The 230,686-nt window shown below is 35.8% G+C and carries 232 protein-coding genes, 1 tRNA gene, 1 pseudogene, 3 riboswitches and 2 other annotated features (1 of these 239 running past the window's edge); of the genes and pseudogenes, 163 read left to right on the forward strand and 71 right to left on the reverse strand.

Annotated features, from left to right (window positions below):
* Positions 1-109 precede the first annotated feature (109 nt).
* Both U9M49_RS00345 and U9M49_RS00350 read left to right on the forward strand, forming a co-directional pair.
* A complete protein-coding gene (locus U9M49_RS00345) occupies positions 110-1,339 on the forward strand; it encodes a dicarboxylate/amino acid:cation symporter (RefSeq protein WP_095369941.1) in 1,230 nt (409 codons plus the stop codon).
* A gap of 534 nt (positions 1,340-1,873) precedes the next feature.
* Positions 1,874-2,341 (forward strand): helix-turn-helix transcriptional regulator, encoded by a 468-nt coding sequence (locus U9M49_RS00350; protein WP_191815030.1) that lies wholly within the window; start codon positions 1,874-1,876, stop codon positions 2,339-2,341.
* A gap of 52 nt (positions 2,342-2,393) precedes the next feature.
* Here the strand turns inward: U9M49_RS00350 and U9M49_RS00355 are convergent, their stop codons facing one another.
* Positions 2,394-2,900, reverse strand: coding sequence for a universal stress protein (locus U9M49_RS00355; RefSeq protein ID WP_157733753.1), 507 nt, complete (start codon positions 2,898-2,900; stop codon positions 2,394-2,396).
* A 102-nt stretch (positions 2,901-3,002) separates the two neighbouring features.
* On the opposite strand from U9M49_RS00355, the gene U9M49_RS00360 reads away from it, so the two are divergent.
* Positions 3,003-5,003: a PBP1A family penicillin-binding protein gene (locus U9M49_RS00360; RefSeq protein WP_322909125.1), complete on the forward strand. Its 2,001-nt coding sequence runs from the start codon at positions 3,003-3,005 to the stop codon at positions 5,001-5,003.
* A gap of 102 nt (positions 5,004-5,105) precedes the next feature.
* On the opposite strand, the gene U9M49_RS00365 is transcribed toward U9M49_RS00360, so the two are convergent.
* Positions 5,106-5,426, reverse strand: coding sequence for a hypothetical protein (locus U9M49_RS00365; RefSeq protein WP_095369938.1), 321 nt, complete (start codon positions 5,424-5,426; stop codon positions 5,106-5,108).
* A 240-nt stretch (positions 5,427-5,666) separates the two neighbouring features.
* Between U9M49_RS00365 and fumC the strand changes: the two genes are divergently transcribed.
* The gene (gene fumC, locus U9M49_RS00370) at positions 5,667-7,040 is read left to right on the forward strand and encodes a class II fumarate hydratase (RefSeq protein ID WP_322909126.1); all 1,374 of its coding nucleotides are present in this window, start codon (positions 5,667-5,669) and stop codon (positions 7,038-7,040) included.
* 56 nt (positions 7,041-7,096) lie between these two features.
* Here fumC and U9M49_RS00375 read toward each other — a convergent pair whose 3' ends face one another.
* Positions 7,097-7,297 carry an alpha/beta-type small acid-soluble spore protein gene (locus U9M49_RS00375; protein WP_157733752.1) on the reverse strand — a complete coding sequence of 67 codons (201 nt, stop codon included), beginning with the start codon at positions 7,295-7,297 and terminating at the stop codon, positions 7,097-7,099.
* Positions 7,298-7,659: 362 nt separating this feature from the next.
* On the opposite strand from U9M49_RS00375, the gene U9M49_RS00380 reads away from it, so the two are divergent.
* Positions 7,660-7,920 carry a metal-sensitive transcriptional regulator gene (locus U9M49_RS00380; RefSeq protein ID WP_095369936.1) on the forward strand — a complete coding sequence of 87 codons (261 nt, stop codon included), beginning with the start codon at positions 7,660-7,662 and terminating at the stop codon, positions 7,918-7,920.
* A 52-nt stretch (positions 7,921-7,972) separates the two neighbouring features.
* Here the strand turns inward: U9M49_RS00380 and U9M49_RS00385 are convergent, their stop codons facing one another.
* From U9M49_RS00385 to U9M49_RS00410, 6 genes are all read right to left on the reverse strand, one after another.
* The gene (locus tag U9M49_RS00385; protein WP_095369935.1) at positions 7,973-8,167 is read right to left on the reverse strand and encodes a hypothetical protein; all 195 of its coding nucleotides are present in this window, start codon (positions 8,165-8,167) and stop codon (positions 7,973-7,975) included.
* A gap of 51 nt (positions 8,168-8,218) precedes the next feature.
* Positions 8,219-8,431 carry a YheE family protein gene (locus tag U9M49_RS00390; RefSeq protein ID WP_251161279.1) on the reverse strand — a complete coding sequence of 71 codons (213 nt, stop codon included), beginning with the start codon at positions 8,429-8,431 and terminating at the stop codon, positions 8,219-8,221.
* Between the two features lie 66 nt (positions 8,432-8,497).
* Positions 8,498-9,685 carry a YheC/YheD family protein gene (locus U9M49_RS00395; protein ID WP_322909127.1) on the reverse strand — a complete coding sequence of 396 codons (1,188 nt, stop codon included), beginning with the start codon at positions 9,683-9,685 and terminating at the stop codon, positions 8,498-8,500.
* Positions 9,682-11,052, reverse strand: a complete 1,371-nt coding sequence (locus U9M49_RS00400) for a YheC/YheD family protein (protein WP_416337089.1) — start codon at positions 11,050-11,052, stop codon at positions 9,682-9,684. The genes U9M49_RS00395 and U9M49_RS00400 overlap by 4 nt, the downstream gene beginning before the upstream one ends.
* A gap of 7 nt (positions 11,053-11,059) precedes the next feature.
* Entirely contained in the window at positions 11,060-12,136 is a 1,077-nt protein-coding gene (locus U9M49_RS00405; protein ID WP_095369932.1) for a YheC/YheD family protein, read from the reverse strand.
* 21 nt (positions 12,137-12,157) lie between these two features.
* The gene (locus tag U9M49_RS00410; protein WP_322909129.1) at positions 12,158-13,516 is read right to left on the reverse strand and encodes a YheC/YheD family protein; all 1,359 of its coding nucleotides are present in this window, start codon (positions 13,514-13,516) and stop codon (positions 12,158-12,160) included.
* A gap of 142 nt (positions 13,517-13,658) precedes the next feature.
* Between U9M49_RS00410 and U9M49_RS00415 the strand changes: the two genes are divergently transcribed.
* From U9M49_RS00415 to U9M49_RS00440, 6 genes are all read left to right on the forward strand, one after another.
* Positions 13,659-14,801 carry a DUF445 domain-containing protein gene (locus U9M49_RS00415; protein ID WP_322909130.1) on the forward strand — a complete coding sequence of 381 codons (1,143 nt, stop codon included), beginning with the start codon at positions 13,659-13,661 and terminating at the stop codon, positions 14,799-14,801.
* An 85-nt stretch (positions 14,802-14,886) separates the two neighbouring features.
* Entirely contained in the window at positions 14,887-15,237 is a 351-nt protein-coding gene (locus U9M49_RS00420; protein WP_322909131.1) for a YlbF family regulator, read from the forward strand.
* Positions 15,238-15,540: 303 nt separating this feature from the next.
* Positions 15,541-16,410, forward strand: coding sequence for a Cof-type HAD-IIB family hydrolase (locus tag U9M49_RS00425; protein ID WP_307318329.1), 870 nt, complete (start codon positions 15,541-15,543; stop codon positions 16,408-16,410).
* Between the two features lie 221 nt (positions 16,411-16,631).
* On the forward strand, positions 16,632-18,143 hold the full coding sequence (locus U9M49_RS00430) for a coproporphyrinogen III oxidase (protein WP_322909132.1): 1,512 nt from the start codon (positions 16,632-16,634) through the stop codon (positions 18,141-18,143).
* Between the two features lie 179 nt (positions 18,144-18,322).
* Positions 18,323-19,942, forward strand: coding sequence for a long-chain fatty acid--CoA ligase (locus U9M49_RS00435; RefSeq protein ID WP_307318331.1), 1,620 nt, complete (start codon positions 18,323-18,325; stop codon positions 19,940-19,942).
* Between the two features lie 113 nt (positions 19,943-20,055).
* A complete protein-coding gene (locus U9M49_RS00440) occupies positions 20,056-20,847 on the forward strand; it encodes an enoyl-CoA hydratase (protein ID WP_095369925.1) in 792 nt (263 codons plus the stop codon).
* Between the two features lie 79 nt (positions 20,848-20,926).
* On the opposite strand, the gene U9M49_RS00445 is transcribed toward U9M49_RS00440, so the two are convergent.
* A complete protein-coding gene (locus U9M49_RS00445) occupies positions 20,927-21,112 on the reverse strand; it encodes a YhzD family protein (protein WP_095369924.1) in 186 nt (61 codons plus the stop codon).
* A 151-nt stretch (positions 21,113-21,263) separates the two neighbouring features.
* Here U9M49_RS00445 and U9M49_RS00450 point away from each other — a divergent pair, with 151 nt between their 5' ends.
* From U9M49_RS00450 to U9M49_RS00500, 11 genes are all read left to right on the forward strand, one after another.
* Positions 21,264-22,163 (forward strand): ABC transporter ATP-binding protein, encoded by a 900-nt coding sequence (locus U9M49_RS00450; RefSeq protein WP_307318332.1) that lies wholly within the window; start codon positions 21,264-21,266, stop codon positions 22,161-22,163.
* The gene (locus tag U9M49_RS00455) at positions 22,156-23,409 is read left to right on the forward strand and encodes an ABC transporter permease (protein WP_095369923.1); all 1,254 of its coding nucleotides are present in this window, start codon (positions 22,156-22,158) and stop codon (positions 23,407-23,409) included. Before U9M49_RS00450 ends, U9M49_RS00455 begins: the two co-directional genes overlap by 8 nt.
* 242 nt (positions 23,410-23,651) lie before the next feature.
* The gene (locus tag U9M49_RS00460; RefSeq protein WP_322909133.1) at positions 23,652-24,593 is read left to right on the forward strand and encodes an ABC transporter ATP-binding protein; all 942 of its coding nucleotides are present in this window, start codon (positions 23,652-23,654) and stop codon (positions 24,591-24,593) included.
* Positions 24,590-25,321 (forward strand): ABC transporter permease, encoded by a 732-nt coding sequence (locus U9M49_RS00465; RefSeq protein WP_233435274.1) that lies wholly within the window; start codon positions 24,590-24,592, stop codon positions 25,319-25,321. The genes U9M49_RS00460 and U9M49_RS00465 overlap by 4 nt, the downstream gene beginning before the upstream one ends.
* Positions 25,322-26,008, forward strand: coding sequence for an ABC transporter permease (locus U9M49_RS00470; RefSeq protein WP_095369921.1), 687 nt, complete (start codon positions 25,322-25,324; stop codon positions 26,006-26,008). It begins immediately after the preceding gene.
* Between the two features lie 21 nt (positions 26,009-26,029).
* The gene (locus tag U9M49_RS00475; RefSeq protein ID WP_307318339.1) at positions 26,030-27,115 is read left to right on the forward strand and encodes a sensor histidine kinase; all 1,086 of its coding nucleotides are present in this window, start codon (positions 26,030-26,032) and stop codon (positions 27,113-27,115) included.
* A 2-nt stretch (positions 27,116-27,117) separates the two neighbouring features.
* Entirely contained in the window at positions 27,118-27,729 is a 612-nt protein-coding gene (locus tag U9M49_RS00480; RefSeq protein ID WP_095369919.1) for a response regulator transcription factor, read from the forward strand.
* A gap of 287 nt (positions 27,730-28,016) precedes the next feature.
* Complete coding sequence (locus tag U9M49_RS00485; protein ID WP_322909134.1) at positions 28,017-29,240, forward strand: DNA repair exonuclease; 1,224 nt, start codon at positions 28,017-28,019, stop codon at positions 29,238-29,240.
* Positions 29,237-32,233 (forward strand): ATP-binding protein, encoded by a 2,997-nt coding sequence (locus U9M49_RS00490; RefSeq protein ID WP_322909135.1) that lies wholly within the window; start codon positions 29,237-29,239, stop codon positions 32,231-32,233. Before U9M49_RS00485 ends, U9M49_RS00490 begins: the two co-directional genes overlap by 4 nt.
* Before the next feature lie 71 nt (positions 32,234-32,304).
* The gene (gene yhaM, locus U9M49_RS00495; RefSeq protein WP_322909136.1) at positions 32,305-33,249 is read left to right on the forward strand and encodes a 3'-5' exoribonuclease YhaM; all 945 of its coding nucleotides are present in this window, start codon (positions 32,305-32,307) and stop codon (positions 33,247-33,249) included.
* Between the two features lie 192 nt (positions 33,250-33,441).
* Positions 33,442-33,630 carry a sporulation YhaL family protein gene (locus U9M49_RS00500; protein WP_095369915.1) on the forward strand — a complete coding sequence of 63 codons (189 nt, stop codon included), beginning with the start codon at positions 33,442-33,444 and terminating at the stop codon, positions 33,628-33,630.
* A gap of 105 nt (positions 33,631-33,735) precedes the next feature.
* Here the strand turns inward: U9M49_RS00500 and U9M49_RS00505 are convergent, their stop codons facing one another.
* Positions 33,736-34,623, reverse strand: a complete 888-nt coding sequence (locus U9M49_RS00505) for a peptidylprolyl isomerase (RefSeq protein ID WP_095369914.1) — start codon at positions 34,621-34,623, stop codon at positions 33,736-33,738.
* Between the two features lie 281 nt (positions 34,624-34,904).
* On the opposite strand from U9M49_RS00505, the gene U9M49_RS00510 reads away from it, so the two are divergent.
* Positions 34,905-34,994, forward strand: a complete 90-nt coding sequence (locus tag U9M49_RS00510) for a YjcZ family sporulation protein (RefSeq protein WP_095369913.1) — start codon at positions 34,905-34,907, stop codon at positions 34,992-34,994.
* Between the two features lie 62 nt (positions 34,995-35,056).
* Complete coding sequence (locus U9M49_RS00515; protein ID WP_095369912.1) at positions 35,057-35,158, forward strand: YjcZ family sporulation protein; 102 nt, start codon at positions 35,057-35,059, stop codon at positions 35,156-35,158.
* Positions 35,159-35,231: 73 nt separating this feature from the next.
* Here the strand turns inward: U9M49_RS00515 and U9M49_RS00520 are convergent, their stop codons facing one another.
* The 7 genes from U9M49_RS00520 to U9M49_RS00550 form a co-directional block, all read right to left on the reverse strand.
* Positions 35,232-35,411 carry a hypothetical protein gene (locus tag U9M49_RS00520; RefSeq protein WP_095369911.1) on the reverse strand — a complete coding sequence of 60 codons (180 nt, stop codon included), beginning with the start codon at positions 35,409-35,411 and terminating at the stop codon, positions 35,232-35,234.
* Positions 35,412-35,505: 94 nt separating this feature from the next.
* Positions 35,506-36,057: a DUF3267 domain-containing protein gene (locus U9M49_RS00525; protein ID WP_180316987.1), complete on the reverse strand. Its 552-nt coding sequence runs from the start codon at positions 36,055-36,057 to the stop codon at positions 35,506-35,508.
* Positions 36,058-36,300: 243 nt separating this feature from the next.
* Positions 36,301-36,876, reverse strand: a complete 576-nt coding sequence (locus tag U9M49_RS00530; protein ID WP_224937656.1) for an HTH-type transcriptional regulator Hpr — start codon at positions 36,874-36,876, stop codon at positions 36,301-36,303.
* Between the two features lie 255 nt (positions 36,877-37,131).
* Positions 37,132-37,506 (reverse strand): YtxH domain-containing protein, encoded by a 375-nt coding sequence (locus U9M49_RS00535; protein WP_157733750.1) that lies wholly within the window; start codon positions 37,504-37,506, stop codon positions 37,132-37,134.
* A gap of 144 nt (positions 37,507-37,650) precedes the next feature.
* Positions 37,651-38,178, reverse strand: a complete 528-nt coding sequence (locus tag U9M49_RS00540) for a tryptophan transporter (RefSeq protein ID WP_095369907.1) — start codon at positions 38,176-38,178, stop codon at positions 37,651-37,653.
* Between the two features lie 129 nt (positions 38,179-38,307).
* Positions 38,308-39,384, reverse strand: coding sequence for a 3-phosphoserine/phosphohydroxythreonine transaminase (gene serC / locus U9M49_RS00545; RefSeq protein ID WP_095369906.1), 1,077 nt, complete (start codon positions 39,382-39,384; stop codon positions 38,308-38,310).
* 302 nt (positions 39,385-39,686) lie between these two features.
* The gene (locus tag U9M49_RS00550; protein ID WP_095373489.1) at positions 39,687-40,109 is read right to left on the reverse strand and encodes an HIT family protein; all 423 of its coding nucleotides are present in this window, start codon (positions 40,107-40,109) and stop codon (positions 39,687-39,689) included.
* Positions 40,110-40,677: 568 nt separating this feature from the next.
* On the opposite strand from U9M49_RS00550, the gene U9M49_RS00555 reads away from it, so the two are divergent.
* From U9M49_RS00555 to U9M49_RS00570, 4 genes are all read left to right on the forward strand, one after another.
* A complete protein-coding gene (locus U9M49_RS00555; RefSeq protein ID WP_095369905.1) occupies positions 40,678-41,418 on the forward strand; it encodes an ABC transporter ATP-binding protein in 741 nt (246 codons plus the stop codon).
* Positions 41,411-42,628 (forward strand): ABC transporter permease, encoded by a 1,218-nt coding sequence (locus tag U9M49_RS00560; protein ID WP_095369904.1) that lies wholly within the window; start codon positions 41,411-41,413, stop codon positions 42,626-42,628. The genes U9M49_RS00555 and U9M49_RS00560 overlap by 8 nt, the downstream gene beginning before the upstream one ends.
* A gap of 40 nt (positions 42,629-42,668) precedes the next feature.
* A complete protein-coding gene (locus tag U9M49_RS00565) occupies positions 42,669-43,385 on the forward strand; it encodes an EcsC family protein (protein ID WP_095369903.1) in 717 nt (238 codons plus the stop codon).
* Between the two features lie 184 nt (positions 43,386-43,569).
* The gene (locus tag U9M49_RS00570) at positions 43,570-44,970 is read left to right on the forward strand and encodes a hypothetical protein (protein ID WP_095373488.1); all 1,401 of its coding nucleotides are present in this window, start codon (positions 43,570-43,572) and stop codon (positions 44,968-44,970) included.
* Positions 44,971-45,092: 122 nt separating this feature from the next.
* On the opposite strand, the gene U9M49_RS00575 is transcribed toward U9M49_RS00570, so the two are convergent.
* The gene (locus U9M49_RS00575; RefSeq protein WP_095369902.1) at positions 45,093-45,593 is read right to left on the reverse strand and encodes an antibiotic biosynthesis monooxygenase family protein; all 501 of its coding nucleotides are present in this window, start codon (positions 45,591-45,593) and stop codon (positions 45,093-45,095) included.
* A gap of 175 nt (positions 45,594-45,768) precedes the next feature.
* Here U9M49_RS00575 and hemE point away from each other — a divergent pair, with 175 nt between their 5' ends.
* The 3 genes from hemE to U9M49_RS00590 all read left to right on the forward strand — a co-directional run bounded on the left by hemE (position 45,769) and on the right by U9M49_RS00590 (position 48,465).
* The gene (gene hemE / locus U9M49_RS00580) at positions 45,769-46,809 is read left to right on the forward strand and encodes a uroporphyrinogen decarboxylase (protein WP_322909137.1); all 1,041 of its coding nucleotides are present in this window, start codon (positions 45,769-45,771) and stop codon (positions 46,807-46,809) included.
* A 37-nt stretch (positions 46,810-46,846) separates the two neighbouring features.
* On the forward strand, positions 46,847-47,782 hold the full coding sequence (gene hemH, locus U9M49_RS00585) for a ferrochelatase (RefSeq protein ID WP_095369900.1): 936 nt from the start codon (positions 46,847-46,849) through the stop codon (positions 47,780-47,782).
* Between the two features lie 104 nt (positions 47,783-47,886).
* Positions 47,887-48,465, forward strand: a complete 579-nt coding sequence (locus U9M49_RS00590; RefSeq protein ID WP_095369899.1) for a TetR/AcrR family transcriptional regulator — start codon at positions 47,887-47,889, stop codon at positions 48,463-48,465.
* A gap of 501 nt (positions 48,466-48,966) precedes the next feature.
* Here U9M49_RS00590 and yhfH read toward each other — a convergent pair.
* Positions 48,967-49,101 (reverse strand): protein YhfH, encoded by a 135-nt coding sequence (gene yhfH / locus U9M49_RS00595; RefSeq protein WP_095369898.1) that lies wholly within the window; start codon positions 49,099-49,101, stop codon positions 48,967-48,969.
* A 158-nt stretch (positions 49,102-49,259) separates the two neighbouring features.
* On the opposite strand from yhfH, the gene U9M49_RS00600 reads away from it, so the two are divergent.
* The 23 genes from U9M49_RS00600 to isdG all read left to right on the forward strand — a co-directional run bounded on the left by U9M49_RS00600 (position 49,260) and on the right by isdG (position 70,672).
* Positions 49,260-49,994, forward strand: coding sequence for an MBL fold metallo-hydrolase (locus tag U9M49_RS00600; RefSeq protein WP_307318727.1), 735 nt, complete (start codon positions 49,260-49,262; stop codon positions 49,992-49,994).
* Positions 49,995-50,006: 12 nt separating this feature from the next.
* The gene (locus tag U9M49_RS00605) at positions 50,007-50,993 is read left to right on the forward strand and encodes a lipoate--protein ligase (RefSeq protein ID WP_095369897.1); all 987 of its coding nucleotides are present in this window, start codon (positions 50,007-50,009) and stop codon (positions 50,991-50,993) included.
* A 208-nt stretch (positions 50,994-51,201) separates the two neighbouring features.
* Positions 51,202-52,761 carry a fatty acid--CoA ligase family protein gene (locus U9M49_RS00610; protein WP_095369896.1) on the forward strand — a complete coding sequence of 520 codons (1,560 nt, stop codon included), beginning with the start codon at positions 51,202-51,204 and terminating at the stop codon, positions 52,759-52,761.
* 61 nt (positions 52,762-52,822) lie between these two features.
* Positions 52,823-52,934, forward strand: a riboswitch (SAM riboswitch).
* 158 nt (positions 52,935-53,092) lie between these two features.
* Complete coding sequence (locus U9M49_RS00615; RefSeq protein WP_095369895.1) at positions 53,093-54,490, forward strand: LLM class flavin-dependent oxidoreductase; 1,398 nt, start codon at positions 53,093-53,095, stop codon at positions 54,488-54,490.
* Between the two features lie 17 nt (positions 54,491-54,507).
* A complete protein-coding gene (locus U9M49_RS00620) occupies positions 54,508-55,323 on the forward strand; it encodes a MetQ/NlpA family ABC transporter substrate-binding protein (RefSeq protein WP_095369894.1) in 816 nt (271 codons plus the stop codon).
* Between the two features lie 83 nt (positions 55,324-55,406).
* Positions 55,407-55,509, forward strand: a riboswitch (SAM riboswitch).
* A gap of 257 nt (positions 55,510-55,766) precedes the next feature.
* Positions 55,767-56,555 (forward strand): alpha/beta hydrolase, encoded by a 789-nt coding sequence (locus U9M49_RS00625; RefSeq protein ID WP_322909138.1) that lies wholly within the window; start codon positions 55,767-55,769, stop codon positions 56,553-56,555.
* Entirely contained in the window at positions 56,548-56,697 is a 150-nt protein-coding gene (locus U9M49_RS00630; RefSeq protein ID WP_157733748.1) for a hypothetical protein, read from the forward strand. Before U9M49_RS00625 ends, U9M49_RS00630 begins: the two co-directional genes overlap by 8 nt.
* Before the next feature lie 20 nt (positions 56,698-56,717).
* Positions 56,718-56,885 (forward strand): YezD family protein, encoded by a 168-nt coding sequence (locus tag U9M49_RS00635; RefSeq protein ID WP_095369892.1) that lies wholly within the window; start codon positions 56,718-56,720, stop codon positions 56,883-56,885.
* Between the two features lie 32 nt (positions 56,886-56,917).
* On the forward strand, positions 56,918-57,238 hold the full coding sequence (locus tag U9M49_RS00640) for a hypothetical protein (RefSeq protein WP_095369891.1): 321 nt from the start codon (positions 56,918-56,920) through the stop codon (positions 57,236-57,238).
* A 13-nt stretch (positions 57,239-57,251) separates the two neighbouring features.
* A complete protein-coding gene (locus U9M49_RS00645; RefSeq protein WP_307318715.1) occupies positions 57,252-58,628 on the forward strand; it encodes an LLM class flavin-dependent oxidoreductase in 1,377 nt (458 codons plus the stop codon).
* Positions 58,629-58,641: 13 nt separating this feature from the next.
* Positions 58,642-59,190 carry an NADPH-dependent FMN reductase gene (ssuE, locus tag U9M49_RS00650; RefSeq protein WP_322909139.1) on the forward strand — a complete coding sequence of 183 codons (549 nt, stop codon included), beginning with the start codon at positions 58,642-58,644 and terminating at the stop codon, positions 59,188-59,190.
* 206 nt (positions 59,191-59,396) lie between these two features.
* Entirely contained in the window at positions 59,397-60,200 is an 804-nt protein-coding gene (locus tag U9M49_RS00655; protein ID WP_322909140.1) for an alpha/beta hydrolase, read from the forward strand.
* A gap of 152 nt (positions 60,201-60,352) precedes the next feature.
* Positions 60,353-61,129, forward strand: a complete 777-nt coding sequence (locus U9M49_RS00660; protein WP_307318708.1) for an enoyl-CoA hydratase-related protein — start codon at positions 60,353-60,355, stop codon at positions 61,127-61,129.
* A gap of 677 nt (positions 61,130-61,806) precedes the next feature.
* Positions 61,807-62,433, forward strand: coding sequence for an NEAT domain-containing protein (locus U9M49_RS00665; protein ID WP_157733747.1), 627 nt, complete (start codon positions 61,807-61,809; stop codon positions 62,431-62,433).
* A gap of 2 nt (positions 62,434-62,435) precedes the next feature.
* On the forward strand, positions 62,436-64,169 hold the full coding sequence (locus U9M49_RS00670) for an NEAT domain-containing protein (RefSeq protein WP_322909141.1): 1,734 nt from the start codon (positions 62,436-62,438) through the stop codon (positions 64,167-64,169).
* A gap of 60 nt (positions 64,170-64,229) precedes the next feature.
* Complete coding sequence (isdE, locus tag U9M49_RS00675) at positions 64,230-65,123, forward strand: heme ABC transporter substrate-binding protein IsdE (protein ID WP_307318700.1); 894 nt, start codon at positions 64,230-64,232, stop codon at positions 65,121-65,123.
* A 13-nt stretch (positions 65,124-65,136) separates the two neighbouring features.
* Positions 65,137-66,120 carry a FecCD family ABC transporter permease gene (locus U9M49_RS00680; RefSeq protein ID WP_095369883.1) on the forward strand — a complete coding sequence of 328 codons (984 nt, stop codon included), beginning with the start codon at positions 65,137-65,139 and terminating at the stop codon, positions 66,118-66,120.
* Positions 66,110-66,880 (forward strand): ABC transporter ATP-binding protein, encoded by a 771-nt coding sequence (locus tag U9M49_RS00685; RefSeq protein WP_307318695.1) that lies wholly within the window; start codon positions 66,110-66,112, stop codon positions 66,878-66,880. Before U9M49_RS00680 ends, U9M49_RS00685 begins: the two co-directional genes overlap by 11 nt.
* Before the next feature lie 2 nt (positions 66,881-66,882).
* On the forward strand, positions 66,883-67,623 hold the full coding sequence (gene srtB / locus U9M49_RS00690; RefSeq protein ID WP_322909142.1) for a class B sortase: 741 nt from the start codon (positions 66,883-66,885) through the stop codon (positions 67,621-67,623).
* Between the two features lie 6 nt (positions 67,624-67,629).
* Positions 67,630-68,559, forward strand: coding sequence for an ABC transporter substrate-binding protein (locus tag U9M49_RS00695; protein ID WP_322909143.1), 930 nt, complete (start codon positions 67,630-67,632; stop codon positions 68,557-68,559).
* 37 nt (positions 68,560-68,596) lie between these two features.
* The gene (locus tag U9M49_RS00700) at positions 68,597-69,562 is read left to right on the forward strand and encodes an iron ABC transporter permease (RefSeq protein WP_322909144.1); all 966 of its coding nucleotides are present in this window, start codon (positions 68,597-68,599) and stop codon (positions 69,560-69,562) included.
* The gene (locus tag U9M49_RS00705; protein ID WP_322909145.1) at positions 69,559-70,323 is read left to right on the forward strand and encodes an ABC transporter ATP-binding protein; all 765 of its coding nucleotides are present in this window, start codon (positions 69,559-69,561) and stop codon (positions 70,321-70,323) included. Before U9M49_RS00700 ends, U9M49_RS00705 begins: the two co-directional genes overlap by 4 nt.
* Before the next feature lie 13 nt (positions 70,324-70,336).
* Complete coding sequence (gene isdG / locus U9M49_RS00710) at positions 70,337-70,672, forward strand: heme oxygenase (RefSeq protein ID WP_095369877.1); 336 nt, start codon at positions 70,337-70,339, stop codon at positions 70,670-70,672.
* A gap of 238 nt (positions 70,673-70,910) precedes the next feature.
* Here the strand turns inward: isdG and U9M49_RS00715 are convergent, their stop codons facing one another.
* On the reverse strand, positions 70,911-71,210 hold the full coding sequence (locus U9M49_RS00715; protein WP_307318682.1) for a hypothetical protein: 300 nt from the start codon (positions 71,208-71,210) through the stop codon (positions 70,911-70,913).
* Positions 71,211-72,809: 1,599 nt separating this feature from the next.
* Here U9M49_RS00715 and U9M49_RS00720 point away from each other — a divergent pair.
* From U9M49_RS00720 to U9M49_RS00730, 3 genes are read left to right on the forward strand one after another with little or no spacing between them, the layout of a single operon-like run.
* The gene (locus U9M49_RS00720; protein ID WP_095369874.1) at positions 72,810-73,817 is read left to right on the forward strand and encodes an ABC transporter substrate-binding protein; all 1,008 of its coding nucleotides are present in this window, start codon (positions 72,810-72,812) and stop codon (positions 73,815-73,817) included.
* A 46-nt stretch (positions 73,818-73,863) separates the two neighbouring features.
* Positions 73,864-74,817, forward strand: coding sequence for an ABC transporter permease (locus U9M49_RS00725; protein ID WP_095369873.1), 954 nt, complete (start codon positions 73,864-73,866; stop codon positions 74,815-74,817).
* Positions 74,818-74,838: 21 nt separating this feature from the next.
* Complete coding sequence (locus tag U9M49_RS00730; RefSeq protein ID WP_095369872.1) at positions 74,839-75,633, forward strand: ABC transporter ATP-binding protein; 795 nt, start codon at positions 74,839-74,841, stop codon at positions 75,631-75,633.
* 116 nt (positions 75,634-75,749) lie between these two features.
* Here U9M49_RS00730 and U9M49_RS00735 read toward each other — a convergent pair whose 3' ends face one another.
* Positions 75,750-76,184: an RrF2 family transcriptional regulator gene (locus U9M49_RS00735; protein WP_307317969.1), complete on the reverse strand. Its 435-nt coding sequence runs from the start codon at positions 76,182-76,184 to the stop codon at positions 75,750-75,752.
* Positions 76,185-76,370: 186 nt separating this feature from the next.
* On the opposite strand from U9M49_RS00735, the gene U9M49_RS00740 reads away from it, so the two are divergent.
* Both U9M49_RS00740 and U9M49_RS00745 read left to right on the forward strand, forming a co-directional pair.
* Entirely contained in the window at positions 76,371-76,826 is a 456-nt protein-coding gene (locus tag U9M49_RS00740; protein ID WP_157733746.1) for a cysteine dioxygenase, read from the forward strand.
* Positions 76,827-76,828: 2 nt separating this feature from the next.
* Complete coding sequence (locus U9M49_RS00745; RefSeq protein WP_322909146.1) at positions 76,829-78,241, forward strand: 4-hydroxyphenylacetate 3-hydroxylase family protein; 1,413 nt, start codon at positions 76,829-76,831, stop codon at positions 78,239-78,241.
* Positions 78,242-78,308: 67 nt separating this feature from the next.
* Here U9M49_RS00745 and tyrS read toward each other — a convergent pair whose 3' ends face one another.
* The 3 genes from tyrS to U9M49_RS00760 form a co-directional block, all read right to left on the reverse strand.
* Positions 78,309-79,556 carry a tyrosine--tRNA ligase gene (gene tyrS, locus U9M49_RS00750; RefSeq protein WP_322909669.1) on the reverse strand — a complete coding sequence of 416 codons (1,248 nt, stop codon included), beginning with the start codon at positions 79,554-79,556 and terminating at the stop codon, positions 78,309-78,311.
* A 39-nt stretch (positions 79,557-79,595) separates the two neighbouring features.
* Positions 79,596-79,808 (reverse strand) — a binding site (T-box leader).
* Between the two features lie 4 nt (positions 79,809-79,812).
* Complete coding sequence (locus U9M49_RS00755) at positions 79,813-80,292, reverse strand: MarR family winged helix-turn-helix transcriptional regulator (protein ID WP_095369867.1); 480 nt, start codon at positions 80,290-80,292, stop codon at positions 79,813-79,815.
* 109 nt (positions 80,293-80,401) lie between these two features.
* Entirely contained in the window at positions 80,402-80,953 is a 552-nt protein-coding gene (locus tag U9M49_RS00760) for a helix-turn-helix domain-containing protein (RefSeq protein WP_095369866.1), read from the reverse strand.
* Between the two features lie 121 nt (positions 80,954-81,074).
* Between U9M49_RS00760 and U9M49_RS00765 the strand changes: the two genes are divergently transcribed.
* From U9M49_RS00765 to U9M49_RS00775, 3 genes are all read left to right on the forward strand, one after another.
* Positions 81,075-81,800, forward strand: a complete 726-nt coding sequence (locus U9M49_RS00765) for an AzlC family ABC transporter permease (protein ID WP_095369865.1) — start codon at positions 81,075-81,077, stop codon at positions 81,798-81,800.
* A complete protein-coding gene (locus U9M49_RS00770; protein ID WP_095369864.1) occupies positions 81,790-82,098 on the forward strand; it encodes an AzlD domain-containing protein in 309 nt (102 codons plus the stop codon). Before U9M49_RS00765 ends, U9M49_RS00770 begins: the two co-directional genes overlap by 11 nt.
* Before the next feature lie 101 nt (positions 82,099-82,199).
* On the forward strand, positions 82,200-83,474 hold the full coding sequence (locus tag U9M49_RS00775) for a M48 family metallopeptidase (RefSeq protein WP_095369863.1): 1,275 nt from the start codon (positions 82,200-82,202) through the stop codon (positions 83,472-83,474).
* Between the two features lie 153 nt (positions 83,475-83,627).
* Here U9M49_RS00775 and U9M49_RS00780 read toward each other — a convergent pair whose 3' ends face one another.
* Entirely contained in the window at positions 83,628-83,864 is a 237-nt protein-coding gene (locus U9M49_RS00780; protein WP_095369862.1) for an IDEAL domain-containing protein, read from the reverse strand.
* Between the two features lie 218 nt (positions 83,865-84,082).
* On the opposite strand from U9M49_RS00780, the gene U9M49_RS00785 reads away from it, so the two are divergent.
* Complete coding sequence (locus U9M49_RS00785) at positions 84,083-84,643, forward strand: competence protein ComK (RefSeq protein ID WP_095369861.1); 561 nt, start codon at positions 84,083-84,085, stop codon at positions 84,641-84,643.
* Positions 84,644-84,649: 6 nt separating this feature from the next.
* Here U9M49_RS00785 and U9M49_RS00790 read toward each other — a convergent pair whose 3' ends face one another.
* Positions 84,650-85,027: a hypothetical protein gene (locus U9M49_RS00790; protein WP_095369860.1), complete on the reverse strand. Its 378-nt coding sequence runs from the start codon at positions 85,025-85,027 to the stop codon at positions 84,650-84,652.
* A gap of 213 nt (positions 85,028-85,240) precedes the next feature.
* Between U9M49_RS00790 and U9M49_RS00795 the strand changes: the two genes are divergently transcribed.
* The 5 genes from U9M49_RS00795 to addA all read left to right on the forward strand — a co-directional run bounded on the left by U9M49_RS00795 (position 85,241) and on the right by addA (position 96,558).
* Positions 85,241-87,214, forward strand: a complete 1,974-nt coding sequence (locus U9M49_RS00795) for a S9 family peptidase (protein ID WP_322909147.1) — start codon at positions 85,241-85,243, stop codon at positions 87,212-87,214.
* Positions 87,215-87,502: 288 nt separating this feature from the next.
* Complete coding sequence (locus U9M49_RS00800; RefSeq protein WP_095369858.1) at positions 87,503-88,450, forward strand: LCP family protein; 948 nt, start codon at positions 87,503-87,505, stop codon at positions 88,448-88,450.
* A 45-nt stretch (positions 88,451-88,495) separates the two neighbouring features.
* A complete protein-coding gene (locus U9M49_RS00805; RefSeq protein WP_095369857.1) occupies positions 88,496-89,107 on the forward strand; it encodes a TVP38/TMEM64 family protein in 612 nt (203 codons plus the stop codon).
* Positions 89,108-89,333: 226 nt separating this feature from the next.
* Positions 89,334-92,828, forward strand: coding sequence for a helicase-exonuclease AddAB subunit AddB (gene addB / locus U9M49_RS00810; protein WP_095369856.1), 3,495 nt, complete (start codon positions 89,334-89,336; stop codon positions 92,826-92,828).
* Positions 92,821-96,558: a helicase-exonuclease AddAB subunit AddA gene (gene addA, locus U9M49_RS00815; protein ID WP_322909148.1), complete on the forward strand. Its 3,738-nt coding sequence runs from the start codon at positions 92,821-92,823 to the stop codon at positions 96,556-96,558. The genes addB and addA overlap by 8 nt, the downstream gene beginning before the upstream one ends.
* Before the next feature lie 33 nt (positions 96,559-96,591).
* On the opposite strand, the gene U9M49_RS00820 is transcribed toward addA, so the two are convergent.
* From U9M49_RS00820 to U9M49_RS00845, 6 genes are read right to left on the reverse strand one after another with little or no spacing between them, the layout of a single operon-like run.
* A complete protein-coding gene (locus tag U9M49_RS00820) occupies positions 96,592-96,810 on the reverse strand; it encodes a spore germination protein (protein ID WP_095369854.1) in 219 nt (72 codons plus the stop codon).
* Between the two features lie 12 nt (positions 96,811-96,822).
* Complete coding sequence (locus tag U9M49_RS00825; protein WP_095369853.1) at positions 96,823-97,197, reverse strand: spore germination protein GerPE; 375 nt, start codon at positions 97,195-97,197, stop codon at positions 96,823-96,825.
* Between the two features lie 4 nt (positions 97,198-97,201).
* On the reverse strand, positions 97,202-97,378 hold the full coding sequence (locus U9M49_RS00830) for a spore gernimation protein GerPD (RefSeq protein WP_095369852.1): 177 nt from the start codon (positions 97,376-97,378) through the stop codon (positions 97,202-97,204).
* The gene (gene gerPC / locus U9M49_RS00835; RefSeq protein WP_322909149.1) at positions 97,375-97,980 is read right to left on the reverse strand and encodes a spore germination protein GerPC; all 606 of its coding nucleotides are present in this window, start codon (positions 97,978-97,980) and stop codon (positions 97,375-97,377) included. Before gerPC ends, U9M49_RS00830 begins: the two co-directional genes overlap by 4 nt.
* A 27-nt stretch (positions 97,981-98,007) precedes the next feature.
* Positions 98,008-98,241, reverse strand: a complete 234-nt coding sequence (locus U9M49_RS00840) for a spore germination protein GerPB (RefSeq protein WP_095369850.1) — start codon at positions 98,239-98,241, stop codon at positions 98,008-98,010.
* Between the two features lie 17 nt (positions 98,242-98,258).
* The gene (locus U9M49_RS00845) at positions 98,259-98,480 is read right to left on the reverse strand and encodes a spore germination protein (RefSeq protein ID WP_095369849.1); all 222 of its coding nucleotides are present in this window, start codon (positions 98,478-98,480) and stop codon (positions 98,259-98,261) included.
* Between the two features lie 199 nt (positions 98,481-98,679).
* Between U9M49_RS00845 and U9M49_RS00850 the strand changes: the two genes are divergently transcribed.
* The 5 genes from U9M49_RS00850 (at position 98,680) to U9M49_RS00870 (ending at position 105,509) form a co-directional block, all read left to right on the forward strand.
* Entirely contained in the window at positions 98,680-100,272 is a 1,593-nt protein-coding gene (locus tag U9M49_RS00850) for a long-chain-fatty-acid--CoA ligase (RefSeq protein ID WP_322909150.1), read from the forward strand.
* A gap of 388 nt (positions 100,273-100,660) precedes the next feature.
* Positions 100,661-101,833, forward strand: coding sequence for a DUF418 domain-containing protein (locus U9M49_RS00855; RefSeq protein ID WP_095369847.1), 1,173 nt, complete (start codon positions 100,661-100,663; stop codon positions 101,831-101,833).
* Between the two features lie 78 nt (positions 101,834-101,911).
* Complete coding sequence (locus U9M49_RS00860; RefSeq protein ID WP_322909151.1) at positions 101,912-102,808, forward strand: fumarylacetoacetate hydrolase family protein; 897 nt, start codon at positions 101,912-101,914, stop codon at positions 102,806-102,808.
* A 114-nt stretch (positions 102,809-102,922) separates the two neighbouring features.
* On the forward strand, positions 102,923-103,273 hold the full coding sequence (locus tag U9M49_RS00865; protein WP_322909152.1) for a YisL family protein: 351 nt from the start codon (positions 102,923-102,925) through the stop codon (positions 103,271-103,273).
* A gap of 502 nt (positions 103,274-103,775) precedes the next feature.
* Positions 103,776-105,509, forward strand: coding sequence for a putative bifunctional diguanylate cyclase/phosphodiesterase (locus U9M49_RS00870; RefSeq protein ID WP_322909153.1), 1,734 nt, complete (start codon positions 103,776-103,778; stop codon positions 105,507-105,509).
* A 79-nt stretch (positions 105,510-105,588) separates the two neighbouring features.
* Here U9M49_RS00870 and U9M49_RS00875 read toward each other — a convergent pair whose 3' ends face one another.
* Complete coding sequence (locus U9M49_RS00875) at positions 105,589-106,158, reverse strand: DUF2777 domain-containing protein (RefSeq protein WP_095369844.1); 570 nt, start codon at positions 106,156-106,158, stop codon at positions 105,589-105,591.
* A gap of 211 nt (positions 106,159-106,369) precedes the next feature.
* On the opposite strand from U9M49_RS00875, the gene asnB reads away from it, so the two are divergent.
* Together asnB and U9M49_RS00885 are read left to right on the forward strand one after the other, a co-directional pair.
* A complete protein-coding gene (asnB, locus tag U9M49_RS00880; protein ID WP_322909154.1) occupies positions 106,370-108,217 on the forward strand; it encodes an asparagine synthase (glutamine-hydrolyzing) in 1,848 nt (615 codons plus the stop codon).
* A gap of 218 nt (positions 108,218-108,435) precedes the next feature.
* Positions 108,436-109,962: an alpha-amylase family glycosyl hydrolase gene (locus U9M49_RS00885; RefSeq protein WP_322909155.1), complete on the forward strand. Its 1,527-nt coding sequence runs from the start codon at positions 108,436-108,438 to the stop codon at positions 109,960-109,962.
* A gap of 161 nt (positions 109,963-110,123) precedes the next feature.
* On the opposite strand, the gene U9M49_RS00890 is transcribed toward U9M49_RS00885, so the two are convergent.
* Positions 110,124-110,990, reverse strand: a complete 867-nt coding sequence (locus tag U9M49_RS00890; RefSeq protein ID WP_281202608.1) for an SDR family oxidoreductase — start codon at positions 110,988-110,990, stop codon at positions 110,124-110,126.
* A 121-nt stretch (positions 110,991-111,111) separates the two neighbouring features.
* On the reverse strand, positions 111,112-111,603 hold the full coding sequence (locus U9M49_RS00895; protein WP_322909156.1) for a YajQ family cyclic di-GMP-binding protein: 492 nt from the start codon (positions 111,601-111,603) through the stop codon (positions 111,112-111,114).
* 90 nt (positions 111,604-111,693) lie between these two features.
* On the opposite strand from U9M49_RS00895, the gene U9M49_RS00900 reads away from it, so the two are divergent.
* Positions 111,694-112,566: a S1 RNA-binding domain-containing protein gene (locus U9M49_RS00900; RefSeq protein ID WP_322909157.1), complete on the forward strand. Its 873-nt coding sequence runs from the start codon at positions 111,694-111,696 to the stop codon at positions 112,564-112,566.
* A gap of 139 nt (positions 112,567-112,705) precedes the next feature.
* On the opposite strand, the gene U9M49_RS00905 is transcribed toward U9M49_RS00900, so the two are convergent.
* From U9M49_RS00905 to U9M49_RS00915, 3 genes are all read right to left on the reverse strand, one after another.
* Positions 112,706-113,413, reverse strand: coding sequence for a hypothetical protein (locus U9M49_RS00905; RefSeq protein WP_322909158.1), 708 nt, complete (start codon positions 113,411-113,413; stop codon positions 112,706-112,708).
* 228 nt (positions 113,414-113,641) lie between these two features.
* The gene (locus tag U9M49_RS00910) at positions 113,642-113,773 is read right to left on the reverse strand and encodes a DUF3941 domain-containing protein (protein WP_095369838.1); all 132 of its coding nucleotides are present in this window, start codon (positions 113,771-113,773) and stop codon (positions 113,642-113,644) included.
* Positions 113,774-113,849: 76 nt separating this feature from the next.
* Positions 113,850-114,710, reverse strand: coding sequence for a DegV family protein (locus tag U9M49_RS00915; protein ID WP_307317926.1), 861 nt, complete (start codon positions 114,708-114,710; stop codon positions 113,850-113,852).
* Positions 114,711-114,837: 127 nt separating this feature from the next.
* Here U9M49_RS00915 and U9M49_RS00920 point away from each other — a divergent pair, with 127 nt between their 5' ends.
* On the forward strand, positions 114,838-115,668 hold the full coding sequence (locus U9M49_RS00920) for a YitT family protein (RefSeq protein WP_095369836.1): 831 nt from the start codon (positions 114,838-114,840) through the stop codon (positions 115,666-115,668).
* A gap of 15 nt (positions 115,669-115,683) precedes the next feature.
* On the forward strand, positions 115,684-116,409 hold the full coding sequence (locus U9M49_RS00925) for a BsuPI-related putative proteinase inhibitor (RefSeq protein WP_322909159.1): 726 nt from the start codon (positions 115,684-115,686) through the stop codon (positions 116,407-116,409).
* 51 nt (positions 116,410-116,460) lie between these two features.
* On the opposite strand, the gene U9M49_RS00930 is transcribed toward U9M49_RS00925, so the two are convergent.
* Positions 116,461-116,613, reverse strand: a complete 153-nt coding sequence (locus U9M49_RS00930) for a hypothetical protein (protein ID WP_191814850.1) — start codon at positions 116,611-116,613, stop codon at positions 116,461-116,463.
* Positions 116,614-116,711: 98 nt separating this feature from the next.
* On the reverse strand, positions 116,712-117,530 hold the full coding sequence (locus U9M49_RS00935) for a Cof-type HAD-IIB family hydrolase (RefSeq protein ID WP_095369834.1): 819 nt from the start codon (positions 117,528-117,530) through the stop codon (positions 116,712-116,714).
* A gap of 228 nt (positions 117,531-117,758) precedes the next feature.
* On the opposite strand from U9M49_RS00935, the gene U9M49_RS00940 reads away from it, so the two are divergent.
* The 14 genes from U9M49_RS00940 to clpB all read left to right on the forward strand — a co-directional run bounded on the left by U9M49_RS00940 (position 117,759) and on the right by clpB (position 134,910).
* Positions 117,759-118,526, forward strand: coding sequence for a prolyl oligopeptidase family serine peptidase (locus tag U9M49_RS00940; RefSeq protein ID WP_322909160.1), 768 nt, complete (start codon positions 117,759-117,761; stop codon positions 118,524-118,526).
* Positions 118,527-118,617: 91 nt separating this feature from the next.
* Positions 118,618-118,929, forward strand: a complete 312-nt coding sequence (locus U9M49_RS00945) for a metal-sulfur cluster assembly factor (protein WP_095369832.1) — start codon at positions 118,618-118,620, stop codon at positions 118,927-118,929.
* Between the two features lie 246 nt (positions 118,930-119,175).
* On the forward strand, positions 119,176-120,192 hold the full coding sequence (gene moaA, locus U9M49_RS00950) for a GTP 3',8-cyclase MoaA (protein ID WP_322909161.1): 1,017 nt from the start codon (positions 119,176-119,178) through the stop codon (positions 120,190-120,192).
* 24 nt (positions 120,193-120,216) lie between these two features.
* The gene (glp, locus tag U9M49_RS00955; RefSeq protein ID WP_322909162.1) at positions 120,217-121,482 is read left to right on the forward strand and encodes a gephyrin-like molybdotransferase Glp; all 1,266 of its coding nucleotides are present in this window, start codon (positions 120,217-120,219) and stop codon (positions 121,480-121,482) included.
* Positions 121,476-121,937, forward strand: a complete 462-nt coding sequence (gene mobB / locus U9M49_RS00960) for a molybdopterin-guanine dinucleotide biosynthesis protein B (RefSeq protein ID WP_095369829.1) — start codon at positions 121,476-121,478, stop codon at positions 121,935-121,937. The genes glp and mobB overlap by 7 nt, the downstream gene beginning before the upstream one ends.
* Before the next feature lie 382 nt (positions 121,938-122,319).
* On the forward strand, positions 122,320-123,351 hold the full coding sequence (gene argC / locus U9M49_RS00965; protein WP_322909163.1) for an N-acetyl-gamma-glutamyl-phosphate reductase: 1,032 nt from the start codon (positions 122,320-122,322) through the stop codon (positions 123,349-123,351).
* Between the two features lie 16 nt (positions 123,352-123,367).
* Positions 123,368-124,597 (forward strand): bifunctional ornithine acetyltransferase/N-acetylglutamate synthase, encoded by a 1,230-nt coding sequence (argJ, locus tag U9M49_RS00970; RefSeq protein WP_322909164.1) that lies wholly within the window; start codon positions 123,368-123,370, stop codon positions 124,595-124,597.
* Between the two features lie 13 nt (positions 124,598-124,610).
* A complete protein-coding gene (argB, locus tag U9M49_RS00975; RefSeq protein WP_095369826.1) occupies positions 124,611-125,387 on the forward strand; it encodes an acetylglutamate kinase in 777 nt (258 codons plus the stop codon).
* Complete coding sequence (locus U9M49_RS00980) at positions 125,387-126,538, forward strand: acetylornithine transaminase (RefSeq protein WP_322909165.1); 1,152 nt, start codon at positions 125,387-125,389, stop codon at positions 126,536-126,538. Before argB ends, U9M49_RS00980 begins: the two co-directional genes overlap by 1 nt.
* Before the next feature lie 83 nt (positions 126,539-126,621).
* The gene (locus U9M49_RS00985) at positions 126,622-127,701 is read left to right on the forward strand and encodes a carbamoyl phosphate synthase small subunit (protein ID WP_322909166.1); all 1,080 of its coding nucleotides are present in this window, start codon (positions 126,622-126,624) and stop codon (positions 127,699-127,701) included.
* Positions 127,694-130,786: a carbamoyl phosphate synthase large subunit gene (locus U9M49_RS00990; RefSeq protein WP_322909167.1), complete on the forward strand. Its 3,093-nt coding sequence runs from the start codon at positions 127,694-127,696 to the stop codon at positions 130,784-130,786. The genes U9M49_RS00985 and U9M49_RS00990 overlap by 8 nt, the downstream gene beginning before the upstream one ends.
* Entirely contained in the window at positions 130,783-131,736 is a 954-nt protein-coding gene (argF, locus tag U9M49_RS00995; protein WP_095369822.1) for an ornithine carbamoyltransferase, read from the forward strand. The genes U9M49_RS00990 and argF overlap by 4 nt, the downstream gene beginning before the upstream one ends.
* A 290-nt stretch (positions 131,737-132,026) precedes the next feature.
* Positions 132,027-132,206 (forward strand): YjzC family protein, encoded by a 180-nt coding sequence (locus tag U9M49_RS01000; RefSeq protein ID WP_095369821.1) that lies wholly within the window; start codon positions 132,027-132,029, stop codon positions 132,204-132,206.
* A gap of 109 nt (positions 132,207-132,315) precedes the next feature.
* Positions 132,316-134,910, forward strand: a complete 2,595-nt coding sequence (clpB, locus tag U9M49_RS01005) for an ATP-dependent chaperone ClpB (protein ID WP_322909168.1) — start codon at positions 132,316-132,318, stop codon at positions 134,908-134,910.
* Positions 134,911-134,996: 86 nt separating this feature from the next.
* Here the strand turns inward: clpB and U9M49_RS01010 are convergent, their stop codons facing one another.
* Complete coding sequence (locus U9M49_RS01010; protein ID WP_191814879.1) at positions 134,997-135,188, reverse strand: YjzD family protein; 192 nt, start codon at positions 135,186-135,188, stop codon at positions 134,997-134,999.
* A gap of 222 nt (positions 135,189-135,410) precedes the next feature.
* Here U9M49_RS01010 and U9M49_RS01015 point away from each other — a divergent pair, with 222 nt between their 5' ends.
* From U9M49_RS01015 to U9M49_RS01030, 4 genes are all read left to right on the forward strand, one after another.
* Complete coding sequence (locus U9M49_RS01015; RefSeq protein WP_307317891.1) at positions 135,411-136,145, forward strand: hydrolase; 735 nt, start codon at positions 135,411-135,413, stop codon at positions 136,143-136,145.
* 146 nt (positions 136,146-136,291) lie between these two features.
* Entirely contained in the window at positions 136,292-137,053 is a 762-nt protein-coding gene (locus U9M49_RS01020; protein WP_095369817.1) for a hypothetical protein, read from the forward strand.
* A 120-nt stretch (positions 137,054-137,173) separates the two neighbouring features.
* Complete coding sequence (locus U9M49_RS01025) at positions 137,174-138,139, forward strand: BMP family ABC transporter substrate-binding protein (RefSeq protein ID WP_095369816.1); 966 nt, start codon at positions 137,174-137,176, stop codon at positions 138,137-138,139.
* A 12-nt stretch (positions 138,140-138,151) separates the two neighbouring features.
* Positions 138,152-138,343 carry a ComZ family protein gene (locus U9M49_RS01030; RefSeq protein ID WP_191814887.1) on the forward strand — a complete coding sequence of 64 codons (192 nt, stop codon included), beginning with the start codon at positions 138,152-138,154 and terminating at the stop codon, positions 138,341-138,343.
* A 28-nt stretch (positions 138,344-138,371) separates the two neighbouring features.
* On the opposite strand, the gene U9M49_RS01035 is transcribed toward U9M49_RS01030, so the two are convergent.
* Positions 138,372-138,626 carry a hypothetical protein gene (locus U9M49_RS01035; protein ID WP_095369814.1) on the reverse strand — a complete coding sequence of 85 codons (255 nt, stop codon included), beginning with the start codon at positions 138,624-138,626 and terminating at the stop codon, positions 138,372-138,374.
* Between the two features lie 238 nt (positions 138,627-138,864).
* Between U9M49_RS01035 and U9M49_RS01040 the strand changes: the two genes are divergently transcribed.
* The 9 genes from U9M49_RS01040 (at position 138,865) to U9M49_RS01080 (ending at position 149,045) form a co-directional block, all read left to right on the forward strand.
* Positions 138,865-139,797: a beta-ketoacyl-ACP synthase III gene (locus tag U9M49_RS01040; RefSeq protein ID WP_095369813.1), complete on the forward strand. Its 933-nt coding sequence runs from the start codon at positions 138,865-138,867 to the stop codon at positions 139,795-139,797.
* Positions 139,798-139,843: 46 nt separating this feature from the next.
* Positions 139,844-141,082 carry a beta-ketoacyl-ACP synthase II gene (gene fabF / locus U9M49_RS01045; RefSeq protein ID WP_095369812.1) on the forward strand — a complete coding sequence of 413 codons (1,239 nt, stop codon included), beginning with the start codon at positions 139,844-139,846 and terminating at the stop codon, positions 141,080-141,082.
* A 139-nt stretch (positions 141,083-141,221) separates the two neighbouring features.
* Positions 141,222-142,004, forward strand: a complete 783-nt coding sequence (locus U9M49_RS01050) for a DUF2268 domain-containing protein (protein ID WP_191814889.1) — start codon at positions 141,222-141,224, stop codon at positions 142,002-142,004.
* Between the two features lie 258 nt (positions 142,005-142,262).
* A complete protein-coding gene (locus U9M49_RS01055) occupies positions 142,263-143,297 on the forward strand; it encodes an ABC transporter ATP-binding protein (RefSeq protein ID WP_191814890.1) in 1,035 nt (344 codons plus the stop codon).
* The gene (locus tag U9M49_RS01060) at positions 143,287-144,276 is read left to right on the forward strand and encodes an ABC transporter ATP-binding protein (RefSeq protein ID WP_095369809.1); all 990 of its coding nucleotides are present in this window, start codon (positions 143,287-143,289) and stop codon (positions 144,274-144,276) included. Before U9M49_RS01055 ends, U9M49_RS01060 begins: the two co-directional genes overlap by 11 nt.
* 22 nt (positions 144,277-144,298) lie before the next feature.
* Positions 144,299-146,020, forward strand: a complete 1,722-nt coding sequence (opp4A, locus tag U9M49_RS01065; protein ID WP_322909169.1) for an oligopeptide ABC transporter substrate-binding protein — start codon at positions 144,299-144,301, stop codon at positions 146,018-146,020.
* A gap of 40 nt (positions 146,021-146,060) precedes the next feature.
* A complete protein-coding gene (opp4B, locus tag U9M49_RS01070) occupies positions 146,061-147,026 on the forward strand; it encodes an oligopeptide ABC transporter permease (protein WP_095369807.1) in 966 nt (321 codons plus the stop codon).
* Positions 147,027-147,035: 9 nt separating this feature from the next.
* Positions 147,036-147,947, forward strand: coding sequence for an oligopeptide ABC transporter permease (opp4C, locus tag U9M49_RS01075; RefSeq protein WP_095369806.1), 912 nt, complete (start codon positions 147,036-147,038; stop codon positions 147,945-147,947).
* Between the two features lie 351 nt (positions 147,948-148,298).
* Positions 148,299-149,045: a YjbA family protein gene (locus tag U9M49_RS01080; RefSeq protein ID WP_322909170.1), complete on the forward strand. Its 747-nt coding sequence runs from the start codon at positions 148,299-148,301 to the stop codon at positions 149,043-149,045.
* Positions 149,046-149,087: 42 nt separating this feature from the next.
* Here the strand turns inward: U9M49_RS01080 and trpS are convergent, their stop codons facing one another.
* On the reverse strand, positions 149,088-150,080 hold the full coding sequence (trpS, locus tag U9M49_RS01085) for a tryptophan--tRNA ligase (RefSeq protein WP_095369804.1): 993 nt from the start codon (positions 150,078-150,080) through the stop codon (positions 149,088-149,090).
* Positions 150,081-150,141: 61 nt separating this feature from the next.
* Positions 150,142-150,340: a binding site (T-box leader), on the reverse strand.
* Between the two features lie 514 nt (positions 150,341-150,854).
* Here trpS and U9M49_RS01090 point away from each other — a divergent pair.
* The 6 genes from U9M49_RS01090 (at position 150,855) to U9M49_RS01115 (ending at position 158,022) form a co-directional block, all read left to right on the forward strand.
* A complete protein-coding gene (locus U9M49_RS01090) occupies positions 150,855-152,489 on the forward strand; it encodes a peptide ABC transporter substrate-binding protein (RefSeq protein ID WP_095369803.1) in 1,635 nt (544 codons plus the stop codon).
* Between the two features lie 165 nt (positions 152,490-152,654).
* Positions 152,655-153,587: an ABC transporter permease gene (locus tag U9M49_RS01095; protein ID WP_095369802.1), complete on the forward strand. Its 933-nt coding sequence runs from the start codon at positions 152,655-152,657 to the stop codon at positions 153,585-153,587.
* Between the two features lie 6 nt (positions 153,588-153,593).
* The gene (locus U9M49_RS01100) at positions 153,594-154,508 is read left to right on the forward strand and encodes an ABC transporter permease (RefSeq protein WP_095369801.1); all 915 of its coding nucleotides are present in this window, start codon (positions 153,594-153,596) and stop codon (positions 154,506-154,508) included.
* A gap of 11 nt (positions 154,509-154,519) precedes the next feature.
* On the forward strand, positions 154,520-155,587 hold the full coding sequence (locus U9M49_RS01105; protein WP_095369800.1) for an ABC transporter ATP-binding protein: 1,068 nt from the start codon (positions 154,520-154,522) through the stop codon (positions 155,585-155,587).
* Positions 155,588-155,590: 3 nt separating this feature from the next.
* The gene (locus U9M49_RS01110) at positions 155,591-156,526 is read left to right on the forward strand and encodes an ABC transporter ATP-binding protein (protein WP_095369799.1); all 936 of its coding nucleotides are present in this window, start codon (positions 155,591-155,593) and stop codon (positions 156,524-156,526) included.
* A 281-nt stretch (positions 156,527-156,807) separates the two neighbouring features.
* Complete coding sequence (locus U9M49_RS01115) at positions 156,808-158,022, forward strand: putative glycoside hydrolase (protein ID WP_095369798.1); 1,215 nt, start codon at positions 156,808-156,810, stop codon at positions 158,020-158,022.
* Between the two features lie 86 nt (positions 158,023-158,108).
* Here the strand turns inward: U9M49_RS01115 and U9M49_RS01120 are convergent, their stop codons facing one another.
* Positions 158,109-158,294 (reverse strand): hypothetical protein, encoded by a 186-nt coding sequence (locus U9M49_RS01120; protein WP_095369797.1) that lies wholly within the window; start codon positions 158,292-158,294, stop codon positions 158,109-158,111.
* 241 nt (positions 158,295-158,535) lie between these two features.
* On the opposite strand from U9M49_RS01120, the gene U9M49_RS01125 reads away from it, so the two are divergent.
* From U9M49_RS01125 to pepF, 5 genes are all read left to right on the forward strand, one after another.
* The gene (locus tag U9M49_RS01125) at positions 158,536-159,111 is read left to right on the forward strand and encodes a GNAT family N-acetyltransferase (RefSeq protein ID WP_322909171.1); all 576 of its coding nucleotides are present in this window, start codon (positions 158,536-158,538) and stop codon (positions 159,109-159,111) included.
* Positions 159,112-159,668: 557 nt separating this feature from the next.
* The gene (gene spxA / locus U9M49_RS01130) at positions 159,669-160,064 is read left to right on the forward strand and encodes a transcriptional regulator SpxA (RefSeq protein WP_095369795.1); all 396 of its coding nucleotides are present in this window, start codon (positions 159,669-159,671) and stop codon (positions 160,062-160,064) included.
* Between the two features lie 666 nt (positions 160,065-160,730).
* Entirely contained in the window at positions 160,731-161,381 is a 651-nt protein-coding gene (gene mecA, locus U9M49_RS01135) for an adaptor protein MecA (protein WP_095369794.1), read from the forward strand.
* A gap of 102 nt (positions 161,382-161,483) precedes the next feature.
* Positions 161,484-162,629 carry a competence protein CoiA gene (locus U9M49_RS01140; protein ID WP_322909172.1) on the forward strand — a complete coding sequence of 382 codons (1,146 nt, stop codon included), beginning with the start codon at positions 161,484-161,486 and terminating at the stop codon, positions 162,627-162,629.
* Between the two features lie 115 nt (positions 162,630-162,744).
* On the forward strand, positions 162,745-164,568 hold the full coding sequence (pepF, locus tag U9M49_RS01145) for an oligoendopeptidase F (RefSeq protein ID WP_095369792.1): 1,824 nt from the start codon (positions 162,745-162,747) through the stop codon (positions 164,566-164,568).
* A 653-nt stretch (positions 164,569-165,221) separates the two neighbouring features.
* Here the strand turns inward: pepF and U9M49_RS01150 are convergent.
* The 4 genes from U9M49_RS01150 to U9M49_RS01165 all read right to left on the reverse strand — a co-directional run bounded on the left by U9M49_RS01150 (position 165,222) and on the right by U9M49_RS01165 (position 168,037).
* A complete protein-coding gene (locus U9M49_RS01150; protein ID WP_095369791.1) occupies positions 165,222-166,094 on the reverse strand; it encodes a ClpXP adapter SpxH family protein in 873 nt (290 codons plus the stop codon).
* Positions 166,091-166,498: a globin gene (locus tag U9M49_RS01155; protein WP_095369790.1), complete on the reverse strand. Its 408-nt coding sequence runs from the start codon at positions 166,496-166,498 to the stop codon at positions 166,091-166,093. Before U9M49_RS01155 ends, U9M49_RS01150 begins: the two co-directional genes overlap by 4 nt.
* 276 nt (positions 166,499-166,774) lie before the next feature.
* A complete protein-coding gene (locus U9M49_RS01160; protein ID WP_095369789.1) occupies positions 166,775-167,422 on the reverse strand; it encodes a lytic transglycosylase domain-containing protein in 648 nt (215 codons plus the stop codon).
* A 24-nt stretch (positions 167,423-167,446) separates the two neighbouring features.
* A complete protein-coding gene (locus tag U9M49_RS01165) occupies positions 167,447-168,037 on the reverse strand; it encodes a CYTH domain-containing protein (protein WP_322909173.1) in 591 nt (196 codons plus the stop codon).
* A 162-nt stretch (positions 168,038-168,199) separates the two neighbouring features.
* On the opposite strand from U9M49_RS01165, the gene U9M49_RS01170 reads away from it, so the two are divergent.
* The 4 genes from U9M49_RS01170 (at position 168,200) to U9M49_RS01185 (ending at position 171,425) form a co-directional block, all read left to right on the forward strand.
* Positions 168,200-168,574, forward strand: coding sequence for a hypothetical protein (locus tag U9M49_RS01170; RefSeq protein ID WP_095369787.1), 375 nt, complete (start codon positions 168,200-168,202; stop codon positions 168,572-168,574).
* Positions 168,575-168,688: 114 nt separating this feature from the next.
* Positions 168,689-169,327, forward strand: a complete 639-nt coding sequence (locus tag U9M49_RS01175; RefSeq protein WP_095369786.1) for a GTP pyrophosphokinase — start codon at positions 168,689-168,691, stop codon at positions 169,325-169,327.
* Positions 169,328-169,355: 28 nt separating this feature from the next.
* Entirely contained in the window at positions 169,356-170,150 is a 795-nt protein-coding gene (locus U9M49_RS01180) for an NAD kinase (protein ID WP_095369785.1), read from the forward strand.
* A gap of 387 nt (positions 170,151-170,537) precedes the next feature.
* Complete coding sequence (locus tag U9M49_RS01185) at positions 170,538-171,425, forward strand: RluA family pseudouridine synthase (protein WP_322909174.1); 888 nt, start codon at positions 170,538-170,540, stop codon at positions 171,423-171,425.
* On the opposite strand, the gene prpE is transcribed toward U9M49_RS01185, so the two are convergent.
* Positions 171,422-172,156: a bis(5'-nucleosyl)-tetraphosphatase PrpE gene (gene prpE, locus U9M49_RS01190; protein ID WP_095369783.1), complete on the reverse strand. Its 735-nt coding sequence runs from the start codon at positions 172,154-172,156 to the stop codon at positions 171,422-171,424. The genes U9M49_RS01185 and prpE overlap by 4 nt on opposite strands.
* A gap of 134 nt (positions 172,157-172,290) precedes the next feature.
* Between prpE and U9M49_RS01195 the strand changes: the two genes are divergently transcribed.
* From U9M49_RS01195 to U9M49_RS01215, 5 genes are all read left to right on the forward strand, one after another.
* On the forward strand, positions 172,291-174,138 hold the full coding sequence (locus U9M49_RS01195; RefSeq protein ID WP_322909175.1) for a monovalent cation:proton antiporter family protein: 1,848 nt from the start codon (positions 172,291-172,293) through the stop codon (positions 174,136-174,138).
* A gap of 154 nt (positions 174,139-174,292) precedes the next feature.
* The gene (gene fabI / locus U9M49_RS01200; protein ID WP_095369781.1) at positions 174,293-175,066 is read left to right on the forward strand and encodes an enoyl-ACP reductase FabI; all 774 of its coding nucleotides are present in this window, start codon (positions 174,293-174,295) and stop codon (positions 175,064-175,066) included.
* A gap of 366 nt (positions 175,067-175,432) precedes the next feature.
* Positions 175,433-176,170, forward strand: coding sequence for a hypothetical protein (locus tag U9M49_RS01205; protein WP_322909176.1), 738 nt, complete (start codon positions 175,433-175,435; stop codon positions 176,168-176,170).
* 27 nt (positions 176,171-176,197) lie between these two features.
* On the forward strand, positions 176,198-176,449 hold the full coding sequence (locus tag U9M49_RS01210) for a hypothetical protein (protein WP_322909177.1): 252 nt from the start codon (positions 176,198-176,200) through the stop codon (positions 176,447-176,449).
* Positions 176,450-176,829: 380 nt separating this feature from the next.
* The gene (locus tag U9M49_RS01215; protein ID WP_095369779.1) at positions 176,830-177,303 is read left to right on the forward strand and encodes a CotO family spore coat protein; all 474 of its coding nucleotides are present in this window, start codon (positions 176,830-176,832) and stop codon (positions 177,301-177,303) included.
* Between the two features lie 50 nt (positions 177,304-177,353).
* On the opposite strand, the gene U9M49_RS01220 is transcribed toward U9M49_RS01215, so the two are convergent.
* On the reverse strand, positions 177,354-177,890 hold the full coding sequence (locus U9M49_RS01220; protein ID WP_095369778.1) for a CotY/CotZ family spore coat protein: 537 nt from the start codon (positions 177,888-177,890) through the stop codon (positions 177,354-177,356).
* Between the two features lie 131 nt (positions 177,891-178,021).
* Here U9M49_RS01220 and U9M49_RS01225 point away from each other — a divergent pair, with 131 nt between their 5' ends.
* The 7 genes from U9M49_RS01225 to U9M49_RS01255 all read left to right on the forward strand — a co-directional run bounded on the left by U9M49_RS01225 (position 178,022) and on the right by U9M49_RS01255 (position 181,687).
* Positions 178,022-178,378, forward strand: coding sequence for a DUF1360 domain-containing protein (locus tag U9M49_RS01225; RefSeq protein WP_095369777.1), 357 nt, complete (start codon positions 178,022-178,024; stop codon positions 178,376-178,378).
* A 314-nt stretch (positions 178,379-178,692) separates the two neighbouring features.
* Positions 178,693-179,160, forward strand: a complete 468-nt coding sequence (locus tag U9M49_RS01230; RefSeq protein WP_322909178.1) for a YhcN/YlaJ family sporulation lipoprotein — start codon at positions 178,693-178,695, stop codon at positions 179,158-179,160.
* Positions 179,161-179,174: 14 nt separating this feature from the next.
* Entirely contained in the window at positions 179,175-179,648 is a 474-nt protein-coding gene (gene spoVAC / locus U9M49_RS01235; protein ID WP_095369776.1) for a stage V sporulation protein AC, read from the forward strand.
* Positions 179,648-180,658, forward strand: coding sequence for a stage V sporulation protein AD (spoVAD, locus tag U9M49_RS01240; RefSeq protein WP_095369775.1), 1,011 nt, complete (start codon positions 179,648-179,650; stop codon positions 180,656-180,658). Before spoVAC ends, spoVAD begins: the two co-directional genes overlap by 1 nt.
* A gap of 18 nt (positions 180,659-180,676) precedes the next feature.
* Complete coding sequence (spoVAE, locus tag U9M49_RS01245) at positions 180,677-181,033, forward strand: stage V sporulation protein AE (protein ID WP_095369774.1); 357 nt, start codon at positions 180,677-180,679, stop codon at positions 181,031-181,033.
* Between the two features lie 103 nt (positions 181,034-181,136).
* Positions 181,137-181,289 (forward strand): YjcZ family sporulation protein, encoded by a 153-nt coding sequence (locus U9M49_RS01250; protein WP_095369773.1) that lies wholly within the window; start codon positions 181,137-181,139, stop codon positions 181,287-181,289.
* 143 nt (positions 181,290-181,432) lie between these two features.
* On the forward strand, positions 181,433-181,687 hold the full coding sequence (locus U9M49_RS01255; protein WP_095369772.1) for a stage VI sporulation protein F: 255 nt from the start codon (positions 181,433-181,435) through the stop codon (positions 181,685-181,687).
* A 62-nt stretch (positions 181,688-181,749) separates the two neighbouring features.
* Here U9M49_RS01255 and U9M49_RS01260 read toward each other — a convergent pair whose 3' ends face one another.
* On the reverse strand, positions 181,750-184,041 hold the full coding sequence (locus U9M49_RS01260; RefSeq protein WP_322909179.1) for an ATP-dependent helicase: 2,292 nt from the start codon (positions 184,039-184,041) through the stop codon (positions 181,750-181,752).
* Positions 184,042-184,171: 130 nt separating this feature from the next.
* Between U9M49_RS01260 and U9M49_RS01265 the strand changes: the two genes are divergently transcribed.
* The gene (locus U9M49_RS01265) at positions 184,172-184,414 is read left to right on the forward strand and encodes a hypothetical protein (protein WP_322909180.1); all 243 of its coding nucleotides are present in this window, start codon (positions 184,172-184,174) and stop codon (positions 184,412-184,414) included.
* Positions 184,415-184,418: 4 nt separating this feature from the next.
* Here U9M49_RS01265 and U9M49_RS01270 read toward each other — a convergent pair whose 3' ends face one another.
* The 4 genes from U9M49_RS01270 to U9M49_RS01285 all read right to left on the reverse strand — a co-directional run bounded on the left by U9M49_RS01270 (position 184,419) and on the right by U9M49_RS01285 (position 187,062).
* Positions 184,419-185,096, reverse strand: a complete 678-nt coding sequence (locus U9M49_RS01270; protein ID WP_095369769.1) for a DUF421 domain-containing protein — start codon at positions 185,094-185,096, stop codon at positions 184,419-184,421.
* 160 nt (positions 185,097-185,256) lie between these two features.
* Positions 185,257-185,679 carry a GNAT family N-acetyltransferase gene (locus tag U9M49_RS01275; protein ID WP_322909181.1) on the reverse strand — a complete coding sequence of 141 codons (423 nt, stop codon included), beginning with the start codon at positions 185,677-185,679 and terminating at the stop codon, positions 185,257-185,259.
* A gap of 8 nt (positions 185,680-185,687) precedes the next feature.
* Positions 185,688-186,197, reverse strand: coding sequence for a YjcG family protein (locus U9M49_RS01280; RefSeq protein WP_095369768.1), 510 nt, complete (start codon positions 186,195-186,197; stop codon positions 185,688-185,690).
* 142 nt (positions 186,198-186,339) lie between these two features.
* Positions 186,340-187,062, reverse strand: coding sequence for an alpha/beta hydrolase (locus U9M49_RS01285; RefSeq protein ID WP_095369767.1), 723 nt, complete (start codon positions 187,060-187,062; stop codon positions 186,340-186,342).
* A gap of 265 nt (positions 187,063-187,327) precedes the next feature.
* Here U9M49_RS01285 and U9M49_RS01290 point away from each other — a divergent pair.
* Together U9M49_RS01290 and U9M49_RS01295 are read left to right on the forward strand one after the other, a co-directional pair.
* Positions 187,328-187,400 (forward strand) — tRNA-Val (locus tag U9M49_RS01290).
* Between the two features lie 705 nt (positions 187,401-188,105).
* Positions 188,106-188,675, forward strand: a complete 570-nt coding sequence (locus tag U9M49_RS01295) for an Ltp family lipoprotein (protein ID WP_322909182.1) — start codon at positions 188,106-188,108, stop codon at positions 188,673-188,675.
* Between the two features lie 562 nt (positions 188,676-189,237).
* Here the strand turns inward: U9M49_RS01295 and U9M49_RS01300 are convergent.
* Positions 189,238-189,750, reverse strand: a complete 513-nt coding sequence (locus U9M49_RS01300; protein ID WP_095373485.1) for a DUF3231 family protein — start codon at positions 189,748-189,750, stop codon at positions 189,238-189,240.
* 871 nt (positions 189,751-190,621) lie between these two features.
* Complete coding sequence (locus U9M49_RS01305; protein ID WP_095369765.1) at positions 190,622-190,945, reverse strand: DUF378 domain-containing protein; 324 nt, start codon at positions 190,943-190,945, stop codon at positions 190,622-190,624.
* A gap of 184 nt (positions 190,946-191,129) precedes the next feature.
* Between U9M49_RS01305 and U9M49_RS01310 the strand changes: the two genes are divergently transcribed.
* Positions 191,130-191,321 (forward strand): hypothetical protein, encoded by a 192-nt coding sequence (locus U9M49_RS01310; protein WP_095369764.1) that lies wholly within the window; start codon positions 191,130-191,132, stop codon positions 191,319-191,321.
* Positions 191,322-191,643: 322 nt separating this feature from the next.
* On the opposite strand, the gene U9M49_RS01315 is transcribed toward U9M49_RS01310, so the two are convergent.
* Positions 191,644-191,796 (reverse strand): hypothetical protein, encoded by a 153-nt coding sequence (locus U9M49_RS01315; protein WP_157733742.1) that lies wholly within the window; start codon positions 191,794-191,796, stop codon positions 191,644-191,646.
* A gap of 145 nt (positions 191,797-191,941) precedes the next feature.
* Between U9M49_RS01315 and U9M49_RS01320 the strand changes: the two genes are divergently transcribed.
* Positions 191,942-192,514 (forward strand): hypothetical protein, encoded by a 573-nt coding sequence (locus tag U9M49_RS01320; RefSeq protein ID WP_095369763.1) that lies wholly within the window; start codon positions 191,942-191,944, stop codon positions 192,512-192,514.
* A 384-nt stretch (positions 192,515-192,898) separates the two neighbouring features.
* On the opposite strand, the gene U9M49_RS01325 is transcribed toward U9M49_RS01320, so the two are convergent.
* A complete protein-coding gene (locus U9M49_RS01325; protein ID WP_095369762.1) occupies positions 192,899-193,087 on the reverse strand; it encodes an alpha/beta-type small acid-soluble spore protein in 189 nt (62 codons plus the stop codon).
* A gap of 251 nt (positions 193,088-193,338) precedes the next feature.
* Between U9M49_RS01325 and U9M49_RS01330 the strand changes: the two genes are divergently transcribed.
* The 7 genes from U9M49_RS01330 (at position 193,339) to U9M49_RS01360 (ending at position 199,876) form a co-directional block, all read left to right on the forward strand.
* Positions 193,339-194,616, forward strand: coding sequence for an ammonium transporter (locus tag U9M49_RS01330; protein WP_322909183.1), 1,278 nt, complete (start codon positions 193,339-193,341; stop codon positions 194,614-194,616).
* Between the two features lie 53 nt (positions 194,617-194,669).
* A complete protein-coding gene (locus tag U9M49_RS01335; protein ID WP_322909184.1) occupies positions 194,670-195,650 on the forward strand; it encodes a DUF294 nucleotidyltransferase-like domain-containing protein in 981 nt (326 codons plus the stop codon).
* The gene (locus tag U9M49_RS01340) at positions 195,650-196,369 is read left to right on the forward strand and encodes an exonuclease domain-containing protein (protein ID WP_095369759.1); all 720 of its coding nucleotides are present in this window, start codon (positions 195,650-195,652) and stop codon (positions 196,367-196,369) included. The genes U9M49_RS01335 and U9M49_RS01340 overlap by 1 nt, the downstream gene beginning before the upstream one ends.
* A gap of 147 nt (positions 196,370-196,516) precedes the next feature.
* Complete coding sequence (locus U9M49_RS01345; RefSeq protein ID WP_095369758.1) at positions 196,517-197,416, forward strand: ABC transporter ATP-binding protein; 900 nt, start codon at positions 196,517-196,519, stop codon at positions 197,414-197,416.
* On the forward strand, positions 197,413-198,147 hold the full coding sequence (locus U9M49_RS01350) for an ABC transporter permease (protein WP_095369757.1): 735 nt from the start codon (positions 197,413-197,415) through the stop codon (positions 198,145-198,147). Before U9M49_RS01345 ends, U9M49_RS01350 begins: the two co-directional genes overlap by 4 nt.
* A gap of 113 nt (positions 198,148-198,260) precedes the next feature.
* The gene (locus U9M49_RS01355; RefSeq protein ID WP_322909185.1) at positions 198,261-199,268 is read left to right on the forward strand and encodes a sensor histidine kinase; all 1,008 of its coding nucleotides are present in this window, start codon (positions 198,261-198,263) and stop codon (positions 199,266-199,268) included.
* Between the two features lie 5 nt (positions 199,269-199,273).
* Positions 199,274-199,876 (forward strand): response regulator transcription factor, encoded by a 603-nt coding sequence (locus tag U9M49_RS01360; RefSeq protein WP_095369755.1) that lies wholly within the window; start codon positions 199,274-199,276, stop codon positions 199,874-199,876.
* A 4-nt stretch (positions 199,877-199,880) separates the two neighbouring features.
* Here the strand turns inward: U9M49_RS01360 and U9M49_RS01365 are convergent, their stop codons facing one another.
* Complete coding sequence (locus U9M49_RS01365) at positions 199,881-200,129, reverse strand: helix-turn-helix domain-containing protein (RefSeq protein ID WP_306469957.1); 249 nt, start codon at positions 200,127-200,129, stop codon at positions 199,881-199,883.
* Positions 200,130-200,357: 228 nt separating this feature from the next.
* Positions 200,358-201,788, reverse strand: coding sequence for a carbon starvation protein A (locus tag U9M49_RS01370; protein WP_307314746.1), 1,431 nt, complete (start codon positions 201,786-201,788; stop codon positions 200,358-200,360).
* 229 nt (positions 201,789-202,017) lie between these two features.
* On the opposite strand from U9M49_RS01370, the gene U9M49_RS01375 reads away from it, so the two are divergent.
* Both U9M49_RS01375 and U9M49_RS01380 read left to right on the forward strand, forming a co-directional pair.
* On the forward strand, positions 202,018-202,785 hold the full coding sequence (locus tag U9M49_RS01375) for a protein-glutamine gamma-glutamyltransferase (RefSeq protein WP_095369753.1): 768 nt from the start codon (positions 202,018-202,020) through the stop codon (positions 202,783-202,785).
* Positions 202,786-202,880: 95 nt separating this feature from the next.
* Entirely contained in the window at positions 202,881-204,323 is a 1,443-nt protein-coding gene (locus U9M49_RS01380) for a UDP-N-acetylmuramoyl-L-alanyl-D-glutamate--2,6-diaminopimelate ligase (protein ID WP_307314743.1), read from the forward strand.
* A gap of 3 nt (positions 204,324-204,326) precedes the next feature.
* On the opposite strand, the gene U9M49_RS01385 is transcribed toward U9M49_RS01380, so the two are convergent.
* Together U9M49_RS01385 and U9M49_RS01390 are read right to left on the reverse strand one after the other, a co-directional pair.
* Positions 204,327-205,121, reverse strand: a complete 795-nt coding sequence (locus U9M49_RS01385) for a glycerophosphodiester phosphodiesterase (RefSeq protein ID WP_095369750.1) — start codon at positions 205,119-205,121, stop codon at positions 204,327-204,329.
* A 56-nt stretch (positions 205,122-205,177) separates the two neighbouring features.
* A complete protein-coding gene (locus U9M49_RS01390; protein WP_095369749.1) occupies positions 205,178-205,477 on the reverse strand; it encodes a hypothetical protein in 300 nt (99 codons plus the stop codon).
* A gap of 179 nt (positions 205,478-205,656) precedes the next feature.
* Here U9M49_RS01390 and U9M49_RS01395 point away from each other — a divergent pair, with 179 nt between their 5' ends.
* Together U9M49_RS01395 and U9M49_RS01400 are read left to right on the forward strand one after the other, a co-directional pair.
* Positions 205,657-206,181, forward strand: coding sequence for a hypothetical protein (locus U9M49_RS01395; protein ID WP_322909186.1), 525 nt, complete (start codon positions 205,657-205,659; stop codon positions 206,179-206,181).
* 14 nt (positions 206,182-206,195) lie between these two features.
* Positions 206,196-207,716 carry a flotillin family protein gene (locus U9M49_RS01400; protein WP_095369747.1) on the forward strand — a complete coding sequence of 507 codons (1,521 nt, stop codon included), beginning with the start codon at positions 206,196-206,198 and terminating at the stop codon, positions 207,714-207,716.
* Positions 207,717-207,769: 53 nt separating this feature from the next.
* Here the strand turns inward: U9M49_RS01400 and U9M49_RS01405 are convergent, their stop codons facing one another.
* The 3 genes from U9M49_RS01405 to U9M49_RS01415 are packed head-to-tail and all read right to left on the reverse strand — an operon-like array spanning position 207,770 to position 210,765.
* On the reverse strand, positions 207,770-208,657 hold the full coding sequence (locus U9M49_RS01405) for a glycine betaine ABC transporter substrate-binding protein (protein WP_095369746.1): 888 nt from the start codon (positions 208,655-208,657) through the stop codon (positions 207,770-207,772).
* Between the two features lie 12 nt (positions 208,658-208,669).
* A complete protein-coding gene (locus U9M49_RS01410; RefSeq protein WP_095369745.1) occupies positions 208,670-209,509 on the reverse strand; it encodes an ABC transporter permease in 840 nt (279 codons plus the stop codon).
* 2 nt (positions 209,510-209,511) lie between these two features.
* On the reverse strand, positions 209,512-210,765 hold the full coding sequence (locus U9M49_RS01415) for a quaternary amine ABC transporter ATP-binding protein (RefSeq protein ID WP_095369744.1): 1,254 nt from the start codon (positions 210,763-210,765) through the stop codon (positions 209,512-209,514).
* 504 nt (positions 210,766-211,269) lie between these two features.
* On the opposite strand from U9M49_RS01415, the gene U9M49_RS01420 reads away from it, so the two are divergent.
* The 5 genes and pseudogenes from U9M49_RS01420 to U9M49_RS01440 all read left to right on the forward strand — a co-directional run.
* Entirely contained in the window at positions 211,270-211,806 is a 537-nt protein-coding gene (locus U9M49_RS01420; protein ID WP_095369743.1) for a GbsR/MarR family transcriptional regulator, read from the forward strand.
* Positions 211,807-212,560: 754 nt separating this feature from the next.
* Positions 212,561-212,914 (forward strand): hypothetical protein, encoded by a 354-nt coding sequence (locus U9M49_RS01425; protein ID WP_322909187.1) that lies wholly within the window; start codon positions 212,561-212,563, stop codon positions 212,912-212,914.
* A 156-nt stretch (positions 212,915-213,070) separates the two neighbouring features.
* Entirely contained in the window at positions 213,071-213,199 is a 129-nt protein-coding gene (locus U9M49_RS01430) for a hypothetical protein (protein ID WP_322909188.1), read from the forward strand.
* A gap of 155 nt (positions 213,200-213,354) precedes the next feature.
* A complete protein-coding gene (locus U9M49_RS01435) occupies positions 213,355-213,459 on the forward strand; it encodes a YjcZ family sporulation protein (protein ID WP_095369741.1) in 105 nt (34 codons plus the stop codon).
* A 116-nt stretch (positions 213,460-213,575) separates the two neighbouring features.
* Positions 213,576-213,656, forward strand: a pseudogene (locus U9M49_RS01440) (YjcZ family sporulation protein); the annotation flags it as partial.
* A 67-nt stretch (positions 213,657-213,723) separates the two neighbouring features.
* On the opposite strand, the gene U9M49_RS01445 reads toward U9M49_RS01440, so the two are convergent.
* On the reverse strand, positions 213,724-218,046 hold the full coding sequence (locus U9M49_RS01445) for a S8 family peptidase (protein ID WP_095369739.1): 4,323 nt from the start codon (positions 218,044-218,046) through the stop codon (positions 213,724-213,726).
* A gap of 702 nt (positions 218,047-218,748) precedes the next feature.
* Here U9M49_RS01445 and U9M49_RS01450 point away from each other — a divergent pair.
* The 7 genes from U9M49_RS01450 to U9M49_RS01480 all read left to right on the forward strand — a co-directional run bounded on the left by U9M49_RS01450 (position 218,749) and on the right by U9M49_RS01480 (position 226,868).
* Positions 218,749-219,273, forward strand: coding sequence for a sigma-70 family RNA polymerase sigma factor (locus U9M49_RS01450; protein ID WP_322909189.1), 525 nt, complete (start codon positions 218,749-218,751; stop codon positions 219,271-219,273).
* A gap of 199 nt (positions 219,274-219,472) precedes the next feature.
* Positions 219,473-219,585, reverse strand: a riboswitch (TPP riboswitch).
* Positions 219,586-219,766: 181 nt separating this feature from the next.
* A complete protein-coding gene (locus U9M49_RS01455) occupies positions 219,767-220,408 on the forward strand; it encodes a cell wall hydrolase (protein WP_180316982.1) in 642 nt (213 codons plus the stop codon).
* 202 nt (positions 220,409-220,610) lie between these two features.
* Entirely contained in the window at positions 220,611-220,805 is a 195-nt protein-coding gene (locus tag U9M49_RS01460; protein ID WP_095369736.1) for a twin-arginine translocase TatA/TatE family subunit, read from the forward strand.
* Positions 220,806-221,037: 232 nt separating this feature from the next.
* On the forward strand, positions 221,038-222,618 hold the full coding sequence (locus U9M49_RS01465) for a peptide chain release factor 3 (protein ID WP_233435266.1): 1,581 nt from the start codon (positions 221,038-221,040) through the stop codon (positions 222,616-222,618).
* Positions 222,619-223,157: 539 nt separating this feature from the next.
* Positions 223,158-224,537 carry a Na+/H+ antiporter NhaC gene (gene nhaC, locus U9M49_RS01470; RefSeq protein WP_180316981.1) on the forward strand — a complete coding sequence of 460 codons (1,380 nt, stop codon included), beginning with the start codon at positions 223,158-223,160 and terminating at the stop codon, positions 224,535-224,537.
* Between the two features lie 412 nt (positions 224,538-224,949).
* On the forward strand, positions 224,950-225,705 hold the full coding sequence (sigI, locus tag U9M49_RS01475; protein WP_095369734.1) for an RNA polymerase sigma-I factor: 756 nt from the start codon (positions 224,950-224,952) through the stop codon (positions 225,703-225,705).
* A complete protein-coding gene (locus U9M49_RS01480) occupies positions 225,702-226,868 on the forward strand; it encodes an anti-sigma factor domain-containing protein (RefSeq protein ID WP_095369733.1) in 1,167 nt (388 codons plus the stop codon). The genes sigI and U9M49_RS01480 overlap by 4 nt, the downstream gene beginning before the upstream one ends.
* 57 nt (positions 226,869-226,925) lie before the next feature.
* On the opposite strand, the gene U9M49_RS01485 is transcribed toward U9M49_RS01480, so the two are convergent.
* Positions 226,926-227,123 (reverse strand): alpha/beta-type small acid-soluble spore protein, encoded by a 198-nt coding sequence (locus U9M49_RS01485; RefSeq protein ID WP_095369732.1) that lies wholly within the window; start codon positions 227,121-227,123, stop codon positions 226,926-226,928.
* 197 nt (positions 227,124-227,320) lie between these two features.
* On the opposite strand from U9M49_RS01485, the gene U9M49_RS01490 reads away from it, so the two are divergent.
* Positions 227,321-228,685 (forward strand): TrkH family potassium uptake protein, encoded by a 1,365-nt coding sequence (locus U9M49_RS01490; RefSeq protein WP_307314723.1) that lies wholly within the window; start codon positions 227,321-227,323, stop codon positions 228,683-228,685.
* 43 nt (positions 228,686-228,728) lie between these two features.
* Here the strand turns inward: U9M49_RS01490 and U9M49_RS01495 are convergent, their stop codons facing one another.
* Complete coding sequence (locus U9M49_RS01495) at positions 228,729-229,067, reverse strand: DUF3905 domain-containing protein (RefSeq protein ID WP_322909190.1); 339 nt, start codon at positions 229,065-229,067, stop codon at positions 228,729-228,731.
* Positions 229,068-229,210: 143 nt separating this feature from the next.
* Here U9M49_RS01495 and U9M49_RS01500 point away from each other — a divergent pair, with 143 nt between their 5' ends.
* Together U9M49_RS01500 and U9M49_RS01505 are read left to right on the forward strand one after the other, a co-directional pair.
* Entirely contained in the window at positions 229,211-229,369 is a 159-nt protein-coding gene (locus U9M49_RS01500; protein WP_180316980.1) for a hypothetical protein, read from the forward strand.
* Positions 229,370-229,507 (forward strand): hypothetical protein, encoded by a 138-nt coding sequence (locus U9M49_RS01505; protein WP_322909191.1) that lies wholly within the window; start codon positions 229,370-229,372, stop codon positions 229,505-229,507.
* Positions 229,508-229,557: 50 nt separating this feature from the next.
* On the opposite strand, the gene U9M49_RS01510 is transcribed toward U9M49_RS01505, so the two are convergent.
* On the reverse strand, positions 229,558-230,686 hold the 3' portion of the coding sequence (locus U9M49_RS01510) for a B12-binding domain-containing radical SAM protein (RefSeq protein ID WP_322909192.1). Its footprint extends 602 nt past the window's final position; 1,129 of the gene's 1,731 nt are visible here — the last part of the coding sequence; its start codon lies beyond the right edge, outside the window — the gene reads right to left on this strand; its stop codon occupies positions 229,558-229,560.

The following is a 230,686-nucleotide window of genomic DNA, read 5'->3' on the forward strand; positions in this document are numbered from 1 at the left end:
TGGGTATAAAGTTCTATTTTTTATCACGAATGGACAAAATGTTTTGCAGAAACACACTTTTATATATTACGATTGTAATTCGAGTATATTATTTTATGGGAGGACTTCTATGAAAATTACCACAAAAATTATTATTGCGTTACTTGTCGGTGCAGTTGTTGGAATTATCTTAAATGTAACCGCTCCAAACGTATTTGAAGTACTAGATACGTGGTTATTTTATCCACTTGGACAAATTTTTCTTAATTTAATTAAGATGTTAGTTGTACCAATAGTTTTATTCTCAATAATTCTCGGATTTACTGGACTAGGGGATCCGAAAAAATTAGGGAGAATCGGTGTTAGAACCATTTCATATTTCCTTGTAACAACTGCAATAGCTATTGTCATTGCAATTTCTTTGGCTTTAATATTTAAGCCTGGCGAAGTTGGCACATTTGACACAGCTAATGCTGAATTCAATGCAGAAGAAGCACCACCAGTAAGTGATACCTTACTTAATATGATTCCTGCTAATCCATTTGCAGCGATGACTTCTGGTGATATGTTACAAATCATTGTTTTTGCAGCATTTATTGGTTTTGCTCTAACGATGTTAAGAGAAAAAACACAAGGTGTTATAAAGCTAATTGAACAAGGCAATGAGATTATGATGTATCTTGTTGGTGTTGTAATGAAATTTGCACCATACGGAACTTTTGGTTTAATTGCTTCAGCAATCGGAAGTCAAGGTTTCTCAGCAATTAAAGCAATGGGCTTATACTTCATCCTAGTTGTTGCTGCACTAATCATACATTTAATTATTGTATATGGAGGTACAGTATACTTCTTAGGTGGTAGAAAAAATCCTTTGAAGTTCTTTAAAGGGTTTACACCGGCAATGGGAGTGGCATTTAGTACATCTAGCAGTAATGCTGTTTTACCAATCTCAATGGAAGTAGCCCAAGAGAACTTAAAAGTACCTAAGCATATTAGTAGTTTCGTTCAACCTTTAGGAGCAACGATTAATATGGATGGAACAGCGATTATGCAAGGTGTAGCGACTATTTTTATTGCTCAAGTATATGGTATTGATTTAAGTATTGGTCAATTAGTGACAGTAGTTCTAACAGCGGTCCTTGCTAGTATTGGGACAGCAGGCGTACCGGGTGTAGGTTTAATTATGCTTGCCATGGTATTACAATCAGTTGGTTTACCTGTAGAGGGAATTGCGTTAATTCTCGGAATTGACAGATTATTAGATATGGCGCGTACAGCTGTGAATATTACAGGGGATGCAGCTTGTGCAGTTTATAATACAGCTGCAGAAGAAAGACGCGAAAAAAAATTAGCTAAATAATAATTAATAATGCATAAATAATTCATGCGTCATGCATTACTTCCGAACAACATGTGAATTCTTCTTAAAGGAGATTCACATGTGTTCGGTTTTTTTATGGGTTTTAAAGGATAAGTTTATAATTGAAATAATATTATTAAGCGGTTATGAATAGGAGAAGGATGCCATCATACATATGAGGAACGTACTTTTTGACAAAAAATAATAATATTTGATCAGTGGTAGGTGGTGGTGAAAATTGCCTGCTTCTCTTTAAAAATAATCCATTTTATATAGTCCGTATTTCTTAATTATTTGCAATTAGGTTATGTTCATTTGAGTAATCTTTCTTGCAATGTTAATATGATTATCAATCGATGTGGATTGGACTTTTAAATATTTTTATAACACAAAATGACATTTGTTGAAAAATGTATGATGTATATGTTGTTTATTCATTTCGATTTTTATTTGAAAGGTTCGAAAAATTTAATTATAATCGATATGAAAAGGTGTAAAAATACACGAAAAATAAATCAAGGGAATGAAATGATTTTGACTAGAGATGAAATCATATTAAAAGTTTCGGAAAAGATGCGCTTAATTCGTACTGAAGCTGGTTATACACAGGACAAAATGGCAGAAATCGTTGGTGTTTCAAAAAAAACACTTGTACAAATTGAAAAAGGCCGGGCCAATGCTGGTTGGTCGACTGTCGTTGCTGTATGTGCATTGTTTAGAGAAACAGAGACAGTAAGGTTTTTGTTCGGAAACGAGCCTTTAGAGGTAATTGAAACAGTAGTGAGAGAGGGAATTGATTTTCGTAAAGAGAAAACTCTAGGTGGAAAGATTTGGTGGAAAGAAATACAGAATAAAAGCGGCTATGTTTTGCAACAAAATATCATTAGTCAACATTACCGAATTATTGACGAAGAGCATTTCCGTATTTATAGTAGCTTTGATGAAACTTCTGCCAAGGAGAGATTCGCTGAAGTCATTGAAGAACTTCAACATCAATATTAATTCATTTAATACATAGCTGCAAAAAACCCAACAAAGTTGGGTTTTTTGCTTATTATTTGACGACCATTACGCTACATGGCGCTTCTTTTGTTATTTTTTCACTATTGCTTCCTAAGAAAATTCTTTTTAATCCTTCTTTTGAGGAACTTCCTACGAATATAATGTCTGCTTTTAATTCTTCAGCTAATTCGCATATAGCATCTGCCGGTTTGCCTCCCAATATTTTTATTTCTAATTTTTTTCCAGCTTCATCAGCAATTTGTTTAGCATGTGTAATCGCTTGGTCGACGCTGTTAATTATTGTTGAATGTGTCGTCTTTTCTTCTGCGTGATTACTAATATGGAGCGGTTGTATTTGCATGCCTTCAACAATCATATTATTCGATCTTAACTGAGGGTTTTTTTCAGTTGCTGAATAAGAATTTTCAATCACTTCTTCATCAGCATGAGCTAGAATGATTTTTGTGTCAGTCGTAGAGAAAGAAAGTGCTTTTTCCAATGCGTGACGGCTGTTTTCAGAATCATCATACCCGACAATAATTGTTTGAAAGTTTAACAATCTTATCACCCTTTCGTCTTATGTTATACTTTACCCTTATTGATGAAGTATAATCCTATAATAATAGAAATTTTCTTGCTAGGAACATAAGGTGGAGATGTTATGAAAAGGGAAAAAACACCATTTGTTTGGTTGAAAAACATGATAAAGAAATTGCATATATGGCAGGTAATATTATTACTCATATCACTGGGAGTCCTTTTTGGTTTAATCTATATCATTCCATTTGCAACAAATAATGATATTGAAGGTCTAAATAGTCAATTAAGCAAGCCAACGATTATTTATGATAAAAATGGTGAAGTAGCTAGTAAGGTTTCTGCTAACAAAAATGAAGGAGTAGCCTTTGAAGAGATACCGGAATCACTCATACACGCTGTTATTGCTATTGAGGATCATCGTTTTTTTCAACATGAAGGCGTCGATTATCAAGGGATTGGCCGCGCTTTTTTAACCAATATACGAGCTGGTAGAATTGTTGAAGGCGGAAGCACAATCACTCAACAACTTGTAAAAAATGAACTTCTCACTGCAGAAAAATCATATGACAGAAAGCTTCAAGAGTTTTTTATAGCTAGAGAAGTAGAACACCAATATAGTAAAGAAGAAATACTACAAATGTATTTGAATAGAATTTATTTTGGTGAGGGTGCGTATGGGGTGAAAAAAGCAGCTAATAAATACTTTGCTAAAGATTTAGGCGAATTATCGTTAAGTGAATCTGCAATGTTGGCTGGTTTAATTAAAGCACCTTCTACGATTAATCCATACAATGACAAACAAAAGGCAATAGCAAGAAAAAATCTTGTTTTAAAGCAAATGAAGCAACATGGATATATTAATGAAGAGGAAATGAATCAAGCAATAAATGTAGAAATGAGTTTTAAAGAAGGGGAAGCTGATCCAATGAAAGGAAAGTACCCTTATTATGTTGATGCTGTTCTCGAAGAAGCAATGAATCGATATGATCTCTCATTAGATGAGTTGTTAACGCAAGGTTATCAAATATATACCGAATTAGATCCTAGTATGCAAGCTGATATAGAGTCTACTTATCAAAATGATGCGATTTTTCCTTCAACAACAGGGGAGCGACCGGTTCAAAGTGGGATGATATTAATGGATCCTGAAACTGGTGGCATTCGTGCTTTAGTTGGTGGGAGAGGTGAGCATACGCTCCTTGGACATAATAGAGCCATTCACCCTGTGGGAGAACCAGGTTCAACGATGAAACCGATTATTCCTTATGCTGCTGCAATTGAAGCTGGATGGGAAAATACAGATATGTTGAAAGATGAGAAATTATCATTTGGTGAGTATGCTCCAAATAATTATAATAACCAATATCTAGGTGAAGTACCAATGTATGAGGCTGTGATGCATTCTATCAATTTACCGGCTGTATGGTTATATAATGAAATAGGTGTAGATAGAGGAAAGAAGATGGCCGAGCAATTCGGCATTCCGAAGAATGTATTGGATGGAGGCCTAGCTCTTGCTTTGGGTGGGACAAGCCGTCCTGTGTCTCCTAAAGTGATGGCTGAAGCTTATAGTGTTTTTGCTAATGGTGGTAAGAAAGAAGAAGCTCATACAATTATTGAAATAAAAACCCAATCTGATGAGCCTTTCGTTCAATGGGAAAGTAAGAAGGAAACAGTAATCTCTGAACAAACAGCAAATCAAGTGACAGCAATGCTATTAGGTGTCGTCGATTATGGTACAGGGAAAGCTGCTAAAATTGATGGAGTTGAAATCGCAGGGAAAACTGGTTCAACACAGTTAGGGATTGAAGGTTTAAGTGGGACAAAGGACCAATGGTTTGTTGGTTATACTCCTCATCTAGTAGGTGCCATCTGGGTTGGCTATGATCAAAGTGATCGTAATCATTATTTGACGACGAGTAGTAGTGAAGGCACAGCGCCAATTTTCAAGGAAGTAATGGAAAAAGTGCTTCAAGGAAAACCGATTGAAAGCTTTAATGTCGATAAAATCGATGATAAATATAAAAAGCAGCAACGTAACAAGGAGAAACAGGAACAGAGGGATGAAATAAGAAACTGGTTAGAAGATAAAAGGAATCAGTTTTTTGACTGGTTTAATTAAATATGATATTTAAAGGGAAATAATGAAAAATCTACTGAGAGAATCTTTATTCTCATGGAGAATCTTTCTTATTTCCCTATACCTTTACTAAAATAAGATATCTTATACATGTACACTTCTGTTCAATAATAAACTTTTAGGCTCTGCTGTAAAGTGAACATCATTCGTACACAACGTTTTAATTTGAATAAGTATTTCTTCTGGCTCAGTACCTTCCACAATCACTTTCAATTCGTCTTTCGGTCGGACCATCATCAGAAAGGTTACTAGTTTTGACAAGTGAGAAGGGATCACTACATTATGTTGATAAAGAAAATAAATTGTGCCGTCGTATTTATATGCAGTTTGGTATATAGCAATCATTTTCTTTATATTTAATGATTTTTCAAATTTTAAACTGGAAGAGATAATTTTTCTATTCATGATATGTAACTCCTTTTAAAAGAATTTAATAAAAAATTACCCCTTTATTTTTAAGTTAAACATTTTATAATTAGAATGTTTTACGTTTAATCTTTGTCGGATTTATTAATAGAAAAGTCGAATAACTTGATTCTGTTGATTAGGAATGTAAAACTAAGGATGGAGCTTTTATAAACCTATTTTAAAATGCTTTAAATTAGGAAAATAATAGATAGACAAGAATTTTTGGGAGGTAGTAAGATGACTGAATATCGTGTAGAGAAAGATACGATTGGTGAAATTAATGTGCCTGCTGAAAAATATTGGGGTGCACAAACAGAAAGAAGTCGCAATAATTTCAAAATAGGTATTGAAAAAATGCCATTAGAGTTAATTTATGCTTTTACTACGATTAAGCGCTCAGCAGCGATAGTCAATCATGAATTAAATAAGTTATCAGAAGAAAAGAAAAATGCAATTGTTGCAGCGTGTGATGAGGTGTTAGCTGGGAAATTTGATGAACATTTCCCTTTAGCTGTATGGCAAACAGGCAGTGGAACGCAAACAAATATGAATGTCAATGAAGTAGTGGCAAGACGGGCAAATGAATTATTGGATAATGAAGATATTTCTATTCACCCAAATGATGATATAAACATGTCGCAAAGTTCTAATGACACTTTTCCAACAGCGATGCATATTGCAGCACTGAACAGTGTGGATAAACATTTAATTCCTGCGCTTATTCGTTTAAAGGATGTCATTCTACAGAAGGAAAACGATTTTGCAGATATCGTAAAAATAGGAAGAACTCATCTTCAAGATGCAACTCCTCTTACATTAGGACAAGAAATAAGCGGTTGGCGTTATATGTTAGAGAAGGATGAGCGCCTTATCAATGAAGCGAAACTAGCACTAGGAGAACTGGCTATCGGTGGAACTGCTGTCGGAACAGGTATTAATGCTGACCCGTCGTTTGGTGATAAGATGGCTAGTGAGATTTCTAAATTAACGAAGCTCTCGTTCACTTCTTCTCCTAATAAATTTCAAGCACTAACAAGTCATAGTGAGATTGTTCATCTTCATGGAACTTTAAAAGGTTTAGCTGCAGATTTAATGAAGATTGCTAATGATGTTAGATGGCTTGCGAGTGGACCAAGAAGTGGGATTGGAGAATTAACGATACCTGCTAATGAACCAGGAAGTTCAATTATGCCAGGAAAAGTAAACCCAACACAAAGCGAAGCGTTGACAATGATTTCAAGTCAAGTATTTGGAAATGATGCAACGATAGGCTTTGCTGCCAGTCAAGGTAATTTTGAATTAAACGTCTTTAAGCCAGTAATCATTTTTAATTTGCTTCAAAGTATTACATTACTTAGTGATGGTATGAATTCTTTTAATAAAAATTGCATTGTTGGTTTAGAAGCTAATACTGAAAAAATCTCTCTGTTTGTCAATCAATCCCTGATGTTAGTGACAGCTTTAAACCCCCATATCGGGTATGAAAAAGCAGCTGAAATTGCTAAGTTAGCTTTTAAAGAGGAGCTAACATTGAAGGAAGCGGCATTAAAAACAGGATATATTACTGAAGATCAATATGATAAATGGGTTGTACCAGAAAAAATGATCTAAACAAATAAAGCCCCCTAGGTGATAGGGGGCTAATCCATATTATTAAGTTTTGCAGCTTAGAACTTTCCGCCACCAAGTTGTTGTTCAGCCATTTGAACAAGACGCTTAGTAATTTCTCCACCTACAGAACCGTTCGCACGAGATGTTGTTTCAGCGCCAAGGTTAACTCCGAATTCACTTGCGATTTCGTACTTCATTTGATCTAAAGCTTGAGCTACTCCTGGTACTACTAATTGATTTGAAGATTGGTTTGCCATAATGTGTTTCCACTCCTCTAAATTTTTTTTTGGCTGGGTTAGTTGGCAATGAACCAACGCAATTTTCTTTGCACCATATTTGGTTTAACCCATCGATAGTAGAAGTTTTAAGCGTGTTTGCCGCTTGTAATAGTTATTATGGTTGATATTTAAAAGATTATGCCTGAATATTTTTAGGGAATTATTTCCTTATAAATGTTTTGTTGTCTTTTTATTGTGCATAGGGAGGAACAGTAGAAACATGATATAATATAAATCATCAATTTAATCGTCATTAAAATTATGGGTATGCTTTTACATTCGCTAACACAGATGATTAATGATGACCCTAATCATTGAAAATGAGGTTAGAAGGTGAATAAATGGATTATACAGAGGATATGAAAAACAGGCTTAAAAGATTAGAAGGTCAAATGAGAGGCGTATTACGGATGATGGAAGAAGAGCAACATTGTAAAGATGTCGTTACTCAGCTTTCAGCTATTCGCTCGGGCATTGACCGAACGATTGGTTATGTTGTCGCAAAGAATTTGGAAGCTTGTATAAGAGAAGCAAATTCAGAAGGTAGAAATGCAGAAGAAGAGATACAACAAGCTGTTAATATGATTGTGAAAAGTAGGTAAGATGTTTTGGTAAAAGGAAAGGAACGATTGTTCACAATCGTTCCTTTTTAGTCTATTCTTCATCACAGCAATGCGGAGGTTGTTCTTTTTCTAGTTCTCTCGCTTCTTCGATATTCGTATGTCCTCCACTAACATGCACAGTACCTCCGGACATTCCTTCGTTAATATAACGATCAACATCGAGAAAGGCTTCATCGCGTCCTTCATATGGTAAATCTTTTTCTAAATCGTCTTTTTTGTTTGCCATAAATGAACCTCCTTAATTTCAGAAGAATGGTTCATATTCTTCCACAATTCTTTACCGGTCATACACATGGTAAAGCATGAGTTCGTGAATATGGCTTTTTAACTTGTCTTCATGATTTTGGTCCGGAACAGTGGATAACCATTCAATTTTTCCATCACGATGATATATACCTAAATACTTTTTGCCATGATGAAAAAAAGAAAATTTCCATCCTGGTAATTCTTTGTTTTCATATAATGATTGAAATTGAAAATGTGAAATCATGATTATTCCCCCTTGTTCTCATTTTAACTTGAATCGAGGAGTTCTGAAAATGAAAATAAACATAATTTAATGAGGAAAAGTGGGAAAACCGCTTAATTGCATACATAAGTGACAAATTGCTTTGATTCGTTTGTTTTCAATATGCTCTTCATCAAAACTCATAGGCTTGGAATTTACTTCATACAAGTAGAATTTACCGTTCGCACCTACACCTATATCTAAAGAGAATTCCCCGAATAAACCAAGTTGTTTATTTAATAAATGACCCACCTCTTGTATGATTGAATTGAAAAATATATAGTCCTCTTCTTTAGCAAATAGTTCATAAGGCAATATCTTCCCACCATTGGGTACATGTGTTGTGACTTGTTGGTGACTGCTAGATTGCCTTATACCAATCCCAGAAATGACAAAATTGTTCTTCTCTTTATGTGATAATATTCTGAAATCATATCTTGATTCATCATATAATGCTGGTTCAATTGCTTCTTGTATGATATATCGGTCCTTAGCTAAATGAACTTTTAATTCATTCCATAATTCGTTTAAGGTAGCGAACTCTTTTGTTAGATGAACACCTTCCATTAAATAGTGATTTTCCTGTAGGGAGATTCGAAAGATTCCTTTTCCCTTTGCACTACTAACGGGTTTGATATATATTTTTTGTTTGTCTTTCAGCCAATCATCCAACCTTTCTTCAGAAGTTAATAACGAAGTTTCTGGTAATAAAGGTTTTAATGAGGAAGATTCCATTAATAAATGATGCATTTCCAATTTATTTATAAAACAGGGATTGAAAAAAGGAATATTATGTTTTTGTAAGAACGATGTAAGTGCAGTAAAATCAGTTTCTTTTTCTAGGTTGCGGAAAGGAATACGGTTATATATGACATCAGGTAGAGGGGATGAGACCTGTATCCATTTTCCTAGAGATGGATGAAATGTATAACCAGTTACAAATGAAACTCCAAAATCATCTGGCGTAAAGACAATAGGTAATGCGCCTATTTTTGAAAATTGTTGGACAAGAGATAAAAATAGCGGACCATTGCCCGCTAATTTTTTATTTTTTCCTTTGCTTGTTAAGATCCCTATAATTGGTCCGATTCGATGAGAATCTTCATTTAATGAGAATGGCAACCATTTTTTTGAATAATGAAAGAGTTTTTCTGTTTTTATTTTATTGTTTCCAAACATTTTTTCCTGTGCGTGATACCACTTTTGAGATAAAGGGTCATAGTAGGAAGTAGTCATCTAAACAATGCCTCAGGGCTTTTCATTGCTTGTTCTGTTAGGTAGATACTATATGCTAAAGAAAGTTTACGTGTTAAGAAATCAAATTTTTTCATACTTGGATGTGTAAAGATTGAACGTCCTGGTTTTGAATTCGCTTCGAAAAACCAAACTTTTCCTGACTGGTCTATGCCTAAGTCAAAGCCTATTTCTGCGACAAGACCTTCCATATTATTTTCTATTTCTTCGCTTAACTTTAAGGAAGCTGTTTGCAATTTATTAGCAATTTCTTCTCTTTCAATTGGATCCTCGAAAATTTCATCTAATGATTGAATCGTACCTCCACTTTTTACATGGGTTGTAACACTTCCATTTCCAGCTACTTTTGCTGCACAAGCAGTAACAATCCACTGTCCTGTTGAATCTTTATTCGTGTGTAACCGAAAATCAATGGAGCATTTCTCTTTCTTCAACAGATATATACCCTGTTGGATAATCATTCTTTCGAGGTTTTTACCTGCAAAAATATGCTTCATTAACCCTTCTAGACTAGAGAATTTCTTTAGTTTATTCATACCAGCTTTTAAATCTCTGTACCGACAATAATAAGCACTGTCTTCTCTGTTATAAATAATCTGATGAATACCTAATCCCAGACTGCCATTCATTGGTTTAATGTATATATGGCCATATTTGGCGAGCATGTTTTCGATAGCGGAATAAGAACTAAACGGCTGTGTTTCAGGTAAATACTCCGAAATTTCCTCGACTTGAAATAAACGATCATAAATATCCATTTTATTAAAAAAGCCTGGATTATACCAAGGAATTAAATATTCTTGTTCAAGTCGTGACTTTACTTCTTTTTGTTGTTTTTGCCGTTCACTTTTTCTATTTGGAAGGCGATCATAGATTACGTTTGGGAAAGGCACTTCAATTGTCTTCCACCCATTTTGTAAATAAAATAAACCTTGTATAGTACCAGAATCCCAATTGATATGCTTCTCTCCAAATACGAAAGGAAGTGCACCGACACTAGTACTTACAGATAAGAGTTTAGAAAAAATAATTGAGCGATCACCGATAGGCCGCATGGGAAATGATGTGAACCCTGACGTGAAAATGCCAACAAGGGGTCCGATTGTTAATGTTTCATCATGTATAAAAATATGAAGAGGGTGCTTGACATAAGGGAAGAAAATATCTTTAGCGAGATCTTCACTGATGGTGATTGCTTGTTTGGAGCTCGGTTGTTGCTTAAATTTAGCATCAATGGTAACTGTACCGAAATTTAATTTGTAAAGGGCAGTATTTAGATTTATATGGTTTGGCAAGAATACACAGCCTTTATAGTCTGAGGTGATATCTATCATAAATGTTTGATTCATCATTCTTTCACTTCCTTTCAGCTAATGCCCGTTGGGATAATAGGTAATCTCCATACTTAAATGGAGAAGTGTAAAGGACATCTGCTAATTGTGGATTTGTTTGTAAGACCAATTTCCTGCCAGGTTTAGAGTTAATATCAAGAATCCAGATGCCACCTTCTTGATCAATTCCGATGTCGATACCTAATTCAAATAGTGTTGAAAAGCATGATTCCATAATTGAGGGAAGAATAATTAATATTTCCTTTAATTCTTCCTGTAAAAACGACTTTTGGCTTTTTGGAATACTATCTAGCCAATGCTCATAGGAAGAGGTTGTTCCACCGGCACTTAAATTAGAAATTATGCCGTTTTCATGACCAGTTCGCATGGCTCTTGCTTGTTCTTGCCATTCACCGTTAGCATCCTTTTGCAGAAAAACGCGTAAATCAAAGGGGCGATTCTGTTCATCAACGAGTAATAAGAATGGTTGGATTAGATATTGATATCTTTTTGTCAGCCTCTCTAACCAAACCGTTGCTTTATGAATGGGAAGCGTTTGTTCAATCTGCTTAGAGCCTTTGTCTGTTTTGATAATCATTGAGTCACCTTTGATTGAGATAACATAAATACCTATACCTTGTGACCCATTTACTGGTTTTAATACGAGTGGTGACTGCTTTTTTAACTGTTTAATGAAAGATTTCGCTGAAGTGAAAGGATCTGATTGCAGTAAATAAGGAGCGAGTCTAGAATGTTTTAGGGCATCATATATTTCGAGCTTATTTGGAAGTCCTTGACCTAAGAATTGGGTCTTACCACTCTTTTTTAACCAATTTGTTATGACTTTGCATTTTTTTGAATGATCATCTTCTTGATAAAAACAACGGTCATATAACAGTTCAGGTAATGGAAAAACCGTAGACTCCCATTGTTCGGTTACTTCATTAAATAGCTCTCCATTTACTTCATTATTGTGTGGTAGGATGTTTTTCGGAATAAAACGAAAGCATTGATAGCCGTGATGTTTAGCTTGTGAAGCAATAGCTGTTATATAGGTCCTTTCACTTGTTTCGTAAAGTGTCATAATACCAAGTGTTTTCATGCTGATTTTTCCTCCTTATTGTTATGTTGAAAAAGCTAAAAAAGTACAATACTCTACAAGTGCTCTTGCAGAAGGTCTGATCTGATTGAATTCACCATCAATTTGCTTAGATGGTTTAGAGTTTGCTTCAATCATCCACAAATGCCCCTCATAATCAACGCCCATATCAATGCCAAGTTCACCATATAGGCCAAATGTTTTTTGATCAATCATCGTGCATAGCTCTATTGAAATTTCTTTCATTAATGCTAATATTTGTATTGCGGTGGTTTTATCAAATAGTGTAGTTAGCAGTGCTAGTGGTTTTCTCATTTCCCCTCCTTGGGCAAGATTAGATACAAATTGTTCTGCATTAGAGATTCGGGCTACAGCAGAGGTAACTTTCCAAATGTTTTGCCTATTTTTATGACAAAGAATGCGAAAGTCCATCGGTCTATTGTTGAGTTGAATGAGCGGTATGCCTTCTTGGATAATATAGTTACTTGTTCTATGCTCTTTCTCGAATTGCGATATGAAGCTATCAAGATGATGGAATGGGTGGCTTGTTTTTGCCTTTTTCCCTGATGAGTAACCAACGGCGTACATATCTTTATTTTTACGTATGTGAATAATTTGTTTCCCTTGACTTCCATTTACGGGCTTTATGAAGATAGATGGATACTTTTCTATAAAATAAAGTAACTTTTCTTTCGAATAATCTTCTGTTTCTGGTAAATAGGTACGTAAATGAGTTTCGTCGAATAAGAAATCATATACATCTTTCTTTGATAAAAATTGTTCATTAAAAAAAGGGATGGCATTTTTATATAGCAAATTTTTAAGGTTTGCAAAGCTAGGTGAGCTTTCAATCTTTCTAGAGTGAACGCGGTTATAAATAACATCAGGAAGTGGCAGTAGTTGTTTCTTCCATTCACCCTCGATATTTATATAACCATGGACTTCAGTTTCTTTAATATCTTTGGGATGACAAACATAAGCAATTCCTCCTAAAAGCTCAACAGTTTGATTGATTTCATGGCAAAATTGATGGATGGTGCGAAAATGTGGAGGAGATTGATCTCCCATTTCAAAAAAGTCAGTCATGATAGCAATAATTGGCCCGAGTGACAATACCTTGCTTTGAACAATATAATTAACAAGCATGAGGTGCCCTTCAAATGGTATATTGAAATAATCGAATACAGATTGACTAATGAACAGTTCCTTTTCATCTACTTGACGATAAATGAGGCGAATGGTTAATTGTTTTTGCCCTAATGATAAACGGATATGTTCCTCATTAGAAATTAGTAAATGTTCTGCTAATGCTGGGTTGAGCTCTAGAACCATCTTATTTTCATACGGAAGTACTCTCATTTTAATGTTTGTATATCGTGTCATCATTAATCCCCATTTGCCCGCAAGAAGCGAGTAATTATATAATAAAATCTAGGCGAATGCTGATACGCTATCTTATGAATGGCAAGATAAATTGGTGCGATTGCACAAAGAATTTGGTGAAAGAAGAAAGGTAGAGAGCGGAATGAAAGAAATTTTTACGACCCTACTAATGATGGTTGCTACTGGTGCCATCATTGGAGGAGTTACAAATTATTTAGCTATTAAAATGATATTTAAGCCTTATAGAGCGATTTATATTGGGAAATGGCGTCTTCCTTTTACACCAGGGTTGATTCCTAAACGTAGAGGTGAGATGGCCGAACAAATGGGTAAACTTGTCATAAATCATTTGTTAACACCAGAAGGGATACAAAAGAAACTACAAAATGAGCGTTTTCAAACAATGCTGACACAATTTGCCGTGGTAGAAGTAGAAAAGAAATTGAAAACAGAAAAAACGTTAGAGCATCTGTTGGAACAAATAGATATAAATGAACCTGCAAAAATGGCTGAGGATAAGATTGGTGCGTTTTTAGAGGTGAAATATGAGAATTGGATGCGTACAAATCAAGATGTAGCAATGAAAGAAATCTTGCCACAAAAACTTGTAGGTAAAGTGGAGGAACAGTTGCCTCAACTAAGCAATTGGATTGTGCAATCAGCAAAGAATTATTTCGCAAGTGAAGAAGGAAAAGAAAGTATTCAAAGGATGGCCGATGATTTTGTCCAAAAACGAAGTGGCATGATTAAAAGTATGCTACAAATGTTTTTAGGCAATGTGAAATTAGGGGAAAAACTACAACCTGAAATCGTAAAATTCTTAAATCATCCTGGAACAGATGAGCTTTTAACATCACTTCTTAGAAAAGAATGGCGAAAATTATTAGATAAAAATATTGCTGAGTTTGAAGATAAAATAGGAAGAGATAACCTCCTTCCATTCATAAAGCAGACTGTGTTTCGATTTGTTCAAGTTCATGAAATATTTCAAATGCCAATTAGTCAACTAACAGCAACAATAAGACCTTATATTATTACTGAACTTATCCCGAAAGTAACAGTAGGAATAAGTAAGTTATTAGCTGATAGAATATCTGTTTTAATGGAAAAAATGAAGCTCAATGAAATTGTAAAAGAACAGGTAGACTCATTTTCTGTTGAAAGGTTAGAGCAAATGGTGTTCTCGATTATTAATAAGGAATTAAGAATGATTACATTTCTTGGAGCCTTACTGGGTGGTCTAGTAGGTGTGTTTCAAGGTATTACTGCCATATGGATATTATAAATCCTTATATTTTATAGGTTTTTCCTCGATTTTACTTCCATTGTCTGTTATAGTGGTGGAAGTCTATGAAAAGGAAGTGTTCAATTTGGCAAATAATTTACAAGACGCAGCAATCGAATTAGAAAAAGCAATCCGTGAAAGCAATGAATATCAAAGCTTAAAGGATTCTTATGATAAGGTGAATGCAGATCCATCAGCTAAATCGATGTTTGATAACTTTAGAAATATTCAAATTCAGTTACAACAGAAGCAAATGTCTGGTCAAGAAATTACACAAGAAGAAGTGGATCAAGCGCAAAAAACAGTTGCCCTTGTACAACAACACGAACTGATTTCTAAACTTATGGCCGATGAACAAAAAATGAGTGAAGTTATCACAGACTTAAATAAAACAATCATGAAGCCTCTCGAAGATTTATACGGTTCAGCCGAGTAATTCATGAGTAATAGACTTGGTTCTATTTCATAAAAGCACAACCTTGCTTTCAATAGCAAAGTTGTGCTTTTTTTCGTGCAGGTGCAAAACCTCATGCCTTCTTAAGGATGTGACGGCTTATATACAAATACAAATGTCGCGGAATTTTGATAAAAAAAGATTAAGGAATGGCAGGAAACGTAACTATGTTTAAAACGCAAAGAGAACAGACTTCTTTATCTCTATTCTTCCTGTTCTATTTTCTGTTGCGGGTACATAAAAGTGTCATAAGGACAATTTTCATCCAGAATAGGGGGCAAAAAGATGATTTATCGTCTCTTAGCTATAAATATTGATGGTACCCTTCTTCAAAGTAATGGAAGGCTGCATAAATCAACAAAGGAAGCAATCGAATACGTCCAGCAAAAGGGAATTTATGTGACGTTAGTAACAGCAAGAAGTTTTCCATCGGCTAAGAAAGTGGCTAAAGCATTAAAATTAAATTCCATCCTTGTAACATCAGCTGGAGCTTATACAGCGGATAAATTGGAACAACCAATTGAAGTAAAACGCATCAAAAAAGAAGTAACCTTCGATATTGTACGCTTATTAGAAGGATTCCCTTGTCAAATAAGACTTGTGCATGAAAAGTTTTCACTAGCGAATAAGACAAAAACAAATAATAATATCCTCGCTAAAACGGTGTTCTCAACAGGTGATCCTGTTTTTTATTCCCACCAGTTTGTTGAGTCTCTGAGTGAAAATTTGCTAGAAGATCCAGTTAAACCACCAAAAATTGAAATTTACTTTGAAAATACCAATGATCTTATACATGCCAAAAAAGCATTAGATGTCATGTATGATGAGGAAATTGCTATTACCCAACTAAATGACTCTCGTTTAGATATTGTCCCTTATGGTGTATCCAAATGGAATGGTTTACTGAGATTAAGTAAGGAACTTGATATTGCACCGCAAGAAATTGTAGCCATTGGAGATGGCTATGATGATTTGCAGATGATTGAAGGTGCGGGTTTAGGTGTAGCGATGGGGAATGCCCCTCATGTCTTAAAAAAGCAAGCTGATTGGGTAACAAGAACAAATGATGAACATGGTGTAACATATATGGTAAAAGAGCATTTCCGCAAACAACATCCTATCCAATTTTTAAGGAAAATGAATCTCTTGAAGTAAGGTAGAAGCTCTGAAGGTGGTAGAACGGTTGCTACCTTCAAAGCTTCTTATTCGTATTCCTTAATTTAAGGGGGGTGGTCTTTTAGCAGCATATGCCAAATATAGCTAACAAACTGATTTACTAAAATACAAACGACCTGTGAATGGAGATTGACCCGTAAGGTCTTTTTTTTGTAAACTTAAAGAAGTTTGATCAAGAGAAAGTATAAAGGTGATTAACAATGAATATATCTATTTTAGGTTTGAATGATAACCGTTATATAAGACCATTGCAGTTAATTGGTAATTTATTTTTTGAAGAATGCTCTGTAAAACTTGATAAACATGAGGGTGCAGATGTAGTTATATCTTTCCACTATGAAGTAAGTGAAGAGATTAACATGAGTGTTCAGCTTACTACAAGCGAGGAAGAAGTCTATACCGCTAACTATAGAAAGAATCTTAAGGCGTTTGAGACAGAAAAGGAATTCTTTAATCAATTAAAGTATGCAGCTTCCCATGTGTATTTAACTGTTTTACAAGATTGGACAGGTATTGTGCAGAAATGGGGCATATTAACAGGGATAAGGCCAACAAAGCTTTATCATCGTCATATGATGTCTGGAAGTAGTAAGGAAGATGCTCATCAAGCTTTGAAAAAAGATTATTTGATTTCAGATGAAAAAATTAATTTAATGGAAAAAATCGTTGCACGACAATTAACGGCGATTCCTGACCTTTATGATTTAAAAAAAGAAGTCAGTATCTATATCGGCATTCCCTTTTGCCCAACAAAATGTGCTTATTGTACATTTCCTGCTTATGCAATTGGTGGTAAACAAGGTAGAGTCGATTCCTTCTTAGCTGGGCTGCATTATGAAATCAGACATATGGGAGAATGGTTAAAGGAAAATGACATCAAAGTAACAACCGTATATTATGGTGGAGGTACGCCAACAAGTATTACAGCAGAGGAAATGGACCTTCTATATGAAGAAATGTATGAGTCGTTTCCAGATATGAGTCACATTCGAGAAATTACGGTCGAGGCAGGTAGACCGGATACGATTACTGCAGATAAGTTAAATGTATTAAAAAAATGGAATATTGATCGTATCAGTATCAATCCACAATCATATACGCAAGAAACGTTAAAAGCGATTGGGAGGCATCATACGGTTGAGGAAACAATCGATAAGTTCCACCTGGCGAGAAGTATGGGTATGAACAATATTAATATGGATTTAATCATTGGCTTACCAAATGAAGGCACAACAGAGTTTGCACACTCATTAAATGAAACAAAGCAATTACTACCCGAGTCACTGACTGTTCATACATTATCTTTTAAAAGAGCTTCTGAAATGACAAAGAACCGGCAGAAATATAAGGTTGCAGATCGTGAAGAAGCAGAAAGAATGATGAATATGGCAGAAGAGTGGACGGCTGAACATCATTATGAGCCCTACTATTTATATCGTCAAAAAAATATTTTAGGAAATTTAGAAAACGTTGGCTATGCGTTACCGAAACAAGAAAGTCTTTACAATATTATGATTATGGAAGAAATGCAAACGATTATCGGAATTGGCTGCGGGGCAGCAAGTAAGTTTATCCATCCTGAAACAGGTAAAATTACTCATTTTGCAAATCCGAAAGACCCTAAATCCTACAATGAAAGTTTTGTTGAATACACGGATAAAAAAATAGCTATGTTAAATGAGCTCTTTAATATTGAGGCAAAGTCTATATAAGCTTAATGTGAGCTGTACCTTGGTTAAAGGTGCAGCTTTTTTGTTTGTGAAAATAGACTAGATTTAATTATGGCAACTTTAATAGAGGATTTTATTAAAAAAACAAGAATGTAATAGGTACAAAAGCGCATAAACATCTATGATAATGTAAACGGTTACTAAAAGGGAGGCGATTGGTGATGAATCATTCTTCTTTGACGATGGCACAGATGATAAAAAGAGCAGAAACGTTTTTCGCAAAAAAAGAGGTTGTATCTAGAACAGCAGGTGGTATTCAAACATTTACGTATAAGGAAATGGCAGAACGAACACGAAGACTTGCTTCAAGTTTACAAAGGCTTGGTATTAAAAGAGGGGAGAAGGTAGGGACATTTGCCTGGAACCATCACCGCCATCTGGAAGCATATTTTGCGATTCCTTGTAGTGGAGCGGTGTTGCATACAATTAATATTAGACTCTCATCTCAGCATATCACCTATATTATTAATCACGCAGAAGATAAAATTCTCCTCATAGATGAAGAGTTAGTTCCATTAATTGAACAATGTAGAGACGAACTTTCCAATGTAAAAGCATTTATCATTATGAGTGACCATAAGGAACCTCCAACTACAACTTTATCTCCAGCATATAATTATGAAAGTCTACTAGAAGAGGCAGATCCCAATTATCAATATCCTGATGATCTAGATGAAAATGACCCGGCAGGGATGTGTTATACATCGGCGACCACCGGAAATCCTAAAGGCGTCATTTACTCTCACCGGGCAATTGTGCTCCATAGCTTAGCATTAGGTTTAGCGGATAGTGTTGGTGTAAGTGAAAAAGATATTGCCCTACCTATCGTCCCGATGTTTCATGTCAATGCATGGGGCTTACCTTTTGCAGGGGTGTGGTTTGGCACAAAATTGATCATGCCTGGGCCTGCATTTACGCCTAAATTAATTGCCGAACTAATAGAAGAATATAAGATTACTATTACTGCAGGTGTACCAACTATTTGGCTTGGATTATTGAAGGAATTGCAAGCGAAAAAATATGATTTAAGTTCTTTAAGAAGCATTCTGTGTGGCGGATCTGCTGCACCAAAAGGCATGATTAGAGTGTTCGAAGAAAAGTATAAGATACCGTTTCTTCATGCTTATGGAATGACAGAAACAAGTCCACTCGCAACTGTCTCCAATCTAAAAAGCTATCAAGAAAATATAGATTTTGAAGAGAAACTGGAGTTAAGAAGCAAGCAAGGATTATTGGTTCCGGGATTAGAAATGAAAGTGATTGACGAAAAAGGGATTGAAGTGGAGTGGGACGGAAAGCAGATGGGCGAGCTCTGCTTAAGAGGTCCGTGGATTGTAACCGAATATTATAATGATGAGCGGACTGCCTCGAGTTTTAAAGATGGCTGGCTTCATACGGGTGATGTTGTCACCATTGATGAAGAAGGACTTTTGAAAATTGTTGATCGCACGAAGGATTTAATAAAAAGTGGTGGAGAGTGGATTTCTTCTGTTGACATAGAAAATGCGCTCATGGCTAATGAAGCCATTTTTGAAGCTGCTGTCATTGGTATTCCGAGTGAAAAGTGGCAAGAGCGTCCATTAGCCTATGTTGTATTACATGAACAATACAAAGGGAAAGTGACTGCTGAAGAAGTGCTTCAGTCATTAAGCGCTCAATTTGCAAAATGGTGGATTCCTGATGATGTCATTTTTATTGATGAAATTCCCAAAACATCTGTAGGGAAATTTTTAAAACGTGATTTACGAGAGAAATATCAAATGGATAAAATTAATCAGTAATTATTTTCAATATGAACAGTCATTCATTTTCTAGTAAAAAAATTCAATTATATTTGGAAAATAAAAAATATTTTATTTATAATAGAGGTATCCAAACTTAAGGAGGAAAATGAATGGCGCTTGATTTTGATACAAAGACCGTTAATTATTCGATTGAGGGAAGAGTAGCGCATGTAGAAATGAACCGGCCAGAGTCATTAAATGCACTAAATGTGGAAATGATTCATGAGCTTGCTGCTGTAATGAAAGAGCTAAGTAATTTAGAAGAAATAGATATCGTTGTTCTGAAAGGGGCGGGTAGAGCATTTTCTTCAGGCGGAGACATTAAAACGATGCTGATGGATGCGAATGAAAACGATTTCCCCGTTGTGATGGATGCGATTAATGAGTTAGTTGTTACATTGTATAGTATGCCTAAAATCACCATTAGCGCAATAAAAGGTGCAGCTGCAGGGCTCGGATTAAGTTTAGCTTTAGCTACCGATTTCATTTATGCTCATAAGGATAGTAAATTAGCGATGAACTTTATTGGTATAGGGTTAATCCCGGACGGTGGTTCCCACTTTTTCCTTGAAAGTAAGTTAGGGCCCGACCAAGCAAAGCACCTCATATGGGAAGGGAAACCGATGACAGCTGAAGAAGCATGGGAGAGAGGACTTGTTCATGAAGTCGTAGGTGATGATCTTGACGAAGCAGTAAATAAAAAAGTGTACCATCTGAGTCATCTTCCAATCCTTGCGATGATTAAAACAAAAAAAATACTGACAGATAAGAATCGCCCATTATTGTTAAAATTATTAGAGCTCGAAAAAAGTGGTCAAGCACAAATGAGGAAAACATCTGATCATAAAGAAGGCATAAACGCTTTTATTGAAAAAAGGCAGCCTCGATTCACAGGGAAATAACAGGAATGAAAGACACGCATGTTTTATCAGAAACATGCGTGTCTTTATTTGATACGTGGTGTATAGTATAACCTGAGGTCTATCGGTGAAATAATATAAGCTTTCCTGCTGGAGATGAGCAACGATGTGTTTTCTCTTCTAATCCTTTTTCTTTCAGGAGGTTTTCTCCGGTCACCTTGGCTTCTTGATCATTTGCTGATTCGAATGATTCATCAAGAATTTTTTCACCAGTTGGTTCGAATGCCGTTAATTTATAAGTTTTCATCATAAAGACTCCTTGTAATGTAGTTGAATATTCCGATATTTAATTATATTTTGGCATAATTCCATCAATCTTGCAAAAAGAAACATACTTATTTAATGAATCTTTTTTAGTTTTATATCGTAAATAAATGAAAGGGAGGGACAGAATTTATATGTCTTTAAAATTAGAAAATGTTACGAAGAAGTTCGGTCAATTTACCGCAGTAGATGATATATCTATAGAAATACCTGAAAAGGAAATGTTTGGTTTTTTAGGAGCGAATGGTGCTGGAAAGACGACTACTTTTCGAATGATTTTAGGGTTAATTGATGCAACCAAAGGAAACATCACTTGGCAAGGTAAACCCATTAATTATTCAGTGAGTGGTCAGATTGGTTATTTACCTGAAGAGCGTGGGTTATATCCAAAATTACAAGTGAGAGAACAACTTGTTTACTTAGCACGGCTAAGAGGGATGGATAAACAATCTGCCTTGAAGGAGTTAGACAACTGGCTTGATCGCTTTAAAGTACCTGATTACAAAACAAAAAAAGTAGAGGAGTTATCAAAAGGGAATCAACAAAAGATACAATTTATATCTAGTATTTTACATAAACCTAAGCTATTGATTCTTGATGAGCCATTTAGCGGGCTAGATCCAGTAAATGTAGAGCTGCTAAAAGACGCAGTTGTAGACTTGAAAAATAGTGGTACATCAATCGTGTTTTCTTCCCACCGTATGGAACATGTTGAGGAGTTATGTGAGCATCTTTGTATCATGCAAAAAGGTAGGCCAGTCGTACATGGTGAATTGAAGGAAATTAAGCGTTCTTATGGAAAAAAAACATTAATCATTCATGGTGATTTTTCAATGGCTTTTTTACAAGACCATCCTGCGGTGAAGAAATTTAAAATGACGACAGAAGGGGTGCATCTGCAAATTGAAAATGAATTGGCAGCGGACGATATACTAAAGGATATTGTTGGCAAAGGATTTATTCGCAAATTTATGCTTGAAGAACCATCTTTAAATGACATCTTTATCGAAAAGGCAGGTGCTTCTTATGAGTAATTTTTGGACAATTCTATGGCATACGTATTGGACAAAAATAAAAACAAAGTCTTTTCTTATTACGACAATTATTACGGCACTTTTATTTGTGCTGTTAGCCAATATTACAACTATTATCGATGCTTTTTCAAATGAAGAAACACCGAAAGTGGCAGTGATAGATGAAACAAACAGTTCCATCCAAGCAATAGAACGCATAGAGGCATATACATCAGAGGAAGTCATCTTAGAAAGTGTACAACAGTCAGAAGCTGAAGTGGACGAGAAGGTAATATCTGGGGAATTTACAGGTGCACTTTACTTAACTTCTAACGGTGAAAATCTCATTAGCGGTGAATATAAATCCTTGAGTATAGCTGATACTACTATCTCTAGCTTATTGCAAACAGCTTTGCAGCAAATAAAGACAGAATTAACTGCAGAGAGTATAAATTTATCACCAGAGCAATTGCAAACATTGTATGCACCTGTATCGTTTGAGACGACTGCACTTGAGGAAAATGCCAAGTCTCAAGAAGAATTAAGTCAGGCAAGAGGTCTTGTTTATGTGGTCTTATTTTTAATTTATTTTGCTGTCATCATGTATGCGAGTATGATTGCTAATGAAGTGGCAACTGAAAAGTCATCTAGAATCATGGAAATTCTTATATCAAGTACCCCACCTGTTCAGCAAATGTTTGCTAAGATACTCGGAATCGCTCTCTTGAGTGTGACACAAATGCTGATATTAGGTTCCATTGGTTTTATTGCATTGAGAGAAAGCATGTCTAAGCTTGAAGGTGGCTGGTTCGAAGCGTTTGGGTTTAGCAACTTATCTCTTGGTATATTGGTTTATGCAGCCATCTTTTTCTTATTAGGCTATTTTTTATATGCGACCCTAGCCGCTTTTCTTGGGTCTTTAGTTAGTCGGATTGAGGATGTTCAACAAATGATTATGCCAATGACGATGTTAGTAGTTGTGGGCTTTTTACTCTCAATGTATGGTCTATCTAACCCAGATACAACTTTTATTACTATTGCCTCTTATATTCCTTTTTTCACGCCAATGCTGATGTTCTTAAGAGTAGGAATGCTTTCATTGCCGGTATGGGAACCAATATTAGGCATGGCCGTTCTTATTGTGACAACAATTATTTTGGCGATATTCGGTGCACGAGTGTATCGCGGCGGTGTCTTAATGTATGGTCGCTCATCTTCGTATAAAGATATTAAAAAAGCGATTCAATTAACGAAGAAAGAAAAATAAGTATTTACATTCAAGCTTCTCATACTTTGTATGGAGAAGCTTTTTTAGCAAAAAAGAATTGATAAATGTAGTAGTGACCATTAATCTGCCGGCTCTGCTAATGTTTATTTATCGGTTCGTAACAACTTCACCCTTTATTGAAGAAGAGGCAGTGAAGTAAAATAAATTAATGACAAATGTAACTATTTGCTTTTTGCCTTTCTTGACATACTTACACTAACAAGGCGAAAGGGTGTGAGCGGATGATTGCCTCACTAAATGGGATTGTGAAACGTTATGATTCGAAACTAGTGTTGGACTACATTGATTTGGATATAAATGAGGGTCAAATTATTGGTTTACTTGGTCCTAATGGAGCGGGAAAATCAACATTAATTAGATGCCTAACAGGAATGGAGACAGTTAATCAAGGGAATGTTACGTTATTTGGGGATGGAAAAAAACCATTTCAGAATAAAAACAAAGAAAAAATTGGTTTAGTCACGCAGGAAATATCGATTTTTCCAGAATTAACAGCACAGGAGAATGCGAACTTTTTTGCCGGAATTTACGGGTTAAAAGGGGAAATGAGAAAAAGAAGGGTGGCAGAGGCCTTAGCGTTTGTTGGATTAGCAGAACATACAAAGGGAAGGGCACAAAATTTTTCTGGAGGAATGCAAAGGCGGCTGAATATTGCATGTTCCTTAGTTCATGATCCTAAGTTTTTAATTATGGATGAGCCGACGGTGGGGATAGATCCTCAATCGCGAAACCATATTTTGCAAGCTGTAAAGAAATTACAAAGAAACGGAACGACTATTCTATATACAACGCATTATATGGAAGAGGTTGAGGCGATTGCATCAGAGGTTGTGATATTAGATAAAGGGCAAATCATTACAAGAGGAACAGTTCAAGATTTGATTCGAAACATTCAGCATGAAGAGAGAATCAAGGTAGAAGTAAGTCATCCTGAAGAAGTCTCTTTGGAGAGTATTCAGGCACTGCCAGATGTAAAACAAGTCATTAAAGATGGGAATCAAATTTTGGTTGTATCTTCTGCTAATTCAGGACACCTTGATCGTATTTTAACGATTATAAAAGAGGACTCTGGTGTTGTCGGCATTAATGTAGAAAAAGCAAATTTAGAGGATGTTTTCTTAACTTTGACTGGAAGAACCTTAAGGGATGGAGGTAGTGCATGATGCGTGTCCTAAGAACCATTCCTTATACAGTGATTCGAATGAGTAGAGACTATATTACGCTATTGTTGCTCTTAGTTGTTCCAATTATCCTTATTACCATTTTTTATTTCGTATTAGGAGACTTAAAAAATCAATACGGTGATCCTGCGTTCTATGATACAGCACAGTTAATGACACTCGTGTTTCAATTGTTTGGCGGTTCAATCGTGATTGCCCATATTCAAGATGATTTATTTTCTCCAAGACGGCAACGTTTAATGGTGGCGCCGATTAGCCGACCTTTTTATGCTCTCTCAATCTCATTATGTGGCATGTTATATTCCATTTTTCTGGGTTTTTTGTTATTTCTATTTACAGGAATAGGCTTAAAGGTGGAGTGGGGAAATGGATTTTGGGTAATGTACATCATTGGCTTATTGGCTGTACTATCAAGCCTTGTAAGTTTAATTCTTATTTTTGCAGTAAAGAACTTTAAATTAGCAGAACGGTTAAGTGAAGTATATGGAATTGGATGTATTGTGTTGGCAGGGTTGTTTTTTCCAATTCCTGATTATACGGTTATCACATTCATTAATGAATACCTTAATCCTCTATTGTTAGCTGCTAATGCAATTGGCTATGCACAAAGCAATTTATTTCCTGATGCTTATATTTATATGTTTCGGTTAGGAGTAGGAATTGTAATTACTTTTATTATTGTGTTTGTGCTCGGTAGGAGGAAGATTTAAATGACTGTTTTCCACTTTGTACTGAAGAGAAGTATTGCAAATAAAACAAGTTTGTTGATTCTATTTCTCTTCCCAGTTGTTGCGATCTTTCTGCCATCAGGAGAGTATTGGCCACATCTTCCATACGGATATCAATATTTTGGTATTTTTATTTTGTTTATTAGTTTGAAGCTCTCTGGATTAATTTTAGAAGATAGAATGAGAGGAATTGCTAAAAAGGTATCAATTGCCCCCATCAGTCATTTTAGTTATCTAGCACAAAATTTGCTAGCATATTTTTTCATTTTAATATTACAATGTCTGATTTTAGTTTATGGAGGCGTATTAATTGGGAAAGAACTTTACCAGCCCTTTTGGTTACTCATTTTATTTATTACATTTAGTATGGCATCGATTGCCTTTGCACTAATGTGGATTTCATTTTTTCGTAATAAAGAAATATCCATGTTAATTTTTATGTCGATTATCAGTATAATTGCTTTAATCGGTGGCGTCTTGATTCCAATCGAGTTGTTACCTGAATTATTACAAAAAATAGCGATTATTTTGCCGACTTTTTGGCTAGCTTGGGGTATAGACTGGATTGTTTTTGGTGGCGAACTGAAGGAGTTTCTGCTTGTGAATGGAATGCTTATTTTGTATATGTTTTTATTTTTAATTACAGGAAGTGCGAAAAAATTGCATTGATAGCTGAGGAGAGGTGTGCATATGAGAGTGTACGAGCGATATTTCAGATTTGTGATATTTTGGCGAATAGTACAATTACTTATCCTAGCACATCTTTGGCTCACAAGTACTGCTGGCTTTGAGGCAATTGTTTTTATCCTGCTTTTGCTCATTGTTATGAGCATACGTATAAGATTTTCTATACCAAAATGGAGTTTTATTATTGAAATAGTCCTCTGTATCGTTTTCATTCCATATTTTCCGTTTGCCCTATACGGTTTAGCCATCGCTATTTTCGAAGCAGCAATAGTTGGGAAGTGGTGGTTGGTTTTCCCAATGACGATTTTCATGATTGCTTACTCTGCCTTTGATATGACTTTGATCTGGTATAGTTTACTCACAGTATTAGTCGGAAGCTTCACTTATCAGTCAATGAAAGAACGTAAGCAACTAGAAAAGGCTTTAGACAAGGAAAGAAAAGAAAAGCATGAGCTTGAACAGATCAAGATGGAGCTTTTAGAAGCTTATTTTGAGGTGGAAAAGGCAGCAGAACTGAAGGAAAGAAATCGGATTTCAAGAGAACTGCATGACCACCTGGGGCATGATTTAACAGGTGCCCTTCTAGCTATTCAAGCATATGAACAAGTAGAAAATAAAAATCAAGCACACACCCTTTTGGAACAGGTGAAAATCAGGCTTTCAAGGAGTACAACGAGATTAAGAAATACAGTTCATAATCTCACACCAGTTACTTATATAGGTGTTGATAGGTTGCAAAGAATCGTAGTAGATTCAGAGCCATTACTCATAGATTTTCAATATAATGGAAATGTTGAAAATGTATCTTCTCAATCTTGGGTGATGTTGGAAGCGTGTCTTAAGGAAGCTATTACAAATGTAAGTAAATATAGTAATGCGACGAAAACGAAAGTTGAACTTGATATTACTGAAACACTTGTAAGGTTGAAAATCCATGATAACGGTACCAATACCCAAAAATCAGTGAACGGAAGTGGACTAAGAAGTTTACAATTAAGGGCAAGAATGTTAAAAGGAAGCTTTACAATTGATCGTCAAAATGGGTACTTGCTCGTATGTGTTTTACCTTTACAGAGAAGGGGGAAGTAGCTATGGATATATTAATTGTGGATGATGATCGTTTAATTTGTCAGAGCTTACAATTACTTCTCGATAAAGAAGAAGATATAAAAATTGTTGGTGTGGTCGAAAATGGAAGTGAAGCGATTTCTTTTTGTGAGAAAGTGCAGTTAGATGTTATTCTAATGGATATCCAAATGCCGGTGTTGAATGGAATTGAAAGTACCAAGGTTATAAAAAGAAACTGGCCACATATTAAAATAATGATGTTGACAACCTTTAAAGACGAAATGAATATTCGGCTTGCTTTAAAAGCAGGTGCTGAGGGCTACATCATAAAATCTAGTAAGATTAAAGATATGGCCAAACAGATTCGTGCAATCGGATCAAATGCGAGGGTTCTTACTCCGGAAGTACTTGATAAACTTGTGCTACAAAATAAGTCAGATGGGTTCTGGGCATTAACCGAAAGGGAGAAAGACGTAATGGAACTTGTGGTGGAAGGTTTATCGAATAAAGAAATATCGAAGCAGCTTTATTTAAGTGAAGGAACCGTACGTAATGTTCTTTCTATTGTTCTTGATAAACTGGAGCTACGCGATCGTACACAACTAGCCATTTACTATTGGCAACGGCAAAAATAGGGTGTCAACTCGAATCTTACACCGCATGTAGAGAAAAGCAGTTGATTATTATCTAAACAAAACCGGGAGATGAGTCCGGTTTTTCTTATGCGATAAAAAACGAATATTTCTTAATAGAATTTAGCAAGTTGATATAAAGGTCGAAACTACCATTATGGTGACGGAGCTGAGTCGTCTAATCCCTTCATTAAAATTGAACATTTTTAATTCTACAATCGACCAAGTAAGAACGTGCATTCGCTTTTGGTTTGCGTTAAAATAAAAGAAAAATGTAAGAGGGATAAAAAATGGAGCCTATCAAATTTATTCATGCTGCAGATTTACATTTAGACAGCCCTATGGTGGGATTAAAAGACTTACCCGACTTCATATTTGAGCGGTTAAAGGAAAGTACATTCCGTTCATTTATTAAGCTCATTGATGTTGCAATAAGTGAAAAAGTTGATTTTGTTATCTTAGCGGGAGATTTATATGATGCAAGTGATCGGAGTATAAAAGCACAAAACATCTTGCGAGAACAGATGTTACGTTTACATAAGGCTAGAATTCGTGCATTTATTGTTCATGGTAACCATGATCATCTAGGTGGAGAGTGGATTAAATTAACGATGCCAGAGAATGTATTTATTTTTGGTGAAATACCAGAAGTAACTAGATTTAAAAAAAAAGATACAATTATTCATCTTTATGGCTTTAGTTACAAAGAACGACATGTCGATGAAAGAATGGTTCAGCTTTATCAGAAAGAAGAAGCGGCTGGTTATCATATCGGCATTTTACATGGCAATTTGGAAGGATTAACAGAACACGGGAACTATGCACCGTTTACGATTTCTGACTTGATAGAAAAGCAGTTTGATTATTGGGCCCTTGGTCATATACATAAAAGAGCTGAAATCAATACAGTGCCGCCAATTATTTATCCAGGGAATATACAAGGACGACATAAAAAGGAAACAGGTATAAAGGGTTGTTATTTAATAGAATTACAAGAGCATATTTGCGAGAAGCGATTTATTGAGACAAATGATGTGGTTTGGGATGAAGTGGTCCTTGATTGTAGTTCATTCAATTCTTTTGAGGTTTTATTATCAAATTGTATCAAATTGTTAGAATCAAAAAGAAGAGAAGGAAAAGCCATTATACTTAAATTAGAATTACAACACTTGAGTATGAGTGAAATAGAAGAAAAGGCCTTTAGGTCAGGTGAATTAATAGAATTTCTCCAAGAAACTGAACGAATACAACAATCCTTCGTTTGGGTAAATGAGTTAAAAGTTAAAAAGCAGTTAGTGTGGGATGAGGAAAGTTTACGAAGTCAGTCACCTTTTTATAAAGAAATGTTAGATATAGCAAATGAAGAAATAGTACTGAAGGCATTATCCCCATTATATAGGCATAAACAAGCAAGTCGATGGATAGATGAAATATCACAAACAGATCAAAAAGAAATTGTTGCAGATGCAAAGCAATTGTTACTTGAACTATTAGTGGAGGGGGTGAACGAATGAAGCTTAAAGGTATGGAGATCTATGGTTACGGAAAATGGGAAAATATCAAAATTAAACAGTTAAACGATTTTCATTGTTTTTACGGGCAAAATGAAGCGGGTAAATCAACACTGATGTCTTTTATTCATAGTATGTTATTTGGTTTTCCATCTAAAAAAGGAAATGAAAGAAATTATAAACCTAAGAATAGTAGTCAATATGGTGGAAAATTGATTTTCACTTTACCAGATGGTCATGAAGCAATGATTGAGAGAGTAAAGGAAAGAACACCGGATGAAGTGAACGTTGTGCTCAGTTCCGGAAGAAGCGGTGGTTCTACGTTATTAGAGGAATTGCTCCAAGGGATGGACCAACCATTATACCGAGCGATCTTCTCTTTTGACCTGTTTGATATTCAAAATGTGCAATCATTTAGTAAAGAAGATTTAGGGCATTTTTTATTTTCTTCCGCGGTTGTTGGAACAGATGGCATTTTAAAGGCAGAACAATATTTGCAGAAGCAACTCGATTTGCGTTTTAAGCCATCTGGAACAAAGCCAGTTTTAAACAGCGGTTTAAAAGAGCTAAAAAAAGCATATGAAAATCTAAAAAAAGCGGAAAAAACGAATAACCTTTATAAAGAACGAACTGAGAAAAAAGAAGAATTAATTTATAATAACGAACTACTTGAACAAGAAGTGGAACAGTTAGAAGCGATGCTAAGCTCTTTAAGGAAGTGGTTTACGGTTGAGGAAGTATATCTTCATTATTTAAGTTTACTAGATGAAGAAAGTCAATTAGACGTAGATGAATTTCCAATAGATGGGTTAAAGCAATTAGAGGCTATACAACAGAGTAAGGAAGTATTAGAAGACCAAAGAAATGAACTCATCATGAAAAGAAGTACCCTTGACGAAAAATTAATGAATGCAGGATTACAGAAGCAAATACTTGAAAATAGAGCAGAAATCGAAGCTGTTTGCGAACTGAATACTGTCAGAGAGAATCAAGTGCAGACGAAGAATGAATGGCAACTCGAAATAAAAGCTTTGGAGGAAGAATTGCAGCATATGTCAGATAAGCTGCATATGCAAATATCTGACGAAGAGATTTTATCTTTTGATACGAGTATGTTTCAAAAAGAACTTATCTCTAATGTAATGAAGAAAAAGTCGCGGTTGTCCGATAGAAAAGTACAATTGGATGAAGAGTCGGAGACTATAAGAACTGAATTAAATGAATTAGAAAATAAAATAAATGAAAGTAGAAAGAAGTTACTATCAAGAGAAGAGAGAGCAAACATTCTTAAACAAATCACTACTTTTGAGCAAAAGGAAAGTCACCATCAGAGATTAACTGAAATCAATGTCAATATACAATTGCTTACAGAGAAACATAAACAAGCAATTACTAAGGATAAGAGATCCCAAAAAATTGAATATATGAAGATAAGTTCACTTTTATTATTATTTATTTTCATTGGCATATGGGGATTCTTTGAAGCTTCATTCCTCATCCAAGCATTAGCGATTGGTGGAATCTGTATTACTTTTATTAGTTCATTTTTTAAACAGAAGGCAGTCTACTCTAATGGAATAAAGGATGAATTAGATTATTTAAGACAACAAAAAGTGGTATTAGAAAAACAAGAGCCCATCGCTGCTAAGGAGCAGGTATATGAATGGAAGCAGCAAATTGAAAGAGATAAAGAGCAAGAAGCCGAAGTCGCCGAATACGCTCGGCGATTAGATTATGTCAATAGTCAGTATGAAAAAATCATTGCCGCATATGAAGTGTGGGAAGGTGAGATGAGAGAAGTTGATAGTAAGATAGATCTCATTGCCGAGCCATATAAATTAAATAAATCAACTATGAAAAATCAATTACTTGATGCCTTCTTATTGATTGAAGAGATGAAGGGCACGATTAGAAAAAGGAAGATAAAGAAAGCGAAATTGGATGACTTAAGCCAATCTATTACTAATATAGAGGAGAAACTATCTCATTATTTCTCGTTAGTGGTTATCGAACCACGCTCTTATGCTGATGGCGTGATTCAGTTAAAAGATATCATCGATAAAGAAAGAAACAAACTTGCAAACTTTGAAAAAAATAAGGAAATAAGAGAATCAATCCAATCAGATATTACGATTATAGACGAGAAAATAGCAAATAGAGAAAAGCATATTCAATCGTTACTAGAAGAAGCAGGTGTGTCTTCAATCATAGCTTTTAAAGAAAAAGGGATGGCTGCTAAAAGGAAGCAAGCCATTAAAGAAGAGCTACGAACCGAAAAATTAAAGTTAAATATGACAAACTTATCACAAGAGACATTAAATAAATATGTTGAATTAAGACCGACAGAAGAACAAATAAAAGAATACCAAATAAGCATTGATACGAAGAAAGAAAGAATAACCAAGCAACAAGAAATACTACATCATCTTTCTTATGAAATTAAACAATTAGAAGAAGGTGGAATTTATGCTGAACTATTACACAAATACAAACAATTAAAAGCAGAATGGAATGAGTTGGCAAAGGAATGGGCCGTGTATGCAACAGCAAAGAGCTTACTATCTGAAACGGTAAACACCTTTAAAGAAGAAGAATTCCCAAAAATATTAAAGAAAGCTGAGAGGTATTTTTCTGATTTAACATTAGGTCAATATAAGCGGATTTTTTATGATAGCGACAAAGACCATTTATTATTAGAGCATAAGGAAGGGATGTTTTTTGAGCCAAGATCGTTAAGTCAATCAACAGCTGAGCAACTTTATATTAGTTTGCGGTTGAGCTTGGCAGAAATTGTGTTCCATCGGTATCAGCTCCCTTTTATAATTGATGATGGATTTGTGAACTTTGATCATAAAAGACTGGAAGAAGTAATGCGAGTACTAAGGGGTAAAGAGGAGCAGATAATTTTCTTTACTTGTCATAAAGGGATGTTGCAAAGTTTTAACGGGGATGAAGTGATTGATTTAAGTGAACTACAAACAGCAACAAGCTTTTAAAAATGAAGGCTTTAAGATAGATATGATATACTTTTACTTAAAGGTAAGACTTAGAGGAGGCAGGTGTAACGATGACTAAAGGAATTGTTTATTACGATACAGGAGAGCAGGTTGAATTGTTCTTACTAATAAAAAATGCTACAAAAGGTGTGGCAAGTAACGGTAAACCTTTTTTAACTTTGATTTTTCAAGATAAAAGTGGGGATATCGAAGCAAAACTTTGGGATGTTTCCGAACAGGATGAAAATAATTACGTGCCAGAAACAATTGTCAAAGTGGCGGGAGATATCTTAAATTATCGTGGACGACAACAGCTACGGATAAGACAGATTCGTACGTCAAATGAAAACGATACGGTAAAGTTAGCAGACTTTTTAGAAACTGCCCCTATTGACGCTGAAGAAATGATGGGGAAAGTCACACAATACATTTTTGAAATGAAAAACCCTAATATTCAAAGAATCACTAGACATTTATTAAAGAAATATCAAGCTGAGTTTCTAGAATATCCTGCAGCGACTAAAAATCATCATGAATTTGTCTCAGGTTTAGCTTATCATGTTGTTTCAATGTTAGATCTCGCTAAAGCGATTGCAAATCTTTACCCTACGTTGGATAAGGATTTATTATATGCAGGTATCATTCTGCATGATTTAGGTAAAGTTACAGAGCTATCTGGTCCTATATCCACAACTTATACAGTAAAAGGAAACTTACTCGGCCATATTTCCATCATGGTAAGTGAGATTGAGACGGCGGCTGAGGAGCTATCAATTCAAGGAGAAGAGGTCGTTATTTTACAGCATATTGTTCTGTCTCACCATGGTAAGGCAGAATGGGGTAGCCCGAAACCGCCTTTAATTAAAGAAGCGGAAATCATTCATTATATTGATAATTTAGATGCGAAAATGAATATGATTGATCGATCATTATCTAGAGTCAAACCAGGTGAATACACAGAAAGAGTTTTTGCGTTAGATAATCGGGCATTTTATAAGCCGACCTTTCATGAATAACTTAGAAAAGCAAGTATGTGAAATGTAAGAATGTCACATAACTTGCTTTTTTTTGCGGTTTACCAGTCGGGTGTATGTGTTCGTGATGCCTATGGAAATGAGAGTAAGGTGAGCAAAATGGTTATGAAAAATTTTTTGCATATTATGGGACGAGCAGACATATTTTCTAATAAGAGAGTAAGGAGGAGTCCAATGATACCTATATGGCTTTACTTTGTGATTGCAGGTATTTTCATTAGCGCATTTATGGCGATTAAGACAGGTAGGGATGAAAGAAAGGCGGAAACTGCTCAAATTGAGCAGGAAGGTGAAGTTTATATGCAAAGGTTAGAATCCGCTAGGGATGACAAACGAGAACAATATGAAAGGCAAGAAGGATAATAAAGGTCGAACCATAGATACGAAAGGAAATATACCCATAAATAGTCTAATGGGTTCGAGACCAAAGAAAAGACCTGGTTATGTCATATAACCAGGTCTTTTATGTTATTGTTCTTCTTTTGCTTCAGCATCATCGGCTTCTGCTTCAGGAGCTTTGAATAACTCTTTAAAATCATTATCTTTTACTTCCACACCTGAATTTTCTAATTCCCTCTGCATTGCTTCTTGAATAATTGTACTGTCGACTTTCGCTACTTTCACTTGATATTCAATTTCTTCTTTCATATCTTCATATGATTCTTTTTCTTTTTTGTCAGTTACTTGAATGATATGGAAACCATGTTGTGACTCAACAGGATCACTAATTTCATCTACTTCTAATGCATAGGCAGCTTCTTCAAATTCTGCAACCATCTGGCCAGCTCCAAACCAACCTAAATCGCCACCATTGGCAGCAGATGCTGTATCAGTTGAATATTCTTCAGCCACTTTTGCAAAGTCTTCGCCATCATCTAATTTCTTTTTCACTTCTTCAGCTGTTTCTTTATCGGCTACAAGAATATGACGCGCTTGGATTTCTGGCTTATAATTCTCATAGTATTCCTTCATTTCTTCTTCGGTAGCTTCAACATCTTTAATTGCCGCTTTTTCTTGCATTAGACCTGTTCTTAACATTTCTTTTAGGTCTTCTTCACTTTCCATACCGTATTGTGCAAGTGCTAATTGGAAGTTAGAACCTAATTGTTCTTTCATTGTATCTACTTGTTCATTAAGTTCATCCTCGGAAACCTCATAATTTTCTGAGAGGACTTTCTCATAAACGAGTTCTTGAAGAACTTGTTCACCATATTGTTCTTTCAAGGCTTGATAAAAGTCTTCTTGTGTAATATTTCCGTTTCCTGTTTCGACTACTACTTCAGAATCTCCTGAACTACAAGCGCTTAAAACTAATACACCTGTTGCAACAGAAAGGGATAAAATCCATTTTTTCATGTTGAACACTCCCACGTTTATTGTTGTATATACACAGTAAATACTATAACACAAATCATTTCCTTAACAAAAATATTTACTACAAAATTAGGTTTATTTAAGAAAATTTTGGGTATTAGACTAACCATTCTGGAGAGTCCAACATAGGATATAAAGAAATTGAAAATGATATTTCGTCCAAAGAAGTTTAGAGAAAATATAAAAAGACGAGATACGCGCCTATTCGCACGACAGAGTGTTTGAATAGTATGTGGTAACAACCTAATAAGGGAGGTGTTATCATGGGTGGAGGATTTGGATACGGCGGAGGCTTCGCTTTAATTGTTGTTCTTTTCATTCTATTAGTCATCGTAGGTGCTGCTTGGTTATAAAAAATAGCGTTATAAGACATAAAGAAAGAACTTATAACGGACGATAGAAGGGAGGAAAATCCATGTCACACGGCGGTGGAGGATTTGGATACGGTGGAGGTTTCGCTTTACTCGTTGTCCTTTTCATTTTATTAGTAATTATTGGAGCTTCTTGGGTTTGCTAATTAATTCATACCTCAAGCTTTTCCATAGAGAGAAAAAAGCGGCGAAAATCTCGCCGCTTTTTTTACATTTATTTTAAGTAAATGCAATTTCAACAAAGGAAGAAATAAGCAGTATCGTAATTAAAACATTAATTGTTCGATATACTTTAGGTTGTTTCTCCTCTGGGATTTCCTTTTGTAAACATAAGGAAAAAGTAAGTCTGTTAATATTGTATAGAATAAATACAGCAAAAATAATAAAAATGGAGATCATCGATGATTCCCTCCCCTAGTCAATCGTAGTCTATTGTTTTACAATATCAAAAATAATCATAAAAAGATAGTATAAAAGGTTGGAAGAGTGGATTTTATCTAGTTTCCTTGATTTGTATTAATATATTGAGTCCAACCTCATTCTCTTCAATATATGAAAATTTAGGTGTGTTCATTACGATTTTTATATAGATTAAATCACGGCATGATAATCCAATATGCAAAGATAAAAGAATGATGAAAAACGCTCCATATTGTTGAAATGATAACATTAACAACAAAAGTGTTCCATTAATAAATAGTATTGGTGCGATTAAAGCACTTAGATACATCAATTTAGGTACTGGTTCATTGACTTTTAATTGTATCATGGGTACACATTTTGATCGTAATTCCAACGATTTCTTTATATTTTTATTTACCGGCATTAATGGAATATAATGAATCAATTTATGGATAGGATACAATCCAATCAGAAAGAGGGTAAAGATACTTAAACTTTCTGTATTAATCACTGTATCAGGAAACAAATAATTCATTGGTAAATATGTGATAATAAAGACTGTAAATGCCAGTATAGCAGACATGAAGTCCAACCATAATTGTCCATACTGCTTGTTAACATTTATCTCCTTTACACAGCTCATAAACAAAATAATCCCTCGCAGTTCAGCGCTCATGTTTTAAATTCAAACACTACTTTACTCTCCTCTTTAAGAAAAATCAATACCATTTTTTCGATAAAAAAATGATTGTTATATTTCAACATAAAAGTGAAAGGATGTAAGGGTTTTCATTATTTTATTTTATAATCAATGAATATATTGTCTTTTATACCAAAATAAAAAAGCGGAGAAGTTTGTTTATAATTCCGCTTTTATCGTACAAAATTATACTAATTCTTTTGTATATTCTTTCTTCTTTAATAGTTTACCATCTTTTTCCTCAAATTCGTTATCAATATTTGAAAATGATTTTTCGAATATTTCCATAAAATCATCTCCGTAAATGTTGCGGATAATGGCCATCACTTCAATGATTTCTGGGAATTTTCCATATAATTCTTTTAAAGGCATCGCACCTGAAAAAACAGAATTTTTATCTGGATGATATGTTTCCATTAATTCTAGAAAAACGCTTTCACCTTTATCCGTTAATTTAATGTAAGTATTCCTTTTATCACTTTCTCTTTTTGAAAATTCAAGATATCCTCTTTCTTCAAGCTTTTTAGAAAAATTAAATGCGGTAGATACATGCATAACGCCAAACTTCGCTACATCAGAAATGGATGCGCCATTTAAATGATAAGCAATCCATAAAATATGGTGTTCATTGATATTTAAGTCATATGGTTTAATCCATTGTTGCCAATCTTTTTCAATAGATTTCCATAAAGCTTTACTCAATTGAGCAACCCTTTGACTGAAAAGCATGGCTTCCTTGATTGAGAAATTCGTTTCTGACATTTCGCTTCACCTACTTTTTTATTATTGTATATTTATTATGCCAATAAAGCAAAAATTAATAAAGATATTAATTTGCATAATTTTTAGATTTTGTTTCTTGTTTTTAGGAGTAATACTTCTGTTAGCATTTGGCATAATCTTAAAGCAAACCATTTTTATAACATAATATATTAGATTTCTTTTTTAAAATAAGAAATCCTTCTTTTTTTCTAAAATAATTAGAGAAAAAAGAAGGATTGTAAAATAGAAGGGTATTTATTCTTTGTCCATTGGATTGGCATGTTTTAATGTTTGTTCTAATTCAGCTATTGATTTTTCAATATTTGCGATTTCTTGTTGTAAGTTTTGCTGATGGGGCAGTATTTCACTTTTCCATTGTTTAATGGAAGATGATACGTCTTCGGTTAAAGTGGAAAGAGCTTCTTTCCCTTCTTCACCTACATGGACGATCTGATTCTTGATATCAGTTAGTTGTTTACCTAATTCTTTTATTTGAATAGAAGCCGATTTTGATTGTACAGTAATATATTTTCGGGTATCTTTACCAGAAGCAGGTGCAGTAAAGAGTGTAGCTGCAGCAGCTGCTACCCCGCCAACGACAAAGCCTAAAAAAAGTGATTTCGCTTTCAATCTAAACTCTCCTCTCAATTTTAATGTCTACGTATATCATACATGAATCCAGTAAAAAGAACATCTATTACCCCTTATATTCCACGCTTAGTAGCTATATTAAACATAAAAAAAACACCTGTAGTCTACTACAGGTGAGGACGTTTATAAATGAATCGCATGTTCATTTAATTTAGTCCTTTTATTAATAGATTTTGTAATTGGGAACAATACTGCCATTAAAACGGCATTTAATAATACGGTTGGTAAGACGCTTGCTGCAAATAACCCGATAAAGGCACCTGGTAGACCTACAATGATGTAAGCAGATGTTAAAAATATAAATCCAGATATCAGTGTGCCAATCGCTGTTAAGACAATAGCGACAATTGATTTAGCGCTGATATTCTTTAACAGTGACAAAAGACCATAAAAGATAAAGGCAGTTATCAGCTTATCAATAATATTAGGAATTTGTCCTCCTGGAAATCCTGTAGTCAAGGCTGAAAGAATACCACTTACAAGTCCAATAAGAACAACGCTTTTGACGTCGGTAAATAATAAAATGCCTAAAAACATCATGACTAACATCATGTCAGGCTTTACACCCATAAAAATCGGTGGAGTTATGGCATGTAGGACAACACCCATTCCTGCCAAAAGGGCAAGGGCCACAATATTTTTACTTTTCATTTTCTCATCTCTCCTCAAGCTAATCTCATTTTGAACTGTATTCTCCTACAATGCACTCATTGCTTGCAGCGAGAACTTTTTTATTAATTATAACATCACAAATATCATATGAACATATCTATTTTATGGTTAATATTTTTCTTTGAAGTTCTTCATAAATGATACTAAAGCTTCTACATGTTCTAATGGAACAGCGTTATAAATAGATGCTCTACATCCTCCAACAGAGCGATGTCCATTTAACCCAACAAATCCTATTTGTTTCGCCTCTTCAAGGAATTTGGTAGAAAGTTCTTCGCTTTTTAAGTTAAAAGTGACATTCATATGAGATCGGCTCTTCTCATCAGCATGCCCAATGTAAAAGCCATTGCTATTATCAATCATATTGTATAAGAGGGAAGACTTCTCTTCATTTCTCTTGCTTATTGCCTCTATCCCACCATTTTCTTCTACCCATTCTAAAACTAGAGAGAGAAGGTAAATCGCTAGTGTTGGAGGTGTGTTATATAAAGAGTTATTTTTTGCAAACGTTTCATAGTTTAACATAGTAGGTAGTGCTGGTTGACTTTGGATGAGTTCTTTACGAATAATAACTACTGTTACCCCAGAAGGTCCTAAATTCTTCTGCGCACCTGCATAAATAAGGTCGAATTGCTCTATTTGAAATGGGCGGGACAAGATATCGCTTGACATATCTGCAATAAGCGGGACTTGTGTATTTGGATATTGGTGCCATTGTGTCCCAAAGATCGTATTATTACTCGTTAGATGGAGATAAGCTGCATCTTCTGACAAATTAATTTCCTCTAGCTCAGGAATGCGATGATAGCCCGTTTCCTTCGTCGAAGCAGCAACATGGGTGGAACCAACCTTTTTGGCTTCTTTTAATGCTTTATCTGACCATGAGCCAGTAAGGATATAGTTTGCCGTCTGATCTGGCTTTAACAAATTCATTGGGATCATAGAAAATTGTAAACTCGCTCCACCTTGTAGAAAAAGAACTTCATAATCATCTGGGATGGATAGGATGTTTCTTAATGAGGCAATAGCTTTGTTATGTACTATTTCATAATCTTTACTTCTATGGCTTAACTCCATTAAAGCCATACCTGTTCCATTAAAATCTAGCCAAGCTTCTTTTGCTTTTTCTAGGACCGCAAATGGCAAAGTTGCTGGACCTGCATTAAAGTTAAATGCTCGTTTCATGCTTTTCCCTCCATCATTCACAATGTTGTACTATATCGCTGTAGCGAAATAAAGATATCATTATGTTATCAAAAAAAACACATTTGTACAGAATTAATTAAAAAGATTTTGAATTTTTTTAGAAATATTTTAAGTAAGGTTTCTTTTAGGACGATGGTTAAAGGAAAGTGAGATGGAGAGGAGAAAATATATATTTATTGGCTTTTGATTCTTGAGTGTAGATACAACTACATGGAAGGTTGATAGAAATACTTGTGAATAGGTTTTATCAGACACAGATCTTGCTGTGCCTGATAAAAGCTTTATGATAAATGACTATGTATTTGTTGTGACATCATTTGGAGATCTTCAGGCGTATATTCTGAAGTATGTGTTTTCCATACGACACCTAAACCATCACCTTGGCCATATCTAGGAATAAGGTGCATATGATAATGAAAAACCGTTTGGCCAGCAATTTCCCCATTATTATTAATCGTGTTTAATCCATCAGGCTGGAACTCTGCTTTAAGCGCACGACTAATGGCTGGAACAGCTTCAAATACGTGACGGGCTGTTTCTTCATCTAATTCAAAGATATTTTCTTTATGAACCTTTGGAATAATCAACGTATGACCTTTGGTTACTTGACTGATATCTAGAAATGCAACGACATGCTCATTTTCATACACTTTTGCTGATGGGATTTCCCCAGCTACTATTTTACAAAAGATGCAATCACTCATATTCTTTTCATCTCCCTTATGCTTGAATTGACCATATTTTATCATAAAATTAGACAAATCATAAATAAAAGAAGCAGGATTCAATAAGAATCCTGCCGAAATTGAAGGGGAATGCTTCTTGGCTTCTACTCTTGGAAATACTCTTTAACAAACACCTCATTTGACAGTTTTGTTAAATGCATTGAATAACTACCATCACAAACTACTTGTAATTGGTATCTTTAATAAACACCTCATTTAGAAATGATGATTTAAACCACTTTCGGTAAAGCGATTTAAATGTTTAAAAAAAGCTCAATGCGTTTTCATTACATTTGTGCAATAAAAACATCTCCTTTAATAGTTGCATTTGAAGCTACAATCGGTTTGAAAGATTATTGTCTGCCGTAGACACCTCATTCAAGTTCATTCATTAAGATAATGAATGTTGATTTGTATTCCCCTTCATAAAATAGAATGCCCGTAATAAGAAGAGATATGCGTCACCCAAAAAAATAGTTGTTTTCTTTACAATATGGTTTTAATTTACTTACAATAAGAATAACTTTTTACAAGGAAGGTCGATCAAATGACTTTATTAAATATTAAAGAGGTAACAGGTGGTTATACGAGAAATCCCGTATTAAAGGGTATTTCCTTTGATGTCAAACCGAATGAAATTGTAGGATTAATTGGACTGAATGGTGCAGGTAAAAGTACAACAATCAAGCATGTTATTGGTCTTATGGAGCCAAATAAAGGTGAGATAACAATTAATGGGAAAACATTCTTAAGTGACAAAGATGCGTATCGTAGACAATATACCTTTATACCAGAAACGCCTATTTTGTATGATGAATTAACCTTAGATGAACATTTAGAAATGACAGCTATGGCTTATGGACTCGAACGCGAAACCTTAAAAGAAAGAAAAGCGCAGTTACTTAAGGAATTTAGGATGGAAAAGCGCTTAAAATGGTTTCCTGCCCATTTCTCAAAAGGAATGAAACAAAAAGTAATGATTATGTGTGCTTTCCTTGTTCAACCTTCCTTATATATTGTTGATGAACCTTTTGTAGGGCTTGATCCGCTCGGAATTCAATCACTATTGAATTTAATGGAGAAAATGAAGAATACCGGCGCAGGTATCCTGATGTCCACTCACATTTTAGCAACTGCAGAAAGATATTGTGATCGCTTTGTGATCATACATGAAGGTGAAATTAGAGCGAAAGGCACATTAGAAGAGCTAAGGGTACAATTTAATATGGCCGGTGCTACATTAGATGATTTATATATCCAGTTAACAAAGGAAGAAAATTATGAATGATATACAAAGTATCTGGAAGAATCGCTTTGCGAATAGAACAAAGGAACTAAGTCGCTACTTAAAATATATTTTCAATGGCCACATCGTTATTGTAATGGTATTTCTTATTGGTACAGTGGCCTATTATTATCAAGAGTGGCTAAAAACGCTCACTTCAGATTTTCCAGTGGCAGAAATTATGGCCATTCTACTTGGTCTTATCGTTACATATAGCCCGATTTATACATTTTTAGAAGAAGCAGATCGTGTGTTTTTACTGCCATTAGAGAATAAACTAGGTATGTATTTCAAGAAAGCAATTTTAACTAGCTTTTTATTATCCTCATACTTAATTCTAATTGGCTTGGCCGTGTTAATGCCAATGTATGCAAGTGTAAATCAAGGAGATTTCAGTTCGTTTTTTCCGTTTTTAATTATTTTGTTGTTAGTAAAGGGTGTGAATATGCTTATTCGTTGGCGAGTCCAATATGAGATGGATTATACTACCCATTTAATTGACTCATTTGTTAGATTCGTCATTAATGTTGCGTTGTTATTTTTCATATTTAGCTCAGCACATATTGGGTTCACAATCGCCACTATAGGTATTCTTTTATTACTTTATTTGTATTTTTATCAGAAAACAAAAGGAAAAGGATTAAAATGGGAATTCTTAATTCAATCTGAAGAGAGAAAAATGGCCAAGTTTTATCGAGTGGCAAATATGTTTACAGATGTACCACATTTACGTGATCAAATTAAGCGGAGAAAATGGTTGGACTGGGTGTTACAATCGGTTTCCTATCAGCAGGAAAACACCTTTCATTATTTATACTTAAGAACTTTTCTCCGAACGGGAGATTATCTAGGCATCTTTTTCCGTTTAACAGCCATCGGCGGTGTGTTAATCTATTTTATTAATAATGGAATCGCACAAATAGTTATTGCCATGCTTTTTATCTATCTAACTGGGTTTCAACTCGTACCATTGTGGAGACAACATCAAAATAAATTATGGATAGATTTATATCCAGTCGATGTTAAAATTCGAGAAAATTCATTTAAATGGTTAATTGCTCGTGTACTAATCATTCAAGCCATCATTTATGCGTTACTCATTATGATAAAAGGAAGTTTCTTTGTAGGTTTTGGTGTGCTCGTTTTAAGTGGGTTAGTAGCCGTTGGTTATGCATATCTTTATATGATGAAAACATTGCGTTCTCAATCGTAAGCTGATAGAAGTAATAATTGATAATGGAGTGTGTGATATTATGGGGAGTTATGAGGATGCTGTCTCAAGAGAAGTAAAAGATTGGCTTTATCAAATGCGGAAAAAGTCAAGGTTATGGAAAAGAACATCCAAGCATGCCCAAGATAAATTCAATGGATTAATCCCAGAAAAAGCTCATCACTTGATAACAGATGCTATCAAACATATGGTAAAAGCTACATTATGGGGGAGTGAATATACAACTAAGAGACCTTCTCATATAGTGGTTACGTTACAGGAACAAGATGAAAAGTTAACAGAGACGTTGATTAAATACAGAAACACGGCTTCCGTTGAAGGAGCAGGAACAGGTGCTGTAGGATTTATAGGTGGGTTAGCAGATTTTCCACTGCTTCTTAGCATAAAAATGAAGTTCCTATTTGAAGCAGCAATGATATATGGTTATGATACTTCAGAATATGAAGAAAGATTATTTTTACTTCATATTTTCCAATTAGCATTTTCAAGTGATGATAAACGGAGAGAAACAATGGATATCATTGAAGATTGGGAAAATAGGAAAGCAGAGCTTGTAGATATGGACTGGCAGGTATTTCAACAAGAATACAGGGACCATATTGACTTAATTAAAATGTTACAAATGATTCCTGGGATTGGTGCTGTAGTTGGTGCCTATGCTAATTTTCATTTATTGGAACAATTAGGGGCGGTCGCTAAAAATGCTTATCGGTTAAGAAGAATCCAACAAAATAACTGAACTAATTGCCACAGATGTTACTTCTGTGGTTTTTTTGTTATAAAAACATATTTCCTGGGGAATTCCGACAAAAAAATTGGCCATGTCGAATGGTGATACACACAACTTTTTCTCCCAAACATATTTTAAAGTAATCCATTAGGGCAGATGCCTAATAAATGGATGAGGGGGGAGAATGACGAACATGGGCGTCGAATTAACAGCAATACATTGGATTTATGTAGTGTTTATCTTATTAATTATTGGATTTATGGTCGCTAGAAGAGATACAACCTTTATTTGTATAGTCGGGATATTCTTAATCGCGATCACAGCAACGAATTCGATTAATTCTTCGATCAGTGGAATTTTTAACAGTTTTATTTTTGCTATTACGGAATTACTACCTACAATATTAGTCATCTCAATTATTGTAGGTATGAGTAAAACATTAACATCAACAGGCATTAATGATGTCATGATTTCACCATTTACAAAACTGATTAAAACACCAACGTTAGCTTATTGGGTAATAGGGATTTTAATGATGGGAATTTCATGGTTCTTTTGGCCGTCCCCGGCAGTTGCTTTAATTGGTGCAGTGTTATTACCAGTTGCTTTAAGAGCAGGTCTACCTGCACTAGCAGTAGCGATGTCAATGAACTTATTTGGTCATGGTATAGCATTATCAGGAGACTTTGTTATTCAAGCTGCTCCTAAACTGACTGCAGACGCAGCAGGGTTACCAGTTGGCGATGTCATCTCAGCAAGTATTCCACTCGTTATTGTTATGGGTGTTGTGACCACCTTAACAGCGTTTTTCTTTATTAAGAGGGATATGAATTCAGGCAAACTTAATATGTCAACTGCTATGACGGAAAGTGCAGATTTACCAACTGATTTACCGCAAGCAAACCTACTTACACCAATACAAAAAAAGATTTTTGCTATTCTTATTCCCGTTTTATTTGTGATTGATGTGGTTGTAATGTTTTTATTCGACCTTCAAGGAGGGGATGCAACCGCTTTAATTGGGGGTACAGCTATTCTCATTTTACTCACGATTACATTATTTTCTCATAGACAAAAAGGCCTCGAAAAAATAACCACTTATTTAGTCGAAGGATTTCAATTCGGGTTTAAAGTATTTGGACCAGTGATTCCAATTGCTGCATTCTTTTATTTGGGAGATGCTGGGTTTCAAGCAATCATCGGAGAGCGGCTTCCTCAACATTCACATGGAATCGTCAACGATTTAGGCGTTGCACTTGCATCTGTTGTACCATTAACTGCACAAGTTGGTGCGATTACATTAACGGTAGTAGGAGCAATAACTGGCTTGGATGGTTCAGGTTTTTCAGGAATATCATTGGCTGGATCTATTGGTAGTTTGTTTGGTACAGCGATTGGTGATGGTGCAGCAACATTAACTGCTTTAGGTCAAATTGCAGGAATTTGGGTAGGTGGCGGAGCGTTAATTCCATGGGCAATGATTCCCGTTGCCGCTATATGTAAAGTGGATGTATTTGAGTTAGCGAGGCGTAATTTTCTTCCTGTCGTCATTGGTTTGATTGTGACAACAATTGTAGCGATGTTTTTAATATAGTGATATAAAATTGATAGGGCTGAGGCGAAGTGAAGTAGCCTCAGCCTTTTTATAAACATTCTCGTCGCTGGCGTTTTTTTCTATTACTGTAATTGGCTGATGTTTTTTCAAGTGGGAAGCTTTTATTTATCTGTCGTTTGTATATAATAAAAACTGGTATATGCAGGATCTGATAGTAATTCTTTCTTATTACTTTGTTCTTCCTGTATTTTTTTTGCTATAGGATTTGTACTTTCCCAGTTCTTATATGAAGATTCGGAGTCCCAGGCTGTAATAATTACATAAGTATGACCTTTCATCGGAGTTAAAACCCTAGCTGCTCTAAAACCAATTGTATTTGTAAAGTTTGAAGAGAATTGCTGAAATTTGAATTCGAAAATGGGTTTTCCTTCATCAGTTAAGGGGATATATTGAATAGCAATAAATTTACTTCTATGAAGGTCTCCAGTTGAATCATGGATGTGATAAGATTTTGGTTGTTGAAACTTACTTTTTTTGCTTTCTGTTTCATGTACTAACAGGGTATTCTGACTATTTTGCATGAGAACGATATTCTCATTACTGAATTTTTCCATCAGGGGAAGTAGGAAATTTTTAGTGCCGCTTGTCATATAAAGATTCATTACTTTCACCTCGATTTTAGTGATAAAAACGTCAAATTTTCGACATTTGAAGCGGGTACTGTACAATAAACACCGAAAAAAGTTATAGTTAATGTGAACATTTACTAAATAAGAATAATTCTAAGCTTATTTGTATGGAAAATACATAAGGCAAATGAAAGGTGGACTTAATTTAATGACTATAAATGATACATTCCTAAAGGCGGCTCGAGGAGAGAAGACTGATTATGTGCCTGTGTGGTATATGAGACAAGCAGGCAGATCACAGCCGGAATATCGCGCAATTAAGGAAAAATACTCTTTGTTCGAGATTACACATCAACCTGAATTATGCGCATATGTAACAAGACTTCCTGTAGAACAGTATAACAATGATGCGGCTATTTTGTACAAGGATATCATGTCACCGCTTCCAAGTCTCGGTGTGAAAGTTGACATAAAACCTGGTGTGGGTCCAGTCATTGATGAACCAATTCGTTCGATGCAAGACGTTGAGAAGCTCGGCGAGATACATCCTGAAGAAGATGTTCCATATATTCTAGATACGATTAAGTTATTAACAAAAGAGCAATTAACTGTACCGTTAATTGGTTTTACCGGTGCACCATTCACATTAGCGAGTTATATGATTGAAGGTGGACCTTCTAAAAATTATTATAAGACAAAAGCGTTTATGTATTCAGAACCAAAAGCATGGTTTGCACTTATGGATAAATTAGGTGAAATGGCAATCACATATGTAAAAGCGCAAATTAAAGCAGGTGCTAGTGCCATTCAAGTTTTTGATTCTTGGGTTGGTGCATTAAATGTAGAAGATTATCGTATTTATATTAAACCCGTCATGGAAAAAATCTTCTCTAGTTTGAAAGATGAAGGGGTACCACTTATTATGTTCGGTGTTGGCGCGAGTCATTTAGCGAATGAATGGAATGACCTTCCAATTGATGTTGTAGGCCTTGACTGGAGGTTGCCAATTAGTGAAGCAAGGTCAAGGGGTATTTCAAAGACAGTGATGGGGAATTTAGAGCCAGCCTTGTTACTTGCTCCGTGGGAAGTAATTGAGAAAAAGGTCCGTGCTATTCTTGATGAAGGCATGGGTCAACCCGGATATATTTTTAACTTAGGACATGGTGTCTTCCCAGAAGTAAATCCTGAGACATTAAAAAAACTCACATCGTTTATCCACAGTTATTCTAAGGAACAATTTGGGAAATAATAAAAGAAAAAGTAATCATTTTTAAAGAGGTGTAAGAATGAATAAAGAAAAAATTGGTTTGTTAGTAATGGCTTATGGAACACCTTATAAAGAAGAAGATATTGAACGTTACTACACACATATTAGACATGGTAGAACTCCATCGGAAGAGATGTTAGAAGATTTAAAGAGTCGCTATAAAGCGATTGGAGGAATATCGCCATTAGCAAAAATAACTGAGAATCAAGCGCTATCACTTCAAGAACATTTAAATCAGATTCAAGATCAATATGAGTTTAAAGCTTATATCGGTTTAAAGCATATAGAACCATTCGTTGAAGATGCAGTTCAACAAATGCATAATGATGGGATTACTAAAGCTGTCAGTCTTGTTCTTGCACCACATTATTCTACTTTTAGCATCAAATCTTATAATGGACGAGCAGAAGATAAAGCTCAGACGCTTGGTGGTCCAACTATTTACTCAGTTGATAGTTGGTATAAGGAACCGAAATTTATTCAATTTTGGGCAGATGGTGTGAAGAAGCAAATCGCTAAAATGTCAAGTGAAGAAAGAGATCAATATATATTAATTGTCTCTGCACATAGCTTACCAGAAAAAATTAAAGAATATGGTGATCCATATCCTGATCAACTACAAGAAACAGCTGAGTTAATTGCTAAAGAAGCTGGCGTTCGTGAATTTGCTGTCGGTTGGCAAAGCGAAGGAAATACACCTGACCCATGGTTAGGGCCTGATGTGCAGGATTTAACAAGAGATTTACATGCAAAAAAAGGCTATAAAGCATTTATTTATGCACCAGTCGGTTTTGTCGCTGATCATTTAGAAGTCTTATATGATAATGACTATGAATGTAAGGTGGTTACAGATGAAATAGGAGCTGCCTACTATCGTCCAGAAATGCCAAATAGTCATCCAGCGTTTATTGATTCTTTAGCAACAGTTGTCTTAGACAGAATGAAAAATAAGTAATGAGTTGATTGCAACCGCTTTTTTTATTTTCATAAAGGAGCGGTTTCTTTTTTAAGGATTTTTTGACAATATGAACAGTTTGGTCATAGAGAGGGGAGAAGTAAATGGCCGTTGACCGTAAACAATTAATTATTCAAGCTGCCACAAAATCATTTTCTCTTTTTGGCTATAAAGCTACAACAATGGAGCAAGTAGCCAAAATTGCTAATGTAGGAAAAGGGACTATATACACTTTTTTTAAAAATAAAGAAGAATTATTTGATGAAATTATTACGGCACTTATTAGAGAAATGAAAATAGAGGCAGAGCAGGTTTTGTCACCAGATTTATCTTTACAAGAAAATTTACATTTAGCTCTATATCGCATTTTGGAATATAGACTAGAGCATCAATTAACAATTAAGCTGTTCCAAGAGGGAAAAGAAATGGGGACCACTGCAGTTATAGAGATGACGAACAAAATGGAAAGAGAAATCATTTCTTATATAGGAGAAAAGGTAAAAACATTAGGTATTGATAAAGGAGAAATCGAGCCGTGCGACCCTGAATTGACTGCCTTTATTATGTTAAAGTTATACATATCACTCATTTTTGATTGGGAAAGACAGCATGCCCCACTTTCGAAAAGTGAAATCGCTGAGCTTATGGAAAGGTATGTGTTTAAAGGGCTTATAAAATCATGAATGTAGGATGGAATCATCATCAAATCAGCTCGCACATCAAGTGTGGGCTGGTTTTTTTGTTTCTAATAAAGTGATTTTAGATAACAGTTATTTCACTGTGCTTATTTAAAAGGTAAATCTAAGCAGCGCTAAAATATTGTATGAATTAGCTCACTCCAGCAAAACCAATCTTCACTCAGCGGGGTAAGAGAGTCCGGACTTAAATAAGTCATTCTGTTTGAATAACAGAAATGAAGCCGAGCAAATAGAGTTTCCAAGTCAGTCAAAATCGGAAATTGGAAATGAGAGCTGAGCAAAGGTGATTTGCGTCTCAATCAGATCAAAAAATAGAAAGAAATGCCAAGCTGAGGTTTTTTGTAACAGTATTTATTCTTTTTACACCTGGATTCAAAAGTCATTCATACTAGAAGGCTTGTTGGAGTAAAACAAAAAGAAGACTTGCTAAGGGGAGCAGGCCTTCTTCTTCCAATGGTTATATATTAAGGGATGGAAACTAGCATTCTATAAATCTGAGACACCTAAACAATGGTCACACTTATTACCGTAACATTCATGTTGCTCTTCGATGGACTTCCCGCATTCAGTACATTGCTTTTGTGGGAGATTCCTAAAGAAATCTAAAATGTTTTGAACCATGGTTGAAGCCTCCTAATCGTTAATTGAATTGTTTTGATATTTATATTGTATTATAACAGATTTATATAGTCAACAGCTGTTTCAATACAAATTAGCAAAAATGAAAAAATGGGCATTATTTAGTATAGTTAGAGATGAATCAAAAGGAGGGAAATGCAATGAAGTTAACGGTTATAGGTGCATGTGGAGGTTATCCAAAAGTGGGAGAAGCAACTGCGGGGTACTTATTAGAGCATGATGATTTTACATTATTAATTGACTGTGGAAGTGCTGTTATATCCAAAATGCAAGAGATTAAACAACCAGAGGAGTTAGACGCAGTCATACTTTCCCACTACCACCCAGATCATCATGCTGATATAGGTGTACTTCAACATGCTCGTTTAATTCAAGGGTACTTAGGAAAAAAAACAAGTATTTTACCGATTTATGGGCATGATGAAAATGAATATGAATTCCAAAAATTAAATTATAAAAATATCTCAGAAGGTGTACCTATTAAAGAGAGCCTACCATTAACAGTTGGTCCCTTTACAATTACTTTTCAACGGACTAACCACCCTGTATTATGCTTTGCGATGCGCATAAAAGTAGATAATAAAGTAATTGTATATACAGGTGATACCTCATATAAAGAAGAGTTAGAAGGGTTTGCTCATGAAGCAGATATACTTCTATGTGAGTGTAATTTTTATGGACATCAAGAAGGTAAAAATGCGGGACATATGAATAGCTATGATGCTGGTCGGTTAGCACAAATAGCTAAAGTGAAGCATCTTCTATTAACCCATTTGCCCCATTATGGTAATATAGAATCGTTAAAGGATGAAGCTTTAACAGAGTACAAAGGACCGATTAGTCTAGCCGCATTTGGCATGACTTTTGAAATTTAAAGGAGTGGTACCATGAAATTTATAGATAATCAAGGAATTACAGATCCTCGCATTAATTTAGCTATTGAAGAATATGCGTTGAAGAATTTAGATATTAATGAATCATATCTATTGTTCTACATAAATAAACCATCTATCATAATTGGTAAAAACCAAAATACGATTGAAGAAATCAATACAGAATACGTTGAAAAAAATGGACTGCATGTGGTGCGCCGTTTATCTGGTGGCGGTGCTGTATACCATGATCTTGGTAATTTAAACTTTAGTTTCATCACAAAGGATGATGGCGAAAGCTTTCATAATTTCTTAAAATTCACTGAACCAGTAATTACTGCTCTAAAAAAGTTAGGTGTAAATGCAGAATTAAGCGGTAGAAATGATTTGACAGTAGATGGGAGAAAGATTTCTGGAAATGCACAGTTCTCTACAAAAGGGAGAATGTTTAGCCATGGAACATTAATGCTCGATTCAGAAATTGAAAATGTTGTCTCTGCACTTAAAGTGAGAAAAGATAAGATTGAATCAAAAGGAATCAAATCTATTCGTAGCCGGGTAGCAAACATCTCTGAATTTTTAACTGAAAAAATTTCTATCGAAGAATTTAGACAGCTAATTTTACATCATATTTTTGAAGGTAGTGAAGTAAGTGAATATCGCCTAACAGAAAAAGACTGGGAAGAAATTCACAAAATCTCAGAACAAAGATATCAAAATTGGGAGTGGAACTATGGCAAGTCACCAAAATTTGATTATGAGCATTCTAAAAGATTCCCAGTGGGTTCTATTGACATTAGACTGAATGTAACAAAAGGACAAATTACTGAATGTAAAATTTACGGTGATTTCTTTGGTGTCGGAGATGTAACCGATATTGAAGAAAAGTTAGAAGGCATCCGCTACGAAAAAAGCGAAATTGAAAAGGCGCTAGCTGGTGTAAATATAAAACATTATTTCGGTAATATCACTATAGAAGACTTTGTAAATTTAGTTTATTAGAGCTGTATCAGTCTGTTTTTACTAAGGCATGAAAGTATTTTCACCGTTTAGGATGAAGAACTTTTATGCTTTTTATTTTATTATAAAGAAAAAAATAGAGTAGATCTCCGTAGACTACTTGAATCCTGAAATTTCTTTTAATATAATAAATTTAGAAAATTTATATTATAAAAATGAATGACTATTCATTCAGAAAAGAGGGAGAAACTTGAATTTAACAAGTCAGCTTCACAAGATTGCCTTAGAAAATGGGGAAAAAAATGCGTATTATTTTATGGATCAAGCATGTACATACGCAAAGCTCGATGAACAAGTAACAAGGTTTGCATCAGGACTTTCGTCATTAGGTATTAAAGAAGGTGATCATATTGCCTTGCTACTTGGTAATTCGCCGCATTTTGTTATTAGTTTATATGGTGCGTTAAAGCTAGGAGCAAAGGTCATACCGATAAACCCTATCTATACGCCTGAAGAAATTGGCTATATTTTAAGAGATGGTGATGTAAAAGCGGTGATTATGCTTGAGCAATTATTACCATTAGCAGAAAAAATGCATCATTTATTAACAGATATTAAGCATTATATTGTCTGCGAAACCGGTCAAACAAGTGGACTTCCAGCTCTGGGAGATAAGTCGGTATTTCCTAAATTGAAATCGTTTTCAGAGCTTGTTTCCAATGGAGATGTAACATTTGTTGATGCAGATGTTACACCCGATGATGTCGCGATTATACTCTATACATCAGGAACAACAGGCAAACCTAAAGGAGCCATGTTAACTCATCGTAACCTGTATAGTAATGCGAGTGATGTCGCGGACTATTTGCAGATTAATGAACGTGATACGGTGATTACAACCTTACCTATGTTTCACGTGTTTTGCTTAACTGTTGCTCTGAATGCACCTCTGATAAGTGGAGCAACAATCTTAATAGACCCTAAATTTAGTCCGAAAGAAATTTTCCGTTTAGCGGAAAAATACAAGCCAACTGTTTTTGCCGGCGTGCCTACAATGTATAATTTTCTTTATCAATATCCTGAAGGCAACCCTGGTGTCTTCCAATCTATGAGATTATGTATTTCTGGAGGTGCTTCACTTCCTGTTGCATTGTTAGAAAATTTTGAGAAGAAATTCAATGTGGTTATTTCTGAAGGCTATGGCTTATCAGAAGCTTCTCCGGTCACATGCTTTAACCCACTAGATCGTCCACGGAAACCGGGGTCGATTGGCACATCTATTATTCATGTTGAAAATAGAGTAGTTAATGAATTAGGAGAAGAGGTCGCTGTAGGTGAAGTAGGGGAGCTTGTTGTGAAAGGCCCTAACGTTATGAAAGGATATTACAAAATGCCTGAAGAAACATCTGCCTGTTTAAAGGAAAATTGGTTATATACAGGTGACTTAGCTAAGAGGGACGAAGAAGGATACTTCTACATTGTTGACCGTAAGAAAGATATGATAATTGTTGGTGGCTATAATGTGTATCCAAGGGAAGTAGAAGAGGTTTTTTATGACCATCCTGACATTGTAGAAGCGGCTGTTTTAGGTGTACCTGATCAGAATACAGGAGAAAAAGTTTTAGCCTATATTGTACCTAAAACTGAAAATTTAACAGAGGCACATTTATTGACTTATTGTAAAGAAAAGTTAGCCAAATACAAAATTCCTTCCTCTATAGAATTTTTAGAAGAATTGCCGAAGAATACAACAGGAAAGATACTGCGACGTGCTCTTAAGAAAAAGGTACTAGAAAATCAGGAAGCATAAGTTAAAAAACATGTTGACAAAAGATTCTAAATATTTTAGAGTAACTATATCAATTAAATAACCACTATCTAGAGAGGTGGAGGGACTGGCCCTACGAAGCCTCGGCAACAGACTTAGCATTGCAAGTACTGTGCCAATTCCAGCAAGCTAGCATTTAGCTTGAAAGATAGGAAGAGAATGAAATATTTATGAGCGTACGTTACCTCTTCCTTTTTGGAAGAGGTTTTTTTATGGCTGATTGGACCACCAAAAGCGATAAACATTCTTAGCACAATTGATAAATACATTATTATGCTTCTTTTGTAGAAGTATTAGAGGAGGTAATGGCAGTATGAGTTATAAAAAACAAATGATATTGAATGCATTTGAAATGACAAGTGCAATGCACAATTCTCATGGGCTATGGAAGCATAAAGATTCCAAACGACATCGTGCCTATAAAGATATTAATTATTGGATGGAATTAGCCAAAACACTCGAGAAGGGAAAATTCGATGCTGTCTTTTTTGCGGATGTATTAGGTGTTTATGATACGTATAAAGAAAGTAAAGAACCTTCAATTAACGATGGATTACAGTTTCCTGTTAATGATGGGGCGTTTGTCATCCCTGCTATGGCAGCAGTGACAGAGCATCTGTCATTTGCATTAACGGTGAGTACAACATATGAGCCACCTTTTGGGCAGGCAAGACGGTTTTCCACATTAGATCATTTGACAAAAGGAAGAGTGGCATGGAATATCGTTACTTCTTATCTTCCTAATGCAGCAAGAAATTTTGGTTTCAAAGATATGATCAAACACGATAAGCGTTATGAAATTGCCGATGAATATATGGATGTCGTTTATAAACTGTGGGAATCAAGCTGGGAAGATGGAGCAGTGATAGAAGATACAGAACAAGGGGTATTAATCGACCGTAAGAAAATCCATGAAATTCACCATAAAGGAGAATATTTTGATGTCGAAGGACCGCATTTAACAGAACCGTCACAACAAAGAACACCTGTTTTATATCAAGCAGGGACTTCTCCTAAAGGACGTGCTTTTGCAGCAAAACATGCAGAATGTGTATTTGTAGGTGGGCCAACACCTGAAAGAGTAAGACATTATACAGAGGATATTCGAAAACAAGCGGAAGAATATGGCAGGAATCCGGAAGATATTAAAATATTCACTTTCCTAACAGTCATCGTAGGTAAGACAACTGAAGAAGCGGAAGAGAAATTTGCTGAATACAACCAATTATGGAGTGCAGATGCAGCGAAAGCACAGTTTGGGGGCGCAAGCGGTTATAATGTTGCGGAATTTACAAAGGATGAGTTAGATAACCCATTTGAATTTAAAGCTACAGAGCATGGGCATTATAAAGCTGCTTCATTAACGAAAGATGCGAAGAAAAAACTATCGATTAAAGAAGCGATTTCAAAACTAGAAGGATTAGATAGAGACAATATAATTGTCGGCAATCCATCAGAAGTAGCAGACCAAATTCAATATCAGTTTGAAGCCTCTGGTGTCGATGGTTTTAATTTAAATCATTTAGTAACGCCAGCAGATTTGGAAGATTTTATTGAGCTTGTTATTCCGATTCTACAAGAACGTGGTTTATATAAAAAGGAATACAAAAAGGGTACGTTAAGAGAAAAGCTTTTTACTCATGGCTCGCCCCTTTTACCGAGTGGTCATCCAGGAAGTAAATATCGTAAAGGTGAAAAGATAAATAATTAAAATAAGAGGTGAAGGGTATGAGAAAAGTTTGGTTATTATTTTTTGTACTGACTTGTTGCACTGTTTTAAGTGCATGTGGGACATCAGGTTCATCCGGCGAAGAAAAGAAAGAGATGGTCTTAGGGGCGACAGTTCCTTATAGTGATATGCTTGAGCAAGGTGTAGCACCACTACTTGAGGAAAAAGGGTACAAAGTAGAAGTAAAGGAATTTAATGATTATGTTCAACCGAATATTGCTTTAGATAGTGGAGATTTGGATGGTAATTTATTTCAACATAAAGTGTACTTAGAGAATTTTAACACTGAAAAAGGGATGGATCTAGTAGATATTATTTCTGTTCCTACAGCTCCAATTGGTATTTATTCAGAAAAATTCAACTCCCTTGAAGAAGTGAAAGATGGAAGCACGATGGCCATTGCTAATGATCCTACAAACTTAGCGAGAGGATTAACAGTTGCGCGTGATGCTGGTTTAATAGAATTGAAAGATGATATAAACCCAGTCAATGCAACAGTAAATGATGTATTATCTAACCCGAAAAATTTGAAATTCCATGAAGTAGATGCAGCCCAACTGCCAAGGTCTCTTGAATCAGTTGATCTTGCTGCTGTTAATGGTAACTTTGCGGTTGCTGCAGGATTAGATTTAACAACAGCAATTTATCGGGATCAAATTCCTGAGGAAATCCAAAATAGGATTGTTGTTCGTAAAGAAGATAAAGACGCCCAAATGGCAAAGGATATCATTGAAGCCATAGAGTCGGAGGAATTTGCAAAAGTAATTGAAGAAAACTTTAAAGGTTTTCATAAGCCAGAATGGATGGGCGAATGAGTAAATCATCTTAATTTTTAAAAAATAATTGACAAATATTGATAAATATTATAGAGTAAATGATATAAAATTTAATATGATTTTTCTTATCCAGAGAGGTGGAGGGACTGGCCCTTTGAAGCCTCGGCAACAGGCAATTTATTGCACTGTGCCAATTCCAGCAAGCTGTTGCTTGAAAGATAAGGAGAGATAAAGAACGGAACTTTAACCTCTTCTTGTCAGAAGAGGTTTTTTATTTTGCATGATTTAATCACCAAGGGATGATCTCCTCTATACAAATGCTGTTTTTAAACTGATTAAACCTATTTGTTAAGTTGGAATTAAAGTTGCTGATTGGACCTCCAAAGGCAGTAGTGCAGCTAGATTTACATCAACGGGAAAAATCGGCAATGGTAGTCAACCATTGTCCACCAAAATGTTGCAATATAAAGGAGGACGAAAAAATGAAAAGAGTAGAATCAACAGTTATACCAGGTGCAGATTCTTTTTATTATGAAGGTGGGGACATTGGTATTCTCCTCATTCATGGCTTTGTTGGAACACCGCAGAGCATTGAGGACTTGGGTGCGGAACTTGCAAATAGGGGTTTTACTGTTCATGCCCCAAGGCTCACGGGACATGGAACAAAAAGCAGAGATTTAGAGTTATATGGTTATGATGATTGGTTCAATGATGTTGTTACAGCTTATAAGCAATTAAAGGAGAAGTGCAAACAAGTCTATTGTTTAGGTCAATCTATGGGCGGTGCATTAGCGCTGTTGTTAGCTAAGAAATATGGAGAGCTGGATGGACTGATCCTAATTAATACTGCACTGACATTACCAGATTACGAGTATTTAAGATATTACGATGAGAAACACTATATTGACGAAGGTAGCCCAGATATCAAAAATCCGACTATACATGAAATTACTTACGATAATATTCCGGTAAAAGCAGTTCACTCTTTACAAAAGGTAATGAGTGACGCAGGAAAAAGTTTATCTCAAATTCATTGCCCAATATTATGCTTTAAGTCTATCCATGATCATGTTGTACCTCCAGAGAATACAGATCGTATTTTTATCGAAATTCAAACAGATTATAAATGGCTTCGAGTCCTTTACAACTCATACCATGTAGCATCCATGGATTATGATCAGACCAAAATTATTCAGGATACAACAGAATTTCTAGATACGATGAATGAAGAAAAAAAGAACACCGAGTGGGGGGGGAAAGAGGTTGGCTAAGTTTTTACAAAAAGCGATAGCAAAGAGAAAACAAACCTTAATCAACCTTATGCTTACTATAGATGAAATAAAGTTCAAGCGACATGAATTAGAACAGTTAACACTTACAGAAATAGAGGAGCTTGTAAAAAGACTAAAATAAGTCCCATAAAGGAGAATTTTATGGAAAAACACATTGATCAAGATAAAATTCATACCATTCTCACAACATTAAAGGAACTCGAATATGGTTGTGTCACCATTACTGTACACGAAGGGGATATTACCCAAATTGACATTACCGAGAAGAAACGATTTGCTCTGAAAAAGAAACAACAAAATAAAAAATGATGGAATGGAGCAAATGAAAAGGAGTGAGTTACATGCAGTCAACAATTAGTAATCAAGCACCCAATGTAGCTAAAAACCTATCAGGCTGCATGTACTTGAATCTACCTGACTTTCACTTTATTAGATGGTGTTGTCAATCTTTTAATATTAATAAAGGAATCTTCCATACGGTTGAACAATCGCTTTATGACAAAGGGTTGCATTCAATAATTGTTAGGAGACTGTTCGTCATCGCGTTTTTGGATTTTGCCTCGAATCAAATTGAAAATCGAAACAATAAAACGAGAATCAAATTTGGAAAAGGTGGTTTAAGTAAAGCACTTGATGAGTTTTTTATAAAATATGATCACTAAAGGAGAATTAAAAATGACCGCGAAAAGAATGTACCTCAATGCTTTTGATATGAACTGCGCTGGGCATCAATCACCAGGACTATGGACACATAAGGATGATCAATCTTCCACTTATAAAGACATATCATATTGGACACATTTGGCTCAAGTACTTGAAAAGGGACGTTTTGATGCCATTTTCCTGGCAGATGTGCTTGGTACATATGATGTTTATCAAAATTCTAGAGAAGCAGCGGTTAAACAAGGGGTACAAGTGCCAGTTAATGATCCTGCTTTCGTTGTTCCTATAATGGCGCAAGTAACAAAACATTTAGGGTTTGGTCTAACGGTTTCAACTAGTTTTGAACATCCATATGTATTTGCAAGGAGGATGTCCACTCTCGATCATTTAACAAAAGGAAGAATAGGTTGGAATATTGTCACATCTTATTTAAATAGTGCCGCACTAAATATAGGACTAGATCAACAAATCAGCCATGATGAACGTTATGAGATAGCTGATGAATATTTAGATGTCACATATAAACTGTGGGAACAAAGCTGGGAAGACGACGCAGTGGTTTTAGACAAGGAAAAAGGGCTCTATACAGATCCAAGTAAAGTTCACGATATTAACCATGAAGGGAAATATTTTAAGGTGCCAGGTGCACATCTATGTGAACCTTCTCCGCAAAGGACACCGGTTATTTTTCAAGCGGGTGCATCTACAAGAGGGAGAAAGTTTGCTGCTAAACATGCAGAGTTGGTCTTTATAAGTGTGCCCACAAAAGAAGCCGGTAAAGTAATAGTCGATAAAATTAGGGAAGCAGTAAGAGCGGAGGGGAGAGACCCCAGTGAAGTAAAGATTCTCTCTCTCGTCACGCCTATTATCGGTGAAACAGAGGAAGATGCTAGAGTTAAGTATGAGGACTATCAAAACCATGCTAGTTATGAAGGATCATTAGCGTTATTTGGGGGGTGGAGTGGTATAGACTTCTCAGAGTATAAAGCAAATCAACCAATCGAGTACGTTAAAAATGACGCCATTCAGTCAATCGTTGAAACATTTACGAATATAGATTCTACAAAGAGTTGGACGGTCGATGACATTGCCAAATTTGTTGGTGTTGGCGGGATGGGTCAAGTGGCTGTTGGTACAGCACACTCTGTTGCTGATCAATTAGAAGGATGGAAAGAAGAGACAGGAGTTGACGGGTTTAACGTTGCATATGCCGTCACTCCAGGTACATTCGAAGAGTTCGTTGAGCATGTCATTCCAATCCTACAAGATAGGGGGCTCGTAAGAAGAGAGTATGAAGAAGGTACTTTAAGAAAGAATTTATTTGGGTATGACCATTTGCCAGAGCATCATTATGGTAAAAAATTTAGTAAGTTGACAGTTACAAAATAGGAGGCGTCTGAAGATGACAAATGTTGTAATCATATCGGGAAGCACATCAAACAATTCCCGTTTAAACGGATTAGAGCAAGAAGCGATTGCTTTTTTAAACAAAAAGGGCGTGCCATATGAGCAAATTACAGTAAGGGAGCTACCTGCTGAAGATTTAATTCATGCAAAATTTGATAGTCCAGCAATTATCGCAGCGAATGAAAAAGTAGAAAAATCAGATGCTGTAATTATATTAACACCAGTATTTAAAGCCTCTTATACAGGTGTACTAAAAGCTTATTTGGATTTATTACCTCAAAAAGGCTTCGTTGATAAATCTGTATTACCGCTTGTGATAGGGGGCTCATTCGGACATTTACTTATGATTGATTATGCATTGAAACCAGTTATATCCAGTTTAGGAGCAGAAACAGTCCTTCAGGGTGTATATGTTTTAGATAAAGAGATTGAAAGAACAGAAGATCATCGTTTTATTGTCGAAAATCATGTAAAGGAAAGATTAGATAAAGAATTAAATCGTCTGCATTCTTTATTGTCTATAAAGGAGTTACAACTAAAATAACTGAAAATATATTTTTTGCCGAACAACTCCTGTTTGTTCGGCTCCTTTAATTGTTTGAAAAAACTTTGAGATACAATATTTTTATAAAATTTAGAGTTGTATAATAAATAAGAGAAGATAAATTTTAGCTATTGTTTTGCCACTACTTTTATAGATGAGGCATAGATTATATTATTATTGAATTTTTTAAAATGGGGGTTGATGATGTGACAATAATGAAATTAAGTGACGGTACAAGTATTTATTTTGAAGATGTAGGTAATGGTGAACCAGTCATTTTTATTCATGGTGTATGGATGAGTGGTCGATTCTTTGAAAAGCAGATAGAATACTTTAAGACTGATTATCGTGTGTTAATACCAGATTTACGAGGACATGGTCAATCAGAAAAAGTCCATCATGGCCATACCATTGCACAGTATGCCGAAGATATTAGACAATTTATCACAAATTTAAAACTAGAGAATGTGACCCTTGTTGGCTGGTCGATGGGGGCATTTGTCATATGGGAGTACTTAAAGTTATTTGGTGATAAACATATTAAATCGACAGTAATCGTAGATGAACTTGCCTCCGATTTTAAATGGCCTGATTTCTCAATAGGCGCCTTTGATATGGAGACTTTAACTAGTTTTATGAGAGAAGTGCAAAGAGACCAAAAAGCCTTTTTAAAAGGCTTCATTCCACTAATGTTTAAAAAAGAATTAAGTCCAAGCGAGCTAGATTGGATGCTTGAAGAAACGACAAGATTACCTGCTTCCGTTGCAAGTGCCATTCTGTTTGATCAATCAGTCGTTGATTATCGTAGCTCTCTACCCGATTACGACATTCCCACACTTCTATGCTTTGGTAAGGAAGAAAAGTTGATACCAGTAGCGGCAGGCAAGCATCTTTTAAATGCTTTACCGAATGCAAAGCTGCATATATTTGAGGAAAGTTGTCATTGCCCTTTTCTAGAGGAAACTGATGTTTTTAACAAAATCGTAGATAACTATATTAAAGGTTTATAAAGAAGGTAACTAGCTTTTCTTCATAGGGAAGGCTAGTTTTTCCTATGTAATTTTTTAAGGTGAATGGCTTTGTTTTATATTTGAAAGGGTTTTCATGATTTAGTGGCGAATATTGTTATGAATATTTTTTAAAAAAGAAAAGGAGCTAGAGTATGGAACAAATTCAATTAGATATCAACGATTATATTGCTACAATAAAATTAAATCGTCCTGATGCGTTAAACGCATTTAATTATGAAACGTTAATTGAGTTACAACAGCAAGTAGAAAATGTTCGAGCAAACCCAGAGGTGAGAGTAGTTATTTTAACTGGGACTGGCAATCGTGCATTTAGTGTTGGTGCAGACCTAAAAGAAAGAAGAAATCTTACCGATGAGGAAGTAAGGCGAAACCTATATAAAATGGGGGACGTTTTTAATATGATTGCAGAGTTGCCTCAGCCGACGATTGCAGCTATTAATGGTTTTGCGTTTGGTGGCGGTTTAGAGCTTGCTCTATGTTGTGATTTTAGATTTGCGGCGGATGTAGCTAAGGTAGGCTTAACTGAAACAGGTCTAGCTATTATTCCTGGAGCAGGAGGGACGCAGAGGCTTCCTCGCTTAATTGGTGAAACAAAAGCGATGGAATTAATACTAACAGCGAAGAGGTTATCAGCCATAGAAGCACAGCAATACGGTATCGTAAATGAGGTATGTAATGAAGATATATTGTTAGATACAGTCATACAATTTGCGAGTAAAATGCTTAATAATGGCCCAATCGCACTTAAACAAGCAAAGTTTGCTGTTAAACAAGGAATGAATACTGACTTACATACAGGATTACATATTGAAAGAAAAGCTTATGAAGTGTTACTACCAACAAAAGACAGAGTGGAAGCATTACAAGCCTTCGCAGAGAAAAGAAAGCCGAATTTCCAAGGAAACTAACTGTTTAAAAAACCCTTTAACCACTATTTGTTCATTAGTTGTTAAAGGTTTTTTTGTGGAGATAATAACAGCTGTAAAAAAACTAAATATATTTACTTCAGTACCAGAAGGAGAACCTAGCATACACCATATAAAACAATACCTTCATTTTGTTGTAAAGCGCGCAAAAGGAATTTTGTCGCATCACTCACGGAAATGAGAGCTGGGCAAAATCATGCGTAACGCTTTAGACCCGGAATAGGAAAATAAATCTAAGAAAATAGGAAGAAGTATATGGGAAAGTCACAAATAAGATACTTGCTATCTATAAAAGGTGAGTATGTTTTAGCTTAGTAATCAAGTAGATAGTAATGTGCTTCTTGACAAAGTAGGGTAGTATTCATTCGACCAAATATAGACCAATATTTGGTGTTGAACGAAAGAAGTGAAAAAAATGTTAAATATTTGCGAAAAAACAATTGACTATGATAATCATTATCAACTACAATTACGTTGTAACGGTCATCATCCTAATTACCTAGTCCATAAAGGGGAAGGAGGCATATTATTTTTTTTGTATAATGTTGAGAATGATAATCATTTAAATTCCTATGGCTTATTGTATAAGGGTGAAGATAAGTTTTTTTATTTCAATATAATTGAGAATGATAATCAATTATATAGAGGAGGGTATATTTTTGTTAGTCAAAAAGTTTTCGGCTCTACTTTTATCAGTAATTGTATTCTTAGTCATTACTCCAGCCCTACATACGTCAGCTGCACTAACTGATGGTACATATTCTGTGTCGTACTCAGTTATTAAACCAGATAGTGGCTCAGCATCCATGGCAGATGGGTATTTTGCTAAGCCAGCAAAAGTAAAAGTAGAAGGTGGCAAAATAACGGTCCAATTAACAACAACGAGCAGCATGATTAAAGATTTCCAAGTTGAATCAAAAAATGTATCTGTGCTATCAACTAGCGGTGAAAATGAAACAGTTCAGTTTACAGTAAATAGTATTTCTCAACCTGTAAATGCAAAAATTCATGTCGTTGCAGATGCCTCTTATGATCACTGGTATTCTATTAGACTGTCTTTTGATGAAGCGAATGCAAAGTTAATTGAGGCGGCAACGAATAATCAAGAAACAGCACCTGCTTCATCTGGTGGTGAAGAAGATAATAATACCAGCGGACAGAATCAAGAACAAGAAGTTGTAGCTAATCCAGAGACTGGAGACAATGTTCAACTTTATGTTCTACTAGCTATCGGTGCAGCTTTATTTATTTTATTCACTTATCAAAAACAAATGAAAAGGGGTTAAATATGAAACGCTTATTAAGAGTAACAGTTGCACTATTTGTCCTTGCCTTAGCTGTTTTACAAAATGCCTCACCAATAAAAGTAAATGCTGCGCAAGATTTAGCAAATGGGAAGTATACCATTAATTATCAAATTTTATATAATGGTCAGCCTAATGCAAGCTGGAATAGCTTTTTTGAAAATCCTGCATCATTAATAGCAAAAGATGGAGCATTAAGCATCACGATAAAAATTAATGGTGCCAACCAAGTAATGCAAAAGATACAAACAGAGTCCAATGGTACCTATCAAGATGCCCAAGTTGTAAGTGAAGACCAGGCTTCAAGAGTATATCAATTTCCTATTGATGGACTGAATCAATCAACAAATGTGAAATTATTCATGTCTTACGGAACCCATACCATTCAACTTTCTTTTGATGAAAATTCAATTACTACTGTTGAATTAGATCAACCTGAAGAACCAAATCCAGAAGAGCCAAGCACGGAAGAGCCGGGAACTGAGGAGCCAGGCACAGAAGGACCGGGAACTGAAGAGCCAGGCACAGAAGAGCCGGGAACTGAGGAGCCAGGCACAGAAGGACCGGGAACTGAAGAGCCAGGCACAGAAGAGCCGGGAGCTGAGGAGCCAGGCACAGAAGAACCAGAAAATGAAGAGTTAGCAGATGGTCAATATACAATCAAATATCAAGTGTTATATGATGGGCAACCAGCACCTGCAAATTGGGCAGGATTTTTCCAAAGCCCAGCGACGTTAACGATTGCAAAGGGTGTTCCTTATATTTCTTTCAACTTAGGGGCAAGTCATGTAATTACTAATCTTCAATCAGAATTAAATGATGTTTTTGAAGATGTAGAAGTAGTAAGTGAGAACGCTGCAGAACAAACAAAACTAGTTAAATTCCAAATAGCAGATGTGAACCAATTGACTAATTTACGTATGGTTATGTCTTATGGTAGTACTCATGATGTAGCACTTGAGTATGATGTAGACAGCATCCAACCAATTGGAAATGATCCAGGAACTGAAGAACCTGGAGGAGAGAATCCGGGAACTGAAGAACCAGGCACAGAAGAACCAGGTGATAATGAGCCAGCACCAAATGATGATGTGTTAGCAGATGGTGAGTATCCATTACCATTATCTATTCTTGGTGTAGATTCTGATACGGAATCTGCATTTGCGAAATATTTTGCGGATGAAGCTTTATTAACTGTAAATGACGGTGAGTATTCCCTGCAATTTACACAAGTGACGGGGCTTGATACGTTAGGAACAATTGAATTTGATATTGCTGGTGAAAAGGTAGCTTTAGAAGAAATAAGTAGAGACGAAGAAGCTGAAGAACGTGTATTATCAGTTGATATTGAAGCAATCCAAGAAACATATGTAGCTGCTATTGAAGCCATTGGTGCACCACATCTTTATCCTGTTCGATTTGTGTTAGATGTATCGAGCTTGGATGTTGAAATTGACGATGATGGTAATGGTCAAACACCCCCTCCAATCACTCCTGGGGAAGATAAGGGTAGCGGAAGTGGAAATAACAATGATAGTCATTTGCCATTTGACCGTAATGATAATCAAGAACAACCAAAAGATAATCAAAAAAATGTAACCAATGTAAAAACAGGTGATTCATTAAATTATCTTCAAGTAGGCATTTATGCAGCATTACTTCTTTTGTCTGGATTCTATTTATTTAGAAAATACAGATTAAAAGGAATGGGTATGTAAGGAATTTAGTAATAAACTGCTGTTCGCATTTTGAACAGCAGTCCCATTTGGAGGTTTCTTATGAAAAGAATTCAACTAACATTTTGCATCATGCTATTATTTTTCATTGCTGGGTGTGCAGGCGGACAGACTGCAGGTGAAGAGAAGGAAGCGAAAGATGAAGGTCAAACAGAAGAGGAAAAAGTAAGAATTGTTGCAACAACTACTGCTATAGCAGAAGTGATGAACGAACTGGAGCTGGATTTAGTCGGAATACCTACCACTTCATTTCCACTACCTGAACGATATCAAGATGTTGTCGAGGTTGGAAATCCTATGAAGCCTGATATGGAGGTCATTAAAACATTAAATGCTGATAAGGTTTTATCAGTGACTACATTAGAATATGACTTGAAGGACTCGTTTGTAAATGCAGGAATTGAAACAGAATTTCTCAACTTTCAAAGTGTAGAAAGTATGATCACAACAATCAAGGAATTAGGAGGTACATATCATCGTGAAGCTCAAGCAGAAGCTCTATCTCAAAACGTTGAAAGTAAAATTGAAGAGGTACAAGAAAAAACCGCACAATATCAATCTCCAAAAGTACTAATCTTACTCGGGATTCCTGGAAGCTACTTAGTGGCAACAGAAAACTCTTATGTAGGTAATTTAGTGAAGGTTGCTGGTGGTGAGAACGCAATTACTGGCTTTAACGAAGAATATATATCAGCAAATACAGAGTATTTACATGAAGCAGATGCTGATGTCATTTTGCGATTATCACATGGGATGCCCGATGAAGTAGTTGAAATGTTTAATAGTGAGTTCAAAGACAATAATATTTGGCAACATTTTAATGCAGTTAAAAATAATCGCGTATACGATCTGAGGGAACCTTTATTTGCCACAACCGCTAATTTGAATGTAACAAACGCACTTGATGAACTTGTAGACATACTATACGTAGATTAAAAGGAAGAAGCTTATGAATAAAAAAAATTTCTATTTTGTAATCGTGACCATTCTTTTGCTAGTAGTGACGGGCTTTTCTGTTTTAAGTGGAAGTGTATCTGTCACGATCAAAGAATTAATAATGGACCTGTTTTATGGAGGAAATGAGGAAGTAGCTGTCATTCGCGATTTACGCTATCCCCGCATTATCGTTGCAATGTTTGCTGGTGCCGCCCTATCAGTAGCGGGTGTTCTGTTTCAATCAGTGATGAGGAATCCATTAGCTGATGCAGGGGTCATTGGGATTTCTGCCGGGGCGAGCTTCTTTTCTTTGTTTGGTATGTTGTTTCTTCCGGGCTTATATATAAGTGGGCCGTTATTTGCTTTCATTGGGGGAAGTATCGCTTGTTTTCTCGTTTATTCTATGAGCTGGAAATCAGGATTAAGTCCTTTACGTATTATCTTAACGGGTATTGCTGTTAGCGCAATGTTTACAGGATTAAGAGAAGCACTCTTAATGATCTGCAGTTATTTCAATATCGCCCTCGGTCCATCTAATAGCTCTACGTTAACAATGAAAACATGGGCAGAGGTTGAAATCATTGTCATGTACGGCATTCTTGGTCTCGTGCTAGCATTCTTAGTCAGTCCATGGTGTAATCTATTGGCATTGCAAGATAAAAAGGCTAAGAATTTAGGTATGAATGTCAATGTCTCAAGAATAATGATATCAGCCATCGCTGTACTTTTAGCTGCAGTTGCAACGTCTGTTGCCGGAGTCATTGTATTTGTTGGCTTACTCGTTCCTCATATTGCTAGGCAATTAATCGGTACGGATCATAAACGATTAATCCCATTTTCTGCTATTGCAGGTGCATTATTAATTTTGACGGCTGATACACTAGGTCGTACGCTAATCGCTCCACTAGAGATACCAGCTTCGACGATTATGGCTGTCATCGGTGGGCCGTTCTTAATATTTCTATTAAGAAAGAGTGATAAAGTTTATGGAATTTAAATCCATCCAATTTTCATACGATAAGGAAAAACAAATATTAAAAGACAATACTGGGGTTTTTCCAGCAGGGAAAATCTCTACCATTATAGGGCCTAACGGGTCCGGTAAATCAACGCTATTATCATTATTAGCAAGAGATGAAAAGTTGACAGCTGGATCGATAATGATCGATGGCAAACAAATACACCACTTTAAAGCAAAGGAGTTCGCAAAGTTAGTAGGAACAGTCTACCAGCAAAATGAAGCGCCGATAGATTTAACAGTAGAGAAGCTCATTGCTTTTGGTAGATTACCATATAAGCGAGCCTTTCAAAAGTTGTCCTTAGAGGATGAGGAAGTCATCGATTGGGCAATTTCATTAACCAAGCTTGAAGACAAACGAGAGCGGCAGTTGAATCAATTATCTGGCGGAGAACGGCAAAGAGTTTGGATAGCGATGGCGTTAGCGCAGAAAACAAAAATGCTTTTCCTTGATGAGCCAACAACGTATTTGGATATGTATTATCAGTTGGAATTATTAGAGCTGATTCAATTACTTAACCGAGAATACGGTTTAACGATTGTGATGGTTCTTCATGATATTAATCAGGCAGTACGCTATTCTGATCAGCTTATTGTCATGTGTGATGGTGAAATTGTTGCATCTGGTCTGCCCCAAGAAATCGTCAACGAATCCTTAATTAAAGATATATATGGCGTAGATGTTTGTGTAGAGCATAATATTCGTACGGGACTGTATTTAGTTCCTTTAGGAACATGACAATGAAAATGCTCAAAACATTAGTTAACCTTTTGGCTATTGGTGTTTTCCTCTATGCTGGTTCACAACTTTTTATCATTTTTTATGACTATTATGAGAACAGGCAAAACATGAATAATGTGCAAGAGATTTATCGGGCAGATGAACATGAGCCAAATACGCAAACAACGGGATTAAGAGCGCAGTTTGAACCATTAAAAGAATTAAATGAAGATATTATAGGCTGGATTACGGTTGACGATACAGCGATTGATTATCCGATATTACAGACACGGGATAATGACTACTATTTAACAAGAAATTACTTGCGAGAAGAAACTAGAGCTGGAAGTATCTTCATGGATTATCGCAATAATATCAGCGATGAGGAGGATCTTAATACGGTCATATATGGACATCGAATGAAGGATGGTACAATGTTCGCTGGTTTGAAGAAGTATTTGGATTCATCTTTCTTTAATAAGCACCAAGTCATCTATTACGATACGCTTTATCAAGGCTATGATTTGGAAGTTTTCTCTGTTTATCAAACGAAGACTGATTTTTATTATATTGATACAGATTTTTCATCTGACAAAGAATATGGCGACTTTATTCATTCGCTAAAGGAAAAGTCTGTACATGAGACAGATGTGCAAATAACAGGAAATGATAGAATTGTCACCCTTTCAACTTGTGATTACTCTTTAGATCGAACAGAAGGAAGGCTAGTTGTCCATGCGAAGTTAGTAGAAAGGGGATAAAAAGTGATGAGAAAATGGTTAGGCGCTTTTTTGCTTGGCACATCCATTAGTTTAGTAGGCTGTGGTGTACAAGATACAGAACATGCGGTCTCCTCTTCAGTAGAATCGTCATATACAATAGAAGATTTTGCTGGTAGGGAAATCGGTTTTGTTGAGGAGCCGACTAAAATAGCCGCATTAAGCAATGGTGATGTCGATATTATTTATTCATTGGGAGAGAAGGTAGTTGGCAGACCGAATGCCGATACGTGGATTAAAGAAGCCGAGGGAGAACAACAAATTGGCTCCACACATGAAGTTAATTTAGAGAGAATAGCATTACTGAAACCTGACGTAATATTAGCCAATCGAACGTTGAATGAAAAAGATGTACCTTCATTGGAATCATTAGGAGCAGAAGTAATTTTAACAGAAGCTAATTCAATTGAAGACATAATGAATCAAATTTCACTTTATGGATCGATGTTAGATAAAGAAGAAGAGGCGAAGAGTGTAAGGTCAGATCTAGAAACGACGTTAAAAGAGGTAGAACAACCATCGACTGCAGTTCGCGTTTTACTTGTTTATGGTGCGCCAGGAACATATATGGCCGCTCTACCGAATTCCTTAAGTGGGGATATCCTAACACATGCAGGCGGTGAGAATATTGCTGCAGATTATCAAGCGTTAGAGAGTTTCCCACAATATGCGCAAATCAATACGGAGAGAATTATTGAAGCAAATCCTGACTTTGTCATGTTAATGACCCACGGGAATCCCGAAGAGGTGAGGGATGGGTTTATAAAAGAAATGCAACAAAATGCAGCTTGGAACTCTATTGAAGCTGTGAAAAACGGCAGAATTGAAGTGTTACCTGCTGACCTATTTGGTACAAATCCTGGCACAAGGGTTGTGGAAGCAGTCAGTTTTCTCTCAGAGAAGTTGAAAGTGAAGTGAACCATCATTGAATGTAGTAAAAAATAGGAAAGTCGTGTTGACTTTCGTGGTCCTAATTGTCCTTACACTACTATCTATCTATGCAGGTATTTCCTTCGGAGCTATTTCCATACCGTTAGTTGAAATCCTCCAAGCTTTTCAAGGAAATGGGGTGGAAATGTATCAGACGATTATATTCGATTTACGTTTACCAAGGGTACTAGTTGCTTTACTAGTGGGCGCATGTCTTGCTGCCTCGGGGGCTTTGTTGCAAGGTGTGATGAAAAATCCATTGGCAGACCCGGGGATTATAGGTGTTTCTGCTGGTGGCGGTTTACTTGCTGTCATAACGATGCTCGTTTTTCCCGCTTACAGCTATTTATTGCCGGCAGGTGCATTTATTGGCGCATTTCTAACAACGATACTCATCTATTTACTAGCATGGGAAAAAGGCGCTTCTCCAGTGAAAATTATTCTGGCAGGTGTAGCAATGAATGCCCTTTTAGGTGCGTTAATGAATGGTGTTATGGTCATATATAGTGACCGAGTGCAAGCTGTTCTCTCGTGGTTATCTGGTGGCTTAAATGGGCGCAGTTGGTATCATCTTGAATTCATGTTGCCATATGCAGTTATTGGTCTACTGCTTTCTTTTTTTGCTATTAAGAAAGCGAATCTTATGCTTTTGGGTGACGAAACAATAAAACTACTTGGTCAAAATGTAGAGTGGGCAAGATTGCAAATGATATTGCTGGCCTCTTTTTTAGCAGGAACCGCGGTCAGTGTTGGAGGGTTAATTGGTTTTGTTGGTCTAGTCGTACCTCATATGATTCGACTAATTATTGGTGAAGATTATCGCTATCTTTTACCATTTTCAATCCTAGGTGGAGCTAGTTTAGTAGCTTTTGCCGATACTGTAGCAAGAACATTGTTTGACCCAATTGAGTTACCTGTTGGGATATTGCTCGCTTGCATAGGTGCACCATTCTTTCTTTATTTATTAAGAAAGAGGAGGGTTTCTGCATGATAGATTTGCAGCAAGTCGCGTATAAGCAAGGGAATTTTCAATTAAAAGATATCCATCTGACATTTCCAACAGGGCAAATTACAGGGATTGTCGGACCGAACGGATCGGGTAAATCGACACTATTAAGAGTGGTAGCGAAACTTATATCCGCTAACCGAGGAGATATTCTTATAAATCATGAGAGTATCAATAACTATACAAGAAAGAATTTAGCGAAAGAGTTAGCTATGCTCGTTCAGCTAAAGGAGGGGATGCCGGGGTTCTCAGTGCGACAAATGGTTGCGTATGGAAGAACACCTTATCAAAAAATGATGAAAAGTGAGAACGTAGAAGACAATGAAATCATTGATTGGGCAATGAAGGTAACTGGTATTACTCATATGAGCGATCGTCTTGTGCAAACATTATCGGGAGGAGAACAGCAACGTGTCCGCATTGCGATGGCACTTGCTCAAAAAACGAATATTTTGCTCTTGGATGAACCGACGACTTACTTGGATATCGGACACCAAATTGAACTGATGTCATTGCTAAAAGAACTGAATCAACAGTTTAAAATGACCATTGTCATGGTACTTCATGAGCTCCAATATGCAGCGATGTATTGTGATTCAATGGTAGTTCTGCAAGGAGGGGAAATTGTCGCAACCGGTCTCCCCAAGGAAATCCTAAATGCAGAATTACTTAAAAAAGTATATAAACTTGATGCTGATGTAATATTTGATGGTAAAGTGCCATTAATTAAACCAAATCAATTTTAAGGGGGAACCTGAGATGTATATTGTAACAAATACTGTTCACCTTCAACCAGGAAATGCTGATATGTTTGTTGAGAGATTTAATCGAGAAGGTAAGGTAGAAACGATGCCGGGCTTCGTTGGTTTAGAAGTTATGTTAACGGAAAATACGAAAGAGTATGAAGAAATAACTATTGTTACAAGATGGGAAGATCCAACAGGCTTTAAAGGATGGATGAAAAGTCGAGAATTTAAAGATGCCCATGCTCATAGAGGCGGAATCCCTGAATTTATTATTAAAAACAAAACGACTTATTATCAAGTAAAGTTACGTCGCAAGCCAAGGATAGAGACAGAAAGCTCTGTCGGGTAAATGTACTTAGCTCCTTACAAAAAGATTGTAAAGACATCCTATTTGGGGGTGTCTTTTTCTGAATGTTGAAATAATCAAGAGAGTTAAATTTCCATTCACTGAGTATAGACAATAAGCGTTTAAAGGGGGTCAACCTGACTTAGAAATACATGTTTCTTCATAAAATACCTTAGTGTTCTGGGGGCATTATAATAAATATGAATGGTAATCTGTACATTATTTGAGCCCCTCTTTCTTCTTACTTGTCTACGACCAGGATGGTAAAAGCATAAGTGATCGTTCCTTCCTTCCAATGAGCAATAAGGTGATAATAATAGATCCCTGCTTTTGATGGTGAGGTTATTGTGATTGTCTCTTTTGTCATATCTTTTGAGGTTATCATTTCATCATCTGTCCATTGTTCAATGGTGAAAGTATGATAGCTGGGTTTACATTTAAATTCAATGTAAATATCTTCATTAGGGGAAACGATTGTTGGCTTATGGACTTTGGCCATTTCTATATGTGATGAGTAGACAACATCTACACATTTCCCCACTATTGAGACTATGCCAACAATAAGAACATTGAGTAGAAGGTATTTTATCTTTACCTACTGTAATGATAGGTACTGGTGGAGTAGAGTTTCTAAAAAAAATAAGAATACTTGTTAGAACCAAAATGATAAAAACTAGACTTCCAAAAAAAACCACTTCAAATAAGTCCCCTCTAATAATACTTTTTTCATTAGACGACCCAGTTCGTATTTCGTTACAGCCAACGACATTTCTTTGTAACTCTTTCGTTTTTTCTAAAAATTAAAATAGAATGAGTAGATTTAAGGAGAAAAAAACGTAAAAAAATTATGCAATTTATTGGCAATTAGTTTATTATGAGTATGTAAGGTATTTGACCCTGTACCAAAAGAATCAGTACTAGCAGCTGGTTATAGTATTAGTGGATCATACGGCAGGAGAACTTACCTTATATATGCCATCATCTTATGAAGGGAGTGATTAAGTTCCGTTAATGGTGATGTTGCATGACTGCACGCAAGCTGTTAGTCAATTTGCGACATGTTAAAATGAATGCGCTTTCATAAGGGGTTTTCTCGTTTTATATCCTAATAAAAGTGCTTCTGCTAATAACAATACTTGTTGGAATTGGTTTGAAGAGAGAGGGCGGGCCTAGTATCTTTGCAGGAAAGATATGCGCCAATATTTTTTCGAGTTATAACAAAATCTATAGGTTATCAGCTGGAAAAGGGATGCTATTTTAAAGGCAACTTATCCAGAAGTGTTTTGTTGGTACGGGTTTAGAATATAAAGCAGAGAAGAATATCGGTAATTGGAATCACTTCGAACAAAACAGAGTGGAGAGCGGTTTTACAAACCAAATGAAACAGAAAAAAATAAGTGCCTGACGGTTAAACTTACAAGGTTGAAAAATATAAGACTACTGAAAATGAGGTTCTTTTGCTCAAGGTAACTATTCAAAAGTTTTTGTAGGGAGCTCGTTGCGGATGGGAAGGGAGGAGTAACAATAAAAGTGGTTGACAAGTGAATGTATAACGGCACGTATCGAGGCATCCTTTCATTTGATACAACAAGTGTACACAAAGGTTACCACATAGCGAAAACTCGAGTGTGCCTTAAGCAATGACAGAGGGGTGTACCATAGCTTAGATTAGATTTAAAAGTAGGGATATTGGATTATGCCATGAATTAATATACAACTGTTACGGCGTCTTATATAGGACAAGCTACTATCCAACAAGATTCCTACGTAGATTATTCCAAGCAGTTATTAACTGTAGAAGATTACTACAGAAAAAGTACAACTTCGCTTAAAAGCGAACGCGCGGCAGGATTCAATGCAAACGATGTAGAATTGTATGTTGGGAAAAGGGTATCCATTAGCTGATCATTTTTATTCAATAGTGGTAGTAATATACATTAAATTAATTGAAAATTTATAATAATTAATTATATATTAATTGTAGTTCCAATTTCATGGAATTCATTCTATTTTTTAGTGTCAGATAACATAAATTTTTGGAAAATAATAAAAAGTTCTTGTCTCCTTAGTATTATATGTATATAATTTAATGAACCAAAGCACAAAAGCATAAAAGCGATAAAGTAAAGGGGATGAATGAATAGTGAAAAAGAAAAATAGGTGGAAAACATTATCGACAGCTGGATTATTAAGTGCATTAATATTGGCAGGATGCGGAAACTCTGAAGAAACAACGAATGAGGCAAGTGGAGAAAGCGGTGAGAAAAGCTATCAAGTCGGTATCACGCAAATCGCTGAACATCCAAGTTTAGATGCAGCATCTGTTGGCTTTCAACAAGCATTGAAGGATGAGGGATTAGAAGTAGAATTTGATACACAAGTTGCACAAGGGGATCAAAATAATAATCAATCGATTGCGAACAACTTTGTAAGTGATCAGGTGGATTTAATCTTTGCTAACTCTACACCAAGTGCACTAGGTGCATTAAATGCTACAAAGGATATTCCGATTGTGTTTACTTCTGTAACAGATGCTGTTGGTGGCGGACTTGTTGATTCTATGGAAGCACCTGGCGGAAATATTACAGGCACATTAGATAATCACCCAGATGCCATACCGAATACAGTAGAATTCATAAACAAATATTTTGATATTGAAACAATTGGCGTTGTGTATAATTCGGGTGAAGCCAACTCTGTATCGCAAATTGAGACAGTGAAAGAAGTTATAGAAGGAACAGGATTGAAATTAGCTGAAGCAACTGTTTCAACATCAGCTGAAGTAAAACAAGCTACAGAATCATTAGTCGGTAAAGCAGATGTCCTTTATATCATTACAGATAATACAGTAGTAACAGCTCTAGAGTCAGTCGTTCAAGTGGCAACAGATAAGAAAATTCCACTTTTTGTTGGTGAATTAGATTCTGTCGCTCGTGGCGGATTTGCTGCATACGGGTTTGATTATAATGATATCGGTTATGAAGCAGGTGTGATGGCAGCAGAAATATTAAAAGGTGAGAAAGAAGCAGGCGAAATGGATGTACAATATCCACAAAATCTAAAGCTTGTTATAAATAAGGAAGCGGCTGAAGCAATGGGTGTTGAACTAAATCCTGAATGGGAAGAATCTGCGGAATTTATTGAATAATGACAGGTATCTTAATCAGCACGACAGATGAAAGGGAGAGAGCATAATGCCTTCAGCAATATTTGGCTCCATTGAAGCAGGTGCAATTTATGCATTAATGGCGTTAGGTGTATATTTATCTTTTAGAGTATTAGATTTTCCTGATTTAACTGTTGATGGTAGTTTTGTCACTGGTGGAGCAGTTGCTGCCGTTTTAATTGTAGGAGGAACGAATCCATTCTTAGCAACAATTTTAGCATTCGTTGCCGGTTTCCTAGCTGGCAGCGTGACAGGATTACTTCACACAAAAGGAAAGATCAATCCTTTATTATCAGGGATTATCATGATGATTGCTTTGTACTCTATTAATCTACGCATTATGGGTAAGTCGAATATCCCACTATTATCAGAGGAAACCGTCATTACAAAACTAACTGATTTTTGGCAAGGATTAGGTTTAGATAACGCCTTAGCTTTCATTGGCTTTGTGCCAAAAACATGGGCAATCTTAATTCTCATGCTGATATTGGCTCTTTTTGTCAAAGTAATTATTGATTGGTTCTTGAAAACTGATATTGGTCTGGCCATTCGAGCAACAGGTAATAATGAAACGATGATTCGTAGCTTTTCAGCGAATACAGATACATTAAAAATATTAGGTCTAGGGCTATCTAACGGTTTGGTAGCTTTATCAGGTGGCTTAGTGGCACAATACAATGGTTTCAGTGATGTCGGCATGGGTATAGGCATGATTGTTATTGGGCTTGCTTCTGTTATTATCGGCGAAGCGATTTTTGGTGCAAAAACAATTGTTCGAGCAACATTAGCTGTTATCGGTGGGGCGATTCTGTATCGAATTATTGTTACATTAGCGCTACGCGTGGAGTTCTTAGAAACGGGAGATATGAAATTAATTACGGCATTGATTGTCGTCTTCGCGCTTGTACTACCGAAGATTCTTGAGAAGCAAAAAGAGAGACAACGAAAGAAAAAACGAATGCTTCAAGCAGGAATGGAATAAGTAGAAGAGAGGGGTGACGACATGCTTGAATTAAATCAGATTCATAAAATCTTCAATGAAGGCACACCAGATGAGAAGATTGCACTAACACAGATGAATCTCGATCTTCATCAAGGCGATTTTATGACGGTCATTGGTAGTAATGGTGCAGGAAAATCGACTTTAATGAACATTATCTCAGGGAAGTTAATACCGGATGTCGGTCAAATAATTATTGATAGAAAAAATGTATCGAATGTAAAGGAAAATAAACGGGCACGTCTAATAGGGCGCGTATTCCAAGACCCAATGGCAGGGACTGCACCTGCAATGACGATCGAAGAGAACTTAGCCATTGCCTACACAAGAACGAGATCACGCGGCTTGCATATAGGCGTTTCGAAGAAAAGAAAATTGTTTTTTCAAGAAAAATTAGAGATGCTTCATTTAGGTTTGGAAAACAGACTGCAAGCAAAAGTAGGTTTATTATCAGGTGGTGAGAGGCAGGCATTGTCTCTTTTGATGGCAACCTTCACAGAACCTAAAATCCTTTTATTGGATGAGCATACGGCTGCTTTAGATCCATCCCGGGCAGAATTGATTACGAATTTAACGAAAGAAATTGTTGCTAAATACCAATTAACGACATTAATGGTAACTCATAATATGCAGCAAGCGATCGATCTAGGAAATCGGTTAATTATGATGGATAAAGGCCAGATTATTTTTTCTGCGGATGAGAAGCAAAAATCGCAGCTTACGGTTGAAAAATTATTAAATGAATTTCAACAAATTCGTGGTGAAAAAATGAACAGTGACCGTGCAATACTTGCATAAATGAAGATTTTAGTGTGAGAAAGAGTCCGTTAGTGGACTCTTTTTTTTGTGGTGGGGACTTGATTTTTGTTCTATCAATAGATTGTTTATAAATACGATAGCAGGGTGATTTCTATTTAATGATTTTGTCTTGGTGAAGGAATGTTGCGGTTGATCAAATCTTGTAATGAAACTTGATCTAAGATAAAGGCAATTTCTTCACGCAATAGTGCCCATAGTGGCTGAAGCACACACCCTTGATCTTCTAATGGACAATATTCATAAGCGGTGATACTGACACAACTCATCGGTGCAAGTGGACCTTCTAGTTGACGAATGACCTCTCCTATATTAATCTCATGACTTTCTTTCTTTAACATATAGCCCCCGTAGACACCTCGTTTACTTTTTACATAACCATGGCTTTTTAAAAGAAGTAGAATTTGTTCCAAATATTGAACAGGTACTAATGTTTGAGCTGAAATGTCTTTGATGGTTATAACAGTTCCTTCATTATTCCCGAGAACAATTAATGAACGCAGCGCATATTCACCTTTACTCGATATTTTCAAAAGTTCGGCCTCCTGTTAAACATCTTATAAAAGGGTATTAGTGCTTTCATAGAATTATAACCTAGGCTTCTACTCATTTTCTTGCATTCTAATCACGAAAGTACAAGCTTGTCATATTGTATTTTAGAAAGTTGAGAAAGTCGATCAACTATTCATAGAATTGCATGTAAAGGAGCGATTTACACCGTGACATTTCAAGAAAAAGTTCGCCAAGTTTTACAAGAAAAAGAAGTGCCTTTAGATAAGGCGATTCGTTCATTAAATATTTGTTCAAAAGAGTTGGAGCCTTATATTACACAACCGCAAGGGATGTTAGAGTATGGGAGAAACGTCATTTATCGCAATCAGCAGGTTGAGGTCATTGTTGTTTATCTTCCGCCATTTGCTAAAACGCTTGTCCATGATCATGGTTTTTCAAAAGGAGAAGTTTATGTTGTTCAGGGAAGCTTACTTAATCTCATTTATCATAAAGATTTATCGGTTAATAAAATTGAGTCATATAAGGCAGATGAGTCTTTTCATGTACAAGGGGATACCATTCATCTCATGTTTAATCCCACACCATTTGAGGTCATTAGTTTTCATGTGTATTCACCGCCATTAGCACATAATCAGACTTATCCTGCTGAAGGGAGAGAATAAGCTTGTTTATTGAAAGCTTAAAGGATGGCAGAAATGTGTGGTTGAACGGTAAAAGAATTGATATTACCGAAGATACAAATTTTAGAGGTACGTTGACGACGATTGAATCCTTGTTTTCGCAATTAACGAACCCAAAGTTACAGCCATTAATCGGTTATTTTGATGATGATTTACAGCAATGGGTGCATAAGGCTTTTTATTTGCCAAGAAATATCACTGAATTACAGGAAAGGCGCACGGCTTTTGAGGCATGGGCGAAAGATACGAACGGCATGATGAGTCGACTTTCCGATTATGCCCGTTCGCGAGTGGCAGGCTGGTATGCAAATAGAGAAGCGTATCGTGAATTAGATCCGCATTTCCCAGGAAAAATAGAGGCTTATTATCATATAGCCAAAAGAGAAAATCGTTTCATTGCCATTATTCAAAGAGATCCGCAAATCAACCGGAGTGCTAATGAGTATTATAATACGAAAAAGTTAGGTTTATTGAGAATAACAAAAAAGACAAACGAAGGCGTATATATTAATGGGGCTAAGATGATTGGCACTTCCGCACCTTATGCCCATGATATTATTGTTTATCCCTTAGCACCTTTAGATGAGGCGAAGAAAGATTTAGCGCATATGCTGATTGTGCCCGCAAATGCTAAGGGCTTGCATATGGTTTGTCGTGAGTCTTTTGCAGAAGCGTCGCAAGTTGAATATTCCCTTAGTGCACAATACGATGAAATGGATGCGGTCCTGATTTTCGATGATGTCTTTGTTCCGTGGGAGAGAGTTTTACTGCATGATAACCCTATTGCTTTAGCTCAGTTAAAAGTTGATTCTATTTCTAATAGCTTAGCGTATCATCAAGCCATTGTGCGCTTGCAAACGAAGTTATCTTTTATGGCAGCAGTAGCAAATGCCATGGCACATGTGATTGGAGCAGATGGCTATTTACATGTACAAGAAAAGCTAGGGGAACTTATTATCCAAATTCGCACAATTGAAGGGTTAATCATTGCCGCTGAACAAAATGGAAAGTTGGAGAAAGACATTTATATTCCAGATTTTAATTATATTCAAACAGCGAGAGTACTGGGGACGAAATATTATCCCAATGCAGTTGAAATCATTCAATTAATAGGTGCTGGCGGCTTGATACAATTACCTTCGTCCATGGCCGATCTATCAGGTCAAATCAGTCAGTTGACACAACAGTATTATAAAGGGAAGAATGCTACTGCAGAAGAAAGGACGAAGCTATTTAAATTAGCTTGGGATTTAATAGGTTCACCTTTTGGTTCTCGTCATGAATTATACGAGCGCTTTTATTCTGGGGATCCGATGCTGCAAACAGCAGATATGTGGCGGAAATATGATAAAAAAGAGTGGACGAGACAGCTAGCTCCCTTTTGGAAAAACTGTTAGTAGAAGAAGCCTAAACATTGAAATAGCCACCTGATAAAAGGTGACTATTTTTAAATTACCTCACAACCTAATTCTTTAACAATAATTTCATGAATTTTCTTTTACCTACTGAAACAATCATATTATGGCTAATCGTAGTCGTTTCCATATCAGTGATGATTTTTTTACCATCTATTTTAATTGCGCCACCAGCAATCATTCTTTTAGCCTCGGATTTTGAAGGCAGTAAGCCTGTATCTACTAACAATTGCACAAAGGTGATAGAAGTTGGGCCAGTCCATGTCATTGTCGGCAGTTCTTCAGGTACTTCTCCTTTTTGGAAAATCGTAATAAATTGTTGTTCTGCTTTTTCAGCTGCCTCTTCATCATGGTACATTTGTACAATTAGCTTTGCTAATTGCATCTTTACATCACGTGGATGGAGGGTTCGCTTAACTAGCCCTTCTTCTATCTCAGTTATTTCTTCAGGTGTAAGTGGAGTAATAAGTGTAAAGTACTTCACCATGAGTTCATCCGGAATGGACATCGCTTTCCCGTACATTTCGTTTGCTGGTTCATTAATACCGATATAATTATTCTTCGATTTTGACATTTTCTCAACGCCATCTAATCCTTCAAGTAGTGGCATCAGCAGTGCGATTTGCTTAGTTTTTCCAAATTTCTCTTGAAAGTGCCTACCCATAAGGACATTAAAGTGCTGATCGGTGCCCCCTAACTCAATATCACATTCAAGCACAACAGAATCGTATCCTTGCATGACTGGGTAGAAGAATTCGTGTAAAGAAATCGGCTTCCCGAAGGCAATTCTTTCTTCAAAGTCATCACGTTCCATTAAACGGGCAATGGTAATTTTACCTGCTAATTGAATGACATCATCAAACTTAAGTTGAGAGAGCCATGTTGAATTATAATGTAATTCAACTTTTTCCATATCGAGTACTTTACCAAATTGCTCAAAATAAGTTTGGGCGTTATGCTTCACTTCTTCATCGGTTAACGGCTTTCTAGCGATGGACTTACCTGTTGGATCACCAATCTTACCAGTAAAATCCCCAATTAATAATTGAATCGTATGACCATTATCTTGGAATTGCTTTAACTTCTTTAAAACAACCGTATGACCTAAATGAACGTCAGGAGCTGAAGGGTCTAAGCCAAGTTTTATCTTTAAAGGTTTATTTAATAAAATAGATTTTGCTAACTTTTCTTCTAATTCTTCAGTGGGTATTATTTCTTGCACACCTTGTTTGTATAACTTTAATTGTCTCTGTAACTCTTTTAATTGCTGTTCTGATAATTTTTCTTTCACAATTATTCACATCCTTAAAAAATAATAAAAATCCACATCCCTGATAAAAGGGACGTGGATTTCACGCGTTACCACCCTAATTGAGAAGTATAATACTTCTCCACCTCAACATTTAACGAACGTAGCCGTTCATTGCAAGTAGCAATGAAAGTTCAAGAAGTTGTAATTCGCTTCATCCTTTATACCGACTCTCAGTCATTTGTCGGCTCTCTGTGATAGGGAGGAGGTTGCTACTAAGACTTCTATCATCACTTTTTCTTTATTAAAATTTATTGTCTTTAATGAGCCGGTAAAGGGTTGCAGCTAATTGCTTTTGATCGTCCGTTTTTAACCCTTTAACAATGGAGATTTCTCCCTCATGAAATTCGGGATAAAGCTCTTCAATGACGTCTCTACCCTTAGGTGTAATCACAACAAAAGTGTTTCGGCGATCTCTTGGGTCGGTTTCCCTTCTGCAAAATGACTTATTCTCTAATGTACGCATAATATTACTGATTGTTGCTTTTGATACACCTGCAGAAAGGGCAAGCTCTTTTGTTTCCATTTTTCCATATATCCATAAATCATAAAGAATCGAAAAGGAAGTCCAAGAGATTTTATGCTTGGCTAACACTTCTTGCTCTAGCTTATTTTTAATGCCTTGGCCAATGCGATATAGGCTAGTGACTACGGCTATTGCATTTGGCTCTATCGTTGTTTTTTTACTTATCTTTTGAATGACCGTTGACTCTTCAGGATGCAAATAGCCATCTTCGTCTAATTGGTGAATAGGATCACCCCTCTTTTATTTTCAGAATCATTAGCTATGAAATGATTCTACAAAAAAAGAAACAGAATTGCAACCCTTAAACTTAAGGGTAATACAAAACTGTTTGATAAATAATCATATCTTCCCCAATATTGCGATACGTATGTGCTTTGTTGGCGGAGAAACGGATGGAATTACCTGGTTGAATGGTGTATTGTTGTTCATTAATTTCAAGTTGTAGTGTACCAGTAATCACCGTTACATACTCTTCAACACCTTCATTATGTTTTTCTGATAGATGTTCATAACCTGTCTCAATCTCGACAGTAAAAATTTCAAACTTTTTCCTTGGGTCAAATGGGAAGACCGGATATACGCGATATTTCCCACTATACTCCATAATGGGGCTTATATCATGGCGATTAACCACATGAATAGGAGACTGCTGTTCCTTAATTAAAGATGAGAAGGAAACTTGTAATCCTGTGGCAATCTTCCATAATGTTGTCACTGTTGGGTTGGATTCACCACGTTCTATTTGCCCAAGCATCGCTTTACTTACATTAGTTAAGTTGGCTGTAGTATCTAGACTTAAACCTCGTGCTTTACGTAGATTTTTTAAGTTAACACCGATATTTTTTTGAATATTATCCATAATTCCTCCGAAAATGATTGTTTATTATAACGTACGAATGTATAATATATTGTACAAATAACTAATCAGTTTATTTATTCAATATTATACTATTTTTTGGGATGAAGGGTAGGGAGAAATCTTGGCGGAGCTATTGTTACAAACAAGAGAAGTACCATTTCGAAAAGGGGTGCAGGCTGGTGTAAGTATTGCGATTGGTTATGCCCCCGTTGCACTTACGTTTGGCTTATTAGCAAAGACAACAGGTTTATCTTTTATAGAGACTGTACTTATGAGTATGATTGTTTTTGCAGGTGCATCACAATATATGGCACTTAGCTTAATTAGTTTAGGGACGAGTACTTTCGAAATTATTTTTACAACTTTTATTGTTAATATTCGCCATTTTCTGATGAGTACAGCGCTTAATGAAAAAGCCGAAGATGACAGACTAATGAAAAAGGCACTCTATTCATTCGGCATTACAGATGAATCTTTTTCAGTTATTGCTACAAAAGATGGCGTGCAAAAAACTGGTTTTATTTTAGGTGTGAATATCATTGGGTATATGAGCTGGGTTACCTTTACTGCTCTTGGGTTCGTCGTTGGTGCAAACTTGCCACAAGTGTTACAAGAAAGCATGACAGTTGCGCTATATGCAATGTTTATTGGTCTACTTGTCCCTTCGATGAAAGGCAGTGCTAAAGTTGTTTACCTTGCTGCTATTGCTGCCGGATTAAACACTATTTTTACCTTTACCGGTGCACTTTCAACAGGATGGTCAATTGTTATAGCAACTTTAATTTCTTCCGTTCTTGTTGAGGTTATAGAAGGAATGAAGAGGGAGGATCGGCAAAATGAGCAATGAAGTACTTTGGTTAATTATTGGCATGGGTCTTGTTACATATCTTCCAAGGGTTGCGCCATTTTTACTTTTTAAAGGAAAGGAACTGCCTATATTTGTGCAATCTGTTCTGAAAAATGTTCCTTATGCGACTCTCGGTGCTCTTATTTTTCCTGGGGTTTTGCTTATTGGAGAAAGCATCTGGTACGGCTTACTTGGTGCAGCGATTGCGTTTATTGTTGCTTATATTGGCGCGAATGTAGTCTTTGTTGTCCTTAGTGCTATTATTGTTTTGTCAGGTTACTCCTTATTCATCAGTTAGTTATTTCTTTCCTCTTTTTTGCAGTTCTAAATATGGAAAAGTATACTAAACTAAGTATGAAGGGTTGTACTTTTTTCATTGAGATTAAAGGAGGGAACAAATTGGCAAGAAAAATTGGTCTTTATGGCATTCTTGGCTACTTTTTATATGGTTTATTCTTTTATTGGTATTTATTCCATTTTGCAAATACAGATTTACCATTCGAGTATCAAGGTACAGTTGCTGATCCTGCCACTTTTTTAAATGGTAGAGAACTTGTATTAACTGAGGAATATTCAAAAATACGTAATTTACTATTTTTCTTGTCTACACCTTTTGAATGGATGTTTTACTTATCAATTCTTTTATTGGGGTTATCTGGTGCATTTAAAAAATGGGCTGAGCAATCTTCTAAATTCAAATTTGTGCAAACGTCTATTTATGTTGCTTGGTTGTCACTATTCGCTTTTATCGCTACGACACCACTCAGTTATATCAGTTATCATTTTTCAAAGCAGTACAATATTTCTACGCAAAGCTTTGCTAGCTGGATGAAAGATGAACTTATAGACTTTTGGGTGAACTTTGGCATGATGGTGCTTATCGTTTATGTATTGTATCTGCTTATTAATAAAAGCAGGAAGCGGTGGTGGCTATATGCTTGGATGTTAACCGTTCCTTTTTCATTGTTTTTAATGTTCCTTCAACCAGTGGTCATTGATCCGTTATATAATGATTTCTCTCCTTTAAAGAATAAGGAATTAGAGAGTAAAATATTGGCGCTTGCTCATGAAGCAAACATCCCAGCTGACCATGTGTTTGAAGTTGATATGGCGGAGAAAACGAATGCTTTGAACGCTTATGTTACTGGTATTGGATCAAATTCCCGGATTGTTCTCTGGGATACAACATTAAATAGATTAGATGATGACGGTATTTTATTTATTATGGCACATGAAATGGCGCACTATGTTGAGAAGCATATATATATTGGCATAGGCGGATATTTATTATTATCTTTAGTTGGATTGTATTTAACTTATCGCATAATGGAATGGGCGGTAACGAAGTATGGAGATGCATTGAAGATTCCAGCAGTAAATGATATCCGTTCATTACCATTATTTCTTATAATTATTTCCATGCTTCTGTTCATTTCTAGTCCGTTGTCCAATTTAGTTTCACGCTATCAAGAAACAAGAGCGGATCATTATGCAGTTGAATTAACAAAAGATCCAGAAGCGGGGATCGAAACTTTTCAAGAGCTTACCAAAGCTGGTCTTAGTCAAGTGAATCCACCATTACTTGTGAAGGTATTTCGCTATGGACATCCGACAATGTTGGATCGAATCATTGACTTAGAAGAATATCAAATAAAACATCGAGACGATGAATAGATAAAAAAGAGGTACCATTTTGTGCACACAGCCTTTTGCATTTGCAACGGGGGGTGTGTATATTTTGTTTTTTTAATTTTTTCCCTTCCTTACCTTGATTCCCAGTATAATTCAAAAATAAAAAATCCCCCATTGGTGGTGGAGGATAATAGGTTACGAGCCATATTCTTTTTGCAGTTGAATATATTCATTTGATAGTGTAATGAACATTTTTTTATTTTTGCAGTCTAATGCTTTATCTAATTTCACTTTTACAGCTTGCAGTTTTCTGTTTAGGATAGCGTCGCTAATGACCATGTCGACATATAAGTCTAAAACAAATGCTTCTTTCTTTCTTTTGCGTTTCATGGCGCTTGCTTTCATTAATTCGGCGTATGATTTTTCTTTCATAAAAATCACCCCAATGGCTTTTTATTAGTATATGTAAAGAATTGTATTTATTCAACTTATTTTTGAATTTTTAAAAAAATTAAATATATTATTTTCAAATAAATTGTCAATTAAATAGGAAAAAAGACTGGTTATCATCTTCTCTTTCTGGTAAAATAGAGCTAATTTTAAAAATATTTAGTTTATTTTTCAAAAAAAGTAAAGGGGTGTACCGTTTTATGGCTGAGAAGGAAACGATGATTGAAGAGTATGAAATTAATACAGAAACAATGATGATTTTGCCTATTGAATATGGTAGTAAGATTTATTCTCATATTTATGAAATCGAAGGTGAAGCGGTTTCGCCTTTTAAACCGCTTGAAATTATTAAGAAAAGTTGTCGCTTTTTTGGTGCTAGCTATGAAGGTAGAAAAGAGGGGACAAGACAACTGACAGGTATTACACATAAAGCACCTATTACGATTGATCCCACTAATCTCATTTATTTTTTTCCCACAGCTTCTGCTACAAACCCCAACTGTATATGGATATCTAATGAGCATGTGCTCCATTATCGTCCGCATGAGGGAGGACAAACAGAAGTAACTTTTAGAAATAGGCGTACGCATATTATCCCTGTTTCACATAACATATTTCAAAATCAAATTCTAAGAACCGTTCTGTTAAAAGATACGTTATCGAGCAGAATTGAAGAAACGGAACGAAAATCGCTTTACTTTCTAAAAAGGAAAAAAGCTGAGAAAGTTTCAGAAAACATTAACTTCCTTCGCAGATTATGATGGATATTATTGGCTAATTTGCGATGAAGTATAACGTTTGAATAAATAAAACTCCAGTAATTCATGGACTTTATTTCGTATACGAGGGTTAAAATAATTATGCTGCTCTTCATATCCTTTATAAAGAAACATGAACATTGTAAATGCTTCATCGCGCTTAATTTCTTGTACACTCAACTTTTCTTTATTCATATAGTGCTTCACGCTTCTTAATTCCTTCTGAATTACCCTCATTGTTTCATCAACTAAATTCACATAAGGTTGCTTCAACTTAAACGGACTTGCATCAATCACTTTTAAATCCCTATTAAGTATCGTAAGCACCATTGGCAAATAAATCGCTTGTTCCATAATATTCCGGTCTCGCTCAGGAATTCTTGTCATCGTAAATACTTCTCCTTTTTTTGTTATAGAACATTTGTTCTTATTATATTCTACTCTCATTAAAATATTCATGCAACTGTATCCATTTTTTGTTATTTGATTTTTAGCTTGAAAGAGAGGTATGAATTACTCACAATAAAAGTGGGTAAATAAAGGGGAATATTCCTTACGTCACGAATAAAAGTGAGAAGAACCTATAGAGGAGTGAAGAGGATGAATGCAAAAAAACGAATCAAGCCGGAGGATCAATATCAACTGAAGTCGGTAACTGATCCACAATTAAGTAAGAATGGCTATGATTGTATTTATATAGAAACGACCATGTGTGAAGAAGAAAATACATATAGCTCTCATTTGTTTTACATAAATACCAATCAACCTGCAGAAACGCAACAATTAACATACGGAAAAGGGAGAAACTTGGCACCAAGATGGTCACCAGATGGGTCACAAATCGCATTTGTTTCTAATCGTAATAATGAGGTGAATCAAATATTTATGTTATCAATGAATGGAGGCGAAGCAAAACAGCTGACAAATGAACCGAATGGTGCGACCAACCCTATATGGTCACCGGATGGTAAAAGAATCGCTTTTCAATCAACTGTAGAGAAAGAGAACCTTCCAGAAAAAAACAAGGATAAACCAGAGCCGGTTGAAATAGAAAGGATGAAATATAAGTCTGACGCCAAAGGTTTATGGTCTGGTGATTATCAACATATTGGCGTAATTGATATTGCTTCAGGAGAGCGTGAATGGCTTACAACAGGAGAGCAGGATTATTATCTCCAATGCTGGTCTCCGGACAATCAATCCATCGCATTATTAGCCGATTTGGCAACAGATAAAGATCATTCCTTCAATAATGATGTTTACATATTAGATGTTGAAAGTAAGCAGATGGAGAATATGACAAAAGGAGTTGCCAGCTTCTCTCATGTATCATGGTCCCCTGATGGCAAATGTTTAGGGCTAATTGGGTCGAAGTCGACTTATAAGAATGCTTCTTTGTCCAAGATATGGACATTAGATGTATTCTCAGGAGAATTGACTTGTTTAACAGAAGAATGGGATGTACAAGTCGGTGATTATGTTGTTGCTGACTTCCATCAGTCTGCAAATGCTTCACAGATTTTATGGGCTGAGGATAGCTCGAGCTTCTATTTTCTAGCATCTGACCATGGCAATACAGTACTGTATTTTGGCACAGTTGAAGGAGCGATGTATCCCGCATTATTAGAAGAAAGGCATCATATTTATGGTGTTTCTACAGGGGGCACGATAGATAAAGCGATAGTAGCGATTAGCACACCTACTAATCCAGGAGATTTATACTTGTTGAACGTGACTAGTGGGGAAAAAACAAGACTGACAAATATTAATCAAGCGTTCTTTGAGGAGACGGCTGTTGCTGATGCAGAGGTCCTTCAATATCAATCGATAGATGGCTGGGAATTACAAGGTTGGTTAATAAAGCCGATAAATCACGAGACAAGAGAGAAGTATCCTCTTATTGTAGAGATTCATGGTGGTCCACACACGATGTATGCCAATACATATGTCCATGAGTTTCAAGTGTTAGCCGCAGAGGGCTATGCGGTGTTATATACAAATCCACGGGGCAGTCATGGATATGGACAAGCTTTTGTAGATGCTGTTAGAGGAGATTATGGTGGCAAAGATTATGAAGATATCATGACTGCTGTCGATTATGTTCTCGAATATGATGAGGGAATTGATCGTGAGAGGTTAGGGGTAACAGGCGGTAGCTACGGTGGATTTATGACAAATTGGATTGTAGGACATACAAATCGTTTTAAGGCAGCTGTTACCCAGCGCTCCATATCTAACTGGATTAGCTTTTATGGTGTAAGTGATATCGGCTATTATTTCACTGACTGGCAAATAAAAGGCCAGTTAAATGATATAGAAAAATTATGGAAACATTCACCATTAGCATTTGTGGAACAAGTAGACACCCCACTATTAATTTTACATAGTGAAAATGATTTAAGATGCCCGATTGAACAAGCAGAGCAATTTTACATTGCATTAAAACACCATAACAAACAAGCGAAGTTTATTCGTTTTCCACAAGCTAATCATGAACTCTCTAGAAGTGGTCACCCAAACTTAAGAATGAAGAGACTTCATTATATAAAAAATTGGTTTAATCAATATATTTAAAGATGCTTACCCCGGTAGTGTGATCACTTTCGGGGTATTTGGTAATATTTCGTAAGTGAAACTTTTTTCATGCTGTATCAGTCATATATAAAGGGACGGAAATATCTTTAAAAAGATGTAAAGATAATGAAGAAATGATTTAGAAAAAAGGCTGTAACGTGTATAATTCTAGTATATCTTTTAAAAGAGTTACTGTTCTGTTTATTCCAAAAGTAACAGTATCGGGATAATCTGATATAATTTACAAAAAGAAAGAAAAGAATAATAGGATGAAAGGATACATCTAAAATGAGATCTGAAAGACATCAAGGAAAGAAGAAAAAGCGGAAATTTGGCAAAATAATAAGAAATTTATTTATCATATTCTTGCTTGTTGTTGTTGCAGTAGTAGGATATTCTTACTACCAATTTAAACAAGGTCTACAAACTTCTAAAGCAGATAATGATTCAAGTGTACCAGAGCAAGTATACGAATTTAATGGTGAAAAAGATCAATACGGTGGAACGAATATTTTACTCTTAGGTAGTGACTCAAGAGGAGAAGAAAATGCACGTGCAGATACAATTATGGTTGCACATTATCAACCTGATTCAGGCACTTATAAAATGATTTCTTTTATGCGCGATATGTATGTCGATATTCCAGGACATGGTCAAAATCGTATTAATGCTGCACTTGCTTATGGAGGTCCAGAATTATTAAGGCAAACGATTAAAGAGAACTTTAACATCGACTCGCAATATTATGCAATTCTTGATTTTGAGGGGTTTGAAAAGGTCATTGATGTGGCTTTTCCAAACGGTGTAGAAATCAATGTGGAGAAAGAGATGTCTCAGAAAATCGGTGTAACATTAAAACCGGGATTACAGAAATTGGATGGCGAACACCTATTAGGATATGTCAGATTCAGAAATGACGCGGTTGGCGATTTCGGTCGAGTTGAAAGACAACAAAACGCGATTAAAGCAGTAATGAATCAATTTACTAGTTTAAATACGATAGCTAAACTACCTAAACTAGTAGGAGTTGTTACACCTTACGTCAATACCAATATGAAAACAAGTGACATCTTATATATGGGAAAAGATGTTTTAATGAATGGAAGCCCGCAAGTAGAGTCATTAAGAATTCCAGCAGATGGCACTTACCAAAATGTTAGAATCAGTGGAATGGCTGTTTTACAGGTTGATTTAGAAGCAAACAAACAAGAGTTACAGCAATTTTTAACTAACTAAAAGAAGAATATCTATGTTTTTTCGAGCGAGAGAAGGAGAGTATGGATGGATTTAGAGAGTATCAGACAGTGGCTTACACTAGAAAATATATTAGCTCTAATTGAAGAATATCGTTCATTTGGCCCTCTTCCAGGAATTCTACTACCTTTAATAGAGGCATTTTTACCTTTTCTCCCGCTTTTTTTATTCGTGATGGCTAATGCGAATGCGTTCGGATTATGGGGCGGATTTTTTTATTCTTGGATTGGCTCAGTTGCAGGAGCTTTGCTCGTTTTTTTTATCATTAGAAAATATGGCCAAGCGCGATTCTTAAGTGTAATTAAAAACCATGATAAAGTAAAAAAATTAATGGCATGGGTTGAAAAGCATGGTTTTGCACCGTTATTTTTATTACTATGCTTCCCTTTTACACCATCTGCTATTGTAAATATTGTGGCTGGCTTATCGAGAATAAGTATTGCCCAATACGCATTGGCAGTCATAGCAGGAAAAATGGTGATGATTTTTACAATGAGTTTTGTCGGGCATGATATTGCCTCACTGATTACAAAACCGACGAGAACGGCCATCGTCATCCTCATCATTGCTATTCTTTGGTATGTAGGTAAAAGAATAGAAATTAAATTAAATACAAGTGTAGAAAAAACGAAAAAATAGATAGTTTAGAGGAAAGCCCGGCAGATGTTTGCTGGGCTTTTTGAATTTTTGAATAAGAACAGAAAAAGAATAGAGCACATGCATCTATCCTGCAACAATGTTAACCACCAAGCAGAATTCCCTGTATTTACTTTAAACACAAAAAGGAGAAAAGTGTGAGAGATGTGCTAAAATAGGAACAAAGATTCTATAGGTCGATTCACATTGAAAGTGAAGGTGAAAATACATGACAGTAAAGATGTTAATTGGTCGGTCTCAGACAGGAAAAACCGAGAAGATGGTCAGTGAGATAAAGCAACTTATGAAAGAAAATCCTGAAGGCTCACCAATTATTTATATTGTTCCAGAACAGATGACGTTTCAATCTGAATATAAATTAGCTAGTTCTAAAGGTTTAGGAGGAATGATTAGAACACAAGTTTTTTCTATCACGAGATTAGCATGGCGAGTTCTGCAAGAGACTGGTGGAATAAGCCGTTATCATTTAAGTAGTATTGGTACAAACATGCTCATTCGCAAGATTATTGAGGAACAGAAGGATGAGCTGAAAATTTTTCAAAATGCAGCTGATAAAAATGGCTTTATCCAGCAGATGGAAAGCATGTTAACAGAGTTTAAACGGTATTGTGTGAACCCTACTGAATTACAAATGCGAATAGCGCAATTACAACAGAATGATCATGAGAAAAAAGTGTTAGCAGAGAAACTGCATGATTTAGAATTGATTTATTCGAAGTTTGAAGCCGGTATATTGGATAAATACTTAGACTCGGAAGACTATTTGCAATTACTTGCTGAAAAAGCAAATGAATCGGTTTATTTGCAAAAGGCAACAGTTTATATCGACGGTTTTCATAGTTTTACACCACAGGAATACCGCGTTATTGAAGCACTTATCCGTCATTGTCCAAATATGACAATTGCCCTAACGTTAGATCAGCCGTTTGATAACGAACCACCAGATGCCCTCCATTTATTTAGGCAAACAGGTGAGACATATCAAACAATTCTAGAGATAGCTAAGCAACAAAAACATCAAGTCGAATATGAGTTACTTTCTCAAGTTCCGACAAACAAGCATGAATCATTGAGACATTTTGAAGCCAATTTTGAAGTGCGTCCGACTATCCCATTTAGTGGGGAGGCACGGGTCATGATTGCCCATGCAATGAATCGCAGAGCAGAAATTGAGGGGATTGCCCGGAAGGTTCGTGCCCTTGTTCGTGATGAAGGGTTAAGGTATAAAGATATAACCGTACTTATGAGAAACGGTCATGAATATCATGATTTAATTACAACCGTGTTTAATGATTATGAGATTCCTTTATTTATTGATAGAAAGAAGTCCATGTTACATCATCCTGTTGTCGAATTTATTCGTTCCAGTTTAGAGGTGTTAATGAGTAACTGGCGATATGAACCTGTTTTCCGTACGATAAAAACTGAAATGATTTTTCCACTTAACTATTCGTCTTCATTATTACGTGAGAAGATGGACCGGTTAGAAAATTATGTTTTATCTTATGGCATACAAGGTAGTAAATGGACAAAGAAAGAGCGCTGGAAATATCGGAGAATTCGTGGCCTTGAGATGACAAATACAGGGCAAACAGATGCAGAAAGAGACATAGAAGAAGAAGTCAACCAATTAAGAGATATCGTAGCTGCACCACTATTGAGACTTTCAAGGCGAATGAAGAAAGCGGAAACAGGCAGGGAATACGCAGAAGCCCTTTATTTATATTTAGAAGAAACAGATATCCCAGCCAAAATAGAAAAACTGCAAATAGAGACGGAAGAAAGAGGAGAGCTTGTTAGATCTAGAGAGCATAACCAAGCATGGAATGCAGTTGTTGAGCTATTGGATGAATATGTAGAAATGCTTGGTAGTGAGCAGATGACGACAGAGCGCTTTGCGACAATATTAGATGCAGGTATTGAAGCACTACAATTTAGTATTGTACCACCTGCAATGGACCAGGTAATTGCTGCTGATATGGAAAGGTCACGAGTGGCTGATATGAAAGCTGCCTTTATTATTGGTTTAAATGAAGGGGTTCTACCAGCAAAGTTTCCAGAAGAAGGTGTATTAGCAGATGATGATCGCGAGCAGTTATTGTCACTAGGAATGAAAGTAGCTCCTTCAACGAAAACGAGATTGTTAGATGAAGAGTTTTTGGCGTATAAGGCATTTGTCACACCGTCAGATTATTTATTTGTTAGCTATCCAATGGCAAACGAAGAAGGTAAGGCACTCATTCCCTCTCCATTTATAAAGAGAATACAAGATCAATTTGTACAAATAAAAGAAGAGTATTTGATGTCAGATCCAGCAGAACTAAATGAAGAAGGACAAATAGACTATATCAGTCATATTAATACAGCATTAACGTTTTTAACATCGCAATTACAATTACAGAAACGCAATTATGCCATTTATGACATGTGGTGGGATACGTATAATATTTATTTACAGAAATCAGGCTGGCAAGATATCACAAACAAGGTTTTAGCAAGTTTACATTATGAGAATAGGACAGAACAACTAGATGAAGAGATTAGTAAAGCATTGTATGGTGAAACGATTCGTGCAAGTGTATCAAGAATGGAACTCTTTCATAGCTGTCCGTTCTCACATTATGCCCAATATGGTTTGCGTTTGAGAGAACGGCAAGTCTTTCGATTAGAAGCACCTGATATTGGTGAATTATTTCATGCCGCCCTAAAATATATAACCGAAACGGTTATGCATAAGGACTTGCAATGGTCAGATATGACAAGGGAACAATGCGAATTACTTGCAAAAGAAGCCGTTGAACTACTTGCACCTAAATTACAGCATGAAATCCTCCTAAGCTCTAATCGATACTTCTATATTAAGCGAAAACTGGAGCAAATCATTAGCCGTGCATCCTTTATTATGGGAGAACATGCAAAAGCCAGTGGATTCACACCCGTCGGTTTAGAGATGAGCTTTGGACCTTCTGGTGATTGGCCATCTCTATCTTTTCCATTGAAAAATGGCAGTATGATGGAACTAGTGGGACGCATTGATCGTGTTGATCAAGCGAAAGGTGAGAAGACAGGATCGTATTTACGCATTATTGATTATAAGTCAAGTGAGAAAGACGTGAATATTAACGAGGTATATTACGGATTATCGTTACAAATGTTAACCTATTTGGATATTGTCATTGCCCATTCAGAGGAACTCATCGGTATGAAAGCTGATCCAGCGGGTGTTCTGTATTTTCATGTTCATAATCCAATGATTAACTCAAGCAAAATGCTTGGTTTAGACGAGATAGAAAAAGAGATCTTGAAAAAGTTCAAAATGAAGGGATTATTATTAGGAGAAGAAAATGTTGTACGTTTAATGGACAAGTCTTTAACAACAGGCGATTCGCCGATTATTTCTGCTGGCTTTAATAAAGATGGGTCGCTATCAAAGCGATCCAAGGTTGCTGATAAAGCGGAATTTAATTACTTGCGACAATTCGTGAGAAATAAATATATTAAAACGGGTAACCAAATGACTGGTGGTCAAGTGGAGATATCACCATATAAATTGAAAGAACGGACGCCATGTACATTTTGTTCTTTTAAATCCATCTGTCAATTTGATGAGTCATTAGAAACGAATACATTTAGATTATTAGATGAAAAACCGAGAGATGAAGTGCTAACTCGAATAAGAGAGGAGGCAGAAAAGGATGCCTAAATCTATCATTCCACCAAAGCCTGAGAATCTTACTTGGACAGATGATCAATGGAAAGCGATCCATGCGACAAATCAAGATATTCTCGTAGCGGCAGCAGCAGGATCGGGGAAAACCGCTGTACTAGTTGAAAGAATCATTACCAAAATATTAAACACTGACAATCCCATGAATGTCGATGAGCTCCTTGTTGTCACATTTACTAATGCTTCAGCAGCAGAAATGCGTCATAGAATAGGAGAAGCGCTAGAGAAGGCAATTCAAGCGGACCCACATTCCTATCATTTACGTAAACAATTAACTTTGCTCAATAAAGCATCCATCTCAACGTTGCATTCTTTCTGCTTAGAGGTAATAAAGAAATATTATTATTTAATCAATATAGACCCAGGATTTAGAATTGCAGATGAAACAGAGGCTCAATTATTACGAGATGAAGTTTTAGATGATTTATTTGAAGAAGCTTATGGTAAAGAAGATAACGAAGCATTTTACCACTTAGTGGATACGTTCACAAACGATCGCAGTGATGTGGCGCTTCAAGATATGATTAGACAAATCTATGATTTTGCTCGAGCAAATCCGTCAATGGATGATTATTTGGACAAGATGATTGAGATGTACAATGTGACTCCTACTGCAAATATGGGCGATATTCCATTTGTCGGTTATCTCCTCTCAGATGTTCGCCTGCAATTACAAGGTGTGAGAAGTTTATTAACCCACGCACTTGAGTTAACAAAGCAACCTGGGGGACCAGCGCCAAGAGCGGACAACTTTGTAGCAGATATCCAACTAGTCGATATCTTAATACAGGCGGCTGAGCAATCTTGGGAGACATTGTATGAGGCAATGCAGTCTTATAAATTTAAAACTTTAAAGGCTTGTAAAGGGGAAGAGTTTGAGCCAGAACTAATAGAAGAGTCGAAAAAAGTGCGAGATCAAGCGAAGGATGTCTTGAAGAAACTGAAAGAAGAGCTTTTTAGCAGGAAAGCAGAATCTTTTCTAAAAGATATGTTAGAAATGAAGCCACATATTGCAGGATTAGCACAATTAGTAAAAGCATTTGCAGAGAGGTTTGCAGCAGTTAAAACAGAAAAAGGACTAGTAGACTTCGCTGATTTAGAGCATTATTGTTTGGATATTCTTGGGGTTGTTGATCAATTTAATCAATTCATTCCTACAGACGCTGCCCTTGCCTATAAAAAACAATTTAAAGAAGTGCTTGTCGATGAATACCAAGATACGAATATGGTACAAGAGGCGATTCTTCAACTAGTCACAAATGATAATGAGTTAAACGGAAACCTCTTTATGGTTGGAGATGTAAAACAATCGATTTATCGTTTCCGTTTAGCAGAACCGAACTTATTTTTAAACAAATATAATCGGTTCACGACTGACGGTGAATCAACAGGTTTACGCATTGATCTGGCGCGGAATTTCCGCAGTAGAAAAGAAGTCCTACATGGCACCAATTTTATCTTTAAGCAAATTATGGGAGAAAATGTAGGGGAGATTGTTTATGATGAAGCAGCTGAACTTGTTCCTGGAGCTGCTTATCCTGAAGAAGTGACGCATCCGATTGAGTTAACGATGATTGATCTTGAAGATGAAGATCATACGGAACAACCTGATTCGTTTGAGGAGGAAGAGCTCGCGCAATCACAATTAGAAGCAAGACTCATAGCAAAGAAAATTAGAGAATTAATGGCTAGCCATAAACAAGTGTATAATGCAAAGCTTAAGCAAGAGCAACCGATGAAGTATCGGGATGTTGTGATTTTATTGCGTTCAATGACGTGGGCACCACAAATGATAGAGGAATTAAGACAGCAAGGGATTCCTGTTTATGCTGATCTTTCACAAGGCTATTTTGATGCTACCGAAGTTTCCATTATGATGTCACTCTTAAAAGTGATAGATAATCCATATCAAGATATTCCATTAGCCGCTGTATTACGTTCGCCAATTGTTGGTCTAACAGAGAATCAATTGGCGACCATAAGAGTTCCTCATCAAACTGGTGCTTATTATGAAGCGGTTCAACAATTTTGTTCTGAAGTTCAAACAGGGGCTAAGGTTGCCATTTATGATAAGCTAAAGCCGTTTTTATTGCAGTTAGAAAATTGGCGACAAAAAGCCAGACAAGGTGCTTTATCTGATTTGATTTGGCAATTATATAGAGAAACACGATTTTATGATTTTGCAGGTGGGATGCCTGGTGGAAAACAACGCCAAGCTAATTTGCGCGCCTTATATGATCGGGCAAGACAATATGAAGCTACATCATTTAGAGGATTGTTTAGATTTTTGCGCTTTATTGAAAGAATGAGAGAAAGAGGAGACGATTTAGGGGCTGCCCGTGCCTTAGGAGAACAGGAAGATGTAGTACGTATCATGACTATTCATAAAAGTAAAGGGTTAGAGTTTCCTTTTGTCTTTATGCCAGGGCTAGCACGAAACTTTAATACGATGGATTTGAAGAAGTCTTTCTTGCTAGATAAGGATCTGGGGTTAGCATATAAATATGTGAATGCAAATAAAAGGATTTCTCTTGCTTCGTTACCGCAGCTTGCCTTCAAACGTAAGAAAAAAATGGAGATGCTTGCTGAAGAAATGCGAGTGCTTTATGTTGCTTTGACAAGAGCGAAGGAAAAGCTTTTCTTGATTGCTTCGCCGAAAAATATGGCTAAGAAGTTGAAGGATTGGCAAAGGGTGTCGAGGAATTCAGACTGGCTACTTGATGATTTTACTCGTGCTCAAAGTACAAGCTATTTAGACTGGATCGCACCTGCTATCATCCGACATCAAGATAGCGCAACTTTAGATACTAGTTTGAGTCCGGTAGTAGCAGCAATTCATAACCATCCATCTAGTTGGGAAGTTCAAATTGTTGCAAAAGAAGAAGCGAAGGCGGTTATTGATGAAAATCAAAATGAATCTGACCTTCTCTTAGAAAAAGTACAGCAGGGAGAAAGAGTCGATAAAAAATCTCGTTATTATGAAACGATTAAGCATCGTCTGGAATGGTCATATCCTTATCAATCAGCAATGAAATCAAGATCGAAACAGTCAGTTTCTGAAATAAAAAGGCAAAAAGAAATCTTTTCTCAAGAGGAAAGTGGGCAAGAATTAGTTAAAGGGTTTAAAAAGCCAATTTTAAATCGACCGTTATTCATGCAAGAAAAGTCCATTACACCTGCTGAAAGAGGAACGGCCTTGCATACAGTGATGCAACACTTAGACTTACATGATCCAGCAGAGGAAAAGCATATAATGGAAAAAGTAGAACATTTAGTGAAAAAAGAACTGTTAACAGCTGAGCAAGCTACGGTCGTTGACCCAGCTTTGATTGTTGACTTCCTTGAAAGTGAGCTAGCTGAGCGTATGAGAAAAGCAACGACTTTGCAAAGAGAAGTACCGTTTAACCTTGCTTTGCCAGCTAGTGAAGTTTACTCCCATTGGGATCAAGCAGAAGATACGGTATTAGTACAAGGAATTATTGACTGTTTGTTTGAGGATCATAAGGGCCTTGTTATCGTGGATTACAAATCAGATCGCATTACCGATCGTTTTAGAGGTGGAATGGATGAGGCAGCACCAATTTTAATTGATAGATACCGAGTTCAAATTAATTTATACACGAAAGCGGTCGAACAGATAACAAAAAGGAAAGTCGCACAAAAGTACCTTTATTTCTTTGATGGCGGTTATTTTTTGGAAATATAAAAAGAGGGCAGTTGCCCTCTTTTTAGTGTATTCTTATAAGTTGCCTACAGTTGGCTGATCCAATAGGTTTGCATCTAATACATTACTTGCACTGAGCCCGTTGTTTGTCATTATAAATCCACCAGTGTTCAAAGTTCCAGAGCCAGTAGTGGATTTAGAGTTACTTTTTGGTGATATATAAAGTGAATCGCCGAATTGAACAATACCACCTGAAACATTGATTATCTGGACAGGGCCGATAATTGCCGGCATAATAAACACCCTTTATTCTTCGTTTTTCACAAATTGTCTAAAATGTTTCACACGAGATTCCATACTAATATCTTTCGTATTGCCAATATGAAGGACTGAGCTTGATGAAACGCCTAAAATATCTATATTCTTAACTTTAATAATGGGTTTATGTTGAATATAGTGAGTTTGGATATTTTCAGTTATTTTCGGAATAATTAATTCTTCTCTATAGAGGTCATAAGCGTTGTAATTACCTTCTTTACCATAAAAGATTTCAGCGTCTCGCTGCAGTGCCAATGCCCTGGAATAACCTTGGATATAAGAAGTATCGCCGATTTCGAAAATGGAGGAGAAGCCAAATGTGTCCACCTTAATCTGGTCTACAACTGATGTTCTTTTAAACATGTAATTACTCCGGTGTTAGTGGTACAAAGGGACCGATAATTAGTGATTCAGGTGGTGTATCAAAGGTAGAGGCAAGCTGTATCGTTTCCGCATCACCGACAAGAAATATGGATGAACTTGACACACCAATTATCCGCACATCTCCCACACATAACTCGCGGTTATATACTTGGAAATTCATTCTTTTTTCATCTCCTTCATATTCTCCGGTAAATGACTAAGGAAGGCATAGACACCATTTCGTATTTCCGTTTTTAATGCTTCAATCACTTTTGTTTTCTCTTCCTGGCTGTCTAGATTACGATTAGACTGCTGTTTCAAATAGTAGTCTACACGACTAGAAAGCTGCTTTTTAATATCCTCTTTAATAAATTCTACATAGGAGCTATCCTTTGGCATTTTTAAGTTTGCTTCTGCTTCTTCAACAATTTGTGGGAGCTCCCCTTCTATAAAAGTTAATAATGCCGTTTCTATTTCCATATTTCTTTTAAACAAATTTTTGGGAGAATAAGGTGTTTGTAATTCTTTTTGATCGACAGAGAAATCATCAATATCTTGCAAATCTGATGGATTTAAGCCAATGTTTAATGTCCCTTCCAATGTCTCTACTTTTAACTGGTCAAATTTATATTCGATCCGGTCGATATGAATAGGCTGACGATCATTTTGTGCCATTTCTTCCTTCATTTTTTTCATTGAAGATTCAAGCTTTTGAATTCGCTGTTCTTGCATTTGTACATAAGCTTGTAATTGTTGAAAATACGTGTAAAGATCTTGACTCATCCTAAAATCGCCGCCTTTCCAATCTTATTATGGTTTCGATGGAGCAGTTAAGGGAACGAGTGGTGTCCCTACTGTTGTTCCTGGGGCAATTGGCGTTTCTTCATATTCTGGTGCAGGTTCGGTAAACCCTCCCGTATTATACAAGTGGGAGGATGGTTTAATAATACCTGCACTGCCAATTTGAAATACGGAAGAGTTTGAGACCCCGCCGATTTTAATTAGCTGAATAGAAATAGATTGTTGAATATAATAATTATTCATCGCTCATCACCTTAAAGTTATGCATTAAAGTAGTTACCTTGGTCAACGCTATCGTTATCATATGTGTTGGTTGTGCTATTGTAGTTAACAACATCTAATCCATCCCCTGTATTAAAAGAACCGGCTCCAGAAAACGTTTTGGCATTAGAGAGGGGCATTACCTTATAAATATCACCAATGTTAAAGACGGAACTACTTCCTATAGAAATTACTTGAACAGCTCCAACAATTGCTGGCATATAAACACCCTTTGCATACACAGAAGTTTTGAAAACGGGCGAATGCCCTAATTATCTATTTATCATTATCCTATGTGCCTAGTGTAATAGTGTGAAGAAACTTTATGATTAAGGGTGAAAAATATAGATGTCAGACTGTTGAAATGCTAAAATAATTATAATCAGAAAATTTTAATTATTTTAGCGAGGAGGATTTACCGTGAAGGTACCATTAATATTAACTGAATTTCTAGATCGTGCGGTAAGGTTATATGGAGATAAAGAAGCAATATATGGTGATACGCTCACACTTACATATAATCAATTGAATAAAAGGGTGAATCAACTATCACATGGGCTAGAAAGCATTGGTGTACAAAAGGGAGACCGTGTCGCTTATTTAGCGCCAAATACTGTGGAAATGCTTGAAGGGTTTTATGGTGTATATCAATTAAATGCAATTATGGTTCCACTTAATATCCGCCTGCAGCCAAATGATTACGTTTTCATATTAAATCATAGTGAATCAAAAGTACTTTTCGTTGATCAAGAACTGTATAGATTGATACAACCAATTAAAGATCAGTTAGTAACAATAGAAACGATTATTGTTCATGATATGGATGGTGATACAACTGAAATTGGTTATGACAATTGGTTAGCATCTTTTCCTGAAGAAAGTTTTTGTAGAGAAGAAATAGACGAAGAGGATGTATGTTCTTTGTTATATACGAGTGGAACAACAGGAGACCCAAAAGGTGTGATGCTTACTCATCGTAACAACTACTTACATGCATTAAGTACGATGCATCATTTGCGGGTGAGTGATCAAGATACACTTATTCATGTACTGCCGATGTTTCATGTTAACGGCTGGGGTTCGCCATTTTATTATACAGCGAATGGGGCAAAACAACTTTGTCTGCGTAAAACGACACCAGAAGTCATCTTTCAAGCAATGGAGAAATATAAAGTGTCTATCGTTCATATGGCACCGACTGTATTGAATAGCTTAATGCAATACTATGATCAGTATCAAACGAAGTTCTCACATCCTATTCGCGTAGTGATTGCAGGTTCTGCCCCGCCACCTGCTTTTGTTTCTAAAGTGGAAGCTGAGATGGGCTGGGACTTTATCCAGGTATATGGGATGACCGAATCTTCACCACTAAGCACGATATCACAAATCAGATCTCATATCCAAATAAATGAAAAAGAAACATATAGAATGAAGGCAAAAGCCGGTTATCAAATGATTGGTTCTCAAGTGAAAGTTGTGGATGAATATGGTGCAGAAGTTGCAAGTAATAGCAAAGATATTGGCGAAGTGGTTGTGCGTAGTCACGGGGTAATGAAAGGTTACTGGAAAAATGAAAAAGCAACGGCAGAAACGATTCGTGATGGCTGGCTACATACTGGTGATATGGGGACAGTTGATCAATATGGCAACATAGACATTGTGGATCGTAAGAAAGATATTATTATTTCCGGTGGTGAAAATATTTCTTCAATAGAAATTGAAGGTGTATTATACGAACATCCTGCCATTTTGGAAGCAGCTGTTATTGCCGTACCACATGAGAAATGGGGAGAAACCCCACATGCCTTTATTGTTTTAAAGGAAGGGATGGACGGGGTGAACGAAAAAGATATTATTGCTTTTACTCGTGAAAATATGGCTCATTTTAAAGCGATAACTAGCGTAACATTTACAAACGAACTACCAAAAACAGCTTCAGGAAAAATCCAAAAAATTCATTTACGTAACGATTATTGGGCTACAAGTGGGAAAGACGGTAGATATGTTAATTGAAAAATTTGTTTGAAGCGAGAGCGCATGTTTTTTGGATTTATTTAATAATGAGAAGTATGGGCATATCTTTTAAGGTAAAGATATGCTTTTTTTCATGTTCGGTAATGTACGTTAAGAAACTGCAAAAAAATAGTAAGAGAAAATGATTAAATTGATAGTAGAAAATATGCTATATTAAGGTAGTGTGTTGATGAATATTGGAATTAAAGGAAGAAATAGGTTAACTGTTTTCAGGTGGCTCTACTTTTATTCTCTCATCAGATTCTAATAGAAATAAGTGACCAGTTAACAAATTAAAGACCGGCAGTCGGGATAGACTGGGAAAAAGAGAAGGAGGTAAAAGGAACGACTTAGTTCAATTGTAAAAACAATTTCTTAGGAGGAAGTTATGCAATCGCTTAACGAAAACAGAAGAATTCATTCCATCGATGCAATGAGGGGATTCGCTTTATTTGGTATTTTAATAGTCAATTTTTTATCTTTCCATTCACCATATACGCATATAGATCCGTTTAATTATTGGGATAAAGCAGGGGATAGTACGGTTTTTCCTATTATTGATGTATTTTTTCAAGCGAGTTTTTATCCGTTATTTTCTTTATTATTTGGCTATGGTGTCATGATTCTAAAAGAAAGGGCAGAGTTAAAAGGCGTTCATAGTCCATTATTACTTGCAAGAAGATTTCTATTTTTATTAATCATCGGTTTATGTCACGCATTATTCATTTGGCATGGAGATATTTTAGTTACCTATGCTATCGCAGGATTTGCTCTTATTTTATTCATAGAACTGTCAGGGAAACTGTTAATCTTACTTGGTCTACTCATTTATATCATTCCAAATCTACTCTTAGTTGGGATATTACTTCTTACGTTATTCATAGAACCAGATCTTTCGGCGATGATGACGACATCTGTTGCTGACATTGTTCAGGTGTATCAATCAGGCACATGGCTAGAAATCGTACGTCAGAATATAGATGACTGGTTAATGAATAATAATTTGGCCACAATGCCCATTTTAATGATTAGTATTTTACCATTGTTTTTAATTGGAGCAGGGCTACGAAAGCTTCAAGTGGTTGAAAAACTTGAACAAAGACGGATGACAGCGATTGTTCTCATGATTGTATTTCTTACTACTGGATACCTTATTAAACTATTACCATATTTCATTAGTACTAATTTAGCAATGCAATATATACAAGATATCTTTGGGGGCCCATTGGTAGCGGTTGGGTATAGCCTACTCATCCTTGTGCTCGTTAATAGCAAGATAGGGATAATCACAAAACCTTTACAAACAATCGGGCGCTTGTCTATGACGAATTATTTAATGCAATCCATTGTGGCTACATGTTTATTTTATAGTTATGGGTTTGGATTGTATGGCAATGTATCATTGCTGACAGGAACAATGATTGCCATTATATTATACGTATGTCAAATTCTATTCAGCATAATATGGATGAAATATTTTGTATATGGCCCATTTGAATGGTGCTGGAGATGGTTCACTTATTGGCAAAAGCCGTCTACATTTAAAAGAATTCAAAAGTAAGAGTCATCTATTATTCACAATCATTTGCTAACATTTCAGTTAATTTACGCTATACTTATTTAAAAAGGGGTGTAGAGTGTGAAGTACATAACATATGAATACAATAATAAACAAGCTTACGGCGTACTTGTGAAAGAAGAAAAAATGGTCTTACCTTTGCAGGAGGCTGCACAAAACAAAGGGGTACCTTTGCCAGAAGATTTAGTGGATGCCATCGGACATGAAAAATGGAGCGACACATTCATACAGGAATTAATAAGCAATGAAAGTGAATCTACCCTGTTGATAGCCTTAGAAGACATTCAATTAAAAGCACCAATTCCAAGGCCGAAAAAGAATGTTTTCTGTGTAGGGAAAAACTATGCAGAACATGCAATTGAAATGGGAAGTTCAGCAGATATTCCTAAAGAAATGATTGTCTTTACGAAGTCACCTACAACAGTAGCTGCTCCAGACGAAGAAATCCCTCATTATCAACAACTAACAGAAATGTTAGATTATGAAGGAGAAGTAGGAGTAATTATCGGTAAAAAAGGCAAAGAGATAGAAGAAGCGGAAGCGTTAGATTATGTGTTTGGATATACGATTATTAATGATATAACAGCAAGAGATATACAATCTAAACATAAGCAATACTTTTTAGGGAAAAGCTTGGATCAATCATGTCCGATAGGTCCGTGGATTGTAGGGAAAGAAGAGTTAACAAATCCTAATGATTTGCGTATTACGACTAAGGTCAATGGAGAAGTAAGACAAGATTCTCATACTTCAAAATTTATCTTTCCTATCGAGAAGATTATTCACATCCTTTCAAAAGGGATGACGCTAGAACCAGGAGATATTATTGCCACAGGTACACCTGCTGGCGTTGGTAATGGCTTTAAACCACCACGTTTTCTAAAGCCAGGTGATCATATTGAAATCACAGTTGAAGGTGTAGGGCAGTTATCTAATACAATAATGAGTATTAATTAATCATTATTGTAAAGATTGATAGTAATCTTTAGGCTTTATCTATTTGATTATGGTATGATGTAAACGAATTATTCTCTAAGGATAAGAGAATAAGAAATTTAAGGGGGTTCTAATGTGACACATGCACATTTAACAACATGGATCGTTGCCTTTATTCTATTCTTTGTTGCCTTATCATTGCAGAAAAATGGCAAAGATAAAGTGGTACATATGATTCTAAGATTATTTTACTTATTAATCATTGCCACAGGTGTAGGTATGCTTTTCTCAATTAGTAATATTGATATTATGTATGTATTGAAAGCGCTTGTTGGCCTATGGATTATCTCTATGTGGGAAATGATCTTAATTCGTAATAAAAAGGGCAAAAGAACAACCATTTTATGGGTACAATTAATTGTCGCTTTTTTACTTGTCCTTTATTTAGGCTTAAGTTTGCCATTAGGATTCAAACCATTTATGTAGGTGAAAAGACTCTATTGGAAGCTGCTAAAATTAGCAGCTTTTTTCTTTTTTTCGTGTCATTATATCAACTTTTATGGTATTTTTAATCTGATAGTACTATATTAACTTTCTTGTTTTGGGCATTTAATACTATATGAAACGAAGTTGCGCTACCTGACACAGTCCCTATTATTAGAGGGTATGGTCAACATTGTACGGATGAGAACCTCCATGATTGATCATGAAGTAAAAGATGAGGGCGGTTATTCAATTAAATGAGAATAAACCGATAAAAGAATTGTGAGTGTTAGAGGAAAGACCTTTTTATTATCGTCAAAGATAAAGTCCTTATAATTTAAATCGAGGTTGGATTATAAAGTATCAAACGTTGACGAATGAAAGGTGGACATACACTCGCAGGAGGATACGAAATGGCAGCTATACTATCAGGAATTGACAAAATGGACAAATGCAGCTTGAAAATCAGGTGCCATCGTTTATTTCAGTAACAAAGGAGGAGCCGATGATGGTCGATTCGTTTATTCAATTACCTGTCAATGATCGTAAACGAACAAAACAATTAATGATAGAGTGCCAAAATTTAAAGCAGTGCTATCATGTTTTGTTCCAAAATAACACAGAATCTATCTTTACTATTGATGCTGAGGATCGTTTTACAAGTGTCAATTCAGCTTTAGAGGAAAATTCGGGCTATACAGCAAAGGAACTAATTGGTCTGCCATTTACTCGTTTATTTGATCATCGCCAACTTCCGATTATCAAAGCTTTTTTTGACCGTGCAAGAATGGGGGAAACACAGCAGTTCCAAACAGATATCATTGGGAAACTTGGTAAGAAAGACTTTTATGATATTAAACTCATCCCAGTTATTCGAGATGAAAAGGTAAGTTGTATATATGGAATTGCTAAAAATGTTACAGAACTAAAGAAGATCGAAAATAAATTAACCGAATTATCGTACTATGATCATTTAACTGGACTCCCAAATAAACATAGATTTACTGAACAATTAATCTCGTCAATGAAAAGGGCGAAAAAAAATCAGCAATCTTTTGCTTTACTATCTATTGATATCGATCGTTTTAAAATGATTAACGAAAGTGTTGGATATTTAATAGGCGATCAGATCATTCAGCAACTGGCTTATCGTGTCAATCAGACCTTACCAACCGATAGCTTTTTAGGGAGCTTTGGTGGGGACCGCTTCTTATGCTTATTACCTGAGAATTTACAGACAGAAGAAATAATGAGGCTCACACAGACTTTACTTGAGACCATCGACCGTCCCATTATTATTCAACAGCAAGAGATTCATGTCACAGCAAGTTTCGGCATTAGTTTATATCCAAATGATGGGATAGATTCCGAGCAACTGATGAAAAATGCTGATATCGCGATGCATCTTTCCAAACAGAAAGGTGGTAATCAATTAACCTTTTTTTCTGAAGAAATGAATGAAGAAGTGTTAAAACGATTCGAGATGGAAGGTTATTTAAGAAAAGCATTAAAAAATAAACAGTTCACACTTCATTACCAGCCCCTCGTTTGTTTAGAAAGTGGAGAGCTTTTTGGTAGTGAAGCTTTGATTAGATGGTACCATCCTAAAATTGGAAATATCTCTCCGGCACAATTTATACCTTTAGCAGAGGAAACAGGACTCATTAACGATATTGGTCGATGGGTATTAAATGAGGCATGTAAGCAGAATAAATTATGGCATGATCAAGGTTTTACACATTTACAAATATCGGTTAATGTAGCTGCATGTCAATTTCAACAAAAGCATTTTTTAAAGGTTGTTAAAGATGCCCTGCAACAATCGGGCCTTCCACCAAAGTATTTAATTTTAGAATTAACAGAAAGTACGATGCTGAAAAATAAAAAACATAGTATTGCAGTTATGAAAGAGTTGCAAAGAATGGGCATTCAAGTATCGATTGATGATTTTGGTACAGGATATTCCTCATTAAGTTATTTGAAGGATTTGCCAATTGATACATTGAAGATTGATCGTTCTTTTATACATAATTTACGTATGAATACATCTGATGCTGCGATTGTGAAAGCAATCATTACGATGGGGAAAGGGTTGCAGTTAAAAGTGTTAGCAGAGGGTGTAGAAACAGAAGAGCAAATGAAAGTGCTGAAGAAACTGGATTGCCACTTTGCTCAAGGGTATTTTTTTCAAAAGCCATTAGTAAACCAAGAATTTGAAAAAGGGTTGCAGCAGCAATGATCATAACATTGGAAATGAGACTGTAGACGAGCTTGTAGTGAGTGTCTACAGTCTTTTTTTCTTTTTTTTTATGCTCATTTTATCCGGAAGAAGAGATTTTTTCAATGACCATTCTTTTTCCACTATTTAAAGTAAATTCGAAACGGTCTGTCTCTTTTTCATAATAAAAGAAATGATGCTGTACGCTACAAATATGCTCTTGATTATCAAAAATCATAAAATTAACACCGCTTTTTCTTGTTTCATCACCGAAAAATGTCAACTGATTATAGCAGTAAATACAATCAAAAATGGAGAAATCAATGCTGTTTAAACTAGTGATGAATTGTACAAAGGCATCGTCATTTACTTCTTCTAATAATGATTCTAATGAGAAAACGAGATGCTTTTTAATTCTTATCTGATCTTGATCTTTTAAATGGAGCAGATCACTGCCGCAATGGATTTGGCCATTGAGTGATAATACACCTTTTCGCCACCGTTTCAGTCTAAATACCTCAATTTCTTGTTGGCGATACTCTTCTAATGAAGATGCTTCATCCGTTTCCTGGTCAAAAAATACCCACTGATTATTAATAAATTCAACATTCCCCTCCATATAGGCTCTTGATTGTTGTTCTATTAAATTGAGTCGTTGTTGTCTGTTCATCATAAACCTCCAGGTAAAAGTCTTTCACTCTATTTTTTGGCAATTTCCTAATGTTTTATAACCTTTATCTAGGACAATTAACCATTTATTTTAGCTCGCATAGAATAAATCCATGCATGATGTTCCGGGCAATTCCACTCGTTTGACATCATTAATTATCCGCTTAAATATTTGCTGCATCTATGATGCTCGTAGAAAGGGTGAAGAAGCCATGTGTGGAATCACGGGCTGGGTTGACTTCAATACAAATATGCAAAATGAACGTCCGACACTAGAAAAAATGACGAATACTTTATCTAAAAGGGGTCCTGATGATACGAATATTTTTGCTTCTGGGCCAGCCGGGTTTGGTCATAAGCGATTAGTCGTTGTTGATCCAGTTGGCGGAAAGCAACCAATGACTATTGATAAGGATCAAAATCGCTATACAATTTGTTACAATGGCGAACTTTATAATACAGAAGATTTAAGAAAAGATCTCCTTATAAAAGGATATTCGTTTAAGGGTCATTCTGATACAGAGGTGCTACTAACTTCTTACATTGAATGGGGAAAAAATTGCCTTCAATATTTAAATGGGATATTCGCCTTTGCGATTTGGGATGAAAACGGTCAAGAACTTTTTATTGGTAGAGATCGATTAGGGGTTAAGCCGCTTTTTTATAGAGAGACAGTAAAGGGGTTACTGTTCGGTTCAGAAATAAAGGCGATTTTAGCACATCCAGAAGTAAAAACAGAAGTAGATAGAGAGGGATTAGCAGAAGTATTCGGTCTTGGACCTTCAAGATCCCCAGGATCAGGTGTTTTTCGCGGGGTGAAAGAGCTACGACCAGCTCATGCATTAACACTATCACAACAAGGGTTAAAGATTTGGCGTTATTGGAATGTGGAAAGCAAAAAACATGAAGACTCTTTAGATGAGACAGCTGAAAAAGTACGTAATCTTGTTACAGATGCAGTAACAAGACAACTCGTATCGGATGTTCCTTTATGTACGCTCTTATCTGGTGGATTGGATTCAAGTGCGATCACAGCCATTGCAGCCACAGCATATCAAAAAGAGGGAAAACCACCATTAAAAACCTATAGTATTGATTACGAAGGCAATGATCAATTCTTTAAGGCAAACGATTTTCAACCAAATGCGGATGGTTTTTATATTAAGAAAATGTCAGACACTTTCCATACCATTCACCAGAATTGCATTATTTCACAGGAGGAGCTTGCCGCTCATTTAGTTGAAGCAGTTCATGTAAGAGATTTACCAGGTATGGCAGATATCGATTCTTCTCTACTTTGGTTCTGTCGTGAAATTAAAAAAGAGCATGTGGTTAGTTTGTCGGGAGAATGTGCGGATGAGATTTTTGGAGGCTATCCATGGTTTCATCGTTCGGATGATCTCAGTCGAACTGGATACCCTTGGATGCGATCAATCGATGAAAGACAGCGCCTCCTGAAAGAAGATTGGAGAAAGAAATTAAACTTAAAAGATTACAGTATGGATAAATTTAATCAAGCGATTGCTGAAACCCCACTTTTAGAAGGAGAAACACCGGAAGAAGCAAGAAGACGGCAATTATTCTATATAAACATGCTTAGCTTTATGACAACGTTATTAGATCGTAAAGATAGAATGAGTATGGGAGCTAGTTTAGAAGTTCGTGTTCCTTTCGCGGATCATCGCCTAGTAGAATATGTATGGAATATTCCATGGGATATGAAAATGCATGGTAATCGAGAAAAAGGAATACTAAGGAAGGCGTTGGAAGGGGTATTACCAAACGAGGTATTATATCGTAAAAAAAGTCCTTATCCGAAAACACATAACCCTGCTTATATTAGCATTGTGACAAAAATGTTGAACGACGTATTAGAAGAATCATCCTCCGTTCTTTTTGAATTATTCGATGAAAAGAATCTACGAGAAATCGTAGCAACTGAAGGCTCTGCTTTTCAAGTTCCATGGTTTGGACAATTAATGACTGGACCGCAGCTTCTCGCTCACTTAGCACAAATCCATTATTGGTTTAAAGATTATAATATTAATATTGTTGATTAAAAAAAGAGGTGTTCCCTTTTTAATTATTATGGGAGCACCTCTTTTTTTCTACGATAAAAATAGAAATCTCACTCCAATTAATTAGTACGATATAAAAGAAATGTTACGATTTTAAATATTTTGTTCACTTCTGTTTGACGAAGTAACAACAAACCGCTAATCTATAATGGTTAACGTTTTTGTAAAATAGAGACAAACTATCATTAAGGAGGAGAAAGATGAAAAAGGTCATCACCCTCATCTTAATTCCGCTATTACTAGTGTCATTAGTGCCAAGTGTATTAGCAGAAGAAAAACGAAGCTTACAGGATGAACTTATTTATTATGTTATGATTGATCGTTTTAGCAATGTAGATAGTAAGAATGATTACCATGTGGATGTGAAGGACCTTGAAGCGTTCCATGGTGGTGATTTTGTTGGTATTATTGAAAGACTTGATCATATTGAAGATTTAGGTATGACGACGATTACCTTGAACCCGATATTTGCAAACGCCGATAAAGGTTATCATGGATATTGGGTGGAAGACTTCTATGAAACAGAAGAACATTTCGGAACGTTGGAAGAATTTAAACGACTAGTGGAAGAAGCACACAAAAGAGATATCAATGTCATGATTGATTTCCCACTAAATTATGTTGCAGCTACACACCCATGGGTAAACGACCCTACTAAATCAGATTGGTTGAAGGAATCTGAGGAGATCTCAACACCAGATATGTTCACGAAAGATTGGTTAGCTGGGTTGCCGCAAATCAATTATGAGAATGAAGAAGCAGCACAATATATCATCGAAGCGGCTAAATGGTGGATAACAGAAACAGGTGTAGATGGTTATCGTTTAGAAGGCATCCAGTTAACAGATAAAGATTTTCTTCAAAGCTTTGTAGACAGTGTAAAAGAAACTGATAATGAGTTTTTTGTTTTAGGTGAAGTATGGTCCACAGACCCACAAGAAATTGCTAAATATGAAATGACCGGTATAGATAGCTTAACAGACTATGCTTCAACATCTAATATAAGGGAAGCATTTGTAAAACCGGATGTGTCAATGACTGATACTATTGGTGACATCGAAAATAACATTGATACATATGAAGAACCAAATATGGTTACAAGACTAATTGATAGTAAAGATATGATTCGTTTTACAAATCAGCCAGTCGCATTAAATGAACATCCAGGACCAAGGTGGAGAACAGCGGTAACGTATTTGTTTACAACCCCTGGGATTCCAATGTTATATTATGGTAGTGAAATTGCGTTAATTGGGAATGAAACCCCCGATAACCGCAGACAAATGGATTTTCGTACGGATCCTGAGTTAATTGAGTACATCGGACAGCTAACAAAAGCAAGAGAAAAATTACCTTCTATTGCAAAAGGAGATTTTACTCTTTTACATGAAAGTGAAGGTTTTACGGTTTTTAAGAGACAATTTAAAGAAGAAACATCAATAGTAGCCATCAATAATACAAGTGGTACGAAAGATTTAGTATTAACAGGAGAAGAGATAGAGAATGATAAAGAGTTACGAGGGTTATTAGCTGGTGGGTTAGTAAGAAGCAATGATCAAAATGAATATCATCTCGTACTAGACCGAGAAGAAGCTGAAATTTATGTTCTTACCGAAAAGCAAGGGTTTAACTTTGTTTATGGAGCAACATTGTTATCAGTGTTACTTGCCCTCTTTGCCTTTTTATTCTTGGCTAGAAGAAGAGGTAGAAATCGCACAGGAGAATAGAGAACAAAAGATGCCGAAACAGTCTCGGCATCTTTTTTTGATAGTAAATGTAATTTGATTGGTTAGGTGCATTTCAAGGTTATATTACACTACATAATAGTGGGGCAGAGAGAAAAAGATATGTAGCATTCTTTTTTAGTCTTGTCCCCCTCTTACTTTCCCTATCCATTAACAATTTTCCCGCCGTTAATATGCAACATTTGTCCACTCATATAACTAGAATCGTCGCTTGCTAAGAAAACATAAGCCGGAGCGAGTTCAAAGGGCTGTCCCGCTCTTTTCATTGGAACATTTTTTCCAAATGATGCAACTTCTTCAGCAGAGAAAGTGGACGGAATCAATGGTGTCCATATAGGACCAGGGGCAACACCATTCACTCTAATCTCTTTGGACGCTAACTGCAAGGAAAGTGACCTAGTAAAAGAGACAATGGCCCCTTTAGTTGAGGAATAGTCAACTAATAGTTCATTACCTGCATAAGCGGTGACCGAAGCGGTATTAATGATCGAGCTGCCAGCTCCTAGATGTGGTAGTGTGGCTTTTGTTAAATAAAACATAGCATAAATATTTGTTTGGAAAGTTTTTTCAAGTTGTTGACCACTAATGTCCTCGATATTTTTTTGTGGATGCTGTTCACCAGCGTTATTAACAAGAATATCTATTTTCCCAAATTTATTTAACGCTTGCTTTACGACTTCCTGACAAAAAGGTTCTGATGAAAGGTCTCCGCTAATTAAAAGGCATGTCTTCCCAGCTTGTTCGACTAATGTTTTGGTTTCTTTTGCATCTTCATGCTCATTTAAATAAGGAACAATAACGTCTGCACCTTCCTTAGCGAAGTAAATAGCTGTAGATTTACCTATACCGCTATCTCCGCCAGTAATAATAGCTACTTTACCTTCTAGTTTTCCAGCAGGTTTATAATCTTCATTCACATAGATCGGCTTAGGAATCATTTCCTCTTCCGTTCCTGGTTGATGATTTTGATGTTGTGCCATAAAGCTTTTTGGCAATTGTTTATTATCCATCCTAATCCCTCCTTGCTGTTGTTTTCCCTTTTTATTATGTTGAAAACCTTACATTGTTATGAGGACAAACTTAAGTACAAAAAAGAGGCAGTGGAATCACTGCCTCTGTGCTGGTATGTAATTATCGATAATTAGAAAATTGAACATCGATTGTTAAATCAGCTTCTCTTACTAGTGAGATGATTTGTTGAAGATCATCTCTATTTTTCCCTGTGACGCGGATTTGATCATCTTGCATTTGACTCTTAACTTTAACACCACTATTTTTAATTAATGTATTGATTTTCTTCGCGTTATCTTTGTCAATCCCTTGAACTAAGCTTGCTCTTTGTCTAACTGTGCCACTTGAAGCAGGCTCAATTTTGCCATAATCTAAATTCTTAATCGGGATCCCTCGTTTAATCATCTTACTAATTAGCACATCTTTCAGTTGCTCTAGTTTGTATTCGTCATCAGAAATAAGGACGAGCTCTTCTTTTTCTAAAGTAACCTTACTTTTGCTTCCTTTATAATCATAGCGTGTCTGTATTTCTTTCATTGCAATTTGAATTGCGTTAGTGACTTCAGCAAAATCTACTTTTGATACGATATCAAATGAACTTTCTTTAGCCATAAAATAATTGTCCTCCTCATGAAAAGAGTTTCACTTTATGTTCTTATTATAGTAGAATATAGCAATGCGAACAACTTTAGGAGGATTTAAATGGCTTTAATAGATGAGATCGGCAAAATTACAGAGTTATTAGTTTCCAGAGAAGCGGCTTTTGGTTATTTCTTAACAGATGGAGAAGAGGACGTTCTGCTTCATAAGAATGAGGTCAAAGAAGAAATTACAGAAGGACAAAAAATTTCTGTCTTTATTTATGTAGATTCTGAAGGTAGAAAAACAGCAACAATGACATTACCTGAGATTACCGTTGGAGTATATGGCTGGGCGAAAGTAGTAGATGTTAATCCTGAGCTCGGGGTATTTATAGATATTGGTATTAGTAAAGATATGTTACTGGGAAAAGAGGATTTACCTGTACACGAACGAGTATGGCCTACTGTTGATGATACGGTATATGTTACATTAAGGGTTAATCGAAACGGTAGAATATATGTGAAGCTTGCGACAGATCAAGTGATAGCTAGTATTTCACATAAGGCTGGAAGGGAAGAACTTAATAAAGATATCCACGGATTTATTTATCGTACAGCCAAAGTTGGAAGCTGGATTTACACAGCAGATGGCCTAAAAGGCTTCATCCATGAAACGGAAAGACGTCAAGAGCCAAGACTTGGGGAAAAAGTGAACGGTAGAATCATTGATGTCAAACAAGATGGTTCGATTAATGTCTCCCTCAGTCCAAGAAAACAAGAAGCGTTACTTGATGATAGTGAAATCATTCTTAATTACTTGCAATCACGTAATGGAGCTATGCCATACAGTGACAAAAGCGCACCAGAGGATATAAAGGATAGATTTCAACTAAGCAAAGCTTCTTTTAAACGTGCACTTGGTCGATTGATGAAGGATGGTAAGGTGTATCAAAAAGAAGGTTGGACTTATATAAAAGAGAATGAGTCAAAATAAATGAAAGCGGGAAGGTGTGAGAGCCATCCCGCTTTTTTTGTATGATTTCATAATAATCTTATGAAATCGGGCAAAGACTGAAGTTGTATTAGTTGATAGTAAAGGTAGAACTAAGATTTGGTCTTGGTAGAAGTCGTTGCTAAAAAAGAGCGAGAAGGAAATATATGCGATGTAAAAGAGAGAAACAAAGAAATGAGTAAATAGAAAAATCGAGAACTAATAGTTTGAGGGAAGAAAGAATGAGTAGGGCAAATGAAGAAATCGCGACTAAAAGTTGAAGGAAGAAAGAAATAAGTAGGGGAAATAGAGAAATCGCGACTAAAAGTTGAAGGAAGAAAGAGATGAGTCGGGCAAATGGAGAAATCGCGACTAAAAGTTGAAGGAAGAAAGAGATGAGTAGGGGAAATAGAGAAATCACGACTAAAGGTTGAAGGAAGAAAGAAATAAGTCGGGCAAATAGAGAAAATGCGACTAATAGTTGAGGGGAGAAAGAAATGAGTCGGGCAAATGGAGAAATCGCGACTAATAGTTGAGGGGAGAAAGAAATGAGTCGGGCAAATGAAGAAATCGCGACTAATAGTTGAAGGAAGAAAGAAATAAGTAGGGCAAAAAGGGAAATCGCGACTAATAGTTGAGGGGAGAAAGAAATGAGTAGGGGAAATGGAGAAATCGCGACTAAAAGTTGAAGGAAGAAAAAAATGAGTCGGGCAAATGAAGAAATCGCGACTAAAAGTTGAAGGTAGAAAGAAATGAGTCGGGCAAATGAAGAAATCGCGACTAAAAGTTGAAGGAAGAAAAAAATGAGTAGGGCAACGTGAGAAATCGCGACTAATAGTTGAAGAAACAAAGAAATGAGTAGCGTAAAAAGGAAAACCGCGACTAAAAAAGACGCCCATCGCTGTACCCAAGAAAATAGTATATCCTAACAACATGGTTAAGGATATGCACAAAAAATAATCTTTGAAAAATGTCCATTGAGCCCAATCTCAAGACAAAGTTTTGTAAACTGTATAAGTCCTAAAATACTTGAGGTATCTTAGGACTTCACTTTTATCATTTGAAAACTTTTTTTCAATCAAAGATGGTCTGTTTTCTTTGAAAAGCTTTTTCGACCTTCTTGCTTATTTTTTGTTTCTTCCATGTTTTTTTCATGGTTGAATGCGTTGTTATCTTTTGCTTTTTTGTCATTATCAGTTGTATGAGACATAAAATAAACTCCCTTCCATTCTTCATCTGTACACATTTAGTGTTTGAAAGAATGGAAAGAAGTATGTATAAGTGCGTTAACCTTTAAGTTTATTTAAAAAGAAAATTGCAATTGTGCCGGCACCAGCATGGGATCCGACTGCTGAACCAATTGGAGAAATATAAAAGTGTTCAACACCAAATTCTTTTTGAATCATCTCTTTCACTTCTAGGGCAGTGGCTTCATCATCACCATGACTAATAGCCACCATTTGTCTATCCAAGGCAACGCCTCTTTCCCTCATGATATCAATGATCCGTTTAAAGAGCTTTTTACGACCGCGATGTTTTTCAATTGGTACAAGTTTTCCATCTTCAACATTCAATAGTGGTTTAATATTGAGTAGCCCACCTAAAAAGGCAGATGCTTTAGAAACTCTACCGCCCTTTGCTAAATACTCTAAGTCATTAACCGTAAATAAATGTTCCATATGTTCGCAATTGAATGTTGCATTGCTAACAATTTCATCTTTGGTAAGTTGCTCTTTTGCATCTTTTGCAGCATTCAGTACAACTAATCCATAACCTAAGGAAGCACATTTACTATCTATGATGGTTAAGTTAAAGTCTGGGTAGGTTTCTTTTACTTGATCTAACACCATAACTGCAGTGGAATATGTTCCAGAAAGTGCGGAAGAAAAGGCTATATAGATACCATCTTCCTTGTTTTTCGCCATATTCGTAAAGATCTCTTCAAATAAAAGGGGAGAAGCTTGGGAGGTCTTAGGTACCTTACCTTCTCTTATGGCTTCATAAATATTCTTGGAATCGATCGTCAACAGGTCATCGTATTCCTTTCCATTTAAATGAACCTTCAATGGAATAAGTGTGACATCGTTTTCTTCAAAAAAACTTAACGGTAAGTCACATGCGCTGTCAGCGAGAATTTTAACTGACATTATTTCACCTGCTTTCAACTTATAGATGATACTAGTTTATAGAAACTTAGGAAAAAAAACAATGGAATGCATTGAAAAACCTAAACTTGGGTAAAGAAAAGATAGAGAGATGATTAAGGAGGTCAATATGAATTGGATTGAAACAAGAAAAATCATCATTATTGTTGTGGGGGCTATATTAAATGCGATAGCGATGAACTTTTTCCTCATACCCGCAAATGTATATGCGAGCGGCTTTACTGGAGTAGCTCAACTTCTTTCGAGTATATTAAATGGTGCAGTTTCTACTGGCATACTTTTATTTATTTTAAATGTACCAATAGCTATCTTTGCATGGAAACGTGTGGGTAAACTTTTTACCTTATATAGCCTTTTAAGTGTTGTGATTACAACTGTTTCTATGGAGATTATCCCTGTCATCAGTGTATCAAAAGATATTTTGTTAAATGCTGTGTTTGGGGGAGTCATTGCAGCCGTCGGTGTCGGTATCACATTGAAATGGGGCGCTTCAACAGGCGGTATGGATATTATAGCTATGTATCTCTCGAAGGCTAAGGATCGACCAGTTGGTACATACTTTTTTTCATTAAATGCTGTTATTATTATTACAGCTGGCTTCCTTTTTGGATGGGAAAAAGCACTTTATACATTAGTGACATTATATGCATCCACACGGGTTATTGATGCAATTCATACAAGACATGAAAAGCTTACAGCGATGATTATTACTAATAAGCAAGATGAAATGAAGAAGGCCATTCATAATAAATTGGTTAGAGGAATTACAATGATTCCTGCAAGAGGAGCATTTTCCAATGAACATCGGGAAATGCTAATGATTGTAGTATCAAGATATGAATTATTTGACTTACAAAGAACCATTCAAGAAGTAGATCCTAACGCATTCACTAATATTGTAAATACTGCCGATGTCTATGGTGTTTTTAGAAGAGATTAATGAAAGGGGGCAGTTATGCTACATTTACTGCTTAGTGCCATACTTGCGACGAATTTTCTTCCACAGCAGTCTGAAATGGAAGCAAACAACCATATGGATATTCAATTTGAAGTTCAAGCGGTTTCGGAAGAAAAATTGGTCCTTACTTTTACTGTTCATAATCAAACAAATGAATTGGTCGAATTGCAATTTAATTCTTCCCAAAAGTATGATTATGAGGTGGTGGATGAACATGGAAAAGTAATATATAGGTATTCGGATGGAAAAGCCTTTTTACAAATGATTCAAACAGAGAACCTTTCTGCGGGAGAAAAAAAGGAATGGAAGTCTACTTGGGATTATCAAACCGCAAATGAAAATACCTTAAACCCAGGCAGTTATAAGGTTGAGGCGAAATTTTTAGGACAGGTAATAAAGCCAGAAGGAATGGAAATAAACCAAACTTCACAAACCACATTTATGTATGGTAAAGATCAACTCTTTAACAATATTACAGTTGAGGGCAAAGATGGTATCTATCATATTAAGGGGCATTATAAGGGGCAGTTGCCGGTTATGTATTCTGTAGAAGATGGCCATTTTTTGCTTATAAAAGAACAGCCTGTTCAAGTGAATAAAGATGGTGATTTTAATATTGCTGTGAAAGTGAAGGAAAAAGATTTACCAAAAAACGGTTCTTTAATCGCTTACCTTTCTGAAAAGGGAAGTAAAGGAACTCCGATTATACTGCAAAGTTTTTAAGATGGAAAAAGAGCTAACTCGAGAAAAGTTAGCTCTTTTTCCTTCGAAATTTTATATTCCACCGAGGGAAGAGTCATTTACATTCTTTAACTTTTCAGCTTCTGCCTCCGAGTATGTTGAATGGTAGGGTATACGTGCATCATGCTGAGTGACACTATCGGCACCTTGCTTAATAAAGCGCTTCGATTTATTACGTTTGCCCATTTAAATCTCCCCTTAATGAAGAATATTGAAGTAGCTAATTGCTACGACATCCTTTATTTTGTACCATTTTTACTTTTTTTAAAAAGGGTAGATTTTGGTTAGTGTGTTTTTAAATTCAAATAATCATTTAAGAAGATACCAATCCCATCTTCTTCATTTGTTAAGGTCACTTCATTAGCCGCTGTTTTAACAGCGTCAATACCATTACCCATAGCCACACCAATACCAGCAAAATCAAGCATTTCTAAATCATTATCTTCATCACCGAAAGCAATCACTCGCTCTTTAGGAATATTTAAATAATCACAAGCTTGTTGAATGCCAATTGCCTTGTTTAAACCAGCCTTAACGATTTCGATAATATGGAAAGGTTCGCCCCAGCTACGTTGATGAATAACTTCAGCATGCACATCATTCAAATGGCGCTGAATTTGTGTTATTTGCTCTTGATCTGTATGAATGAGCATACTTGTTGGGGAAGCAGGCAGGAAGTTTCTTAAATCCCCTGTAGTGACTTTAGGGTTACCGAGATTAAACATATTCATCAGTTTTTCATCATGATAATGATAATATACATCATCAAGCACTTCCGCAATAATATTATTGAACTTAAAATCTTGACTAGCATCAATAATGTCTCTTGTCACTTTCATATCAAGAGGCGTATGGCGTATTCCCCATTTTGGATTTGTTGGATGATGAATAAAGGCACCGTTGAAATTAACGATAGGTGTGGTCATTTGCATTTCCTTATAATACATTTCACTTGAACGATAAGGCCTTCCTGTAGCAATCATCACCTCATGTCCGGCTTCACGGGCTTTAAATAGGACTTCTTTTGTTTTTTGTGAGATGGTTTTATTATCTTTTAATAAAGTGCCATCTAAATCAAGAACGATTAAATGTTTTTGTGTCATAATATCTCCTTCAGTTTTTTATAGGAAAAAATCATTCATCTAATAAGCATTAAAGTATGGTAAGGCGCAAATAAATGTTAAACTTGAAAGGCAGTTAATATTTTCAAGTAGTACTTATAATCTAAGTTTACACTATATTACCAATGTATACGGTCATTTGTAAAAGAAATAACCTCTTTTATAAGATGTTTACATTTTCTTATAGTTTTTAACATAGGAGGAGACATAGTGGTTATTATTGATCATCAAGAATTAAAAGGTATTCCCGCTTTGCATATCGTGAAAGATGAGTTTAAATCTGAATCGTTGCCCCTCATTTTCTTCATTCATGGTTTTACTAGTGCGAAAGAGCATAACCTACATTATGCCTACCTTCTTGCTGAAAAAGGATTTCGTGTTATATTACCAGAAGTGAATGAACATGGTGAAAGAGGTCATGGATTGCCAGAGCCTGAATTGCAATTGAAATTTTGGGATATGATTATTCAAACAATTAAAGAATTACCTGAGATAAAAGAAGAGTTAGTAGCTAAAGGGTTAGTTGATGAGAATCGTATTGGTGTGGCAGGTACTTCGATGGGCGGAATTATTACACTCGGTGCCTTAACACAATATAAATGGTTGAAGGTGGCAGTTAGTTTAATGGGCATGCCATATTATGAGAAGTTTGCTGGTATGCAAATTGAAACAATGCGGAAAAAAGTAAAGGATTTCCCATTATCAGACACTCAAGTAGAGGCTGTTCTAGATGAAATTACAAAGTATGATTTAAGTAAACAAGAGGAAGTTTTATCAGGGCGTCCGTTGCTATTTTGGCACGGTAAAAAAGATACGACTGTTCCATTTGCGCCAACTTATGACTTTTTTCAAACGATACAACCTTTATACAAGGGACATCCAGACAGGTTGAATTTCATTGTTGATGAAAATGCAGGACATAAGGTAAGCAGAGAAGGATTATTAGCAACAGTTGAATGGTTTCAACGATATTTATAAGAAAAAGTGATAGTTAAAACAGCTATTCCTTTTTCATTGATGACTTTTTTGTTATGATAGCTATAACATATGATATGAGGAGTTGTGTTCGATGGACAAAGATTTAAAAGAAAGCATTATGGGCGCACTTGAACTTGTTGTTGACCCTGAATTAGGAGTAGATATCGTTAATTTAGGACTCGTCTATGATGTTACTATGGATGATGAAGGAAATACGGAAGTTGAAATGACTTTAACTTCCATGGGTTGTCCTTTAGCTGGCACAATTGTTGATCAAGTGAAAACAGCGCTTGCTGATATCCCTGAAGTAAAAAGCACGGAAGTCAATATTGTATGGAGTCCGCCATGGACAAAAGATAAAATGTCTAGATATGCAAAGATTGCATTAGGCGTTCGTGATTAATTAAGGTGTAAGAAAAAACAGCAAAGCATTGCTTGCTGTTTTTTTGTATGAAAAAATATAGAAATAAAATAGCGCTCCTTTGCCTTAGGTACAGGGATAAAGCTTAAAGTAGAGAAGCGAACGATATTTAGTACTCTAATTGGCATATGCCAATAGAAGATTTCATGTTATATTGGAATAAAATCATTTTACATTTTATTTATAGAAAAAGTTATCGACGTGATCGATAAGACGGAGTTGATTTACATGAAACAAACTCATATTAAGGATTCACTCAATCGGCCATTACGAGATTTACGTATATCAGTAATTGACCGTTGCAATTTTAGATGCCAATATTGTATGCCAGCAGAAATTTTCGGACCAGATTTTGTTTTTCTACCTAAGAATGAATTGTTATCTTACGAAGAAATTGAAAGATTAGCACGGATTTTTGTTGGTTTAGGTGTAGAAAAAATTAGGTTAACGGGTGGAGAACCCTTACTACGGAGAGAATTGCCTTTATTAGTGGAGAAACTATCTCAAATTGAAGGCTTAGAGGATATCGGCTTAACAACTAATGGCGTATTATTACCTAAATTTGCTACTCAATTAAAAGCCGCTGGGTTAAAACGGGTGAATATTAGCTTAGATAGTCTGAAAGATGAATTGTTCGGTGAAATTAATGGACGCAATGTTGGGATAGGTCCGGTGATAAAGGGAATACACGCAGCAAAAGAAGCGGGACTCGGTGTCAAAATTAATATGGTTGTGAAAAAAGGCTTAAATGATGAAGAAGTCCTACCAATGGCGAAGTTTTGTAAAGAAAATTCACTACAGTTAAGATATATTGAGTATATGGATGTTGGTGATACAAACGGTTGGAAAATGGATGATGTGGTGACAAAGAAAGAAATTTTCCAGCAATTAAATGAACATTATGATCTTGAGCCTGTTGATCCTGACTACTTTGGCGAAGTTGCTAAAAGGTATCGATACACTGGTACAGATATAGATGTAGGATTTATTACCTCAGTATCTGAATCTTTTTGTTCTAGTTGTACCCGCTCAAGATTATCTGCTAATGGGCAGTTATATACATGTTTATTTAATGGTGAAGGACATGATATTAAATCATTTATTCGGTCAAATGTCTCTGATGATGATATTGTCGGATATGTTACTGACATATGGAACCATCGGAATGATCGTTACTCTGATGTCAGAACAGACGAAACGAGAAAAAATCGCAAAAAACTTGAAATGTCTTATATTGGCGGATAAAGATTATTTAGGGGATGGAAAAAGATGCTAGAAAAGAGGAAGCCGATTCAGGTTGCTGAAGCAGTTGAAAAAGTAATGAGATATAAACAAAGCGGCGCCGTTGAATTTGTCTCAATTAAGGAAAGTCATGGTAGATATTTAGGAAAAGATTTAACGGCAACAAGTGATGTACCACATTTTAATCGCTCCCCATATGATGGCTTTGCAGTTAGGTCTATAGATACGAAAGAAGCTTCTTTACAAAATGAGGTCGTTTTTGAAGTAGTTGATCATATTGGAGCAGGCTACGTATCATCAAAGAAAATAGGACCAATGCAAGCAGTACGTATTATGACGGGGGCAAAAATCCCTGATTCATGTGATTGCGTCGTTATGCTTGAGGTAGCGAGATCGTTTGAAGATGGGGACCAATCGTATATGTCTATTAAGCGTAGCTTCAACGCTGGTGACAATGTTTCTTTTCAAGGGGAAGATGCAAAGAAAGGCGAGGTACTCGTTGAAAAGGGGACGAAAATCAATCCTGGTATCCAAGCCATTCTAGCGACATTTGGCTATGCTGAAGTACCTGTAGCTAAAGGTCCGGTTATTGGGTTATTTGCAACTGGAACGGAATTATTAGAAGTGGAAGAAGAACTAGAGGATGGAAAAATAAGAAATAGTAATAGTACGATGCTCATAGCGCAAATCGAGCGCGTTGGTGGTGATGTGAAATATTATGGTAAACTACCAGATGAATTTGATACATGTTACGAAGCAATTGCGACTGCAATTGATGATGTAGACATTCTTATCACAACAGGTGGTGTATCTGTAGGAGACTTTGATTATCTCCCTGCGATATACGAGAAGCTACAGGCGGAAGTTCTGTTTAATAAAGTCGCAATGAGACCTGGTAGTGTTACGACAGTAGCACAGATAAATGGAAAATTATTATTTGGCCTCTCTGGGAATCCTTCTGCTTGTTATGTTGGCTTCGAATTATTTGCAAGACCAATCATTCGTTATATGTTAGGTTGCCGCTCCCCTCATTTAAGAAAAGAAACAGCAATCTTACAGCAGGATTTTCCAAAAGCAAATCCATTTACAAGATTCGTTAGAGCCGATGTGTATGTCACAAATGGATCATTGATGGTGCGACCTAGCGGTGTTGATAAATCAAATATTGTCATGAGTTTAGCAAGAGCAAATGCATTTATGGCATTGCCAGGTGGTACGAGAGGCTATGGTGTTGGAGATATTGTTGAAGTTTTCATGCTTGAAGATTTTGTGGGTAGCAATTGGCCGTGGTAACACCTAAAATTATGCAAGTGGTTGGTTATCAAAATAGTGGTAAGACGACATTCGTCACTCAACTTGTACAAGCACTAGCAGAAAAAGACTTGAATGTTGCAACGATTAAACATCATGGCCACGGTGAACCTGATGTAGTATCAAATAAAGATAGTAGTAGACATATCGTATCAGGAGCAACTGCCACCATTGTCGAAGGTGAAGGCATGCTATTAATGCAAGCAAAAAAGCTTAATTGGACACTTGAAGAGCAGATTCAAGTACTAACTTATATGAATCCAGATGTTATTATTATTGAAGGACATAAAAAAGCAAACTATCCTAAAGTACTATTACTGAGGGATGAAAACGATCAAAACCTTATTGAGCAACTGTCAAACATCAAATATATAGTGACAAAAGATGATAGCAATGAAGTGGTTATAAAGGAAATAGTGAATAAACTTATACGGTAGTTAATTACATGATATTAGTACATAAGATACTCCCCTAAAGGTAGACAGGTTTTAAATAAACCTGCTTTACTGCTAGGGGAGTATTTTATTATGCATTCAATTGTATAGAAAAATGGGGATGAACGAAAGAAGGTTAAGGTTAAAAAGAACAGTAAAAAGATTTTTTTAATAAATTAATCATTTTTGGTTTAATTGGCTTATCTTCGGGTAGGGGTTTAAATAAAAGTCCGAAAAATTTGTTAAATCTAAATTTTTATTTAATTTGTTAAAAAAACTTACAAAAACCTGTTGCATTTCTTTTCAGAAATTTCTATAATAGTAGTTAAATATTTAATAAATATGAATAAAAATTTATAAATATACAAAATTAAAGGGTGACATGATGAAAGCTTCAATTATTGGTACTACAGGATATGGTGGGGCAGAACTATTGAGAATATTAAAAAACCACCCCGAATTTGAAATCTCTTCTATACATTCCACTAGAGATAATTTAGCCATTTCTGATGAATATCCACATTTAATCGGAATCATGAACAATCAATTACAAAAGATAGAGCCAGAGAAAATTAGTGAAAGTGCAGATATTGTGTTTTTAGCAACCCCCTCTGGTGTATCGGGTGAATTAGCGGCACAATTTGTGAATAAAAATATTAAAATAGTAGATTTATCAGGAGATTTAAGATTACCAGCATCAGAATATAAACAATGGTATAAGAAAGACCCTACTTCTGATGAGGTGATTAATCAGGCGGTATATGGATTAACTGAGTGGAATCGAGACCAAGTGAAAACTTCTGACCTGATTTCGAACCCTGGTTGTTATCCGACTGCTACATTATTAGGTTTAGCTCCTGTAGTTATTGAGCAATTAATAGAAAAAGATCAAATTATCGTAGATGCAAAATCAGGCATCTCAGGTGCGGGGCGTTCTCTATCAAGGACGTCGAGTTTCGCCGAGGCGAATGAGAACTTCTCGGCATATAAAGTGAATCAACATCAACATACACCTGAAATTGAACAACAATTAAAGGTTTGGAATAAGGAAATGGAAGCAATTACCTTTACTACACAGTTACTACCAATCACCAGAGGTATAATGGCTACAAGTTATGTGAAACTGAAAGAAAATTACTCGACTAAACAGTTAGTGGAATTATACGAGCATACTTATCAGCAAAGTCCGTTTGTACGTGTTCGTCCAGTCGGTAATTATCCATCAGTAAAAGAGGTAGCCGGTTCTAATTATTGTGATATTGGTTTACATGTTGATGAGCGCACAGGCCGAATGACAATTATCTCTGTGATTGATAATTTAATGAAAGGGGCAGCTGGTCAGGCTGTGCAAAATGCAAATTTAATGTTTGGAATGGAAGAAACGACAGGGCTGGAAATGTCCCCGTTATACCCATAAGGAGGAACGACAAACAATGGAAGCAACTAAAAACAGCCTTATTACATATATACAAGATGGCTCTATTACAACACCAAAAGGTTTTAAGGCTGATGGTATTTATGCAGGGCTTAGTAAAGGGAAAAAGGATCTTGGAATGATTGTTAGTGAACAACCAGCGAGTAGTGCAGGTGTTTATACAACAAGTTCCTTTAAAGCAGCTCCTTTATTAGTAACCCAAGAAAGTATTGCCGCTAAAGGTAAGCTTCAAGCGATTGTCGTAAATAGTGCTTGTGCAAATGCTTGTACAGGAAAGCAAGGGCTTGAAGACGCTTATAAGATGAGAAAGCTGACAGCAGAGCAATTAAATTTGACTGAGCACTTAGTCGGAGTTGCATCTACTGGAGTCATTGGCGAATTTTTAGATATGGAAAAAATCGACCAAGGGATAAAATCCATCCAACCACAAGCAACAAAAGAACATGCTAATAGTTTTGCTACAGCAATTTTAACAACTGATTTAATTGATAAGCAGACTTGCTACTCAGCTGAAATAGCAGGTGGGACGATTCATATGGCAGGTGCAGCAAAAGGGTCAGGAATGATCCACCCTAATATGGCAACAATGCTTGGTTTTGTGACAACGGATGCGCAGGTAAGTCCCAGTGATCTACAGATGGCACTTAAAGAAATCACAAACGAGACATTTAACCAGATTACAGTAGATGGAGATACATCTACAAATGATATGGTCCTTGTTATGGCAAATGGGATGAGCGAAACGGAAATATTGAGTCCAGCTCATAAAGATTGGCCCATTTTCATAGCGTTGTTAAAACAAACATGTGAAGAGTTGGCAAAATCAATTGCTAGAGACGGCGAAGGTGCTACCAAACTTGTTGAAGTAATAGTCAAGGGTGCCATTACAAACGAAGAGGCACAAAAAGCGGCTAAACAAATTGTTGGTTCTAATTTAGTGAAGACAGCTATTCACGGAGCAGACGCTAATTGGGGACGAATAATTGGTGCGCTAGGGCAAAGTCAAGTACAGGTTGATCCGAATAATGTAGATATTTCTATAGGCCCCATTCAAATGTTAAAAGAGAGTACTCCCGTTTCCTTTTCTGAAGAAGAAGCGAAGGCATATTTACTTGGTGAAATGGTGGAAATTCACGTTGATCTACATATTGGCGAATGCTTAGCAAAAGCTTGGGGATGCGATTTATCGTATGATTACGTGAAAATAAATGCAAGTTATCGTTCCTAAGGAGGAATAGACAATGAAGCGTATTGTAATAAAATGTGGGGGAAGCGTGATGGATCAGCTATCACCTGCGTTCTTTGAAAGTTTACATCATTTACAGAAGAATGGTTACCAACTTATTTTTGTTCACGGTGGTGGTCCTGAAATAAACAAAATGCTGCAAATACACAAGGTAGAATCACAATTTATCAATGGTTTAAGAAAAACAACGCCAGAGACTATGAAGATTGTTGAAATGGTGTTATCAGGTGTAGCCAATAGGAAGTTAGCAACATTGCTTGATAGTAATGGTTTTAAAGCAGTTGGTTTGAATGGAAGTGATCACGGTTTCCTACAAGCTGATTTTATTAATGAAACAGAGCTTGGGTTAGTAGGAGAAATTACCAAAGTGAAAGCGGAGTTATTAGAAGTAATTCTTAATAAAGGCTATATACCTGTTGTAACACCTATTGCTACAACAGAAAGTGGCAAGAAGTTAAACATCAATGCAGATTTTGCTGCTGCATCTGTAGCAAAAGCAATTGAAGCGGAAATGTGTATATTCGTCACCGATGTTGAAGGTGTATTAATTGATAAACAACTCGTAGAGCATTTAGATACAGAAGAAATAAAACAGCATATTGACAGTGGTGAGATATCGGGCGGGATGATACCAAAGGTAAACTCTGCAGTGGCGGTGTTAGAACAAGGCCTTGCTAGTGTAATGATTGCTTCTGGGAAGCACAACTTTTTTAATGGAGAAGCTTGGATAGGGACAAAAATGACAAAAAAACAAGTAGAGGTGGTACAATAATGAATCATTTATTCCCCACATATGCTCGCTGGGAAGTAGAACCAGCAGATGCAAAAGGCACAAAACTAATAGATAAAAACGGGAAAGAATATTTAGATTTCACCTCCGGAATTGGTGTCACTAACTTAGGTCATCGTCCCGATTCAGTCCAAGCAGCGATCACAAAGCAATTAAATAAGTTTTGGCATGTATCCAATCTATTTACACAAGAACAACAAGCAGTGGCAGCAGAAAAGTTAGCTCATGCATCTGGTTTAGCTTATACATTCTTTGCAAATAGCGGAGCAGAGGCAAATGAAGGGGCAATTAAATTAGCCAAAAAAGCTACAGGTAAAGATAAAATCATAACTTTTAATAAATCTTTTCACGGTCGAACAATTGCTACGATGGGTGCAACAGGTCAGGATAAAGTAAAACAAGGGTTTGGGAGTATGCTGCCAACATTTTCGTATGCTACTTTTAATGATATCGAGTCGGTGAAATCATTAATAGATAATGAAACAGCGGCCGTGATGGTGGAAGTGGTTCAAGGTGAGGGTGGTATTCATCTTGCAGATTCAGCCTTTTTAGAAGAATTGCAACAATTATGTCATGAATACCAAGCATTGCTAATTATTGATGAAATTCAAACAGGCATTGGTAGAACAGGTAAACCATTTGCCTTTCAACATTATGACCTACAACCAGACATAATTACTTGTGCAAAAGGGCTTGGAAGTGGGCTACCAATCGGTGCTATCATAGGCAAAGAAAATTTAAAGGAATACTTTGGTCCAGGTAGTCATGGTTCCACATTTGGAGGAAATCCATTAAGTATTGCCTCAGCAATCGCTACAATGGAGATAGTCTTCAATGAGGATTTTTTGTCAGAAGTGAATGAAAAAGCAGAATATTTACTTGAACAGTTGAAGAAATCGCTATACAATATAGAAGAGGTAACTGCTATTCGTTCATTAGGATTAATGATTGGTATAGAGATGAATACAAATACAGCATCTTTATTGCAATTCTTAAGAAATGATGGCTTGCTTACGTTATCGGCGGGTGAAAATGTCTTGAGATTATTACCACCGTTAACAGCAACAGTAGAAGAGATCAATCAAGCAGTCGCTATACTAAAAAAGAATATAGTTCCAGTTCAGACAGCCTGAAATATGGCTGCATTTTTAAAACTAAAAATGCATAAAAATTAATTTTGTTTAATGAATATACAGAAGTTCACGAGGTGTTAAAGATGGAAGGGTATCTACATTTAAAAAGCGGTCATTGTTATAAAGGGGAATGGCTAAATACGCCACCACAAAATGAGGTTGCAGGAGAAATTGTTTTCTTTACAGGAATGACAGGTTATCAAGAAGTGCTAACAGATCCATCCTATAAAGATCAGATTATCGTTTTCACTTATCCTTTAATTGGGAATTATGGCGTGAATGAATCAGACTTTGAGAGTAAGAAGCCACATGTAGCTGGAGTGATTGTTTATGAGGGGACTAATGAACCTTCACATTATCAATCTTCCTATACACTGAAGGAGTATTTGCATAAATGGAATATTCCTGTGCTAGGGCATATGGATACAAGGTCAATTGTGAAAAAAATTCGGGCAGTTGGTTCCATGCCAGCAACTATGTCAACTCATTCTGTAAAAGAAACAACATGGAGTAAACAAGAGGATCAAAAGGTTGAATTGGTTTCTAATCCTCAGATGCACACATATGGTGAAGGTGATAAACATGTTGTTCTTTATGATTTTGGCTATAAGAAATCAATACTTAATAGCTTATTACAGCAAAATTGTAAAGTGACCACTGTGCCATTTTCTACAACATTCAATGAAGTTGCTAAGTTAAATCCTGATGGTATCCTACTGTCCAATGGTCCTGGAGATCCGAAAAGGCTTCAAAATGTCTTACCTGAACTTAAAAAAGTAATTACCAGCTACCCTACTTTAGGGATTTGTTTAGGACATCAGTTAGCAGCACTTGCACTTGGGGGGAACACAACAAAGTTATCTTTTGGACACAGAGGGGCGAATCACCCTATTAGTGATCTGAAAACAGGACGTGTCATGATGTCTTCACAAAACCATAGCTATGTTGTTGATACAGTAAGTTTAGAAACAACTGGGTTTAAAACAAGGTTCATTAATTTGCATGATCAATCTGTTGAGGGTCTTACTCATGAAATTTATCCGATTGAGACGGTACAATTTCACCCTGAAGCTAATCCTGGACCAACAGATACGCATTATTTATTTTTAGAATTTATTCAAACGATTGAAGAGAAGAAAGGGAGCGTTATCGCATATGCCTAAAGACAACAGTATCCAATCTATCCTGGTCATCGGATCGGGACCAATCGTGATTGGGCAAGCAGCAGAATTTGACTACGCAGGCACGCAAGCATGCGCGGCGCTTAAAGAAGAAGGCTATAAGGTAATATTAGTAAATAATAACCCTGCAACAATTATGTCAGATCACGCATTTGCAGATAAGATTTACTTTGAACCATTAACAGTAAATAGTATTGAAAAAATCATTCAAAATGAAAAACCAGATGGCTTATTAGGAACTTTAGGTGGTCAAACAGGTCTAAATTTAACCTTTCAACTAAGTGAAGCAGGCGTATTAGATAAATATGAGGTGAAACTTTTAGGTAGCAGTATCGAAGCAATAAAAAAAGGTGAAGACCGGGAAGCATTTCGCCAATTAATGAATGACCTAAATGAACCAGTTCCAGAAAGTGAAATCGTTCATCATGTGGAAGAAGCGGTTGCGTTTGCTGAAAAGATTGGTTTCCCTATCATTATCCGACCTGCTTATACCCTAGGTGGAACAGGTGGCGGTATTGCAACAGATATGAATGAATTAAAGCATTTCGTTAAGAGTGGCCTAAAAGAAAGTACGATTACGCAAGTGCTAGTAGAAAGAAGTATTGCTGGGTTTAAAGAGGTAGAATATGAAGTGATGCGCGACAGCAACAATACTTGTATCACCATTTGTAATATGGAGAACATTGATCCAGTAGGTGTACATACAGGAGATAGTATTGTTGTTGCCCCGAGTCAGACATTAAGCGATGTAGAGTACCAAATGCTTCGTAGTGCTTCTGTCAAAATTATTTCTGAGTTAGGCATCATTGGTGGATGCAATATTCAATTTGCTCTAGACCCAGAAAGTAAAAATTACTACCTGATTGAGGTGAATCCTCGTGTTAGTCGATCTTCTGCTCTTGCTTCTAAAGCAACTGGATATCCGATTGCAAGAATGGCAGCAAAGTTGGCTGTAGGCTATCATCTTTCTGAAATTATTAACCCAGTTACTGGTGATACTTTTGCTAGTTTTGAACCGGCACTAGACTATTGCATTGTCAAATTTCCAAAATGGGCGTTTGATAAGTTCTCTGATGCTGATCGCAAATTAGGCACGCAAATGAAAGCAACAGGAGAAGTAATGGGGATTGATAGAAACTTGGAGAGAGCGCTGATCAAAGCGGTTCATTCCCTTGAAGGAAAAGGACTTGATCTTCACTATCCTCGGATCAAAAAAGATACAAAAGAGACGTTACTGAAGGAGTTAGCTGGCCAAACAGATGAAAGATTCTTCATTATATTAGAGTTAATGAGACGTGGGGTAAGCGCTGAAGAGATAAAAAACATCACTAAAATTGATTATTTTTATCTGTCAGCTTTCCAACGTTTAATCTCATTAGAAAAAGAGATTGCACAAGCTTCACTCGAAAATATTGAGCCAGAAATGATGCAACTGATCAAAGAAAAGGGCTTTGGTGATGCCTACCTTGCTTCAGTGTGGCAGGTCGATGAAAAAGCTGTTCGTCATAAAAGAAAAGAAATGGGGATAATCCCATCTTATAAAATGGTTGATACATGTGCCGCCGAATTCGCTGCGTCTTCCAATTATTTTTACTCAAGCTATTTTGGAGAAAATGAACAAATACCGAGCGATAAAAGAAAAGTTTTAATCATTGGTAGTGGTCCGATACGAATTGGCCAGGGAATTGAATTTGATTATTGTTCTGTACAAAGTGTCTTTGCTTTAAAAGATGAAGGTATTGAAACGATTATGATTAATAATAATCCAGAAACAGTCAGCACAGATTTTACGACAGCAGATCGTCTTTATTTTGAACCATTAATCATTGAAGACGTGATGAATGTAATTGAAGCGGAACAAGTGAATGAAGTCATTGTTCAAGTAGGGGGACAAACAGCGCTTAACTTAGCTAATCAGCTAGAGGATTACGGGGTAAAATTACTCGGTACTGATTCGAAAACTATTGATACCCTTGAAGATAGAGAATTATTTTATCAATTATTAGATGAACTTGAAATCCCACATATTCAAGGATACGTGGCAGAAAATGAAGTTGAACTCGAACAATATGTAAACCAAATCGGCTATCCTGTATTGATTAGACCATCTTATGTAATCGGTGGGATGGGAATGGAAACCATTTATAATGATGAAGCGTTTCAAGTTTATAAAAAGAAGGATATTCCATTCCCTGTACTTGTAGATCAATTTTTACAGGCGAAAGAGGCGGAGCTTGACTTAGCCGCAGACGGAGAGCATGTTCTCATCCCGGCAGTTATGGAGCATATTGAAAGGACCGGGGTTCATTCTGGTGATAGTATGTCAGTCTTACCGCCACAAAGCTTATCGAAAGAAGTACAAAATCTTATGATTAAGTATGGACAATTGATGGTTAAAAAGCTTGGATATAAAGGTTTAATGAACATCCAATATATTATTGATGATAACAAAGTTTACTTACTTGAAGTAAACCCGAGGGCAAGTCGAACGGTGCCAATTGTAAGTAAAGTGACTGCTATTCCATTGGTTCAAGAGGCAACGAAAGTATTATTAGGAAAGCAATTTTTCGAAAAAGACCAACTTCCAGAAGATACGAAGCAAACATTTGTTACTGTCAAATATCCGGTTTTCTCTAACTATGCACTAAAAGGTCTTGATGCTAAAGTAGGACCAGAAATGAAGTCAACTGGGGAAGGAATTGCGTTAGCAGCGACTTTACCACAAGCTTTAAAGAAAGTGTTCCAATTACATGGAGATAAAGAACGGTCCGTTTTGTATAGTGGTGAATTAACAGATGGAATTAGGAAATTGGCAAAAGAGTCAAATACCAAATTGCTAGATGCTCAAGGTGCCGAATTAGATGAAACAACTGTTGCACTTTACAATCCGTTCACTGGTGATGAAAACCAACGTATGCGGGAATGGGCGGTTAAAAACAGACTACACACTTTTAGTGAATTAGAGTCGCTTGAGGCCTATTTACTTGCTTTAACCGAAAAGGATTGGCAAGCAGTAGCAATTGAGGATTGGCAAAAAGACAATGTAAAGGAAGTGACGATATCATGATTACAACATCGACTGTATGTGGTAAAAAGTTAGATATACAAGGACAGGATATGCTAACATTAGCTGATTATTCTTCTGAAGAAATCATTGGTCTTGTCGAAAAGGCATATGAAATGAAGCAAACGGATCATCAAGCCGAAGAGCCATTGAAGGGCAAAATATTGGGAATGATTTTTGAAAAGTCATCTACACGTACAAGGGTTTCCTTTGAAGCGGGTATGTTACAACTTGGCGGTCATGCCCTATATTTAAATAGTAATGATATGCAAATCGGTAGAGGAGAAACGATTGCAGATACAGCAAAAGTATTATCTAATTATGTTGATGGTATTATGATTCGTACATTTTCTCATGATATTATAGAAGAACTTGCAACACATGCTACTATTCCAGTGATTAATGGGTTAACGGACCAATATCATCCTTGTCAAGCACTAGCAGACTTGTTAACGATTAAAGAAGTAAAAGGACAATTAGCAGGTATCAGTTGTGTTTATGTAGGAGATGGCAATAATGTAGCTCACTCATTAATGATTGCAGCAGCAAAAGTTGGCATGCATATGACGATTGCATGTCCGAAAGGCTACGAACCAGATGAAAAAGTGGTTGCTTTAGCACAAGGATTTGCTGAAGTGACAGGTAGTAAAATTCTCGTCGAAAACGATGTGAAAAAGGCGGTTGATGGCGCTGATGTCATCTATACGGACGTCTGGACGAGTATGGGTCAAGAAGAAGAAAATGAAATGCGTTTACAAGTCTTTCATGATTATCAAGTGAACGAGTCACTAGTAGCCTGTGCAAAAGAAGATTATTTATTCCTTCACTGTTTGCCCGCACACCGTGGGGAAGAAGTCTCGGCGTCTGTTATTGACGGTGATCACTCCGCTGTTTTCCAACAAGCAGGCAATCGCCTTCACGCACAAAAAGCCTTATTAACTGAATTACTATAAGTTTCCTGAAGCATGAATTATTCTGTTCCTAGAATGGTTCGTGCTTTTTATCATTAGAAGAGAATTTAGGCAGTTTGAGGTGAGCAAAAAGGTATAGCTCTTCCATTGAGAGGAAAAATGGGCAAAGATAGCTGCGGAGTAAGAGTGATTTAAAAAGTACACCCAACAATAAAAGCGCCAAAGCCAGGCTTGCAATCTGATTTGAGTAAAACACAATACCTACAATTTCCTTTATGATTCCTCCTTCTCGCGGAAATAATAAAAGTGTAAGTTTGAAGGAGGTGCTCATTTTGGGACAAAATCGACAATTTAGAGCAGGGCAGAAAGCGCCGAATAATGGTAAATATATTGAAATTGGAGAAACTGGCAGTAATGTGAATAACCCACAAGTGGTAAGTCTTCGTGCGGGTGATCGATTTCCTGAAAACTCAAACCATAATCGATTATGGACTTATCAAAGAAAACCATAATAATGAAACCAATCAGATGCCATCCCAAAATGTGGATGGCTTTACATATGGTAGGAAATAATTTTATAATAAAACAAAGGTCAAAAAAGGTCAGGAGTGTGACTTGCGATTGGATATTAATCAAATGACAACCTCTTTGCAAGAAGGTTTAATGACTGCCAAAAGGATGGCGACAAATAAAGGTCACCAAGAGGTGGATACGGTGCACTTATTCCTTTCCTTCTTGCAGGAGGATCATCTTTTTACAAATATTTTAAGACGAAGTGATTTTACAATTGAAAATGTGAAACAATCATTGCAACATTTATTAGAAAGAAAACCCAGGGTTAGTGGAAGTGGTGTGGATTTAAATTCTTTTTATCTTACTAATGATTTAAGAAAAACCTTGTCAAAAGCAGAAGAATTAAGATTGCAATGGCAGGACAATTATATATCCATTGAACATGTTTTATGGGCAGTGATTGTGGCAAAGACGAATGTTACAGACCTCTTTTTAATGAAAAAGGAGGATATCAAACAAGCAATTGAAGAGATCAGGGGGAATCAAAAGGTGACATCACAAAACCCAGAAGGTACTTATGAAGTACTTCATAAATATGGTAGAGATTTAGTGGAAGAAGTGAAAACAGGGAAATTAGATCCTGTCATTGGCAGAGATCAAGAAATACGTAATGTAATTCGCATACTTTCAAGGAAAACGAAAAATAATCCTGTCCTCATCGGGGAGCCAGGTGTTGGTAAAACAGCAATTGTTGAGGGATTAGCACAGAGAATTGTTAGAAAAGATGTACCAGAGGGACTGAAAGATAAGACGATTTTCTCATTAGATATGAGTGCGTTAATTGCTGGTGCTAAATTTAGAGGTGAATTTGAGGAACGCTTAAAAGCAGTGTTAGCAGAGATTAAAAAGAGTGATGGTCGTATTCTTCTGTTTATAGATGAGATACATACAATCGTTGGAGCTGGTAAAACAGAAGGTGCGATGGACGCTGGTAATATGTTGAAGCCGATGCTTGCCCGAGGTGAGCTACATTGTATTGGCGCAACAACATTGGATGAACATAGAAAGTATATTGAAAAAGATCCGGCATTAGAGAGAAGGTTTCAACAAGTATTAGTAAAAGAACCTGATGTAGAAGACTCTATCTCTATTTTAAGAGGTTTAAAAGAGAGATTTGAAATTCATCATGGGGTTAATATTCATGACAGGGCTATTGTTGCAGCAGCTACTTTATCTGATCGTTATATTACAGATCGTTTTTTACCAGATAAAGCGATTGATTTAATTGATGAGGCATGTGCAATGATCCGGACAGAGATTGACTCTATGCCTACGGAGCTTGACGAAGTAACAAGAAAGGTAATGCTGCTTGAAATTGAAGAGGCCGCTCTGCTAAAAGAGTCTGATGAAATCAGTCAAGGTAGGTTAGAGAAACTAAGAGAAGAACTTACTAACTTTAAGGAACAAGCGAAAGAAATGAGAGCGAAATGGTTAACAGAAAAGGCTGCGATACAATCGATACAATCAAAACGAGAGCAGTTAGAAATTTTGAAAAGAGAGCTAGAGGAAGCTGAGAATAAGTATGACCTTAATAAGGCAGCAGAGTTAAGACATGGGAAAATCCCTGCATGTGAAAAAGAGTTACAACAATTAGAAGAAGAGGCGAATAATAAAGAAAATGATAACCGTTTATTACGTGAAGAGGTAACCGAAGAAGAAATTTCTGATATTGTATCGAGATGGACTGGTATACCTGTCTCTAAATTAGTTGAAAGTGAACGGGAGAAGTTATTGCGATTAGAGTCGATTCTACAAAAAAGGGTCATCGGTCAAAATGATGCCGTCACACTTGTCTCAGATGCGGTCTTAAGAGCAAGAGCAGGCATAAAAGACCCGAAACGGCCGATTGGTTCTTTTATTTTCTTAGGTCCTACAGGAGTTGGAAAAACAGAGTTGGCAAAGGCTTTAGCGGAATCTTTATTTGATAGTGAGGAACATATCATTAGAATTGATATGTCAGAGTATATGGAAAAACATGCGGTATCAAGACTAGTTGGTGCACCACCAGGGTATGTTGGGTATGAAGAAGGTGGACAATTAACAGAAGCGGTTCGCAGGAATCCGTATGCCGTCCTATTACTAGACGAAATAGAGAAAGCACATCCTGAAGTGTTCAATATTCTTTTACAAATGTTGGATGACGGAAGGGTTACTGATTCTCAAGGTCGAACAGTTGATTTTAAGAATACCGTCATCATAATGACATCAAATATAGGATCTCATATTTTGCTTGAACGCGATGAAGCGAAAGAGAAGGGTAATATAATAGAAGAAACTCGGAATAAAGTATTAGAAATGTTACGATCGCATTTCCGGCCAGAGTTTTTAAATAGAGTAGATGAGGTTATTTTATTTCATCCTTTAGGTAAAGAAGAGATGAAAGGAATTGTTGAAAAACTAATCCATGAACTACAACAAAGGTTAACTCATCAACAAATTAACTTAACGATAGATGATAAGGCAAAGGCTTTTATTGCAGAAACGGCTTTTGATCCCATATACGGTGCAAGACCATTGAAGCGTTACATGCAAAGAGAAATTGAAACAGTATTAGCAAAAGAAATGATTGCGGGAAATATCCAAGCGAAATCACATGTAGCTATCACTAGTGACAGTACAAAACTCATCATAAAACAATCATGAACCAGTAGAAAATAGCATAAACTGGATATATTAACGAAAGTAAAAAAACAAAAGTCATCCATATTGGATGACTTTTGTTGCCATTCTTAATGTAGTCCTTCCTTCTCTTCTGGTGCTGCAGGAATGACAGCAGCAAGAATGTAAAGAAGAATACTTACTACAACCGAAAGGACGGTTGCTGTTTGTAAATCATAACTTACACCATTCATGTTGCTTACTACATAAGTAACCATATTCATAAGTAAGAATGTCCAAATGAACGTCCAAATGTATTGCATTTTTACTCACCTCATACGTATGTCAGTCTATTTAATAGTATCATACAATGGTTGGATTATAAACGTGATTCACTGATTTTTTTTCATAGGATTATGTCTAAAATGTGAATAACAGTTGGAATCAAGCGTTTGAACTAATTCATTAAAAGCTAGGCAAATATCCTATTCAAATTACCTGTACAATCATACATTAGTATGAACAACAGTAAAGGGGTTAATAAAATGGATAGCCGAAACTTTCAACTGCATACAGAATGGAATATGATTCATTACCCAGAAAAGCCAAGTGGTTTCGGTATTCTTATCATTGGGGATGAACGCCATTTTGTTGATGAGAAACAAAGCTTCTGGACACAAAATGAAGGGAAATCATCTCTCATATCAGCATTAAGAAGAGATGGTTATACTATCTTTTATTCGAATCTATATGGGCGAAATTGGGGAAGTCGTAAAGCCATTGAAATGGCAAAAAGATTGTATGCCCATACGATTAGACATGAAATTATTAATGAAAGAATCCATATTATTGCTGAAGGTATGGGCGCACTTGTCGCTGGTGCATTAATGAATGAAATGAATGAGAATATACGGTCGATTACGTTTATCAATCCCATCTTTTCATTAAAAACACATTTGGAACAAGAAAAAGAACATAAATTTTTCTATAAAAAATTAAAGAAAGAAGTTGAGGCTGCACTTGTGAGTAATATTAAAGAGATAGATGAATCCATCGCAATAAATGAAGAACAATTCCTTCAAGTAGACCTCCCAGTAAAAATCATTCATATCCTCTCAAGTAGTCGTGCATATAAACAATCTCATCATTTAAAAGACTTATCAGTGAAATGGTCAGAAAACAATCAACAAGTCTCAATCAATTATTTATTACCAGAGAAAAGGCATAGTTTAAGCTACCATATTATTCGATTTCTCAACGAAAATGAGACGATATTATAAGTCTGAGGAAAAAATCCCTCAGACAATTTTTTTGTTATGTAAAACTTGCTAGTTTGTTATAAGTCATATTTGAGTGAGAGATTTCGATGATATATAAAGATAATTCCGCATAGTATACAATAAAACAGACGACTGGAGGCTGGGGTATGAAGCAAGCAGTTGTAATTGATGGTTATAGTTTTGTAGGTTTTGCTACGTGTAAAGGGCTGTTAGAAGAAGGGACAGAGGTTTTACTGCTCAATTCATTGAAGGCAGATGATGCTTTAGAAAAACAATTATCCGTTGGGAGAAATGCGAACTTAACTGAAGTGGATATAGATAGTTTAAACACTTTACTCGAAGATGAGGCCACTGTTTTTATTGATGGTTACAGTTTATATATTAAAGATATAAATATGGAGAGGTTTTTAGTTCCTATCTTAGATAAAATTTCTTTTGAAAAGCGAAAATGTGTGATTACTTTGCCCATTCAATGGTTGTATACAGGTCATTCAAAAAAATGGGTGCAAAAGACCTTTTCTCATGCTCATATCTATTACTTACCAACAGTATATGGACCGTTTCAACCGGAAGAAATGCTTTTTCAACAAAAGCTAATGCATAATAACCACAATAAAAGTGTCAGTGAAAAGGAATGGCGAGCTGATGCTGTTTATATTGACGAAGCCATCACCTGTTTATTGCATGATTTTTTATCAAACAATAAGAGTGGAGAAAAAATAATTAGCAGTGGAATTGAAAACCATTGGCAGCAATGTGTAGATTATTTACAAATTAATCTTGGAAGTCATACTGTAAAAGAAGATAACAGTTTAAGAGACGAACCTCAAACAATTCATATTAATAACCATCTATCGGTGGAAAAAGCGCTTAGTCAACAGAAAAGACATGTGGATATTCTCCCATAAATATAAAAGTACTTTCATCGGAAAAACCTTTTCAATCACTAGGATAAAAGGTTAGAATGATGTTAGTTGGTCTTTTCGAAAGAAAAAATCAACTAACATAAAGGGGCGAAAGATATAGAAATGAAGAGAGCTTTAATTAAGTGGGGGAGTTTGGTTCTATGCCTTCTTCTATTATCGTCATGTGGACAGGTATTTTCTGGGGGTCAGCTGCAAAAGGCTGGCTTATTAGTGCCGGATACCATTAATGATCAAGTGTGGGGTACGAAAGGGTATAAAGGCCTACTCAAGATACAGTCTACTTATGATATTGATGTGTATTATAAAGAAGGAATGAACTCACAACTCGTTGTCGAAAGAGCGGTAAAGGAATTTTCAAAAAAAGGGGTCAATTTAATTTTTGGACATGGAAATGAATATGCAGAGTACTTTAATCAAATATCAGCACAATATCCAGACATTCAGTTTATAAGCTTTAACGGGGACGCACAAAATGAAAATACGACAAGTTTAAATTTTGAAGGATATGCAATGGGCTTTTTCGGAGGTATGGTGGCTGGTGAGATGACATCTACTAATATTGTTGGTATTATTGCGGCATTTGAATGGCAGCCAGAAGTAAAAGGTTTTATTGATGGTGTGAACTTTCAAAATGATGAAGCAAATGTTAAAATACATTATGTTGAAAATTGGGATGATGCCCATAAGGCTGCGGGGTTAATGGACAAGTTGGTCATAGAAAAAGCAGATGTCGTTTATCCAGCAGGTGATGGATATAATGTCCCTGTCATTGAAAAAGTAAAAGAGCATGGTTTATATGCCATTGGTTATGTTTCTGACCAATCCCATTTAGGAAAATCAGCAGTATTAACAAGTACAATTCAACATGTTGACCATTTGTATGAAATAGTAGCAGAACAATTTCATAATGGAGAACTGCAGTCTGGGAACCTTTCTTTTGACTTTCAAGATGATGTCATTTCATTAGGTGCGTATAGTCCAGAATTATCTCCAACCTTTATTCAACAATTAAATGCAGCAGTAAAAAAATATAAAGAAACAGGTAATTTACCGAAAGAACCATCATAGGAGGATCACAGAATGTCAAATGATAAAACAATGGAATTTATGCAAATCGCGATGAAATATCTACCTGAAGCAAAAGCGGAACTAGAAAAGTCAGGTGTAAATTTATCAATGGAAATGATTCAACCGTTTATGACGATGTTTACACAAGTGATGAATGAAGCTTATGAATTAGGGAAAGCAGATGCACAAAAAGAGCATGAATAAGAAAAAAGCTAGCGGCGTGGGATCGCCGTTAGCTTTTTTTATTCATAAAGACTTCAACGATTGGAGCAGCATGTTTTAAAAGTGGTTTTAATTCCTCTGCAGAATCCATTAATTGAGACATATTGACCATTAATTCCCCTAAATCTAATTGTTCGATTGTATTCAAAATAGAAGGTGATTTTTCCTCCTCCTGCTGATGTTTTCTTCCGAGAATCCAATCTTCACTTTGACGAGCATCTCTATTACCAAACATAAATTGATTAAAAAACGGTTCTTCACTCATATAAGCAATCCTCCTTTTGATCTTCTATTGTATAGGTTATTCCTTATAATATATGGGTGAATAAAAGAAAAGGTTGGACGAAAATAATAATTATGAAGAAAAATATTGAAACTATACCTGCTTATTTGATAAAATTAGTACCAAGTACTAATAATTGATATTAAATTTTATTTCTCGTAAACAAAAAGGTTGAATTTCTTATAACGACAAAGTGGAAAAGAAAAAGGGAGTGGGAAAGATGAATGCTGGAATTGTTGGCTTAGGTAGATACTTGCCCGAAAAAATAGTAACGAATGCTGATTTAGAAAAAATAATGGATACTTCAGATGAATGGATCCGCACGAGAACAGGTATCGAACAAAGGCGGATTGCCGATGACGATACAGATACTTCTGATATGGCATTCGCTGCTGCAAAAAAAGCATTACAGGATGCAGACTTGTCTCCTGAAGATATCGATTTAATTATTGTCTCAACTGTCACACCAGATCAGCCATTTCCAAGTGTTGCTTGTTTATTGCAGGAAAAGTTAGGGGCAAAGAAAGCAGCAGCTATGGATGTAAGTGCAGCTTGTGCTGGTTTTATGTACGGTGTGATTACAGCGAAACAATTTATTGAAACGAAAACGTATCAGAATGTACTAGTGGTAGGCGTTGAAAAGCTGTCTAAAGTAACCGATTGGTCTGATCGTAATACAGCTGTCCTTTTTGGAGATGGTGCGGGTGCTGCTGTCATTGCCCCTGTATCTGAAGGAAGAGGCATTTTATCATTTGAACTAGGAGCAGATGGGAGTGGAGCGAAGCATCTCTATCAAGATAAGTACATTGTGATGAATGGTAGAGAAGTTTATAAGTTTGCTGTTAGACAAATGGGTGAAAGTTGTATTAATGTATTAGAAAAAGCAGGTTTAACAAAAGAGGATGTAGATTTTCTTATCCCTCATCAAGCAAATATTCGTATCATGGAAGCTTCTAGACAACGTTTAGAGTTACCAATTGAAAAAATGTCAAAAACAATTGATAAATATGGTAATACATCAGCATCTTCTATACCAATTGCTATGATTGAGGAGATAGAAGCTGGGAAAATTAAAGATGATGATATTATCGTAATGGTCGGATTTGGTGGCGGATTAACATGGGGAGCCATCGCTTTAAAATGGGGAAAATAAGTATAAATATAATAGGTTTTATTGATATAAAAGGAGTGACATAATAGTGGAAAAAAAACGTGTCGTTGTAACAGGACTTGGAGCAGTAACACCGGTTGGAAATAATGTAGAACAGTCGTGGAGTAATATTAAAGCTGGAAAATCTGGAGTAGGACCGCTAACAAGATTAAATGCTGATGAATATCCTGCTAAAGTAGCTGCGGAAGTGAAGGATTTTGATATTCATGAGTATTTAGAGAAGAAAGATGCAAGAAAGATGGATCGCTTTACTCATTATGCAGTGGCTTCTTCAATCATGGCAGTGAAAGATGCTAATTTGACGATAAATGATGAAAACGCGCATCGTGTTGGCGTTTGGGTAGGATCAGGAATCGGTGGAATGGAAACATTCGAGAATCAATTTGAAACCTTTTTAAACAGAGGCTACCGCCGAGTGAGTCCATTCTTTGTACCAATGATGATACCGGATATGGCTGCAGGGCAAGTATCAATCACATTAGGTGCAAAGGGAGTGAATTCTTGTACAGTAACCGCTTGTGCAACTGGAACGAATTCAATCGGTGATGCTTTTAAAGTCATTCAGCGTGGTGATGCTGATGTCATGGTAACAGGAGGAGCAGAAGCACCAATTACGAGAATGTCTGTTGCAGGATTCTGTGCTAACACAGCGCTATCTACCAATCCAGATCCAGCTACAGCAAGTCGTCCATTTGATAAAGATAGAGATGGATTTGTTATCGGAGAAGGTGCAGGTATTCTCATTCTTGAAGAATTAGAACATGCACTAGCTCGCGGTGCCAATATTTATGCTGAAATTGTTGGGTATGGTTCTACTGGAGATGCCTATCATATTACCGCACCTGCACCAGAGGGGGAAGGCGGTGCGCGTGCAATGAAAATGGCACTTGACGATGCGGGACTCACTCCTGAACAAATCGATTATATTAATGCTCATGGTACGAGCACAGATTATAACGATAAATATGAAACTGTTGCAGTGAAAAGTGTTTTTGGTGAACATGCTTATCATTTAGCCATTAGTTCAACCAAATCTATGACAGGTCACCTTCTAGGTGCTGCCGGAGGCGTTGAGGCGATTTTCTCTATCTTAGCGTTAAGAGATAGTACGTTGCCACCAACGATTAATTACAATACAAAAGATCCAGATTGTGACTTAGATTATGTACCTAATGTATCAAGAGAAAAAACTATTGGAGCTGTTATGAGTAACTCATTAGGCTTTGGTGGTCATAACGCAACAATCGTCTTCAAAAAATATCAATAATAAAATGAAACACGGATAAGTTCTGCTTTGTTACATGGCGGAATTTGTCCGTGTTTTTTATATTTTTATGGTTTTCTTTTGAACCGATTATTTGTCTCTTCCATAAAATAAACAACAACATTTGATGGGAGAGAAACATATGCCGGTAATTAGAACAGATGAATGGTTAAATCAGCATTTTACTGATCCAGAAAAGTTAATTGAACCATTGTTAGATTCATTCCATGAAAACGAGCCACAAAGGTTATACCAATTCTTATCCTCCTTTGGCATGTATTCACCAAATAGAAGGAATAAAGAACAATTCAAACAGTTAAAAGAAAATAGAACATGGGAAAAGGTTGAATTGTTATTAAATAAGTATAGAAAAAACTGGAAAGGGCCAGATGTCCCAATTTACTTATTTCCAATTGCACAAGGCGGATTATTCTTTAGAACATCTTATGTGAAGTCTGGCTTGTCATTCCCTGACAAGATGTTTTTATTTCTCGCTCCATTAGAAGATGAGAAAGAGTTAGAAGCATTATTTGTTCATGAATACCATCATATCTGCAGAATGAAGAGATTAAAAAAAGAAATGGCTGAGTATACACTATTGGATAGCATAGTATTAGAAGGATTAGCAGAATGGGCAGTGGAGAAGAGTTGTGGAAAATCGTATCGTTCAAAGTGGTGCACAGAACATGATAGAGAAAGAATACGATACTATTGGCATAAATATGTAAAAAACAATATAGACATAAAGAGAGACAATGAATTACATGACCAAATTCTATTCGGTGAGGGGAAATATCCAAAAATGCTTGGCTATTCCATTGGCTATGAAATTGTCTCAATGTATGACAATGAAAAGAAAATCAAGCTTAAAGAAAGCATGGTTATTCCTTCGAAGTTATTTTTGCCTCAGTGGGAAAAAGAATAGAGTAGGTGAGAAAACATGTAAAGGAAATAAGGAAATTGTCAAAGTAAGTAAAATAGTATTTTTTCCTTATATTAACATACAAGTAACAGGATGTAAGAACTATTTCATGACCACTCCATACTATTTATAATATTATCAAAAGATAGATTTTTGAAAAAATTCCTTGTATTCGTAATCTATTTGTAATAATATACAGATAATTAATCCTAGTACTAAATATTTTACAATACTGTAAGATATTACGATTGAGGTGTTGAAATGGTAGGAAAAGAAGATAGTCCTAGCTTGGACACAATTTTACAAGTAAAAGAATTAAAAGCAGGTTTTGATATAGACGGAAAGGTCTATCACGCAGTAGATAATGTATCTTTTGACGTAAAGAAAAAACAAATTCTTGGTGTCGTGGGAGAATCAGGCTGTGGAAAGAGTGTCATGTCTATGTCCATTATGCAGTTATTACCGAAGGAAACAGGAAAAGTCACTGGTGGTGAAATTGTTTTTGAAGGTAAGAATATTGAGAATTACTCCATTAATCAAATGAATACCATCCGAGGTAATGATATCTCAATGATTTTCCAAGAACCAATGACGGCACTTAACCCTGTATTCACAATTGGTTTTCAATTACAGGAGATTCTCTTTAATCATCAGAAGATTTCGAAAAAGGATGCGCGAGAAAAAAGCATCCATCTTTTAAGACAAGTAGGCATATCAAGGCCAGAGAATATCGTTGATGAATATCCCCATCAACTTTCAGGGGGAATGAGGCAACGGGTAATGATTGCTATTGCGATTGCCTGCCAACCAAAGTTACTTATAGCTGATGAGCCAACGACTGCATTAGATGTGACAGTACAAGCCCAAATACTAGATTTATTAAGGGAAATTCAATCAATCAATAATATGGCAATAATTCTCATTACCCATGATCTTGGGGTCGTTGCTGAAATGTGTGACGATGTAATTGTTATGTATGCTGGGAAAATTGTTGAAAGAACAAATGTAGATGCACTTTTTCATAACCCTAAACACCCTTATACACAGTTATTATTACAATCGATCCCTAAATTGGATGAAGAAGAGAAAGAATTAGGGTCGATTGACGGCTTAGTACCATCCCTTAAAGATATGCCAGAAGTTGGTTGTAGATTTGCTGATCGTTGTCCAAAAAGAATGCCTGAATGTACTGAAATCACACCTTTATTAGGTTTTGTTGAAAATGGACATGAGGCTGCCTGTCTTTTATATGAGAACAGCTATCAGACTAATGGGAGGAATACATATGTCAAATAACACAGCTGAGAAGCGAGAAGTGTTATTAGAAGTAGAAGATTTAAAAACATATTTCCCGATTAAAGCAGGTTTTTTTCAAAGAACGGTAGGACATGTCAAAGCTGTAGACGGAGTTAGTTTTCAAATACATAATGGCGAAACATTTGGACTTGTTGGAGAATCGGGTTGCGGCAAATCAACGACAGGTCGAACGCTTTTAAAACTTATGAATCCAACAGATGGAAAAATTATTTTTGATGGACAAGATATTTCAAGTTTGAAAGGAAAAACTTTAAGAGCAATTCGCAAAGATTTTCAAATGGTTTTCCAAGATCCATACGCCTCACTTAATCCAATGCAAATGGTTGGGGACATCGTCTCAGAACCGCTCGTTAATTTTAGAGGGAAATCAGTGAAAGAATTAAAAGAAGAAGTCATGGATCTCCTTAATAAGGTCGGACTTCCGTCAGATGCTTATTATAAATATGCTCATGAATTCTCTGGTGGTCAAAGGCAAAGGATTGGTATTGCGCGAGCATTAGCACTACGTCCAAAGCTAATTATTGCGGATGAACCTGTATCAGCACTTGATGTATCTGTACAGTCCCAAGTATTGAATCTCTTAAAGGAACTGCAAAATGAATTTCAATTAACATTTTTATTTATTGCACATGATTTGAGTGTTGTTAAGCATATGAGTGATCGAATTGCTGTGATGTATTTAGGTGGAATTGTTGAAGTAACTGATAAGAATAGTATTTTTGCAGAACCACTTCACCCATACACACAAGCTTTGATTTCGGCCATACCTGAGCCGGATCCGAGAAAGAAGAAACAGAGAATTATCTTAGAAGGTGATGTACCAAGTCCGGCCAATCCTCCAACGGGTTGCCCGTTTCATCCACGCTGTTCACATGCCATGAAAGAGTGCATGGAAGTGAAACCGACTTTAAAGGAGGTGAAGGCTGGTCATAACGTAGCTTGTCATTTATATAACTAAAAAATCATTTAGGGGGAGAACAATGAAAAAGAAATCTTTTTGGTTAATTTCGTTATTACTCGTATTCTCTATGTTTCTAGCAGCTTGTAATAGCGGGAACGAAACGAGTGGGAATGAAAAAGATGGAGATAAAGACGAAGCCAACACTGGTGAACCGGTTGAGGGTGGAAATGTGACAGTAGCAGTGACATCTGCTCCAGAGGGTGTATTAGAGCCAGCATATTATGGCAGTGCGATTGATGCCGAAATCTTGAATTTCATGACTGATGGTATTTATTCAGTAAATGACGAATTAGAATATGAACCAGACCTTGCCACTTGGGAAATTAGTGATGATAAGCTCACTTATACGTTCAAATTTAAAGAGGGCGTAAAATGGCATAATGGTGAGGAGCTAACAGCAGAAGACTACCAATTTGCATTGGAAACAATGGCTGATCCTGAATATACTGGCCCACGTTTTAATTATGTAGAAGGTATTAAAGGGGCTAAAGAAAAAAAGGATGGAAAAGCGGAGACAATTGAAGGAATTGAGTTAGTTGACAAATATACGATTGCAATTACATTTGAATCTGTAAAAATCAATAATCTTGAAAATCTTTGGTCTTATCCAATGCCTAAAAAGCATTATGAGGGAGTGGCTATAGCAGAGCTTGGTGAATCAGAACAGGTTAGACAAACACCAGTAGGTCTAGGAGCATTTAAAGTTAAGTCTGTTAAAGCTGGTGAATATGTAGAGTTAGAGAAGTTTGCAGATTACTATAAAGGTGAACCAAAACTTGATGGAGTAGTAGTTAAAGTGATTGATCCGGCAGTAGCAAATGGTGCCCTGCAGAATGGTGAAGTTGACATTATGGGCGTTGCTCCTGCACAAGTAGAAGAACTTGAAACGATGGAACATATCACAGTTGAAGAAACAAATGGTGTAGGGTATTCTTATATCGGTTTAAGGTTTGGTCACCGTGATCAAGAAACACGTACAAATGTTGATGATTTTGACAAATTTAAAAGCAAAGAATTACGCCATGCCTTAATTCATGCTCTTGATCGTCAAGCGATGATTGATGCGTTCTTATCAGGTAAAGGTACAGTATCTAACACAGTTATTCCTTCAACTTTCTGGATTGCAGCTGAGGAGTCAGAATTAAATCAATATGAGTATGATCCAGAAAAAGCGAAAGAGCTACTAGCTGAGGCCGGCTATAAAGACGTTGATGGAGATGGTTTTGTAGAAGATCCTGAAGGAGAGCCATTCTCAATTTCATTTGGTCATTATGCTGGAAATGCAACATTTGAAGGTCGTTCTCAAGCGATTATCCAATCTTGGAATGATATCGGTGTGAAGACAGAATTAGCGACAGGATCTTTAGTGGAGTTTAACTTATATAATGATATGAAAGATAAAGATGATGAAGCTTTAGAAGCATTTTTTGGTTCATGGAGCACTGGTTCTGATCCGGATCCATCTGGACTATGGGCAAATAATGCGGAGTGGAACTATGGACGTTGGGTAAATGAAGATAATCAAAGATTATTAGACGAAGGTCTAAGCGAGAAAGCATTCGATAAAGAGTATCGTAAAGAAGTCTATGTTGAATGGCAAAAACTTTTCAATGATGAGCTTCCAGGTATTCCATTATGGGAGAACCTAGACCTTTATGGTATTAATAAGCGTCTACAAGGGGTTCATATTAATGCTGTAGGTTACCAAACCAATACACATGAATGGTATGTAACTGAATAATTAGACAAGCGAACTTTTAAATGATAAGGGGAAATGGAACATGCTGCAATATTCACTTCGAAGAATATTAGGTATGATACCGTTACTATTCCTTACCTCTGTTGTGGTTTTCTCCCTGGCGAAGTTTATGCCAGGGGACCCTTTTGGGGGGGAAATTGATCCATCAAATACGAATCCCGAATATATTGAAGATATGAGAGAAAAGTTGGGCTATAATGACCCTATACATATTCAATACTGGAGATGGATTACTAATTTCGTTCAAGGAGATTTTGGTAACTCAACAGCGCATAAAATGCCTGTATACGATTTAATCATTGACCGAATGCCAAATACGATTTTTCTCGCAATTATTGCACTGATAATTACATATATCTTTGCTTTTGCTATGGGGATGTATGCTGGTAGAAAGCCATACACCTTAGGAGACAATCTTATAGCAGGATACAACTATGTAGGTTTAGCGATTCCATCTTTCGTTGCTGGAATTATAGCGATTTATTTTTTCTCTTTTCAATTAGGTTGGTTTCCTTTTGCCGGTTCAGTAGAGGTAGGGTTACAGCCAGGCACATGGGAATACTATGTGAGTCGAATGCATCATGTGCTATTACCTGCATTGATTCTAGGTTTAATGGGAACAGCATCTTATACGCAATTCTTGAGAAATGATGTTATTGAGAACAGTAGGAAAGATTATGTCCGAACAGCAAGAGCAAAGGGAACCAGTGAATCATCCATTTATAATAAACATATTTTAAGAAACTCAATGATTCCATTAATTACATTTTTAGGGTTTGATATAGCTACATTAATAGGTGGAGCGGTTATTACTGAAACAATTTTTACTTATCCAGGAATCGGTCTATTGTTCCTTGAGTCTGTTAATAGAAGAGATTATGCGGTGTTGATGACAATTACCATGCTGCTTTCATTTTTAACATTAATAGGTAACTTAATTGCGGATTTACTCTACGGTATAGTTGATCCTAGGATTAGGTTAGGATAGGGGGCAATTATGGTGAAAGCTTCTTTAAATACAAATCAAGTAATAGTAAAATCAAACCAAAAACAACTATCTCCATGGAAAATTGCCCGCAATAAATTTCTCAAAAACAAGATAGCAATGACGAGTTTAATTATATTTACTGCGTTTGTCTTGCTCGCTATTTTTGGACCAATATTCACCACACAAGATATCTCTAGAATTAATTTTATGTCAATGAACCTGGAACCTTCAGCAGAGCACTGGTTTGGCACAGATACAAATGGTAGGGATGTATTCACCAGAATGGTTTATGGAGCTAGGACATCATTGTTAATTGGCTTGTCTTGTATGGTACTAATTATATCTATTGGTACAATTGTCGGAGCTATTGCTGGATATAATGGTGGAAAGATTGATCAAATATTCATGCGTATTACAGATTTTGTTTTGAATTTTCCATTTTTAATATTTGTTATTGTATTAAATACGATATTAGTAGGGAAAGTATCAGGAGTATGGACATTGATCTTGGTCATCAGTTTCCTTAGCTGGGGAGGAGTTGCCAGAATTGTCCGAAGCCGTTTTCTTTCGGAAAAAGAGAATGAGTATGTTTTAGCAGCAAAATCAATTGGTACGAGGCCGATAAAGATTATTATTAAACATATATTACCGAATATAGCCTCAACAATTATTGTCCAGGCTACATTAATGTTAGCAGTAACAATTGTTGCTGAAGCAGGTTTAAGCTTTTTAGGTTCTGGTGTTCCAGCAAATATACCTAGTTGGGGTAATATGTTATTTGAAGCCCGTGATTCTGACGTATTAAGAAATAAAACGTGGATGTGGGTACCGCCCGCTGCAGCTATTACAATCACCATACTAGCAATAAATTTTATCGGAGAAGGCTTAAAAGACGCTCTTAACCCTAAATCTAGAAGGTAAAGGCCTAGCTGGTAAGTCTGAAAAAGAATGCAATTGACCTTTTAAGGTAATTGCATTCTTTTTTTGGGGAGAAAACGGTTATATACTTTGTAGTGAGTGGGGGATTTAATTATTTACTATTCTAAATTATATTAATATTTATTTTAGTGAATAATAAATGAATATTATAACATTTACTTCCATATTAAATACGCTATATATAGCAAGTATATTTCAATATAAAGTACAAATTGCTTTCTAATCAAAGGTAAAAAAAGAATAATAATGGATTAGATTGTAAAAGAAAGGAATAAAAACAGAGTTGTTTGCCCATACTTATTGACAAATAATCATGCGAGTGGGGGTTAGGAAATGTTATATCTTCATGATGTTTGGGTGAACTGGTTTGAAGGGGAAGAGAATGGTTACAATGTTTGTCAATTTCATGAATGGCGAAAAGATGATGCAGTTGAATTATTGGATCAAGTACCATTACTAAGGATCACACCAGCACTATTTCATTATATTGAAAATGATTTATCTGAATTACCACAACAGCTATTGAATGACGTGTATCAAAAAGCGTATTTAAGAAAAAATCATGAAAGAGTGCAATTGGATTATTGTTTTGTCATTACTGATGGGACAAGCATTATGGCCGTTGATACAATAGGGTATCATATTCCAATTCGAAAGAGTAGATTGATACCAAGACAAGAACAACTTACATATGAAATGATTTCTAATCACGATGAAATGGAATATACTTTTGAACAAAAGCCGAGTCTAAAAAGTTTTCACATTCTTTCTCCAGATCCAGAATTAATGAAAGGCCTGACAAGGAAGGAAAGGCAGCTCAAACAATTAATGTTTATGGCACTAGATCAACTTCATAGTTCAGAAAATGAAGCGGAAATTCGCTATTGGTTTACAGAATGGCTGCCTGAAGAGTATAAAAGTATTCAATCAATGGGTTTCCATGATGCATGGATGAATTTATATGAAGACAGTAAGATAGGTTGGTCTAAGAAACATGAAAGATTTTGTGAGAATATCATTAAAGGACAACCTTTTTTTGAAAAGTTATGGGAAATGGAAAATGGTTCAAAGGTAAATTAAATCAAAAAGGGACGCTCAATTTAATTTGAACGTCCCTTTTTTTTATTTCCTTTTTCTTCCTAATCCCATAGCGTTTTCCATCTTTTTAACCATTTTACCTGCAACTTTATTGGCATTTTCTGCTCCTGCATCTAATATCTCATCTAATTCTGCTGATTCCATGAGATGATGATATTTATCTTGAATAGGTTTTAAGTGGCTAATAATTACTGTAGCTAAATCCCCTTTAAAATCACCGTACCCTTTTCCTTCATATTTATTCACAATATTTTCAATTGATTCACCTGAGAATATCGAGTAAATCGTTAATAAATTTGAAACGCCAGGTTTATTCTCTTTGTCAAAAGCAACGATGCCATCAGAATCTGTTACAGCGCTTTTAATTTTCTTCTCAATTTGTTTCGGTTCATCCAAAATAGAGATAAATCCTTTTTTATTAGGGTCAGATTTACTCATTTTTTTCGTTGGATCTTGAAGTGACATGATTCGTGCGCCCACTTTTGGAATGCTTACTTCTGGAATCGTAAAGATGTCATTGTATTTTTTGTTGAATCTTTCTGCTAAGTCTCTTGTTAATTCTAAATGCTGTTTCTGATCTTCTCCAACCGGGACAATATCTGTACCATATAATAGGATATCTCCAGCCATTAGTGGTGGGTAGGTTAATAAGCCTGCTGAGACAGCTTCTTTACCAGCAGATTTATCTTTAAACTGCGTCATTCTTTCTAACTCACCGATATAAGAAATACATTGTAACATCCATGCGGCTTGTGCATGTGCAGGTACTTCGGATTGAACGAATAGAGTTGCCTTATTAGGATCTAAGCCTACCGCAACATAAAGTGCTGCTAGGCTACGGATATTGTTTCTTAGTTGTAAGCGATCCTGTGGAACAGTGATAGCATGTTGATCGACGATACAAAAGTAGCAATCATACTCATTTTGCAGCTCAACAAACTGTCTTAATGCCCCGATATAGTTACCAATTGTTATTGTTCCACTGGGTTGAATACCAGAAAAGAGTGTTTTTTTCATCATAATCCTCCTATTTGCTATGAGAAATGAACATATAAAAAGACCACTCATCCCTAAAAAATCTAGGGACGAATGGTCCGCGGTGCCACCCTAATTATTCACATATGTGAATCTCTTAAAGACAGATAACGTTAGTCTAACGTGAATCGATATATTCATGCTCAAAAAGTCCATTCGATTTAATAGGTTGCTTATTCTCACCTACCATAAGCTCTCTTAAAACCATCTTAAATGTACTACTCTTTTCTCACAGCAATTTGTATTATTTATTTGTAATCATAATATAATATATGTAGAAGTAAATCAAGTGAGCGTTATAACAGCAAAAAAAATTTTTATTTGTTATATACCAATAAAAACTTATGAAAACCCTTACATGACAATAATAATACATGTTTCGACATTTTTTTGAAAAAATATAGATAATTTAGATTATTTAAAACGGGCTTGAAATAAACTTTTAAAGAAACTATAATAAAACCTACCAAACGACATCTTTACAAACATATTACATTTTGTTCGGTTACAGGTAGATGGAATGATGAAAAGGTGAGTTTATCGTAGTCTAATAGATACAAATTTTAATATTCAAGCTGAATTATCTGAATAGAGGGAATTTGTTCTATCAAAATAAACTTACTTTCCTTAGTATGCATAAAGGAATCAACTCTTTTTTTATAATAAAAATTGTTTGATTTTTTCATCAATCTACTCTATGTGAACAACTGTTATTTCTGTGAAGAATCGTTTGAATTAAAAATAGGGGGTTTCACCGTGAAAAAAAGATGGTCAATCTTTTTAAGTATGCTACTTTTAGCTAGCATGGTTCTAGCAGCTTGCGCTGGCGGAGGCGATGACAATGCAGATGGTGGCGATGGAGGTAGTGATGTACCTCAAGAATTAAAAGTAAATATTAATACTGAACCACCTTCATTAAATCCAGGTTTGGCTGAAGATTCTACTTCTGGTACTGTTCTTCGTAACGTATTAGAAGGATTAACTCGAATTGGTCAAGACGATAAACCAGCAGCCGCTATGGCAGAAGATTGGGAAATCTCAGAAGACCAAAAAACATACACATTTAATATCCGTGAAGATGCACAATGGTCAAATGGAGATCCTGTAACTGCAGAAGATTTCGAATATGCATGGAAATGGGCATTAGACCCAGCTAATCAATCAACATATGCGTATCAACTATATTATGTTGAAGGTGCAGAAGCTGCTAACACAGGAGAAGGTAGCTTAGATGATGTTGGCGTTAAAGCTGTAGATGAAAAAACTTTAGAAGTTACACTAGCAAACCCAACACCTTACTTTCTTGAACTAACAGCTTTCTATACTTATTTACCAGTAAATAGTAAAATCGCAAAAGAAAATCCAGACTGGGCAACAGATGCTGGTGAAAATTATACGACAAACGGACCTTTCCACTTAGCTGAATGGTCTCATAGTGACCAAATCACTCTTGAAAAGAGCGACACTTATTGGGATAAAGACACTGTAAAATTAGATAAAATTGAAATGTACATGATTAATGATCCAAATACTGAATTATCTATGTTTGATAATGGTGAATTGGATTGGGCAGGTTCTCCGACAGGAGCTCTTCCAACAGATGCAATGCAAGCACTTAAAGATGATGGTAGATTAGAAACACAAGCAATTGCCGGTGTTTATAACTACAAATTCAATACTACTATTGAACCATTAGATAATGAAAATATTAGAAAAGCTTTAACTCACGCAATTAATCGTGATTCAATTATTAATAACATTACACAAGGGGAACAACTTCCAGCTATGGCAATCGTTCCACCTACGATGTTCCCAGAAAATGAAGAAGGGTACTTCCCTGATAATGATGTTGAAACTGCTAAAGAATTCTTAAATAAAGGTCTTGAAGAATTAGGATTAAGCGATGCATCAGAATTACCAGAAATCAAGCTTTCTTATAACACATCTGAAGCACATCAAAAGATTGCTCAAGCCATTCAAGATATGTGGAGTGAAAATCTTGGAATTAATGTAACTCTAGATAATGCTGAGTGGAATGTTTTCCTTGATAGTGTAAATAGTGGAGACTTCCAAATTGCTCGTATGGGTTGGTTAGGTGACTTTAATGACGCTATGAACTTCTTGGAAATGTACAAAGATGCTGACGGTGGAAATAACAACACTGGTTGGGAAGATCCTGAATTCCAAAAATTACTTGAACAATCACAAACTGAAACAGATGCTGAAAAGCGTCAACAATTATTAAAGGATGCAGAGGCAATCTTTATGGAAGCAATGCCGGTTGCACCAATTTATTTCTATACAAATAACTGGGTTAAAGATGATAACCTAAATGATGTTTTTGTATCTGGATTAGGCGATGTTCAATTTAAGTGGGCTCACTTTGAATAATTTGATCTTTTAAATGTAAGGTATATGGGATGAAACTTCCTATATACCTTCGTTCTTGTAATAGGTATTATCCTTCTAATGGTAAAATTGTATTATATTATCTATTATGAGCTTTGCAGTTGTAGACATACTGACCTCAGTAAAATCAATTGGAGGTGTTGGACAATGACGAAATATATAGGAAAACGTCTGTTATATATGATAATTTCATTATGGCTAATTGTAACGGCAACATTTTTCCTTATGCGCATTGCACCTGGAAACCCGTTTGCTTCAGAAAAGAAACTACCACCAGAAATTGAAGCGAATTTACAAGCACATTATGGCTTAGATCAGCCATGGTATCAACAATATTTTGATTATCTAATCAATGTAGTAACGTGGGATTTTGGCCCATCTTTTAAATACAAAAGTCAAACAGTTAATGATTTGATCACAGAAGGATTCCCTGTATCTTTTGTATTAGGTTTTCAAGCAATACTAATTGCCGTTGCCTTAGGTGTTTTATTTGGTGTAATCGCTGCTTTAAGGCAAAATAAATGGCAAGATTATTCAACAATGGCTGTTGCTGTTTTAGGAATATCCGTGCCATCATTCATTATGGCAACATTTTTACAATATTTCTTAGCAATAAAATTGCAAATATTCCCGGTAGCTCGTTGGGAATCATTTATGCATACCATTTTGCCAGCTCTTGCACTTGCAGCAGGACCGATGGCTTATATCGCAAGACTCACACGATCTAGTATGATTGAGGTATTAGCAAATGATTATATTAAAACTGCTAAAGCAAAAGGCTTGAGCGGTGGAGTAATTACAGTTAAGCACGCAATGAGAAATGCTCTTCTTCCGGTAGTTACTTATTTAGGACCATTAACTGCTGGTGTTTTAACAGGTAGCTTTGTTATCGAGAAGATTTTCGGTATTCCAGGGTTAGGTTTCCACTTCGTAACAAGTATTACAAATCGTGATTATACAGTAATAATGGGTGTGACAGTGTTTTATAGTATTCTTTTACTATTAGCTATTCTCCTAGTGGATATTGCGTATGGAATCATCGACCCAAGGATTAAACTAGCTGGGAAGAAAGGAGAATAATAAATCATGCAAAGTGCGAATGATAAATTCAAAGTTGTCGGCACACAATTAGATGATGCCGAAAAGATTTCGAAGCCAAGTCTTTCATTTTGGAAAGATGTCTTCATTAGATTCCGAAAAAATAAGCTTGCTATGTTTGGTATAGTCCTACTTATTATTCTCATCTTCATGGCAATCTTTGGACCATATATGACAGAATATGACTATAAGTCAAATGATTTAACAAATAAAAATCAGCCACCTTCTGCTGAGCATTGGTTCGGTACCGATGATCTTGGACGAGATATGTTTGCTCGTACGTGGGAAGGTGCTAGAATTTCGATCTTTATCGGTGTTGCAGCTGCGTTAATCGATTTATTTATTGGTGTTGCCTGGGGCGGAATCGCCGGATACAAAGGTGGTAGAACCGATGAAATAATGATGCGTGGTGCCGATGTTTTATCAGGCATTCCTTACTTGTTATTAGTTATCTTGTTAATGGTTGTGCTTGGCCAAAGTTTAAGTACGATGATTATTGCTATGACAATAACCGGATGGATTAATATGTCCCGGATTGTTCGAGGGCAAGTACTTAGCTTGAAGAATCAAGAATTTGTTCTTGCTTCTAAAACTTTAGGTGCAAATACAACAAGAATTATGGGTAAACATTTAATTCCAAACTCAATGGGTCCAATTTTAGTTACAATGACATTAACAATTCCTTCTGCGATCTTTACAGAAGCTTATCTTGGATTCCTAGGATTAGGTTTAACACCGCCTCTAGCGAGTTGGGGTACAATGGCCAATGATGGTTTACCAGCGTTAAGATATTACCCATGGCGATTATTCTTCCCTGCGATCTTTATTTGTTTAACCATTTTTGCATTCAATGTAGTCGGTGATGGTCTACGTGACGCACTCGACCCAAGAAGCCGTAAATAAGGAGTGAGAACATGGAAAAAATTCTCGAAGTAAAAGATCTAAAAGTCTCATTCCAAACTTATGGAGGGACGGTACAAGCTGTTCGTGGTGTTAGCTTTGACCTTCATAAAGGTGAGACATTAGCTATTGTTGGTGAATCAGGTTCAGGTAAAAGTGTTACTTCACAAACACTAATGAAACTAATTCCAATGCCTCCAGGACAAATTACTGGTGGAGAAATTCTTTTCTATGGTGATGATATTGTACCTAAATCAGAAAAAGAAATGGAAAACATACGCGGTAAAGATATAAGTATGATTTTCCAGGATCCAATGACTTCATTAAACCCAACAATGAAAGTTGGTAATCAAATCATGGAAGGTTTGATTAAGCACCAAGGATTATCTAAAGCAGATGCTAAAAAACGTGCAATAAAGTTATTAGAACTAGTTGGTATTCCGATGCCTGATAAACGAGTAAATCAATATCCGCATGAATTCTCAGGTGGTATGAGACAGCGTGCAATGATAGCTATAGCCTTGGCTACAAACCCTAAATTACTGATTGCTGATGAACCTACAACCGCTCTTGATGTAACTATTCAAGCTCAAATTTTAGAGTTAATGAAAGAGTTACAAGCGAAAATGGACACATCTATTATCTTTATCACTCATGATCTAGGCGTTGTTGCCAATGTGGCAGATCGTGTAGCTGTTATGTATGCTGGTCAAATCGTTGAAATAGGCACAGTAGATGAAATCTTTTATGATCCGAAGCACCCTTATACTTGGGGACTACTTGCTTCTATGCCAAGTGTTGATAATGATACAAAAGATGAATTAGCTGCCATTCCTGGTACGCCACCAGACTTAACAAATCCGCCAATTGGTGATGCATTTGCTGCAAGGAACAAATATGCATTAGCCATTGATTACGAGGAAGAACCACCAATGTTTCAAATTTCTGAAACACATTTTGCGAAAACTTGGTTGTTACACCCTGATGCACCTCATGTTGAACCACCTGCAGCGGTGAAGTTGCGTCAACGTCAAATGTCCTCCAATTTTGATAAACCAGTAATTGTGAAGGAGGGTATTTAAGTTATGGCAGAGAAATTAGTTGAAATAAAAAATCTAAAACAACATTTTAATGTTGGTAAATCGAATATGGTTAAAGCGGTTGATGGCATTACTTTTGATATTTACAAAGGTGAAACCCTTGGTCTAGTTGGTGAGTCAGGTTGTGGGAAATCAACGACCGGTAGAACAATTATACGCTTGTATAATGCCACTGATGGACAAGTTTTATTTAATGGTGAAAATGTTCATGGTAAAAAGTCAACCAATCAACTAAAAGCATTTAACCGTAAAATGCAGATGATTTTCCAAGACCCTTATGCATCCTTAAATCCTCGTATGACGGTTGCGGATATCATTGCTGAAGGTATTGATATTCATGGGCTTGCAAAGTCGAAAAAAGAGCGTATGGAACGCGTCTATGAGTTACTTGAAACAGTAGGCTTAAATAAAGAGCATGCTAACCGTTATCCACATGAGTTCTCTGGTGGACAAAGACAGCGTATCGGTATAGCTAGAGCGCTAGCTGTTGAACCTGAATTCATTATTGCTGATGAACCGATTTCTGCTCTTGACGTATCTATTCAGGCACAAGTTGTTAACTTAATGAAAAAACTTCAGCGTGAAAAAGGGTTAACTTACTTATTCATTGCTCATGATTTGTCAATGGTTAAGTATATTAGTGATAGAATTGGTGTGATGTACTTTGGTAAGCTAGTTGAACTTGCCACAGCGGAAGAGTTGTATAGCAATCCTATGCACCCTTATACACAATCATTATTATCTGCTATTCCATTACCTGATCCAGAGTCAGAAAGAACACGTCAGCGAAAAGCATATGACCCAGCTGTTCATCAATATAGTGCTGATGAGAAGGTTGAAATGCGTGAAGTTCGTCCTGGTCACTTTGTTTTCTGTTCTGAAAAAGAATTTGCACAATACCAAAAAGATCATAAAAGTTAACTTAAAAGCGATCTCTTATTGAGGTCGTTTTTTCGTAGATTAAATCTGCTTAAGACCTGCCTCCAACCTAAAAAAATATTTTCGGAACAAATATTCAGTTAGGAAAAATATGAATATTAGGAATATGTTTAGTGCTTTCAATCACTAAAATGTATGAATATAGTATACAATAGTTTGTATGAAATTACTATCGCAAAAATTAAAATATTTCTCATTATTACTATTTTCTTTTGCATTGGGTTTAACTTCTAGTAGAATAGGAGATAAGAAAAAGAAAATATATGGATGAGGAGGGAAAAATAGTGAGGGCGATTAAAGTTGCTTTTTTCTTACTTTTATTAAGTGTAGTGCCACAATTAGACCATGCGAATGCTGAACAACAAAGTTATCAGCTTCATGCACAGAAAGAATATGCTGGTTTTTTTATGGAATTACCTGAACAAATGAAACGGTTTACATACGATTCAGGCTACGACTTTACCTACCCAGATGCTATTAGAGGTATTTATGTTACTGGTCCATCGGCAGGAGGAGCAAATTTTGAACGGTTATCAAATTTTGTTGATAAGACAGAATTAAATGCGATGGTTATTGATATTAAAGATGATTGGGGAAATCTTACATACCAGCCGGAAGATGATAGTAAATATAAGGATATTGTCGAACCTTATATAAAAGATACGAAAGAGATGTTAACGACATTAGAAGAAAAAGAGATTTACCCTATTGCGAGGGTCGTTGTTTTTAAGGATTCAACACTAGCCAAGTTAAAGCCTGAATGGTCGTATAAAGAAGGAAATAAAGTATGGACAAACGGAAGAGGAGAAGCCTTTGTTAATCCGTTTATGGAAGAAGTGTGGCAATATAATGTAGATATTGCTATAGAAGCAGCTAAAATGGGATTCCAGGAAATTCAATTTGATTATGTTCGTTTCCCTGAAGGATTTGAGCATATGGCTGATTCATTGAAGTATGGTAAAGGAAAGTATACGAACGGTAAAGATGATGTGCAGCTGAGAGTAGATGCTGTTACAGACTTCGTTAAGTTTGCGAAAGAACAGTTAGAGCCTTATGGTGTCAAAGTATCTGTTGATATTTTTGGTTATACGGCTACTTTACCAGAGGCACCTGGGATTGGACAGAACTTCTCAAAAATCTCAGAACATGTGGATGTCATATCTTCAATGATCTATCCGAGCCACTGGGGGCCATACTTTGGGATTCAAAAACCAGATTTAGAACCTTACAAGCTTATTAAAGAGTACGCAAAGGTAGAGAATGCCAAACGGGAGGAACTAGCTTCTCCGCCTATTTCTAGACCTTGGCTACAGGATTTTACTGCATCTTATTTAGGTACCGGTAATTACAAGCCTTATGGTAAGCAAGAAATAGAGGATCAAATTAGGGCTTTGAATGAGGAAGGAATTGACGAATTCTTATTGTGGAATGCCGGCAATCATTATACAGAAAATGTTGATTATACCCCATTAAATTAAAAAATAAGCAGCTGATAGTATGTTTATCAGCTGCTTATTATTTGACACTTATTGTGTATGCGTTATCATAGTATATAGGATGAGGATTATTTCTTCTTTCCGCCCACGTTTTTCCATCCGGTTTGCATAAATGCAGATTGGTCTACGAATTCGGATTTTTTCTTGCCGCCAAATAATTTTATTCCCAAGCTGTTTATTAGTACACCTAAAAGGGAAGTTAAACTGAGTATGAGCAATGAAACGATAATCAAGTCTGAAAAGTAACCAATCATTGATAAACCTCCAATTTTCTTTTCGGAAAATTCAAGTTATTCTGATGATGTTCTATTTCTAATAATAAAGCATTTATTAAAGAATGAAAAGAATGAAAATCACAAATACTTTGATAGAGCGTTACAACTTAGTTTATTTATACGTGAATGATGACTTATTTATACGATTTTCTTATACAAGAAGAGAAAGCTGGAAGTTTATCACGACTGGAAATATTTAAATAATAAAGGGGTTTGGTCCATGCATTGGTATGAAAAATTGAATCAGTATTTTCCTGTAGAAGAGATGAAGTCAAAAGAGCATATGGAAACACTTTTGAAAGAGCGACCTGATATTTATCATAAAGATGAGGGTCCAATGCATGTGTTAATGTATGTTGAACTTGAAACTTTTGTCTTTATCGACTACCTGTTTGTGTCCAAAGATTCAAGAGGACAAGGTTTAGGACATAAATTAATTGATCAATTAAAGGAAAAAGGCAAACCGATTATTTTAGAAGTTGAACCTGTTGATTATGAAGATACTGATACGGAGAAACGCTTGAAATTTTATAAAAGAGAAGGCTTTGAGCACGCTCAATCTATAGGTTACCGTCGTCGATCTCTTGCAACAAATGAAGTGAATCCAATGGAAATTTTATTCTGGGCACCTAATAATGAAACGGAAGAAATGATTTTCGATGCTATGATTAAAACATATGAATTGATTCATACTTACAAGGATACTCAATTCTATGGAGCATCATATCAACCAGTAGATGAAGTCCTTACTTTTTCTGAGAATGACAATAATAATGATCTTTTGAAAGATATTTAATCCAAAGAAATCCCGAACAACCTCAATGTTCGGGATTTCTTTTTAGGTAAAGAATGGCTCAACATCATTTTCTTATAAAGTTTTTTTTCATTTAAAGTCGATTATTGAGAAAGTAAATGTTTATTCTTAAAAAAAAGGGGTAAATGTCTATCATAGTTATATAGGTTAAATAGTAACAGATTTCATTATTCTATAATTGAACAGTTTGTGAACAAATAAAAAAATCAATATTTCATGAAACCTTTTTTAAATGAAAACGTCTTATATTATAGATTCACTAAGGCAGAAGTTAATTGTTTAATTGGCATTTAAGTGTATGAAGAATAGAAAAATATATATCATCTGTTCCACAGATGGTGTATAATGAAGTGGAACAGCTTATTTAAATTAATTATAAATTACAACAATAGTTACAGCCTAGTGGATTATTCTCAATGAGAAAGTAAGCCTGTTCATTGAAAACGGAAACAAGTGTAACAATCAGTAAGAATAGCATAATTAAACAATTACGGCGAATAAAATATACTTTAAATTTCTAAGGAGTGTGAAATTGTAAAATGGTCACATTATACACTTCACCAAGTTGTACATCATGTAGAAAAGCAAAAGCATGGTTAGAGGCAAACGATATTGCATACAAAGAAAGAAATATTTTCTCAGAACCTTTAGCAATTGATGAAATTAAAGAAATCCTTCGTATGACAGAAGATGGAACAGATGAGATTATTTCAACACGTTCTAAAACATTCCAAAAATTGGATGTTAATCTTGAAACGATGCCTTTACAGGATTTATTTGAATTGATAAGAGATAACCCTGGATTATTAAGAAGACCGATTATCTTAGATGAGAAAAGATTACAAGTAGGTTATAATGAAGATGAAATTCGACGCTTCCTTCCTAGGAAGGTTCGTACGTATCATCTACGTGAGGCTCAAAAGTTGGTTAACTAAAACCAATCGTACTCACTTAACTTCACATTTAATCCTAAGTATGCTAAATGAAAACGAACAAATCCTTTTTTACGATTTGTTCGTTTTTTAGTTTCTTTCAAATAATTTTTGAATAAGTTTTGAAAAAAGCATTGCGCATCCATCTACAGAGATACAGTAAAGATAGCCGAACCAAATTCTTTAGTCTATACACTAGAAGATATTTCTGATACATAATAGAAGAACCACATTTCTGCCCCATGATATTCGTACTAATCATTTTACTGTTATTCATACTCGATTATTTCCAAAGGCCATTACAGTGTTTTATCACAAATCAATAGCGAAAAAAAGCTTTTCATCAGCCTAAGCTTGTTTCTTGTAGGGGACAGGTTTTTTTGATAAAATACAAACACAATAAATATATATTGTATTAACGAATATAGGCATTCATTCGTTTTTTGCCAATTGTATTTTTGGGCATTCCCTTTACAGCATATTTATCATAAAATATAACAAAAGGTAAAACATAATAGGTATATCTGTTGTTACACATTATTTTCTCATTATTCTTGCTAGAATGATCACTAAAAGAATAATTTTCTTGAAATAGGGTAAATGGTAGTAAAGTAGTACAAATTAGGGGTTATAATCCCTTCACAAAAAGCAAGAAGGGAGAGTTGCTAAGTGGAAATCGAGAGAATTAATGAAAACACGGTGAAGTTTTATATCTCATATATTGATATTGAGGAAAGAGGCTTTGATCGTGATGAAATATGGTACAACCGAGAGAGAAGTGAAGAACTTTTTTGGGATATGATGGATGAGGTTCACACAGAAGAAGATTTTGTGATGGAAGGTCCATTGTGGATTCAAGTTCAAGCACTCGATAAAGGATTAGAAATCTTAGTAACGAAGGCGCAGTTATCTAAAGACGGACAAAAGTTAGAGCTCCCTGTTTCTGATGAAAAAATGAAGGATTTTGCTGTAGATGAAAGAGTAGAAGCAATGCTTGATCAATTACAGGAAAATGAAGAAGAGGAAGCGGAAGAAAAATTAGATTTCGTTATTGCCTTTCGAGACTTTGAGGATATCATTTCATTATCCAAGAGAGTGGAACTAGGAAATGTTCATACGCAACTGCGTTCATACAAGAATAACTATTATTTAATTGTCGAATTTCCCGAGGAACAATTCGAAGAGGATGAAATTGATAATATTCTAAGTATACTACTTGAATATGGGCATGAAACAGATACAACCATTCACGTGATTTCTGAATATGGAAAGGTAATTATCGCTGAAAATGCTTTAATTGAACTAAAAAAATACTTTTAATAAAAAAGCCGATTTCTTTAAGAAGTCGGTCTTTTCTTTTTATGCAGGAATAAAGAATGATAGGGGAGAAGATAGAATGTATAGAAAGGATGTGAACATACATTGTTAAAGGCAATAACGAATGATGGCAAACTTATTAATGCCCAAGATGTTCAATACGGTAAATATAAGGAAAAGTCTTTTTACTGTCCAGAGTGTAAGGATGTTGTCATTTTAAAGAATGGCATCTTTAAAAAGTCTCACTTTGCTCATAAACCGCATAGTCAATGCTTTGAATCATATGAAAAAGAGTCAGAAGTCCACTTAAAAGGTAAATTATTGTTATACGATATATTAAGAAAATACTATAAAAATGTTGAGGTTGAAAAATATTTCGCTAACATCCATCAAAGGGCGGATCTCAGCTTTGAACATAACGGACTTGTTTATGCCATTGAGTTTCAATGTTCAATAATTCCTACAAAAATAGTTCATAAGCGTACAAATGGCTATATAAAGTCAGGAATAAAACCACTGTGGATATTATCCCACCAACAGCTCCATACTATAGGAAATCATTTATTTTCTTTAACCGCTTTTCATTATTCTTTTCTTCAGCAAACTTCCGCTAAAAAATTTATTATCCCTATTTTAAACGTTGATACAGAAAATTTGTATATACTTTCTCATCTCCTACCAATTTCTACGAAAAAGTCTTTTGCCCATATAGATCTAAAGCCACTTCGCTCGAATAATTTGTACGAATTATTGAATCTAAGAATTAATAGAATGAGAATGGACTTTTCTTCTTGGTTGCAAGAAAGGGAGAATATAAAAAGGTATGGAAGCTTTAAATATAGCTCATTTTCTAAACGATTTAAAGATGAAATCTACCGTTGCGGGCTTCATATGGGAAATCTACCAGATTTTTGTGGTCTTCCTGTAAGGGGGAGTGCTAAGCTGAGTACTTCACCAATTCAGTGGCAAACATATATTTTTATAGATATATTACGCCATGAAGAGTTATTTTCTATAGAAGATGCATATGATTCCATGCAATGCCGCTTGGAGAGAAAAGATATTCGTATACGTGTAGAGGTACCCATAGATCTTAAAGAAGTAATCGATGCTTATTTACATCTTTTATACACTATAAAAATAATTGAGAAAATCGACGGTACCAAATTTCAAATCAGGTCTTCTGATATGAAAAATAAGAAAATAAGTAAGGCAGAAGGGGAAATAATTATGAAAATGGCATTAAGTTGATATTGAAGTATTTTAAATCAATTGGTGAAACATAATACTGAACAATTACTTTCATTTGATGTAAGATAGTAACAGATAGTAATTTTTAACATAATGAATGTAGGAGGAAAACAATATGGCTAACGATTCTACAGTTAAGAAACTACCAACAAGAAACGAGGTTCCAGTTGAAGAAACTTGGCGTCTTGAAGATATTTTTTCAAGTGACGATGAATGGAATAAAGAATTTAATGAAGTAAAAGAGTTATCTAAAGAAGCAGGCAAGTTTAAAGGGATGTTGCATGAAGGTGCAGAGGTTCTTTATGATGTTTTACAATATCAAGATCACTTACTTTCTCGTATTGTGAAGCTCTTTACATATGCAAGAATGAGATATGATCAAGATACAACAAATGCAACGTATCAAAGTTTAGATGATAAAATCAAAGGGCTGTATTCAGTGGTTGCTAGTGAACTTGCTTTCATAGTGCCAGAAATTCTTGCCATTGATGAAGATCAATTAGCACAGTATATAGCCGAGAAAGAAGAATTAAAAATGTATGAACATGCACTTGAAGAAATCAATCTTCAACGTCCTCATGTACTTACAGCGGAAAAAGAAGCCTTACTTGCACAAGCATCAGAAGTAATGGATGCATCAAGTAATACTTTTGGAATGTTAAATAATGCTGATTTAACATTCCCATCGATTAAAAACGAAGAGGGAGAAGAGGTTGAAGTGACACACGGTCGATTTATCAACTTCCTAGAGAGTGATGATCAGCGTGTACGTCGAGATGCTTTTCGTGCGATGTATACAACCTATGGACAGTTTCGTAATACATTCGCTAGTACGTTAAGTGGAAATGTGAAAAGAAATAATTTCAATGCAAAGGTACGAAACTATCAATCAGCTCGACATGCCGCTTTATCAGCGAATAATATACCAGAATCTGTTTATGATCAATTAGTAAGCACGATTAATGATCATCTTCATTTGCTTCATCGATATGTGAAACTAAGGAAAAAAGTTTTGCAATTAGATGAATTGCACATGTATGATCTCTACACACCTTTAGTAAAGGATGTAAAAATGGCGATTACTTATGATGAAGCCAAAAAGCTAATGATTGAAGGCTTAGCTCCTTTAGGTGAGGAATATCGCAGTATTTTGGAAGAGGGTCTACAGAATCGCTGGGTGGATGTTTGGGAGAATAAAGGGAAGAGAAGTGGTGCCTATTCTTCTGGTGCTTATGGTACGAATCCTTATATCCTCCTTAATTGGCAAGATAATATCAATAACCTCTTCACATTAACACATGAATTTGGTCATTCTGTTCATAGTTATTACACACGTAAGTCGCAACCATATGCTTATGGTGATTATTCCATTTTTGTGGCTGAAGTAGCATCAACTTGTAATGAGGCGTTATTAAATGATCATTTATTAAAAACGATTGATGATGATAAAAAACGTTTATTCTTACTCAATCATTTCTTAGAAGGGTTTAGAGGAACAGTATTCCGTCAAACGATGTTTGCAGAATTTGAGCATGAGATTCACCAAATGGCTCAAAATAATGAAGCTTTAACAGCAGATGCACTTACTGAAAAGTATTATGAACTGAACAAGAAATACTTTGGTGGTGAGGATATCATTATTGATGAGGAAATTGGATTAGAATGGTCAAGAATCCCTCACTTCTATTACGATTATTATGTATACCAATATGCTACCGGTTATAGTGCTGCAACGGCTTTAAGTGAGCAAATTTTAACAGAAGGAAAACCGGCAGTTGATCGCTTTATTGGTTTCCTTAAAGCAGGTAGTTCTGATTACCCGATAGAAGTGCTTAAAAAAGCGGGTGTGGATATGACAAGTTCAGAACCGATTAAGGCAGCATGTAAAGTGTTTGAAGAAAAGTTAAATGAGATGGAACAATTGTTAGAAACGATTTAATATTTTTATCTAGCAGCCTTTATCAAATGATTTAGGCTGCTAACTTTAAAGTAAACAAAAAGTAATGAAAAAAGACAAGATGTTTTCTAATAATAATGGCAGTTCACTATGAGTAGTAGAGAATTTGACAATAATGTGAAATGGTACACAAACTATTGCGAGCTTAAAAAAGCCATGGTATATTTGTATTGTGAAGTTAATCACAAACAAACAATTTACCCCTTTGTTTGATCGTGAAAAATTTCTCCCATCCCCTTTGTTAAATATATTTACATGAAAAACCCTACGCCTCATGAGAGAGTGTAGGGTTTTTTACTATGTGGATTGAAGGTTGATTGACTTATGTTTTTAAGAAAAATAAATATGACATACCATCCATAAACTGATTCCCCACTTGATTGGGTCTTACAAACCATTTTGACTAAGAAACAGGCATTGCAATTAACGATAAACAGCATTAGATAGAAGTTTCGTTTCACTTACAAGAGAAGCCAATGGTGTGAACAATAGAAGAGAGAACTAATTTTGTCATGTTAGGCGATTAACAGGGAGTGTGAGCATGAATAGGGGAGACGCTTCATACTGTAATGGTGAGGTTTTTCCTTTTAGTCCGCCCTTTACCACGGCATAAAAAAGACTGATGATAAGTATCATCAGTCTAGTGATTTCCAAAAAGATCCGTGCTTTGCAGGTACTTGCTCGACCACTTGCTTCAGTTGAAGTTTTTTCATTTCTTTATTTACTTCTTGCTCCGTCATATTATAAACGACTGCTATTTCTGAAGTTGCGACAAGTTTATAATGTTTAATAAACAGCTCTATGTCAGGTAATGGAGAAGGTTCGAGTCTATATGGAACCATTTCCTTTAGTATTTGCTCATACACATCAAAGCTGTACTGCCCTGTAACTTTTATGCCTTCATCTTCAATGTTTTCATTGAAGAACACCATCGTTGGAATTTCTTCTACATCCATCTCAGCTGTAATCTTTACATCACATTGAAATGCTTTTGCAGCACTTTCTGAATGTATATCGGTTACAAATTCAACTACGTCTAAGCCAATTTGGCTGGCGCATTCTTTTAATACATCAAAGTCTGATACGTTTTTCTTTTCGAGAAACAACTTCTCTTGAAGTTTTCTCAAAAAACGAATGCCGGCTTTTCTGCCCTGTAGTTCGGCTGCCTTAATGGCAATGGAGGCTAACTGAGGGGATAATACCGGATTTTCGTACCAAACAGAGCCGTCACATGACATCCCTGATCGACTAGCGGTTTTCTCCCATTGTTCAACTAATTGGTCGTAGTTTTGTCTTTTGCCTCTATTTAAAGCATTGAGCTTCCCACTTATTACATGCTTGAGAGAAAAATACCGACCATATTCTACAGACAGTTTTTTAATTATCGGCTCTAAACTCCAACATTCTGGGCATAGCGGATCAATAAACATATAGATTTCTAACGGCTTATTTTCACTACCATGACAATGTGGTGAGACAGATTTACTTTCAAATTCTTCATGATTCATTTGTCATCACCCTCTAATTCATCTTTTTCAGGTGTATTTACCATATGTTGTGCTGTGAGAGTCAGTCTCTCGAGAAATCCTTCTTTCAAGCGTGTATCCAATTCGACTTCATTCATTGCATCCTCCATACAAGAGAGCCATGCCTTCGCACGTGTCATTGTGATGGCAAAAGGTAGGTGCCGTGCTCTCAGCATCGGGTGACCGTGTTCTGAGGTATATAATGGCGGGCCGCCTAAAAATTGTGTCAGAAACTGCTTTTGTTTTCTAATTGTTTCAGTTAGATCGTCAGGAAAGATTGGGACGAGCTCAGGATGTTGTCCAACCCGTTTATAAAATGCTTCAACAAGTAGGTGAAGTTTTTCCTCACCTAACGCGTCGAACGGAGTATTGATATTCTCGACCATTGTGATAGAACCCCTTTAAACAAAAGTATGTTAATAAAAGCGATGATTATTTCATCAGCTAGACATAATTCCTTCATGTTTTGATATTATTTTATCAATGTAACGGCTATATCTCAAACAAATAGCTTTGTGCCACCAATTAATATTCAGTATGCAGGTATTTTCAGTTCTATTATATGGGGCAGATCTCTTGGAAAACAAGTACGGAGGATGATTCTCGAGGTTGGATTTCTAAAACAAAAAAGTAGTGACTCAAAAATGAAGTCACTACGATACTTAGACAAATTGTTTTTGGTTTAGTAAATTCTCTGTCACCTTTTGAACATAGTTTTGTGTTTCTTTAAAGGGTGGAATGCCATTATACTTATCAACATTACCAGGACCAGCATTATATGCTGCTAAAGCAAGCTCGGTATTATTCCCATAACGATCAAGCATTTGTCTTAAATATTTTGTTCCTGCCATAACATTTTGGGTGGCATCAAATCTATCATTCACACCAAGCCACTTAGCTGTTTCGGGCATTAATTGCATCAAACCACTTGCACCTGCTGAACTAACTGCATTCGGATTAAAGTTGGACTCTTGTTGAATAACAGCAGTAATTAATTCAGTTGGTACGTTATAGGCGGATGCAGCTTGATGAATGATATCTTGAATTGATTGATCACTATTCTCTCCTTTAAACTTCGTAAGCTGTACAGGAGGAAGAGAAACAGGAGAAGAGGTGAGCATTGTTTCGGCTATCGTTTGAACTGCTCCTATCTCCTGTGAGAAATCAGCAGAAGAATCATTCATTCTTGCTGTAATTGAATTTGATAATAATTGTGAAAAATCAGTTGTATTGCTGTTTTGCGTTGTATTTGGAAGAAAGGTTTGTAAGCTTTGCATTTGCATTAATAGTTTAAGCTGATCAATATTCATTATGACTCTCCTCATATGTCCTTGTTAATCATCTATTCTTCTTTTCTGAACTTCCCGAAATAATCTTTTCACTTTGTTCTCTGTTTTTCTTATCGGTATATTCATCTCTTTTAATAGTTTTTTAAAGGAATTTAAGCCATTTTCCCTATTCAAAACCTCATATTCTAATTCAAAGTCCACCTTATTTAAATATTCACTATTATCTAGGACGATTAAACCGTCCGCATTATTTTTTTCTGCACGGCTTGTTAATAAAGAACCAAATAACTTAAACGTCTCCTCAGGGAAATGGAGGTCACTTTTAAGTGAAGCTAAATATTGCTTATCGATGTACCCTTGTTTGATGATATGCTTTGCTTCTTCCGGTTGAAGATCATGGTTAGTTTCTAATAAGCCATCTGGGTGAGGTTGCTTTAATGTGAGTTCGAATTGATTATTTTTTTCTCTAATTCGAAGCGCACATCCTTCGTTTTTTAAAAAGAAAGTTGGCGTATCAAAATAATAGTTGATTTGAGTGAAGAAATCTTTGTCTTCTATATGAAGATGCTTTCTTAATTGAGCAAATTCCTGTTCTGTAAGCATATTTTTAAATTCAATTTCTATATTTTGTGACATGATTAATCCTTCCTATTCTCTCGACTACATGTATAATCAAATGAGAGATACATGATTTCTTAATACTTATCATTATTATGGCGCTGTATCGCATAATCTGCAATGTTCTTTGAGATTTTTTCCCCTTCTATGGTAAAATGTAAGAGTTTGGAGGTAGATGAAATGAATAAAAAAGTAGAAGTACAAAGTGCGTTATGGAATGATGAAGGAAAGGAATTATTATTAGAAATTGACTCTACTTTATCTGTGAATGATTTCGAGCCAAGAGAACAGATGCTAGTAGATTCCGACCATTTATCATTTATATACATAACAGAAAAAAATGATGATTATACATATATCATGTTACATGAATCATTATGGCAACAATTAAAGCAAGCATTGGTTTTTAATGGTGAAGTGTATTTGCATGATGGAAAAGAAAAGCTTAAATTACCTTTATTTCAAGAGGAATTACAATATCTTATTGAAAATATACGGGGTAACAGTAATTATGGAGATGAAATGGTTGAGAAAGTCGAGGCTATGTTTGAGTAACTTCTCTACTAATGAAGAGTAAATCATGTACCTAAGTTTCTTTCGTCGCTTTATTGCAAAAATTTCTAACTAAATCAAGTTAGAGAAATGAACTTACATAAGGGTGGTGCATGTATGAAGCATTGGGATCAATTTTTAGGGCCATATAAACAAGCTGTAGAAGAGTTAAAAGTGAAACTAAAAGGGATGAGAAGTCAGTTTGATTTCGTCCCAGAGCACTCTCCTATAGAATTTGTGACCGGCAGGGTAAAACCTATAGCTAGTATATTAGATAAAGCCAACCAAAAAGGAATTCCACTTAATAGGTTGGATGTAGAAATGCAAGACATAGCAGGTATGAGAATGATGTGTCAATTTGTTGATGATATAATGAAGGTAGTAGAATTGTTACGTATGAGAAATGACTTTGAAGTGGTGGAAGAAAGAGATTATATTTCTCATGAAAAAGCAAGTGGGTACCGCTCTTATCATGTAGTTATCGCTTACCCTGTACAAACTATCCATGGGGAGAAAAAGATATTAGCGGAAATTCAAATTAGAACGTTAGCGATGAATTTTTGGGCCACGGTTGAGCATTCATTAAATTATAAATATAAAGGCCAATTTCCATCTGATATTCAAATGAGATTACAAAGAGCAGCTGAAGCAGCATTTAGATTAGATGAAGAAATGTCATCGATTCGAGGAGAAATTCAAGATGCACAAGCATTTTTTTCACAAAATAAAGAAAAGCAGCAAAAGAATAAGTCATAGAATGAAAAATAAGAGGAGCTACTAAACAATGAGATTTGCGATTACGTCTAAAGGTGATACGAAATCGAATACATTGATGCATAAGATGAGATCGTACTTACTTGATTTTGATCTAGTATATGATGAAGAACAACCAGATATAGTCATTTCTGTTGGTGGCGATGGAACTTTGTTGTACGCATTTCACAGATATAGCAGCCGCCTTGATAAAACAGCATTCGTTGGTGTTCATACGGGCCACTTAGGATTTTATGCTGATTGGGTACCTGATGAAATTGAAAAGCTTGTAATCGCAATAGCAAAAACTCCTTTCCAAGTGGTGGAATACCCTCTTCTTGAAGTCATTGTCCGCTATTTGAATGGGGGCAAAGAAACAAGGTATTTGGCTTTGAACGAGTCTACAGTTAAAGCTGTGAATGGTACATTTGTGATGGATGTAGAGATTCGAGGTCAGCATTTTGAAAGATTTAGAGGAGACGGTTTATGTTTATCCACGCCTTCAGGGAGTACGGCTTATAATAAGGCGTTAGGTGGTGCGATATTACATCCGTCATTACCTGCTATTCAATTAGCTGAAATGGCATCGATTAATAATAAAGTGTTTAGAACAGTCGGTTCACCTTTAGTTTTACCAGCACACCATGCTTGCCTTTTAAAGCCTGTGAATGAACCGGATTTTAAGATTACAATCGATCATTTATCGCTTTTGCATAAAGATGTAAAATCAATTCAATACCGTGTAGCCGATGAAAAAATTCGCTTTGCTAGATTCAGACCATTTCCATTTTGGAAAAGAGTACATGATTCATTTGTTGCTGATTAACTGAGTGACTTTGGGTAAAATGGATGCTAGTTGAATGGAAATCCGAACAAGTTATTCTAATTCTGTCAAAGGGTTTGAATATGTTCGGATTTTTCTTTCCTGTAAATGCAAAATGTATAAGTTCAGTAATCCACAAGCAAAAATAGAAAAAGTCACTATGACCAAGCATCCAAGCGTTTGACAAAAGAGAATGGCAATATAATAAAATTGTTCGCACACTTAACTCTGATATTTTCTAAAGGAGCATGATATAGAAGCTTTGAGTTGCTGTCCACAGCAATATTCCTAAGGTAGGCTGGAAAAATAAGCTTCATTTCACTCGTATCCCAATGCTTCTTAAAGAACTGTCTTTGTTTGCATTTACTTCGTTTATAAGGAGATAAAAGAATGTTTACTTTACAATGGCAAATTGATTCACTTGATACACCAGTTAATATCAAATCATTCCTATCACAGCAAAATATTTCTAAAACCGCTTTGACAGATATAAAGTTTGCTGGAGGTTTTATAAAAGTGAATGGAGTAGTACAAAATGTGCGATATATGATTAATAACGGCGATGTATTAGAGGTTGGCTTTCCACTTGAGAAAAGAAGTGAAGGTTTGCAACCTGAAAATATTCCTCTCTCCATTCTTTACGAAGACGATGCAGTATTAATCGTTGTGAAGCCAGCAGGTATGAGCACTATTCCATCGCGAGAACATCCAGGTGGGAGTTTAGCGAATGCCTTATTAGGTTATTATATCAACCAAGGAATAGAGTCCACTATTCATATTGTTACAAGACTGGACAGAGAGACGTCAGGTTTAGTATTAATTGCCAAGCACCGTCATGTTCATCATCTTTTAAGTCGTCAGCAGCAAAATAATGGTGTTCAAAGAAAATATAAAGCTTTTGTTTGTGGGTTAATGGCAACAAAGGAAGGGTGGATTGAGGAGCCAATTGGCAGAAAACCTGATAGCATTATCGAAAGAATGGTTAGCCCGAATGGTAAACATGCAGCGACGTATTTTAAACAACTATCTCAGCAAAAAGAAAGACAATTCACTGAATTAGAATTGTCTTTAAAAACGGGCAGAACCCATCAAATACGAGTGCACCTATCTCATATCGGCTTTCCTTTAATAGGAGATAATTTATATGGGGGTTCGACCAAATTGCTGCAACGTCAAGCCTTGCATTGTTTTTCCCTATCTTTTACCCATCCTATATCGATGGAAGTCCTTAACTTTTCAATTCCTTATCCTGAAGATATGCAAGCATTACTAAGTTAATCAAAGCGAGCAAATTTACCCTCCTGGAAGGGAAGCGAAGAGGAAACAGATACAGTCTGTAATTCAGGGTATTTAAGAGCCGTTAATTTATTGCCAAAAACTGCGCCAGTATCAATATTATATGTTTGATTGATTTTGCGCACTTCTCTCACAGGTGTATGGCCGTAAACAATTAATGTTTGTCCAGCATAATTTTGTGCCCAATCTCTTCTAATAGGAGATCCATCAGGATGGTTCTCTCCTGTAATATCACCATAAAGAGCAAATGTTTTTGCTTTTTTATCTTTTTTACCAATCCACTCTTCCTTCATTCCTGCATGTACTAATAATAGTCTTCCTTCGTCTAGTAAATAATAAAGAGGAGATTGTTCGTATAACTCGATAAACTTACGAAGTATATCTTTTCTTTCTTGTTTATTTAAGCTTTGTAATTCTTCTACTGTCGTTTCTAAACCGTGAGTAGTCTTTACAGGATTTCCTAGTGCATAGCGGTATAATTTATTGCAGTGATTGCCAGGAACATAATAAGCTCGATTCTTTTTTATTAATTGATATACGGTTTGAATGACTTTTAATGATTGTGGACCACGATCAGTTAAATCACCGATAAATGCGAGCTGCCTATCGTGTTTTAACGGAATGCCTGAATGCCAGTCATAGCCTAGCTGAACGGTTAGATCCTTAAACTCTTTATAACAACCATGAATATCCCCAATTATATCTAGTTTCATTTACAGTCCCTCACTTTTAAAGTAGTTTGAATCGTTTAGATATGAAAGTTATAGAATTCTTATCGTTTGCATTTTTATTTTTCATATGTTTAGATTTTATTTCGACTAATTTTATTAAAAAGGAGTGATATAGAATGGAACATGGAAATTCAGTCGCCTCACTTGTAATTGTTATCGTGATAGCTTTCTTAGTACCGATTATACTACATCGTCTAAAAATCAACTTTATCCCAGTTGTAGTAGCAGAAATTCTAGCAGGATTAATTATTGGGAAAAGTGGATTTAATATAGTACAAGAGGATATGTGGCTTGAAACATTATCGACATTAGGTTTTATCTTCTTAATGTTTCTAAGTGGGCTTGAAATAGATTTTTCCGCATTTTCATCGAAAAAGAAAAAGCACCGATTGGAAAATGGCAAACCTGAACCAAATGCATTTCTCACTGCGAGCATCATTTTCGCCGGTATTTTTATCGTGTCATTAGTTTTATCATATGTATTTGTTTTAGTAGGCTTTATCGATAATGTGTTTCTAATGACGTTAATTATATCAACGATCTCACTTGGCGTTGTTGTTCCTACCTTAAAAGAAGGAAACATCATGAATACTAATATCGGGCAAATCATCTTGCTTGTAGCGGTCATTGCCGATTTAGCAACGATGATTCTACTCGCCGTATTTGTTTCAGTAAATGATGGCGGAGAAGGGAATACATGGTTATTATTACTACTATTTGTTGTTGGCGTGATCTTATACTTTGTAGGAAGAAGATATAAAAATAATAACTTCATACAGTCGCTATCAACTGGAACAATTCAAATTGGCACGAGGGCTGTTTTTGCACTCATTATTTTCTTAGTAGCTGTTTCAGAATCTGTTGGAGCAGAGAATATCTTAGGAGCATTTTTAGCAGGTGTACTTGTCTCATTATTGGCACCAAACCAAGAACTTGTTCATAAATTAGATTCATTTGGATACGGCTTTTTAATACCAATTTTCTTTGTAATGGTAGGTGTTGATTTAGATATTTGGTCACTTTTCGCTGAGCCAATGTTATTAGTGTTTATTCCATTATTATTATTGGCATTGCTCATATCTAAATTAATCCCGGTTTTTTATATGAAGAAATGGTATGATATGAAAACTGTTGTCGCGTCAGGATTTATTTTAACTTCGACGCTTTCTTTAGTCATTGCAGCTGCGACCATTGGTCAAAGAATGGGTATGATCTCTGAAGAAATGGGGGGGATGCTAATATTGGTAGCTGTTATCAGTAGCATCTTTACACCTATTGTCTTTAAGAAATTATTTCCAAAAGAAACGGTCAAAGAGAAGAAGATTAAAGTATCCTTCATTGGTGCGAACCAGATTACAATGCCGTTATCCAATGAATTAGCTTCAGATATGTATGAAACGAGTGTTTATCATACAGCTCAGCAAAAAGAGGAACCATTTATTACACCAGCCTTCGAGTTGAATGAACTTCCTGCTTTTTCAATGGAAGCAATAAAAGAAACAGAAATATTGCAAGCTGATGTTGTTGTGATTACAACTGGAGATGAGGATATTAACCTTGAACTGGCAGAAGCACTGAATGAATCAGGAATTAATCGTGTCATTTGTCGTTTAGAAAACCCCATTCTTGAAGAAAAGGCAATAGCTGCTGGTATTGAATCATTTTCAAGTATGTTGTCAACGAAAACTTTATTACGAGCGTTGATCGCTTCTCCGAGTGTAGTGGAGATATTTGAAAATCAAGAAACGACCTTATATGACGTGAAATTACGAAATTCTAAATTTGATGGAATGACAATCAGACGATTTCCTTTTGCCGGTGATGTTATATTTGTTCGTATCTTAAGGGGGCAAGAAACAATTATTCCCCACGGTGATACAGAGCTTTTATTAAACGATCGCTTAATCGTCACCGGTTCTCGGGAATATGTGGAAGAATTGAAGTGGGAATTAGAGCTTCACTAATTATTTCTAGGTACGAATAGATTCTATGACAGAGTCTATTCGTATTTTTTTTGTATAACCTCATGCGTCACATTCCTATTGAAAGTTGAATGTTTTTCATGTAATATTAGTACTAGGTACTAATAACATGTATAAATTATAGGGGGATTATAAAATGACGATCTCATTAAAAGGGAAAACTTACGTTGTAATGGGCGTAGCGAATAAACGTAGTATTGCCTGGGGAATAGCAAGGTCACTACATACAGCAGGTGCAAACCTCATTTTTACATATGCTGGTGAAAGATTAGAGAAAAGTGTCCGAGATTTAGTAAGTACCCTTGATGGTGCGGAGAACTCACTTGTATTACCTTGTGATGTGACGAATGATGAAGATGTAGAGAGTTGTTTTAGACAAATAAAAGAAGCAGTTGGAGAAATTAATGGTATTGCACACTGTATCGCATTTGCCAATAAAGAAGAGCTTCAAGGAGAGTATATGAATACATCTAGGGATGGCTTCTTGTTAGCGCATAATATTAGTTCGTATTCTTTAACAGCTGTTGCTAAAGCAGCAAGACCATTAATGGCTGAAGGCGGTAGCATTGTTACCATGACTTACCTTGGTGGTGAAAGAGCAATTAAAAACTATAATGTCATGGGTGTAGCAAAAGCTTCACTTGATGCAAGTGTTAAATATTTAGCAGTTGACTTAGGAAAAGAGAATATTCGCGTAAATTCTATCTCTGCTGGTCCTATTCGTACTTTGTCAGCTAAAGGTATTGGTGAATTCAATTCAATCTTAAAAGAAATCGAAGAGAATGCGCCATTACAAAGAACAACAACGCCTGAAGAAGTAGGAGATACAGCTGTGTTCTTGTTTAGCGACATGTCAAGAGGTATTACGGGAGAAAATATTCACGTCGATTCTGGTTATCACATTCGCTAATTCAGTACAATTGTTAATAAATGAATGGCTAGCATTCATTTAAAATTGCACAATTTATTTCATGCGCACACAACTCGTTAACTATAAGACAAGTTGTGTGCGCATTTTCTATATCCATAGCACGGTGTGTTGGAGTGGAAACGAGACGCGAAATGTCCAGCTAATAATATACATGAAAAAAAGAATCATGGTAATGTGTGTGTATCTTCGGTTTGCACATATTTTGCAAACGCTCTTAGCTCAGCTTACATCTTTGATTTTGTATTTCAGTGCCATGCCAATCCTATTTGCGGGGCACTCAAGTGAGATTGCGCATTTGAGTGCCGTGCAAATCGCATTAGCGGGCACTCAAGAGAGGTTTTGCATGTGAGTGCTGTGCAAATCCCATTAGCGAGGCACTCGAGTGAGGTTTCGCATGTGAGTGCCGTGGAAATCCCATTAGCGAGGCACTCAAGAGAGGTTTCATATTTGAGCGCCGTGCAAATCCCATTAGTGAGGCACTCAAGAGAGAATGCGCATGTGAGTGCCGTGGAAATCTTATTAGCGAGGCACTCGAGTGAGATTTCGCATGTGAGTGCCGTGCAAATCTTATTAGCGAGGCACTCAAGAGAGGTATCGTATTTGAGTGCGGTGCAAATCCCATTAGCGAGGTACTCGTGTGAGATTGCGCATGTGAGTGCCGTGCAAATCGCATTAGCGGGGCACTCAAGTGAGATTTCATATTTGAGCGCCGTGGAAATCCCATTAGCGAGGCCCTCGAGTGAGGTATCGTATTTGAGTACTGCGCAAATCCCATTAGCGAGGCCCTCAAGAGAGATTTCGCATGTGAGTGCCGTGGAAATCCCATTAGCGAGGCACTCAAGAGAGGTTTCATATTTGAGCGCCGTGGAAATCCCATTAGTGAGGCACTCAAGAGAGGTTTCGTATTTGAGTGCTGTGCAAATCGCATTAGCGAGGCACTCGAGTGAGATTACGCATGTGAGTGCCGTGGAAATCCCATTAGCGAGGCCCTCAAGAGAGATTTCGCATGTGAGTGCCGTGGAAATCCCATTAGCAAGGCACTCGAGAGAGATTTCGCATGTGAGTGCCGTGCAAATCCCATGAGCGGGGCACTCGAGAGAGATTTCGTATTTGAGTGCCATGCCAATCCCAATAGCGAGGCACTCAAGTGAGATTACGCATGTGAGTGCCGTGGAAATCCCATTAGCTGGGCACTCAAGAGAGTTTTCGCATGTGAGTGCGGTGCAAATCCCAATAGCGAGGCACTCGAGTGAGATTTCGTATTTGAAAGCTATGCCAATCTCATCAGCGAGGCACTCAAGTGAGATTTTGCATTTGAGTGTCGTGCAAAACTCAGCTCTCATCATGCCATTTACATTATGAAAGGCTTCACGCTTAGTTTCTTATTTCTATTATTCTTAATCTAACTTATGACACACTTCTTCACCATTATCTACTGATCTTTTGGAAAACCTGAAAAAACGTTAGTAACATGTACTGATAATTAAAGAGGAGTCTGCTGTCTCGTAAGATCTTTTTTCATTATTTTCTTGATCGATAAAGAAACTTTAAATAAGGTGATATAAGACAATCAGGGATATGAATATAAATTTATTGTAGTAGGACTCTATATGAAAACATTTCGTAGATTGAAGTCTTCTGGCGAATTATTTCCTTTCCGTTAGTTAAAATGAACGCCCATTTTTATTTCACATATAATATGTTGGCGCTTCGAATTTATTGAAGAGGGACAGGTGAAAGACATGGATACACAAAATAAAAAAAAGAAGCCTTTATTATATGTACAACAATCTAATCTTCCTTCTCCTTCGACATCAATGCAGTCAACTTATTCCAGTAAAAATGAAGTTGAGGAAGAAGAAAAAGAGGTTATCACAAATTCTTCAATAGATGAACAAGGTGAGGTGGAGAAAAAAGAAGAACATGTACAGCAAGTTTTAGAAGAATACGAGGAAAGTCAGTCAGAAAGTGAGCAAGGGTTTAACCGTGTGAAAAGTTTTAAGGATATGAATGTCCAGGAAAGGATTGATTATCTCCTTCATTTTCCTAAGCAATTACCTCCTGTACCTTGCTTATTTATAAGTGATGATAAGCATATTAGGGGATTTATTGAGTTAAAACAAGGCAATGAGTTAATGATTAAAACATTAAGCGGCAGTATGCAAACCATTCATATTCATAGTATAAAATCGATAAAAATGGTCGGTTTTAGGTGAGTAGACTGTATATAAAAAGCCAGTCGAGTAAACGACTGGCTTATATACAATTAGTCTTCGAAATATTCAACACAATTATCTACTGGTAAATAAATATCTTGAATACATTGAACTGCACAGAAGCAATCCAAATCTACAGTGATACAGTTTTCACTAGAACGGAAACCATCTACTTTACAAATTTTAGATAAATCAATGCAGCAACCTTCTGTAATATCAGCTGTTTCATAGCAACCAGGACTTGTTTCAGTAACTGGTTCTAAAACTCTTAGCGTAGCACATGAATTATCGAATATCTCTTCTACTCTAAAGAAAATTGACGTACAAGAGCAATCATCAACATTTGTTAAAAATGCGTGGAATGGTGAACCATCAGCTGTACTTAACGTAAATACGCGCGTGTTAGGGCGTCTCACTCTCTTCTTTTTACCTCTCTTTGGAGAGATCGCACCGATTGGTTCTAAAAAACAATTAGAGCCACAATTACAATCTTCATCTTCACGAATTTGATCTTGGATATCTCTTATCGCACGTACGACTTCAGCTACACAGCTGCCGTATTTATTATCCTTTTTGTTACAACCCATATTCTTTTCCTCCTTATTCATTCTTTGATCTACATTAATAACATATTGATGAAACAGGCTATGGGTTACGGACAAACGCCTTATTTTTTGAAAAAATAGGCATATTTTTTAATGGAAGGGTGGAGATATGAATGGATCTTACCTTTTTTGAATTTCTTTTACTCTCATTTGCTTCTTTCCGTCTAACAAGACTAATTGTTTATGATCAAATCACTGAATTTATAAGAAGACCATTTATGTTAGAAGTTGATGAAGAGGATGAACATGGGAAAATAGAAACATATATCATTCCAAAAAATAAAGGTATAACTGGATTTTTTGGTAAGCTTCTTAGTTGTTATTGGTGCACTGGGATATGGAGTGCGGTGATTATATATTTAATGTATGCATATTTCCCTACAATAGGTGTGTTGTTAGTGGTGATTTTGTCAATTAGTGCATTGGCGGCAATTATTGAAGGGATCATTCAAAAAATGATTATTCAATAAAAATTGGGCTATTGGATTATACGAGCTCTTCCTCACTTGAATATGTTAAAGGTAAAAGGCATATATGATGAAGGAGGGCATTTGAAGTTGAACAAAAAAATATATACAAATAAAGAAGCTTTTAAAAAGAGAATTGCAGAATCAGGGGGAAGTAAAAAATCCTCCGGTTGTGGTTGTGGAAAGAAAAAGAAGAAAAGCAATTAATATAAAAAGACGAGCCATTAATAAATGGTTCGTCTTTTGTTTTTTTTGGATAAGAAATTAACTTTTAGAGAAAATAAAAAAATAATGAAAAAGGTAAGGAAGGGACAAGAATGCCAAAATACTTGCTACTATTTATAAGTTTATTTTTAATTGCTGGATGTAGTAAACATGATTCTAATGAAGCACCGTTATCACTTGTTAAAGCAACAAACCCTACTCCGTCATTAATACATAGTGAATCACGGTCAACTGATGAAGATATGCTGCAAAGTATAGAAAAAGATATCGAAAAACAGAAAGAATTATATGATGCAGCAATTGTAAAGAATGATGATACCGTTTTAGTTGTTTACAAAGTAAGACATTTACAAAGATTTCACATGAAAAAAATTGAGAAAAATGTTACAGGGAAATTAGAAGACAAATATCCTGATGTTAAATTTATTGTTTCAAGTGATTTTAAGATTTTTCTTGAAGTAGTCGAATTACATGAACAAATGAAGAATCCCAATTTTAGTGCAAAAGAAGCCGAAAAAAAGTTCGAAAAAATAGTTAAGTTGAAAAAAGAATTAACATAGGAAGGTGAATAAGGATGTGTGCTAAACCAAAAAAAACGCCTGACCAAGAGCAATATGATCAATTAGAAAAAAAATATGAAACGAAGCGCCCAGTCTTGAAAAATTGTCTTCGGGCATTTTGGGTTGGAGGATTATTCTGCATAGTAGGACAAGCGATTTCATATTTTTATATCTATTTCTTTAATTTCACAGAGCAAACAGCAAGTAATCCTACTGTAGCTACTATGATATTTATTGCGATGCTTTTAACTGGATTTGGTGTTTATGACAGACTTGGACAATTCGCAGGAGCAGGTAGTGCAGTGCCAGTAACTGGTTTTGGAAATGCGGTTATTTCAGCGGCAATTGAACATCGCACGGAAGGGTTTGTCCTCGGTGTCGGTTCTAATATGTTTAAGCTAGCAGGTTCGGTTCTATTATTTGGAGTATTCTCAGCTTTTGTGGTTGCATTAATCAAAACTATTCTAATATATATGGGGGTAATTTAATGCTAAAGGGGAAGCAATCATGGGTTTTTAGTCAACGCCCAGCTATTATTGCTACCGGTGTGACTGGAGGGCCGTTTGAGGCAAATGGTCATTTAGCTGATGACTTTGATCTTCTCCATGAAGATTTATGGATGGGAGAAGATTCATATGAAAAAGCACATCGTGTGCTAATGGAAGGTGCTAGTCGAACGGCATTAAGAAAAGCAGAAATGGAAAAAAAAGATGTGCAATTCTTCCTAGGTGGTGACTTAATTAATCAGATCACCCCGACAAGTCTCAGCGCAAGATCATTAGAAATACCTTACTTCGGTTTGTTTGGTGCATGTTCCACATCAATGGAAGGATTAGCGCTTGGTTCTTTTATGATTAATTATGGTGGGGCAAATGCAGTTATAACAGGAGCAGCAAGTCATAATGCTGCTGTTGAAAAACAATTTCGCTACCCTACAGAGTATGGAGGGCAAAAGCCACCAACTGCACAATGGACAGTAACAGGTGCTGGTGCAGCACTTCTCGTTCAAAATAATGGAGGAAATGATCCGGTTACGACAGCTGCAACAATCGGTAAGGTGGTTGACATGGGGGTGACTGATCCATTTAATATGGGTGGGGCAATGGCTCCTGCAGCAGCAGATACCATTTATAATCATTTTCAAGACATGCAAATAGAACCCTCTTATTATGACTTAATTGTTACTGGAGACTTAGGAAAAATTGGTCGTGTAACTGCATTGGAATTATTAAAGAATAAGGGGCTTATTATTCCAGATGAACAGTTCCAAGATTGTGGCATACTCATTTATAAAGAAGATCAGCCCGTGCAATCAGGTGGAAGCGGTGCAGGTTGTTCTGCATCCGTTTTATATGGTCACCTCTTAAATAGAATGAAAAGAGGAGAGCTAAAAAAGATCTTAATGGTCGCTACAGGAGCCTTATTATCGCCACTTACAGTACAACAAAATGAATCAATTCCATGTATTGCACATGCAGTGGCGATTGAAATGCCATAAAGTTAGGAGGATGAATATATGCTACCAATGTTTTTTTGGGCTTTTGTTGTTGGAGGCTTATTTTGTGTGATTGGTCAAATTTGTTTTGATGTATTTAAACTGACACCAGGTCATACTTTAAGTGCGCTTGTCGTGTTAGGAGCGATATTGGATGGGGTAGGACTTTACGAGCCATTATTGGATTTTGCTGGTGCTGGTGCATCTGTACCCATAACGAGTTTCGGTAACTCACTTGTGCACGGAGCTTTACAAGAAGCAGAGCAACATGGATTAATTGGCGTACTAACAGGGATGTTTGAAGTTACGAGCTCAGGTATTTCATCCGCCATCCTGTTTGCTTTTATTGGCGCCCTTATTTTCAAACCAAAAGGATAAGCCTGATTTCAATGAATTAAGGGCCAAGCGGGTACATGCCCAAACATTCTCACATAACCATACATAATGTATAAGGACAAATACATTAGTGAGGTGAATTTATATGGGCTTTGGAGGCTATGGCGGCAATTGTGGTTGTGGCGGTTATGGCGGCGGCTACGGTTACGGCGGTGGCGGTGGCTATGCTGGAGGTACTTTCGTTTTAATCGTTGTCCTCTTCATTTTATTAGTCATTGTCGGTGCTAGTTTCTGCTAATTGTCTTTTATTCTTTGGAGAGATGTGTAATAATAGCATCTCTTCTTTTTTATAGTTATAAATTTTCTGAAAGAAATTTTTATCACGTTTTTAATTGGGCGACATAAGATAAATGGAGTTCAAGAAGGAGCGTGAGGTAGCGGATGGATAATCATTTTTTTAAGAATATCGAGAAAAAAACAGGCGTGAATATGAAGGATGTATTTGAATTAGCGGGCTCGTTACAAAATGCGAATTTTAAAGATGAAGACACGGTTCGTGGCGTCATTCGCAGGGTGTCGCAAATCGCCAACAAACCAGTATCTCAAGAAATGGAAGACAAAATTGTCGATTCTATTGTAAAAGAAGGTAAGTCTTTAGACTTTAATACAATAAACAAAATGATTAATAAAAAATAATGAGAGTCTAACAAGAATTTTTTATCGAACGATTGATTGCCTGCGTGTACACGCAGGTTTTTTTATTTACTATATATTTTATTTTTGATATGGGGAAGAAAGCGTGATGGATAGGCTTTTTTTCCTTTTCTATGTTGCAAAAGTGATAAATGTAACTGTTCCTTGGCTCTAGTCATTGCTACATATAATAGTCTTCGTTCTTCTTCTAAACTCTGCTCTGTTCCTGTACGATATTCTTCAAGGGCATAATCGTGGGGAAGGCTGCCATCGACTACACTTAAAATATAGACAAAGGGATACTCTAACCCTTTGGCTTTATGAATAGTACTAAAGGTTACAGCGTTCTCAATCGTTTTACTTATTTGCTTCATTTCTTTGATTTTTGCACGCATATGATCCGCATACTCAATGAACTCAAGTAAAGTAGTAAACTTCTTAGCTATTAATTTTAGTTCTTTTAAATCCTCTGAACCTTTATCCATTTTGTTTCCTTCATTACCACGCTTCTTAATGAAATCTTGTATTTGTAGCTCTTTTTCGATTTTTTCAAGTGCTAATAAAGGTGATAGTTGTTTAATTGCTTTAATCGTAGTTACCGTTTTCTTTGCTTTGCTTTGTTGAAACGCATATTTGCTCTGTACCATAGATAAACATTCAAGTAAGCTGCAATCATGTAAGATACTATTCGCTTTCATATCTTGCAAGTGTGATTGTGTTAAAAAAAGAGCCGGTAAGATATCCTTAAGAGCCTGCGCATCTTCCTCATTAATCGCAAGTCTTAAAAAACTAAGCAGTGTCCGGATAATAAAGCGATCATAAAATGATTCGGCATCTTGTTCTATTTTAAATGGAATATTAGACCTGGTAAATCGTTCAAATAGTGCACGACTTGTTGAATGCGTTCGATAAAGGATGGCAAAATCATTAGGTTGGTGCCCTTGTCTTATTCTCTCTTGAATATCTGTCAAAATCATTAAAGCTTCTTCTTCTTCATCGTAAGGGTAGAAGAGTGTAGGGTATGCTTCGTTTTTAAATTGTGCGACCATGTTTTTTGCTTTTCTTCTTTTGTTTTTTTTGATAACTTGACTCGCAAATGCAGTGATTTCGTGACTAGAGCGATAATTTTGTTGTAATGTAATTTGAAAACTGTCATCAAACATCTGTTCAAACTCGTTTAAATACGATGGATCACTACCTCTAAAAGCATATATAGATTGATCATCATCACCTACTGCACAAATATGCTCACTTTCAGGTACTAGCATTCTAAGTAATTCAAATTGAACTTTATTTACATCTTGGAATTCATCAATTAAGATATATTTAAATCGCTTTTGATACTGTGCTAAAATTTGCGGATTTTTTTTAAATAGCTCATAACAGCTACTGAGCATATCATCAAAATCAAAGGTATTCAATCGCTGTTTCTCTTCTTCATAGGCTTGATACATTTGTAGTACCTTTTCCTCCCATGAATCATTCGCCCTTACATCCGTAGGGGATTGCAGCGAGTTTTTCCAAAAGCTAATTAACTGTAAGGCCATATCAAAAGGGAAATCCTTTTCATCAATATGTAGGGCCCTTGCTGATTGTTTGATCATTTGTTCCTTCTGCCAGTTCTTTAAAAGGTAACGGTGGTCCCATTTTTTATTATTATGATCATGAAAAGAAAGAATACGATAGAAAATGCTATGGAAAGTTCCGCAAACCATTTGATTAATATGCTTTGCTGTAACGTATGGATAGGTTTTTATCCGTTGTTTCATTTCGTTAGCTGCCTTAGCTGTAAATGTAACGAGTAGAACAGAACGGGGATCAACTTGATATTCATTGAATAAATAAGCCGTTTTCCCTGTTAAAACGCGTGTTTTTCCACTTCCTGCTCCTGCGAGAACAAGTAACGGACCATGACAATACGTAACAGCTCTTTTTTGATCATGATCAAAAGAAATCCCGTGCTCTTCAAGTGAACGAAGATACCCCTCTGTAGGACTAGCTTGAGAAGCTGTATTTTCTGCAAATGGTGGAATATTTTTAATACGTACAGGGGTTTTAAAAGGCTTTTCCACTTCTTCGAGAATTGATCGACCTTGAGGTAAACGAAAGCCATTGACTTCTTTTTCTTTCGTTTTCTCTGTTGCTTTCGGAATGACTTCGTCCACATAAGCGCACTCTTTTTCATTGTTATGATAAAATTTTGGTTCATCCTGAATACCTAAATAAAATAAAACGTTTTCACCACAATGGGTACAATAAAGGTTCCCGCGTTTTCCTTCTTCATGTATAAATGGATAGTCTGATCGTTTCAGTGTATGTAATTGAATCAGTTCTTGCATTAATCGTGCACTTTTCATCATTTAGCCTCATAACTTAAAAAATTTACTGCATAAAATTAATCATAACAAAGATTTTAGCGCTAAAAAAGAATAAATATGTTTGTTATCAATTGAAAAGGGTTAGTAGTAAAGTAAAGGGGGCAGTGTAATGATTTATCCAATCTCAACCGTTCAAACGGCATACCAACAATATGTAGAGCGAATGTTTATGAATCGAAATCGCTCAATGACTTATAGAAATATTGAAAGGGTAGATCCATCCCGTGGTCAAACAGAAACTAATCATTTATATAAGGACAATAGAAAAAACCATTTATCCTCTTCGCTGAAAGATAGAGAAACAAATGGTAAACAAGGAATAGAAGGCAAATACATTGATTATTACGCATAATATTTCAATAGGTCTGGATATGTAACCCGTCTTCTTTTTCCCAGTCAGCATATAGAATTTCCTTCACATTCTCATAACCTTTCTTTTTTAATTTTTCATCTAGAAATTTGACATCCCAACCGAGAATGTTTAGGTTTTCATGAACAATCTCACCATCTAAAATGATATTAATTGGCACCTTAATCTTCGGATATTTTAATTGCAAGTCCTCAATGGTTGGCGTTGTATATTCAGGCTTTTTCAAGGCGGTAATTGTACCATTTGTCTCTAAAAATGCATATTCGCATTGTCTTAAAGAGAAAATATCTTTTGCCCTCAGTAATTCTTGCAGCTGGTTGAGGTCCAAATGATTCTTTTTCAATTGCCCATATTCAATTTTTCCTTTACGAATCACAATGGAAGGACCGCCTTCTAATAATTTTCTTGTTCTTCTGAACTTCTGTGTGATTTTTTCTGTAGTAAGAATCAAAATGGTCCAAAGAAGAACAGAGAAAAGCATTTGACTTATCCCTGTATTCTCATCATAAAGTGCATTTCCTACTAGTTCTCCTAATACGATGGCAGAAATAAAGTCAAAAGGAGTGATTTGGGATATTTGCGACTTTCCAAGAATCTTGGTCATAATGAAAAGGGCAATAAATCCAACAACGAGAACGAAAGTAATATGTATATATTCATGCATGGGAAACACACCTCTTAAACAAATTTACTGTGACCTTGTTATTGTGTGCTCTTCCCCATTTTTTATGATTAAAAAGACGATCGGATTTTTATTAAATTCTAGCTTCTACATTGTTAATGAAGACAAAAAAGAGATGCGGAATGCACCTCTTTTTTTGCATTTAAATTTGTTTCTTCATTGTTCGGTGAGGTATTCCTGCATCAAGAAATTCTTCAGAGATGACTTCGTACCCTATTCGTTCATAAAAGGGAATCGCATGTGTTTGTGCGTGAAGTTTTAAAGCAGGTACACCTTTTTCTATAGCAAAAGATTCGATCGCATGCATTATTTCTTTGCCGGCTCCTGTTTTTCTTGCATTTTCTTTTACACAAATGCGTTCTACTTTACCATAGCCATCTACAATTCTGAAACGCCCAGCACCACTAGGTTCATTATCTTTATAAAGTACAAAGTGTGTAGCTTCGTCTTCAAATTGATCGATTTCTTCTTCTAATGGAACTTTTTGTTCGTCTACAAATACTTCTTTTCTTACTTGATAAGCTTCTTGTAGCTCTTGTTCGTTTTCTACTATTTTAACGTTCATGTTGTTCATTAACCCTTTCCGAGGCGGAATGTTTCATGTACACTCCAAGATCCGTTTTCTAATTGATATAATAAGTGGAATCGATCAACCGTTTCTTCGTGTTCTACATCAAGCATTTTCAGTGAACCATAAACATCAGAATGTTCATCATCGGAAAGTTTTTGTCCAATTGTAATATGAGGGACAAAAGCATATTCTGATTTTTCTCCAACTGTTTGTTCATTGATTTTTTCATGTAGTCGTTCGAGTTCATCTGTTGGGTTAATCTTTAAGTAAATAACGTTATTAACAGGTTGAAATGAACTCACCTTTTTAACGTTCATGTGAAAAGGTTGTTGAACTTTTGCAATTGCATTCAAAGCATCAGTTGTTTGTTTTACTTCTTCTTCTGTAGCTTCAAATGATTTTAATGTTACATGTGGAGGAATCAATGCGTAGTGAGGGTCATATCTTTTCCGATAAGAGTTCGCCAAGTCTTGAATTTTTTTTGACGGAAAAATAACGATTCCATATTTCATAGTTCTACCTCCAAAATAAAATATTTTAAAGAACTTGTCTTATTTTACTATTATAACAAATTTTCAAAAATCATCATATACTAACGAATGTATATAGAAGAAAAAGACAGTTTGACTAAGAAGTAGCCAAACTGCTGTTTCATTAAAGCATTTGCTTGAGAGCACGTTTTAAATCTGGTTGCCAATATGTCCATGTATGATCGCCATCAAATTCATCATAAAAATAAGGGAAGCCTTTATCCTTTATTAATTGTGAAAGTTCCCGATTGGGTGTAAGGAAATCTTCTTCCTTACCGTCAGTTGTTTTGACTGTTGTCTCACCCGTACCAATCACATGATATATATTTAACAGATGTGTATCTTTAAAGGATTTGACTTCTTCCATTACTTTTTCATTCGCTAATGGCGATTGTAAAATGACTGTCCCAAAAGTATTAGGGTATTGTAGAGCAGTTAAAAGAGATACAGTCGCCCCTAAGGAGTCGCCGATCAATGCTCGTCCCATTCCCATTTGGTACGTTGGATATTTTTCGTCAAGGTAAGGTACAAGCTCGTGAGCCAAGAATCTGATATAAGCAGCATTTTGTTCACCATCTGGATGATATTTACGACGGCGGTCTTGTACATTTTTATAAGGAATACCAATGATAATTGTATTTTCCATTTCTTTTGCATCAAGCAACTCATCCGCTGTTCTGCCGATTCGTCCTAATTGAAAATAATCTTTTCCATCTTGAGCAATTAAAATATTATATTTATATAGCGGTGAATAATTGCCCGGTAAGTATACAAGTATTTCTAAATCTTCCCCTAGTACCTCACTTTTAAAAGTAAAGTCCGTGATTGTCCCTTTTGCTGTATTCATAAAGTAGAACTCCTTTGTTAAAATAATAATCCTATATGGGGTTATATTATCACACAGTGTATGAAACTTCATATAGTAAGTCTTCATTTCCTTAATGAAGAAAGATTCACTCAATTAAGTATGTATGTTTATTTTCCACCTCTATTATATGTAAAGAGCTCTATAATTATAAAACTTCATGAAATTAAGCAAATACCAGTGAAATCAATTGACAGATATACGCTAAAATAGTATATTTATAAATGTCTTAAATATATACATAAACGATTCCGTAGCTCAGCTGGGAGAGCGCTACCTTGACAGGGTAGAGGTCGCTGGTTCGAACCCAGTCGGAATCATTAATTGAGTTGTATCAAGAGTTTAACGCTGTTAGTAAACTGTATAATGTACTATGGTCGTAGCTGGAAATGCTACAATCCTGAAAGACCACTTCGCATATTTTGTGAGGTGGTCTTTTTTTATGCTTTTAAAGTTTGCTGTTCAGGATTTTCTTGATGATAGGCTTTTTTTAAAATGTAACTCCTAAAAATCTAGAAAGTTACCGTATTATGATTAAACAATTTGAGGACTTTTGTTTAGATCGCAATGTTTTAAATGTTGAAGATATAACAGTAAACACAGTCAAACAGTTTATCCTTTTCTAAAACAAGATAACAATGCAACTACTATAAACTCCAAATTACAACGTGTCCGTGCTTTCTTATATTATATGATTGAATGTGAAGTCATTACTGATAATCCTGCTAAAAAATAAAGAAAGGCACAGAAGATATAAAGATTGATGCCTTTACTGATAGTCAAATTAAACAAATGTTGAACTATTATAGAAGGCTAAAACATAAGGATAAAGCTTTTTAGATTGTGGGGTAGGGTACAATGTCCTAGAGGTCTGCGAGTTGAAATTATACGCAATAAATTTTTCAACTGAAACCACCATTTACCAACTTTGTATTACTTAAGTAGACTATTGAAATACTGAAAATGTTGCGGTACTATTATACTAGTAAGTTTACAATTTTAGTATTTAAGGGAGAAAACTGAATATGAAGAAGTTTTTTAAGATTGGTTGCATGGGATTTATTGCAATTTTTGTACTAGGTATTATTGGTGCTATCTTTTCAGGTGGGGATGATGAAACTACACAACCTACTGAAAAGGCTGAACCTGCAAGCACTGAAGAGGTAGCAACTGAAGAGACAGATAAAGAAACTGAAAAAGTAAAAGAAGAAGATGCAGAAGAAATGGCTGAAGAAACTACTGAAGAAAAAGAAGAACCAAAGGAAGAACCTAAAGAAGAAGTGAAGGAAGAAAAAGAACCTGAACTATCTCTTTCACAACAGAACGCAATTCAAACTGCTGTGAATTACCTAGACTATACAGCCTTTTCTAGAACTGGTTTAATTGAACAGTTAGAATATGAAGGTTACAGTAATGAAGAAGCAACATATGCGGTAGATCACATTGAAGTTGACTGGAAAGAACAGGCTGTTCAGGCAGGTAAGAACTATCTTGACTTTACTTCATTCTCTAGAAGTGGGTTGATTGACCAGTTAGTTTATGAAGGGTTTAGCCAGGAACATGCAACTTATGCAGTTGATCAAATAGGATTATAAGAACCAGGGAAGCGAAAGCTTCTCTTTTTTTATCTGAATATTTACCTTTCGTTGTTGTCATATGTTGTAATATATTTTGAAACTACTTGGTTAGATCAATTGGTTGAACAGGTAATTGAAACTGGTGCGGTGAAGCTTACATACTTTTCATTATTCCTTTAATGTCAGCTTCCATTTCACCAATATTTTCTATAATAAATTCAAGTGGTTTTCCCATATCATTCACTGCTATGTTTTCATTAGTTCAGAACTCTTGAATAACTCGTAACCAAGTTCTGAAGGGGGGGATAACTGCATTTTACAGTTCTATTTTCAGGAATTCCCGTAACAAGTATTTAAAATATTACTTGATAAAATCATTTTCTTGCAAATTTTCATATGAAAATGTCATGTTAATCCTGGGATATGAGAAAAGACCCCTATAGACTCTTAAAGGAAGTGAAATGAGGTAAATCAGCCACGTTAAATAGCGAGTGTAAACAAGTCTTACTGCGAAGAAAATGCGAAAAGTGAGTGGGGTGTAAATTAGTAAAAAAGCACCTCATTTCGAGGCGCCTATAAATTATGATTCTGTTCCTTTACTCATGTGCAAAGGAGGCGGGATTAACCAACCTTTTTCCTTATTTAACTTTAACATTTTGGCACCAAACTGAGCTTTATTCATATGGAACTGACCATACATCATTGCGACATCTTCTCTGATTGATTGACCAATTGCTTGACTACATGCAACTAATCCAGCTGCAGTATCAGCAGAGATTGCAGCACTGATCTCTGGGTCAGTGGATCTTGCACCAACAGGAATATCATTTAAATCTGCATTAGGGCGGGCAGGTGGTGCAGGTGGTAACCCGATTCCATTACTTTTTAAAAGCTCTTCTAATTGTTGGTTCTCAGCACGTAACCCTTTAATAGCTTCTTCTATTAGCTTTTTTAAGTCATCATCGCCAGCATGGTTCATAAGTGTCTCATAACCAGATATCGTTCCATTGTTTGTAAAAAGGTTAGTGAATAGTCCATAAACTTCACCATAATGTAGTGGTTCATCTTTTGGATTTCCGCTTAAAATTCCCATAATTGCACTCCCTATCTTATTAAGTTTCATGATTTTCTCCTTATGTAAGGATTGGCCACGATAGATAGTTTGTGTATGCAATATATAAATTATTCATGAGTGAAAATAGTTAATAAAGGCCCGTTTTAAAACGAGGCGTTTCTTTAAGCTCTGCTTAATTGGATATAAGAATATAAGTAACAAAGCTCACGATATAAATGATAAAAAATAGAAAAGCGGTTTTGGCGGTTTTAGATTGGAGATATCCTTTTAAATTATTTTTAAAAATACCTGAAATGAAAACTATAAGCGAAATGACGAAAGCTACAATAGCAATTATAAAGGTGAGCTGTTCCATAAAAAATATTCCCCTTTCAAAATAGGTTTCATCAAAAGCTTAAATTGTGGAGGAATTCCACACAATCGAAATACATTACAAAATATGTATTAGTGTGACAATTTCGTCATATTAAGAAAAAGTGGGTAAATAAATTATGATATTACAAAAAGGTAAATTTGAATTTAAAGATTCCCTTGTCTAGCTCACCTTCTTTGAAGAATTCCTCGGTTCAGTATGATTAAGTGTGGTGAAATTCAGATTAAGTAGTAGGTGCCATGTTGTGTTGAGAAAAGTTATTCTGATGTTTTGGAAGATGGAGGTACGAACTAAGCCAAAAACATAAAGACGAATTATGAATGTAGGTAGGTCTATTGGAAAAACTTAAGAACATAATAAAGGAAGCCTCGCTAAACAAGGCTTCTTGGTATTTAGAGTAGGGTAGAAAGAGTTTGTATTCACAGTTTGTTTAAGGATACTACTTTTAGTAGTACCAGTAGGATAGAAGTTAACGCCATAAATACAGCCCGAACATATATGTCCGGACTTTTTTATTTATTGATCTCGATTTTCTCTATCTTCTTCTTTTATATCAGATAAATCATTTTCCTCAGCGAATTCTGTAGAGTAACTCACTTGTCTTCCATCAATAACACGATTATCGACGTCTCTGTCTTCTTCTTCTGTCATTGGTGCAAAGAGAAGAGATAGGCAAATGAGGCCGCTAATTCCGACTAATGTATAGACAATGCGAGAGAGGATGGCATCTTGGCCTCCGAAAATCGTTGCAACTAAATCAAATTGGAATAATCCAATAAGTCCCCAGTTAATCGCGCCAATAATAACAAGCGCTAAAGCGATGCGTTGTAATGTTTTCATTGTATGATCTCCTTATTCTAATTTTTATTACATCTATATTTTTTGATAACAGGATTTTTTTATACACGAAGACATTTGTGTCTATTTGATATTTTTTACTAATTATGGTATTAGTAGAATAATCAAAAAATAATTATAGCAATTGTTCTTTTTTAGGATATCCTAATAAAGAGGTGATAAAAGAATGTGGTGGTTTCTTATCTTGATTCTTTCCCTTCTAGGATTTGGACTCGTGATTGACTGGGTAGCGAAGAAGAAAGGTTTAACAAAATTTGATCCTGAAGAGAATGAAAAAAATGTCCCAGATTCACAACGTATTTATACGGAGAATTATTTACAACAAATACGAAATCAAGACGATCAAGGTTTCCATTAAAATAATTAGAGGGTGTCCCACAAGGGCAGCCTCTTTTTTCATTAGTATTAGTAAAAATATTTACAAATCCTTGGGGTGTGTCAGAAAGTTAAATAGCATAGTTGAACTTAATTATAAGTATTGTGAGAGACAAAACAAATACAGAAGTGCATTTTACTTAGAATTACTGTATTTATTAAAGGAATAAAGACAACTTTGGCAAATAGTTCGAGGTTAATGTCGACAGTAGAGAGCACTCGATTATAAAAAGAAGTTAAAGGAATAATCATGAATAGCTTTTTGGTGAGTCTTCTAGCTTTATGAGGACTCACCTATTGTACTTTTAATTTGATTGCTCATCCATAACCGTACTTAACTTTCCTTTGACCTCAGAAATTAAGCTGATTTGAATAATATTAAAAATAATAGATACCGCCAGACTGCCAATAAAGAAACCGAGCAAGGTTTTTAGCTTTGCATTGATTATTTTCATCATCTTATTTGCCACTCCTTCCGTTATTATTAGGTATTTTTAGCTTTTATTTGTAAATTATGTATGTCGATAAAGCGATGAAAGGTGAATAAAAAACTATCTCTTGAAACATATTGAGAAAGAGGTTAATTGTGAAGGAGGTAAAGTTATGAGTAAGGAGGAATATCTAACAGCATTACATATAGATAGTAAACAATTTCAACAATTGCTATCTGATTATTGGAAGTCATATTCTGACTATACACATTGGCAATTTTGGATGGTACTCTTTCTCTTTATTGCTCCTTTAGTGTTCGTCTATTTTTTTATTGATCGAAAGCGGATATTTGAGGTGTTTTTCTACGGATATACAGTGAATATGTTATGGACCTTTATCGATACAATGTTATTGCGGAAAGGTTTGTTTATTCATAATTATTTTCTCATTCCTTCATTACCTAGTGCAACAAATATGACGACCTCTTTACTTCCGGTTGTTTTTTTATTTGTTTATCAATATTGTACAAATAGACAAAGAAACTTTTATTTATATACAATTATTGTGAGTGCTATTATTGCATTTGGTTTTGCAACGATTGAAGAGAAGGTAGGCTTCGTAAGCTTTTATGGAAGTATGAATCAGTTCTATATATTTTTGATTGACCTAGGGATATGTTTTACTTCATATTGGTTCACTATATTTTTTCTTAGGTTAAAAGAAAATGCGTTTGCCAATAATTGAAAAAGAGATGTTCTAATGCAGTTGGAGTGCTAATTATTGCTCCCCTCTAGGTAATTGACAATAGAAAGGTCTTTATCGTCATGGCTTTTACGATAAAGATCTTTTTCGCTTTGATATACCTCTCACTTAATATCGTTTAACAAGGAAATATAAAAAAAGCTGAACAAATAAGGAGTGTGCATGAGAAGTGGAATGCAGTAAAGAAGCCGAACGAGAAGTATATAATTATTAATTTTTTCATTTATCATTTGCGTGGTAATGGTGAGTACATACAAACAAATTAAAAATAGCGAGGGAGTGAATTAAATCGATTCACTTCCTCGCTTTAAGATCCGTGGGAGACCTTTTCTTTGCCTCCCTAGGGCATTGCTTTTTACTTAATGGTTATTTTTGATTACGGAGCTGTTGTTCACCTAAAGCAACCAGTCGTTTAGTCATTTCCCCTCCGACTGATCCGTTAGCACGTGCAGTGGTTTCTGCGCCAAGTTGTACACCAAATTCTTGAGCGATTTCTTCTTTCATTTGATTTAATACTTGACCTGATTCGGGAACGACTAATTTATTTCTGCTCATTGAACAAATCACTCCTTCGTCATTTTGAGCAAGTGAAACATTGCTCTTTTATAAGGTTTCCTAATGTAAGGGCTATCATTCATATGGGTAAAAACTAACAGGTAAAAAAATGAGTAAATTTTCTAAAAAATATAAAATTGAGCATTGACTTATGAGAATTTTGCGATAAAATAAGAATAACTTAATAGATGTCATATAATCTAACATCTATTAGTTAAGTTATATGACGCGGGAAATGGGGGAGAAAAGATATGGATGAAATATTTTATCTGAACAGTGTGTGGACAATGATTGCTGCAATTTTAGTTATTTTTATGATTGGTGGATTTATATTACTTGAAGCAGGATCTACACGAATGAAAAATGCAGGTCATATTACCGGGAAAACTATTTTTACAGTGGGATTAACTTTCCTTGTTTTCTGGGCTGTAGGTTATGGATTTATATTTGGAGGAAACGCGAATTTCTTTGTTGGCATGACGGACTTCTTCTATTCAGGAGCTGAAAGTGGAGATTCAGGTTTATCTGATACGGTTTTCTTTGTATTCCAAAGTGCCTTTGCTGCTATTGCTGTTTGTATCGCCTTAGGTGGTTTTGCTGAAAGAGCAAAGTTCCCAGTCTATGTTGTTTTTACTATTTTATTCTCTGCTGTTATTTATCCGGTTGTTGCACATTGGATATGGGGTGGAGGCTGGTTAGCGGGACATGAGAAGCAAGATTTCGCAGGCTCAACAGTTGTCCATTTAACAGGTGCAATGGCTGCCTTAGCTGCAACTATTTTATTAAAGCCTCGTATCGGGAAGTTCAATAAAGATGGTTCTAGTAACAATATTGCAGGACATAACCAAGTCTATACTTCATTAGCTGTGCTTATTCTTTGGGTAGGATGGTTTGGATTTAATGCAGGTAGTACAACATCAGTTGATGGTGCATTTTTCGGATTTGTTGCACTAAACACAAATTTAGCTGCAGCGATGGGTGCGGTTGCAGCATTAGCTATCTCTTGGATCGTTCTTGGTAAATCTGATATTGTTACAACATTAAATGGTGCACTTGCAGGTTTAGTTGCCATTACGGCATCGTGTGCTTTCGTTGAACCTTGGGCTGCTGTTGTTATAGGTTTAGTTGCCGGACTTTTAGTATTCTTTAGTGTAAAGTTCTTTGATAAAATGAAAATTGATGATCCAATCTTCGCATTATCTGTTCATGGTGCAGCTGGAGTATGGGGTACTTTATCTACAGGATTCTTTGCAACACCAGAATTAGCAGAGCAGGTAACTGGTCAAGCAGGATTATTCTATGGTGGCGGATTTGGCCAATTAGGCGTTCAAGCGTTAGGAGTTGTAACATCAGGACTTTTTGCCTTTGTTGCTTCATTTGTCATTCTCTTCGTAATGAAGAAAATGATGAATGGTCTCCGTGTTAGTGAAGAAGAAGAAGTGATGGGCTTAGACATGAGTGAACATGGTAGCTATGGTTATCCAGAAGAGTTTATGTCAAGTGAGAAACAAACGAAATTAACATCATAAGGTGAAGCCTCCTATAGTGGGAGGCTTTTACCCTCTGTAAGGAAGTGTTGTTTTTGCCGACGGATGATTTTGAGACATATGAAGCGATTAGAGATTGGCGGGATTATGAATTAACTAAGAAAAAGTTTAATCAAGTGCAATTAAACAATTTTCATGATGAAGTAATGAGAGCTACGTTTCATTATGCTGTAAAAAGATTAGGGGAAAAACCACCGAGCGAGTTTGCTTGGTTTATAACAGGTAGCGGTGGAAGAGAAGAACAAGGTTATATAAGTGATCAAGATCATGGGATCATCTATGAAGAAAAAGACGCCACCTTGCAAAGATATTTTCATCAGTTAGGCAAAGAATTAGCCGAGGGGCTCAATATTGTTGGTTACCCATACTGTGACGGTAAAATTATGAGTAGTAATCCCCTTTGGTGTAAGTCACAACCTGAGTGGTTTGAGCAACTACAGTCATGGCTAGATGAAAAATCTTGGGCAACAATGAGGCATCTGCAAATATTCTTTGATGCAAGAGTGTTAGTGGGAGAAAGCGAATATATTAATCATTTAAAGAGAAGTGTGCATGAGGCAGTTCAAAAAAATCCTTATAACTTAAAGAGATTATTGGATAATATACAGCATATAAAAACCTCTATTGGGCCGTTGGGGCAAATATTAACGGAAAATCATGGATCACATAAAGGGGAAATCAATATAAAGTACGCAGCATTCTTACCTTTCGTTAATGGCATTCGATTACTTTCTATAAAGGAGGGAATAGTTGAAAGCTCGACATTGTCACGGTTAGAAAGATTAATGTGTAAAAAGCCATATAAACACGCATTATTACCGTATCATCATGATTTCCAACAGTTACTAAAATTACGCCATTCACTACTTACCCCTATGTCAACCTACGAAGATGGCCATTATTTAAATGTGAGAAACATGAATAGGGAAGAAAAAAGTAAGATAAAGGTGATTTTGAAAAATGGCAGAAGACTTCATCAATATGTAGAAGATGTAATTGAGCAGGAAGTGAAATAATGGCTTTTGAACCCTTTTTTCAATTTGTCCGAAAGTTAAATCAAACTAGGTTCGGTGGGCTCCAGACGCAAGACTCTAAATCAATGGCTTTCATGAGACAGCTTCAAAAAGATTTAAATCAAGATCGATTGATACAAACGTCATTAAATCAAATGAGTGCTGTAGTTGTCGATATAGAAACAACGGGGTTTAGTCCAGATAATGGTGATCAGATACTATCAATTGGAGCTGTCAAAATCCTAAATGGAAGAATTGATCATGACAATTACTTTTACTCTTTAATACAATATGAAAAAGATTTAGCTTCATCAATAAAGCATTTAACGGGATTGAAGGAAGAGGAGTTAAAAAATGCGCCACCTTTAGCAGATGTGTTAATGGAATTTTTGAAATATACGGAGAGCTTACCTTTCATTGCTCATCATTCAAACCATGAAAAGCGCTTCTTTCAGCATGCGTTTTGGCAGCTTTATCGAACATCATTTAAACATCGCGTATTTGATACCTCCTTTTTATATCGTATCATTGATACAGTGGAACACTCTGTTAGGCTAGAGACATTATGTGAAAAAAATCAGATTGAAGTCAAACATCGCCATCATGCTTTAGGTGATGCCATGTTAACAGCTAAACTTTGGGTATGTTATGTTGAAAAAGTCAAAGAAAAGGGCTGCTTTACAATGCAAGATGTTTATGAAAAGTTAGCTAAATTACCTTAATTGAAGTAATGCCACAGATGATTGAACTGTGGTTTTTTTTATTAAAAGAATTTCAAGTAGTGACATTTGTCATGTGAAGGGGGTGACATCACACACTAAACGGACAAGTAAGCCATCTCATATAATTTTAGTAAGGAGATGGTGTTAATGGAAACAATCATTGCTACGAAACATTTGACTAAAAGGTATAAGGATTTATGGGCAGTTAACGATGTGTCTTTTGAAGTTGAAAAAGGGGAGTTATTAGCTGTACTAGGGAAGAATGGGGCTGGTAAATCAACCACCTTGCTGATGTTATTAGGGTTAGTTAAACCAACCTCAGGAAATATACTGATTTTAAATAAGAAACCTCATGAGCGAGCGGTGAAAGAAAGAATTGGTGTGATGCTCCAAGAGGTCAGTGTCATTGATGCATTGTCTGTGAAAGAAGTATTACTCATGTTTAGTAGTTATTATGAAAACCCTTTACGTTTAGAAGAAGTGTTGGAAATTACAGGTATCCCTATAGAGCTGCTTAAGAAAAAGGCGTATAAACTCTCGGGTGGTCAAAAAAGAAGGTTGAATTTTGCATTAGCCATTATAAGTAATCCACAAATCGTTTTTTTAGATGAGCCAACTGTTGGCATGGATAGTACAGTAAGAAAAAAATTTTGGCAAGCGATACAATATTTAAATGATGAAGGTAAAACGGTTATTTTTACCACTCATTACTTACAAGAAGCTGATGATGTTGCCAAGAGAATTATGTTATTTAATCAAGGAAAGGTGATTGCTGATGGTTCACCTTTACAATTAAAAAGTCATTTGTCTGATGGAGCTATCTCGTTTAAATCAGATCAGGTTGATATCAGCTTGCTACAAACATTTTCTCATGTCATAAGTGCGAAAATAACTGATCAACGGATTGTGTTAACAACTTCTTCCACTGATGCGCTTTTGGGGGAGTTGTTTGAAAAAAAGGTCGTTATGCGAGACATTCATTTACATCGGGCAAGACTTGAAGATGCGTTTGAATTATTAACAGTAGAAAGGGGGATCAGTGAATGAGAGGATGGTTGATGCAGACAAAAGTAGAGGTATTAAGGATATTTAGAAATCCTTATTTTGTTTTTTGGTCTTTATTTATGCCTATCGTTTTTTATTTTGTTTTTACAAATATATTTAATACTGGAATGGGAGACAGTTGGAACAGTCGGTTCTTAATGTCCGTTACTTGTTTTAGTGTGATGGGGACGAGTATTTTGACGTTGGGCATTCGATTAGTAGAAGAAAAGGCTCATGGTTGGTCCACTTTAATGAGAACAACCCCGCTTAGTTCAAGTGTTTATTTCTCAGCAAAAATGGTTGGGCAAACGATGATTCACATTTGTTCTGTAACCATTATTTTTGTTGTTGGTGCGGTGATAAATGGGGTTAATTTGAGCGTTTGGCAATGGCTGACAAGCGCGCTATGGATATTAATTGGCGCTTTACCTTTTCTCGCTATTGGAACAATTATTGGTGCAATGAACAAGGTGGAGACAGCTGCTGGAATCAGTAATTTCTTTTATATGGTCTTAGCTTTCATGGGGGGGTTATTTATGCCAATTGAAGTGTTGCCATCAATTTTTAAGTCAATTGCTAAAGCGATTCCTTCCTATCATTATGGAGCGGGTGTATGGGAGATTACAGAAGGTGGCAACCCTTCTTTGCTGAATATTGCTGTATTAGCAGGATATTTCCTTCTATTTGTAGTATTAAGTATTTATATTAGAAGAAAGCAAGAAGTGGTGGTGTAAGCTTTTTGGGTTATAAGTTATTTCCTGTCAAATATGGTTTTCTCCCATATGTTTTTTTGGTCTATTTAATGTTTCCGATTATTGTTTTAATAAATGAAACAGGGGTAAAGGCAGTGATTGGATGGATGCTTTTATTCCTTTTTTTTCTATCTTATAGGAAACTTTTCTTTGATCCACCAATGTCCTCTTATATGGGTTGGTTAATACTACAATTGATCATTATTATTATTTTTACCTATTTTTATCAACCTTCATTAGTATTGCTCGGGTTCTATTGTGCAAATTTCATCGGGTGGCTGCGTAATTCTAAGATGTTTACAATTAGTATGATTTTATTTGTATTCTCTTCGATTTTACCTGTTATTTTACAATATGAAATGTTGAGCGAATCCACTTATCTCTTCGTAATGGTTGTTGTTATGATTATATCTCCTTTTGGTATTCACTCCATGTCGACGAAAATGGAGTTAGAAGAAAAATTAAATGAAGCAAACGAACAGATTGAAGTATTAATTAAAAGAGAAGAGAGAATGAGAATAGCTCGAGATTTACATGATACACTCGGTCATACACTATCTTATATAACATTAAAATCTCAACTAGTAGCGAAAATGACTAAGCATCAAGCTGATCCCCAAATTGTCACCAAAGAGGTAAATGAAATCGAGCGGACTTCACGGATTGCCTTAAAACAAGTAAGAGAGTTAGTGGCAGACATGCGAGTTTTAACAATTGCTGAAACGATTAGTGATTGCAAAGGGATATTAAATTCAGCCAATATTACGCTGGAGGTAACAGGGCTGAATAGATGTGAAAATATGACATCAATGATGCAAAATATGATCAGTATGTGTATAAAAGAAGGAATTACAAATATCGTTAAGCATTCTCGGGCGACTCATTGTGTAATTGGATTATCGCAAAATAATTTAGGGATAGAGGTAACTATTTCAGACAATGGAATAGGATTTAATCGAGACACGAAATTAGGGAATGGTTTAAAAGGCATGTCTGAACGTCTAGAGTTAGTTGAAGGTAGCTTGAACTTTTTCCATTATGAAACAGGGTTATCTGTCAATGTATTCATTCCAATTGTAGAAAGAAAGTTCGGAGGTACTTAAATGATATGATAAGAGTTTTAATAGCTGAAGATCAGCAGATGTTAAGAGGAGCGTTAAGCACATTATTAAACTATGAGGAAGATATAGAAGTCATAGCGCAAGCGAGTAATGGAAAAGAAGCAACAGAATTAATTCATCAATTGGCACCAGATGTATGTTTATTAGATATTGAAATGCCTATAAAAGGTGGATTAGATTTAGCAGAGGAAATATTTGAAGCAAAGTCATTATGTAAAGTTATTATCTTAACAACGTTTGCTAGAACAGGTTATTTTGAAAGGGCAATAGGAGCAGGAGTTCACGGATACTTATTAAAAGATGGACCGAGTGAAGAACTAGCTGAAGCCATTAGGCGTGTGATGAATGGTCAGAGAATGTTTTCTCCGGAACTGGTATTTAATCAATTGAGACAAGATAACCCACTCACTTCCAGGGAAAAGGAAGTGTTGAAGCTTATTGCGTCGGGTTTAACTTCAAAGGAGGTTTCGGCGCACCTTTTTTTGTCTGCTGGGACGGTGCGCAATTATATGTCAGAAATCATTAATAAGTTAGAGGCAAAGAATAGGATTGAAGCAATAACTAAAGCAAAGGAGAAAGGTTGGATATAGTGGCTTACATAAAAGGTGGAACGCCCTTACTAAATTCAGTTATTAATGTAGAAATTGATTGTAATTGTTGATCATCTAAGTCAAATGCTACCTTGACTTTATTTTCTAAATCCGATGTGACTCGTCTTTTTCCCACTTCAACAAGTGCGATGAGCGAGAAGCTGCAGCTCACAATTCGAGCGAAGTCTCGTTGTGTCATATTATAACTTTTTCTAATAAATTTAATCATATCTTTATTCATATTTTTACTCAAATCCATCACCTACTATAATTGCAAATTTAAAATCACGCTCTCTATAAAATTAGCACTTTTTTACGTTGTTTGTCAAAGTATATTGTTGACAAATAACATTTTACCTGTTAGTGAATGAGTTGTTTTCTCATTGTAAGTATATAGTAGACTACAGTTATCTTCATTTTAATTGATTGCCCATAATAATAAAAAGAGACTGGGATTCACACTTTCCCAGTCTGCTTCAGATTAGACAATTTCTATGTTAGTTGTCTTATGACTTCGTGTGTCAATTATTTTCTTGATGTAAATGATTAACACGATGATCGATAAGACTGTCCCAATTGTTAAAGATATTGGATAAGATAATTGCAATCCTTCAGGTGCGTAAAATATATAAGTAGCAGATACTCCTGTCATGAACATAGCTGGAATTCCTGTTATGAGGTGCTGCTTATTAGATTTTAGTAGGAAACTTGTTGCTGTCCAAAGCATAATCGTGGCAGATAATTGGTTGGTCCAACCAACATATCTCCATAAGAAGGAATAATCAATCGTTGCTAAAAGAAATGTTGGAACACCAACTAATAATGTGACAAGTAGTATCTGTCCATTCCCTTTAAAGTTCAAGTACTTCGAAATAGTTTCAGAAAGCATCATTCTCGATGAACGTAACGCTGTATCTCCTGTTGTAATAGGTAGAATAATAACACCCAGTATCGCTAAAATGCCCCCTAGTGTACCTAAAAGTGAAATGGAAATTTCATTCACCACGCCTGCTGGCCCGCCGGTCGCTAAAGCTTCCTGTAAGCCACCTGTTCCTCCGAAGAATGTCATTCCTGCTGCTGCCCAAATAAGGGCGATGATTCCTTCACCAATCATTGCTCCGTAAAATACTTTTCTTCCATCAGACTCTTTTTTTAAAGTTTTTGATACAATTGGACTTTGTGTTGCGTGGAAACCAGATATAGCGCCACATGAAATGGTAACCATTAATAATGGCCAAATTGGCAATTCTTCAGGGTGTAAATTGCTAAAAGTTAAATTTGGAATAGGTTGACCATTAAATAGTAAAGCGATACCAATGGACACAGCCATAAAGATTAATATCGCACCGAATATCGGATAAATTCTACCAATAATTTGGTTAATCGGGAGAACCGCTGCAATAACGAAATAAGCAAATACAATCATTAACGATACAGTAAAACTAAGTGGGGTAATAGAAGAAATCAATTGGGCTGGGCTTGCTGTAAAAGCAGCTGCTACCAAAATCATTAATATAATGGATAATATATTAATAAAAACTTTCATTCCATTCCCTAGATATCTACCAACGAGATTAGGGAATTGTTCTCCCTTATGTTTAAGTGAAAGCATTCCTGAAAAATAATCATGAACAGCTCCAGCGAAAATACAGCCAATAACAATCCATATAAACGCGACAGGTCCGTATAATGCACCCATTAATGCGCCAAATATCGGACCGGTGCCAGCAATGTTTAATAGTTGAATAAGATTTCCTTTCCACCAGCTCATTGGGACAAAGTCCATGCCGTCTGCTTCTGTATACGCTGGGGTTTTTCTACTATCATCGATACTAAAAACTTTCTCTACGAATTTCGAATAAAACATGTATCCAAGAATAAGTAATACAATTGCTACAAGGAATGTTGCCATATTTAAGTGCCTCCTGCTGATGTGATATATTTCTGAAACTTTGGAATATATGATGTATTGTAAGTGCTTTTTTGCTGTAAAGCAATACTTTTTCAGAAAAATGTTATTTTTATATAATTTTCTAATAGATGAACTTATTATTGGCTATTATGAACCTCTGAACGGGGCAGAACATAATTTGGTATTATATGTTGTCAGAAGAAAATTAAATAAAGGGAGGTAAGTGTTTATGACCATTATTATTCAGTCACAGGAGAAGCCCCCTATTCATTCATTTAGTCCTATACAACAAGATATTTATAGAGCACTCGATTCTTCACCACAGCAATTTTTTTATGATTCTGCTTTTGTTTTTGAATTTGAGCTACTCTTAAGAGAAAAACTAATTCAAGCCGCTTACCAGTTACATGAAAGTAAAGCAGAATTCGCTCCATTTGATGTATCAAGATTTAACCCTCAGATTTGGACAAAAACGAAGTACGGTTATGTATTAAAACCATATATATTACCCTCGGATGCGATAAGGGATGTGTTTCATAATAGCCACTTATATGCATTTGAATGTTCTACAGCAATTGTATTGTTATTTTATAAATCAGTATTGGATTCGATTTCGATTAGTCGATTTAACACTTTATTCCAAGGTCTTTTAGTTTGGGATTGGAATTATGATCAAGACTTAGGTATAGATACACGGATAGGAAGAGATTTCATTCCAGGAGATGTTGTTTACTTTTATAATCCCGATTTCGAGCATCCAATATGGACGGGAGAAAATGCAGTCTATTTAGGTAATGACCGATACTTTGGACACGGAGTAGGATTGGAAAGTGAAAGAGGGATGATAGAAGCATTGAATACGCTAAGAAAGCCAGGAGCGACACAGGATGCGTATCTTATTTCACAACATAGTCGCTTAAGTTACAAATACCTTTCACAATTTGCACGTAGAGTACCACATCAGAATTACGATTCTTCTATTTTCCAATTACTTTAATAGTAATACTTAATATGTCTCATAAAGGCATATTTTTTTTGTTCGTGGGCATACAAAAAATAGTAACTTTATTGGTGCCTTAAGGAGTTTTTTATATGAAATTAATTGATGTATTTAACTTATTACAAACGGACTTAAAAGATAGTGGTCATGAAGTAGTGAAAGGTTTAACTACAGATTCAAGGAAAGTAAAACGAGGATATTTATTTATTGCCATTTCCGGTTTTGAAAAGGATGGGCATAAATATATAGAAGAAGCAATTAAAAATGGAGCGATTGCTGTGATAGGGGAAAAGCGATTATCGCTCACTGTTCCGTATATTGCAGTTCAAGATTCTAGGAAAACATTAGGCATTTTAGCAAGCATATTTTATGCCCACCCCAGCAAAAAACATCGCTTAATTGGGATAACGGGCACAAATGGTAAAACAACTACAGCCTATCTCATCCACCATCTCATCAAAGAAGCAGGGTATTCTTGTGGAATGATAGGCACGATAGAAAATAATATTAATAACCAAACAAGAAAAGCTAAAAATACAACTCCAGACGCTTTAGAACTACAATCTTTATTAGCTGAAAGTATGGATGATTTTATCATACTAGAAATTTCATCCCATGCACTCCATCAACATCGTACAGAAGGATTACTGCTTGATATAGCTATTTTTACAAATTTAACTCATGATCATATGGACTATCATCATACGATTGAAGAGTATTACAGCGAGAAAAAGAAAATCTTTTCTTTATTAAAAGATGAAGGCGTTGGATTAGTCAACATTGAGGATACATGGGGGGCGAAAATAGCACTTGAGCAGGAACATAATAAAATAAAAACAATTGGTAAAGCTGGCGATTATGATCTGCAGCTCACGTTTAAAGATGCAAAATATCAGTTAAAAATATCAAGTGTTAAAAAAGATACTATTGTAGCAGATTCACCATTACCGGGGAAACATAATCTTTATAATACAGCTATCGCTATTGCTGCTTGTTTAGAATCGGGCATATCAAAAGAGGTAATATCGCAAGGATTAATGAATTTTAGAGGAGTACCTGGCAGATGGGAGAAATATTACAATAAGAAAGGGGCCGTATTTATTATTGATTATGCTCATACAGAAGATGCTCTCATCTACCTTCTCCAAACAGCTAAGGAAAATAGAGCGAAAAAAATATATATGGTTTTTGGATTTCGAGGAAAAAGGGATAAAAGCAAGCGAATTAAAATGGTTAAGGTGGCATCTACTTATTGTCGGCAGTTTATCCTTACATTAGATGATATAAATGGGGAGAGTAAAACGGTTGTAGAAGAAGAATTATATAACTTAACAAAACCATTTACAAATGGGGAAGTCATAATGGATCGCACTATGGCTATAAAGAAAATGTGGGAAATAGGAGGAAGTGGTGATTGGATATTTGTTATTGGGAAGGGGCATGAGAATTACCAAGATATTTTTCACCTTCAAACGAAAAATGACATTGAAACCATCCAATATTTAATAGAATGGGAAAAAGGTGAAGATCGTTAATATTTACTCCTCACTTTTAGCTAATAACTGTAAATGATCAGTGACAATTGCGTCTATATCCCAACACCTTACACTAGCTAATTGTTTTTTAGTATTAATTGTCCAGATAATTGTTCGTAATTGAGCTTGTTTTATTGCGGACATCACTTTTTTGTTAACCATTGTCCACTTCAAACTCACATAATCGAATTCCTGTGCTATTCTTTTTATGTCTTTAGTTTGAAGGGGGTAATTGACTAATAAGGCCAATTTCACCGAGGGCATGAGCGTTTTTATCTTCCTTAGTGAGTCGAGGTTGAAAGACTGAATTATGATTGAATCAGTAGAATATTGCATAAGTAAAGAATGTAGTAAGCTTTCAATGCCTGGGTTTTTTTCAGGCTTTTTTAATTCAATTAAAACACCTATCTGATTGTAATATTTATTCAATACATCTTTGAGTAATGGAATTTTTTCACCTTGGAATGTTGGAGAGAACCAACTTCCGGCATCAAATTGGCATAACTCTTCATATGTATAATCAGATACTTTACCTGTCCCATTTGTAGTTCGATCAATTGTTGCATCATGTATGACAACGATTTGTCGGTCTTTAGTTAACTGGATATCTAATTCAATCATGTCAGCACCTAATTGAAGCGCACGCTCAAAAGCAATCATGGTATTCTCTGGACATGTTCCGGCAGCACCTCTATGAGCAATTTTTTGAAAGCTGGGATGAAAGAACTTGTTTTGTTTCTTAAACATTAATGCCAATTTAGCATTAATCGTATGATAAGCTCTTCTCACTTGTCTCATTCTGATGCCCCTTTCTCATGATTTTTGCTTATCGTAAATGACGATGACACCTGTTGTCAATCCCAGTCCTCATATTTAATTTTACCACCAGTCAATGCGATTGTTTGATGTTCCCCTTGATATATTAGCTTACCATCCTTCTTTACTACTAATTTTTCATAGGTAAACACTTTTTGTCCTGAAGGTAGTTGAACAACAATTTTCTCGCCATAATCAGTCTTAGGTGCTTCAATAACAATGATACTTCTACTATAAAAGTAAAGGGATGTAATAGCAGTAATCATAAGTGTTATGAGAAGAATCAGTAATTTATCTAAATTAAAATGTTGCTTTCTATTCCTTTCTTGACGTGTCAAACAGTTCCCTCCTATTCTATATTCAACATATTCAGATGGAAGAAAATCATGACAAATAATGAAATATTTGAAACCTATCGCCCGCTCATTCGTATGTATGTTACAACCTATTTTTATACGAGGGGGAGTGTGAATTTGTGTGAAAGAAAGGAAAAGTATAGAAAACAAGGATGATGATGATGGAAGTTTTTAACCTATCCGTTGAAACACTGTATTTGTATGCGTTGATTATCTCAGGTGTACTAATTATTCTTTTATTCTTTTTTGGGGATGTATTAGGTGGAATAGAGGAAGCTAGTCCTTTTCTTAATCCAATATTAATACTTGCCTTTATCGTCTTTTTATCAGCAAGTGGTTATTTATTTGAAGTATTAACTTCGTTGAATAGTATTCTCATTGCATTAATCTCTGTAATTATTGCCTTTATTTTTTCCGTACTATTAAATGTGTTTATACTTGTTCCAATGTCATCTGCTGAAGAATCGCTTGTCTATTCAGAAGACTCGTTAAGGGGACGGGTAGGAGTTATTATCATTCCAATCCCAGAAAAGGGCTATGGTGAAGTATTGATTGAGAGCTATTCAGGTAGAATTTCTAAAACAGCTGAAAGCCTTAATGGGCAGGCAATCGCTAATGGCGAAAAAGTATTAGTCATTGAGGTAAAAGAAAGTCGAGTCATTGTTACGACACATGAACAGATATAAAGGAGGAGAAACTTATGCTTTTAATATGGATTGTTATTGGAATTGTAGCGGTTTTAATTGTTGCGCTATTAGGAATTTTTGTTACGAAATATCGTACTGCTGGACCAGATGAAGCTTTAATTGTGACAGGTAGTTATTTGGGCAGTAAGAATGTACATGTTGATGAAGCAGGTAATCGTATTAAAATTATTCGGGGTGGAGGAGCGTTTGTATTACCTGTTTTCCAGCAAGCAGAGCCTCTTAGCTTATTATCAAGCAAATTAGAAGTCTCAACTCCAGAAGTATATACCGAACAAGGTGTACCTGTTATGGCAGATGGAACGGCTATTATTAAGATTGGTGGCTCGATTGGTGAAATTGCGACTGCGGCAGAACAATTCTTAGGTAAAACGAAAGAAGATCGTGAAAATGAAGCGAAAGAAGTATTAGAAGGTCATTTACGCTCAATACTTGGTTCAATGACAGTTGAAGAAATTTACAAAAACCGTGATAAATTTTCACAAGAAGTTCAGCGTGTCGCTTCACAAGACTTAGCGAAAATGGGTTTAATTATCGTTTCATTTACTATCAAAGATGTAAGAGATAAAAATGGCTATCTGGATTCATTAGGTAAACCGAGGATTGCACAGGTGAGAAGAGATGCAGACATTGCTACGGCAGAAGCAGAAAAAGAAACGCGAATAAAGCGAGCAGAAGCCGATAAAGATGCACAAAAAGCAGAATTAGAAAGAGCGACGGAAATCGCTGAGGCAGAAAAAGAGAATCAAATGAAAATGGCGGATTATCGTCGTGATCAAGATATCGCTAAGGCACGTGCTGACCAAGCCTATGATTTAGAAACAGCGAGAGCTAAACAAGAAGTAACAGAGCAAGAAATGCAAATAAAAATTATTGAAAGACAGAAATCGATTGAATTAGAAGAAAAGGAAATACTACGAAGAGAAAGACAGTATGATTCCGAAGTCAAGAAAAAGGCAGACGCAGATCGTTATTCAGTGGAACAGTCAGCAGAAGCTGAAAAACGGAAACAAATTGCCCAAGCAGATGCGCATCAATATCGAATAGAATCAGAGGCGCGTGCAGAAGCAGAAAGGGTACGTGCAGATGGGTTAGCCAAAGCAGAAGCACAAAAGGCACAAGGTGAGTCAGAAGCAGAAATTATACGCTTGAAAGGTTTAGCAGAAGCAGAAGCAAAAAGGAAAATCGCTGAGGCATTTGAGCAGTACGGGCATGCGGCGATTATGGATATGGTTATTCAAATGTTACCAGCATACGCGAAAGAAGTGGCAAGTCCTCTTTCTAATATTGATAAAATTACAGTTGTAGATACTGGTAGTGGAGCAAAAGGTGGAGCGAATAAAGTGACAGGCTATGCCACTGACTTAATGACAACAATGCAAGAATCTGTGAAGGCATCGTCAGGCTTGGATATTAAGGAATTAATCGAAAATTTCTCAGGCAAATCTAATATTAAACAAAGCATTGAGCAATTAGGTATGGATATTAAAACGGAAAATCATAAAAAAGAAGCGTAATAGTGGGTAAAAAAACAGCAGTGAGCCTTAACTCACTGCTGTTTTGCATTCATTTATTCAGCTGTTTTTAAATCTTCAATAGAATCAATATCCATATATTCAGGTACAACTATTCCTAATTTCGTTCCTTCTAAGTTAGAACCTAGATCTTCAAATTTACCTTCAAATTTCTCATAATAATCAGCATGAGTTAAAGGTAACCATCCAGCAACATGGGCATCAAGACTACCTTCAGCAACACCAGTCCACATTGGACCCGCCTCAACTTGACTAATATTCACATCGTAACCTAAATCAGTCAAAACTTTACTGATAACATTCGTACTTGCGATTTCAGTATCCCAAGCAACATAGCCTAAGCTAAGTTTTTCACCATCAACTGAATCAACACCATCAGTCCATTCAGATACGAGGTCTTGGTTATTCTCAACCCATTCAGCCGCTGCTTCTGCAGGATCTTGTCCTTCCGAAATCTTCACCATCACATCATTCATGTGTTCTTCAGTCCAATTGAAAGCATCTAATACTTGATAAGCGCTTGGTTTGTCTTCAGCTAGACCATTTCTAACGATTGTATTGATATTTTCCTCTTCTCCAAAAGTACCTTTAGGGTCTTCTAAATATTTTAGATCAAATTGTGAGAACATCCAATGTGGACTCCAGCCTGTAATAATAATAGGTTCTTCAGCATTATAAGCCTTTTTCAATGAAGCTGTCATTGCCGCACTAGAGCCTTCAACTAAAGTCCAATCACTTAATTCATATTCTTCAAGTGTTGAATTTGCCGCCTTCATAATGCCTGCACCAGGATCGATACCGATAATTTCGTGATCAACCTGATCTCCTACAGTTGCATTTTCGTCGGTTTCATTTGATCCACATGCTGCTAAGCCTAATGCGACAGCTGGAACCATTAAGTAAGATAGCCATTTTTTCTTCATGTTAAAGTCCTCCTAGTTTTTTTTCTTTCCTATATTTTGAGTAAGCCTGTCAAGGATAATAGCCATAACGACAATCGCAAGACCTGCTTCAAAACCTGTACCAATTTGAATCTGTGTTACTGCACGATAAACATCCGCACCTAAACCTGGCGCACCAACCATTGATGCGATAACAACCATTGATAAAGAAAGCATAATACTTTGGTTTATACCCGCCATAATCGTAGGTGTTGCTAACGGTAGTTGTACCTTTAGTAATCGTTGTTTTACAGTTGATCCAAAAGCTTCAGTTGCTTCAATAATATCGGTAGGGACTTGTTGAATCCCAAGAATGGTTAAACGGATAGTTGGTGGTACGGCAAAAATAACAGAGGCAACTACACCTGGTACAACCCCAATACTAAAGAAGAATATAGCTGGAATTAAATAAACGAATGCCGGCATAGTCTGCATAAAGTCAAGAATGGGTGTAACAATTTGTTGCACAGTTCTTTTTTGTGAAGCCCAAACACCTATTGGTAGTCCAATAATGACGGTAATAATAACCGATGTTAAGACAAGGGATAGGGTTTGTAACATACCTTCCCAATAGCCGAGATTTTGTATTAATAACAGTCCAATCAATGTGAAAAGAGCAATGCCCTTGCTAGCCAATTTCCACGCGAGGATTGCTAAAATAATGATTAAAATCAATGCTGGGATAGCCATTAACACTGTATTCATACCATTTACAATCGCTTCAAGTGCAATTGTAATACCGTCAAATACAATCGCAAAAGTAACAGTCAGCCAATCTACAAAGGCATCTATCCAGCTAGCGACGGGAATTTTAGGAATAAAGCTTTCTTCCATGATTAGTACACCTCCTTAATAGATTGATCTTGAGTTGTACTCGTATCATGTTCAAAATCATTAATGGCATCGTTATTGCCTGCGAGTGCAGCAATTACCGCACCACGAACGAGAATACCGTTCAAGCGGCCATTTTCGTTTACCACAGCTACAGGAATGGAGGCAGTAGAAACAATATCAAAGAGATCTGTAAGTACGGTATCTTCCGTTACTGTTTGATAACTTGTATCTAATATCTCTTCGATGGTTTTTCCTGAATCAACTGCTTCTTTTGCTGCTGTTGCATGGACAATACCGCGAATATTTTTCTTTTTATCAACAGCATAAATACTTGAAATACCTAGTTTCTTCATTAGTTGTAGGGCTACTCTTGGCCCTTTATCTACCTGTACGGTTTCCGCTCTCTTCATTACATGTTGAGCTGTAAGTACTTTCGATAAATCCACATCTTCAACGAATCTTTCAACATATTGATTAGATGGGTTCATCAGAATCTCTTCAGGTGTACCAATTTGTACAATGGCACCATCTTTCATCAACGCAATTCTATCCCCGATTCTTAGCGCTTCATCTAAGTCATGTGTAATGAAGACAATCGTTTTTGCCATCGAGCTTTGTAAATCAAGGAGTTCATCTTGCATATCTTTTCGAATTAACGGGTCAAGAGCGCTAAAAGCTTCATCCATTAATAAAATATCCGTATCATTTGCTAAAGCTCTTGCTAACCCAACACGCTGTTGCATACCACCACTTAGTTGATCAGGATATTGATTCTCATAACCTTCAAGTCCAACAAGTTTTAATGCATCAAGTGCTTTTTGTTTACGGTTATCCTTGGCCATTCCTTGAATTTCTAAGCCATATTCTGTATTTTCTAGAATGGTACGATGGGGGAGTAGGGCAAACTTTTGAAAAACCATGCTTATTTTCTTTCTTCGAGTTTCTCTTAGTTCGTCCTTGGACATTTTTGTAATGTTCTTTCCATCAATAAAAATGTCTCCAGTTGTTGGTTCGATGAGTCGGTTGAGGGTTCTTACTAATGTAGATTTACCACTACCAGAAAGTCCCATTATGACGAAGATTTCACTATCATAAACATCAAAATTGGCTTGGTTAACACCAATGGTTGCACCGGTCTGTTTAAGAATTTCATTTTTACTTTGACCCTCATTTAACAGTTGAGTGGCCTTTTTAGTGTTTTTGCCAAATATTTTTGATACTTGACTCACGCTAATTTTTTTTGCTCTCTCATCCATTGTTTCACCTCGTTTAACTTGTATATGTTTGTTTTTACAGGATTTGGATCATATTCGAATGAAAAAATGGTTTTTTCTTATTAGGTACTTTTTGTATTTACCTACTTTGTGAAATATATGGAATCAAACCGTTATATTATTAATTATTTTGTAACAAAAACTACAAAATGAGACAATTTCCATCATTCTTAATTATGAATCCTCGTTCTATTTTCCTGTGAATTACGACCTCCTTAATTGTAGGAGTTTAAAGAAATAAGAGCAAAGTTCATATATGAGCATATTCTATAATATAGTTTGTACAGTAAAAACTGTACGAACTGTATACAGTGAATTCTTATAAATGCTCTTGAATGCTCGATATTCCAATTGATGTGCTTTCTTTACATAGGAGGAAAAAATGATAAGCTAAAATTATAAATTTCTCGACATGACAAGTTTTAGTTAACTATAATGAACAATAATAAATATCAATGAAATAAAAATGGGTGTGATGATGAAACAATGTATGAAGAAAGGTTAGACAAAGCCAGAGAAAGAGTAATTGAAACCATTTCTCAAAATATGAATCTTTACGGGATAACACCATCTGTAGGTAGGTTATATGGTTTATTATATTTTCAAGCAAAACCAATGACGTTAGATGAAATGAAAGAAGAATTAGGTATGAGTAAAACCAGTATGAGTACCTCTGTAAGAAATTTATTAGAATTAAAAATGGTGGAAAAAGTATGGAGAAAAGGGTCAAGAAAAGATCAGTATCAAGCTGAAGAAGATTGGCATCAAACTTTTGTTGATCTTTTTACAACGAAGTGGAGACCGAGTATTTCCATGAATATTTCCGCAATCGAGAAATCATTAAAGGAAATCAATTTATTAATAGAAGAGGAAAATGCCCCAGAAGAGGTTTTAGCAGCAGCTCGTGAAGATGTAACAAAATTACATGAGGCCCTAAATTATTATGATTGGCTAGGGCGATTAGTGAATAGTTTTGAAACAGGTGAAATTTATCAACTTGTGCCAAAGGAAAGAAATTCTTAAATAACGTTTTCTATAATTACTACCCCATCAATATATGTTGTTGTTACGTAACAACAATATAACTAAAAAAGAAACAAAGCTCCTTTTTCTTCAAATGAATTTTTGAAAAAGGAGTTTGTCTACACTCTGAAAGCCACAGCTCTTGTTTCTGTGGCTTTTTATGTTGGTTCACTTAAAATGTGGTCTCAGTCACTGAGATAGAGGGGGTGGGCAAAAAAGGAGCGTCTCAATAGGGAGAATCACGGTTCTCAGGAGAAAAGGAAGATAGCTTCATAGGTGCATACATAACTTATATATTGTTAGCTTAATATTAAACATGCGCTGCATTCAGAGGGTATGGAAAAATTAGGAAACGTCGAGCGGAATGGACATGCGCTATTCAGAAGAAAATCGGTGAATGAGTGCTTCGCAAAAGGGGTTAGCAAGTCCCTCAGAAGGAAACCGAAGAGTGAGTGCTTCGTAAAAGGGATTAGCAGGTCACTCAGAAGGAAAACGAAGAGTGAGTGCTTTGCAAAAGGGATTAGTAGTTCACTCAGCAGGAAATCGAAGAGTGAGTGCTCTGCAAAAGGGATTAGCAAGTCCTTCAAAAGGAAACCGAAGAGTGAGTGCTTCGTAAAAGGGATTAGCAGGTCACTCAGAAGGAAATTGATAAATGAGCGCTTCGCAAAAGGGGTTAGCAAGTCCCTCAGAAGGAAACCGAAGAGTGAGTGCTTCGCAAAAGGGATTTGCAGGTCACTCAGAAGAAAATCGGTGAATGAGTGCTTCGCAAAAGGGGTTAGCAAGTCCCTCAGAAGGAAAACGAAGAGTGAGTGCTTCGCAAAAGGGGTTAGCAAGTCCCTCAGAAGGAAACCGAAGAGTGAGTGCCTCGCAAAAGGGGTTAGCAAGTCATTCAGAAGGAAACCGAAGAGTGAGTGCTTCGCAAAAGGGATTAGCAGGTCACTCAGAAGGAAACCGAAGAGTGAGTGCCTCGCAAAAGGGATTAGCAGGTCACTCAGAAGGAAACCGAGAAGTGAGTGCTTCGCAAAAGGGGTTAGCAAGTCATTCAGAAGGAAACCGAAGAGTGAGAGCTTCGCAAAAAGAATTAGCAGGTCACTCAGAAGAAAATTGATAAATGAGTGCCTCGCAAAAGGGATTAGCAGGTCACTCAGAAGAAAATCGGTGAATGAGTGCTTCGCAAAAGGGGTTAGCAAGTCCCTCAGAAGGAAACCGAAGAGTGAGTGCTTTGCAAAAGGGATTAGCAGTTCACTCAGAAGGAAATCGGTGAATGAGAGTTTCACAAAAGGGGTTAGCAAGTCATTCAGAAGGAAACCGAAGAGTGAGTGCTTCGCAAAATAGGTTTGCCCGGCATTCAGAACGTAAACCAGAAGAGAAAGTCGAGCAATTTATATATTAACCGGTAAGAGTTGGATGAAGGGGTTCGAGAGACAGAAAATACACTCCTCTTGGATAAGCCTATAGTTATTTGCCCTAAAAATGTGCATTTGACTATCGCACATATTAGGTTAGTTGAATAGGATATATAGAATCAAGATAAAGGAGGTTATTCAAATGTCAGAAGGATTTGGATACGGTGGAGGCTTTGCACTCCTAGTTGTTTTATTTATTTTGTTAGTGATTATTGGAGCTTCTTGGGGATACGGTGGCTGCTGCTAATCACCTAATGGTTTTGGGATAAAGGGTAAATATAAAAAATAGGAGGAGATCTTTTTATGTATGGTTACGGTGGAGGCTGCGGTTGTTATGGCGGTTACGGATACGGTGGCGGATGTGGCGGTTTCGGTGGCGGTTTTGCACTGATCGTTGTATTATTCATCCTTTTAATCATCGTTGGAGCTGCTTGTTTTAGATAATTGCTAAATAAAAAGAGGGGATGCCAATAAAGGCATCTCCCTCTTTTTATTTCATTTGGGCAAATAATTAATCTATTGGTGCATTAATATAAAGTTTTCCTTCAGCGATTTCAGTCGCTTTATTGCCAAAGCTATCTTTAACAGTGACTTCAATCTCTGCACCAGGAGCTACAACATTAGAGGTTGCAGTATAATAACCAACATAATGACCTGGAGATGTTTCCATAATTGGTAGGTCATTAACGTTTGTGGTTTGTGCACGTAAGTTTGTTAAAGGCATTTTTAATGCAAATGTTGCTTTTAAGCCTGGCTCACTGTCAAATTCAATTTTCACTGTTTGACCAGCGGCTAATTCTTTATCTTCTCCTGGTTGAAGGTTTTCAATATCAAGGCTTGAGTATTTGGCTTCAATTGTTACAGTTTCAGTCGAAGAGTTACCCGCTTCGTCAGTAGCAACAACTGTAATTTCGTTTGTACCTTCATCTAATAAAATACGTTTTGAGAATGTACCATCAGATACATTTGCATTTTGGCCATTTACTGTAACAGTATCTAAGTGGTCATCAGAAACCGTTCCTTCTACAGTCACCGCTTCTTTATTTGTTTTCGAACCATCTTCAGGACTAGTAATAGCAAGTGATGGAGCTTCTTGATCTAATGTAATTGTCACTGGCTCTGAAGGATCCGTTTCACCAACCTCGCTTACACCTGTAGCAGTTAAGACATTTTCACCTTCATTTAATTCAACATCTAAGCTGAATTCACCCTCTGCACTAGCAGTTGTTGTTCCAGCTTCTTCATCACCATTGTACACTTTAACATCCACATTTGGTTGTGTTGAACCTTCCACAGTTACTGTTTCTTCATTAGTATAACTTCCATCAGCTGGGGAAGTAATAGTTGGTGATGTTAATTCATAGTTTACTACCGCACGAATCATATAGTTTCCTTCAGCAGCAGGTGAAGCTGACCAAGCGCCACCAACTAATTGGAAGCTTCGTCCAGCGTTATCTCCATTCTCATCTGTTCCTAATCCAGGAGCATTAGGGTTAGGGTCTGTTTGAATATAAACCATGAAGAAATCACCATCTACTGTTACACCTTCAGTGGCAAGATCGACATGTGTCCATTCACCATTTCTTAATGCTGTTGCATCAATAGGTCCAGCTAGTTTTTCACCAGGGGTACCATTGTCTGTTGCATCATAAATCGCAACTTGGAAATCTGTTCCACCAGGTGTTGGAAAAGATGTATCCCAGAATCGGAATAAACCGCCAGTAACCATTGCAGATTCTTGACCCTCTTCAAGACTCATACGAACACCCCAGCCATTGCCAGCATCATAGAATGCACGTGCGTTTTCAGCTGTACCATCATCATAGCCAATTTCACCTTCAAAACCGATGAATGGTTTTAGTTCGATATTTACTTCCACGTTTTCTTCATCAAGTGTAACCGTCACATCTTTACTTGAATAAGAGTTAGCCATTACACGTAGAGTGTATTCACCTTCATAAGCCGTAATTGAATAGTTACCATTTTCATCTGTTGTAACTGGTGTTACTTTTGCATCCTCAACAAGCAGGATAGTTGCTCCAGTAATTGGTTCACCAGTTCTTTCATTTGTTACGGAACCGTTAATTGTTCCTTGCGGTAGTTCATCTAAGACGAAGTTTGCAACTGCTTCTCCATCTGCTTCAACATTTACGGTTTGCGTTTCTGAAGCAAATCCATATGTTTCTGCTAAAAGAGTAAATTCTCCAGCCGCGTGTACTAATTGGTAAGAACCATCAGCAGGGTTCGTATTTACAGATCTACCTGATTCAAGGACACTCACCTTTGCACCAAGTGGTAAAGACATAGGAGTTGCTTTTTTGTCAGATCCTTTTTCAACTGTAGCATTTTCAGTATTAGGTTGGATCTTATCAGCGTTTACTGGTTTCGCGTCTTTTTTTGCTTCAGTTTTCGCATCTTTCTTTTCTAATGTAACTTTTCCAGTTTTCGCAGTTTCAAGTGGTGTGTCTGTTAATGCAACATCATCAATGTACCAACCAGGTCTGGTTACAGAACCATCAGTTGTTAAGTTAAAGCCGATATAAATTCTTTGACCTGCATATTCACTTAAATCAACCTGGCCATCAACCCAATCATTTGAAAGATTAGTATATCTAGCAAGTTGAGTCCAATTTTCTTGGTCTGTTGAGACGAAAACATGGCCATAATCATAATTATTTTCAATGTTATACCATTGTTTAAATTGTAAAAAGCTATTTCCTTCTGGTAAATCGATCGGAGGCATAACAAGTGTCATGTTTGCATTACTTGCATATTGACTGTCTAAGCCAGTTGCAAATACTTTTTCTCCAGAGAAAGCACTTTCAGGCCCTGTAGTCGGTACACCCCACTCCCAGTTATTAGCGGCGCCAGAAGAAGTCCAGCCAGCTGGAGTTGATTCAAAGTCTGTTGAATAGCCAACTGTAATACCAGGCAATACAGATACCTCATACATGTCACTTTCAACTGTGTTTCCACCGAAGTCAGTCACAATGAATTTATAGGAGACAGAAGGTTCAGCAATGTCATCTCCTGGAATAACTGTACTATACGTGCCAGATTTGTAATCCCCACTGTCACGTGCAGCTGTAACTGTTTTTGTGCTTCCATCAGCAGCTGTATATTCAACGGTTACATTTGTTACACTTACATTGTCAGCAGCTGAAACTTCTAATGGTAAATCCATACCAGCATAAGTTTCTTCAATTGCTTCATGTTCTAATGTTGGCGCTTCTTCATCTTCGCCATCTTTAGCGACAGTACCCTTAATTGTCCCCAATCCATCTAAGATAGAGTTAACAGCATCGTAAGCGTTTACTAATCCATTACCGAAGCCATTGTTAGGTACTTCTGTATATGTTTCATTTGTTAAAGGTATCGCAGTAGAAGAAATAATTTCTTCCATATCTTCAACAGTTAAACTTGCATTCACTTGTCGAAGAAGAGCAGCAACAGCTGCAACATGCGGACCTGCCATGGAAGTTCCGTTCCAGCCACCTTCATATCCACTGCCAGGTACCGATGAGCGGATATTTACACCAGGAGCTGAAATATCTGGTTTAATAATTCCTCCATAAGGGGAAGGTCCTAATAATGAAAAGCTTCCTAGGTTATCATTGATGTCCGTTGCTCCAGTTGTGTACGCTTCTGGTAAGTTACCAGGATTCGCAACTGAACCAGGACCACCTGGATTAAATAAAGTTGTATTTCCTGCAGAGAATTCAGGGAAGATTTCAGCAGCACGCCATGCTTGAACTACTTCTCTATACCAATCATCGATTCCAGGACCGCCGCCCCATGAATTGTTAACCACATCTGGCGCCATTGCTGGGTTTGGATTACCTTCAGCATCTGTAGGAGCTAAAATCCACTCACCAGCTGCAATTAATTGAGCATCAGAACCGCTACCGCCAGCATCTAATGCTTTAGCAGCAATCCATTCTGCGCCGGGTGCAACACCAATTTGGTTGCCACCGTCTGGCTCAGAACCAACCATAGTACCCGTTACATGTGTACCGTGACCGTGGTCATCATAAGATTCTTCATTGCCACTCACAGCGTCGAAGAAATTGTACTCATGATCTGGTGATTCTGGATTAGCAGGATCATACCCACGATATTTCTCTTTTAATGCTGGGTGATTCCATTGAACACCTGTGTCAATGGAAGCGACAACTGTACCTGAACCGTCTATGCCCATTTCCCACACAGCAGGTGCTCCGATATGATCAATATTCCATTCAATATTATTGATCTTACCAGCTTCTTCCGCTTTTGCTTGCTCTTCTACCGTTGGTGTATGTAGCTTTCTTGTTTCATTTGGTAGAATTTTTTCCACTTCAGGGAAAGTGGCGATTTGTTCCATTACATCTTTAGTCGCTGTAACAGCAACCGCATTTACGATAAAGAAAGATTGAACTTCTTTGGCGTTTCCTTTCTTTTCTTGTTTTTCAAGGTAAGAAAGCACAGTATCTTGTGATTCAATTGCCACTGTTCTCATATCTGAAACAATAGCTGAGCGTTTCATATATTTTGCTTGAGCAGCAGACTGTTTTTGAGCAGCTGCAGCTTTTTCTGCTTTTTGTGCTGATTTTTGAGGATCAGCTTTTTCTTTGAATTTCACTAAAAATGTTACTTGTTCTTCTTTTTTAAATTCTTTCGTTAATGTTTTGCTTATTTTGTTTTCTGCTACTTCACTAGCTGACTTTGCTACAGAGGTATTTACACCTTTATTACTAGCAGAGCTGATGCTAGGAAACATCATTGGCACGATTAAGAAAGCAATCATAGCCATACTTAGTAGACGAAACCAACCATTTTTTCTTTTACGCTTCAAGTAATTCCCCTCCTAAAAATGTTTTCATTATATTTGAATAATCCTTGGTATTCACCTCCTCATATATGAAGGAGTGTTTACTTTTCAAAATAAAAGTAGCTCTCCTTATGATTAACACTCTAGCTAACGAAGGGCTTCAAAGTTGTCGGAAAATGTCGAATTTTTTTGTTCGTTTTTTAAAATGAGTTAATCGTAATAGCGAACAAATCAATAATTAGTACATTTGAAACCAAAGCTATGAGAATTTTTGCCGATTCTTTGCTTGTTTTCAAAAAAAAGGACAGATAATTGATCAAATTTTTAGAAAATTAAGTATTTAGTAGTTGTGTTGGAAAATCTTACAATTTTTTATAAGTCTTTTGATTGCGTTCATAAGTATAGGGTCGATAGTAAGAGGGGAGAGATTTGATGTTCATTTGGTGGGTAAAAAGAAATATTTTTTTGCATATACAATAGTAGAAATAATTGTTACAGGGTATGTTTCACTTAAAAGGAACTAAATAGATAAAGTATAGGAAAATTAGTACGGAGGTTATGGAAAGTTTTTTGTATTAGGTAAATAGTTTCGATTAAAACTGAAAGTAATCTTGTCTTATTTTCTAGAAAAAACTTGTCGCTTTTTTTAGAAAAGGAAAAGAAGGAAAATTCAAGTTTCTTTGGAATTGTAATATGTAGGAAAGATAAAGAAAGGATGAAAAGGGGTTGGGATCAGACGGCCAATCATTTATTGAAATCTATCGTATTTATCATCATCAAATCTTTAGGTTTATTTATTCAATGATTGAGCAACAAGAAACAGCGGAAGATCTAACGCAAGATACATTTATTAAAGCTTTTATGTCAAAAAATCAGATTGAGCACCCAGACAAAATTCATAGTTGGTTATTCAGTATTGCTAAAAATACGACGATTGATTTTATTAGAAAACAACAGAAGTTACAACATGAGTTATATTTAAATAAAGATTGGATAAAAAATCATTCTATTCCAGAAAATCAATTTATTCAGGATGAGGGAGTTCATGCGTTATATCAGGCAATAAACCACTTGAAAACGAATTACCGAAATGTATTAGTGTTAAGAAAAATAAAAGAATGTACCATTAAAGAAACTGCAGAAATTTTAGGTTGGAGAGAGGATAAGGTGAGAATTACCACAACGAGAGCTATTAAATCATTAAAGAAAATTTGGAAAAACACATATGGGGATCAATACCATCTATTATGATAGATGGCTTATTTTTTGTCATCAGTATTGTAAAAGTGTATATCTTATTCCTCTAGAGAAGACAAGATATGCGCTTTTAAATCACCTCGCTTTTTACTCCAATAATCGTTTGATTCTCTCCATTTCCTCCTTTTTATTTTCTTGAAGGAAATAAAAAACGCCCAAAGGATTCACTATGGGCGCATATCAAAAATATATGAATTGTTTTAAATATGTTCCCTACGCTGCTATGAGACAGATCAGGTTCAAAGGGTCATCATCTAAAACGGATGAAATCTCAACCAGCAATTACTTCCCCCCCTACATTTTGGTTTATTTGTGTTTTTATTCCACCATTATTGTAGTAGAAGTTTATTATAATGCTAGTCTAAATTAATCTGGGAGAAATATCCTAATTACCCATGGAAAACATTGCGTTTGAAGTAGTCTTTCTATCCATGTTAGTCTTAATTTTGTTATTTTGATTTAAATGTATATATGAATGGAGGAAAAAATGTTGAAACTGATTGCAGTTATCTTTGCAGCAAGTACATTGTTTTTAGTCCATTTCATCCAATCTGCTGATTTACGCGTTTATGCTGAGACATTAGATGTTTATGATATATATGAGGTTAAAGAGGACGAAACAATTACTTCCATTGCTGATCAATTAGAAGTGTCTGAGGAAGAATTAACAATAATGAATCATTTAGAAGATCGAACGGTTCAGAAAGGTGATAAGCTTATCGTTCCTAAAGTAGAGGAAAAGGTAAAGGAAGAAAAGAAGCCTGACATTTCGTTAACATCTGAGGAGCAGGATCTTTTAGCAAGACTTATCCATGCAGAAGCGAAAGGCGAACCGTTTGAAGGAAAGGTAGCTGTTGCAGAAGTTGTGATTAATCGAGTCCAGGACGAACGTTTTCCTGATACCATTCGCGATGTTATTTATGAAAATAAGCAATTTCAACCTGTTGACAATGGTTCGATTAATAAGCCTGCAGATAAAGAAGCAAAAAAAGCAGTAAAACAAGCAATGAAAAATCATGCATTGCCAGATGAAACGGTCTTTTTCCACAATCCAACAATCGTACCGCAATCTTGGTTGAATACGAGAGAAGTTGTTACAGAAATCGGTAATCACCGTTTTTCTATGTAAAGCAAACCCTTCTATCTTATTGAACGAAGATGAACTAATGATAAGGAGCCAAGGGTGACATCAGTCACATTAGGCTCTTTTTATCGTGTTAAAAAGGATTGTTAATAAGGAATTTACTTGCCTTTATTTGGTGTTCAATTATAATGGGAATTGAAATATAAATAATCACCTTACGTTATGTCTTACATAAAGGAGTGATACTATGTTATCAAATATTGGTATACCGGGTCTCATTCTTATACTTGTACTGGCCCTCATTATTTTTGGGCCGAAGAAGTTACCTGAAATTGGACGAGCAGTGGGAGAGACGTTGAAAGAGTTTAAAAACTCTGCTAAAGGTTTAGCTAATGATGATGAGGACTCTAATGAAAAGAAGAAAAACAATTTAGAGAAGTAATTTCAACTAAAAGTTGGCATATCTTATGTCAGCTTTTTTGTTTGTAATAAAACAATATTGGATGACAATAGGATTATATATTGTGAATAAAACGTGCAAACTCATTGGTTATCTTTTTAAAGAAAATGCCATATATTGAATACGCATTGCAAAGTTTCTAATACAAGGATAAAATTGAGGGTACGCAGTAGCGACAGATAAGAATTTATACATGTTAGTGAGGAATTTTATTATGAGTACATTTAAAGACGAAGTATTATCACGTCGAACATTTGCAATTATTTCCCACCCGGATGCTGGGAAAACAACCTTAACAGAAAAGCTTCTTTTATTCGGAGGGGCCATTCGTGATGCAGGGACTGTTAAAGGGAAAAAGACAGGGAAGTATGCAACAAGTGACTGGATGGAAATAGAAAAACAACGTGGTATTTCGGTTACGTCTAGTGTTATGCAGTTTGAGTATAATCAAGCTAAAATCAATATCTTAGATACACCAGGACACCAAGATTTCAGTGAAGATACTTATCGTACATTAACAGCAGTGGATAGTGCAGTAATGATCATTGATTCAGCAAAGGGGATCGAGGATCAGACTTTAAAACTCTTTAAAGTTTGCCGTATGAGAGGTATTCCTATTTTTACATTTATCAATAAATTGGATCGACAAGGTAAGATGCCGTTAGAACTTTTAGCAGAATTAGAAGAAGTAATGGGGATTGAATCATATCCGATGAATTGGCCAATAGGAATGGGGAAAGAGTTTCTAGGCATTTATGATCGTTTTAATAATCGCATTGAACAATTTAGGGTAGATGAAGAGGATCGTTTCCTTGAATTGAATGATGAAGGAGAAATTAACGAAGAACATTCTCTAAAACAATCGGGACTTTATGAACAAACGTTAGAAGAAATTATGTTGTTAAATGAAGCGGGTAATGAATTTTCGCGTGACCGCATTGCTTCAGGGGATTTAACACCTGTCTTCTTTGGCAGTGCTTTGACTAATTTTGGTGTGCAAACGTTTTTGGAATCTTATTTACAGTTTGCTCCTTCTCCTCAACCAAGAGAATCGACTGTTGGAGAAATCAATCCTTTAACAGAAGACTTCTCAGGGTTTATCTTTAAAATTCAAGCGAATATGAATCCTGCACATAGGGATAGAATCGCTTTTCTTAGAATTTGTTCAGGTAAATTTGAACGAGGGATGAGTGTAAATATTCCACGTCTCGGTAAACAAGTGAAATTAGCACAATCGACACAATTTATGGCAGATGATCGTAGTACTGTTAACGAAGCTGTAAGTGGCGATATCATTGGGATTTATGATCCAGGAACATATCAGATTGGTGACACATTAACAAGTGATAAAAATGGTTTCCAGTTTGAAAAATTACCTCAGTTCACCCCTGAATTATTTGTTCGAGTGACAGCAAAGAATGTAATGAAGCAAAAACATTTTCATAAAGGGATTCAACAGCTAGTGCAAGAGGGAGCTATTCAGCTCTTTAAAACTGTGAAAACAGATGAGTATTTACTCGGAGCAGTTGGACAATTACAATTTGAAGTATTTGAACATCGTATGAAAAACGAATATAACACGGAAGTATTAATGGAGAGGTTAGGCTCTAAAATTGCAAGATGGGTTGAAGGTGAGGACAATTACGATAACCTTTCTAGCTCACGTAGTTTACTTGTGAAGGACCGATATGAACATCAAGTGTTTCTATTTGAAAATGACTTTGCTCTTAGATGGTTCCAAGATAAAAATCCAGATGTACCATTATATAATCCGATGGATCAGCAGCAACAATAAGTATAATTACAGGCACGCACAATTTTTGTGCGTGCTTTTAATATGCATCTTTAATTTTAGCAATCAACGTACAAGGCTGACATGTTTGGCACGAACATCATCTTGCTTTTTAAAGAAGAAGGTTGATCCACAGACGAGTTTTAGCAACCGTAGTTGTCCGTAAAGTATAGGCTAAGGTCAAATTATTTATATGAAAATAATGATTGACAGTAAATGAAATACAGATTATAGTATAAATACGTTACAAAAATACTTTAGTGCATAAAAGCGTTTAAGTAAAATAGTATTATTAGTTTTTATATAATTTAACCGGTAGTGCCAGTAGAGGATTTATGAACAGCTAAAGAGACTGAATGGTTGGTGAAAGTTCAGGTCATAAATTTTTCGAATTACACCTACCTATAAAGGTTAAAATAGATGAAGTGGACAAGTGTGGTGTCTTGTCAATTAGGGTGGTACCGCGGAGATCATTCGTCCCTAAATAAGGGATTTATGAGCTCTTTTTTTACGCTTTTAGAAATATTGGAGGTTAATTTATTATGCAACAAGAACCAAGCATCAAAGTAAAAACATGGGAAGCTATACTTATCACAATCATTCTCCTTAGTGGTATAAGTTATTGTATGATTGCCCTTGAGGCACCACCACATATTCCCATTGTATTATCGATGATCATTTTAATTATTTATGGATTATGTAAAGGCGTTAAGTATAGAGAAATAGAACAAGGCATTATGGATGGGACAAAGTCAGGGCTTGGCGCTACATTTTTATTCTTTTTTATTGGTATGTTAATAAGTAGTTGGATGGCAAGCGGGACAATTCCAACGTTCATTTATTATTCTTTAGATATTGTAGGACCGAATTATTTTTATGCCATTAGTTTTGTTGTTACCGCTATTATTGGTATGAGTATTGGCAGTTCATTAACAACAGCAGCGACTATTGGTGTTGCATTTATGGGATTGAGTGGTGCATTAGATTTAAACCCGGCTATTACTGCAGGTGCAATTATCTCAGGAGCATTTTTTGGAGATAAAATGTCTCCACTGTCTGATACAACTAATTTAGCATCCATGACAGTTGGGGTTGATTTATTTGATCATATTAAAACAATGAGTATGACAACAATTCCTGTATTTATCTTATCCTTTATTATTTTTTTCCTAATTTCACCGAAGGGAATGGAAGAAGCCAGCTTAGTAAAAATTAATGAGATGCAGGAAGGTTTATTAGCGCTAGGGTTGGTGAAATGGTATGCAATCATACCTTTTCTTGTATTAGTTGTACTAGCGATAAAGAAAATACCTGCTTTAATTACATTAGCAGCTTCAATCGTTACGGCAATTATTGTTTCATTCTTTGTGCAAAATGAAATGAATTTAGCTAAGCTTATTACTATTTTATTTAGTGGTTATACATCAAATAGTGGGATTGAGGATATCGACTCATTATTAACTAGAGGTGGAATGGAAAGTATGTTTTTCTCTATTTCACTGGTCCTATTGGCTTTAGCAATGGGAGGGTTATTTATTAAATTAGGGATATTAGCAGCACTTATTCGTGGGATTACTGACTACTTATCTAAACGTGGCCCATTAATTTCAGCAACAGCTTCAACGGCAGTTGGTATCAATTTTATTGTAGGTGAGCAGTATTTATCTATCCTATTAACAGGTAACGCTTATAAAGACTCTTTTAGTAAAGCGAACTTGCATCCTCGATATTTATCCAGGGTTTTAGAGGACGCTGGTACAGTGGTTAATCCTCTTGTACCGTGGAGTGTTTGTGGAATCTTTCTAACGACAGTGCTAGATGTTAATACATTAACCTACTTGCCATTTGCCTTATTTTGCTTAATAAGTCCATTAATGACTATTTTATATGGTTGGACAGGTTGGACAATGAAGAAGCAGTAATCATTCAATTTGTATAATATAAGCCATTTTCTCTTCTAGATTTCTAATAGATGAAGAGAAAATTGGCTTTTTTATTTTTTTATAAAAGGGATGTAAAATTATTGAAATAAGTTCATAAAATATTCTCGCTTTCCCATTATTTTAGTGAAAGTTGTCTTAGATTTTGATGACGTTTTGATATATTTTAATTTTTGATAACATTTTTTTAGTTATATTTCACAAGTATGAAAGTTGCACAACTTTTGTCATTATATTGTAGTGAATGTGGTATAAAAATATTCTTTACCCCTATAATTTTCTAATTTTACCCGTATATTTGTAAAGATAGGTTAATAAAGTTTGTGGCAAGTCTTCATGCTCAATTCATCTAAATTTCCTGTGTTATAATTTGGGTGAATAAAGAGGTGAATGCATGATTAAATCACTGTTTAGAGGCTTGAAGACACAACATAAAACCATTGAAGAAGAAGTTTTTGCAATTCAAAATGGTGATCGACAATTAAGAGATGTGTTTATAAATAAATTTAAACCTTTTGTAGCAAAGTCGGTATCTTTAGTTTGCAGGAGATTTATATATGATTCCGATGATGAATTTAGCGTGGGTTTAATCGCTTTTAATGATGCTATTAATAATTATAATCGAGCAAAAGGGACAAGTTTCGTTTCTTTTGCTGAGGTTGTTATTAAACGAAGAGTGATTGATTATATTAGACAGCAATCGAAACATCAGAACCTTAGTTTAGATGCAAGCCATCACTATGAGGATGGTTCGAATGAGCAAGCCAGTGCATTAATAGAATCAGAAATATCGATAAGGGGCTACTTAGAAATACAAGATCAACAGGCAAGGAAGGAAGAAATAATTAAGTTCACGAATGATTTATCTCATTTTGGTATTAGTTTCAAAGAGATTGTAAAATGCTCGCCAAAACATGCCGATGCAAGAAGGACAGCTATTGAAATTGCCCAATTAATTGCCAATGATGTGATGTTGAAAGACCTGTTATATTCCACCAAAAAATTACCCATCAAGCATATGGAATCAAGAATAAAAGTAAGTAGAAAAACAATAGAAAGAAATCGTAAATACATTATTGCAATGACATTAGTTCTATGTAATGACTTTGTCTATTTAAAGGATTATTTGAAAGGGGTGTTAGAAACGTGAAAAGAGGAGTGATTGTCGCTATTGATGAACGTTTCTTAACACTTTTAACAAATGAAGGAGAATTTTATTTTAGTTATAAATACGAAGCAATATATGAAATAGGTCAAGAGATTGAGTTTGAGCCTGTGATGAAAAACCATAAGGTAGAATCTGTTAAAAAACCGAAATATGTAAAAATGATTATGATTGCTGCTGTATTTATTCTTTCCTTTTTAGGCTTATCCTTATGGCCTAATCATTCTGAACAGACAATCTACGCTTATATGACCATTGATATTAATCCAAGTATTGAACTAGCCGTAAATGAACAATTCGAAGTGATTCAATTGAAGGGTTACAATGCAGATGGAAAAAAAATCATTCAAGAGATATCGGATTGGAAAAATAAACAGTTTGATACCATATTTTCAGATATCCTTTTAATTTGTAAGAGTCAGGGTTATATGCAAAAAGGAAAAGAATTAACGTTCGCCACAGTTGTCATGTCAGATCAATATTTTAAAGAAGAAAGATTAAGGAAACATACTGACTTTGTTACAAGGGAATTAAATGAAGAAGATGTAAGTTTGCATTTAATTGAAGGCTCTAAAACAGAACGAGAGTTAGCTCAAGAAAAAGGACTTACTCTAGGGGCATACATGGAGTTGAACGAGAAGACTGAATATGACAATACCGCAAAATCGGATGTAAATGAATCTGAGGAAGAAAAAAAGACTGCAAGTGATAAAGAAGAAAGTAAGGAAGATAACAAAGAAAGTGAAATAAAAAAAGAAAAGGAAACATCCATAGAAGTGAAGGAAGAGAAGGGGACAGTGCCCACTTCTGATGATAATGAAGCTATCGATCCAAATATAGAGACAAATGAATCAATACCAAATAATGAGGTTGAAGAGAAGAAGTTTCGTTATAAGAAGCATATTGATGATGAACACAATGACTCTTCGGCTGTCACTAATAAGGAGATTGAAAATAAAAAATTTAAAGGAAAACATAAAAATAAAAATGATGATGATGACGATGATGAGAAAGAACAAAATGATACCGATAATTCCGATGTTCATGACGACGATGAATGGCATAATAGGCATAATCAAGACAAGCACAATAATGAAAAAAGGGATAAACATAATGAAAGGAAAAAATATAATAAAGAATCACCATAATTGCAAGATTTATGGGTATAATAAAAAGTCCGAGTTGAACCTCGGACTTTTGCCATGTTATTTTTGTTTTCCAGAAAGTTCTGCTTGAGCTTGTTGGACTAATCTTTTTGTAATTTCTCCTCCAACTGAACCGTTAGATCTGGAAACAGTATCCGAACCTAACTGTACGCCAAACTCTTGAGCAATTTCATATTTAACTTGATCTAAATATTGTTCAATTCCCGGTACTAAAAGTTTATTACTATTCTTTGGCATGATTACACATCTCCTAAAGATAATTTACAGTAATTGATATCACTGTATTTGTATTATGATGTATTGCGTTTATTTCATGAGTGGTAAATTAGCTGTTTGTATCCTTGTTTTGGCAAAGAAAGAATAATTAGCTTTCAAAACAGGGGTAGATTATATTATTATAGAGTGTAATTGAGTTTAGTTGAGGTGAAAAACGTTTGTTAAAAGATTTAAAAGACTGGATAAATAGGCGTTCGCCAGCACAAATAATCACTGCATATTATTTCTTGTCGATTTCAATTTCTGTAGGACTCCTCTATTTACCAGGTGTGAATCAAAAAGGTGTAGAAGTTAGCTTTATAGATACTGTATTTACTGCTGTAACTGCTGTTAGCGTAACGGGGTTAACCGTTGTTGATTTATCACAAACCTATAGTGTTTTTGGTTATTTTGTGATTATGATTATTATGCAATTTGGTGGAATTGGTATTATGGCATTAGGTACATTCTTTTGGATGTTGTTAGGTAAGAAAATTGGATTGAAGAGTAGAAAACTAATTATGGTTGATCACAATCAGTATGCGCTTTCTGGGCTTGTTCAACTAGTGAAAGAAATAATTAAATTAATGATTCTTATCGAAGTAATAGGAATGTTTATACTTGGCTTTCATTTTTTAAAGTATTATCCTACGTGGGACGAAGCTTTTCTCCACGGATTATTTGCCTCTGTAAGTGCAACAACAAATGGAGGGTTAGATATAACAGGTTCATCAATGATTCCATATGCCCATGATTATTTCGTGCAGTTTATTACAATCATTTTAATCTCTTTAGGGGCAATTGGTTTTCCTGTTTTAATCGAAGTCAAAGCTTTTCTATTAAAACGTAAATGGGAAAACTCTCTCCCGTATCGTTTTTCTTTATTTACTAAAGTAACAACCGTTACATACGCTTTTTTACTCGTTTTTGGAACAATTATTATTTTAGTTATGGAGTTTCAGCATTTTTTTAAAGGGCTATCATGGCATGAAAGTTTCTTTTATGCACTATTTCAGTCAGCGACGACGAGAAGTGGTGGGTTAGCAACAATGGATGTTAGTGAATTTACTTTACCAACCCTCTTGATTATGAGTATTATGATGTTTATTGGTGCTTCACCGAGCTCTGTTGGTGGAGGTATACGGACAACTACCTTTGCCTTAAATATTTTATTTATCTGGAATTTTGCCAAAGGAAATAAACATGTGAAAATCTTCCGCAGAGAAATTCATCAAGATGATATATTGAAATCTTTGGTTATTACAATTTTAGCCACGCTTTTATGCTTTGTAGCAGTGGTGTTGATTAGCATTACCAATACACATTTATCACTTATTTCCATAATATTTGAAGTTTGCTCTGCTTTTGGAACGACTGGTCTTTCCATGGGGATAACAGCTGATTTAAGTAATACTGGAAAAATTGTCATTATGATACTAATGTTTGTCGGTAGAATAGGCTTAACCTCATTTTTATATATCATAGGTGGTAAAGAAGAAAAGCCACATTATCATTATCCAAAGGAAAGAATTATTATTGGATAATTAGGTTGATATGAAAACCAAGCTTAATAAAGAGCTTGGTTTTCTAATCTGCTTTATAACCTACATCTTTTGTTGGGTGAGAGAAGGGAGCATCCGGTAATTCTTTTTCTTCTATAAGTGCGCGATTCTCAGGGGTATTAAAACCAATATCATTTGTTGGATGAACCCATTTGTCTCCAGCCATCACAGCTGGGTCTACGTCATCACTCCAATTCTCAAGTGGAGACTGCTCTGATACATAATTACTATCCCCAATTGTTACCCCAAATTCGTTTACAAAAGGTGGTTGTAGCTTCTTATGACTTTTTCGAAAGTCAGGTGAAGAAATTTGATGTGGTAAACTTTCTATTTCGCTTCGCTCTTGCTTGTTTTTTCTTTTCACTTATTATCACTCCTCTTTTTATCTTTCTCTTCTGTTTAATCGTTTATGAGATTGAACATGAAGAAATAAAAGGTAAGCATAATGACCCTAAATTAGGCGGAAAATATGTTTGTTCTTACGAAATATGAAGGAGGAGTCAGAAAATGAAGAGAAAAGCTAGCCATCGTGCTGTTGAAAAATATAGTAAGACACCAAAAGCCAATCAAGAAGATGTTGAATTTTCAGCTGAATTTACTAGTGGTGAAAATGTAAATAAAGGTGCCAACCGCAATTCAAAACAAGGAAGAAAAGGGAGAAGTTAAATGTACCAGTTGAAAAATGAGCGGAAACAGAAACAGCCTCCTCAAGTGAATGTTGAGTTCGGGATGGAGTTTGGCGATTTGAACGCTTCAAAGATTTATGAAGTTACAAGTAAAAAAGGCAAGGTTAATAAGAAATGAAAGTACAAGCCAGAAAAGTTCAAACTACTTTTCTGGCTTGTTTTTTCATTCTATGATGCAAACACAGCTGCCTGTTCTTTGGCATAATATACAACCATCACAGATTCATCCATTTCAATGAAACCGGTCTGAATATATTTCTCAAGATTAAATGGAAGCTTCTCTACAATGGAATGCTTATATAGTTCTTTTTCGTTTAAATGTAATTGAGCAAAGTCTTTGCTGACGGAACTTGGATCTTTCAGAAAATGTTGATAAAGCAAAGATCGTTCTTTTTTATCAATTGAGGATGGCCACCAAGGTTTTCTAGGTTTATATTTTTGATTAGATAGGTAATCATATTTCATTAAGCCTTCTATGACCTCTAAATTTTTCACTTTTGTATCCTCTAAGAAAGAAAATAATCGATGGAATAAATCTTCTAATTGGTGGCCAATTCTTGACCAGCCTTTCCCTTCCCAATAACTTCCGAACTCTTGGAAAAAATCAAAAGGGGTAGGGAAAATGTTTGTAACTAAGTATTCAATCGTATGATCCATCCGATGGTCATTCCAATATTTTTCTAATACATCTTCTACTTGTTTGATTCGGATAATATCTTGGAATGATAATACATTGTTTCCAAGGATTTCATAAGGTGATTGATCCATATAAATATATTGGTGATTGGCAGCACTTTGTCTTAACCCTGTACCCCTCAACATTTTTAAAAATCCTAGTTGTAATTCTTCTGGACGCAGAGCAAAAACATCATTGAAGGTCTTCTTGAATGATGCATAATCCTCCTCAGGCAAACCAGCAATTAAATCAAGATGCTGATCAATCTTGCCACCTTCTTTTACCATTGTCACTGTTCGAGTCAACTTCTGAAAGTTTTGTTTTCGCTTCACTAATTCATTCGTATAATCATTAGTTGATTGTACGCCAATTTCAAACCGGAATAAACCAGCAGGTGCGTGATCGTTTAGAAATTGAATGACTTCTGGCCTCATAATATCAGCTGTAATTTCGAATTGAAAAACCACGCCAGGCATATGTTCATCAATAAGAAATTGAAACATTTCTAACGCGTAACTCCGACTAATATTAAATGTTCGATCCACAAATTTAATCGTTTTCGCACCGTTTCGCATTAAATAACGAATATCTTCTTTCACCTTTTCACGATCAAAATATCGA

The organism is Cytobacillus sp. OWB-43, assembly GCF_034651445.1.
Taxonomy (GTDB): domain Bacteria; phylum Bacillota; class Bacilli; order Bacillales; family Cytobacillaceae; genus Cytobacillus; species Cytobacillus kochii.

What these genes read in the sequence shown, in the direction of transcription:
- U9M49_RS00345 (WP_095369941.1), top strand. Translation starts at nt 110, where the DNA reads ATGAAAATTACCACAAAAATTATTATTGCGTTACTTGTCGGTGCAGTT.
- U9M49_RS00360 (WP_322909125.1), top strand. Translation starts at nt 3,003, where the DNA reads ATGAAAAGGGAAAAAACACCATTTGTTTGGTTGAAAAACATGATAAAG.
- U9M49_RS00365 (WP_095369938.1), bottom strand. Translation starts at nt 5,426, where the DNA reads ATGAATAGAAAAATTATCTCTTCCAGTTTAAAATTTGAAAAATCATTA.
- fumC (WP_322909126.1), top strand. Translation starts at nt 5,667, where the DNA reads ATGACTGAATATCGTGTAGAGAAAGATACGATTGGTGAAATTAATGTG.
- U9M49_RS00375 (WP_157733752.1), bottom strand. Translation starts at nt 7,297, where the DNA reads ATGGCAAACCAATCTTCAAATCAATTAGTAGTACCAGGAGTAGCTCAA.
- U9M49_RS00380 (WP_095369936.1), top strand. Translation starts at nt 7,660, where the DNA reads ATGGATTATACAGAGGATATGAAAAACAGGCTTAAAAGATTAGAAGGT.
- U9M49_RS00385 (WP_095369935.1), bottom strand. Translation starts at nt 8,167, where the DNA reads ATGGCAAACAAAAAAGACGATTTAGAAAAAGATTTACCATATGAAGGA.
- U9M49_RS00390 (WP_251161279.1), bottom strand. Translation starts at nt 8,431, where the DNA reads ATGATTTCACATTTTCAATTTCAATCATTATATGAAAACAAAGAATTA.
- U9M49_RS00395 (WP_322909127.1), bottom strand. Translation starts at nt 9,685, where the DNA reads ATGACTACTTCCTACTATGACCCTTTATCTCAAAAGTGGTATCACGCA.
- U9M49_RS00400 (WP_416337089.1), bottom strand. Translation starts at nt 11,052, where the DNA reads ATGAATCAAACATTTATGATAGATATCACCTCAGACTATAAAGGCTGT.
- U9M49_RS00405 (WP_095369932.1), bottom strand. Translation starts at nt 12,136, where the DNA reads ATGAAAACACTTGGTATTATGACACTTTACGAAACAAGTGAAAGGACC.
- U9M49_RS00410 (WP_322909129.1), bottom strand. Translation starts at nt 13,516, where the DNA reads ATGACACGATATACAAACATTAAAATGAGAGTACTTCCGTATGAAAAT.
- U9M49_RS00415 (WP_322909130.1), top strand. Translation starts at nt 13,659, where the DNA reads ATGAAAGAAATTTTTACGACCCTACTAATGATGGTTGCTACTGGTGCC.
- U9M49_RS00425 (WP_307318329.1), top strand. Translation starts at nt 15,541, where the DNA reads ATGATTTATCGTCTCTTAGCTATAAATATTGATGGTACCCTTCTTCAA.
- U9M49_RS00430 (WP_322909132.1), top strand. Translation starts at nt 16,632, where the DNA reads ATGAATATATCTATTTTAGGTTTGAATGATAACCGTTATATAAGACCA.
- U9M49_RS00435 (WP_307318331.1), top strand. Translation starts at nt 18,323, where the DNA reads ATGAATCATTCTTCTTTGACGATGGCACAGATGATAAAAAGAGCAGAA.
- U9M49_RS00440 (WP_095369925.1), top strand. Translation starts at nt 20,056, where the DNA reads ATGGCGCTTGATTTTGATACAAAGACCGTTAATTATTCGATTGAGGGA.
- U9M49_RS00445 (WP_095369924.1), bottom strand. Translation starts at nt 21,112, where the DNA reads ATGAAAACTTATAAATTAACGGCATTCGAACCAACTGGTGAAAAAATT.
- U9M49_RS00450 (WP_307318332.1), top strand. Translation starts at nt 21,264, where the DNA reads ATGTCTTTAAAATTAGAAAATGTTACGAAGAAGTTCGGTCAATTTACC.
- U9M49_RS00455 (WP_095369923.1), top strand. Translation starts at nt 22,156, where the DNA reads ATGAGTAATTTTTGGACAATTCTATGGCATACGTATTGGACAAAAATA.
- U9M49_RS00460 (WP_322909133.1), top strand. Translation starts at nt 23,652, where the DNA reads ATGATTGCCTCACTAAATGGGATTGTGAAACGTTATGATTCGAAACTA.
- U9M49_RS00465 (WP_233435274.1), top strand. Translation starts at nt 24,590, where the DNA reads ATGATGCGTGTCCTAAGAACCATTCCTTATACAGTGATTCGAATGAGT.
- U9M49_RS00470 (WP_095369921.1), top strand. Translation starts at nt 25,322, where the DNA reads ATGACTGTTTTCCACTTTGTACTGAAGAGAAGTATTGCAAATAAAACA.
- U9M49_RS00475 (WP_307318339.1), top strand. Translation starts at nt 26,030, where the DNA reads ATGAGAGTGTACGAGCGATATTTCAGATTTGTGATATTTTGGCGAATA.
- U9M49_RS00480 (WP_095369919.1), top strand. Translation starts at nt 27,118, where the DNA reads ATGGATATATTAATTGTGGATGATGATCGTTTAATTTGTCAGAGCTTA.
- U9M49_RS00485 (WP_322909134.1), top strand. Translation starts at nt 28,017, where the DNA reads ATGGAGCCTATCAAATTTATTCATGCTGCAGATTTACATTTAGACAGC.
- U9M49_RS00490 (WP_322909135.1), top strand. Translation starts at nt 29,237, where the DNA reads ATGAAGCTTAAAGGTATGGAGATCTATGGTTACGGAAAATGGGAAAAT.
- yhaM (WP_322909136.1), top strand. Translation starts at nt 32,305, where the DNA reads ATGACTAAAGGAATTGTTTATTACGATACAGGAGAGCAGGTTGAATTG.
- U9M49_RS00500 (WP_095369915.1), top strand. Translation starts at nt 33,442, where the DNA reads ATGATACCTATATGGCTTTACTTTGTGATTGCAGGTATTTTCATTAGC.
- U9M49_RS00505 (WP_095369914.1), bottom strand. Translation starts at nt 34,623, where the DNA reads ATGAAAAAATGGATTTTATCCCTTTCTGTTGCAACAGGTGTATTAGTT.
- U9M49_RS00510 (WP_095369913.1), top strand. Translation starts at nt 34,905, where the DNA reads ATGGGTGGAGGATTTGGATACGGCGGAGGCTTCGCTTTAATTGTTGTT.
- U9M49_RS00515 (WP_095369912.1), top strand. Translation starts at nt 35,057, where the DNA reads ATGTCACACGGCGGTGGAGGATTTGGATACGGTGGAGGTTTCGCTTTA.
- U9M49_RS00520 (WP_095369911.1), bottom strand. Translation starts at nt 35,411, where the DNA reads ATGATCTCCATTTTTATTATTTTTGCTGTATTTATTCTATACAATATT.
- U9M49_RS00525 (WP_180316987.1), bottom strand. Translation starts at nt 36,057, where the DNA reads ATGAGCTGTGTAAAGGAGATAAATGTTAACAAGCAGTATGGACAATTA.
- U9M49_RS00530 (WP_224937656.1), bottom strand. Translation starts at nt 36,876, where the DNA reads ATGTCAGAAACGAATTTCTCAATCAAGGAAGCCATGCTTTTCAGTCAA.
- U9M49_RS00540 (WP_095369907.1), bottom strand. Translation starts at nt 38,178, where the DNA reads ATGAAAAGTAAAAATATTGTGGCCCTTGCCCTTTTGGCAGGAATGGGT.
- serC (WP_095369906.1), bottom strand. Translation starts at nt 39,384, where the DNA reads ATGAAACGAGCATTTAACTTTAATGCAGGTCCAGCAACTTTGCCATTT.
- U9M49_RS00550 (WP_095373489.1), bottom strand. Translation starts at nt 40,109, where the DNA reads ATGAGTGATTGCATCTTTTGTAAAATAGTAGCTGGGGAAATCCCATCA.
- U9M49_RS00555 (WP_095369905.1), top strand. Translation starts at nt 40,678, where the DNA reads ATGACTTTATTAAATATTAAAGAGGTAACAGGTGGTTATACGAGAAAT.
- U9M49_RS00560 (WP_095369904.1), top strand. Translation starts at nt 41,411, where the DNA reads ATGAATGATATACAAAGTATCTGGAAGAATCGCTTTGCGAATAGAACA.
- U9M49_RS00565 (WP_095369903.1), top strand. Translation starts at nt 42,669, where the DNA reads ATGGGGAGTTATGAGGATGCTGTCTCAAGAGAAGTAAAAGATTGGCTT.
- U9M49_RS00570 (WP_095373488.1), top strand. Translation starts at nt 43,570, where the DNA reads ATGGGCGTCGAATTAACAGCAATACATTGGATTTATGTAGTGTTTATC.
- U9M49_RS00575 (WP_095369902.1), bottom strand. Translation starts at nt 45,593, where the DNA reads ATGAATCTTTATATGACAAGCGGCACTAAAAATTTCCTACTTCCCCTG.
- hemE (WP_322909137.1), top strand. Translation starts at nt 45,769, where the DNA reads ATGACTATAAATGATACATTCCTAAAGGCGGCTCGAGGAGAGAAGACT.
- hemH (WP_095369900.1), top strand. Translation starts at nt 46,847, where the DNA reads ATGAATAAAGAAAAAATTGGTTTGTTAGTAATGGCTTATGGAACACCT.
- U9M49_RS00590 (WP_095369899.1), top strand. Translation starts at nt 47,887, where the DNA reads ATGGCCGTTGACCGTAAACAATTAATTATTCAAGCTGCCACAAAATCA.
- yhfH (WP_095369898.1), bottom strand. Translation starts at nt 49,101, where the DNA reads ATGGTTCAAAACATTTTAGATTTCTTTAGGAATCTCCCACAAAAGCAA.
- U9M49_RS00600 (WP_307318727.1), top strand. Translation starts at nt 49,260, where the DNA reads ATGAAGTTAACGGTTATAGGTGCATGTGGAGGTTATCCAAAAGTGGGA.
- U9M49_RS00605 (WP_095369897.1), top strand. Translation starts at nt 50,007, where the DNA reads ATGAAATTTATAGATAATCAAGGAATTACAGATCCTCGCATTAATTTA.
- U9M49_RS00615 (WP_095369895.1), top strand. Translation starts at nt 53,093, where the DNA reads ATGAGTTATAAAAAACAAATGATATTGAATGCATTTGAAATGACAAGT.
- U9M49_RS00620 (WP_095369894.1), top strand. Translation starts at nt 54,508, where the DNA reads ATGAGAAAAGTTTGGTTATTATTTTTTGTACTGACTTGTTGCACTGTT.
- U9M49_RS00625 (WP_322909138.1), top strand. Translation starts at nt 55,767, where the DNA reads ATGAAAAGAGTAGAATCAACAGTTATACCAGGTGCAGATTCTTTTTAT.
- U9M49_RS00635 (WP_095369892.1), top strand. Translation starts at nt 56,718, where the DNA reads ATGGAAAAACACATTGATCAAGATAAAATTCATACCATTCTCACAACA.
- U9M49_RS00640 (WP_095369891.1), top strand. Translation starts at nt 56,918, where the DNA reads ATGCAGTCAACAATTAGTAATCAAGCACCCAATGTAGCTAAAAACCTA.
- U9M49_RS00645 (WP_307318715.1), top strand. Translation starts at nt 57,252, where the DNA reads ATGACCGCGAAAAGAATGTACCTCAATGCTTTTGATATGAACTGCGCT.
- ssuE (WP_322909139.1), top strand. Translation starts at nt 58,642, where the DNA reads ATGACAAATGTTGTAATCATATCGGGAAGCACATCAAACAATTCCCGT.
- U9M49_RS00660 (WP_307318708.1), top strand. Translation starts at nt 60,353, where the DNA reads ATGGAACAAATTCAATTAGATATCAACGATTATATTGCTACAATAAAA.
- U9M49_RS00670 (WP_322909141.1), top strand. Translation starts at nt 62,436, where the DNA reads ATGAAACGCTTATTAAGAGTAACAGTTGCACTATTTGTCCTTGCCTTA.
- isdE (WP_307318700.1), top strand. Translation starts at nt 64,230, where the DNA reads ATGAAAAGAATTCAACTAACATTTTGCATCATGCTATTATTTTTCATT.
- U9M49_RS00680 (WP_095369883.1), top strand. Translation starts at nt 65,137, where the DNA reads ATGAATAAAAAAAATTTCTATTTTGTAATCGTGACCATTCTTTTGCTA.
- U9M49_RS00685 (WP_307318695.1), top strand. Translation starts at nt 66,110, where the DNA reads ATGGAATTTAAATCCATCCAATTTTCATACGATAAGGAAAAACAAATA.
- srtB (WP_322909142.1), top strand. Translation starts at nt 66,883, where the DNA reads ATGAAAATGCTCAAAACATTAGTTAACCTTTTGGCTATTGGTGTTTTC.
- U9M49_RS00695 (WP_322909143.1), top strand. Translation starts at nt 67,630, where the DNA reads ATGAGAAAATGGTTAGGCGCTTTTTTGCTTGGCACATCCATTAGTTTA.
- U9M49_RS00705 (WP_322909145.1), top strand. Translation starts at nt 69,559, where the DNA reads ATGATAGATTTGCAGCAAGTCGCGTATAAGCAAGGGAATTTTCAATTA.
- isdG (WP_095369877.1), top strand. Translation starts at nt 70,337, where the DNA reads ATGTATATTGTAACAAATACTGTTCACCTTCAACCAGGAAATGCTGAT.
- U9M49_RS00725 (WP_095369873.1), top strand. Translation starts at nt 73,864, where the DNA reads ATGCCTTCAGCAATATTTGGCTCCATTGAAGCAGGTGCAATTTATGCA.
- U9M49_RS00730 (WP_095369872.1), top strand. Translation starts at nt 74,839, where the DNA reads ATGCTTGAATTAAATCAGATTCATAAAATCTTCAATGAAGGCACACCA.
- U9M49_RS00760 (WP_095369866.1), bottom strand. Translation starts at nt 80,953, where the DNA reads ATGGATAATATTCAAAAAAATATCGGTGTTAACTTAAAAAATCTACGT.
- U9M49_RS00770 (WP_095369864.1), top strand. Translation starts at nt 81,790, where the DNA reads ATGAGCAATGAAGTACTTTGGTTAATTATTGGCATGGGTCTTGTTACA.
- U9M49_RS00780 (WP_095369862.1), bottom strand. Translation starts at nt 83,864, where the DNA reads ATGAAAGAAAAATCATACGCCGAATTAATGAAAGCAAGCGCCATGAAA.
- U9M49_RS00785 (WP_095369861.1), top strand. Translation starts at nt 84,083, where the DNA reads ATGGCTGAGAAGGAAACGATGATTGAAGAGTATGAAATTAATACAGAA.
- U9M49_RS00790 (WP_095369860.1), bottom strand. Translation starts at nt 85,027, where the DNA reads ATGACAAGAATTCCTGAGCGAGACCGGAATATTATGGAACAAGCGATT.
- U9M49_RS00795 (WP_322909147.1), top strand. Translation starts at nt 85,241, where the DNA reads ATGAATGCAAAAAAACGAATCAAGCCGGAGGATCAATATCAACTGAAG.
- U9M49_RS00800 (WP_095369858.1), top strand. Translation starts at nt 87,503, where the DNA reads ATGAGATCTGAAAGACATCAAGGAAAGAAGAAAAAGCGGAAATTTGGC.
- U9M49_RS00805 (WP_095369857.1), top strand. Translation starts at nt 88,496, where the DNA reads ATGGATTTAGAGAGTATCAGACAGTGGCTTACACTAGAAAATATATTA.
- addB (WP_095369856.1), top strand. Translation starts at nt 89,334, where the DNA reads ATGACAGTAAAGATGTTAATTGGTCGGTCTCAGACAGGAAAAACCGAG.
- addA (WP_322909148.1), top strand. Translation starts at nt 92,821, where the DNA reads ATGCCTAAATCTATCATTCCACCAAAGCCTGAGAATCTTACTTGGACA.
- U9M49_RS00820 (WP_095369854.1), bottom strand. Translation starts at nt 96,810, where the DNA reads ATGCCGGCAATTATCGGCCCTGTCCAGATAATCAATGTTTCAGGTGGT.
- U9M49_RS00825 (WP_095369853.1), bottom strand. Translation starts at nt 97,197, where the DNA reads ATGTTTAAAAGAACATCAGTTGTAGACCAGATTAAGGTGGACACATTT.
- U9M49_RS00830 (WP_095369852.1), bottom strand. Translation starts at nt 97,378, where the DNA reads ATGAATTTCCAAGTATATAACCGCGAGTTATGTGTGGGAGATGTGCGG.
- gerPC (WP_322909149.1), bottom strand. Translation starts at nt 97,980, where the DNA reads ATGAGTCAAGATCTTTACACGTATTTTCAACAATTACAAGCTTATGTA.
- U9M49_RS00840 (WP_095369850.1), bottom strand. Translation starts at nt 98,241, where the DNA reads ATGAATAATTATTATATTCAACAATCTATTTCTATTCAGCTAATTAAA.
- U9M49_RS00845 (WP_095369849.1), bottom strand. Translation starts at nt 98,480, where the DNA reads ATGCCAGCAATTGTTGGAGCTGTTCAAGTAATTTCTATAGGAAGTAGT.
- U9M49_RS00855 (WP_095369847.1), top strand. Translation starts at nt 100,661, where the DNA reads ATGCAATCGCTTAACGAAAACAGAAGAATTCATTCCATCGATGCAATG.
- U9M49_RS00870 (WP_322909153.1), top strand. Translation starts at nt 103,776, where the DNA reads ATGATGGTCGATTCGTTTATTCAATTACCTGTCAATGATCGTAAACGA.
- U9M49_RS00875 (WP_095369844.1), bottom strand. Translation starts at nt 106,158, where the DNA reads ATGAACAGACAACAACGACTCAATTTAATAGAACAACAATCAAGAGCC.
- asnB (WP_322909154.1), top strand. Translation starts at nt 106,370, where the DNA reads ATGTGTGGAATCACGGGCTGGGTTGACTTCAATACAAATATGCAAAAT.
- U9M49_RS00885 (WP_322909155.1), top strand. Translation starts at nt 108,436, where the DNA reads ATGAAAAAGGTCATCACCCTCATCTTAATTCCGCTATTACTAGTGTCA.
- U9M49_RS00890 (WP_281202608.1), bottom strand. Translation starts at nt 110,990, where the DNA reads ATGGATAATAAACAATTGCCAAAAAGCTTTATGGCACAACATCAAAAT.
- U9M49_RS00895 (WP_322909156.1), bottom strand. Translation starts at nt 111,603, where the DNA reads ATGGCTAAAGAAAGTTCATTTGATATCGTATCAAAAGTAGATTTTGCT.
- U9M49_RS00900 (WP_322909157.1), top strand. Translation starts at nt 111,694, where the DNA reads ATGGCTTTAATAGATGAGATCGGCAAAATTACAGAGTTATTAGTTTCC.
- U9M49_RS00910 (WP_095369838.1), bottom strand. Translation starts at nt 113,773, where the DNA reads ATGTCTCATACAACTGATAATGACAAAAAAGCAAAAGATAACAACGCA.
- U9M49_RS00915 (WP_307317926.1), bottom strand. Translation starts at nt 114,710, where the DNA reads ATGTCAGTTAAAATTCTCGCTGACAGCGCATGTGACTTACCGTTAAGT.
- U9M49_RS00920 (WP_095369836.1), top strand. Translation starts at nt 114,838, where the DNA reads ATGAATTGGATTGAAACAAGAAAAATCATCATTATTGTTGTGGGGGCT.
- U9M49_RS00925 (WP_322909159.1), top strand. Translation starts at nt 115,684, where the DNA reads ATGCTACATTTACTGCTTAGTGCCATACTTGCGACGAATTTTCTTCCA.
- U9M49_RS00930 (WP_191814850.1), bottom strand. Translation starts at nt 116,613, where the DNA reads ATGGGCAAACGTAATAAATCGAAGCGCTTTATTAAGCAAGGTGCCGAT.
- U9M49_RS00935 (WP_095369834.1), bottom strand. Translation starts at nt 117,530, where the DNA reads ATGACACAAAAACATTTAATCGTTCTTGATTTAGATGGCACTTTATTA.
- U9M49_RS00945 (WP_095369832.1), top strand. Translation starts at nt 118,618, where the DNA reads ATGGACAAAGATTTAAAAGAAAGCATTATGGGCGCACTTGAACTTGTT.
- moaA (WP_322909161.1), top strand. Translation starts at nt 119,176, where the DNA reads ATGAAACAAACTCATATTAAGGATTCACTCAATCGGCCATTACGAGAT.
- glp (WP_322909162.1), top strand. Translation starts at nt 120,217, where the DNA reads ATGCTAGAAAAGAGGAAGCCGATTCAGGTTGCTGAAGCAGTTGAAAAA.
- argC (WP_322909163.1), top strand. Translation starts at nt 122,320, where the DNA reads ATGAAAGCTTCAATTATTGGTACTACAGGATATGGTGGGGCAGAACTA.
- argJ (WP_322909164.1), top strand. Translation starts at nt 123,368, where the DNA reads ATGGAAGCAACTAAAAACAGCCTTATTACATATATACAAGATGGCTCT.
- argB (WP_095369826.1), top strand. Translation starts at nt 124,611, where the DNA reads ATGAAGCGTATTGTAATAAAATGTGGGGGAAGCGTGATGGATCAGCTA.
- U9M49_RS00980 (WP_322909165.1), top strand. Translation starts at nt 125,387, where the DNA reads ATGAATCATTTATTCCCCACATATGCTCGCTGGGAAGTAGAACCAGCA.
- U9M49_RS00985 (WP_322909166.1), top strand. Translation starts at nt 126,622, where the DNA reads ATGGAAGGGTATCTACATTTAAAAAGCGGTCATTGTTATAAAGGGGAA.
- U9M49_RS00990 (WP_322909167.1), top strand. Translation starts at nt 127,694, where the DNA reads ATGCCTAAAGACAACAGTATCCAATCTATCCTGGTCATCGGATCGGGA.
- argF (WP_095369822.1), top strand. Translation starts at nt 130,783, where the DNA reads ATGATTACAACATCGACTGTATGTGGTAAAAAGTTAGATATACAAGGA.
- U9M49_RS01010 (WP_191814879.1), bottom strand. Translation starts at nt 135,188, where the DNA reads ATGCAATACATTTGGACGTTCATTTGGACATTCTTACTTATGAATATG.
- U9M49_RS01015 (WP_307317891.1), top strand. Translation starts at nt 135,411, where the DNA reads ATGGATAGCCGAAACTTTCAACTGCATACAGAATGGAATATGATTCAT.
- U9M49_RS01020 (WP_095369817.1), top strand. Translation starts at nt 136,292, where the DNA reads ATGAAGCAAGCAGTTGTAATTGATGGTTATAGTTTTGTAGGTTTTGCT.
- U9M49_RS01025 (WP_095369816.1), top strand. Translation starts at nt 137,174, where the DNA reads ATGAAGAGAGCTTTAATTAAGTGGGGGAGTTTGGTTCTATGCCTTCTT.
- U9M49_RS01030 (WP_191814887.1), top strand. Translation starts at nt 138,152, where the DNA reads ATGTCAAATGATAAAACAATGGAATTTATGCAAATCGCGATGAAATAT.
- U9M49_RS01035 (WP_095369814.1), bottom strand. Translation starts at nt 138,626, where the DNA reads ATGAGTGAAGAACCGTTTTTTAATCAATTTATGTTTGGTAATAGAGAT.
- U9M49_RS01040 (WP_095369813.1), top strand. Translation starts at nt 138,865, where the DNA reads ATGAATGCTGGAATTGTTGGCTTAGGTAGATACTTGCCCGAAAAAATA.
- U9M49_RS01050 (WP_191814889.1), top strand. Translation starts at nt 141,222, where the DNA reads ATGCCGGTAATTAGAACAGATGAATGGTTAAATCAGCATTTTACTGAT.
- U9M49_RS01055 (WP_191814890.1), top strand. Translation starts at nt 142,263, where the DNA reads ATGGTAGGAAAAGAAGATAGTCCTAGCTTGGACACAATTTTACAAGTA.
- U9M49_RS01060 (WP_095369809.1), top strand. Translation starts at nt 143,287, where the DNA reads ATGTCAAATAACACAGCTGAGAAGCGAGAAGTGTTATTAGAAGTAGAA.
- opp4A (WP_322909169.1), top strand. Translation starts at nt 144,299, where the DNA reads ATGAAAAAGAAATCTTTTTGGTTAATTTCGTTATTACTCGTATTCTCT.
- opp4B (WP_095369807.1), top strand. Translation starts at nt 146,061, where the DNA reads ATGCTGCAATATTCACTTCGAAGAATATTAGGTATGATACCGTTACTA.
- opp4C (WP_095369806.1), top strand. Translation starts at nt 147,036, where the DNA reads ATGGTGAAAGCTTCTTTAAATACAAATCAAGTAATAGTAAAATCAAAC.
- U9M49_RS01080 (WP_322909170.1), top strand. Translation starts at nt 148,299, where the DNA reads ATGTTATATCTTCATGATGTTTGGGTGAACTGGTTTGAAGGGGAAGAG.
- trpS (WP_095369804.1), bottom strand. Translation starts at nt 150,080, where the DNA reads ATGAAAAAAACACTCTTTTCTGGTATTCAACCCAGTGGAACAATAACA.
- U9M49_RS01095 (WP_095369802.1), top strand. Translation starts at nt 152,655, where the DNA reads ATGACGAAATATATAGGAAAACGTCTGTTATATATGATAATTTCATTA.
- U9M49_RS01100 (WP_095369801.1), top strand. Translation starts at nt 153,594, where the DNA reads ATGCAAAGTGCGAATGATAAATTCAAAGTTGTCGGCACACAATTAGAT.
- U9M49_RS01105 (WP_095369800.1), top strand. Translation starts at nt 154,520, where the DNA reads ATGGAAAAAATTCTCGAAGTAAAAGATCTAAAAGTCTCATTCCAAACT.
- U9M49_RS01110 (WP_095369799.1), top strand. Translation starts at nt 155,591, where the DNA reads ATGGCAGAGAAATTAGTTGAAATAAAAAATCTAAAACAACATTTTAAT.
- U9M49_RS01115 (WP_095369798.1), top strand. Translation starts at nt 156,808, where the DNA reads ATGGATGAGGAGGGAAAAATAGTGAGGGCGATTAAAGTTGCTTTTTTC.
- U9M49_RS01120 (WP_095369797.1), bottom strand. Translation starts at nt 158,294, where the DNA reads ATGATTGGTTACTTTTCAGACTTGATTATCGTTTCATTGCTCATACTC.
- U9M49_RS01125 (WP_322909171.1), top strand. Translation starts at nt 158,536, where the DNA reads ATGCATTGGTATGAAAAATTGAATCAGTATTTTCCTGTAGAAGAGATG.
- spxA (WP_095369795.1), top strand. Translation starts at nt 159,669, where the DNA reads ATGGTCACATTATACACTTCACCAAGTTGTACATCATGTAGAAAAGCA.
- pepF (WP_095369792.1), top strand. Translation starts at nt 162,745, where the DNA reads ATGGCTAACGATTCTACAGTTAAGAAACTACCAACAAGAAACGAGGTT.
- U9M49_RS01150 (WP_095369791.1), bottom strand. Translation starts at nt 166,094, where the DNA reads ATGAATCATGAAGAATTTGAAAGTAAATCTGTCTCACCACATTGTCAT.
- U9M49_RS01155 (WP_095369790.1), bottom strand. Translation starts at nt 166,498, where the DNA reads ATGGTCGAGAATATCAATACTCCGTTCGACGCGTTAGGTGAGGAAAAA.
- U9M49_RS01160 (WP_095369789.1), bottom strand. Translation starts at nt 167,422, where the DNA reads ATGAATATTGATCAGCTTAAACTATTAATGCAAATGCAAAGCTTACAA.
- U9M49_RS01165 (WP_322909173.1), bottom strand. Translation starts at nt 168,037, where the DNA reads ATGTCACAAAATATAGAAATTGAATTTAAAAATATGCTTACAGAACAG.
- U9M49_RS01170 (WP_095369787.1), top strand. Translation starts at nt 168,200, where the DNA reads ATGAATAAAAAAGTAGAAGTACAAAGTGCGTTATGGAATGATGAAGGA.
- U9M49_RS01175 (WP_095369786.1), top strand. Translation starts at nt 168,689, where the DNA reads ATGAAGCATTGGGATCAATTTTTAGGGCCATATAAACAAGCTGTAGAA.
- U9M49_RS01180 (WP_095369785.1), top strand. Translation starts at nt 169,356, where the DNA reads ATGAGATTTGCGATTACGTCTAAAGGTGATACGAAATCGAATACATTG.
- U9M49_RS01185 (WP_322909174.1), top strand. Translation starts at nt 170,538, where the DNA reads ATGTTTACTTTACAATGGCAAATTGATTCACTTGATACACCAGTTAAT.
- prpE (WP_095369783.1), bottom strand. Translation starts at nt 172,156, where the DNA reads ATGAAACTAGATATAATTGGGGATATTCATGGTTGTTATAAAGAGTTT.
- U9M49_RS01195 (WP_322909175.1), top strand. Translation starts at nt 172,291, where the DNA reads ATGGAACATGGAAATTCAGTCGCCTCACTTGTAATTGTTATCGTGATA.
- fabI (WP_095369781.1), top strand. Translation starts at nt 174,293, where the DNA reads ATGACGATCTCATTAAAAGGGAAAACTTACGTTGTAATGGGCGTAGCG.
- U9M49_RS01215 (WP_095369779.1), top strand. Translation starts at nt 176,830, where the DNA reads ATGGATACACAAAATAAAAAAAAGAAGCCTTTATTATATGTACAACAA.
- U9M49_RS01220 (WP_095369778.1), bottom strand. Translation starts at nt 177,890, where the DNA reads ATGGGTTGTAACAAAAAGGATAATAAATACGGCAGCTGTGTAGCTGAA.
- U9M49_RS01225 (WP_095369777.1), top strand. Translation starts at nt 178,022, where the DNA reads ATGGATCTTACCTTTTTTGAATTTCTTTTACTCTCATTTGCTTCTTTC.
- U9M49_RS01230 (WP_322909178.1), top strand. Translation starts at nt 178,693, where the DNA reads ATGCCAAAATACTTGCTACTATTTATAAGTTTATTTTTAATTGCTGGA.
- spoVAC (WP_095369776.1), top strand. Translation starts at nt 179,175, where the DNA reads ATGTGTGCTAAACCAAAAAAAACGCCTGACCAAGAGCAATATGATCAA.
- spoVAD (WP_095369775.1), top strand. Translation starts at nt 179,648, where the DNA reads ATGCTAAAGGGGAAGCAATCATGGGTTTTTAGTCAACGCCCAGCTATT.
- spoVAE (WP_095369774.1), top strand. Translation starts at nt 180,677, where the DNA reads ATGCTACCAATGTTTTTTTGGGCTTTTGTTGTTGGAGGCTTATTTTGT.
- U9M49_RS01250 (WP_095369773.1), top strand. Translation starts at nt 181,137, where the DNA reads ATGGGCTTTGGAGGCTATGGCGGCAATTGTGGTTGTGGCGGTTATGGC.
- U9M49_RS01255 (WP_095369772.1), top strand. Translation starts at nt 181,433, where the DNA reads ATGGATAATCATTTTTTTAAGAATATCGAGAAAAAAACAGGCGTGAAT.
- U9M49_RS01260 (WP_322909179.1), bottom strand. Translation starts at nt 184,041, where the DNA reads ATGAAAAGTGCACGATTAATGCAAGAACTGATTCAATTACATACACTG.
- U9M49_RS01265 (WP_322909180.1), top strand. Translation starts at nt 184,172, where the DNA reads ATGATTTATCCAATCTCAACCGTTCAAACGGCATACCAACAATATGTA.
- U9M49_RS01270 (WP_095369769.1), bottom strand. Translation starts at nt 185,096, where the DNA reads ATGCATGAATATATACATATTACTTTCGTTCTCGTTGTTGGATTTATT.
- U9M49_RS01275 (WP_322909181.1), bottom strand. Translation starts at nt 185,679, where the DNA reads ATGAACGTTAAAATAGTAGAAAACGAACAAGAGCTACAAGAAGCTTAT.
- U9M49_RS01280 (WP_095369768.1), bottom strand. Translation starts at nt 186,197, where the DNA reads ATGAAATATGGAATCGTTATTTTTCCGTCAAAAAAAATTCAAGACTTG.
- U9M49_RS01285 (WP_095369767.1), bottom strand. Translation starts at nt 187,062, where the DNA reads ATGAATACAGCAAAAGGGACAATCACGGACTTTACTTTTAAAAGTGAG.
- U9M49_RS01295 (WP_322909182.1), top strand. Translation starts at nt 188,106, where the DNA reads ATGAAGAAGTTTTTTAAGATTGGTTGCATGGGATTTATTGCAATTTTT.
- U9M49_RS01300 (WP_095373485.1), bottom strand. Translation starts at nt 189,750, where the DNA reads ATGGGAATTTTAAGCGGAAATCCAAAAGATGAACCACTACATTATGGT.
- U9M49_RS01305 (WP_095369765.1), bottom strand. Translation starts at nt 190,945, where the DNA reads ATGAAAACATTACAACGCATCGCTTTAGCGCTTGTTATTATTGGCGCG.
- U9M49_RS01310 (WP_095369764.1), top strand. Translation starts at nt 191,130, where the DNA reads ATGTGGTGGTTTCTTATCTTGATTCTTTCCCTTCTAGGATTTGGACTC.
- U9M49_RS01315 (WP_157733742.1), bottom strand. Translation starts at nt 191,796, where the DNA reads ATGATGAAAATAATCAATGCAAAGCTAAAAACCTTGCTCGGTTTCTTT.
- U9M49_RS01320 (WP_095369763.1), top strand. Translation starts at nt 191,942, where the DNA reads ATGAGTAAGGAGGAATATCTAACAGCATTACATATAGATAGTAAACAA.
- U9M49_RS01325 (WP_095369762.1), bottom strand. Translation starts at nt 193,087, where the DNA reads ATGAGCAGAAATAAATTAGTCGTTCCCGAATCAGGTCAAGTATTAAAT.
- U9M49_RS01330 (WP_322909183.1), top strand. Translation starts at nt 193,339, where the DNA reads ATGGATGAAATATTTTATCTGAACAGTGTGTGGACAATGATTGCTGCA.
- U9M49_RS01340 (WP_095369759.1), top strand. Translation starts at nt 195,650, where the DNA reads ATGGCTTTTGAACCCTTTTTTCAATTTGTCCGAAAGTTAAATCAAACT.
- U9M49_RS01345 (WP_095369758.1), top strand. Translation starts at nt 196,517, where the DNA reads ATGGAAACAATCATTGCTACGAAACATTTGACTAAAAGGTATAAGGAT.
- U9M49_RS01350 (WP_095369757.1), top strand. Translation starts at nt 197,413, where the DNA reads ATGAGAGGATGGTTGATGCAGACAAAAGTAGAGGTATTAAGGATATTT.
- U9M49_RS01360 (WP_095369755.1), top strand. Translation starts at nt 199,274, where the DNA reads ATGATAAGAGTTTTAATAGCTGAAGATCAGCAGATGTTAAGAGGAGCG.
- U9M49_RS01370 (WP_307314746.1), bottom strand. Translation starts at nt 201,788, where the DNA reads ATGGCAACATTCCTTGTAGCAATTGTATTACTTATTCTTGGATACATG.
- U9M49_RS01375 (WP_095369753.1), top strand. Translation starts at nt 202,018, where the DNA reads ATGACCATTATTATTCAGTCACAGGAGAAGCCCCCTATTCATTCATTT.
- U9M49_RS01380 (WP_307314743.1), top strand. Translation starts at nt 202,881, where the DNA reads ATGAAATTAATTGATGTATTTAACTTATTACAAACGGACTTAAAAGAT.
- U9M49_RS01385 (WP_095369750.1), bottom strand. Translation starts at nt 205,121, where the DNA reads ATGAGACAAGTGAGAAGAGCTTATCATACGATTAATGCTAAATTGGCA.
- U9M49_RS01395 (WP_322909186.1), top strand. Translation starts at nt 205,657, where the DNA reads ATGGAAGTTTTTAACCTATCCGTTGAAACACTGTATTTGTATGCGTTG.
- U9M49_RS01400 (WP_095369747.1), top strand. Translation starts at nt 206,196, where the DNA reads ATGCTTTTAATATGGATTGTTATTGGAATTGTAGCGGTTTTAATTGTT.
- U9M49_RS01405 (WP_095369746.1), bottom strand. Translation starts at nt 208,657, where the DNA reads ATGAAGAAAAAATGGCTATCTTACTTAATGGTTCCAGCTGTCGCATTA.
- U9M49_RS01410 (WP_095369745.1), bottom strand. Translation starts at nt 209,509, where the DNA reads ATGGAAGAAAGCTTTATTCCTAAAATTCCCGTCGCTAGCTGGATAGAT.
- U9M49_RS01415 (WP_095369744.1), bottom strand. Translation starts at nt 210,765, where the DNA reads ATGGATGAGAGAGCAAAAAAAATTAGCGTGAGTCAAGTATCAAAAATA.
- U9M49_RS01420 (WP_095369743.1), top strand. Translation starts at nt 211,270, where the DNA reads ATGTATGAAGAAAGGTTAGACAAAGCCAGAGAAAGAGTAATTGAAACC.
- U9M49_RS01425 (WP_322909187.1), top strand. Translation starts at nt 212,561, where the DNA reads ATGAGTGCTTCGCAAAAGGGGTTAGCAAGTCCCTCAGAAGGAAAACGA.
- U9M49_RS01430 (WP_322909188.1), top strand. Translation starts at nt 213,071, where the DNA reads ATGAGAGTTTCACAAAAGGGGTTAGCAAGTCATTCAGAAGGAAACCGA.
- U9M49_RS01435 (WP_095369741.1), top strand. Translation starts at nt 213,355, where the DNA reads ATGTCAGAAGGATTTGGATACGGTGGAGGCTTTGCACTCCTAGTTGTT.
- U9M49_RS01455 (WP_180316982.1), top strand. Translation starts at nt 219,767, where the DNA reads ATGTTGAAACTGATTGCAGTTATCTTTGCAGCAAGTACATTGTTTTTA.
- U9M49_RS01460 (WP_095369736.1), top strand. Translation starts at nt 220,611, where the DNA reads ATGTTATCAAATATTGGTATACCGGGTCTCATTCTTATACTTGTACTG.
- U9M49_RS01465 (WP_233435266.1), top strand. Translation starts at nt 221,038, where the DNA reads ATGAGTACATTTAAAGACGAAGTATTATCACGTCGAACATTTGCAATT.
- nhaC (WP_180316981.1), top strand. Translation starts at nt 223,158, where the DNA reads ATGCAACAAGAACCAAGCATCAAAGTAAAAACATGGGAAGCTATACTT.
- sigI (WP_095369734.1), top strand. Translation starts at nt 224,950, where the DNA reads ATGATTAAATCACTGTTTAGAGGCTTGAAGACACAACATAAAACCATT.
- U9M49_RS01485 (WP_095369732.1), bottom strand. Translation starts at nt 227,123, where the DNA reads ATGCCAAAGAATAGTAATAAACTTTTAGTACCGGGAATTGAACAATAT.
- U9M49_RS01500 (WP_180316980.1), top strand. Translation starts at nt 229,211, where the DNA reads ATGAAGAGAAAAGCTAGCCATCGTGCTGTTGAAAAATATAGTAAGACA.
- U9M49_RS01505 (WP_322909191.1), top strand. Translation starts at nt 229,370, where the DNA reads ATGTACCAGTTGAAAAATGAGCGGAAACAGAAACAGCCTCCTCAAGTG.